The following is a 163,682-nucleotide window of genomic DNA, read 5'->3' on the forward strand; positions in this document are numbered from 1 at the left end:
GTCGTCATGGTGGACGGTCTGGGGCTGGCGCTGCTGCGGAAGCACGCCGCGCACGCCCCGTATCTGCGCACCGCGCTCGACACGGCGCTCAAGCTCTCGGCCGCGTTCCCCTCGACGACCGCGGCGTCGCTGGCCAGTCTCGGCACCGGCCTCCCACCGGGTCGGCACGGACTGGTGGGCTACGACGTGCTCGATCCGGAGCAGGGGCGCGTGGTGAACATGCTGGGGCGCTGGGACGCCGGCGTCGACCCGCTCGTCTGGCAGCCGCACGCCACCGTCTTCGAGACCGCGGCGGAGCACGTGCCGGTCACCACCGTGAGCCAGCCGCGCTTCGCGGACTCCCCGATGACCAGGGCCGCCCTGCGGGGCGGGCAGTTCGTCGGCGCGAACACCATCCATGCGCGCGTCGATGCGGCGGCCGAGCGCCTCGCCGCAACCCCGACCGGGCTCCTGTACTTCTACGTCAACGACCTCGACAAGGCCGGGCACCGGTACGGCGCCGGGTCCGGCGAATGGCTGCGCGCCCTCGAGGATCTGGACGGCGCGCTGAAGCTCCTCGCGCGGAAAGTTCCGCCGGACACCCTGCTGCTGCTCAGCGCCGATCACGGCATGGTGGATGTCCCGGCGTCCCGACGCATCGACTACTCGCAGCATGCCGGGCTCGTGGAGGGTGTGGCCCACACCGGCGGCGAGCCCCGCATGCTCCATCTCTACCTCGAGCCGGAACTCGACGAGAGTGCGCGTGCCGGGCTGCGGGCGCGCTGGGACGCCGCCTTCGGCTCCCGCGCGTGGATCCTCACTCGGCACGAGGCCGTGCAGCAGGGCTACTTCGGTACCGTGAGCGAGACCGTGCTGCCGCGCATTGGCGATCTGCTGGTCCTGGCGAGGGAGGACATCGCCCTGTTCGACGGACGGCGCAGCGAGCCGGCTGCATTCGAGATGATCGGCCAGCACGGCTCCCTGACGCGGAGCGAACGGGACATCCCCCTGCTGCGTCTGCCCACCCCCGAGGTCCCTCCGCACCGGGGACGTCGGAGGAGTGCCGCTCGTGGCTGAACTGCTGTTCTTCTCGGGCACCATGGACTGCGGAAAGTCCACGCTGGCCCTGCAGATGGACCACAACCACAAGGCCCGCGGGCGGCGCGGCGTCCTGTTCAGCTCACACGACCGTGGCGGGGAGTCGATCATCTCGAGCCGCCTCGGATTGCGCGTCCCCGCTGTCGAGGTGCTCCCGGACACCGACTTCTGGAGCGAGCTGGCGGACCGGCAGACCAGGGGCGCCCGCATCGACTACGTGGTCTGCGACGAGGCGCAGTTCTACACGACACGCCAGATCGACGAGCTCGCGCGCGTCGTCGACGAGATGGGCATCGACGTCTTCTGCTTCGGGATCACCTCCGACTTCCGCACCAGACTGTTCCCCGGATCGCAGCGCCTCATCGAGCTCGCCGATCGCGTGCAGGTCCTGCAGGTGGAGGCCCTGTGCTGGTGCGGCAGGCGCGCCACGCACAACGCACGCACCGTCGACGGCGTCATGGTGGTCGAGGGGGACCAGATGGTGGTGGGAGACGTCGACGCGGCACCGGTGGCAGCGGAGCCGGGCGAGCCGGCGATCGGCTACGAGACCCTCTGCCGTCGACACCACATGCGTCGCCAGACCTCGGGAGTCTCGCCCTCGCTGTCCTCGAACGAAATGCCGCTCCCGTTCGAGGCGGGATCGCCGGTGCGGCCGGAGGATCCCGCACTGAGCCTGCAGGACCTCTGATGTTCCGGGGCCTGCGGCCCTGAATCCTCGCGGCGACGCCGTGCAGGGAATCAGGTGCAACCTCTCAGTCGCCCTTGCGCCCGAAGACTATGTCGTCCCAACTGGGAACGCTCGAGCGCTTGGGCTTCGCCCGCCGGTCCCCGGCGGGCTCGGTACCCTTGCCCTGGTCGTTCGCCGGGACCTTCTTCGTGTCCCTGGCCGGTCGACCGGCCGCCCCGCCCACCGCAGGTTCCTGCGATGGCGCCGCCCCGCGGTCCTGCCCGTCGGCGTCCTGCTGCCCGGGTGCAGGGGTCTGTGCGGATTCGTGGAGCTGCGACCGCCGTGCCGGGTGCGCGAAGATGCTGATCTCACGCGTCTCGGTGCTGACCCCGTCGTAGAGCTTCGGCGTCCCGTCGCCATTCAGGGCGTCCTCCTGATCGGGGTCGTCGTCCTGTCCGGTGGGCGCGGGCGCAAGACTCAGGCCGGGCGCCACGACCTCGACGCCGTCGGTGTCCTCCCCGTCGCGGGGGTGGGCAGCCGGGATGCTGCCCCGTGTCAGGAGCTCCGCCAGGGCGTCGTCGCCGTCCTCGTCGGCACCCAGCCGCTGGCCGCGGCGTGAGCGGAGCACATCGAGGAGTCCGTCCTGGTCGGTCTCGGAGGGCGTCGTCCCGTCCGCGGGGCCGTCCGCCTCGAAGTCGAACACGTGATCCGCCACGGCACTCAACCGCCGCGCGGGCAGCGGACCGTCGAGGGGCTCGAGCTCGCTCAGGACCTGCGCCCACCGGTTGGCGTTCGTGACCGTCTTGCGGGTGGGGTTGTAGCTCCACTGCGCGGGAGGCTGTTCGCCCAGGTCCACCGCGGAGTCCTCGGGCAACTCGAAGACCGCCTCGACGTGCCAGGATCCGTCCGGTCGGCGCCAGGAGTCCCACTCGAGCTCCGACTGGTCCACGCCGAACTCCTGGAGGCGGTAGGCCACCATGTCCCCGAGCAGTGCGGGCTCGTCCCCGGAGGCCGAACGGTACCCGTCGTGGCTCGGCAACGGCGTGGACACCTCGACACGCTGGGCGAGGTACGCCACGTAGTCGCGCTCTGCCCTGACGGGCCCCTCGTAGCGCTGCACGTGCGCCAGGTCGAGCCCCGACTCCTCGGCGACCTGTTCGGCGGAGGCTCCGGAACGGATGCGGGCCTGGATGTCGCGGGGAGTGAGCTGGACGGTCGGCCGGGGAGGTCTAGTGCGCGGCTTCTCGGGGAGGGGCCGCGCCTGCGGGAGCGGCGGCTCGCGATCGGCGGAGGGTTCGCTTGCGCGGCGCAGCGCATCGTCGATGGGCAGCCGGAACGACACGCCCTGTTCGCTGCTCAACAGCAGGTGGTGGCCATCCTCATGGACACCCACCAGGCGTAGCTCCTGCATCAAATCCTCCAGCCGACAGTGATCACTAGGTGAAACTGTGCCACTGAATCGCACTCATTCCTACTACACCCCGAGGCGTGGCGGACCGGACCGGGCCTTCGCGGGCACAAATCCGCGGTTCCCTGCGTTATGGCAGCCGAGTGGACCCGGTTCCGGCAGGATCGGACGGGGTCGGGGACGACGGAAGGCAGGCACACGGATGGCCACGAACCATACGCAGCAGCAGGTGATCGACGACGACGAGGTGCGGGCTGCCGACGCCTACGACCTTCCGGGGGCCGATCCGGCCACCGAGGAGATCTCCGTGGAGATCCTGCCGGCCCAGGCGGACGAATTCACCTGTGCCTCCTGCTTCCTGGTGCGCCATCGATCCCAGCTCGCGGTGCACCGCCACGGTGTGCCCTACTGCGTCGACTGCGAGGGTTGACGCCTGGCCGGCTCAGCCGGCCAGGGCCGCCGCGAGGCGTTCCGGTGTCCGGGACGAGGTGAGCCAGTAGGGGGTGCGGTCCTCCGGATCCGTGACCTCCACCTTGACGACCGGGGAGATCCACCCCCTGATGCACAGGTACGTCAGCCCGTTCAACCCACGCCCGCGCTGGAAGGTGGCATCCTCCCCGGCGAACCAGGACACCTCCCCGAGGTATTTGCGCTCGATGGTGGCGCGGCCCACGCTGAGGGTCCCGGGCGTGACGGTGATGCGCGGCGTGGAGAGGATGAGCAGCGTGAAGACCACTGCCGCGACGACCGCCGCGACCGAGTACCCGACGAGCATCGAGATGGGTGCGAACATCACGATGGTGGCGGAGGAGAAGCCCGTCGCGATGACCCAGACCCAGAAGGAGGGCCAGAGGCGCTCGTCGTAGAGGACGGTCCGGTCTGATGTGTTCGGAGGTACTTCCCTCGGCGCGCTGGACATGACTCCAGCATTCCACTCTTTCGCCCGGAGTCGGGCCGCCCTCCGGTGAAGGCGCTAAAGTGGGGGGCTGGGTCACCGGACGGGTTGCGTTGGAGAAGCGGTCAATGGGTATACAGCAGGGCCTCCCGGTCCAGATCATGATGCTCGACGACGGCCTCGAACCTCCCTCGTACGCAACGGCGGGAGACGCGGGAGCCGACCTGCGCACCGCCGTCGATGTGCTGCTCGCACCGGGTCAGCGGGAGCTCGTCCCCACGGGTGTCGCTCTCGCCCTTCCGTTCGGATACGTGGGCCTGGTCCACCCGAGATCGGGCCTCGCTGCACGGCACGGCGTCACGATCGTCAACGCGCCGGGCACGGTGGACGCCGGGTACCGGGGTGAGATCATGGTCTGCCTGCTGAACACCGATCCCGCCGAGGCCGTGCGCCTGCGCCGGGGCGACCGCATCGCCCAGCTGGTCATCCAGCGCGTGGAGCACGCCGTATTCACGACGGTGGACCGGTTGCCCGCGAGTGCGCGGGGCGACGCGGGCTTCGGATCCACGGGCGGCTTCGGCGGCTGAGTGATCTCCTGCCCCTGACCGCGTATCGCGACCACCTCACCGAATACCTCATCCGATCAACCAGGAAGGACCCCGTACATGGCTTTTGGGCGCTCGAGGAAGAAGAAGCAGGACGACTCCACCGACCGGGCGGCATCGGCGGAGGCCGCGCAGACCCCGTCGGTCACCACCGGCACCGGGCCTGCAGAAGGAGAGACCGGTGAGTCCGGGACCGGCCCCACCACCACGGATGGTGGGCCCATTCCCGACGCCGTGACCGCCGCTGCCTCCGTTCCGCCGGCGCACGTCTCGAGCGCCGAGTACGACCGGGCCACCCTCGGACCCTTCGACGCCTCGGAGCAGGACACGGAGTCCGGCTACATCGATCTCGGTGCACTGCGGATCAATGCGGCCGAGGGGCTCCAGCTGCGGCTCGAGGTCGAGGAGCGCAGCAAGCGGGTGATCGCCGTCACCCTGGATCTCGGCGGGTCCACGCTGCAACTGCAGGCCTTCGCCGCTCCGAAGACCGAGGGTCTGTGGGACGAGATCCGGGAGCAGATCGGCGCCTCGGTGGGCTCCCAGGGCGGCACTGTGGAGGAACGATACGGCGTCCTCGGTACGGAACTGCTGGCGAAGGTCCCCGCGCAGACGCCCGACGGCCAGGCCGGTGTCCGCCTGGCGCGCTTCGTGGGCGTCAATGGGCCCCGCTGGTTCCTGCGGGGCGTCCTCGGCGGACCGGCCGCACTGCAGCCCGAAGCCGCGGCGCCGGTGGAACAGCTCTTCCGCAGCGTCGTCGTCGTCCGCGGGGACCAGCCGCTGCCGCCACGCGAACTGCTGCAGCTGAGACTGCCGACCAGCGCCGCCGAAGCGCCGCCGGCCGCAGGGCCCGTAGCCGCCCGGGATCTTCCGAACCCGCTGGAGCGCGGTCCCGAGATCACCGAGACCCGCTAGGGCAGCGTGGCCGTCCGACCGCACACTCCCGATGAGGCCCCCGGCGTCCCGGCCGCAGAACGCGGTGACTCCTGGGTCCCGCTGCCCGAGCGCGGCAGGATCAGGGCGCGGGGGGTCATCGAGCGCGTGACGATCGCCCCGGCGTCCGCGACGCCGTCGTTCACCGTCCTCGCGCGGCTCGATCAGGACGGCCGGATCGGCGCGGGGGAGAGCATCCGCATCATCTGGATGGGTCAGCGGCGGGTCCCCGGAGTCCAGGCCGGTGTGGCCCTGCGCTTCGAGGGGATGCTGAGCCGGGTCGCCGGTACCCCCACCGTGTACAACCCCCGCTACGAGATCATCGGCCGACCCGAGGAGAACTGACATGAGCCACCCGACCGGCGAGCCAGGCGCAGCCTCCGATCCACCCGACCGGGACACCCCGGCAGCTCCGCCGTCCTCCGCTCAGCCCGCGGGACGGGCCGGTGCCGGGGGAAGGGCCGGAGAGCAGGCGGGACCGACGGCGGCCGAGGTGGCCTCCCAGTACGCGGCCAGATCCGGGGTACGCCGTCACGACTCCGGCCAGATCGACGTGCTCTCCTCCATCGGCGGGGTACAGGGCCTCGCCGAGAGCATCGTCCCCGGCCTCGTCTTCACCGTCGTCTTCACCGTCACCCGGGACCTGACCGTCTCGCTCGTCGCGGCGCTGGCCCTCTCCGCGGTCTTCACCGTCCTCCGCCTCGTGGCACGGAAACCCCTCACCCAGGCGATCGCGGGCCTCGTCGGCGTCGCCTTCTGCGCCTTCGTGGCGCAGCGGACCGGCAACGCCACGGATTTCTTCCTTCCGGGATTCTTCATCAACGGCGCCTACATCGTCGCGATGGCGATCTCGGTGTCCATCCGCTGGCCCTTCGCCGGACTGCTCTTCGGCTTCATCCGCAACGAGGGCATCGACTGGCGGAAGGACCCGGTGCGCGTGCGCGCCTACGCCGTCGCGACGTGGATCATCGTCTCCGTACTCGCGCTGCGTCTCGCGGTGCAGGTGCCTCTCTACCTCGCCGACAACGTGACGGCGCTCGGGTCCTCACGCGTGGCCATGGGACTGCCGCTCTACGCCCTCGGGCTCTGGCTGGCCTGGCTGGTCTCCCGGCCGCGGACCCTGCCGGCGAGCAACGCCGACGATCCGGCCTAGTCCCCGTCGCTGCGGGCGGCGAGGGCCACCCGCAGCTCGTCCTCCACAGCGATGGCAGCCAGGAAGAAGATCTCGTCCCCGGCCTCGATGACGTCGTCCGGGCTGGGGCTGAACGGCGAATCGTCCCGCAGGATGGCCACCACCGCGCAGTCCTCCGGCAGCGTGACCGCGCCGATGGTGCCACCCACGAGGGGGGAGTCCTGCGGCACCGTGAACTCCACGATGGACGAGACACCGGTCTGCAGCGTCAGCAGGCGCACCAGGTCTCCGATCTCCACGGCCTCCTCCACGAGCGCCGTCATGAGGCGCGGAGTGTTGACCGCGACATCCACGCCCCAGGAGTCGTCGAACATCCAGTCGTTCTTCGGGTTGTTGACCCGGCCCACCGTGCGGCCCACCCCGAACTCGCTCTTCGCGAGCAGGGACACCACCAGGTTGACCTTGTCGTCGCCGGTGGCCGAGACGACGACGTCGGCCTCCTCCAGATGTGCGTCCTTGAGGGTCGTCAGCTCGCAGGCATCGCCGATCAACCACTTGGCACCCTTGAGGCCGCTGCGCCCGATGGCCTCGGGTTTCTCGTCGATGAGCAGGATCTCGTGCTTGTTGCCGAGCAGTTCCCGGGCGATCGACGAGCCGACACTGCCCGCTCCCGCGATGACGACCCTCACTGGATCTCCTCCTTCGGCGCGGCGGCGAGGATCCGGCCGATCTCGTCGGTCGCCGTGGTCTGCATCATGGCATGCAGGATGTCGCCCTGCTGGTAGCTCGTCTCCGAGGTGGGCAGGATGCCCTCGCCGAAGCGGGTGAGATAGGCGATGCGCACACCGCTCGCCACCTCGATGGAGCGCAGGGATCTGCCGAGCCATCCTGCGCTCAGGGCCAGCTCCGCGAGGATGAGCCTCCCGGAGGTCTCGCGGAAGTCGCCGTTGATCGTCTGCTCGGGCAGGATGCGTCGCAGCACCTGGTCGGCGCTCCAGCGGACGGCGGCAACCGTGGGGATCCCGAGCCGCTGGTAGATCTCCGCGCGTCCCGGGTCGTAGATGCGGGCGACGACGTGCGGCACGTGGAAGGTCTCCCGAGCCACGCGGGTGGCGAGGATATTGGAGTTGTCACCGCTGGACACGGCGGCGAAGGCGTAGGCGTCCTCGATCTCCGCGGATTTCAGGGTGTCCCGGTCGAACCCGACCCCGGTGACCTTGCGCCCACCGAAGCTGGAGCGCAGCCGTCGGAAAGCACGGTCGTCCTGGTCGATGATCGCGACCGAGTGGCCGGATTCGTCCAGTGTGTGCGCAAGACTGACCCCTACCCTCCCGCATCCCATGATCACAAAATGAGCCACCCGCGGCACCCCTGATTCCTGACTGATTCCCGGCACAGATCCTGCTGTTCCGTGCGTTACCGGCCTCAAGCCTAGTGGCTGCCCGCGAGGGCGGACGCGCTAGGGTGTGGGCTGTGCTGACTTTTCTCGAGGCCGTCAAGCGGGTGCTGGTGGGCAAGCCCTTCGCCAGTGACAGGCTGAGGAACAAGGCCCTCCCCAAGCGCCTCGCCATGCCCGTGTTCTCGGCGAGCGCCCTCTCCTCCGTGGCGTACGCTCCCGACGAGATCCTCCTCACCCTCGCCCTGGCCGGTGTGGCGTCGGTGACCATCTCGCCGTGGATCGGACTGGCCGTGATCGTCGTCCTGCTCGTGGTGGTCGCCTCCTACCGCCAGGCGGTGCATGCCTACCCGGCCGGGGGCGGTGACTACGAGATCGCGAAGCAGAACATCGGTCCGCGGGCCGGTGCCACCGTGGCCGCCGCGCTCATGATCGACTACCTGCTCACCGTTGCGGTGTCGGTCTCGGCCGCGGCCCAGTACGTGGTCTCGCTCGCACCCTCGCTGGAGGACGCGCGCGTGGTGCTCGCCGTCGTCGGCGTGGGGATCCTCGTACTGCTCAACCTCCGCGGCATCACGCGCGGGGTCCGGGCGCGCGCCGTCGTGACCTACGTCTTCCTCGCGGGAATCCTGGCCCTCTGCGTCACAGGCATCGTCCAGTCGTTCTCGGGGACGCTCGGTGAGGCACCGAGCTCCCGCTTCGAGATCCTCCCCGACGCGGGGCTCGACGCCGGCCTGGTGGGGCTGGCGGGCGCCCTGCTGATCCTCCGGGCCTTCTCGGCAGGAGCCGCCGCCCTGACCGGTCTGGAGGGGCCCGGCGCCAATGTGCCGCGTTTCGAGGCACCGAAGAGCCGCAACGCCGCCACGACGCTCCTGGTGCTCGGTCTCGTGTCCGCGGCGATGCTCGCCGGGGTGATCTACCTGGCCAATGCCACACGCGTCCATGTGGTGCAGAATCCGGCCGCGCAACTACTGCTGGACGGCCGGCCGGTGCCGGGGGACTACATCCAGTCGCCCGTGGTCAGCCAGCTCGCACGGACCGTCTTCACCGCCGGCTCATCCGCCTTCTACCTCGTGGTCGCGGCGACGGCGCTCATCCTGATGCTCGCCGGGCACGCGGCGTTCAACGCCTTCCCCGTCCTGGCATCCATCCTGGCCACCGACGGCTACCTGCCGCGCCAGCTGCGCACGAGGGGGGACCGCCTCACCTTCAGTAACGGGATCCTCGCGCTGGGCCTGGGCGCCGTCGTGCTGATCCTCCTCTTCCGGGCGGACGTCACGGCCCTCGTCCAGCTGTACATCGTGGGGGTCTTCGTCTCGTTCACCGGCGGCCAGCTGGGACTGATCCGGCACTGGAACAGGGAACTGCGCAGCACCGTGGGAAAGCAGAACCGCTGGAGGATCCACAAGTCGCGCGCCATCAACACGCTGGGTTTCGCCCTCACAGCGGCAGTCCTGGTGGTCATCCTCATCACCAAGTTCGAGTACGGCGCCTGGATCGCGGTGCTCGCCATGGCCGTCCTCTTCGGCCTCATGCGCAGCATCAAGAGACACTACGACTCAGTGGCCAGTGAACTCGCGATCGACGACGCCGTCAGGCTTCGGGCCCTGCCCTCCCGCGTGCATGCCGTGATCCTCGTCTCGCACGTCCGGAAGCCGGTCCTGCGCGCCCTGGCGTTCGCCCGCGCCTCGCGGCCCTCCCGCCTCGACGCCATCACGGTGGACGTAGACCCGGAACAGACGCGGACCACCCTCGCGGACTGGCAGAAGTACGAGATCCCCGTGCCCATCACCGTGCTCGCCTCGCCCTACCGGGACACCATCGCCCCGATCCTCGAGTACATCCGCACCATGCGCCGGGACTCCCCGCGGGATCTGATCGTGGTCTACATCCCGGAGTACGTGGTGGGAAAATGGTGGGAGCAACTCGTCCACAACCAGACCGCCCTGCGCATCAAGGCGCGCCTGCACTTCGTCCCCGGAGTGATGGTCGCGAGTGTCCCCTGGCAGCTCGCGTCCTCGGACGCGACCCGCAGCTACCAGGATCTGAAGTAGGAGGACGCCATGACCGACGCCCCAGCCACCGCGACCGCCGGGCAGCAGCCCACCGCTCCACAGCCCACCGAGGTGGTCCCGGACGTCGAGCTGACCATCGGCAGGCCAGCCCACGGCGGCCACTTCGTGGCCCGTCACGAGGGCCGCGTGGTGTTCGTCCGGCACGCACTGCCGGACGAGCGGGTCCGGGTGCGCTTCACGGAGACGGAGCCCACCGCCAGTTTCTGGCGGGCCGACGTCGTCGAGGTGCTCGAGGCCTCCCCCCAGCGCACCGGGCACCCATGGCGGCCCGCGGACGCGCTCGCCGCTGCCGCGCGGGGACGCGCGGCCGTGGGTGGAGCAGAGTTCGGGCATATCCGGCTCGGCGAGCAGCGGCGCCTGAAGGGCGCGATCTTCCGGGAGCAACTGGAACGCCTGGCCCACGCCGAGCGCACACCCACCGTGGAGGCGGCGCCCGGCGAGGCGGAGGACGGGCTAGGATGGCGGACCCGCGCGGCCTTCGCCGTGGACCGGTCCGGTCACCTGGCCATGCACCAGCACCGCTCGCACGAGGTGGTCCAGGTCCGCGAGATGCCCCTCGCCGTCCCGGCGGTCAACGCGCTCGGACTCTGGGCGATCGATCTCACGGGTGTCGACCGGGTCGACGTCGCGGTCCCGTCCGGCGGGGGAGAGCCGCTCGTGCTGCTCGTCCCTTCGGCCGGCACGCACCCGCGGCGCGTCGCGGCCATCGCCGCCGCGATCACCGGTGCGTCCGTGGCGGTCCTCGACCCGGAGTCGGGCCGCGTGCAGCGGCTCAAGGGGCGCACGTGGCTGCAGGAATCAGTGCTCGGTGTCGACTACCGCATCACGGGAGCAGGATTCTGGCAGATCCACCGCGGGGCCCCGGAGACGCTCGTCGGTGCCGTGCTCGACGGCCTCCAGCCCGCTGCGGGGGAGCGTCTGGCCGACCTGTACGCCGGTGCCGGCCTGTTCACCGTCCCGCTCGCCCGCGCCGTCGGTCCCGGTGGCGCCGTCCTGTCGGTCGAGGGCTCCGCCGGGACGGTGCGGGATGCACGCCGCAATCTCCACGGCCAGGCGCAGGCCTCCATCGTCCAGGGCCGCGTGGATGCAGCCCTGGGCCGCTGGAGCGACCCGCTCGACGCCGTCCTGCTCGATCCACCGCGGGCCGGTGCCGGGAGGAAGGTCGTGGGGCAGATCATCGCCGCACGACCGAGGGCGGTGGGCTACGTGTCCTGCGATCCGGCATCGTTCGCCCGGGATCTCGGCTATTTCCTCACAGCCGGCTGGTCCCTGGACACGCTGCGCGTCTTCGATCTCTATCCGCACACGCATCACATGGAGTCCTTCGCACGGCTCCTGCCGCCGCGGGCGTGAGCAGCCGACAACGCCGGGAGATACGGCACACGCGAGACACCGCCTGCGAGCCGATGGCACCCCGCACGGGCACCGAACGTTAGAGTAATGGTCAGTCACCGGCGGTTCTCCCGCCGCCACGCCCAACGAACCGAGGAGGCGCCGATGGGACTCTTGGAGACCATTCGCGGCCCACAGGACCTGAGCAAGCTCAGCGGATCCCAGCTGCGAGCTCTCGCCCAGGAGATCCGGACCTTCCTGGTCAGCAACGTCTCACGGACCGGCGGTCATCTCGGCCCCAACCTTGGCGTGGTCGAACTGACCCTGGGGATCCACCGGATCTTCGACTCGCCGCGCGACAGCGTCATCTTCGACACCGGACACCAGTCCTATGTCCACAAGCTCGTGACCGGGCGGCAGGACTTCAGCACGCTCCGCCAGCAGGGAGGCCTCTCCGGCTACCCCTCGCGCGCGGAGTCCGTGCACGACGTCGTCGAGAGTTCCCACGCCTCGTCCTCCCTCTCCTGGGCCGACGGCATCTCCCGGGCCCGCGTCCTCACGCACGAGGGCGAGCGGTACACGGTCGTCCTCGTCGGCGACGGGGCGCTCACGGGCGGCATGGCCTGGGAGGCACTGAACAACATCGCTGCGGACAAGCGGCGGCGGGTCGTGATCGTGGTGAACGACAACGGCAGGTCCTACGCGCCGACGATCGGCGGAGTCGCCGACTACCTCGCCTCGCTGCGCCCCACGCTGGACTCCGTGCGGACCCACCACATCTACGAGCGGACCCTGGACTGGGTGAAGGCCCGGATGCAGAACGGTGGTCCGGCCGGTGAGTTCAGCTACAAGAGCCTCCACGCCATGAAGAAGGGCATCAAGGACTGGTGGGCGCCGCAGGGACTCTTCGAGGACCTCGGCATGAAGTACGTGGGACCCGTGGACGGGCACGACCAGTCCGCCGTCGAGCAGGCCCTGCAGCTCGCCAAGAACTACGAGGGACCCGTGATCGTGCACGCCATCACGGAGAAGGGTCACGGCTACGCCCCGGCCCGCGCGCACGAGGCCGACCAGTTCCATGCCGTCGGCGTGATCGACCCGGAGACGGGCGATCCGATGGATGCCGCGGGCCAGCAGTCATGGACGTCGGTCTTCGCGAACGAGATCGCCGACCTCGCCGACGAACGCCCCGACATCGTCGGGATCACCGGCGCCATGCTCATCCCCGTAGGTCTCCACCGCTTCGCCGCGCGCCACCCCGACCGGGTCTTCGACGTCGGGATCGCCGAGCAGCACGCCCTTACCAGCGCGGCCGGAATGGCCTACGGCGGGCTTCACCCGGTCGTGGCACTGTACGCGACGTTCCTGAACCGTGCCTTCGATCAGCTTCTCATGGACGTGGCATTGCACCGTGCGGGCGTCACCGTGGTGCTGGACCGCTCGGGCGTCACGGGGCCCGACGGCGCGAGCCACCACGGCATGTGGGATCTCGCCATGCTGCAGGCGGTGCCGGGCCTGCATCTGGCCGCGCCCCGCGACGCCTCCCGGCTGCGCGAGGAACTCCGCGAGGCCGTCGCCATCTCCGATGCCCCGAGCGTGGTGCGCTACTCCAAGGGTTCCGTCGGTGCCGAGATCGACGCCGTCGAACGCCTCGACGACGGCGTCGACATCCTGGCGCGGCGCCCGTCGGGCTCGCACCGGAACGACGTCCTGATCGTGAGCGTCGGCGCCATGAGCGAACTCGCGCTCGAGGTGTCCGGCAGGCTCGGTGCCCAGGGGATCAGCTCCACCGTCATCGACCCGCGCTGGTTGCTGCCGGTCCCGTCGTCGGTGATCGGCCTGGCCGCGGACCACCGCATCGTGATCGTCATCGAGGACGGCGTGCGCGCCGGGGGCGTGGGGTCGCGGATCAGGCAGGAGATGCGCTCCGCCGGCGTGGACACGGCACTGAACGAGGTGGGCCTCCCCGTCGAGTTCCTCGATCACGGCACACGCGCCCAGGTGCTCGAGCGCGTGGGTCTCACGGCCCAGAAGATCACCTACGACGTCGTCGCCCAGGTGCTCGGGACGAAGGTGCCCGTGGCACGGCCCCTCGCGGAGGAGGAGTCCCCCGTCACGGGTCAGTACCCGCACGGCTGATGCCCGCGGGCGGGCGGCACACCGGTTGCCCGAGGCTGCTTTCCGGGGCCCGTGTGAGAGAATGGCGAAGGCTGGTGGGGGAACCACATTCCCGCGCCGGTCCAGTGACAGGCTTCCGTTCCGCGAGCGATGCTTCAGCCCTACCGCGTCCGTCCCAGCGGCGGACATCGGCAGAATCCGCTCACGGAACCCACCGTCGACAAGGACGGCTGAGGTGGAAAAGCGCCACTGGTCCCTCGAGTGATTCCGCACCCCGTAGACGGTGCGACCCCGGAGGACACGACAACGACTTCCGGTCAGCCGCCGGGCGAACGGCCCGCGGCGGTCCGACATACCGCCCTCGAGGGTGCTGGGATGTGGCCGGTGCCGCAGGGGCTTGGAGCGAGAATCCATGGATCAGTCAGCACAGCAGGACCCAGCACAGCAGGACAACGGGACCGGGCAGGACACCCCCGCAGCACCGGAGGCAACCACGCCTCCGGCGAGGGCGCCGCGGAAGCGCCGCACCGCGAGCGCACCGGCAGGAGCGCCGCCCGCCGCCGAGCCCGCAGGAGATCCTGCCGACGGGTCGCCGGCCCCGACACGTCGGCGGGCCGCCCGTGCACCGAAGACCGACCAGGCCGATACCGATCAGACCGACACCAGCCAGGCCGCCAGCAGCCAGGCATCCACCAGCCAGATCCCCTCCGGCACGGCGGACGCTGCTCCCGAGGCCGGCTCCGCTCCCGAAGCGCCGGCGCGCGCTCCCCGTGGGCGCCGGAGGGCAGCGACCGCCGCGGCAGGACCCGCACGGACCCCCGACGAGACGGCGACCGGCCAGGCGGCGCCCGCGGACGCGCCGTCGCTCTCCGAGGCGTCTCCGGCCGCCGGTACGACGGTGGACGGTACGACGGCGGACGGTGCTGCTGACGGCGGCGCCGCTGAGGACGCTGCACCCACCAAACCCACCCGGGCACGCCGGACCTCGGGACGGGGTCGCAGGGCCACCACCCCGACCGACAGTGGAGCAGCCACGACGGATGCGCAGGGCGATGACCTGCAGCCCGAAACAGCGCAGCCCGCTACCGGCACACCGGTGGTCGCCGACGTGGACACTCCCGAGGAGGACGGAGCGGACGCCGCCACGGGCACGGAGGCGACGTCGCCTCAACCCGATCCCTTCAGCCCGCCCGAATCACCGCTCTCCCTGCTGTTCCACGCCCCGGACCTGAGCGTGACCACCGTGCCCTCGGTCGAGGTGGCACCGCCCCGCGAGGACGAGCCCGCGGACGACGATTCCGATGACCAGGCGCCGCGCGCCCGGCGGAGCCGGCGCGGCCGCAGCCGGGGTCGCAGCGACAGTGCGACGAGCGATGCGGCGAACGACACCCAGGACAGCGACAACCAGGACGGCGACACCGAGGACGGCGACGAGGCGTCCGCGGACCGCTCGGGCCCCGGGACCAGCTCGCGACGGCGTCGTCGTCGTCGGCGTGGCGATCAGGACCTCGAACTCACGGGCGGCGAGGACGACGATCCACCCAACACCGTCACGCGGGTCCGGGCACCCCGGGCGGCGAACGAGCCCGTCTCGGACAAGGTGACCAGCGTGCGCGGCTCCACCCGGCTCGAGGCCAAGAAGCAGCGTCGGCGGGAGTCCCGGGACACGGGACGTCGTCGCCAGGTCATCACCGAGGCCGAGTTCCTCGCCCGCCGCGAGTCGGTCGATCGGCAGATGATCGTCCGCCAGAGCGACGACAGGATCCAGATCGGCGTGCTCGAGGACGGGATGCTGGCGGAGCACTTCGTGTCGAGGACCCAGCAGGACTCGCTGATCGGCAACGTGTACGTGGGCAAGGTCCAGAATGTCCTCCCGAGCATGGAGGCAGCCTTCATCGACATCGGTCGCGGCCGCAACGCCGTGCTCTACGCCGGTGAGGTCAACTGGGATGCGGCCGGCCTCGACGGGCAGCCGCGTCGCATCGAGCTCGCACTGAAGTCCGGCGACCCCGTCCTCGTGCAGGTCACGAAGGACCCGGTGGGCCACAAGGGTGCCCGCCTCACCAGCCAGATCTCCCTGCCCGGCCGCTACCTCGTGTACGTCCCGGGTGGATCCATGACCGGCATCTCCCGCAAGCTGCCCGACGTCGAACGCAATCGCCTCAAGCGCATCCTCAAGGACCGCCTGCCCGAGAACGCCGGCGTGATCGTGCGCACCGCGGCCGAGGGGGCGAGCGAGGAGGAGCTCACCCACGACATCAACCGCCTCCGCGCCCAGTGGGAGGAGATCGAGCGCAAGGCCGGCTCGACGAAGACCCTCGCCCCGGAGCTGCTGTACGGCGAGCCCGACCTGACCATCAAGGTGGTCCGCGACGTCTTCAACGAGGACTTCTCCAAGCTCGTGGTCTCCGGCGAGGAGGCCTGGGACACCATCGAGGCGTACGTGATGTACGTGGCGCCGGATCTGGTGGGCAGGCTCGAGAAGTGGACGAGCGAGGAGGACATCTTCTCGGCGTCGCGCATCGACGAGCAGATCTCGAAGGCCCTGGAGCGCAAGGTCTTCCTGCCCTCCGGTGGTTCGCTGGTGATCGATCGCACCGAGGCCATGACGGTTGTCGACGTGAACACGGGCAAGTTCACCGGCAGTGGCGGCAATCTCGAGGAGACCGTCACCAAGAACAACCTGGAGGCGGCCGAGGAGGTGGTCCGCCAGCTGCGGCTCCGCGACATCGGCGGGATCATCGTCATCGACTTCATCGACATGGTGCTGGAGGCCAATCGCGATCTCGTGCTGCGGCGCCTCGTCGAGTGCCTCGGCAGGGACCGTACTAAGCACCAGGTCGCCGAGGTCACCTCGCTGGGTCTGGTCCAGATGACGCGCAAGCGCATGGGGACCGGGCTGCTCGAGGTGTTCGGCGAAGAATGCCAGCACTGCGAGGGCCGCGGCGTCATCACGCATGCGGAACCCGTGGAGCACCGGCACACCCCTGCTCCCGACACCCAGCAGCAGGGTCGTCAGGGTATGTCCCGCAGCGAACGGAAGCGGAACAGGACCAAGGGACCGCAGCAGGAGGAGGGCTCCGCCCAGCAGCCCGCACCGCCCGCCCCAGAGAACCCCGAGCGTGCCGCGAAGGCCGAGGCTGCGCGGGCGGCCCTCGCCAGCATCGCCGCGGCCACGCACCATGCGCCCGGCGAGTCGGCGGGGGACACTGCCGGACCCGCCGAGATCGAGGTGACGGAGGCCGTGCTGACCATCAACGGCGAGACGCTCACTCTGCCCAGGGCGGAGCGGCAGCACCCGGAGGAGCCGGGGGAGTCCCGGGCGGCGTCCACCGGCCTGACCCTCGACAGCCTGAGCGAGGCGTTCGAGCCGGCAGCACAGGCTCCCGTATCACTTCAGGCAGCCGGGCAGGACAGCTCCGGCGAGGCAGGGTACCGAACGGGGGCCGAGGTGCCGTCCGCCACCGGCGGCCGGCGTCCGCGGGGCCGCCGGGTCGCCCGCAGTGCGCAGGGCGCGGCCGATACGGCCATCGACACCGCCAGTGCGGAGGGCGCCGAGGGTGCTGCCGGATCACGGCACGTGGCCGCGGCGTCGCCGGCCGTGCGGGAACCGGAGGAGGGTGGCTCGGAGCCGCTGATCTTCGGTGTCGGGGTTCCCGCCTCGAAGCTCTAGCCGGCCGGGACGGCAGGGCCGGCGGCAGCCCGTTGATTTGCGGGAAGCTGCGGTCCTGCCGTAATCTTGACCCTCGGTGCATCAGCGCGTTCAGCGGTGTGTCGGGGTACGTGTCGGGGTAACGGGACCAGCAGCGTCCAGGAGTTCCTCCTGACAGCGGCGGCCGGTCCGCCCAGGCGCCGACCACCCACAGGACGGCCGGGATCCTCCGGGATCGCCGTCAGGATCCACCAGAGATTTTTCATCAGAAGTCAGATCGTCGAGAGAAGTGAGTGTCCCAGTGGTGTACGCGATTGTCCGCGCAGGCGGCCGCCAAGAAAAGGTTTCTGTAGGAGACCTCGTTACCCTTGACCGCGTCACCGGTCAGGCAGGGAGCACCTTCAAGCTTCCCGCCCTCCTGCTGGTCGACGGTGCCAAGATCACCTCCGCAGCGGAGGAGCTCGAGAAGATCTCCGTCACGGCCGAGATCGTCGAGAATCTCCGCGGGCCGAAGATCGTCATCCAGAAGTTCAAGAACAAGACCGGGTACAAGAAGCGCCAGGGTCACCGTTCGGAACTGACCCGCGTCAAGATCACAGGCATCGCGTAGTCCTTCCCGGACTCCGCCCGTTCACGTACTTTCCTCAGCGAAGGCAGGCATAACCCATGGCACATAAGAAGGGCGCAAGCTCTACCCGGAATGGCCGCGACTCGAACGCCCAGTACCTCGGCGTGAAGCGCTTCGGCGGCCAGGTCGTCAAGGCCGGCGAGATCATCGTCCGCCAGCGCGGAACCCACTTCCACCCCGGTACCGCAGTGGGTCGTGGCGGGGATGACACCCTGTTCGCCCTCGAGGCCGGAGCGGTCGAGTTCGGGACCCGCCGCGGCCGCAAGGTCGTCAACATCGTCGGCGCCGCAGCGGAGTAGTCACGCCGCGCTGGACTGACCAGCTCTTCGGGTGGGGTGGGCCGCAACGGCCCGCCCCACCTTCTTTTAAGCCGGATCACTCCGGCACAGTGAAGTATTCGTAGAAGGAGATCGCCATGGCGAGCTTCGTTGACCGCGTAGTCCTGCACGTATCGGGAGGCACCGGAGGCCACGGGTGCGTCTCCGTCCACCGCGAGAAGTTCAAACCCCTGGGCGGGCCCGACGGCGGCAACGGCGGCGACGGCGGCGGCGTGATCCTGCGTGTCGATCACCAGAACACCACACTGCTCGACTACCACCACGCGCCCCACCGCCACGCCACCAACGGCGGCAACGGCATGGGTGACTGGCGGGGTGGCAAGAGCGGCGAGACGCTGATCCTGCCCGTACCGGACGGCACGGTCGTGAAGACCAAGGCCGGTGAGGTGCTCGCCGATCTCGTGGGCGAGGGAACGGAGTTCATCGCAGCTGCGGGCGGCCAGGGCGGGCTGGGCAACGCGGCCCTGTCCTCGCAGAAGCGCAAGGCACCGGGTTTCGCGCTGCTCGGGATCCCGGGCGACGAGCGCGACATCGTGCTGGAGCTCAAGTCCATCGCCGACGTCGCCCTGGTGGGTTTCCCTTCCGCCGGGAAGTCGAGCCTCATCGCGGCCATGTCGGCCGCGCGTCCGAAGATCGCGGACTACCCCTTCACCACGCTGGTCCCGAACCTGGGCGTGGTGGAGGCGGGATCCACGCGCTTCACCATCGCCGACGTCCCGGGTCTCATCGAGGGAGCCAGTGAGGGGAAGGGTCTGGGTCACCACTTCCTGCGTCACGTGGAGCGGTGCGCCGCCATCGTGCACGTGCTGGACTGTGCCGCGCTCGAGACGTACCGTGACCCGCTGGGCGATCTCGCGGTCATCGAGGGCGAGCTCGAGAAGTACGCGGTGGACATGAGCTTCGCCGGCCCCGACGGCGACGTCGTCCCACTCAACGAACGGCCCCGACTGGTGGCACTGAACAAGGTGGACGTGCCGGACGGCCGGGACATGGCCGGCTTCGTCCGTCCCGAGCTCGAGGCGCGCGGCTACCGTGTGTTCGAGGTCTCGGCGTCGAGCCACGAGGGACTGCGCCAGCTCGGTTTCGCCATGGCGGAGATCGTCGAGAACGAGCGCAGGGCTCTCGCCACGGCGCCGCCGAAGATCGTACCGGAGATCCTGCGCCCCCGCGGCGTCAATGCAGCCTCCTTCCGCATCCGCCACGAGGAGAAGGACGCGTTGCCGCTGTACCGGGTCCTGGGGGAGAAGCCCGAGCGCTGGGTCCTGCAGACCGACTTCACGAACGACGAGGCGGTGGGCTACCTGGCGGACCGGCTCGCCAAGCTCGGTGTGGAGGAGCAGCTGTTCAAGGCAGGTGCCAAGCCCGGTGACACCGTGGTGATCGGCGAGGGTGACGGCGTGGTCTTCGACTGGGAGCCCACCATGATGGGAGGCGCCGAACTCCTGGCCGGACCACGGGGCAGCGATCTGCGCCTCGCCGAGTACATCCGACCCACGCGGGAGCAGAAGCGCGAGGAGTACCAGGAGCGCAAGGACGCCAAGGCCGCGGCCCGGGCCGAGCTCGAGGCCGATCGCAAGGCCGGGATCTGGACGGAATCCGTGCAGAACCGCAAGACGACCACTCCTGCGCAGCAGGAACCGGACGCAGGGTCCCGGGGCTAGGAGCTGATCGTGGCGTCCCAGGGATCCGTGCGGCCGCCGGCGAGCCGCGCGGGGTTGGCCACCGCGCGGCGCATCGTGGTCAAGGTGGGATCGTCGTCCCTGACCTCCGTGTCGGGGGGGATCTCGGATGCGGCCCTCGTGGGACTGGCCGACGTCCTCGCCGAGCGCCGCGCGTCGGGTACCGAGGTGATCCTCGTGTCCTCCGGCGCCATCGCGGCCGGTCTCGCACCCCTGGGCCTGCTGCGCCGACCGGCACAGCTGTCCAGCCAGCAGGCCGCGGCGAGTGTGGGGCAGGGCCTGCTCATGGCCCAGTACTCCCGGGCCTTCGCGGTGCACGGCATCACGGTGAGCCAGATCCTGCTGACCGCCGACGACCTCATCCGGCGCTCCCACTACGCCAATGCGCATCGTGCGATGGAGCGCCTCCTGAACTTCGGCGTCGTCCCGATCGTCAACGAGAACGACACCGTGGCCAGCCACGAGATCCGGTTCGGCGACAACGATCGGCTCGCAGCGCTCGTGGCACACCTCGTCAAGGCCGAGGCACTGGTCCTCCTGTCCGACGTCGACGCGCTGTACGACGGGCCCCCGAGCGCCGGTGCCAGCCGCATTCCGCAGGTGGACTCCGTGGCCGAGCTCGACGGCGTCCCGATCGGACGGGTGGGAGCAGCCGGTGTGGGCACCGGCGGCATGGTCACGAAGGTCGAGGCGGCCCTCATCGCGGCGTCCTCGGGAATCCCTGCCCTGGTCACCTCGGCCGCCAACGCCGCGGTGGCGCTGCGGGGTGACGACGTCGGGACGTGGTTCAGCGCGACCGGGAAGCGGCAGCCCATCCGCCTGCTGTGGCTCGCGCACCTCGCGCGGGTGCTGGGTACCCTCGTGCTCGACGACGGCGCGGTGCGGGCCGTGGGGGAGCGGCGGCGGTCGCTGCTGCCCGCCGGGGTCCTCGACAGCTCCGGTGTCTTCGAGGCGGGCGACCCCGTCGAGCTCGTCGGCCGGGACGGGACGGTGATCGCCCGCGGCCTCGTGAACTACAGCTCGGTGGAACTGCCGCGCATGCTGGGCAGGTCCACCCACGACCTGGCAGCTGACCTGGGTTCCGGGTACGAGCGGTCGATCGTACATGTGAACGATCTCGTGGTCCTCCCACCCACCCGGAGCACCGACGACACTGCGGCGCCCGGGGACCCGGGGCCTCGCTAGAATGCAGGGATGACCGACCAGCAGCAAGCACTCATCGAGCCCGCGGGGACCGTCGCCAGCCCGGACGGGCAGCCGGAGGAACGCTCCAGCGAGGAGGTCGTCCGCGCCGTGCACACCATTGCCGATCGGGCGCGGGTGGCCGCGCGCTCCCTCGGCGGGGTGAATCGTGGCCGCAAGGACCGGTTGCTGCTGGCGATCGCGGCGTCCCTCGTGGAACGCCGTGATCTCGTTCTCGCCGCGAACCGGACCGACGTCGAGCGTGGCCGTGCCGCGGGTACGTCCGCCGGCCTGCTGGATCGCCTGAGACTGGACGCGGAGCGGATCGGGACACTCGCCGATGCCCTGGCACAGCTGGCCACACTGCCCGACCCAGTCGGAACCGCCGTCCGCACCGAGACCCTCCCGAACGGGCTGCGAATGCGCCAGCTCCGCGTTCCACTCGGTGTCATCGCGGCGATCTACGAGGCCCGCCCCAATGTGACGGTCGACATCGCCGGGCTGGCCCTGAAGAGTGGCAACGCCGTGGTGCTGCGTGGGGGGAGTGCGGCCGCCGCGACGAACGCAGCCCTCGTCGGGATCATCCGCGACACCCTGACCGATCACGGACTGCCGGACGACGCCGTCCTGAGCATCGACGAGTACGGACGGGAGGGCGCCCGCGTCCTCATGCAGGCGCGCGGCCGGATCGACGTGCTCATCCCGCGGGGCGGGCGGGATCTCATCCAGTCCGTGGTGAACACCGCCCGCGTCCCCGTGATCGAGACGGGCGAGGGGAATGTGCACATCTTCCTCGACGAGAGCGCCGACGAGGACATGGCGATCGACATCCTGCTCAATGCCAAGACCCAGCGACCCAGTGTGTGCAACACGGTGGAGACACTGCTCCTCCACAGCGGTGCCACGGCTGCACAGGGCGTCCTCGCCGCGCTGGTCAGGGCCGGGGTCACCCTGCACGTCGACGAGCGGTCCCGCGCACTGCTGCCCGAGGGGACCGACTCGGTGCCCGCCACGGACGAGGACTGGCGCAGGGAGTACATGCAGCTGGATCTCGCGGTGCGGACCGTGGACGGGGTGCAGGAGGCGCTCGAGCACATCCGGCAGTGGAGCACCGGCCACAGCGAAGCCATCATCACCAATGACCTGACAGCATCGGAGGAGTTCGTGGCCGGTGTCGACTCGGCCGCCGTCCTCGTGAACGCCTCCACCCGCTTCATCGACGGCGGAGAGCTGGGTCTCGGAGCAGAAGTGGGGATCTCCACGCAGAAGATGCACGCCAGGGGGCCCATGGGGCTGCCGGAGCTCACCACGACCAAGTGGATCGTTCAGGGAGCGGGCCAGATCCGCCGCTGAGGGCCGCAGCCGTCGGCAGTGTGCCCAGCGCGTACCATGGAGGTTCACCACTCATCGGGCAGCACCAGACCGCCGGCCCCTGAATCCGCAGAGGACCTACGATGCTCTACTCCCTCGGCAGCGCCATGCTGGCGACTGAAGGCATGGAACACCACACCGAGCTGCCGATGCCGGCTCTGGCCTACGGCCTGATCATCATGGGCCTGCTGCTCCTGCTGATGCTCGTCACCGTGTCCTTCGCCAACGTGCGCAACAGGCACGAGGCCGTCGAAGAGCACGTCGACCCCCACAAGCAGCACACCAACAAGCACGACCACGGCGAAGCGAACAGGCCCTAGCGGTCCTGATGTCAGCAGAGCGCAGCGGACTGGAGGCCACGACAGGTCCGCGTCAGCATCGACGGGACGGCTCGCCGTGGCGGCTGGGTGTGATGGGAGGGACCTTCGACCCCATCCATCACGGTCACCTCGTGGCCGCGAGCGAGGTCGCCTCGGTGTTCGATCTGGACGAAGTGGTCTTCGTACCCACCGGGCAGCCCTGGCAGAAGGTGGACAGGGATGTCTCCGAGGCGGAGCACCGCTATCTCATGACGGTCATCGCCACGGCGTCGAATCCCAGTTTCACCGTCAGCCGCGTCGACATCGAACGGCCGGGGCCCACCTTCACCATCGACACCCTCCGCGATCTGAAGGAGCAGCGACCGGGCGCACAGCTGTTCTTCATCACCGGCGCGGACGCCATGGCGCAGATCCTCACCTGGAAGGACGCCGAGGAACTCTGGTCGCTCGCGCAGTTCATCGGTGTGACCCGCCCGGGACACGAGCTCGACGGGCGTGGACGCGATGTGCGCCTCCTCGAGGTCCCGGCCATGGCCATCTCCAGCACGGACTGCAGGCGCCGCGTGGGCGAGGGCAAACCGGTCTGGTACCTCGTGCCCGACGGCGTGGTCCAGTACATCTCCAAGTACCGGCTGTACCGGCGCCCGGGGCGGATCGACGACGGACTGTCCTCGGGCCTCATGGGCGACGAGGTCTTTCCCACGAGCGGACAGCCCGGAGTACGCTCCGGTTCCGCACGACAGCCCACCGGGTGAATCCGGTATGACCGAAAGCACCGATGTGGACACAGCCCAGCCCGTCACACGACGCCAGTTGAGGCTCCAGCTGGTCGACGGCAAGGCCGTCGTGCCCGACGACGCCGTCGGGTCACTGCGGGAGCCCCTGCCCGGTGGGCGCCGGGACCGTCGTCGGCAGGGCCGGCGCGCGGATGGAGCTCCGGCCATCGAGCCGGTCGAGCCGGACCCCGCGGTGCTGGCGCAGCAGCGTGCTCTCACAGCACGGGCCGCGGAGCTCGCCGCCCGTGCCCAGCGTGTGCGAGACTCGGCTCGACCGCCCGCGGCCGAATCGTCGCCGACCGCTCCCGGATCCGAGGACCTCACGGCAGCGCACAACCTCGCAGTGCTGGCCACGCCCGGCTTCTTCCTCCGGACAGAGGGGTCGGAGGCGCCGTCAGGGTCCGCGCCGTCGCTTGTCGCGGATACGCCTGCTGCGGACACACCCGTTGCGGACACGCCCGTTCCTGCGGCCCAGCTACGATCGCCGGAGCCGGAGCCGGAGCCGGAGCCGGAGCCGGCCGCGCCGCCGTCGACCCGAACCGGGTCGACGGCGAGTGCCCACCGGGAGCGGGCGGCGCCAGGCGTCAACGGGGACACCGACCCGATCGAGGCCCGCAGTGCCTTCGGGCTGGATCCACTCGACGCCATGACCGCAGGCCTCGGGAGAATGCGGCGCCTGCGCTACGCCCAGTACTCGTTGCTGGGGGTGGGCGCGGCCGCGCTGTGTACCGGGATAATAATGATCGTCAGCTCCCTCAATGGGTGAAACCGCTGACCACACTCAAGGAGATCAGTGAGCGCTACCGAACAGTCCATCGGCATTGCCCGTACCGCGGCACACGCCGCCGTGGAGAAGCTCGCGCAGGACATCGTGGCCATCGATGTCAGTGACCGGCTCGCCATCACGGACATCTTCCTCATCGCGTCCGCTCCGACCGAGCGCCAGGTCAACGCGATCGTGGACGGCATCGAGGAGGAGCTGTCCCAGCAGGGACTGAAGCCGGTCCGGCGGGAGGGCCGCAGCGAGGGTCGCTGGGTGTTGCTCGACTTCATCGAGGTGATCGTGCACGTGCAGCACGAGGAGGACCGCGTGTTCTACGCCTTGGACCGCCTCTGGAAGGACTGCCCCGCCGTCGACCTCCAGCTCGAGGGTGCCGTGCACGGTGCGGCGCAGGATGCCGGTTCCGGCGACACGACCGAGTGACGCGGAACGTCCACGCCCATCCCGAGGCCCGGCGGATCATCTTCTGGCGCCACGGCCGCACGGAGTGGAACCATGCGGGACGGTTCCAGGGCCAGGAGGACATCGCGCTCGACCCGACGGGGCGTGAGCAGGCCCTCCGTGCCGCCGAGGTGCTGCTCACACGGGAGCCTGCACTGATCGTCTCCTCCGATCTGCGGCGCGCCGCCGACACGGCGGATGCCCTGGCCGAGCGGACCGGTCTCACGGTGTCGCTGGACGAGCGCCTGCGGGAGACCGACGCCGGTCGGTGGCAGGGCTTGACCTTCGCCGAGATCGGTCAGCGGTTCCCCGAGGACAATGCGGCCTGGCGCGGTGGCGACCCGCACGTGCGTGCCGGCGGGCGCGAGAACCGCCTCGAGGTCGGTCAGCGCATGCTCGCGGCCGTGACGGACGCTCTCGCGCGCATCCGGCCCGCCGAGACCCTGGTGATCGTCAGCCATGGAGGGTCCATCAGGGCGGCACTCGCTGCGCTGATGGGTCTGCCACCGCAGCGCTGGGGTGCCCTGGCCGGTATCTCGAACTGCCACTGGTCCGAGGTCCACGAGGTGGTGGAGCAGGCGGAGGCGCGTTTCTCGTGGCAACTGACGGAACACAACGTGGGTCTCGGTTCCCTCCCCGCGGAGCCTCTGGAGGGCTGAGCGCAGACCACGGCTGATTTGGTGAAGACCGGAGAATTTACTACACTGGCACAGTTGCCTGAACGGGTGTGAGCCCATCGAAGCAGCAGCACGACGCAGCACAGTACGGGGCTATGGCGCAGCTGGTAGCGCACCTGCATGGCATGCAGGGGGTCAGGGGTTCGAATCCCCTTAGCTCCACCCGATAGACGTCGAAGCCCGTTTCATCTCATGATGAGGCGGGCTTCTTCCGTGCGTATGCTGCCTGCTGCCGACGTGCGAGGCGGACCACGAACGGTGCAAGACGCGCTGCGAGCCCGGGAGCCAGATCGAAGAGGCGGACCTGGACGCCGCGCCATGCCGGCGCCGTCGTGACCGGGCGGGGCTTCGCCACCACGCGAAGAACCAGATCGGCGATCTCCCCGGGCTGGAACAGCGTGCCGGAGAAGGACATCGCTGCACCGGGGTCGCGCACCCTGTCGAACAGCATGGGCGTCCACATGCCATCGGGGCAGACGGCGCTGATATGGATGGCACGCTCGCCCTCCACGCGGAGATCGCAGAGCGCCGAGGTACTGAAGCCCAGGACAGCGTGCTTGGACGCGGCGTAGACACCTTCGCCCGGTACGGAGACGAGTCCCGCGAGGGAGGCGACGTTGACGACGTGACCGCGATGGGCCGGACGCATCATCTCCAGCGCGGCGATGGTGCCGTGCATCGTTCCCAGGGCATTGACCTCCATCATCAGCCTGCGCTGCTGGTCGGTGTGGGACCAGACCGGGCCCGTGGACAGCACACCGGCGTTGTTCACCCACAGACCGAGCGCACCGCTCTCCGCGACCGCTGCCTCGGCCGCCACGCGGCACGCGTCGGGATCACGGACGTCCAGCCCGGATGAGCTGGCCGAACCTCCTGCGTCCCGGATCTCCGCGGCGACGGCGGCGGCGAGAGCCTCGTCCAGATCGGTCACATGGACCTTCCACCCGAGCCCTCCGAGTCGGAGGGCTATCTCCCGTCCCAGGCCGCCTCCCGCGCCGGTGACGACGCCCCCGCCATCGTGCGGACTGCTCATGCCGCTGCCACCCGCGCCGCCGCGACCCTGGTGCGTGTGGCACCGCGCCGGCGTTCGCGGGCGAGGTCCCACAGATAGTGGTCGAAGTCGACCTCCATCGTGTGCCGGGGCGAAGCGTAGAACCGACGTCGGACCCGCTCGTGGTCGGCCATCATCTGGCGGTGGATCTCGCTCGCAGCCGGCGGGACGTACCGGCCGGTGAGGTGCTCGGCGACCCAGCGGGACTGCGCCTCGGCCAGCGGCATGACTGCGCCGACGGGCTGGAGCAGCCCGATGAAGAACAGACCCGGAAGACCGGGGTGGACCGTGCGCTTCCACAGCGGCAGGTTGTTCTTCTCGACGCTGAGCAGATCGGCGTCGAAGAACGGGAAGCTCACGTTGTACCCCGTGGCCCACACGATCAGATCGGCGTGGCTCCGAGTGCCGTCCGTGAACACCACCTCGCTGCCATCGAGGCGTTCGATGCCGGGACGGGGAATGACGGCGCCGGAGCGCAGGGCCTGCCGGATCTCCTCGGACTGCACCGGGTGCGATTCTCCGGGTGCATGATCCGGCTGGGGCAGACCCAGCCGTGCAGCGTTGCCGGAGGTGAGTGCCCCGAAGCGCAGGCGAGCCCTCGTGGCCCACCACGGCATCCACCCGGGCAGGGCGAGCCTGTCCGAGGCCAGCCCGAGGGTGAACTTGCGCAGGATCCACTGGCCCCGCCGCTGGGACAGCACGGTGTTGCGTGCCCCCCTGCCCGCCTCGGATGCGATATCGAGGGCCGAGTTGCCCGAGCCCACGACGACGACGTCCCGGTCACGCAGCTGTTCGCCCGAGCGGTAGTCGTGGGAGTGCATCTGCTCTCCGTCGAAATGGCCCGGATAGACAGGATCCGGCCAGCGGGGATCCCAGTGATGGCCGTTGGCAACGAGGACGGCGTCGTAGTGACGGGTGAGTTCGCCGTCGGCACCGTGCGTCACGACCCCCCACCCCGAACCGGCTCGTGAGACGTCGACCACCGTCGTGTTGAAGGTGATGCGCTCGCGGAAGGCGAAGTGGTCCACATAGGCGTCGAAGTACGCCGCCACCTGATCGTGCCGGGCGTAGGGCGGATAGTCGGCGGGCATGGGGAAATCGGAGAACGCCATGCGCGGGCACGAGGTGTTGATCTGCAGCGTCTCGTAGCAGGCGGAGACACCGTTGGGATTGTCGTAGACCCAGTTGCCACCCGGCACGCTGCCCTGCTCGAAGCAGTCGAACGGGACACCGGCGGCGTGCAGGGCCTTGGCTGCGGCGAGACCCGATGACCCGGCACCGATGATGCAGGCACGCGGAAAGGCAGGGTTCGGCGGGACCGGGGCGGCGGCGGGGGCAACATCGCGTTGCCGGACGGCGTAGGGCATGTGCTTCATCATGGCAGCTCGTACCAGAGGCAACCAGACCCTGTCCGGTTCAGGCCCGGACAGTCCCTCCCGGTCCGCCGCCGTCACCCCGAGCCGACCGCGATCGCCAGGCTCCTGAGCCCCGAGCGGCTCATCGTGGTGATCGCCCACCCGACACCGCCGATGGCGTAGAGACTGATCGGAACGAGCAGGCACCACTCACGCACGGAACCGGCGTTCCCGAGGACCGGCACGGCGACGTAGCCGTTCTTCCGCCATATCCGGCCCACGACCGGCAACGCCGCGATCGCTCCCGGCGGCTTGAGGGTGAGCGGATGGAGGAGGTTGCATCCTCCCGTGGTCAGCATGTCGCCGAGAACATGGACGATCACGCCGAGTCCCACGGCGACCGGGAACCAGAACTGCTCCTCGGGGGCGAAGGCGCAGACGAACGCACCCGCGACCAGCCCGACTGCCCAGGGGGACTTCCTCATCCGGTCCGGGATGATCTTCAGCACCTTGGCCGCGAACGACACCAGGAGGACGGCGAGCAGCCCGGCGCCGGGGAAGACCCGACCGAAGGCCTCGGTGTCCAGTGTCCACAGGCCAGCCACCCATGCCACGGAGACGAAGGCGACGATGCCGATGATCGAGTGGGTACCGTGACGATGTCCGCCGGAGATGGCTCCGATGCCGGAACAGACGGCGTTGGACAGCGGTGGCAGGGAATGGGCGATCGTGGCGTTGTGGTGATCAGCGTCGGGCAGCAGCGCGGCCCCGGCCGTGACGAGGGCTCCGGTGACCACCCCGACGGGGCTGACCTCGAGCAAGCCCAGGCCCAGGGCGATCGTGTCGGGCAGGAAGGTCAGCGTCGCCGCGGCGACGCCGAGGCCAACCTCGACGTGTGTGGTGACTGCAACCCAGGCGGCGGCGCCGCAGGCTGCATGGTGGGCCCCCATCATGGCGGGTGGTCCTTTCGTGGGCGGCTCGTATTCGCCCATACTCCGTGCAGCCACCGACATCCTGGTCCGGGTCCTCGGGACCGGGGTTCGGCAGGTCAGGGACGGGTGCGCGACCCGTAGCGCTGGATCAGATCCGTCAGCGCCAGGACGGCGATGATGATGGACGCCGCAACCGCCACCAGCATCATGTACAGGCCCGTCAGCATCACCATGGCCGAACTGGCATCGCGGAGGAAGTCGATCCCACCGACCGCCCCGACGATCCAGAAGATGGACACTCCGAGGAGTGCGCCCACCGACGGCAGTGCCCTCCAGTTGTCCTTGAGCCACTGAGTCGGTCGTGTGCTTGAGATCCCCATGAGCGCCATGCTCCAAGTGTCGGACCCGCGTGGCGGGGGAGCGTCGGCGACACGTATCGAACAGGTCACGATTGGGCTCAGTGCGAGGTACGGCTCCCGGGCAGGCCGAACAGCTTGACGAGTCCGGCGACGCACCCGATGATCACCACGGACAACACGGCGAGGAGGGGGACATTCGGCTCCGACCGGGAAGTGGCGGGCTCGAGGGACACCGGCTCGGCAGTGGCGCTCGCGGTGGGCGAGGACTCGGGGCTCGCGCTGGCCGACGGCGAGGGTGTAGGCGTCTTCGTCGCTCTCGGTGTCTTCGTGGCAGAGGGGGTCGGAGCGGGTTCGGGCTCCACCGGCACCACCGGCACCACCGGCAATACCGGCACCGGTGCAGGAGCAGGTATCGGGACGGGCACAGGGGCGGGAACCGGGGCGGGTGCCGGTGGCAGAACGGGCGGTGCGATCGGCTGCGGGGCCGGCGCGGGCGGCGCAGGTGCAGGAGCAGGAGCAGGGGCTGGTGCGGGCGCAGGGGCCGGAGGAGGTGGGGGAGGCGTTGTCGGGGGCGTTGTCGGGTCGGAAGTGGGCGTCTTCGTCGGGGCGGGGCTGGGAGGAGGCGGGGGTTCAGGTGTTGATGTCTCGGGCGGCGGCGTCTTCTTGGATGCTGCCGGATCACCGCCGGGTGTCATGCCCTTGTCGCCGTCGGCGGTCTCCTCCGTCAGCTGTGACTCGGTACCGGGATCGGTCTCGGGATCGGTGTCGACATCGGGATCGACGGTCTCCTGCTGCGTCGTCGTCGGACGCGTGGTCGTGTCGTCGACGGCCAGGGCGCCGGGCGCACCGAACGACAGGCCCGCGCCCGTGACGATGGCCGTAGCGGCAAGGGCCTGCGTCCACTTTCTTCCCATGATGTCCCAGTCTCCAGACCGTGTTCGAGCGTCAGACGTACCGCTCCATAGTGTCATGCGGGCGGCCCCGCAAAGGCAGCATCATCGGCCCGTCCGCTGATCCCCCTCCGGGGGTCCGAGGAGGCGGGCCGCGTCGGCCCGCGCCAGGAGCTGAGCGTCCGTGAGGGTGCTCCCACGCAGGAAGCCGTTCTCGCGCAGCAGCAGTCTGATCTCCTCGACGGAGTACGGGTCGGGCCAGCGATTGTGCGCCACCACGTGGCAACTGCCGCAGAGGGGGACCAGATCGCTCAGTGGATCGATCTCGTAGTCGGTGTCGACGAAACCCGGCGGCGTCACGTGGTGTACCTGGACCAGGTCGCGGGCCACCGTGCCGTAGCGCTGTTCCATGTCGAGCCCGCACGCATGGCACGCCGAGCCTCGATAGGCAAGGACCGTGCGCCGCAGCTCGGGATCCTGCTCGTACCTGTTGATCAGTACTCTGCGGACGGCTCGGGAGGGTAGGGACCCCGGAATGGGGTCCAGCGCTCCCCGCTCCGGCTGTGCGGCCCCGGTCCAGAGCCTGCGCAGCGTGCGCGCCGTCGCTCGATCCACCGGCTGCACCCCCTCCTCCAGCCGAAGCTCCGGCAGTTCCTCCTCGAGCCGGGTCAGGGCCACCTGATCGCCGAGGGGGAGCAGGAGGTCGACGTCGACCGCGACCTGGATCGTCGTCGCGTCAGCTGCCCCGGAGCCTACCCAGCCCACGGTGCCGTGGCCGCTGAGCCCGCACATCGCGGAGCGGGCGCCGATGATCACGAGCCATACCTCCAGCTCCGGAGCGGGCCGAAGTGCCGACGGGAACCCCCACAGCTGTCGGAGCAGACCGCGGGCCTGGACGGTCCGCACCGCCGCGGCATGACTTCCGGCCCAGACCGGCCGGTCGGGGTCCCATGCGAGGATGACTGCCTCCATGGGCCCGAGTGTGTCACGACCGGTGCCGGGCTGCCGAGCTCCCGCCGTCGAACTCCGCCGTCGGTCGTGCGGGCTGCATGGAAGACTGGGGACCATGCGCCCTCGTCATGCCCTGTCCTTCCTCCGGCCTGCCCGTCCCATCCCGGATTCGCCGGCCTCCGGGTCGGAAGCCGGCAACATCGCGCTTCGCCTCGACGACGCCTGGCTCGGGTTCCAGACGCGTCGCGCCCTCCGGCTGGGACGTAGGGAGACGGTCATCCCGTACACCGGGTACGGCACGACGTCGTGGGTCCGGGTGCTGGCGCGGGTGGTCCTCAGCGACCCGAGGGACAGCGAGCGCGGCCCCGAGGAGGGACCGCTCAGGCCTCTGCAGGAGGGCATCCGGGGCTGGCGGAACTTCACGAGCCCGCCGGTCGCCGACGCCGTCGTGCGGGTGACCATCGGGGATACCGTGCACGAGGTCGGGGCGGACCACGGCGGCGTGGTCGACGCCCGGATCCAGGTGGCCCTGGAGGCCGGGTGGCACACGGTCTCGATGCAGTCCGGGCAGTCCAGGTCCGTGGAGGCGCCCGTGCGTATCGTGTCCGACCGCGCGGAGTTCGGCGTCGTGTCAGACATCGACGACACCGTCATGGTCACAGCACTTCCCAGGCCGTTCCTGGCGGCGTGGAACACCTTCGTCCTCGACGAACATGCCCGGACCCCCACCCCGGGGATGGCCGTGCTCTACGAGCGGATCGTGCGCACGATCCCCTCGGCGCCGGTGCTCTACCTCTCCACCGGTGCCTGGAACGTGGCGCCGGCCCTGTCGAGGTTCCTCTCGCGCAATCTGTACCCGGCGGGTCCCAAGCTCCTCACCGACTGGGGCCCCACGCGTGACCGCTGGTTCCGCAGCGGCCAGCAGCACAAGCGGTCGGCTCTCGAGCGGCTCGCCGAGGAGTTCCCGGGCGTCCGATGGCTGCTGGTGGGAGACGACGGCCAGCACGACGAGGCCATCTATTCCGACTTCGCCCAGCGCCATCCGGAGAACGTCCGGGCGATCGCCATCCGGCAGCTGTCCGTCGGCGAGGCCGTGCTCGCGGGTGGCCGCTCCAAATCCGGCGTACGGGCCACACCGGGAGTTCCGTGGATCTACGCTCCCGACGGCGCAGGAATGTCGGTGGAGCTCGAGAAACTGGGGGTCATCGTCGGCGAGACCCGTTCTGCCGGAGAACCCGAGGAGACCCACTGACCCTGCCCGAAGGACCACAGATGACGCCCAGAACGTATCCGGCACTCTCCTACGAGCTGTATCCGCCGCGCAACGCGAAGGCTGTGGGCCCCCTGTGGGCCACCATCCGCCGGCTGGAGGCCACGCGCCCCGACTTCGTCTCGGTCACCTACGGTGCTGCGGGAAGCAACAGGGAGGCGGCGATCGACCTCCTGCGACGGCTGCTGACGGAGACAACGCTGAAGCCGCTGGCTCATCTGACGAGCGTGGGGAGCAGCCGGGCCGAACTCGTCGGGATCATCGAGCGGCTCCTCGGCGGAGGGGTCCGGGGCATCCTCGCACTGCGCGGTGATGCCCCCGACGGCGTGGAGCCCGGGTCCGGCGACGTGGAGCACGCCGACGAGCTCGTCCGGCTGATCCGCGACGTGGAAGCGCAGCGCACGGCCCAGCTCGCAGCCGGCCGGGTCTCCATCGGGGTCGCCGCCTACGCGACCCGCCATCCCGACTCTCCCAGTATCGAGAGGGACATCGAGGTACTCCTCGCCAAGGAGGCCGTCGGGGCCGATTTCGCCATCACCCAGGTGTTCTTCCACGCCTCCGACTACTCGAAGCTGGTCAGCAGGGCGGAGCGGGCCGGCGTCACCATCCCGATCATCCCCGGCGTCATGCCCATGACCAGCTCCCGTCGGCTGACGAAACTGGGCAGTCTGGCCGGCATTGACGTCGACGACGCCTTCCGGGCACGGCTCGACGACGCCGCCTCCGACGAGGAACGCCGCAGCATCGGCGTCGCGGCGACCGTCGAGCTCGCGCGCGCGGCCCTCGACGAGGGCGCCCCGGGTGTCCATCTGTACACCTTCAACGAGCATGCTGCGGCACTCGCGGTCCTGGACGCCCTGGAACTGGAGCGCCCGCCCGAAGCAGGCCTCGCGGCATCCATGTAGTACCCGGCCCGGGTTTTCTGCCGGGCGTTCTACTGGGCGGCGGTGTGCCGTGGGCCGATGCTGTGGCTGCGCAGGATGTCCGCCAGCTGGCCCATGAAGAGCCTGACCCGCGCGTCGTCGGCGTCTCCCGTGCGCAGGGCGAAGATGCTGCGGGCCAGCCTGATCTCCGGGACGTCCAGGACCACGATGCCCTCGGGTCTGTTGACCATGGCGAGCTCGGGGACGAGGGCGGCGCCCAGCCCGGCGGACGTGAGCTCGAGGCTCGCGTTGAAGTCGTCGCAGTAGGCCGAGATGCGGGGGTGGAGATTGCAGCTCGCGAAGAGGCGTTCGATCACCGTGGCATCGGCGGTCCCGGGATGATGCATGATCCAGGGCATGTCGGCGAGCTGGTCGGCACTCACGCGCGATCCGCTGCGGATGCCCCAGCTCGCGGGCAGGATGACGCGGAAATCGTCGTCGCCGATCCACTCCCGGCTGAGCGTGGACGGCCACGCGAGTCCTGCCTGTCCCACCTGGTAGACGAGGGCCAGATCCAGCTCGCCGCCGGTCCGCAGGCCCTGGATGGTGTGCGCCGGTTCCCCCACGAAGAGGCGGAGGGTGATCCCGAGGCGCTGCCACTCGGGCTGGCGCAGGAGGCGGGGGAGGGCGAAGGTCGCGAGGCTGGGAAAGATCCCGAGGCGAAGCTCGCGTGTGGTCCCAGAGTGGGCGCGGGCCGTCGAGGCGAGGAGCGCGTCGATGTCTGTCAGGACCTTCGCGGCGTGCCGGGACAGGGCCAGTGCGGCATCGGTCGGGACGGCGCTCCTTGCGGCCCGGGTGAAGAGCGTGGCGCCGGTGTCGCGCTCCAGGGCGGACATCTGCTGCGAGACCGCCGACGCCGTGTAGCCGAGGCTCGTCGCGGCAGCGCTGAAGGACCCGTGCCGGATCACCTCGAGCAGGGTGCGCAGATGGGTCGGATTGACCATCGGGATCCTCTCCACCGTGCCGGACGTCCAGGTGCTGACGGGGCGCCGTGCCGTGTTCCGTCCCGAGCCCCATCGAGCCTACCTGCGACGGGCTGCGGGGCGGGCGATGCGACCGCCCGGACGTCGTTCGCGACACGCCGTGGAAGTGCGACACGGTCGCTTTTTTCCTGTGGGGGAAGTACTCCACAGGGTGTGGGTGGAGGCATGGAGGAGCCTCCGGAACGGCTCATTCCCGGGCTTCGCGGAGCCCCCGATCTGTGGACATCGTGTGGACGACCTGCGGTGTAAATGACATACTTGTAATACATCATCTAGGGGTTCGCGCCACCGGCGTGCACTAGATGTAGTATCGAAGTACAGAACCAGCCGCTGGACGAACAGAGGCCGGGGGACGCGGGAATCCCAGGATTCCTCTCATTTCCGGGCCGTGCACCACGAAGTACACCAGCCCTCTGTCGACGCAGGACCCAGCACGTGAAGAACCAGTCAGCACAAGATTCAGCAGTAGAGAAAAAGGGGACCAGGACATGACAGTCACGGTGTACACGAAACCAGCGTGCGTGCAGTGCAATGCCACTTACCGGGCACTGGACAAAAAGGGCATCGCCTACCAGAGCGTCGATATCTCGCAGGATCCGGCAGCACTCGAGCGGCTGCGGTCCATGGGATACATGCAGGCGCCCGTCGTCGTCACGGACAACGACCACTGGTCGGGATTCCGCCCCGACAAGATCCACTCGATCTCCGACTCCGCCGTCAGCTCGGTGGCCTGACCGGTTCCCCCGGGGGAACCGCCGGGCGGCATCGGTCATGACCGGTATCACGATGGACGAGAGCAGGGTTTCCGCCGCTCCGGACGGTACCGGCTCGGCGGAAGGCCCGTTCACGGAAGCCCCCCTGATCTACTTCTCGTCGGTTTCGGACAACACACACCGTTTCGTCGGGAAGCTCGGCATCGAGGCCGCTCGGATGCCGCTGCTCACCAAGGACCCCACGCTGCGGGCAACGCGACCCTACGTGCTCGTGCTGCCGACGTACGGCGGGATCACCGGCAAGGGAGCCGTGCCCCGCCAGGTCGTGAAGTTCCTGAACGACGAGCGGAACCGGAGCCTCCTGAGGGGCGTCATCGGCGCGGGCAACACCAACTTCGGGGAGACCTACTGTCTCGCCGCCGACGTCGTCGCCGCCAAGTGCGACGTCCCCGTACTGTACAGATTTGAAGTCATGGGCACGTCCGAGGACGTGGACCGAGTAACCAACGGATTGGAAGAGTTCTGGACATGAGTGTTGTAGAGACCGAGACAGGAGCGCCCGCCGCGACGGCGGCCCGCTTCAAGGACATGGGATACCACGAGCTCAACGCCATGCTCAATCTGTACGGGCCCGACGGCGAGATCCAGTTCGAGGCCGACCGCGAGGCCGCACACCAGTACTTCCTGCAGCACGTGAACAACAACACGGTCTTCTTCCACGATCTCGAGGAGAAGCTGGACTACCTCGTCAAGAACGAGTACTACGAGCGCGAGACCCTCGACCAGTACACGATGAACTTCGTCCGAGACCTCTACAAGCGCGCCTACGCCAAGAAGTTCCGCTTCGAGACGTTCCTCGGCGCCTTCAAGTTCTACACCTCGTACACGCTGAAGACCTTCGACGGGAAGCGCTACCTCGAACGCTACGAGGACCGCGTATGCATGGTCGCCCTGCACCTGGCGCGCGGCAACGAGCAGCTCGCCGAACAGATGGTCGAGGAGATCATCGACGGTCGTTTCCAGCCGGCCACGCCCACCTTCCTCAACGCCGGCAAGCGCCAGCGTGGTGAGCTGGTCTCCTGCTTCCTGCTCCGTATCGAGGACAACATGGAGTCGATCGGGCGCTCCATCAACTCCGCCCTGCAGCTCTCCAAGCGCGGCGGTGGTGTCGCATTCGCCCTGACCAATATCCGCGAGGTCGGCGCGCCGATCAAGCAGATCGAGAACCAGTCCTCCGGCGTCATCCCCGTGATGAAGCTCCTCGAGGACAGCTTCTCCTACGCCAACCAGCTCGGCGCACGCCAGGGTGCCGGCGCGGTGTACCTGCATGCCCACCACCCCGACATCAACCGCTTCCTCGACACCAAGCGGGAGAACGCGGACGAGAAGATCCGCATCAAGACGCTCTCCCTCGGCGTCGTGGTCCCGGACATCACCTTCGAGCTCGCCAAGCGCGACGAGGACATGTACCTGTTCTCGCCGTTCGACGTCGAGAAGGTGTACGGCATGCCGTTCTCCGACATCTCGGTGACCGAGAAGTACTACGAGATGGTGGACGACGCCTGCATCAAGAAGACCAAGATCAAGGCGCGTGAGTTCTTCCAGACCCTCGCGGAGATCCAGTTCGAATCCGGCTACCCGTACATCATGTTCGAGGACACCGTGAACCGGGCCAACCCGATCGACGGCAAGATCATCATGAGCAACCTGTGCTCCGAGATCCTCCAGGTCTCCGAGCCCACCACGTACAACGAGGACCTGTCCTACGAGAACACGGGCAAGGACATCTCGTGCAACCTCGGGTCGCTGAACATCGCGAAGACCATGGACTCGCCGGACTTCGGTCGGACCATCGAGACGTCCATCCGCACGCTGTCCGCCGTCTCGGACATGAGCCACATCAACTCGGTGCCCTCGATCGCGAAGGGCAACGACGCCTCGCATGCCATCGGCCTCGGCCAGATGAACCTGCACGGCTATCTTGCCCGCGAGCGTGTGCACTACGGCTCCGAGGAAGGGCTCGACTTCACCAACATCTACTTCTACTCCGTGGTGTACCACTGCATCCGGGCGTCGAACCTGATGGCGATCGAGACCGGCACCACCTTCGCCGGCTTCGGGAAGTCGAAGTATGCCAGCGGTGAGTTCTTCGACAAGTACACCGATCAGGTGTGGGAGCCGGCGACGGCGCGCGTGCGTGAGCTCTTCGCAAACGTGCACATCCCCACGCAGGAGGATTGGCGTGCGCTGAAGGCCTCCGTCATGGAGCACGGCATCTACAACCAGAATCTGCAGGCCGTCCCGCCGACCGGATCCATCTCGTACATCAACAACTCGACGTCGTCGATCCACCCGGTGGCGTCGAAGATCGAGATCCGCAAGGAGGGCAAGCTGGGCCGCGTGTACTACCCGGCGCCGTACCTCACCAACGACAACCTGGAGTTCTACCAGGACGCGTACGAGATCGGCTTCGAGAAGATCATCGACACGTACGCGGCTGCCACGCAGCACGTCGACCAGGGCCTGTCGCTGACGCTGTTCTTCAAGGACACCGCCACCACGCGGGAGATCAACAAGGCCCAGATCTATGCCTGGCGCAAGGGCATCAAGACCATCTACTACATCCGTCTCCGCCAGCTCGCGCTGGAAGGGACGGAGGTCGAGGGTTGCGTTTCATGCATGCTGTAGGCAACTAAATCGGTCCGGTCGGGCAGTCAGCCCGGCCGGGCTTCCGGCACACCAGGCAGTACCCACGCAGAGAAGGAACACCCCCATGAGCGAGAAGCTGAAGCTCGTAGACCAGGTCCAGGCCATCAACTGGAACCGTATCCAGGACGACAAGGACGTCGAGGTCTGGAATCGCCTGGTGAACAACTTCTGGCTGCCCGAGAAGGTGCCGCTGTCCAACGACGTGCAGTCGTGGGCCACGCTGACGCCGGATGAGCAGCAGCTCACCATGCGGGTGTTCACGGGTCTGACGCTGCTCGACACGGTGCAGGCCACCGTGGGCGCCGTCAGCCTCATCCCGGACGCGATCACGCAGCATGAGGAGGCCGTCCTCACGAACATCGCGTTCATGGAGTCCGTGCACGCCAAGAGCTACTCGTCGATCTTTTCCACGCTGGCCTCCACCAAGGAGATCGACGAGGCGTTCCGCTGGTCCACCGAGAATGTGAACCTGCAGAAGAAGGCGCACATCGTCACCGACTACTACCGGGGTGATGATCCGCTGAAGCGGAAGGTGGCCTCGACGCTGCTGGAGTCCTTCCTGTTCTACTCGGGCTTCTACCTGCCCATGTACTGGTCCTCACGGGCCAAGCTGACGAACACCGCGGATCTGATCCGCCTGATCATCCGTGACGAGGCCGTGCACGGCTACTACATCGGGTACAAGTTCCAGCGCGGTCTGGAGAGTGCGACGCCGGAGCGCCGTCAGGAGATCAAGGACTACGCGTTCGAGCTGCTCTTCGAGCTGTACGAGAACGAGGTCCAGTACACCCACGATCTGTACGACTCAGTGGGCCTGGCCGAGGACGTCAAGAAGTTCCTGCACTACAACGCCAACAAGGCGCTCATGAACCTGGGCTACGAGGCGATGTTCCCGTCGTCGGTCACCGACGTGAACCCGGCGATCCTCTCGGCGCTCTCACCGAACGCGGACGAGAACCACGACTTCTTCTCCGGTTCCGGCTCCAGCTACGTCATCGGCAAGGCCGTGAACACCGAGGACGAGGACTGGGACTTCTAGGGACGACCCTGTACGCTTGTGAGATTCGGCTCGAGAGAGCCTGGAAAGGCCCGGCTCTGCGGACGACCGCAGCTCCGGGCCTTTTCTCTGCATCCCCCGAGCGAGCAGTAGAACGCAGGGGTCAGCGTAGACGGATCAACGGATGTGGAAGCCGGCCTGTGTCACCGGCACGATGTCCGCTCTGCCGCCACCACAGTCGGCTGCTCCGGGTCCTATCCGGGGGAGCGAGAAGTTCTGCTCGCCTTCAGTGTCGAGAGTGAAAGCCACCATCTTGCCATCCAGGACGACGCCGGAGGCTGTCTCTCCCTTCGTGATCGTTCCGCTCACCTCTGTTCGACCCTCGTCGAACTCCAGGCATGTCACCCGTGCCGTGAAGCGGGACAGTCCTGACGGGCTGTGGTGGGTGAAGGACAGGTTCCCTGTGGCCGTACCGTCGCTGCCGACTTTGCCCTGGACCGAGAGCCTCCGCTGGTCCTCCGGCAGTGAACTGACAGCAGCCCCATTGATGCGGGACGCTCCGTGCGCAGCGGTGCCGGAGTTGGTCCGGGGCGCTCCGGGATCGTATGCGAATGAGGCCTGGATAGCCGGCAGGAGTCGTCCTTCAGTGTGCAGTACTGACCCGGAGTCCACGAAGCTGCGTGGGAGCGAGGCAGAAGAAGAGGTCCCGCTGTCCGGGAGCCCACGGTTCCTCGACGGCTTTCCCCCAGAGCGTCGTCAGCAGGCCCGGGTCCTCCACACGGGTCACAGGACCGTTCGCCAGGATGCTCCACCCGCTGTGTGTCTCCTTGTTCACCTGGTCGACCTGGAAAGCTGCACGGCCCAGATCGCTGGTGGCGATGATTCCGTCAGCAGAGGTCCGGAAGTAGATGCGTTCGTCCAGCACCACGTAGTGCACGGGGAAGATGTCGAGCAGGCCGTCCCGGAAGAAGCCCAGGCGTCCCGTCGACCGGGTGCTCGCGAGTGCCCAGCACTCCGAGGGCGGCAGCGCGTCGGACGCGCGGAGAGTACCGGGCGTGCCCCAGGACGAGTCCTCGGCGGCGGTCACTGCCCCACCTGCTCGGAGGATGCAGCGGCACGAACGACGGACGGGACGAACGCACGTCCGCTGATCGAGTCCGGGACGAGCCGCATGAAGCGGTCCGTCCTCCCGCTCTCCCAGGGGTGGAGGGGTAGTTGCACCGTGTCCATGAGCTCAGCGGTGACGGCGATGGTGGACGTGTGCCCCTTCACGACGACGCTCCACATCATCTCCTGGTCGCCACCCCACTCCGTGGTCCCGGGAGCCAGACGGCCGTCGGCTTCCAGGGCCGATGCTGCCTTCTCCGCAGCGGACGACTTGGTGCCCTCGGAGGTCCTGTAGATGAGACTGCCGTGGTCCACGACGAAGTTGATGGGAAAGATTTCCGGTCGGTCGTCGACGCACAATGCCAGACGGCCGAACGGGGCGGTGCGAAGGAGTGCCCAGCATTCGTGCGCGGGAAGAATTTTGGTGGAGGTGGGTTGAGGGTCCATAGCGTGACACTATGAAAGTGCTGTCGGTGCGGCTAGGGTCCTGAGGCCCTATCCAGGACGCAGCGGGTAGGAGAAGTGCAGTGGCATCACGAGCAGAACAACCGTCCCTGATCTCCCCGGACGCGGGTTTCGGTTCCGGAACTCCTGCGGGAATAGGCAATCTCCTGAGTGCCTTCGGAGCCACGGCCGACAATCTGGAGCTGGACACCGTCCTCGAGCGCGTGACGGCGGCGGCGTGCCAGCTGGTGGACGCCCGCTTCGGCGCGCTGGGTGTCATCGGCCCGGACCGGATGCTGAGCCAGTTCATCACCGTGGGCCTGCAGGACGACGAGATCCGGCGCATCGGTCCGCTTCCGGAGGGCCACGGGGTCCTGGGGCTGCTCATCACCGAACCGCACCCATTGCGACTGCACGATCTCCGACAGCATCCTCGCGCGGCGGGCGTTCCTGAGCATCACCCGCAGATGACCTCGTTCCTGGGCGTTCCCATCCGTATCCACGGGACCGTCTTCGGCAATCTCTATCTGACGGAGAAGAACGGGGGCGCCGACTTCTCGGACACCGATGAGCAGCTCCTGGTGGCACTGGCAGCGGCGGCCGGCGTCGCCATCGAGAACTCGCACTTGTTCGACGAGGCGACGCGCAGAACGCGCTGGCTGCAGGGGGGCCTGGACGCGGCCCGCGAACTCCTGGAGCAGAACGACGCCTCCCGCAACGACTTCGAGGTCCTGACCCGTCACGCACTGAGTGCATCGAACAGCTCCCTCGCGGTGATCCTCCGCGACTTCGGGCACGACCGCGGTCTCATCTGCGAGGCGGCGGAAGGCGAGCTCGCCGGGGTGTTCCTGGGCCGGTCGAGCGCCGAGAGTGCTCTCCTCGAGGGGTTGACCAGCAGCTCGGACCCTCTGCTCCTCACGGCGGACGACGCCGCGCGGCTGCTCCCCGGCGCCCCTCGGGGAACGCTCGACACGGCCCTGTGTACCCTGCTCACGGGCACGGAGGAACGCCAGTTCCTGCTCCTCGGACGCTCGGCGCCCTGCCCGCCGTTCTCCCGCGTGGACCACGAGATGATGCGATCCTTCACCTCGCACGTGTCCCTGGCGCTCGAGTTGCTCGGTGCCCACCGCCGTCGCGAGCAGCAGGCGGTCTTCGGTGACCGTGACCGCATCGCGCGCGACCTGCACGACCTGGTGATCCAGCGCCTCTTCGCCACCGGCCTCAGCATCCAGAGCCTGCGCAAGTACCTCACCGACAGCGAACCGTTGAACAGAATCACAGCCGTGACGTCGGAACTCGACTCGACGATCAGGGAACTGCGCGACACCATCTACTCACTGCGGTCGGTCCCGCAGATCACGCCCACCTTCACGTCCAGTATCTTCGCTCTGGTCGCGGAGGCCTTCGACGGTCACGAGCTCGAACCCGTGGTGCAACTGTCCGGCCCGGTGGACACCGTCGTGGACGAGGCCGTCGCGGCGCATGTGAGGGCAGTCCTCCTCGAGGGGCTCTCGAACGCGCTGCGGCACGCCCACGCTGCATCGATCACGGTGACGCTCCGGGCCCAGCCGGAGCGGCTGGAACTGACGATCGCCGACGACGGTCGTGGCTTCGAGCACCTGCCGGCGCCGGGAGGATTGGAGAACATGCGGCGTCGGGCCGAGCTGTGCGGCGGTGACCTGGACATCCGCAGTGCGCCCGGGGAGGGGACCGTCGTCCGCTTCGCCGTACCCCTGAAGGGCTAGCGAAGGGGAGAGGCGGAGCGGGAGACGAAGACCGCCGCCTGGGTACGGCTCTGGAAGCCCAGCTTCGACAGGATCGACGACACGTAGTTCTTCACGGTCTTCTCGGCCAGGAAGAGCGCCGCGCCGATCTCCCGGTTCGTGAGGCCGTCCCCGATCAGGGTGAGCACCTTCTTCTCCTGTGTGGTCAGCCCGGCGAGGCGGAGATCCTCCGCCGGTGCGTCGAACAGCCCCTTGATGATCCGATCCTTCATGCCGGGTTCGAAGAGAGACTCACCAGCGGCAGCCCTGCGCACCTTGCCGACGAGATCGGAGCCGAGGATCTCCTTCAGGATGTATCCGGAGGCGCCGGCGAGCACCGCTCCCCGCAGAGCCTGGTCGTCGTCGTAACTGGTCAGGATGACGCACGTCAAGGACGGGTCGATCGAGCGCACGTCCCTGCACACCTCGATACCCGAGCCGTTCGGTAGACGAGCGTCGAGAATCGAGATGTCCGGAGCGAGGGCCGGGATGCGTCGGGCGGCCTCCTCGGCGGAGCCGGATTCGCCCACGATCACGCAACCCTGCGCCTCGAGCAGTTCACGTAGCCCCAGGCGCACCAGCTCGTGGTCGTCGAGCAGGAACACTGTCACGTCTTTCATGCGCTGGTTGTCCTCATTCCTGATATCCCACTCCTGAACCGGCTTCCCACTCCTGAACCGGTTTTCCACTCCCGAACCGGGCGAACGGTCGTTCGTACCTCGAATCGCTGCGCCGGGGTCATGCCCTTTTCGATGATGGACCTCGCCGTCAGCCCTGCACAGGGTCCAACGTCCCGGTCCCTCCAGCCACATACCGGGCCCTTTGGCCCTAGTGGCGGCCCGGGGAGTGGGCGAGCATCACTGAAGTACGTTCACGCCGAAGTAAGGATAACCATGACCACGAATTCTGCACCGCATCCCCGCACCATCGTCGTCGGCGTCGACGGCTCTGCCTCCTCGGTTGCCGCACTGCAGCTGGCTGCGAGCCTGATACCGCTCGCCGGGGACGTCATCCACGCCGTGTCGGCCTGGCAGCACCCCTTCGTGCTCAGTCCCTACACGCCGATGGAGTGGAACTACGAGGAGATGTCGCAGAAGGCCCTGGATCAGGCCCTGGTCGAAGCCTTTCCCGACGGGCCCCCTGCCGGTCTCGAGAGCCGCACGGTCCAGGGGTCGCCCGCTGCCATCCTCATCGAGGAGTCCAAGCACGCGTCGATGGTGGTGGTGGGTTCACGAGGGCACGGTGGCTTCGCCGGGCTTCTGCTCGGATCCGTCAGCTCGGCCGTCGCCGAACGGTCCGCCTGTCCGGTCCTGGTGTCCCATGGAGCCCCTCAGCTCGCCGAGGGGCAGCCCGTAGCACTGCCGTCGTCGGACGTGACGGCATGAGCGGCGGTCGCTCCGGCGTCGGAGGCGCGCACCAGAGGCCCGTGATCGTCGGGTTCGACGGCTCCGAGGACTCGCGCCGCGCAGTCCAGTGGGCCGCGCGGCATGCCGTGGCCGCGGGACTGCCACTCGTCGTCGCGCACTGCTGGGTGTGGCCCCTGTTCACCCAGAATCTGGGCCCGGTGACGTACGTCGAGGACAGTGGACTCCAGCGAGAAGCGGAGAAGACGGCCGCGGAGGGTCTGGAGTTGGCTCTGCAGACGGAGCCGGACGTGGACGCGAGCGTGCGGCTGGTCGCCGGGTTCCCGTCGGAGATGCTGACGCGACTCTCCACCGAGGCCTCTCTGGTGGTGACCGGTACGCGAGGCCTCGGAGGCTTCACCGGGCTGCTCGTCGGCTCGGTCAGTCTCCACCTCGCCGCCAGCGCGTCCTGTCCGATCGCGGTCATCCGCGATGAGCATGCGGGGCAGGGGGATATTCTGGTCGGCGTCGACGGCTCACCCGAGAGCGAGCGCGCGGTACTGACGGCCGTCGAGCTTGCGAGGACGCTGCAGACTTCCTTGCGCGTCCTCCATGTCCGGGCCTACGGGCGCAATGTACCCACGCGGCTCGACGAGCCGTCCGAAGACCCCATCATCCAGCAGGCCCTCGATCTTCTTCCGCCGGACAGCGACCTCGGCGTGACCGTCGAGTCGCTCTCCGATCCGTCCGTCCCGGGAGTGATTGTCCACCACGCACGCGGGAGCGCCTGCGTGGTGCTGGGGGCGAAGGGGCGCAACACCATCGGCGCCAGGCTCGGCTCGGCGGTCCATGCCGTCCTGCACCACGCCAAGGGCAATGTGATCGTGGTCCGCTGAGGCGACGCACCAGCCTCACCGGGCCGGAGGGCCTGCTCCGCCATTAGGGGCAGATTCCGCATGAAACGGGGACTTTCTGCCCTAGTTCCCCGACGCCACTCGGGATTGGATGAGGGTAGATCGCCCTCGCGGCGATCCGATCGACGTTCGACGAGGGGGACCCGCACCATGACCAGCATCAGTGAGATCTGGGCGTTGCTCGACACCGACGTCCAGCAGTGGCTCCTGGACAATCCCGGAACGCGCGTGCTGCCCCGGCTCTACGTCAATCACGTTCCGGCCGGCGGGCCGGAAACGGGTCAGTGTCTGCGCCTCGACGAGCACGGCGACTACTGGCTGACGCCGGAGGAGATGGTGTTTCTCACCGCCAGAAGGCAGGAACTGGTTCCAGGGAAGCAGGACACCGTGGGAGCGGACAGCGGTGGCGGCGAGTCCACCCGGACCGGGGAAGCGCTCGATCGATGACGCCTCCTGCGGATCAGGTTCGTGCGCCGTTGCAGGTCGTGCCGCCCCCCGCCACCCTCGAGGACGTCGATGATCAGCGCGAGCCGGAAGGTCCTGGCGGGAGTGATAGGCAACGACGTCGAGAGTTGACTGTTCACCCGTCGGCGGGACGGCAGAAATTGCGTATCCTCGTCCAGATCGACGCGGAGAGCGGATGTGTCCGCATCGAGGTGCGAGGGTGTTTGACGCCCCTGAACATTCACGGCCTCGATCTGGTGGTCTGCCGCGCCAGCACCCTGGGTCGTGAATCGTGCATAATCGTCGATCTCTCACAGGCGAGCCAGTGGGAGGGGATGGATACCTGGTTGCAGCCAGAGGCGATCAAACGCCGGCTGAATCACGTGTCCCGCAACTCCATGGGTGAGCGCCTCCGGATCGTCCCCATGGCTGGACCAGTGGATGCTTCGGTGTCACTACCGACGGCGTCCCTCCCGACGAAAGGAACACCATGAGAGCACTTCAGTACCGAACGATAGGCGCTGCACCTGAGCTCGTCGATATTCCAACGCCGACGCCGGGCCCCGGCCAGGTCCTCGTGAAAGTGACCGCGGCGGGCGTGTGTCACTCCGACGAGTTCCTGATGAGCCTGCCGGAGGACCAGTACACGTACGGTCTTCCGCTCACGCTCGGGCACGAGGGGGCGGGGACGATCGAGGCTGTAGGACCGGGTGTCACCGGCCTGACCATCGGGGAATCGGTGCTGGTGTACGGGCCGTGGGGTTGTGGTCGGTGCTACCCCTGCTCCAAGGGGGAGGAGAACTACTGCGAGAAGGCGGCGGCACTGGGCATCAGACCCCCGGGGCTGGGAGCTCCGGGTGCCATGGCGGACTACCTGCTCGTGGACGATGCGCGACACCTCGTCCCACTGGGCGATCTCGATCCCGTCGCGAGCGTGTCGTTGACCGACGCCGGGCTGACCCCGTACCACGCCATCAAGAAGTCCCTGCCGAAGCTCGTCCCTGGCTCGGTGGCCGTGGTGATCGGCGCCGGTGGACTGGGGCATGTGGCCATCCAGATCCTGCGAGCCATGGCTCCGTGCACCGTCATCGCCGTCGACACGTCGGAGGAGAAGCTCGAGTTGGCCCGAGCGGTCGGCGCCCATCACGCGGTCACCTCCGACCAGCGAGCAGAGGAGCAGATCCTGGGACTGACCGGCGGGCGGAAGGTCGACGTCGTCTTCGATTTCGTGGGGATCGATCCGACCACCGAGCTTGCGTCCCGGCTCGTCGGGGTCGGCGGCGACATAGTGATCGTGGGCGTCGGACCGGGCACCGTCGAGGTGGGCTTTTTCTCGACGCCGTGGGAAGCCTCTGCCCGTGCACCCTACTGGGGGTCGCGCTCCGAACTGATGGAGGTGGTGGAGCTGGCTCGTGCAGGGAGGATCAGCGTCGAGGTGGAGACCTTCTCCCTCGACGAAGGACCCGAGGCGTACGAGAGGCTCAAGGCCGGCACCGTTCGCGGCCGTGCCGTCATTGTCCCCTGACGAGGGTGAGGAGCTGCTGAGTGGGAGTTCACAGGAGATACCTGACTCCGCCGCGGATAGACGAACTGAATGCAGGCTCCAGCTCTTTTCCGGCCAGCTCACGCGGCAAGCGGCTCTGAGCGTCGGCCGATATGCCGTTGCGCCTTCAGTCGCCGCCGCATGAGGCGGTTGCCATGGAGTGCTGCTCCGACGGAGCAATTTGGGTCGCTGCCTAAGAGCGGAGGCGCGAGGGATCTGTACGTGTGGCCGGTCGGCGTGCGGAGGTCAATGGTATGCCTTGGGCCGGAACGGGTCGAGGATCTCCAACCGGCAAGTTCCTTGGTGTGGTTGCAGGCCTCGCAGAGACCGGCGCCGTTCAAGAGACTCGTCGATCCGCCGTGGTGCCACGGAACGATGTGATCGTGATGCCTGATCGGCGCGTCGCAGTACGGTGTTCGGCAGGTATGGTCCCGGATCTCCAGGAAGCGACGCTGGGCATGCGTGAAGAGCCGGGAGCGGGAGTCGACGCCGAGGAGATCCCCGCTTGCGGGGGCGGTGAACAGGCGTCGGAGGAAGACGTGGAGCTCCTGCCCACACGGATCCGTCTCCGCGCAGACCATCTCCCTGGCCCACCCGGCAGGAACCACACCGTAGCCGTTGAGTCTGGCCGGCTCGCTGTCGCCCTGGAACAGCGTGCGGTCCGTCATAACGAGCTGGATCTCCACGCTCGATACGCCGCCGCGAACGCCCGTTGTGCGTTCCACCAGGGTGTCGGCCATGAGCTGGCCTCGGCCGCGCGGATCGCCCCGAGCCCGGAGCGAATCGGTGTGCCGGGTCAGCTCGGCATAGACCGCCACTGCCTCGGCGACGGGTAGCAGCGCGGTCAGGTAGGCCATGGTGTCGGGTGCCGGACGCAGACTGACGTAGCGCTCGCCGGCCGCATGCCGTGCCCGGTCGGTCACCGATCGGGGATCCCGGCGGTAGGTCGCCGTGCGCGCTGCGGCAATGAGTGCTCGATCGCCGGCCCCATTGAATGTGCCGGCGTCGGCGGCGAGCTCTTCGTCGACGGCGCAGCGGTCCGCGGCGCTCAGGCACGCGGTTTCCCGGACCAGCAGGGTGGCGCGCCATTCGTTGAGTTGTCCGGTCTCGAGTGCAGTAAGGGTATGAGGCATCTCGATGACGAGCGCATGGGCCAGGCCGAGCAGTCGGTTGCCGCGGGACGGGGACTGCCTGCGGGCCAGCGCCAGCTGAGCGCTGACTCCTTCGCCCTGCTTCGCCGCGGGTACACCCGCGGCCGCCTGTTCGCGCCGCTGGGCGAGATCGAAGGCGACGGCCGCGCGCGCGTGCATCGCCGCGATTGCGGAGGTGAGGTCCTCGAGTCCGCGGATCTGGTCGATCAGCTCCGCGCTGTCACCGGCGAGACGGAGGGACGCGACGTCGGAGATGAGCCCCCGGACGTCCGCGGGGCCGGCGTCACGGGAGGTTGAGTCTCGGCGAGCGGTGACTTTCTCCTGCGGTGCTTCCCGGCTGCTGTCCATGATCTATTTTCGCGTGCACCACTGACATTATGAGGTTCGCGGAAGAGGTTATCCACAGCCAGACTCAATGGCGTCGAGGCGGAATCACGCGGCCTAAAAAGTATGGAACAACAATTCGTCAGCTTCGCCGTTCAGGGAGTCGAACCGAAGGGAGCGCGGCTATCAGGTCGTCAGTTTGCCCAGTCGGTGTCTCAGCTTCGCCTCCCGTCCGGGATCTTCTCCGGAGTCCTTCGTCGTCGTGATGTACTCCTGCCCGTAGGTCCTGAGCAGCATGTCATCGACCACTCGTACGTGACCGGCGGGGAAACGGTACGACATCCTCCGGTCGATCTCCTCCCAATCGACGTCCTCGATCAGACGCCTGAGGGAGTCGACGGTATTGATGCCCATCGAATCGAGCAGCGTCAGGAGCCAGTCGTACTGATCTTTGCGGCTCCGCGGATGGTCGGGTATTACTTCCGCGAGCAGCTCGGCGAGCACGTCAGCTGTCAGATCCGGCTCGCCCTGATGGGAGTCCGCAGCATTCGTGGCCTTTTCCACGGCTGCGGCTGAATGTATCTTGACGAACTCGTCGTCGGCCAGCTCTATCAGTCCGGAGGCCAGCGTGAAGGCCCTGTTGATAGCGGGTGACACCTCGCCCAGTGCCTTGTAGCGCACATCGTGCTCGAACTCCGCCCAGGCATGCTGGAGGACGGTCTTGATCTGCACCTCGAATCGCTGTCCGACACAGGCTGCGCATCCCGGCGGAGTGTTGGCTGACGGCACCTGCAGCACCAGGTGATGCGCCGCATATCCGACGACGCCCTCCTTCATCTGCTGTGCCTTCTTGTCGATGTTCTCGACAACCAGAAACTGACCGGTCAGAGCGGCGACAACATTGGCGACGTCAGGCTGGATGTAGGTGATGATGCGGACGCCGAGGATGTCGTCAAGATCGTCGATTCCGTTCCTGTATTTGGCCTGCCCGCGCGCGTCGGTCTTCTGTAGTTTTTCTCTAGTGGAATCGACGCTCTTCACGCGGCTCTCGATGAGGTGGTAGTTCAGTCCGTCATCTCGTAGTCGTGCTCGAATAGCATCGGCGATGGCGTCGAGAGAGGAACCCAGGTTCTGTTGGTCCATTGCCAGCCTCGCTAGCTGCAGATCGATCAGGCGTTCCTGCTAGTCGGCCGTCATAAGCGCGCCTCCGCGAAGCGCGGCGCCATGGATTCCATCTGCTCCATGACCAGCTTGATCGCAGCGGGCTGCTTGTCGGGCGGGTAGCCGTACTTGACCAGCAGGCGCTTGATGGAGGACCGCAGTTTTGCCCGGACGTCGTCGCGCACCGTCCAGTCCGTGCGCACGTCGCGACGCATCACCGAGACCAGGTCACGCGCGATGTCGGCCAGGATTCCTTCGCCCTGGACCTCGACGGCCGAATTGTTCGCGGAGACGGCGTCGTAGAAGGCAAGTTCGTCGGAGTTCAGCGGGGGAGTGAAGTGTGTGCCGCGATTGCCCTCCTTCGCCACCTCCCGGGCGAGCTCCACCAGTTCGGCGATGACCTCGGCCGAGGTGAGCTGCTGGTTCGTGTACTTCTTCATCAGATCGGTGATGCGCTCCGAGAAATTGCGCTGCCGGATGATGTTGTTCCGGGTGGTGGCGGCCGATTCGTCGGCGATGAGCTTCCGGAGCGCCTCGATGGCCAGCTGGGGGTTCCGCGCCTGCTGGGTCCTCGCGATGAACTCCGGGGTCAGATCATCCAGCGACGGCTTGGGCATGCCGGCTGCGGCGTAGATGTCGAGGATCTCCCCGGTGGACGTCGACGTCGCGATCAGGTTCCCGAGGAGCCGCTGGATGTCCTCGGGGACGGGCTCGCCCGACGCCTGACGGTCCGCGGCGTCGAACTTGGCCATCCAGACGCGGGTCTCCTCGTAGAACTTCACCTCCGGCAGCAGCGGTGCCATGCTCTCCGCTCCCGAACACAGCGCCCACGCACGGGACAGCTGGCCGGACAGGCGCCGGTAGGCGGCCGCGACCGTCTCGCCGTCGTCGGCCGGTGCGGACGACGCCGGCTCCCGGAGATGGTTCACGGCACCCGTCACCGCCGTCAGATAGGCCTTCGGCCCACCGCGCAGCAGCACCGAGCGCCAGTCGTAGCCGGCGAGCAGTGCGGCGATCCTGCCGACAAGGTCGGTGGTCACCTCGATCGCGTCGTCGATGCTCCTGCCGACCGGCTTGTTCTGCTGATCCTCCGCCGTGTATTCGGCCAGCGCCTTCGAGAGATTCTCGGCCAGCGGAGCGAATGCCACCAGCAGGCCGTCCTCCTTGCCGCGGAAGGTCCGGTTGACCCGGGCCAGGGTCTGCATGAGCAGGGCGCCGCGCAGCGGGCGGTCGAGGTAGAGAGTGTGCAGGGGAGGGGAGTCAAAACCGGTGAGCATCATGTCCTTGACGATCACCAGCTCGAGCTCGTCGTCCACGTCCTTGAGGCGTTCCTTGACCAGCGCGTTCGCGGAGTCGCGGCGCACGTGGTCGGCAATGGGTCGCGGATCCGACGCCGTACCCGAGTACACCACCTTGATCCGCCCGCGGGACAGGTCCTCCGAGTGCCAATCAGGACGGAGGGCCACGATGGCGGCGTAGAGATTCGCGCAGATCTCGCGCGTGCCGCCGACGATCATGGCCTTGCCGGGGGCCTCGATGAACTTCGCCATCCGGTTGCGGCGGTTCTCCCAGTGCTCCACGAGATTCGCGGCGAGGGTGGCGATGCGCTCCGGCGCCCCGTATACGGCATTGACGACGGCGACGCTCGCTTCGATGCGGGCGCGCTCGGTGACGTCGAGACCCTGGGTGAGCTCGTCGGCGGACCGGTCCAGGTCCTCCTCCGTGACCCCGGCGGCGAGTTCCACCCGGATGAGTCGGGGCTCGAAGTAGACCGGCACGGTGGCGCCGTCCTCGACCGCGCGGGAGAGATCGTAGATGTCGATGTAGTCGCCGAACACGTCGCGGGTGTTGCGGTCGTCGAAGGAGATGGGTGTCCCGGTGAAGGCGATCAGGGTGGCGTGCGGGAGGGCGTCGCGCAGATGACGGGCGTAGCCGTCGAGATCGTCGTAGTGGCTGCGGTGCGCCTCGTCCACCACCACGATGATGTTCCGCCGGTCCGAGAGCAGCGGGTGCTCGGCACCGACGTCCTTCTCGGCCTTGCTCCGGCCGAACTTCTGCAGCGTGGTGAAGTAGATGCCGCCGGTGGTGCGGTTGGAGAGCTCGTCGCGGAGTTCGGCACGACGCCGGATCTGCTTCGGTGCCTCCGGGAGCAGCAGGCTGCGGGCGAATCCCTCGTACAGCTGCCCGTCGAGCTCGTTGCGGTCGGTGATGACGACGACAGTGGGGTTCTTCAGGCGCGGATGCCGGACCACCAGATTGGTGTAGAGCTCCATCTCCAGCGACTTGCCGGAGCCCTGCGTGTGCCAGACGACGCCGGCCTTGCCGTTGCTCTCCACGGCCTGAATGGTGCTGCCCACGGCCTTGGTGACGGCGAAGTACTGGTGGGGTTTGGCGATGCGCTTCGTGAGCCCGTCGGAGCCGCCGTCGAACGCGGTAAAACTGGTGAGCAGCTGCAGGAAGCGGGTCTGGTTGTAGAGCCCGTCGAGGCTGGTCTCGAGCTGGGTGACGGCGTCGCCGTCGCGCATGAAGCCGGGCGGTACGGGCACGCCGTCGTCGTCGACGTTCCAGGGCGAGAAGTGGTTCAGGGGCGTGAACGGCGTGCCGTAGCGGGCGTCGATGCCGTCCGAGGCGAGCGTGAGGACGCAGAACCGGAAGGCGAGGGGGAACTCGCGCAGGTAGGTCTGCAGTTGTGCGTGGGCTGCGGCGACGTCCGCGTGGTGGCTGCCGGCCTTCTTGAGTTCGATGATGCTCACGGGCATGCCGTTGCAGTAGAGCACCAGGTCGAAGCGGCGCTTGTGGTCGCCCTGGACGAGGGTGACCTGGTTGACGGCGAGCCAGCTGTTCTGTTCGGGCTCGGAACTGATCAGCCGAAGGGTGGGGTTGACCTCCAGCCCGTCGGTGTCGATGTAGCTGAGCCGGTAGCCGTCCACGAGGTAGCCGTGGATCCGGTGGTTCTCCGCCAGGGCGTCGGTCGATTTGGGTGCGGTGAGCTCCGCGAGTGCCTGCTGCAGGTACTGCACGGGGACCAGCGGGTTGAACTTCTGCAGTGCGGCGAGCAGGCGCGGGCGGATCAGCAGCTCGTCCCAGGAGTCCCGTTCGCCGGTGCCGGGTGCTATCTCCTGGCCCGTGGTCGGTGCCCAGCCCAGTTCGCCGAGGGAGTCCTTGGCGATGCCCTCCCAGTCGGCCTCGGAGAATCCGATGGCCGGAATGCCGGCGGATGCTGTGCTCACGGTTGTACCCCCTGGTTGACCGGACTGGCTAGTGGTGGTGCTGGTGTTGCTGGTGCGTTCATCGGCGTTGCTGCCGTGAGCCGCGGCGTTCGAGCTGTTCCCCCAAGTGGCGTCATACCCCGGCGTCCTCCAGCGCCTTCTCGGCGTCCTTCACGCGGAGCTTGCCGGACATGAGCTGGGGGAGCAGGGCGTCGCGGGTAGCGGCAAGGGTGCGGTTCTCCGTGATGAGCATGTGAGCTGTCTCCCTCAAAGGCTCTGCGATACTCTCGAACAAATTCCGGCTGGGCCCGCTTATCAGAGGGACAAGCGCTTCTCCAAATCGTTCAGCGCGAACTGCCGGATATGCGCTGCCTTCTGCAACTGTTTCCAAGTATGCGGTGAACTCTGGACGACGCGTAAGTTCATATAAGTACGCCCAGCCGACGGTCCGCGGAGACAAGACAGCAAAGCCGGTTGAAGCCACCAACAGAGGATCTTCGGACAGATTCAGTGCATGCGATCGACGGTTCGGACGCACCGTGGACCACAGCGTATCCCCTCGCTGGACCCCTCTTCTTGCTCTCGAAGGAGCATCGTCCCAAAGTGTGATGTCGGGGAAGTCGAATGAACCAACGCCAACCGCTGCAATGTCAATGTATCGAAGCCCGGTTCCGGGTATCGGTTTAACCTTGGATGCATTGACCTGCGCGATCTCGCCGAGCGGAACCTGCTTCGTGTCGTGCTGGATAAAGGCTGAAAGTCGAGTTGCAAGAAGTTCGTCTGCAGCAGCGGCAAGCTTGGTGTTGGCGGCGATCTTGTCGTCGAGCGCCCCCAGCACCTCCGCAACCGCCTGTTGCACATGAATGGCAGGCCAGGACACTCTTAGTGGGTGTAGATGATTGCGGTTCAATGTCGGATTAGCTGATCCCGCGTCGAGCCAACTTGTATCAAATTGTTTCATAAAGTAGTAGACAAACCGCGGTAAATTACTTTTGAAGTCTTGGACCCACAGAGTAGTGTCGTGTGGCCAGTAGTGTCCCGGTAAGTAGAATACTTTCCCCAAAGTTCCCTTGCGACCGATTACTACGCCTGGCCCAGCTGCTGCGGCCGTGTCGTGAAAGCTTGCAATTCCTCCGGAAGATACAACTGGTACACCGCCAGAAGCTTGTGTTTTTCGTGTGATGTCGAAGCCTCGCTGGAAGTTGAGCACCTCCCCGAGCGTTGTGTCGCGCCACTCAGACATCGACCCGCCCCAACTGCTCCCGCACAATCTGAGCCAGCCGCTCCGACTCGTCGAACTGCTCGAACAACTCCTTCGATAACCGGGCTATCTTCTCCTCGACCGGTTCGCCGTCGTCCTCGACCTCTGCCGCGCCAACGTACCTACCCGGGGTCAGCGCATAGTCCGCCGCCTTGATCTCGGCGAGGGTGGCCGAATAGCAGAAGCCGGGCTCGTCGTCGTACGTCAGGTCTGCCTCGACAGCCGAGGTGGTGCCACGCCAGGCGTGGAAGGTACCGGCGATCCTCGCGATGTCGTCGTCGGACAGCGCACGCTCGGCACGGTCCACCATGGAGCCCAGGTTCCGGGCATCGATGAACAAGACCTGTCCCGTCCGGTCCACCGAGCCGCGTGCTCCCGCCGCCTTGTCCCTGGCGAAGAACCACGTGCACACCGGGATGCCGGTGGAGCGGAAGAGCTGGGTGGGCAGTGCCACCATGCAGGAGACGAGATCGGCCTCCACGAGCTCCGCACGGATCTCGCCCTCACCACCGGAGTTGGAGGACATGGACCCGTTAGCCATCACCACACCCGCGCTGCCACCCGGTGCGAGCTTGGAGATGATGTGCTGGATCCACGCGTAGTTCGCGTTCCCGGCCGGCGGGATGCCGTACTTCCAGCGGGGATCGGACTCGGACCGCGCCCAGTCCTTGATGTTGAACGGCGGGTTGGCCATGACGAAGTCCGCGCCTTTGGCGCCGGTGAGCTCCGGGTGCTGGTCACGCGCGAACGTATCACCCCAGCGGGAGGCGAGATTGGCGTTCAGCCCGTGGATGGCCAGATTCATCTTCGCCATCCGCCAGGTGCGCTCGTTGAGCTCCTGCCCGTACACCGAGATGTCCGAGCCCTCCTTGTGATGGGACTCCAGGAACTTCTCGGTCTGCACGAACATGCCGCCGGAACCGCAGCAGGGATCGTAGACCCGCCCGTGATCCGGCTCCAGCACCTCCACGAGCACCCGCACCACACCGGCGGGAGTGTAGAACTCACCGCCCCGCTTGCCTTCGGCCCGGGCGAACTTCTCCAGGAAGTACTCGTACACCTCGCCCAGCAGATCGCGCGCCTTGCTCACGCCCTGACCCGTGAACCGTGCGGAGTTGAGCAGATCCATCAGCTCACCGAGCCGGCGCTGGTCCACGTTGTCCCGGTTGAAGATACGCGGCAGCGTCGCCGCGAGCGAGGGATTGGCCCTCATCACGGCGTCCATGGCGTCGTCGATCAGTTCACCGATGCTCCTGGGTGCCGCTCCGTCGATCGCCGGCATGCCCTTGCCGTTCGCCGCGAGATAGTCCCAGCGTGCCTCGTCCGGCACCCAGAAGACGCCGCGCCCGGTGTATTCGTCCACGTCGTCGACGAGCTGCGAGACCTGGTCCTCGTCGAGGCCCTCGGCCTCCAGTTCGGCGACGATCTGCGTCTGCCGCTCCTCGAACGCATCCGAGACGTACTTGAGGAACACGAGCCCCAGGATCACGTCCTTGTACTGCGAGGCGTCCATGGAACCGCGCAGCTTGTCCGCGGCCTTCCACAGCGTGTCCTTGAGTTCTTTCATGGTGGACGGGGTGGCAGGAGCCTTGGTGGCTGCCTTCGTTCTCGGGGGCACTTACGCGGTTCCTTCGGTCGATACGGGATGGGTCGGCGCATCGGGCACATCGACCCCGGTGAGGGTGAGGCTTCCGCCGGCGACGCCGTCCAGGATCAGCCTAGCGAGTTCCTCCACGAGTCCGAGCCGTTCCCGCAGGGCATCCTGTTCGTGGCGCAGGCCCCGCAGCGCCGCGTGGAGCGGAGCGCGCTGCTGCTCCGGCGTCGTGCGCAGCAGCCACCGGCGCCACTCCTTCTCGGATGCGCCGAGGGCGTTGATGTCCGCGGCCACCACCTCGGCGAGCAGGCCACCGGGATCACCGGCGTCGATCCGGAATGCGCGGGCGGGAAAGACGACGACGGATCCGCCGGCGGTGTCCACCATCGCGGCCGGTCGCGGGCTGGTGCAGAACACGACGTCGCCCGGCTCGGTCAACCGGCCCCCGGGAACTTGCTGGACGAAGTCGAGCACCGGAATCCGGCGGGGCTGCGCCGTCGGGTCGAGGACTTCGGCCGGGCCGAGGAGGGCTGCGCCCCTGGCGGTCTCCTCGCTCGGAGCGTCCCAGCGATTCCCGGGCAGATAGCGCAGGGTGCGCGCGGCGAGCAGGCGTGCCACCGGGACACGCTCCGGGACGCGCCGACCCCCGGCGGGCCGGTCCGGCCCGGCAGGCACTGCGCCTACGGCAAAGCCTGCTGCTCCGAGGATCCGGTTCAGGTGCTCCGCGCGGAGGGCGTCCTCGGCTGGACTGCGTTGTGCATCTCGGTGGTGTCCGGTGTCGGTCACAAGGGATCCGGGCGCCGCGAGCAGGGATCGTGTGCGCACGAGCCGGGCGAACCGGAACGCATGCGCGCGGACGGTCGCGAGATCGCCCATGGACGCCACGAGGTCACTGACGAGGTCACGCGACACGTCCTGAGTGAGCGCTCGCTGACCGAGATCGGCCACCATGGTCCAGCGGTCGGCGATGGGCACGTCGGCGAAGGACGGGCCGAGGACCCAGAGGGCCTGCACCTCCCGGGGCCGGGACCGCAGGAGCCCGGCCGGCAACCGGACGATCGCGCGCACCCGGCCTGCGCGCAAAATGCCGGACCGGAGATCGGCCGCGTCGCGGCCCGTGACGGTGTCGCTGAGCACGCGCGCCGGCGCGAGGACCACCGCGCGCTGGTGGTCGTCCAGCCGATCGCTGATCCGTTCGATCGCGGTGAGGATCTCGGCAGTACTCATGGTGAGCTGGCCCGGCGACGGGTACTGGGCGAGGTGCACCAGCGACGAGCTGCCCTCGATCGGGTCCGCCACGGGATCGGGGCCGGTGTCCACGCCGTGGACGCGCAGCCGACGGCGGAGGAGCCGGGCCGCCGGGCCGTCGTCGTCCGACGGGACGACCCTGACCTGGTCCCTCTCGCTCAGCGCATCGACGACGGCCATGAGCACGTCGCCGCCGCCACCGGCCGCGTCGACGAAGCCTGGTTCGCCGTCGAGCCCGGCCGACAGTTCTACGGCGCTCGTGACCAGGAGCCGCTGAGCGGCATCAGTGAGCGCCGTTGCCGCGAGCTCGGGTGGACCTGTGCGGAACCGGTTGGCGAGCAGCCCTTCGAAGGCCTCGGCAGCGGTGTAGGCGCTGTCCGCGAGTCGGTCCGCGAAGTGCGCCAGGGAGACGAGGTCGCCGCCCACCGAGGCGATCTCGGAGAACAGGAACAGATCATCCGGGTCGTGGTCGTCGGCGGTATCCAGGAGCTCGTCGGTGTCGAGGTGCCCCAGCATGCCGCCGGTCAGGGCCTTCAGGGTGAGCAGGGCCGTCAGACCGTCGAAGCGTGGTCGGCTCGTCTGCTGCTCCTGCCCCTGCGCCTGGGGCCGCGCGAACGCGGCGAGGTCGGCGTCCGCCTCCGCGTTGTTGCCGCGGCCCGTCGCCGCAAGCCAGGCCGCGACCTCGTCGGCGTCGAAGTGCGGCCGGCCGTTGTCCACGACAACCGGGTCCGGGAACGGATGACCCGACCCTGCGCTTCGTGTCCGCCACAGGGAGACCACCGGTCGCTGGACATGCGCGAGCGCCGCAATATCGGTGAGCGTCATGCGCAGGGGCACCCTGTCGGAGTGCGCCGGTGTGCCGTCCATGGAAGTCCCCCTCGTGATGTATGGCTTCAGGTTAACCAGCCTCACCCGTGTACTACGGCAGAACAGTGATAACGGGTGTTATCGCAAGAGTGTGACGGTGCGACTCATTCGGCCGATAGGTTCCATCAGGTGACAGCCGGACGGTTCCGGCGTCACAGCAGCGGCGGCCCCGGCCCTGGGGGACCGGGTCCCGCCGCTGCCCGATCGTCGAGACACGAGGAGTACAGGATGAGCACGACAGAGCCGGAGTCCGACGAGCAGTGGACCACCGGAGACCAGGACGATCAAGAGGCCGGCCCGGTCCGGAGGACTCGATCGAAGGGGCTCATTCTCGGTGCGCTCGCCGCACTCGCCCTCCTCGGAGGAGCTGTCGGTCTCGGGACGACCCTGCCGGATCCGACCATGAGCGACGCCTACCTGGAGCTCGAAGACGACAGGGACGAGCTGCGGGCAGAACGGGACGGACTCCAGGCCGAGTACAACGCCGTCGAGGGACAGTACGACGCCGTACGTGCCGACTACGACGCCCTCAGCGGCGACATCGAGGACCGTGAGGCCGAAGTGGCCGCTCGCGAGGCCGACGCCGAGGAAGCGGCCGCAGAGGTCGAGGCGGCCGAGGCGGCGGTGAAGAAACGCGAGGAAGCGATCACCGCGGCCGAGGACGCCAAAGCAGCCAGCACGATCAGCGACGGCATCTGGACCGTCGGGACCGACATCGAGCCCGGCACGTATCGTTCCGCCGCCGAGGTGGGCTCCAGCTGCTACTGGGGGATCTACCGCAGCGGAAGCAACGGCGATGACATCATCGAGAACGACATCCCCGGCGGCGGCCGGCCCACCGTCACCCTCTCGGACGGTCAGGACTTCAATTCCACCCGCTGCGGCAGCTGGGAGAAGCAGTCCTGACACAGCGTTAGCAACGAGCGGCGGAGCCCGACCCGTAAGGGCAGCAGAAGGCCAGCTTCATCCTGACGGCGATCGATCCCCGGATCGAGGAATACGAGGCTGCCCACCGACGCTCCACCAGTGGAGCCATCGTTCCCCACCCCAACCGCAGGAGTCATCCATGCCTACGACCGTCAACGCCTACGCGGCACCCTCCGCCGGAGCAGACCTCATCCCGACCACCCTCGAACGCCGCAATGTCGGACCCGACGACGTGCTGATCGACATCAAGTTCGCCGGCATCTGCCACTCGGACATCCACACCGTCCGCGGCGAATGGGGACCCCAGTCCTATCCGCTGACCCCGGGACACGAGATCGCCGGTCTCGTCGCCGAGGTCGGCTCGAACGTCAGCAAGTACGCGGTAGGCGACCGCGTCGGAGTGGGTTGCATGGTGAACTCCTGCGGCGAGTGCAAGAACTGCAAGGCAGGCGAGGAGCAGTACTGCCTCAAGGGCAACACCGGGACCTACGGCGCCGAGGACCGCGACGGCAGCATCACGCAGGGCGGGTACTCCACCCAGGTGGTAGTGACTCAGGACTTCGTCCTCGGCATCCCCGAAGGAATCGAGCTCGACGTCGCTGCGCCCCTCCTGTGCGCGGGCATCACCACGTTCTCGCCCCTGAAGCACTGGGGTGCAGGACCGGGCAAGAAGGTGGCCGTCATCGGTCTGGGCGGCCTCGGCCACATGGCCGTGAAGCAGGCGGCCGCGATGGGCGCCGAGGTCACGGTACTTTCGCAGTCCCTGAAGAAGCAGGAGGACGGGCTGCGCCTCGGCGCGAAGCACTACTACGCGACGAGCGACGAGAACACCTTCAGCGATCTTGCCGGGTCCTTCGATCTGATCATCAACACCGTCAGTGCCTCGATCCCGATCAGCGACTATCTGGGTCTGCTGACCCTCGACGGCGCACTGGTGAGCGTGGGCGCCCCGCCCGAGCCGCTGCCGGTCAACGCCTTCGCCCTCATCGGCGGGCGACGCTCCTTCGCCGGATCCCTGATCGGTGGCATCCGGGAGACGCAGGAGATGCTGGACTTCTGTGCCGAGCACCACCTCGGCTCGGAGGTCGAGGTCATCTCCGCCGACAAGATCAACGAGGCCTACGAGCGCGTGATGGCCTCCGACGTCCGCTACCGCTTCGTGATCGATACCGCGACACTGAACTGATCCTCAGCCCTCGGGCCGGAGATTTGTCGCGGCCCGGCTGCCCACCTTCGCTCCGTACAGCACGAAGCCGAGGAGGGCAGCCGCTCCGGCCAGGACCGCCGTCGTGACAACGGCCAGTGGGACCGGCAGAACCGCGGGGATCGCGCTGACGATCGCACACCAGCCTGCAACGACGGTCGGTCGCTTCGCCGCCCGATGGGCGACGAGCCAGGCGTCGTCGCTCGCCATGGTCGACGGGAGCCGGATGCCGGCGATGGGGTTCCTTCCCAGCCGACCACTGGCGGCGGCACCGGCCATCCAGAGGACCAACGCTCCCGCTCCCACCATGACGACAGCCAGAACAGCTCGTGCGACAAGATCCTCGTCCATGAGGGCACCGTAGCAAGGCGGAAGCTTGTCGGGTTCACAGGTCCTTGTGACACGCCGACTGGCCGACGGCTACAACGGGTAGCGTGGCAGCACCAGGACTGGCGTGGACCACCGGAGAGGCGTGATCAGGTGAAGCAGCAATCCCGCCCGGCCACCGGCGGCACCGTGCGGGGGAGGGGTGACGCCGCAGCGGAGGCCTGGAAGCCCGGCTCGTGGACCACCCTTTCACCCGAGCTGCTGCCCGCCGCCCTGGTGTCCCTTGCCGGTTACCTGCTGCTGGTACTCCATCAAGCCGTCCTGGGGTACGGGATCCTCGTGGTTGCGCTGGGTATCGCCGCCGCCGTCTCGATGGCGTTCTTCCGCGACCTGCTCCTGATCGCCTTCGGGCTGACCGTGATGAGTCTGGTACCCATCAGCACCGATATCGGCCTCGACCATATGGGCATCATGGGAGCGGCCATGATCCTCGCCGTCGGCGTCCCCTACACGATCTCCCGCTTCGCCTATCGGGATCACGCCGTCAGCTTCCCCCTCCGCACCGGCAAGCGCTGGAGCCGGACCGAGAAGTGGTACCTGCCCGTCGTCGTCGTGATCGGGTACGCCCTGCTACCGGGTTACATGCTCGGGACGGGCGTGTACACGAACTGGCCGGCAGCGTCGGAGCCGGCGGAGATCGCCCGCCTGTTCGTCGGCACCAACGGCCTGGGTATCTGGGACGAACTGTTCTTCATCTGCACCGTGTTCGTCCTGCTGCGCCGCCACCTGCCGATGGTGCAGGCGAACCTGCTGCAGGCCGTCCTCTTCACGTCCTTCCTCTGGGAGCTCGGCTTCCACGCGTGGGCACCGCTGTTCATCTTCCCGTTCGCACTCCTGCAAGCCTTCATCTTCGCGCGGACCCGGTCGCTCTCCTACATCATCTGCGTCCACCTCCTGTTCGACTTCGTGCTGTTCCTCGTCCTCATCCATGCGCACAACCGTGCGTGGATCGACATCTTCATCTACTGACGTGGACATCCCGAGCGTCGCCGCCTTCATCGACGCAGCCCTGCAGTACGAGAGCTCCTGGGAGCGCGCTGAGGACCACGAGCTGCTCCACGGCGGCGGCCTGGAGTACTACGGCGCATCGGTCGGCGCCATCCGCGGCACACTCCGGAACGCCCGGCGCCGCTACCCGGATCTCAGGCACGACGACGTCGTCCGCCTCGCGTCCGAGCTGTGGTCACGGCCGGTCTTCGAGCGCCGACTCACTGCGGTGGTCCTGCTGCAGTCGTCCGCCCAGTTGCTGCGCCACACGGATCTGACCCGGATCGAAGGTTTCCTCCGGACGGCCGGGCTGCCATATCTGGAGGACGCGCTCGCCCTCGACGTCGTCGCGCCCCTCATGGAGCAGCTGTCCGGGCAGGAGGCCGCCCGTGCGCGCGTGGTCCTCGAGCGATGGGCTGGCGGCGACAGCATGCCGCTGCAGCGCGCGGCTGTCCGAGCCGCTACCGGACGTCGATCGAGCGGATGAGGCGGCCACGCAGCGCCGGAACGAGATGGTGGACCCCCATCATGCCTATGCCGTAGCGGCGTACCCGGCGCATCGACGTCGCGACCCTGAGACGGGGATCGATCCGCACCGCACCCGAGCCGAACCGGCGTGCGATCGCCACGGAGAAGTCGATGTCCTCGTCGCGCTGGTCGATGGCGGTCCGGGCGATCCCTCCGGTCGCGAGATAGGCCGAGGAGCGCACGGCCATGTTGTGACCCGCGACGAAGCGCAGATAGGTCGCGTCCACATGCTTGGCGGCCATCATGATCCGCAGCAGCACCAGGGCGCCCGGCATGAGCAGGTCATCGCCCCAGCGGTAGTACCTGTCGCGCAGCGGCACGCTCGTACCGCCGGCCAGCTGGACGTGGGGGTGATCGTGGAACAGGGTGCAGATCCGGGCGGCCCAGTCCTCGGCCGGTTCGCTGTCGCCGTCGGTGCGTGCCACCAGCTCGTGACCGTCCGCGATCGCGGCGCGGAACCCGGTGTCGCTCGCGGCCCCGGTACCCTTCTGCTGCTCGCTCAGCACCGTGAGATCGAGGTCCGGGTGCTCCGCCGCGACAGCGTGGACGCGCTGGAGCGTGTCGTCCGTGGACCCGTTGTCGACCACGTAGATGCTCAGTCCGGCACCCTCGTGCTGCCGGCGGAGTGAGTCGAGGGTGCGGGTGACCTCGGGTTCGTTGAAGACGGGGACGACGACGGCGAGCCGCTGGATCACTGCCGGTTCCCCTTCTGCTGCGGTTCGGGACACTCACGGGAGCTCATGGAGCAACCATAGGCCGGTCCCGATGGGGTCCGCCCGTCATGTCCAGTGCGCCGGGGCGGTGAGCCGGGCAGGTAGCCGTGTCCGGGCGTTCCCGGCGGCCGCGGCGAGCTGCATGGGGGTGAGGAAGAGCGCCGACGAGAGATCCGCACCGTGGAGTCCGGCATCGCGCAGATCCGCGCCCAGCAGATCCACCCCGCGCAGATCGGCTCCGGCCAGATCCGCCGCGATCAGATATGCGCCCCGCAGGTCGGCGCCCCGTAGATCACGTCCGGCGAGATCCGCGCCGAGGAGGTCGGCCCCCGGGACCAGGCGTCGGGGGAGTCGCACGCCGTCGGCCCCTGCACGGACGCCGGCACTCACCGCGCCCAGCGCGGGGCCAATGCGCTGCCGGAGTTCGCCGAGATCGACGACGGCGAGACCCGCCGGGTCCCGCTGCGACAGCTCGACCGTTTCCGCCAGCAACGCCGCAAGCGCTGCCCGCGTGTCCGCCGTCACGGCCGGTGTCGCGTCCGCGAGCCGATGGGCCTCGTCGAGGTACCAGAGCACCTCGTGCAGTTGACGGACCACCGGGAAGGCCGAGAACATCGCCGGACGCACCTCGGGATACTCGGTCCAGCTCCGCCCACCGAAGGTCTGCTGTGCCACCTGCTGCCCGGCGCCGAAACAATCGAACACGGTGCAGCCCCGGTATCCCCTGACACGAAGTTCGGCGTGGATGGTGCAGCTGAAATCCGCGGCCAGGTTCTGGCACGCCTGTCCGGCAGGCTTGTCATGCCCGAAATCGCTCGATCGCTCGAAGCCGAGCGCCGAGCAGCACAGCGCGAAACACCGCGAGCAGTCCGCCGTCAGGGGGACATCGGGGCGTCCGGTGAGATGGAGCGGGACGACGGCCACGCCGCTAGACCGCGGCAGGTTCGTCGTCGGTCTCCTGCGGTGCGCGGATGAAGAACGATGCCACGACCGCCAGCAGGAAGATGAAGGCGCCGTACAGGAAGGCCGCGCGGACGCCTCCGGCCATCGCCGCTGCGGTACCGGTACCCTCCCCGGCCAGGACGGTGCTCTGGATGGTCAGCACGGAGATGAACAGTGCGGTGCCGGCCGCGCCCGCCAGCTGCTGCACCGTGCCGAAGACGGCACTGCCGTGGGAGTAGAGCGTGGGCTTCACCGAGCCGAGGGCCGAGGTCAGCAGTGGGGTGAAGATCAGGGCCAGGCCGATGCTCAGGAACACATGGGCCACGAGGACCAGCAGGATCGGCGTCGTCTCCGTCACCTGCGTCAGTGACCAGAAGACGGCGCTGACGACGAGGGTGCCCGGTACGAGGAGGACGCGGGGGCCACGGCGATCGTAGATGCGCCCCACGACCGGTCCGAGCAGCCCCATGGTCAGTCCACCGGGCAGCAGGACCAGACCCGATACGAACGGGGTCATGCCGAGCACGTTCTGCACGTAGATCGGAAGCAGGATGATCGTCCCGAAGAGGGCCATCATCGCGATGGCGATCGTGACGATCGAGATGGTGAAGTTCACCGAGCTGAACACGCGCAGGTCGAGCAGTGCGGCGTCGCGCTTCTGCAGGCGCAGCTGGCGCAGGACGAACAGACCCAGGAAGAGGACGCCGAGGGCGAGCGGCAGCCACGGCGGCAAGGTACTTCCTGCGGAGGCCGCACCCAGCTGGCTGAGGCCGTACACGATGCCGCCGAACGCCAGCGCGGACAGCACGACCGAGACCAGGTCGATGGCGGAGGCACGCGGTGTGGTCACGTTCTGCATCTTGACGGCGCCGATGACCAGCATGACGAGGCCGATCGGGAGGACCAGCCAGAACATCCAGCGCCAGTCGAGCACGCTGAGGATTGCACCGGAGATGGTGGGGCCGAGGGCGGGTGCAACGGAGATGACGATCGAGATGTTGCCCATGATCCTGCCGCGCGACGTCCGCGGGACGAGATTCAGGACGGTGGTCATGAGCAGGGGCATCATGATGGCCGTACCGCCGGCCTGGACCACGCGCCCGACGACGAGCACGCCGAACCCCGGGGCCAGTGCGGCGATCAGCGTCCCGAGGCTAAAGAGGCTCATCGCGGTCAGGAACACCGGCCGGGTGTCGAAGCGCTGGAGGAGGAAGCCCGTCACGGGGATCACCACGGCCATGGTCAGCAGGAACGCGGTGGTGAGCCACTGTCCGGCTCCCACCGTGATGCCCAGGTCCCTGACGAGGCTCGGGATCGCGACGCCCATGATGGTCTCGTTGAGGATCACCACGAACGCCGAGACCATCAGGACCCCGATGACGAGCTTGTCGCGGGCAGGGAGCCTGCCCTGCTCATCGGAGGTTGTGAGCCTCTGGTCGGCCTTCTCGGGAGGAGCTGCGTCGGAGACGCGGGAGGTGGTGCGCTGGGTCATGGTGGTTCCGCTCGGGTTGCTCTGGTGCGTGGGCACAGGCAGTGTTCCGCCCGGCGTCGAAGATGGTGGTGCCGCTCGAACGATGGGGGTCGGCGGCTTGCTCTCAGTCGAGAACCCCCGAAAGACCGACTCTATTCCACTAGCATGGGGCTTTCCCCGGCTTCACCGACGAAGGAGATTCTCCGTGCCTGATTCTTTCTACCGCGACCTCGGCGGCGGAAGGTTCGAGTCCACCGTCCACGCCCAGGGCGCATGGAATCCCGCCGAGCAGCACATGGCACCCATCTCCGGGCTCCTCACGCACTGCCTGCTCGAGTGCGAGCCGCGCGAGGGGATGCAGTTGAGCCGGGTGAGTTTCGACATCCTCGGCATGATCCCCGGTGGGGAGTTCGAGGTGACCACCGCCGTCGTGCGCCCCGGGCGGACCATCGAGCTGCTCGAGGCGCGGATGGAATCGGGCGGCCGGACGGCCATCGTGGCCCGGGCATGGAGGCTCAGTACACAGGACACGACCGCTGTCGCCGCGGTGGAGGACCCACGGATGCCCGGTCCCGAGGAGGCGGGGCCGCACGAGGGCATGACGGCCTGGCCCGGCGGTTACATCCGATCGCTCGAGGTGCGGGTTCTTCCCGGTCTGCGGCCAGGGCGCGGGCAGGTGTGGCTCCGGAACCCCTACCCGTTGCTCGACACCGGGCCGGTGGCCGACGTGGTGCGGCTGGTCGGCATGATGGACGCGGCCAACGGCATCGCGTCGAGGGTCCCGCCGGGAGGCGACAGCTGGATGTTCCCCAACGTCGATCTCCAGATCCACCTCCACCGCATGCCGCGTGGGGAGTGGCTCGGACTGGACACGCGGGTGACTTTCGGGGAGAGCGGTGTGGGGCTCACCTCGAGCGTGGTCCACGATCTCGACGGGCCGTTCGGGCGGCTCGAGCAGATCCTGACGGTCCGGAAGCTCTGACGGCCGCTCGAGGGGGCGGCCGCGGAATGGGTCGGCGCACCCGGGAGTTGGAGCAGGTACAGGCACGCCCGTGAACAACGAGGAGAGGACATCATGACAACAGCACACTGGAACGACACGGTCATCGCGGAGTCGGACGAGACCGTGATGGTCGAGGGGAACCACTACTTCCCGTCGGAGTCCATCTCGGAGGAGTTCTTCACGCAGACCGAGCAGCAGACGGTCTGCCCGTGGAAGGGCACGGCGAGCTACTTCACCCTCGACGTCGACGGCGAACAGAACCGCGACGCCGCGTGGAGCTACCTGGAGCCGAAGGAAGCGGCGGAGAACATCCGCGGCCACTACGCGTTCTGGAAGGGCGTGACGATCACCGACTGACCACGCGACGAGGCGAAGCAGACGGCGGCACCCGGACGAAGGAGCACTTGTGGACTATCGGAAACTCGGCAACAGCGGCACCTCGGTCTCGCACCTGGCCCTCGGCACCATGACCTTCGGGGCCGAGGCGGACGAGAAGGCGTCGCACGCCATCCTCGCCGACTACGCGGACGCCGGTGGCAATCTGATCGACACCGCCGACGTCTACACCCATGGTGTGTCCGAGGAGATCATCGGCCGGTGGCTCGCGAGAAATCCCTCAAGGCGCGAGCGCATGGTCCTGGCCTCCAAGGGCCGCTTCCCGATGGGCGACGACGTCAACGACCTCGGGCTCTCCCGCCGGCATCTGCGGCGTGCACTCGATGCCTCGCTGACCCGGCTGGGTGTGGACCACGTCGACCTGTATCAGGTGCATTCCTGGGACCCGTCGACGCCGCTGGAGGAGACGCTGGGCTTCCTGAACGAGGCCGTGGTGCGCGGCGACATCGGGTACTACGGTTTCTCGAACTTCACCGGATGGCAGCTGACCAAGGCGCACCAGATGGCGCTGCACCGCGGCTACTCGCTCCCGGTGACCCTGCAGCCGCAGTACTCCCTGCTGGTGCGCGAGATCGAGGCGGAGATCGTCCCGGCGGTGCTCGACGCCGGCATGGGCATGCTGCCCTGGTCACCGCTCGGAGGCGGGTGGCTGACCGGGAAGTACACGCGCGACACGCAGCCTGCCGGTGCCACCCGCCTCGGTGAGGATCCCCAGCGCGGCATGGAGGGCTGGGAGAAGCGCAACGCCGAGGAGCGGACGTGGGGCATCATCGAGACGGTGGCGGACATCGCGACGGGTCGCGGCGTCACGGCGGCGCAGATCGCCCTTGCCTGGGTGGCAGCGCAACCGGCCGTGTCATCGGTGATCCTCGGGGCCCGGAGCCAGGAGCAACTGGCGGACAACCTGGCCTCGGCGACGATCAGCCTCTCGTCGGACGAGCTCGTCCGGCTCGACGACGCCAGCGCCCCGACCTTCGGGGACTATCCGTACGGCGGGCCGGGCCTCGACCAGCGCAGCCGCCGGCTCGACGGTGGGCGCTGACACGAGCCGGAAGTATAGGGTGTGGCCGCTCGCGATGGACGTGGGAAATGGCAGGAGAAACTAAGCTTGCTTACCATTCCCGCGCCCGTTAGGTTCTCCAACAGGGGCCAGCACCGACCATCGCCTTGATCGGTGGTCTTCATCCAGTGGCCCCCTCGATCCGGAGGTAGCCCGATGTTCTTCCACAAGCAGGAACTGCAGTTCACGTCGAAGCCCAGCAAGCCCGATGCGGTGTATGCGAGGAAGCTGCAGGAGGTGCTCGGAGGTCAGTACGGCGAGATCACCGTCGCCATGCAGTACGGCTTCCAGGCCTGGAACTCCCATCTTCCCGGCAAGTACCGGGACATGCTCTTCGGGATCGGCGCCGAGGAGATGGGCCACGTCGAGATGCTGGCCATCATGATCGCCCAATTGCTCGAGAAGGCGCCCCTGGGTATCACGGAGGACGCCATCCAGTCGGATCCGACGGTGGCGGCGGTGATCGGTGGCATGGATGTGCAGCACGCCATCGTCGCCGGGGCGGGAGCACGACCCGTGGACAGCAACGGGAACCCGTGGCAGGGATCGTTCATCACCGCCAGCGGCAATCTGCTCGCCGATTTCCAGGCCAATGCCAACGCCGAGATGCAGGGTCGCCTCCAGGTGGCCCGGCTGTACCACATGACCGACGACCACGGCGTCCGGGACTTGCTCTCCTTCCTCCTGGCCCGCGACACGATGCACCAGAACCAGTGGATCGCAGCGGCACGGGAGCTGCAGGACGAGGGGCTGGAGTCCTTGCCTGTTCCGAGCAACTTCCCCATCAAGAAGGAGGAGCGCTCGGTGTCCTACCAGTATCAGAACTTCTCCGACGGAGCCGCAGCTGCGGAAGGCTCATGGGCCAGCGGTCCGACGCCGGACGGCTTGGGCGAGTTCACTTACCACGACGGGCCGACGACGTCGGCTCCGATGCCTCCCGCGACGCAGGTCGACGCCCGCTACTACGGCACGACTCCTGTCCCGAACCGGGTGGAGAAGATCGCGGGTGCGGTCCAGGACAAGCTGCACAGGGAGTAGGACTCCTCGCGGCCCGCGCGGGCAGGAGGGTCAGCCCGCCTGGTCCACGTCCTGGATCTGCCGCAGGACGTCCTCGAGTTCGTGGCTCAACTCCTCCAGCCTGGCCGTCCGGGATTCCGTCGTCAGGGCCAGGACGATCTCGTCCTGGCGCTCGCGCAGGCGGGTGAGCGCCGGCGCAGTGTCTTCAGCTGTCATGGCTCGATCTTCGCACGCAGAACATGTTGGACACAGGAGAGGCCGGACCACCGTCAGGTGATCCGGCCTCAGCCGGCAGGATCAGTTACTTCTGATCGCCATCTTTGCCGTCGAACGCGTCCTTGGCCTTGTCTTTGGCCTGGTCCACCTTCTCCGGGTTGTCGTTTGCGTAGTCCTTGGCCTTGTCGGCCATTCCGCTCATGTCTGCCATAGGTGAATCCTTTCGTTGAACCGGACCGCGGTTCTACCGTGGCTGCCACGGGGTGACATCTCCATCGTGGACCACGCCGAAGGATAAATCCATCACCGGTGGGTCTTGACACAGAGCAGCGGCGGGTGTGCTCCGCCGCGGCGCACGGCCCCGGGGTTCACTGCCTACGATGGACCGATGAGTACTCCCTGGGGCGGCGAGGCAGAGCTGACACTCGTCGTCGACCCACCCGCGGGTGACGCCGCAGGTCAACTCGACCGTGGCCTGGAGCTGCTGCGCGACGTCGCCGCCGGCACGCGCGCCCCGACCCTCCGCGTCTACAGGCCGAGCCCCACCGTCGCCTTCGGTCAACGGGATGCCCGCCTCGACGGTTTCCGCGGGGCCTCTGCCGCCTCGAGGGCCCACGGCTACGAGCCACTGATCCGGCGTGCCGGCGGCCGCGCAGCCGCGTACCACTCCGGGTGCCTCGTCGTGGACCACATCGAACCGGCGTCCGACGCCGTCGCCGGGACACGCACCCGCTTCGCCGCCTTCGGCGACTTCTTCGCCGGGGTGCTGGCCGACGTCGGGGTGAACGCCGGAGTGGGGGAGATCCCGGGGGAGTACTGCCCGGGAGAGTTCAGTGTCCACGGCCTCAGGGATACTGTGCCGACGTTCAAACTCGTGGGGACCGCACAGCGCGTGGTCGCCGGCGCCTGGCTGTTCTCCTCCGTGCTGATCATCGAGGACTCCGCTCCGCTGCGTGCCGTGCTCACGGATGTCTACGCGGCCCTGGGACTGCCGTGGCGGACCAGTACCGCCGGTGCAGCGGAAGACCTCGTCCCCGGCCTGCGCGTCGATGGCGTCCAGGAGGCCGTCCTCTCGGCCTACCGCACCGTCGTGCACCTGGACACCCCGGAGGCGTCCCGCCCCTCCTGAGACGGGACGCCGCCCGGTGCTAGTGGCCCCGCTGGATCCACTCCTCGAGGTGGGGAGCCTCCTCGCCGATACTGGTGCTGTCCCCGTGGCCGGGCCGCGCAACGGTCTCCGGCGGCAGAGTGAGCAGCCTCGTCCGGATGGACTCGATGATGGTCGGGAAGTCGCTGTACGACCGCCCGGTGGCTCCCGGTCCGCCCTGGAACAAGGTGTCGCCGGTGAAGACGGTGCCTTCCTCCTCGAGGAGGAAGCAGACCGACCCCGGCGAGTGACCGGGCGTGTGCAGCGCCGTCAGGGACGCGCCCGCGACGGGGAACGAGTCGCCGTCGCTGATCCGGTGGTGGGGCTCCCGATCGGGGAAGACCATGTCCCAGAGCTCACGATCGGCCTCGTGCAGGTGGATCGGCGCCTGCACGGCGTCGGCCAGCTCACGGACCACCCGGATGTGGTCGTCGTGGGCGTGCGTGAGCAGGATCGCCCGCACCGTGCGGCCGACTACCTGCGCCACGATCGCGTCGGCGTCGTGGGGAGCGTCGATGATCACGCACTCGTCGTCGTCGCCCACGATCCACACATTGTTGTCGACGTCCCAGGTGCCGCCGTCGAGCGAGAAGGTCCCGGACGTGACGAGGTGTTCCACCCGCGCCGACATCAGAGCTCCACCACCGAACGCAGCACCGTGCCGTCGTGCATCTTGTCGAAGGCCTCCTCGACCTGGTCCAGCCCGATGCGCTCGGTCACGAACGCCTCGAGATCGAGCGTGCCCTGCAGATAGTGGTCCACGAGCATCGGGAAGTCCCGGCTGGGCAGGCAGTCGCCGTACCAGGAGGACTTCAGGGACCCGCCGCGGCCGAAGACGTCGAGCAGGGGCAGCTCCAGGGTCATCTCCGGGTTCGGGACGCCGACGAGCACGACGGTCCCCGCGAGATCACGGGCGTAGAACGCCTGCTTGTAGGTCTCCGGGCGTCCGACGGCGTCGATGACCACGTCCGCGCCGAAACTGCCGGTGAGGGAGCGGATCGCCTCGACGGGATCGGTCTCCCTGGAGTTGACGACGTGCGTGGCACCGAGACCCCTGGCGAGCTCGAGCTTCCGGTCGTCGATGTCGACGGCGATGATGGTGGTGGCCCCCGCGAGCCTGGCGCCGGCGATGGCGGCGATGCCCACCCCGCCGCAGCCGATCACGGCCACCGAGTCGCCGAGGGAGACGTTGCCCGTGTTGATGGACGCCCCGATGCCGGCCATGATGCCGCAGCCGAGCAGACCGACGGCTGCTGCGTCCGCCGCAGGATCGACCTTGGTGCACTGACCGGCCGCCACCAGGGTCTTCTCGGCGAAGGCCCCGATCCCAAGTGCCGGGGTGAGCTCCGTCCCGTCCTCGAGCGTCATCTTCTGCGTGGCATTGCGCGTGTCGAAGCAGTACTGCGGTTCACCGCGGCGGCAGGCCCGGCACTCCCCGCACACTGCACGCCAGTTGAGGATCACGCGGTCACCGGGGGCGACGGTGGTGACGTCGTCTCCCACTGCACTCACGACGCCGGTGGCCTCATGCCCGAGCAGGAAGGGGAACTCGTCGTTGATGGCCCCCTGCTTGTAGTGCAGGTCCGTGTGGCAGACACCGCACGTCAGGATGTCCACCAGGGCTTCCCCCGGTCCCGGATCCGGCACCAGGATCGTCTCGATGGTCGCGGGGGCATCCTTCGCCCGCACCACGACGCCCCGAACTTTGTGCACCATGTCTCGTCAGTCCTTCCGCTGGGTGTGACGGACCGAAGGACCGGCCCGTCAGCCCCAGCATAGGGGGGACCGTCAGGGGAGGCGAGGGCGCGGGTCAGGCCTCGATCCTGGTCCTCACCTCGGCCGCCGACGGATTCGTGGCGGTGCTGCCGTCCGGGAAGATCACGGTGGGAACGGTCTGGTTGCCGCCGTTCAGGGACGCCACGAGCTCGGCGGTCCCCTCGACCTCCTCGATGTTGACCTCCGTGTACCCGATCCCGGCCGCGTCGAGCTGCGACTTCAGGCGACGGCAGTACCCGCACCAGGTGGTGGAGAACATGGTGATGGATCCGGCTTCTGGCGTGTAGTCCACGGTGCTCCTCGCGTGCGTGCGACCGCTGCCGCACGACTGTATGTCCTGGCGGATACCGGGTGTACCCGCACCCGGCGTCAACACCGGACGATGCCGACCCATTCCTGCGGTCCGACCGGCGGGGTTGTTGGTCGCCTCCATGCCCACCCGATACGATCAGCACGGCGGTCCCGGCTCTTCGCCGGGTGACGTCCAGCCCTTCCGGGCCACCACTGTCCCAGCCTCGAGGAGACCATCCGTGTCAGCGCCACAGCCCATGAAACTCATCGTCGACGGTGAGGAGAAGCAGGCGACCACGGGTACCACCGGGACCGAGCTGTTCGGCGAGCGGCGCGACGTCGTCGTCATGCGGGTGGACGGTGAGCTGAGGGATCTCGCCGAGGACCTCCCCGACGGTGCGTCCGTGGACGGCGTGACCCTCGAGGATGCCGCGGGTCTCGAGGTGCTGCGCCACTCGACCGCCCATGTCATGGCCCAGGCCGTGCAGCAGTTACGACCGGGCGCGCAGCTCGGGATCGGCCCGTACATCACGGACGGCTTCTACTTCGACTTCGACGTCGAGGAGCCCTTCACGCCGGACGAGCTCAAGCAGCTCGAGAAGATGATGCTGAAGATCGTCAACGCGAACCAGCTCTTCAGCCGCCGTGTGGTCTCCGAGGACGAGGCACGCGAGGCGATGAAGGACGAACCGTACAAGCTCGAGCTCATCGGACTCAAGGGCGGCGCCACGGAGGAGGACGGCGCTTCCGTGGAGGTGGGCGCGGGTGAACTGACCGTCTACGAGAACGTGGACCGGAAGACCGGCGACGTCGTGTGGCAGGATCTCTGCCGCGGCCCGCACCTGCCGAACACCAAACTGATCTCCAATGCCTACGCCCTGACGCGGTCGGCGGCCGCATACTGGCGCGGCAGCGAGAAGAACAAGCAGCTGCAGCGCATCTACGGCACCGCGTGGCCCACGAAGGACGCCCTGAAGGCGTACCAGGAGCGGCTCGCGGAGGCCGAGCGCCGCGACCACCGGCGGCTGGGCTCCGAACTGGACCTGTTCTCCTTCCCGGACGAGCTCGGCTCCGGCCTGCCCGTGTTCCACCCCAAGGGCGGCATCATCCGGAAAGCCATGGAGGACTATTCGCGCCAGCGCCATACCGAGGCGGGTTACGAGTTCGTCTACACGCCGCACATCACCAAGGGCCACCTCTACGAGGTCTCCGGCCACCTCGACTGGTACCGCGACGGCATGTTCCCGGCGATGCACGTGGACGAGGAACTGAACGAGGACGGTTCCGTGCGCAAGCCCGGGCAGGACTACTACCTGAAGCCGATGAACTGCCCCATGCACAACCTGATCTTCGCCTCCCGCGGACGGTCCTACCGTGAGCTCCCGCTGCGCCTGTTCGAGTTCGGATCGGTGTACCGCTACGAGAAGTCCGGCGTGATCCACGGCCTCACGCGCGTCCGGGGGATGACCCAGGACGACGCGCACATCTACTGCACGCGCGAGCAGATGAAGGACGAGCTCACCGGCACCCTCACCTTCGTCCTGGGACTGCTCAAGGACTACGGTCTGGACGACTTCTACCTGGAGCTCTCCACCCGGAACCCGGAGAAGTCCGTCGGGTCGGAGGAGTTCTGGGACGAGGCCACCCGCACACTGTCCGAGGTCGCCGAGGCCTCGGGGCTCGACCTGGTCCCGGATCCCGGGGGAGCGGCGTTCTACGGCCCCAAGATCTCCGTCCAGGCCCGCGACGCGATCGGGCGCACCTGGCAGATGTCCACCATCCAGCTCGACTTCAACCTGCCGGAGCGCTTCGAGCTCGAGTACCAGGCGGCCGACGGATCGCGCCAGCGCCCCGTCATGATCCACCGCGCGCTGTTCGGGTCGATCGAGCGCTTCATGGCCGTGCTGACAGAGCACTACGCCGGCGCGTTCCCAGCCTGGCTGGCACCCGTACAGGTACTCGCGGTGCCCGTCGCCGAGGCGTTCAACGACTATCTGTACGACGTCGTCGACAGACTGAAGGCCGAGGGTGTCCGGGCGCAGGTCGACGTCGGGTCCGATCGCTTCCCCAAGAAGATCAGGACGGCGAGCAAGGAGAAGATCCCGTTCGTCCTCATCGCCGGCGGCGAGGACCAGGAGGCGGGTGCGGTCTCCTTCAGATTCCGTGACGGGAGCCAGGACAACCAGGTACCCGTGGACGAGGCCGTCCGCCGGATCGTGGAGGCGGTCCGATCCAGGGAAGCGACCGCCTGATGGCGGATGCAGGCGAGGTACAGGAGGCCCGGCCCGATGCCGACGTGACGGACGACTTCGAGCTGGCGGGCGTCCCGGACGCCTTCCAGCGACTCTGGACACCGCACCGCCTCGCGTACATCAAGGGCGGACAGGACAAGGTGACCTCGGAGCAAACCTGTCCGTTCTGCCACGCTCCGGAGTTGAGCGACGAGGAGTCCCTGATCGTGCACCGCGGGCGGTACGCCTTCGTGCTGCTCAACCTCTTCCCCTACAATGCAGGCCACCTGCTCGTGTGCCCGTACCGGCACGTGCCCGACTACACCGACGTCGATGCAGCCGAAACCGCCGAGATCGCCGCCCTGACCCAGACCGCGATGCGGGTCCTGCGGCGTGTGTCCAATCCCACCGGCTTCAATCTCGGGATGAATCAGGGCGCCACCGGAGGGGCAGGCATCGCCGCGCACCTGCACCAGCATGTGGTGCCGCGCTGGGGTGGGGACGGCAACTTCCTGCCGATCATCGCGCAGACGAAGGCCATCACCCAGACGCTCGGGGAAGTCCGCGAGCAGGTTGCTGCCGCCTGGCCGTCGGACGGTGCTGCGGAGCCCGCGTCCTGATGCTCGACAGGTACGCGCGCGGTTTCACCACTCGGCTCTTCACGCCCCTGGCCCGCCTGCTGCTGTCCTGGGGGGTGACGCCGGACGCCGTGACCATCGCAGGAACGATCGGCGTCGCCGGGGGTGCGCTGCTCTTCTACCCTCTCGGGCAGCTCTTCTGGGGCACGGTCTTCATCACCCTGTTCGTCTTCTCCGACGTCATCGACGGCATCATGGCGCGGCTGAAGGGCCACGGTGGGCCGTGGGGCAGTTTCCTCGACTCGACACTGGACCGGATCGCGGACGGGGCGTTGTTCGCGGGCGTTGCCATCTGGTTCTTCACCGGTGGGCAGAACACCATGATCGCCGTCGCGGCGCTGGGCTGCCTGGTCCTGGGGATGCTCGTGTCCTATGCGCGCGCCAAGGCGGAATCACTCGGCTTCACAGCCAACGTGGGTATCGCGGAGCGGGCCGAACGGCTCGTCTCCGTCCTGGTGGTCACGGGCCTGACGGGACTGGGCCTGCCCGAGGGCTTTCTCCTCGCCGTACTCCTGGCTCTCGCCGCCGCCAGCCTGATCACCGTGTACCAGCGGATCAGGGCCGTGCGCCTGCAGTCACTCGACGCCGAGCCCGCGCCCTGACCCTGTGCCCGGCATCCCGTGCGGACGCCGACCGTGTCAGGACGCCGGTGCGAGGACCGGGCGGATCACGCTGAGCGCCGACGCGTGCGTGCGGCGCGGTGTGAGGGCCGAACCGAGGGACGAGAGGTACTCGGCCCGTCGCTTGGGCGAGATCCGCGACACCGGGGTGGGGATTGCCCCGACGGTGTCGGAGTAGTGGGTGGACAGCCCGTCCTGGAGGAGCCGAAGCGCCTCGGACTTCTGCTGGGACACCGCCGAGTGGGTGGTGCCGAGCTCCGCCGCGACCTCGGTCACCGACCGGCCCTCGAAGAACACCTGCTCCACGATGTGCCGCATACGGACCGGCAGATGCGTGACTGCCGCGCGGAGATGGCGCACCTGCTCGGCGGCCAGCAGCGAGGCCTCCGGGGCCTCGTCCAGTGCGGGAACGACGTCGAGCACTGTCTCGTCGAGTGTCTGCATGGAACGCGCGGCGTCGTCGAGTGCCGTATGGACCTCCTGGCGACTCACGCCGAGGGTGGCGGCGAGCTCGTCGACGGTGGCCTTCCGTCCCAGCGAGGCCGACAGGGTCTCCTGCGCCGCGAGGGTGTCGCCGATGCGACGACGCACCGAGCGTGGCGCCCAGTCGTTGGACCTCATCTCGTCGGCGAACGCGCCGGTGATGCGTCGGCGGGCGTAGGCGCCGAACGGCACCCCGAGCGTGGGATCGAAGGAGTTGGCGGAGGTGATGAGCGCTATGGCCCCGACCGACGCAAGATCGTCCCGTGAGAGATGTGTCGCTCGGGCGCACAGGGTCGATACGAGATAACCGACCAGTGGCAGGTTGTCGAGAATGAGTTTTTCGCGGTCCCGTGAATGCATATGAGCAAGCTCCCCAGCTGGCTTGAGTGCAAAGCTGCCCCCGGTCGACCTCGGTGAGGTCTGCCAGGAGCGGCTGATGTCTCCATGAAATTAGCAGCGGCTTTTCGGCCTCAGGGGTCTGCTGGGGGAATACTGCCCAAAGGCTGAGCTTGAATCGCTACCGCTGGATTTCCGGCGTCTTTCAGGTGCTCGCGATCACGATGATTTCCTTGCTGGTCGACTCATCGAAGGCGGACCCGTCCCAGTCACCGTGCCACCGGATGGTGGAGTAGCCCGCCTCCCGCAACAGTTCCGAGAGCCGCTCGGGGGTGGCGAAACGCAGGGTGCTGGTGTCGGTGATCTCGGTTCCGTCCCGTTCGAAGCGCGTCCGGGCCTCGAACGTGACGAGTTCCTCGCGGACGTCCATCAGTCTCCAGCCCGTCAGGAGTGGACCGGCGCTGGAATCCACGGCAGCGGGACCGTCCGCGCTCTGCCACCCCAACCAGGCTTCCTGCGCCGGATTACGGGTCTCGAACAGGAAGCGACCGCCGGGGACGAGCCGGCGGCGGACCTCCGTCAGGGTCTCGAGGATCTCCTCGTCAGTGAGCAGGCACTGGAAGGCGTGGCCGATCATCACAGCGGCATCGAACGGACCGGGACCGAGGTGGCGCGCAGTTCCCTCGAGCCAGGTCACGTGTGCGGCGTTGTTTTTGGTGCGGGCGAGCGCGAGCATGCGAGGAGCCGGATCGATCCCGGTCACACGATGGCCCTCGCGGGCGAGCCTGATGGCGAACGAGCCGGTTCCGCAGCCCACGTCGGCGATCCTCAGTGCAGACCCCGACAGCTCCTTCGAGTAGAAATCCGTGTCCCAGGTACCCTCGTTGAACTCGTCGTAGAGGGCCACGAGGCGATCATCGGCATGGCCGTCCACCGGCACGGCGGGAGCGTGGCCCGCGTCCACCTGCTCGACGACGAACTCCTCGAGAACCACCTCGGTGTCAGCGCCGACGACGAACCCGGGACCGCCCACGTAGGTCCGGAAGGCGGGGCTGTGCCAGAAGTCCTCATGGGCTGCGCGCCATTCGTCCGCCGTCGTGAAGCCCTCGCCCTCTGCCTCCATGTGCTGCCACGGCACCTCGGAAAGGGATACCTGGCGCACGGCGACGGTGCGAATGGTGGCAACCGCCCGGCCCGCCGAGTCGACGACCCGCTGTCGGGTGCCGACCCTTGGCAGTGGTTCGGCGACCGGCTCGTATTCGAGGGCGAGGGACGTCGTCGTCGTCTTGGAGCCGGCGAGGATCGCAGCGATGAGCCGGTCCCGGAGCGGGCCGGGGAAGCCGAATTCGGCGGAAGGGAGAGTCATCCCTCCATGCTGGCCCAGGAGTTGTGAAGACGGCGGTAATTGGATGCCCTGGTGCGGCTATCTGCTCCGCCGTGGCTGCCCGGACGGCTCCTCACGACGTCGTGTGCTTCTCGCGGCTTGCGCGGAGCCTGGGGAGGAGAAGTGGTCCGGGTTGTCCACATACGGATGATTGCCACATGAATTAGTACGCGTGTTCGAGAGAATGGAGTATGACATCAGGACGGCGAGCGGAACCCGTGAGGTGGGATGATCCGCATGATCTGCTGGCATCGACCAGAACCGAGCTCCTCGAGCTCGGCCGGGACGTCGCCGGCCGCTATCGCCGGTCCGGGACCGACGAGCTCACCCGCCTGCTCATCGGGGTCGAGGAGCTCGCAACCGCTGTCGAGGTCCTGCAGGTCCTGCTGGTCCAGGCCCTCGAGGACCGGACTCCGCCGGCCGACACACTCACGGGCTCCGGTGGTCCTGGTCCCGATTCCGGTTCTGCTTCCGGGTTTGCTTTCGGTGAGGTGTGCGGTGCAGGCTCGCGGCATCGTGACCACGCCGACTTCCTGCGTGCAGTCCTGAGAATCAGCAGGTCCGAGGCCAATCGGCGGCGCCGACTCGCCCGCACCCTCTTCCCTCAGGTCTCGCCCACCGGGGCCGAGGTGCCCGCCGTCCTGGAAACACTGGGTGCTGCGTTCAGCGTCGGGGGGATCAGCAGTAGGGCGGCGACCCTGATCTGCAAGGCCTCCGACCGCGTGGAAACCCACGCAGGTCCAGCCCAGATCCAGGCCATGGAGCACCACCTCACGGACCAGGCCATCGCCTCGGACCAGGACATCCTGCAGGTAGTGGCGCGACGCTGGCAGGACTGCCTCGATCAGGACGGTCAGGAACCCTCCGAGAAGGTCCTCACTGCCTATCAGGGTGTCTTCCTGCGAGGCCGACGCCACGGCCTGCACCATCTCGAGGTCAACGCCACCGACGACCAGTACGAGGCGCTCCTCACCACCATGACCACAGCGACGAACCCCCGTACGATGCACCCTGATGCCGGTGCGGATGCCAGTGCGGGTGCGGCTGATCCGCTCCACGCCTCCGCTGGTGGCGCTGATCACCCTGCGGAGGATCAGCCGACCCGCGCACAGACGTTGCTCCACGGACTCGTCTCCGCGTGCACGATCGCCCTGAGCGCCGACAGGCTTCCCGCCACGGGTGGTCACCGCCCCCAGGTGATGGTCACCATCGACTACCGGGACCTCCTCGGCGACGTCGCCCGTGCAGCTGCCACGAGCCCACCCGATGCCACCGCCGCGACTTCCGGACGGCCGGGTCAGGCCGTCTTCGCCCAGCGGATCCCCGCGCGCAGTATCCGGCAGATCGCCTGTGACGCCGACCTGATCCCCTTGGTGTTGGGCGCACACGGACAGATCCTCGATATCGGACGAGCCCAACGCCTCTTCCCGCCTCATCTGCGCCGCGCCCTCATCGCCCGTGACGGCGGCTGCGCCTTTCCCGACTGCACCATCCCGGCCACCTGGTGCCAGGCCCACCACATCAGACCCTGGTCCATCGGAGGAACGACCACCGCGGACAACGGTGTCCTGCTCTGCGCGCACCACCACCGACTCGTCCACACCAGCGACTGGAGCATTCACACCCGCCATGGCACGCCCTGGTTCACCCCGCCGCACCCACGGGGCCCGGACGGACACCATCCAAGGGACGGCTACCGCCGGCAACCACGCCAGAACTCCTACCGACGCATTCATCGCGCCGTCCACGAGCTCGCAGTGACCCACGACGTCACACCACTCCACGATTGAGCTGCGCCGGCGACCCCACGGGTGGCGAGCGGGCCCCGGTCACCACCCCGTGGAGTGACACAGTGGACCCTCACGGCCGGGACTGATCGGTCGTCTCGGTCCGATATCCACAGGTGGTGGAGCAGGTGATGGGGTAAATGATGAAGCAGGTGGTGGAGCAGAAGGGTGGAGCAGAACGGTGACGGGAACAGGACCCGTGGCGACGTATCATAAGGTGTCAGTCTTTATCTACCTTTAGGGGCAAGTTGTGTCCACCGTTGAAGAGAATTCGGCAGCCGAAGCACAGACCGGCGGTAATCGGGTCAAGCGCGGAATGGCCGAAATGCTCAAGGGCGGCGTCATCATGGATGTCGTCACGGCCGATCAGGCCCGCATCGCCGAGGATGCCGGCGCAGTAGCGGTCATGGCCCTCGAACGGGTTCCAGCGGACATCCGTGCCCAGGGCGGCGTCTCCCGCATGAGCGACCCCGACATGATCGACAGCATCATCGAGACGGTGTCGATCCCGGTCATGGCCAAGGCCCGCATCGGCCACTTCGTGGAGGCTCGCGTCCTGCAGTCCCTCGGAGTCGACTACATCGACGAGTCGGAGGTCCTCACGCCTGCTGACTTCACCAACCACATCGACAAGTGGAACTTCACCATCCCTTTCGTGTGCGGAGCCACCAATCTCGGAGAGGCCCTCCGCCGCATCAACGAGGGTGCTGCGATGATCCGTTCCAAGGGTGAGGCCGGCACTGGCGACGTCTCCAATGCCACGATGCACATGCGGAAGATCCGCGCACAGATCAACTGGCTCTCCTCGATGGCTGAGGACGAACTGTACGTCGCCGCGAAGGAGCTGCAGGCACCCTACGCCCTCGTCAAGGAGGTCGCCGCTGCAGGTCGCCTTCCCGTGGTCCTCTTCACCGCAGGCGGCATCGCGACCCCTGCAGATGCCGCCATGATGATGCAGCTCGGAGCCGACGGCGTCTTCGTGGGGTCCGGCATCTTCAAGTCCGGCAATCCTGCCGACCGCGCCAAGGCGATCGTGCAGGCCACCACCTTCCACGACGATCCCGACATGATCGCCAAGCTTTCCCGGGGTCTGGGCGAGGCCATGGTCGGCATCAATGTGGAGGAGCTCCCACAGCCGCACCGCCTGGCCGAGCGCGGCTGGTAGGAAGATCGCAGAATAGCTCCGCACAGGAGCGCGGTGTGGATGCAGAAGGACCGCAGCCCCGGCTGCGGTCCTTCTGTGCGTCGCGCCTTCAGGAGCATCGTCGCGTGCCAGGAGTAGTTCTTCCTCGGAGCCGTGAGGATCCTAGAGATCGAGCACGTAGGTGCGCCCGCGACCGAGCAGTGTGAAACCACGGCTCGAGAAGAACGGGTAGCCCTGCGGCGTCGCGTTGACCGTCAGCGTCGCGGCGCCTGCCTCACCCGCGGCCCTCGCCGTTGCCCCGAGCAGTGTCGTGGCCAGCCCCTGCCGCTGGAACCCGGGGAGAACCTCGAGCTGGTGGATGCCGCCGATCCCCGTCGGACCGGCTACCCCGGAGGGGTAGAACGAGTAGGCGGCTCCGGTGATGGTGCCGCCGTCGTCCCGCGTCACGGCATGCCAGGCGCGGTGCGGTTCCACGCGCACCACGCGCACCACGCGCAGCTCCTGCTCCAGCGGGCCCGAATAGTCCGGCACTTCGCGGGTGAGGATCGCGGCGTCGTTCCCGCCCTGGACGACGTCGGCCACGGGCGCAGCCATCCACCAGGGCTGCCAGCTCATCCTGAAGCCGAGAGGCCCGAGCCCGACGGCGTCGACGGCGCTGTTGAGCCAGATGCGCGCGGACGACGCCCCCAGCCGCAAACCTTCCGCCAGAGCGGGCCGCACAGCAGCGGCGGTGACGGAGTCGGGGAACATCAGCATGAGCTCCTTCCGAGCCGGCAACCACACCCAGGTGGACCCGTGGGTGGAGAACGTCTTCCCACCCGTCGCCGTCGCGAGTGCGGCGTTCCACGCGGACTGGTGCCGCTGACACTGCGCGATGGTCACCATGTCGGCTCGACCGAGGGCCCCCTGCTCATGCCAGGCCGCGCCGCACGAGCAGGGGCGTGAGATCGGCATCGCGCCCACGGAAGCTGCGGAAGGCCTGCAGCGGTTCCACGCTGTTGCCCCTCGAGAGCAGCTCCCGTCGGAAGTGATCTCCGTTCTGCCTCGTCAGCCCGCCGGAGGACTTGAACCACTCCACCGTGTCGGCGTCGAGCATCTCGCTCCAGATGTACGCGTAGTAGGACGCAGCGTATCCGCCGGCGAAGATGTGCTTGAAGTAGGAGGTGCGGTACCTCGGCGGCACCGGGGCGAAGTCGACGCCTGCGTCCGCGAGAGCCGCTGCCTCGAACGCGAGCGGATCCTCGATCGTGGTCCCGGCGGGGATCGAGTGCCAGGCGAGATCGAGCAGTGTGGCCCCGAGATACGCCGTCGTCTCGAAACCCTCACCCCAGGCTCCCGCCGCATGGATACGGTCGATCACGTCCTGCGGCAGGGCCTCCCCGGTCTCGTGATGGCGCGCGTAGTGCGCCACGACCTCCGGCCACAGGATCCACATCTCATTGACCTGCGACGGGTACTCGACGAAGTCGCGCGGCACGGACGTCCCGGCGAAGAGCGGGTAGGTCACGTCCGAGAAGAGCCCGTGCAGGGCATGGCCGAACTCGTGGAAGGTGGTGACCACCTGGTCGTAGGAGAGCAGGGTCGGCTCGCCCGACGCCGGCTTCGAGATGTTCAGGTTGTTGATGACGACGGCGCGTGTTCCCTCGAGGGCCGACTGGTCGACGAACGAGTTCATCCACGCCCCACCGCTCTTCGTGTCACGCGTGTAGTAGTCACCGAGGAACAGGCCGAGTCCGGAGCCGTCCTCGTTGAAGACCTCCCACACCCTGACGTCCGGGTGGTAGCCCTCCAGATCGGGGCGCTCGGTGAAGGTGAGCCCGTACAGGCGGTGCGCGGCGTAGAAGATGCCGTCGTCGATCACCCGCTCCAGCTCGAAGTAGGGACGGAGCCCATCGAGGTCGACGTCGAACCTGGCCCTGCGGACCCTGGCCGCATAGAAGGCCCAGTCCCAGGGCTCCACGAGGTGGCCCGCCTCGGCTTCCAGTTCCACAGCCTCGGCCCGGGCATTGCGGACCGCCGGAGCAGCGAGATCGCGCATCCGGTCCATGATCGCCTCCAGCGACGGTGCTGTCTGGCTGTCCGTCGCGGCGGCGGCGTACGAGTCGAAGCCGAGGAGGCTTGCGCGCTCCGCACGCAGGGTGGCCATCCGTGTCGCGATCGCGAGCGTGTCGGAGTCGTTACCGCGGGCACCACGGTGCACGGATGCCTCATGGAGACGGCGGCGTACCTCCCGGTTCGTGAGCAGCTCCAGCGCGGGCTGCGCCGTCGGCAGGATCAAGGTCAGGAGGTACTTGCCGTCATGACCGGCGTCAGCCGCCGCCGTGGCGGCGGCGGAGATCGCATCGGGAGACAGACCGTCGAGCTCCTCGGCGGAGTCGACCAGCAGGGCAGAGGTGTTCGTGTCCTTCAACAGCTTCTGGGAGAACTCGGTACTCAGCGCAGAGAGGCTCGAGTTGAGCGCACGGAGCGTGGCCTGCGCGTCATCGTCCAGTTCGGCTCCTGCCCGCACGAAACTGCTGACGTACTCCTCGACGAGGCGCACGGACTCGTGGTCCAGGCCGTTGGTCGAAACCTGACGGAGGCGGTCGAACAGCGCCCGATTGAGCTTGATATTGTCCTCGTGCTCGGCCAGGCGTGGCGCGATGAGCTGCTCGAGCTCCTGGATGGCATCAGTGGCGTGGCTCACGGAATTGCTGAAGAAGACCCTCGATACCCGATCGAGCGTGCTGCCGGCACGCTCGAGGGCAACGAGTGTGTTCTCGAAGGAGGGGTCCTCCACAGACCCGGTGATGGCGTCGATCTGCTCCAGGTGCTCTGCGAAGCCGGCATCGAACGCCGGGAGGTAGTGCTCGTCCTTGATGGTGGCGAAGGGTGGCAGGTTGTAGTCGAGTGTGCTCGGGGCCAGGAAAGGGTTGCTCATGGGAACCAACTTTTGCACGTTGTTGCACTTTCATGCGCCACCCTTGACCCTGCTTCCCCGGCGACCCTACTGTCGGAGTGTTTCGCTGCCCGACGATCGACGCGATCCTCCTCGGATCGCAGGGTCCACGGCCGGCATCCCTGGCGCCGATGCCGGTGGGCCGTGAGGCACGCCGGGCAGTGCAGCCCGGTTTCGAGAAGGAGCTTCGATGAGAACCACTCGATCCAGAACGATCCTCGCGGCAACCTTGACGATCGCGCTCTGCGGGGTCGGTGCGACCCTTCCGGCCGCGGCGACGGCGCCGGTCCCGAAGGACCAGACTGCACCACCCGAGCATGCGACGCCGATTCCCGAGATCGAAGGCCCACTGGTGACCACAGGGACGTCCTACCCATTCGGGGCAGCCGATCACCAGGAGGTGCCGCAGGACCTCCGGAAGCTGCGTTACGTCGAGGAGGAGTTCCTGGTCAGCGGCACCTCGAACGTCTACACCTGGCCCGGAACAGGACCGGCCGAGATCCGCACCCCGGACAGTCCCTACACCACGCGTGTGCTGGTCCGGAAGCCGGCCAAGGGCCAGAAGTTCAGCGGGAACGTCGTCGTCGAGATGCTCAACCCCAGCAATCTGTTCGATCTGAACATCGGCTGGGCCATGGCGCAGAAGCAGATCGTCGACAACGGCGATGCCTGGGTGGGTATCACGGCGAAGCCGATCGCCGTCGACGCCCTGAAGAACTTCGACGCTGAACGCTACGCGTCCCTCTCCTTCGCGAATCCGCTGCCTCTCACCGATCCTGCGAACTGCACCGCGGTCGCGGCGGACTCGTCGAGGACCACGGAGAACGGCCTCATCTGGGACATCTACTCGCAGGTGGGGGCGTGGCTCAGGAGCGACGACGCCGCCAACCCCCTGCGCTACGGTTCGACGGACTCGCTCGTGGAACACGCCTACGGGTTCGGCTACTCCCAGACCGGCGGGTACCTCGTCAACTACATCAACGGCGTGCACCCGCGCGTCGTGGAATCGGACGGGAAGCCGATCTACGATGCCTACATCGTGGCGGTCGCCGGTGGGGCCTTCGCGGGCGCCTACCCCATGAACCAGTGCGAACCGGCACCGCCGGCGGGCGATCCACGACGTCAGTTCGAGGACGTGGGCGTACCGATCATGCGCATGATGTCGCAGTCCGACTATCTGCTGGGCATCGGTTCCCGCCGCCCGGACAGTGACGAGCCCGGTGATCGCTACCGCCACTACGAGATGGCCGGCGCAGGCCACGCCACACCGGACGAGCTCATCTTCTCGGCGTCCTCGGCGGACATCCTCGCCGCGGATCGCGCCGTTCCGCCCGCGTCCTGCAACGAGGGACCACGCAGCAGATTCCCGAGCTCCATCTTCTTCGATGCTGCGCTGCGCAACCTCGACCTGTGGGTCCGGGACGGTGTGGCCCCGCCCCACGCCGAACCGATCCTCGTCCGGGACGGCAAGCCCGTTCTCGACCAGTTCGGCAACGTCCGGGGTGGTCTGCGATCGCCCTTCCTCGATGTCCCGACGAGCACGTGGTACGGCACCGCGACGGGAGCGTCCTTCTGCTTCATCGCAGGGTACGAGCGACCCCTGTCGCAGGAGGTCCTCGATGCGCTCTACCCCAATCACGGCCGGTACCTGAAGGCGGTCAGCGATGATATCCGGGCACTCGAGCGTCGAGGCTTCCTGACGGCGTACGACGCCCGTCAGCTGCGCCTCGACGCCGCACGGAGCGACATCCCCTGAAGAGGTCACGGGTGAGGCTCCGCCGGGGAGCCTCACCCGGAGGACCTTCGCCAGAAGCACCGATCTAGCGGGGCCTCGCCCCGGCCTGCTTCCGGGCCAGCTCGGCGAGCGAGTCGTCGAGGCCGGTGTCGTCGAACGATCCGAATCTGCGCTCTGCCGCAGTCCGCAGCAGGAAGTCGGCGATCGCCGGATTCTTCGGCAGCAGCGAACCGTGCAGGTAGCTACCCACCACATTCCTCGAACGGGCGCCCTCGGAGCTGTCCTCTGCATTGTTGCCCACACCCTTGACCACGGTACCGAGCGGCAACACGCCGTCCCCGAGGAAGGTCTGGCCGCTGTGGTTCTCGTACCCGTGGATCTCGCCGAACTCCTCGCTGGTGGCGACCACGTTCCCGATCAGTCGGTCGCTCCCACCGCGCGTCTCCAGATCCAGCACCCCGATCCCCGGGATGTCCGTACCACCGTGCGTCCTGAAGACCGTGCCGAACAACTGGTACATCCCACAGATCACGAGCATCGGTGTGCCGTCGTCGGCATGTGCACGCAGCGTCGGGGCGATGGCCTGCAGGTCGTCCTGGATGACCAGCTGGCCGCTGTCCTGACCGCCACCGCCGATGATGAGATCGACGTCGTCGGGAAACGTGTCACCGATGTCGTACTCGAGGATCTCGGCGCCGTAGCCACGCCAGGCGAGGCGCTGCCTGAGCACGAGGACATTCCCGTAGTCGCCGTAGATGTTCATCTCGCGCGGGTAGAGCTGCAGGATGCGCAGCGATCCCTTCGAGGAATCGGTGGCTGCGCTGGTCAGGGCGCCGGCGGACGGTGCATCGCTCATCAGGAGACCACCTCGACTTTCGCGATCTTGGAGAGCTCGCGGCGTACCGCGAGCATGGCTGTGTAGGTGCAGAAGATGCGGCGGGGCTGCCCGCCCGATCCGCTGATGAAGGTCTTGAGAGCCGCGGTGATGTCGGGCTCCACGTCGCCCACCCGGACGCCGTCGTAGGTCAGTCGCAGTGCCATGTCGTAGGCGCGGACACCGGTGACGATCTCGACCCCGTCGTGGCGCAGCGAGTCGAAGTCCACGTCCCACAGCCAGGACATGTCGCGACCGTCGGCATAGTTGTCGTTGATGGCGATCATGGTGGCGCAGCCCGCCGGATCGAAGGACTTCAGTCCCAGCCGGAAGCCGCTCGGGTTCTTCACGAGCACCAGCTCCAGGGGCTGACCGTCGACGACGATGCTCTCGCCGCGGCCGAACGCCGGTTCCACGGCCGCCAGCGACCCGAAGAGACGATCGACGTCGGCGGCCCCGCCGAGCACCGTGCGTGCCGCCGCGAGCGCTGCCGCCGCATTGAAGATGTTGTACACCCCGCGCAGCCGCAGCTCGGTGCGGACACTCATGCCGTCGACCTCGAACTCGGCCGCGTTGCCCTCGACGGTGGTCAGGACGACGTCGGCGGGTAGCGCAGCAGCGGGTGCGGTCCCCTCGGCGCCACGCAGTTCGTCATCGTTGGGGAAGGTGCTGCGCAGCGACGCGTGGAGGCCGAAGTAGGCGACATCCGCCTGGGTGACGGAGGACGCGATGCCCGCGACGCGGGGATCCTCGCGGTTCAGGACGACCGTCCCGGTGGTGGCGACCGCTATGCGCTCCAGCAGGCGCGTGGTCGCATCGATCTCGCCGAAGCGGTCCAGCTGATCACGGAGGACGTTCAGGAGCAGCGAGTACCGGGGCGGGACCAGCTTCACGAAGTGCACGGCATGGGCTTCGTCGAGCTCGAGGACCGCGACGTCGGCGGAGAGTCTCCCGCGCCAGTCCACCTCGCCGAGGAGGGCTGCCGCGACACCACGCGTGAAGTTGCTGCCGGTGCGGTTGGTGAACACCGTCAGCCCCTGGCCCTCGAGGAGTTCCACCACCATCTTCGTGGTGGTGGTCTTGCCATTCGTACCGCTGACCACCACCACGCCCCGGGGCAGGGAGGCGAGGGCGCGACCCATGAAACCGGGATCGAGGCGCTCGACGACGAGGCCCGGGAGCGCGGAGCCACCGCCGCGCAGTCGGGAGGCGATGCGCACAGCCTTGCCCACGAGAACTGGAAGGGGATTCATGCCTCCACATTATCGTCGTCGGGCCCTCCTGCCCCGCAGGTGCCGCACCGGAGGCCGCACACAGCTGCCGGTGCTGTCCCGGACACCACCTAGAATCGACGGATGACGTCCTCGCCTCCTGCGTCCGGAACCGCAGCCCCCCACCGGCCGGCCGATCTCCCCGATGCCCCCACGGGCCGGCCGGCGCCGAGCAGGACCCTCTGCGTCGGTGTTCTCGCGGTGCAGGGCGATGTGCGCGAGCACATCAACACGATCGAGTCCCTCGGTGGACGCGCCGTCCCCGTGCGCAGGCCCGCCGAACTGGCGGCACTCGACGGTCTGATCATCCCCGGGGGCGAGTCCACCACGATGGACCGGCTGACCCGGATCTTCGGGCTCGCCGAACCGCTGCGCGATCTCATCGGCAGCGGTCTGCCGGTGTACGGATCCTGCGCCGGAATGATCATGCTCTCCGACGTGATCGCCGATCCCTCGGTCGATCAGCTCGGTCAGCCGCAGCAGAGCCTCGGCGGTCTCGACATGGTGGTGCGGCGCAATGCCTTCGGCCGCCAGCGCGAGTCCTTCGAGACCGATCTCGCCTTCACCGGACTGGCGGGCCACACACCCGTCCGGGCCGTCTTCATCCGTGCCCCCTGGGTCGAGAAGGTGGGCGACGGCGTCCAGGTCCTCGCCGAAGTCCCCGCCGGTGGCACACCCGCCGCCGGTCCGCTCGAGGGGACCACGGGTCCCCGGAGGGGCGTGCCGCCTGGGGACACGGACGCCGGTGCCGAGCCGGTCGCTAGAATCGTGGCAGTGCGTTCGGGGAATCTGCTGGCCACGAGTTTCCACCCGGAGATCACGGGGGAGCGGCGGGTCCACGAACTTTTCATCCGGATGATCAGAGGAGAAGCGTAAGCATGTCGGGCCACTCCAAATGGGCAACAACGAAGCACAAGAAAGCGGCGATCGACGCCAAGCGCGCCAAGTCCTTCGCCAAATTGATCAAGAACATCGAGGTGGCCGCGCGCGCCGGCGGCGCCGATGTGGCCGGCAACCCCGGTCTCGAGCTGGCGGTCTCGAAGGCCAAGAAGACCTCCGTACCGATCGACAACATCAATCGAGCCGTGAAGCGCGGGGCCGGGCTGCTCGGCGAAGCCGTCGACTACCAGACCATCATGTACGAGGCGCGCGGGCCCCAGGGCTCCGCCCTGCTGATCGAGTGCCTCACCGACAACAAGAACCGCGCGGCGTCCGAGGTGCGTCTCGGGATCACCCGCCACGGTGGCTCCGTCGCCGATCCCGGGTCGGTCTCCTACCTCTTCGCGCGCAAGGGCGTCGTCACGCTCCCGCGGAAGGACCTCACGGAGGACGAGCTGCTGATGTCGGTGCTCGACGCCGGGGCGGACGAGGTCAAGGAATCCGCCGACACCTTCGAGATCATCTCGGAGCCGCAGGATCTGCGCGCCGTGGTCGAGGCGCTCGAGGAGAGCGGCATCGAGTACGACGCCGACGAGGTCGAGTTCGTGCCGTCGATGCAGGTGGATCTCGATGCCGACGGCGGGCGGAAGTTCCTGCGGCTCGTGGATGCCCTCGAAGAGCTCGACGACGTCCAGAACGTCTACTCGAACGCCCACCTGCCCGCCGACGTCCTGGCCGAGCTCGAGAACGACGACTGACATCGCAGGGGTGAGGAACGCGGGCCGCGGAACGCCATGACGTATCGCGTGATGGGCGTGGACCCGGGGCTGACGCGGTGCGGGCTCGCCGTGGTCGATATCGAGCCGAACCGGCACTCCACCCTCGTGGCGGTCGGCGTGGTGGGTACCGATCCGGGACGGAGCCTCGACGAGCGGCTCCTGGTCATCTCCGAAGCCGTCGATGCGTGGCTGGACCTGCACGAGCCCCAGGTCCTCGCGGTGGAGCGCGTGTTCAGCCAGCTCAACGTCAGCACGGTCATGGGCACCGCGCAGGCGTCCGGCGTCGTGATCGTCTCCGCCGCGCGCCGCGGGATTCCCGTGGCGCTCCACACGCCCACCGAGGTGAAGGCCGCCGTGACCGGTAACGGCCAGGCGGACAAGGTGGCCGTCACCAAGATGGTCACCAAGATCCTTCGCCTGAAGACCTCGCCCAGACCGGCCGATGCCGCCGATGCACTCGCGCTGGCCATCACCCATGCGTGGCGCAGGGGAGCGCAGCCCGGTGCCGCCCCGGGTGCCTCGGTCACACCCGCCCAGCGGATCTGGGCCGAGGCGGAGGCACGGGCACGACGGCGCTGACCGGCCCTCCCACCGCACGGACCGGGGTCGAGCGGTGTGGCGGCTCGATCGGGACGGCCGGCGCCGGTACCGTTGTGCAGTAGAACGTGTGTTCGATACCAGCATCCGTCCGGTTCCGCCGGCGTCATCTCTTCTTGGAGCGTTTCACATGATCAGTTCCCTGCGCGGAACAGTGACCCACGTGGGTCTGAACGCCGCCGTCGTCGATGTCAACGGCTTCGGGATGCAGGTCCTGGCCACACCGCAGACGCTCGCCGGACTGCGCGTGGGGGAGCAGGCCTCGGTCTCGACCGCGCTGATCGTCCGTGAGGACTCCATGACGCTCTTCGGCTTCGAGGACGCGGAGCAGCGTGAAGTGTTCGAGACACTGCTCGCGGTCAGCGGGGTGGGCCCGCGTCTGGCGCTGGCCGTCCTGGCAGTGCACACCCCCGAGGCCATCCGCGTGGCGGCAGCGGCGGGAGATGACAAGGCCTTCAGCAAGGTACCCGGGATAGGTCCCAAGGGGGCCCGCCGGATCGTGCTGGAACTGGCGGGCAAGCTCGTCCCGCTCGATCGGACCCCGGAGACCTCGAAGCAGACCTGGCAGGGGCAGGTCCTCACGGCCATGATGGGACTGGGCTGGTCGGAGAAGGACGCCGGGGCCGCCATCGACGCCGCCGTCGCCGATGCACCCGAGATCGCCGCGACCGGCGACGTGGGGCAGATCCTCAAGATGACGCTGCGGAGGCTGGGCCAGGACGGCGCACGCAGCTCCGCCAGGACGAAGGTGTGACGATGACCGACCAGCAACCCGACGAGGCGCCGCTCGTGGCCCAGGCCGCGGACCCGGAGGACCGGGCGGTCGAGGCCGCCCTGCGGCCGAAGAATCTCGACGACTTCGTGGGGCAGAAGAGGGTCAGGCGCCAGCTCTCCCTCGTCCTCGAGGCATCCCGGCTCCGTGGGCGCAGTGCGGACCACGTGCTGCTGTCCGGACCTCCGGGCCTCGGCAAGACCACCCTTGCCATGATCATCGCGGCGGAGATGAACGCGCCACTGCGCATCTCGTCCGGGCCGGCGATCCAGCACGCGGGCGATCTCGCGGCGATCCTCTCCTCGCTCACCGATGGCGAGGTCCTCTTCCTCGACGAGATCCACAGGATGTCCCGCCCGGCGGAGGAGATGCTCTACATGGCCATGGAGGACTTCCGCGTCGACATCATCGTCGGGAAGGGGCCAGGGGCCACGGCGATCCCCCTGGAACTGCCGCCCTTCACGCTCGTCGGCGCGACGACCCGGGCAGGCCTGCTGCCCGGCCCCCTGCGCGACCGCTTCGGCTTCACCGGGCATCTGGAGTTCTACTCCACGGACGAACTCGAGCTGGTACTCCGCCGATCGGCGATGCTGATGGACATGTCGGTGAATTCCGCCGCGTTCGCCGAGATCGCCGGACGCTCGCGCGGGACGCCCCGTATCGCGAACCGTCTCCTGCGCCGCGTCCGCGACTGGGCGCTCGTGCACGGTTCCGAGCAGATCGACGCGCGAGCGGCGAGTGCCGCCCTCGACATGTACGAGGTCGACGCACGCGGCCTGGACCGGCTCGACCGGTCGGTCCTGACCGCGCTCATCACCAAGTTCAACGGCGGTCCGGTGGGACTCTCCACCCTGGCCATCGCGGTGGGTGAGGAACCGGAGACGGTGGAGACCGTGGCCGAGCCCTACCTGGTACGCGAGGGCATGCTCGGGCGCACGCCCAGGGGCAGGATCGCGACGGCGGCAGCCTGGAAGCATCTCGGGCTGGCCATGCCGCCGACCGTCGCGGCAGCCATGCCGGAGGACCTCTTCTCCGTGACCCCGGACGGCTTCGACGGCAGTGGATCGGGCGTCGACAGCTGGTCCCGCCCGGAGGGGTGACGCGGGACCTCCCGGGATTGCCCTCTACACTGGTCTCTCACGATGTGTGCCGGGGCACAGTGCTGCCCCCACCTCCACTCCCAGGAACGGAAGATGCCCTGTGCTTTCAGCTGTAGTCGCCCAAACGCCCGCCGGAGAATCGGGTGGCTTCGATGTCTTCGGGCTCCTGCTCCCACTGGCGCTGGCCTTCCTGATCTTCACCATGTTCCGCAGGCAGCGGAAGGCGCAGAAGCAGGTCAAGGAGATGCGTACCCAGCTGGAGCCCGGCAGTGAGGTCATGACCCAGTTCGGCCTGTTCGGCACCATCGTCTCGATCGACCAGGAGAACAACAGGGCCGTCCTGGAGCTCTCGCCCGGCAACCACGCCACGGTCCACACCCAGGCCCTGTCCAAGGTGGTCCAGCAGGACCCGGTGCTGCAGGACGACGCCGTCACCGACGCGGAGCGCCGGGACCTCGACAGCTATGACGGCTCGGCGGTGCCCGACGACGCGTCCTCCCTCGACGGCGTCGACGGCGACCGTTCCGCCGGCGGGGCCACCGCGGCCGGGGAAGCGCGAACCGGACACGAGACTCCCGAGCAGACCCTGGAGCGGCTCGACCGCGAGCAGTCGAACCGTGACGAGCGCGACACGCGCGGTCCGGGTGGCACCACCGGGACCTCCGACCACTAGCATTCCGTGGGGCGGGTGACCGCCCCCGCCAGCATCGATCCGGCGCCCGCGCAGCGCCACTGAATAAGGACATCCATCATGCCTCGTACCGGTCCCGGGACGGCAGCCAAACGAACACTGGTCTGGCTGGGAGCACTGACAGCCCTGCTCGCCATCCTGCTGGGAGCCGGTTCCTTCTGGAGCACCGCCAGCTGGAGCCCCCGCCTCGCGCTCGATCTCGAGGGCGGTACCCAGATGATCCTGGCGCCCCGGGTCCAGGGCGGCAGCGAGATCACCCCGGAGCAGCTCGACCAGGCGGTGGAGATCATCCGGCAGCGCGTGGACGGCTCCGGCGTGGCCGAGGCGGAGATCAACACGCAGTCGGGCCGGAATGTGATCGTCTCCCTGCCCGGTACACCCGATGCGCAGACCCGCGACCTCATCCAGGCCTCCGCGCAGATGGAGTTCCGCCCGGTACTCGCCGGTGGGCCGGGCCAGGCGCCTGCCGCAGAGACACCCACACCGGAGGATCAGCTGCCCCGACCCGGCGCGGAGCCACAGGACGGTAGCGATCCGAACTGGATCACCCCCGAGCTGTACCAGGAGTTCGAGGCACTGGACTGCCTCGATCCGGCAGCCCTCGAGCCCGCGGAGGAACCGGCGCCCGCGGACCAGCCGATGGTGGCGTGCGAACCCGACAACCAGGGCAAGTACATCCTCGGGCCGGTCGCCATTCCCGGCACCGACATCTCCACGGCGAGCTACGGACTGCAGCGGAGTGCGCAGGGCCAGGCGCTGAACACGTGGGCCGTGAACATCGACTTCGACGACGAGGGCACGAAAGCCTTCCGCGAGGTCACCGAGCGGCTCAACGCGATCGGACCTGGCGATCCGCGCAACCAGTTCGCCATCGTCCTCGACGGGAAGATCGTCTCCGCGCCGACCACGAATGCCGTGATCGCCGATGGAAACGCCCAGATCAGCGGAAACTTCACCGAGGAGTCCTCGGCCGCCCTGGCCGAGCAGCTCAAGTACGGTGCGCTGCCCATCAGCTTCGAGATCCAGAGCGAGCAGCAGATCTCCGCCACCCTCGGAGCCGACCAGCTCCGCCTCGGACTGCTGGCCGGGCTGATCGGGCTCGGGCTCGTAGCGGCCTACTCGATCTTCCAGTACCGGCTCCTCGGCCTGGTGACCATCGCTTCGCTCGTCGTCGCGGGTGTCCTGACCTATCTGGCCATCTGCATCCTCGGCTGGACGGAGAACTACCGCCTGTCCCTCGCTGGCGTGGCAGGACTGATCGTCGCCATCGGCCAGACCGCGGACTCGTTCATCGTCTACTTCGAGCGTATCCGCGACGAACTGCGCGACGGACGGGGCCTCGTCTCCGCCGTCGAGAACGGCTGGCGCCGCGCCAAGCGCACGGTCCTCGCGTCGAAGGCGGTGAACCTGCTGGCGGCCCTCGTGCTCTACTTCGTCGCCGTCGGCAACGTGCGCGGCTTCGCCTTCACCCTCGGACTCACGGCCATCGCCGACCTCGTCGTGGTCTTCCTCTTCACCCATCCCGTGCTGCGCCTCCTCGCGCAGACCAGATTCTTCGGCGAGGGCCACCCCTGGTCCGGGCTGGACCCCCGCAGGCTCGGCGGCCTCCCGCTCTACCGCGGCGCCGGGCGCCTGCGCGAGCCGGGCCAGAACGTGGTCGTGTCCCGGTCCAAGAACAAGGGCGCCTCGGCAGAGGCCGAGCGGCGCCTGACGATCGCCGAGCGGCGGCGCGCGGAGCACGACACAGCCCTGGCCGGACGCACAGGGTCGTCCGAGAAGGAGAACGACGCATGAGCCGCACCAACTTCGCCACTTTCGGCAATGAGCTGTACTCGGGCAAGCGGTCCTATCCTTTCGTTGCGAAACGCAATATCTGGTTCCTCATCGCCGGTCTCGCCGTCCTCGTCTCGCTCATCATCCCGGTGGTCAAGGGAGGCTTCAATCTGGGGATCGATTTCCGTGGGGGCTCGGAATTCACGGTGTCCGCCACAGAGAACACCGAGGTCTCTGTGGGTGAGAGCGCGGTGACCGACGTCGTGCCGGATGCCGTGCCGCGCGTGACCAACATCGCGGCGAACACCATGCGGATCCAGACCGAACAGCTCTCCGACGACGAGACGCTCAGCGTCCGGTCGAACCTGATCAGCGGCTACGGCGTGGGCAAGGACCAGGTGACCTCGAGCTTCGTCGGCCCGACCTGGGGGGAGGATGTGAGTCGACAGGCCATCATCGGCTTCGGCGTCTTCGTGCTCCTGGCCGCGATCCTCATGGCCATCTACTTCCGCACGTGGAAGATGGCACTGGCCGCGATGGCCGCTCTCGTCGTGGTCATGGTGGTGACGGCAGGGCTGTATGCGCTCAGCGGGTTCGAGGTCACGCCGTCGGCGATCATCGGCTTCCTGACGATCCTCAGCTACGCCCTGTACGACACCGTGGTGGTCTTCGACAAGATCCGGGAGAACACCGCCGACATCCTGATCTCCACCAAGCGCACCTTCGCGGAGCAGGTCAATCTCGCCGTGAACCAGACACTCGTGCGTTCGATCAACACCTCGGTGGTCGCGATCCTGCCCGTGGCCTCGATCCTGTTCATCGGCGCCTTCATCCTCGGCGCCGGCACCCTGCAGGATCTGTCCCTGGCCCTGTTCATCGGCATCATCCTGGGAACGCTCGGTACCATCTTCATCGCCGCCCCGCTCTACGCCGCGCTCAGGGTGAACGAGCCGGAGCTGAAGAAGCAGGAGAAGAGGGTCACGGAACGGCGTTCGCTCGAGGCTGCACGGGCCTGAGACCGGTCGCCGGTCCGGCGCGGGTAGACTTGGAGCTGTCGCGTGAGTCCGCGACAGCTGGGGCCTGATGGCCCCAGGATCAAGATCGAGGGACGATGAATGGCTGATGCGGTCGAGCCCGCGGTGACCACCGGGACGGAAGCAGGCTCAGCAGTGCCCGAGCGGTCCGCCCCGCTGCAGGAACCGGATGGATCGCCCGGCGCGGCTCCCTCGGACCAGGTCTCGACATCACCCGCCGGTACGGGTACCGAGCAGGTACTGCCCGGACGGCGTGGACGTACACGGGCGCGGATCGCCCGCCTGACGGGCCGCGGCTCCTCGGGATATTCGCCCGTCCTCGAGCCTCTCCTCCGCACGGTCCGCGCGATCAATCCCAAAGAGGACCTGGACCTCATCCAGCGTGCGTATCTGGTCGCGGAGCGCAGCCACGAGGGGCAGAAGCGCAAGAGCGGTGATCCGTACATCACCCACCCGGTGGCTGTGGCGACCATCCTCGCGGAACTCGGGATGACAGGGACCACCCTCGCTGCGGCTCTCCTCCACGACACCGTGGAGGACACCTCCTACACCCTCGCCGAACTCGAGCGGGATTTCGGGTCCGAGGTGGCGATGCTCGTCGACGGCGTCACGAAGCTCGACAAGGTCTCCTTCGGGGACGCTGCGCAGGCGGAGACCGTGCGCAAGATGGTCGTGGCGATGTCCAAGGACATCCGGGTCCTCGTCATCAAGCTCGCCGACCGGCTCCACAATGCGCGCACCTGGCGCTTCGTCTCGGCGACGTCGTCGGCCAAGAAGGCCCGCGAGACCATAGAGATCTTCGCGCCTCTCGCCCACCGCCTGGGCATGAACACCATCAAGTGGGAACTCGAGGACCTCTCCTTCGCGGCCCTGCACCCGAACATCTACGAGGAGATCGTGCGGATGGTGGGGGAGCGGACCCCCGAACGCGAGAAGCACCTGAATCTCCTGCGGAACCAGATCGACGAGGACCTGCGCGCCGTCAAGATCAAGGCCACCATCACCGGACGGCCCAAGCACTACTACTCGATCTACCAGAAGATGATCGTCAGGGGGAAGGATTTCGACGACATCCACGACCTGATGGGTGTGCGGGTCCTCGTGGACAGCGTCCGCGACTGCTATGCCACGCTCGGTTCGCTGCACTCGCGCTGGAACCCCCTGCCGGGGCGGTTCAAGGACTACATCGCGATGCCGAAGTTCAACATGTACCAGTCTCTGCACACCACGGTGATCGGCCCCGGCGGCAAGCCGGTGGAAATTCAGATCCGGACGCACGACATGCACCGGCGGGCCGAGTACGGGGTGGCGGCGCACTGGAAGTACAAGAGTGGCGGCAGGCCCCTGGAGGCGCAGGACGGCAGCGACATGGGGTGGCTGCGCAGCCTCGTGGACTGGCAGCAGGAGACCTCGGACCCGAACGAGTTCCTCGACTCCCTGCGGTTCGAGATCAACGCTCGGGAGGTCTTCGTCTTCACCCCCAAGGGCGAGGTGATGGCACTGCCTGCCGGGTCGACGCCCGTCGACTTCGCCTACGCCGTGCACACCGAGGTGGGGCACCGCACCATCGGTGCGAGGGTCAACGGCAAGCTCGTCCCGCTGAACAGCGAGCTCAGTCACGGGGACTCGGTGGTCATCTTCACCTCGAAGGCCGAGGGTGCGGGGCCCAGCCAGGACTGGCAGGGCTTCGTCAAGAGCCCACGCGCACGCAACAAGATCAGACAGTGGTTCACGAAGGAACGGCGCGAAGAAGCTGTCGACAAGGGCAAGGACCTGCTCACGCGGGCCATGCGCAAGCAGAATCTGCCGTTGCAGCGCATGATGCCGCACACCGCGCTCATGACGGTGGCCGAGGAACTCCACCACCAGGACATCTCCGCGCTGTATGCGGCCGTGGGCGACGGCCACACGTCGGCGCAGAACGTCATCGAGCACCTCGTCGCGCTGATGGGCGGACATGAGGGGACCGAGGCGAAGATCGCCGAGACCGCGGTGGCGACCCAGCCCCGCAGGCCCAAGTTCTCCGACTCCGGCGTCACGGTGCGCGGGGTGGGCGACGTCTGGGTGAAGCTCGCGCGCTGCTGCACGCCCGTACCGCCCGACCCGATCGTCGGTTTCGTCACCCGCGGGTCCGGGGTGTCGGTCCATCGCAGCGACTGCCGCAATGTCGAGGAGCTCCGGGACCAGCCCGACAGGATCGTGCCCGTGGAGTGGGCACCGACACAGTCCAGCGTGTTCCTGGTGGAGATCCAGGTGGAGGCCCTCGATCGCAAGAGCCTGCTCTCGGACGTGACGAGTCTGCTCGCCGAGAACCACGTCAATATCCTCGCGGCCAATGTGAACACCTCGTCCGATCGTGTGGCGATGTCGCGCTTCGCCTTCGAGATGGGTGATCCCAAGTATCTGAACCACATCCTCAGTGCCGTGCGGCGCATCGACGGCGTCTTCGACGTGTACCGCACCACCGGATCGCAGCGACGCCCCTAGGCACCCCGCCCCCTGACCTGGGCCGCACGCAGCCTCGTCAGCGCCCGGGCCTTGCCCGGTACACGGGTGGCGTTGACCAGCGCCGCCTCCACGAGCCGCAGCGGACATGCCAGGTCGGGTGCCCTGTCGATGGCGCGGAGGACGGCGACGGCGGTGCGGTCGCCGTGGACCGCAAGGTCCAGGGCGGTCCGGAGGGGCGTGGTCACCGACACTCCTCCGACGAGATTGACGTCGAACGGACCGAGCGAGACCTGATGCATGACCGCCCCACTGAACGGGGGCAGCGCCGTGGTCCTCCGCCTGTGATCGGTGACGAGGCTGATCAGGGCGGGTACCGGGGCGCACCCGTAGATCCACGCGGCGCAGGAGCGCCCGAGCGCCACGCGTGCCCGGAGGGAGTCCGGCACGCAGCGTGCCGCGGCCTCGGAGCGCGTGGCGGGATTCTCCGTGAAGTCGCTCCGAAGGTAGGAGTTCCCGATCACGAGCCGGACGAGGCCCTCCAGCCTCATGGACTGGAGCTCCGCCGAGGTGAAGATCTCCCCGGCGTGGAAGAGCGCACCCCCGGTCGAGGTGACGGTGGGTGATGCGCCGAGATAACGCCCGGGCGGGGTGGCTGTGCTGTCCAGCGGAGACATTGATCCAGCATCGTCAGTGGGAGCTGCGCGCAAAAGCCCTCCGGCGCCGTTGTGGACAACGGTGCCGGAGGGCCGGGGTGAACGACGCCTGCTACTGAAGCGTCAGGAGAAGTCCTGCGCCGATCTCTGCAGCATCTCCAGCCACTGTTCACGGGCTGCCAGCGCTTCCTTCGCCGTGGCGATCTTCGAACTGTTCCCCGCGCCCTCCGCAGCCGCAAGATCCTCCTTGAGCTGAGCGATCGTCGCCTCGAGCTGACTGAGCGCACTCGTGGTGCGGGCCTTCGTCTCGGGGTTGGTCTTCTGCCAGTGCTCGTCGTCGGCGGACTTCACGGCGTCCTCGACCCTGCGCAGGCCTGCGTCGATCCGACCCATGTCGGCGCGTGGCACCTTGCCCGCCTCGTCCCATCGGTCCCGGACCGACTGGAGCGCCTTCTTCGCAGCGGCGAGATCCCTGACGGGCAGGATCTTCTGCGCTTCGACCAGCAGTGCCTCCTTGGCGGTGAGGTTGACGGAGTATTCCTCGTCGATCGCCTCGTTGTCGGCTTTCCTCGCCTCGAAGAAACGATCCTGGGCGGCGCGGAACCGGGCCCAGAGGGCGTCGTCGTCCTTGCGGCTGGCACGCTTGGACGCCTTCCACTCGTCCATCAGCTGACGATACGCCGCCGCTGTGTGACCCCAGTCCGTGGAGTCGGAGAGCTGCTCGGCGCGTTTGATGAGCGCTTCCTTCGACTGCTTCGCCTCGGCGTTGTCGGTGTCGAGCTGGGAGAAATAGGCGCGGCGGTGCCGATCGAAGACGGTGCGCGAGGAGCGGAAGCGCTTCCAGAGTGCGTCCTCGGTGCCCTTTCCCAGTCTCGGCCCGTTCTTCTGGGCCGCCTTCCAGAGCTCGAAGAGCTCGTTCATACGGGTGCTGCTGGCCTTCCACTGGACGGTGGCCGGATCGCGACCCGCGAGTTCCTCGGCCTCGACGACGATCGCCTCACGGGCTGCGAGCTCCCGGGCCTTGAGCTCGTCCAGGGCCGCGCGTTCGGTTTTCTCGAGACCGCTCACGGCCTCCAGCAGGGCGTCGATCCTGGCTTCGAGGGCGAGCACGTCCCCGACCATGGTGCGCTCTCCGACCTGCGTCCGCAGATGCCTGGCGGTCTTCGCCATGTCCGAGGACGGGGCCTTGGCCTCGACCCGCTGCTCGAGCAGAGCCACCTGGCTCACGACGTCGTCGTACTTCCGCACGAAGTAGGTCAGCGCCTCCTCGCGCGTTGCATCCGGGTACTGCCCGACGGCGTGTTCCTCGCCGTCGACGAGCAGGAAGACATGCCCGTCGTCCTCGACCCGAGCGAACCTGCCGGCTTCCTCGAGCGAGGTGGTGTGCGCCGGGGGAGCCGCAGGACGGCCGGACTTCCTCGCGGGCCGCGGGGCCATCGACGTCGGCAGCGGCGCACGCGGAGCCGCCGGGCGGGGCGGCGAAGGGCTTGCTGACACGTGTGCGACGTCGGCCTGGTCTGCGGGAGCGGTGGATGCGGCTGCCGGGTCAGCCGGTGCTGGCTGTACGTCGTCGACCGGGCCAGCGAGTGGTGCCTGCACGCCGTCGGCCTGGTCCGTGGGAGCGGCGGATGCTGCGGATTCGGGCTCGGGCGCCACGGTAGCGTCCTGGCCCTCCTCGGCATCGGTGTCGTTGCCCTCGGGCGGACGGGATGGACTGCCATCGGCTGCCGCGGCGTCCTGCTCCGTGCCGTGGTCGATGGTCGTTTCGTCGGATTGCTGACTGTCTGTCACCGCTAGAAATCTTTCACTCGTCGGATGGCCGTGAGCAACGCCGGGGCCATGTCGTCCGGGGTCGATGTCGTACGGATCGATCCCGAGCAGGATCCAGGAGTCTATCGGACCGGTATCGCGCACCGATCGTGCCGACCCAGCCGTTCCGGCGCCCGCGGAGGAGCGCCGCCGAACCCTGCTCTGAGGCTACTGTACTCAGGCCGCCGCGCTCGGGACGCCCTCCCGTGATGCCGCACTCCGGGCGAGGGGTGCACGGACAGCGGTGGCCGCCGGCGCTCCTGCGACTCCGGCACGGGGCAGGAGGTTCTGCCGATCCGACGGGCGCACCTAGGATTGATGGCGCAGACCCCACCGATCGGCCCGCGGCCCGTCGGAGACCCCGTAGGCGAGGAGATCCACCCATGGCCCGCAAGGCTTCCCTGTCCGGCTTCCCTGAATGGCTCCCCGAGGAACGCCTGATCGAGCAGCACGTCCTCGACGTACTGCGGCGGACCTTCGAACTTCACGGTTTCTCCAGCATCGAGACGAGGGCTGTGGAGACGGTCGGTGACCTGCTGCGCAAGGGCGAGATCGACAAGGAGGTCTACGCCGTCTCCCGGCTCCAGGCCGAGGAGGCATCGGCGTCCGAGGCCGGCCTGGCCCTCCACTACGACCTGACCGTGCCGTTCGCCCGGTACGTGGTGGAGAACGCCGGTCACCTCGCCTTCCCGTTCCGCAGGTACCAGATCCAGAAGTGCTGGCGCGGCGAGCGTCCGCAGGAGGGGCGCGCCCGCGAGTTCACGCAGGCCGACATCGACGTCGTCGGCGACGGCGTCCTGCCCTTCCGGTACGACATCGAACTGGCCCTCACCGTCGTCGAGGCACTGGAGGCCCTGCCGATCCCCGACTTCACCCTGCGCGTGAACAATCGCAAGCTCGCGGAGGGTTTCTACACTGCCATCGGCCTTCAGGACACAGCCGCCGTACTGCGCAGCATCGACAAGCTCGAGAAGATCGGCCCCGAGAAAGTGGGCGCCCTGCTGCAGGAGGAGCTGGGGGCCGACGACGACCAGGTGCGCCTGGCCCTGGAGCTCGCGACGATCCGCACCCCGGATACCTCCTTCGTGGAGCGGGTGCGTGCCCTGGGCGTCGCCCACGAACTCCTCGACGAGGGCCTCGAGGAACTCCGCCAGGTGATTGCCGAAGCCACCCGCCGCGCTCCCGGACGCGTGGTTGCCGATCTGAGCATCGCCCGCGGCCTCGACTACTACACGGGAACCGTCTACGAGACCGTGCTCGACGGCCACGAGGGTCTGGGCTCGATCTGTTCGGGCGGCCGCTATGACGCCCTGGCTCACAAGGGCAGTCGGACCTTTCCCGGCGTCGGGCTGTCCATCGGCGTCACCCGGCTCGTCTCGCGGATCCTCAGCCAGGGTTTCGCCTCGGTCTCCCGGGCCGTGCCGACGGCGGTCCTGGTAGCGCTGGCCGACGACGACGCCTGGTCCCGGGCGCAGGATGTCGCCACGGCGCTCCGGCAGCGGGGCATCGCCACCGAGGTCGCAGCGACGGCCGAGAAGTTCGGCAGGCAGATCAGGTTCGCGGACCGGCGCGGCATCCCCTTCGTCTGGTTCACGGACGCGGACGGGACGCACGAGGTCAAGGACATCCGCTCGGGAGAGCAGCACAGCGCTGATCCTGCGTCGTGGTCACCCCCCGCAGAGGACGTGCGACCGGTGATCACCATCGCCTGAATGCCGCCCCGCCGCCCGCAGGGGCTGGAACCGGAGCAGAGGCTGGAACCGGAGCAGGGGTTCACCCGGTTCCGCGCCGGCGACGCGAGGAGAGGCCGCGCAGTGCAGCGCCGGCGGCGAGCGCCGTGAGCATGCCCAGCACCGACCTCCACGGCAGTGCGAGGGCCAGGGCGACGCATCCGGCAGCGCCCACCGCGTTGAGCCAGCGCGGAGCGAACCACCGCCGCTCCCCGACCGTGAGGGCCGCAACACCGACGACCGCACCGTGTACGAGCACGCCGAACGCCGCGCACCCGATGAGGGTGGGCAGCTGCACCGTGAGCAGGAGGACCACCACGACGGCAGCGGCACCGAGGATCGAGATCCAGGGTGCCCGGTAGCGGGTGGAGACCCGGGAGAACAGCTCCGGCAGCTCCCCGCCCAGGGACAGCGCGAGAGTCCTCCGGCCCAGCCCCGCGGTGAGGAACACCAGTGCGCCGAGACCGGCCAGCACCGCCGCACCGGTGATCACGGTTCCGAGGACGCCGGCGGACCCGGGATCGGCGGCCCCGCGGATCAGCTCGCGGAGCGGGACCGCGGTCTCCGCCAGCGCGATCGGGCCCAGCGACCTCAGCAGGGACACCGACAGCAGGAGATAGAGGCCCAGCGTGACGCCGAGGGCTCCGAGGACAACGGCCGGGATGTTGCGACGGGCTTCACGGACACCGTGACCCAGCGTTGCGCTGCGCCCGTACCCGGCGTAGGCGAAGACGAGCAGGCCGGCGCCCTGCAGCACGCCGCCTATCCCGGGGCTGGCGCCCATCGCGCCGCCGGTCGCTGCGGAGGACGCGGGGGAGGTCATGCCGACCACGACCGCGAAGGCGAGCACCGGGATGACGAGGGAGATGATCGCCCGGGTGGCCAACGTGGAGCGGGTCACCCCGAGGAGTGCAAGGATCGTGGTGGCGACGACCGCGGCGATCGCTGCGACCGTTTCACTGCCGGGAGCCGCGTAGAGCCCTACGGTGAGGGCGACTACCGCGCAGGCGGCCAGGCGGCCCGTGAGCTGCGCCCACCCGGCGAGGAAGCCCGTCCATGGTCCGAGCTGTTCACGCCCGTCCACCGCACCGTCGGTGAGTCCGTCCGCGAGGAGGGCCATTGCCGACGCATTGGAGTAGGCGACGAATCCTGCGACGACCACTGCCAGGGGCAGGAACGCACCGGCCGAGGCGCCCGCCGGGGCGAACACCACGAACGCGCCCGCACCGACCATCGAGCCGACCCCCACGGTCGTCGCATCGAAGCCCCCGAGGGGCTGGCGTGCTTCCGGCGGCAATGACATGCTTCTCCTCGGATCGGAACCCGCGGGACCAGCGGTGTCCCGCAGTGGTGCGGGTGCTGCAGGGCGCCTGTCGGGCTGGTCCTGACACGACCGGTAACGTTGGTCGCGCTTGACCCAACTCTAGGTCGGTGCCTCAACCACCTGCCAGCCATCTGTTACATCTGTGGGAAGGAATGCTGTGCTCCGCACGCATGAACTCGGTTCGCTTCGGACCGAGCACGTAGGACAAACCGTCACCCTGGCCGGGTGGGTGGCACGCCGCCGGGACCATGGCGGAGTGGCGTTCGTCGACCTCAGGGACGCCTCCGGAGTGGCGCAGGTGGTGGTCCGCGAGGAGGAGGTCTTCTCCGCACTGCGCAACGAGTACGTCCTGCAGATCGTCGGGACCGTGCAGCAGCGACCCGCGGGCAACGAGAACCCCGCCCTTCCCACCGGAGCCGTCGAGGTCATCGCGGACACCGTCACCATTCTCAATACCTCCGATCCGCTGCCGTTCCAGATCGACGAGCATGTGGAGGTGGGTGAGGAGGCGCGTCTGCGCCACCGCTACCTCGATCTGCGCCGGCCCGGCCCCCAGGCCAACCTGCGGCTCCGGTCCGAGGCCAGCCGCGTGGCCCGCGAACTGCTGCACCGCGACGGTTTCGTGGAGATCGAGACCCCCACGCTGACCCGTTCCACCCCCGAGGGTGCCCGTGACTTCCTCGTGCCCGCGCGGCTGGCACCGGGCTCCTGGTACGCCCTGCCGCAGTCGCCCCAGCTGTTCAAGCAGCTCCTGCAGGTGGGCGGTTTCGAGAAGTACTACCAGCTGGCGCGCTGCTACCGAGACGAGGACTTCCGCGCGGACCGCCAGCCGGAGTTCACCCAGCTCGACATCGAGGCGAGCTTCGTGGAGGAGGACGACATCATCGCCCTCGGCGAACAACTCGTCTCCGCCCTGTGGAAACTGATCGACGTGGAGATCCCCCTGCCCATCCGCCGCATGACCTACGCGGATGCCATGGCCAGGTACGGCTCCGACAAGCCCGACCTGCGTTTCGGCCTCGAGCTCACGGAACTCACGGAGTTCTTCAGGGACACGGACTTCGGCGTGTTCAAAGCGCCCTACGTGGGCGCCGTGGTGATGCCCGGAGGAGCCGCACAGCCGCGTCGCCAGCTCGACGCCTGGCAGGAGTGGGCCAAGCAGCGAGGCGCCAAGGGACTGGCGTACGTCCTGATCGACGACGACGGCAGCCTGCGTGGACCGGTCGCCAAGAATCTCACCGAGGTGGAGCGGGAGGGCCTTGCGGGAGCCGTCGGCGCCGCCCCGGGCGACTGCATCTTCTTCGCCGCCGGCGACCGCGTGTCCTCACGGGCCATCCTGGGCGCAGCCCGCGTCGAGATCGGCCGACGCACCGGCCTCATCGACGAGAAGGCCTGGGCGTTCGTCTGGGTTGTCGACGCCCCGATGTTCGAACCGGCCTCGGCCGCAGTGGCGGCGGGAGATGTGGCCGTGGGCGGTGGAGCATGGACGGCAGTCCACCACGCCTTCACCTCTCCGAAGCCGGAATTCCTCGACACCTTCGACACCGATCCCGAGAACGCACTGGCGTTCGCGTACGACATCGTCTGCAACGGCAACGAACTCGGTGGAGGATCCATCCGGATCCATCGCAGGGACGTTCAGGAGCGTGTCTTCGCCGTCATGGGCCTCGGTGCAGAGGAGGCCGAGGAGAAGTTCGGCTTCCTGCTCGAGGGCTTCAAGTACGGTGCGCCCCCGCACGGCGGCATGGCGCTGGGCTGGGACCGCGTGGTGTCGTTGCTCGCCGGGACCGATTCGATCCGCGACGTCATCGCCTTCCCCAAGTCCGGTGGCGGCTACGATCCGCTGACCAGCGCTCCGGCGCCGATCACGGCCCAGCAGCGCAGGGAAGCGGGCGTGGACGCGAGGCCGAAGACTGGTACCGGTCCGGCGACAGGCACGGCACCGACGGTCGAGGGCTGAGCGGGCCGGTCCCCGCGACCGGCCTCCCGTACCCCCGACAGTCGCGCGTCAGCGGATCCTTCATTCGTGGGTCCGCTGATCGCTGCCGGAGGAATCGGGACGGATCAGCGGCGGCCGTCGCCCGGTTGTGTCAGAATTGTGCCAGTACGTGCTCCGGGGTCGGTGTAATTCCGAACCGGCGGTTATAGTCCGCGACCCGCTCCTTGTTCCGCACCCGCGGAACGGGAGCGGTCGAGCCGGTGGAATTCCGGGACCGACAGTCAAAGTCTGGATGGGAGAAGCACGAACAGCAGGGTCCTGCCGCTGCCCCATGGGCGGCGGCCAGGATGCGGTCCTGGCACCTTCGATGGTGCCTGCCGCGTCCGGCGCTGCCATCGCCCGGAGTCGTCGTGATGACGAAGGATCGGCATGGATCTCCTGCAGTGGCTCTTCGAGGCCCGCATTCCCGTTGGTGGCGGTTCGCTCCTGTTCCGTGAGGTGATGGGCAACGTCTTCGGGCTGCTCAGCGCCTTCGGCGGCATGAGGCGCCGTATCTGGGCGTGGCCCGTGGGCATCATCGGCAACCTGCTGCTCCTGACCGTCTTCCTCGGGTCCCTCTTCGGTGGGGCCGGAGCCGCCAATCTGCTCGGCCAGGCCGGACGGCAGCTCATGTTCATCATCGTCTCCGTCTACGGTTGGCGGCAGTGGCAGCTCAGCAGTCGCAGCGGTGGCCAGGCGGTCACTCCGCGGTGGGCGGGCACGCGTACCCGCCTCGGCATGGTGGTCGTCATGATCGCCGGCACCCTCGCCCTCACGCCGGTCTTCCGTGCACTCGGCTCCTACGAGCCGGTCTGGGCCGATGCGTGGACCTTCGTGGGGTCCCTCCTGGCCACCTACGGCATGGCCAAGGGCTGGGTGGAGTTCTGGCTCGTGTGGGTGGCCGTGGACCTCGTGGGTGTGCCCCTGCTCTTCAGCGCCGGTTACTACGCGAGCGCCTTCATGTACGTGTTCTACGGCGTGTTCACGCTCATCGGCTTCTTCGTCTGGGCCCGCGCGCAGCGCTCCGCCAAGCCGAGCATCGAGACCCTCCTGCCCGATCCGACCCTGCGGTGAGCGCGACACCTACCGGCACCACGCCGGAGCCCAGTGGGCCCGAGGTCGCAGCCATGAAGCGCGCCCTGGAGCTCGCAGCGCTCGGCGTCAGGGGCGCGAATCCGCTGGTGGGCGCGGTCGTGCTGTCCGCCGACGGCCGGATTCTGGGGGAGGGGCACCACCGCGGCGCCGGGACACCGCACGCCGAGCCTGCGGCCCTGGCCGAGACGCTCCGGCGGGGCAACGATCCCCGAGACTCCACCGTGGTGGTGACGCTCGAGCCGTGCAATCACACCGGGCGGACGGCGCCCTGCACGCAGGTGCTGCGTGAGGCAGGGGTGCGGCGGGTGGTCTACGCCGTGCACGACGTCCACGGCGTGGCCGCAGGCGGCGCACAGCACCTGCGCGAGGCGGGTATCGAGTGCGTCGGCGGTCCCGGCGCCGCGGCGGCGAGGATGCTGAACGAACGGTGGACCGCTGCCCTGGCCGGTCGCCGCCCATTCGTCACCGCGAAGTCCGCCCAGTCGCTCGACGGTCGGGTCGCCGCGCCGGACGGCTCCAGCCGGTGGATCACCGGGGACCGGGCACGCGAGGACGGACACCGGCTGCGTCGGCTGGCCGACGCCGTCCTCGTGGGCAGCGGCACCCTCCTGGCCGACGATCCACGCCTGACGGCACGGCAGCCCGACGCGGAGTCCGTACCGCGCGGGCGTTCGGCGCTGCGGGTCGTCATGGGCATGACACCCGTACCGGAGCGTGCCGCGATGCGCGGGCCGGGATTCGTCCAGCTGGCCACCCGGGACGTGGGGGCCGCGCTCAACACGCTGTACGAGCAGGGCGTGCGGCACCTCCTGGTGGAGGGCGGTCCGCGGATCACCTCCGCCTTCCTCCGGGCCGGCGCCGTGGACGAACTGTTCTCGTACGTGGCCCCGCTGATCCTCGGGGACGGCGCGCCGGCGTTCCCCGATCTCGGTGCGGAGTCGCTCACCGACGGCCTTCGCTGGATCCCCGACGACGCCGGAGGGCCGCGGCTGCTCGAGTTCGGAGCGGATGTCCGCCTCCATCTGCGACCACCGGGCCCGCAAGGCTCCTGACCCCCCCCGCCAGTCCCGTCCACCGAAGGAAGTACCAGTGTTCACAGGAATCGTGTCCGAACAGGGCAGCGTCGTCTCCCTCGACCTCGCCGGCGACGGCGAGAGCGGCCTCCTCGTGGTCGAGGCTCCGGCCACGGGCCGGGACCTGGCTCCGGGCGCCTCGATCGCCGTCAACGGGGTCTGCCTCACCGCCGTGACCCTCGACGGCCCGCGCGTGGGGGTCGACGTCATGGGGGAGACCCTGCGGCGCACCACCACCGGGGCACTGCAGCCGGGCGCCCCGGTCAATCTCGAACGATGCGTGCCGGCCGGCGGTCGGCTCGACGGGCACGTGGTCCAGGGTCATGTGGACGGCATCGGCGTGCTGCTGGAGCGCGAGGACCTCGGGGCGTGGCACCGGCTCCGTTTCGGTCTGCCGTCCACGCTGGGCCGCTACGCGGCGGAGAAGGGCTCCGTGGCGATCGACGGTGTGTCCCTGACCGTGACCGCGGTCAGTCGTCCGCAGGAGCCGCAGCAGTGGTTCGAGGTGGGACTGATCCCCACCACGCTCCGGGAGACCGGGCTCGGCGCACGGAACGTGGGAGATCCCGTGAATCTCGAGATGGACGTCCTGGCCAAGTACGCCGAGCGGCTCCTCGGCTTCATGGCGGTCGACGCCCCCGGGACATCCACCGACCAGGATGCGCCGTGAGCCAGGACCCCGTCGGCCAGCCGCAGCAGCCCGGCGGATCACTGTCGGCGGCGGTCCGGCTCGATCCGATCCCTGCTGCCGTCGCCGCCATCCGGGAGGGCCGCGCCGTCGTGGTCGTGGACGACGAGGACCGCGAGAACGAGGGCGACATCGTCTTCGCCGCCGAGGACGCCACGCGCGATCTCGTCGCGTGGACGATCCGCTGGTCCTCGGGAGTGCTCTGCGTACCGCTCCGCGCCGGCGACGCCGACCGACTGCTGCTTCCGCCCATGACGGCCGTCAACGAGGACGCGAAGGGAACCGCGTACACCGTCTCGTGCGATGCTGCCCACGGCGTCAGCACCGGGATCAGCGCCGCCGACCGCGCCCTCACGGCCCGCGTGCTCGCGGACCCGTCGAGCGGCCCCGCCGAGCTCACCCGGCCCGGCCACGTCTTCCCGCTCCGGGCGGCGCCCGGCGGCGTCCGGCAGCGTCCGGGCCACACGGAGGCGGGCATCGAGTTGAGCGTCCTCGCCGGCAAGCAGCCCGCCGCCGTGATCGCCGAGCTCGTGCACGACGACGGCGACATGATGCGCCTGCCGGCCCTCCGCCGCTTCGCGGACGAGCACGGCCTGCCCCTCGTCTCGATCGAGGACCTCGTCGCCTTCATGGGCGAGGCACACCCCGACACGTAGGCGCACAGGCAGGACCGAGCACCACCGATCATCGCCCAGCACCACCGACACATCCGAGCAGCAGGACACGAAGGAGAACCATGAGCGGCCACGGAGCACCCACCATCGACCTCAGCACCGTGCAGGGGGAAGCCGACGAACCCCTGCGCCTGGCGGTCATCGCCGCGAGCTGGCACACGCAGATCATGGACGGGCTCCTGGGCGGCGCCCTCCGCGCAGCGGCCGAGGCCGGAGTCGCGGTGACACAGCTCCGCGTGCCGGGCAGTTTCGAACTCCCCGTCGCCGCTGCCAGGCTCGCTCCGCACGTCGACGCCGTCGCCGCCCTCGGCGTCGTGATCCGCGGCGGTACGCCGCACTTCGACTACGTCTGCCAGGCGGCGACGTCGGGCCTCACGGAGGTGAGCGTCAGGACAGGAGTGCCGATCGGCTTCGGGGTGCTGACGTGCGACACCGAGCAGCAGGGCCTCGATCGGGCAGGACTGCCCGGCTCCTCCGAGGACAAGGGACACGAAGCAGTCACCGCGGCCCTCGCGACGGCGGCCCTCCTGCGCCGGTGGGAGCGGTGAAGGGGCCTGCGTCACAGCAGGCCCCCCGGGTGCGGTCCGGGCACCTGCGAGCCGATAGCCTAGGAACGTGAAAACCTTTGATTCCCTGTTCGGGGAGCTCAGCGCGAAGGCCGTCGACAGGCCCGCCGGATCGCGTACCGTGGCCGAACTCGACGCCGGCGTGCACGGCATCGGCAAGAAGATCGTCGAGGAAGCCGCCGAGGTCTGGATGGCTGCCGAGTACGAGACCACCGAGAACACCGCGGAGGAGATCTCCCAGCTGCTCTACCACCTGCAGGTGCTCATGATCGCCAAGGGTCTGAGCCCGGAGGACGTCTACAGGCATCTGTAGCCAGGTACGGCCCACACTCCTCCCTCCCGCCCCCAGTGAAAGACCCCCATGCTCCGTGTAGCAGTCCCCAACAAGGGCGCCCTCTCCGAGGCCGCCTCGTCCATGCTCGCCGAAGCCGGGTACCGGCAGCGCCGTGATTCCCGCGAACTCGTCCTCGTGGACCCCGAGAACGAGATCGAGTTCTTCTTCCTCCGACCCCGCGACATCGCCGTGTACGTGGGCTCGGGAACCCTCGAGGTCGGGATCACCGGTCGCGATCTCCTCCTCGACGCACAGGTTGCCGCCGAGGAGCGCCTGCAGCTCGGCTTCGCGGCGTCCACCTTCCGTTTCGCCGGTCCCGCCGGCGACTTCTCGTCGCTGGAGGAGCTCGAGGGCAAGCGCATCGCGACCAGCTTCGAGTGCCTCCTGAACGACTACCTGAGGGCGCGCGACATCTCCGCCACGGTGGTGCGGCTGGACGGCGCCGTGGAGTCGTCCGTGCGTCTCGGCGTGGCAGATGCCATCGCCGACGTCGTCGAGACGGGCACCACACTGCGTGCGGCCGGGATGGAGGTCTTCGGCGAACCGATCCTCGAGAGCGAGGCCGTGCTGATCGTCCGCTCGGGCGTGGAAGCGCCCGCCGGACTCGAGGTGCTGCTGCGCCGCCTGCAGGGCGTCCTCGTGGCACGCCAGTACGTGATGATGGACTACGACATCCGCACGGACCTCGTCGAGGCCGCCGCGGCCCTGACGCCGGGACTCGAGTCGCCCACGGTCTCGCCGCTGCGGGACTCCGACTGGGTGGCCGTGCGCTCGATGGTCCGGCGCAACCGGACCAACCGGATCATGGACGAGCTCTACGAGCTCGGCGCCCGCGCCATCCTCGTGAGCAGCATCCACGCGTGCCGGATCTAGGGGAGACGTCATGACAGTTGCCATCCGTGTCATCCCGTGCCTGGACGTCGACGCCGGACGGGTGGTCAAGGGCATCAAGTTCGAGGGGCTCCGCGATGCCGGCGATCCGGTGGAGCTCGCACACCGATACGATCTCGGCGGGGCGGACGAGCTCACGTTCCTCGACGTGACCGCCTCCTCGGGTAACCGGGAGACGACCTTCGACGTCGTAGCCCGCACCGCGGAGGAGATCTTCATCCCGCTGACAGTGGGCGGGGGAGTCCGCGAGCTCTCCGACGTGGACCGCCTCCTGCGCCACGGGGCGGACAAGGCCTCCATCAACACCGCAGCCGTTGCCCGCCCGGCCATCATCGACGAGATAACCGCCCACTTCGGCGCCCAGGTGCTCGTGCTCTCGCTGGATGCACGCCGGACCAGGGACGGCAGTACGCCGTCGGGATTCGAAGTGACCACGCACGGCGGCCGTAGGGGTACCGGGATCGACGCCGTGGCATGGGCCCGGGAGGCTGCCGATCGCGGCGTCGGCGAGATCCTGCTGAACTCCATCGACGCCGACGGGACGAAGGAGGGCTTCGATCTCGACCTGATCCGCGCCGCGCGCGCCGTGGTGGACGTGCCGCTGATCGCCTCCGGGGGAGCCGGCAGGCCCGAACACTTCCCGCCGGCGGTCCAGGCAGGTGCGGATGCGGTGCTCGCAGCCTCCGTCTTCCACTTCGGCGCCCCGGATTCGATAGCCCAGGTCAAGGCCGCGATCCGCGAGGCAGGATTCCCGGTCCGCTGAGCGCTACGTCCCGCTGAGCGCCACGTTCCGCTGCACGGCAGCGCCGGCTGCCGTCAGAGACCGATGTCGGCACTCTCGAGCAGGGCGACGGCGTCCGGCTGGCCCTCGAAGGTCACCAGCGCCTGGGCGCGGCGCCCGTGGGCGTGCATGATCAGCTCCCCGGGCTCGCCGACGATCGCCACCGAGACCGGCGCACGCTTGGCGACGTGCCGCGGACCGTTCGGGCGGACCAGGACGATACCCACATCCGCACCCCGGTACATGATCGCGGCGCGCTTGATCAGGTCGTCCCACAGGGCATCGGCGTACTCGTCGTCGAGGGCCCGCGGCGCCCAGCGGCTCGTGGCACGCCGGATGTCCTCGGTGTGGACGAAGTACTCGATGAGGTTGGCGCTGCGGTCCACCATCGGGATGCGCATCGGCGACAGGGCGGGCGGTCCCGCGACGAACCGCTTCACGAGGGCCGTATAGCCTGCCGGTGACCCGGCGCGCTCCGCCGTCTCGAAGGTGGCACGCTCCGTGACGGCCGCGAGCTTCTTCACCACCATGCCGACGCCGAGCGCCGGGCGGTGCTCACGGAGGTAGAGATGGGCCGCCAGCTCGCGGGTGGTCCACCCCTCGCACAGGGTGGCGGCGTCGGGGCCGGCTGCCAGCAGCGTCTCGGCCAGGACCTCACGGGACGGGATTACGTAGCGCATCACTGTCGAAACTAGCACGCTGCTCCAGTGCGGCACAGGGTGCGCACCGGGGTCCCGGCCACGGCACTAGAATTGGGCGTGATGGCCTCCTCGATCCCCCCTCCCGCGACCGCCGCCCCGACCACGCACGGGGAGCATCTCGATCCGGCCGTGGCCGGGCTCCTGCGGAAGAACGACGCCGGACTCGTCGCCGCCGTCGTGCAGCAGTTCGACACCCGCGAGGTGCTCATGCTCGGCTGGATGGACGAGGAGGCGCTCCGGCGCACCCTGACCAGCGGCCGCGTGACGTTCTACTCGCGCTCACGCGCCGAGTACTGGCGCAAGGGCGACACCTCCGGGCACCGCCAGTGGGTCAGGGACGTGGCCCTGGACTGCGACGGCGATGCCCTGCTGGTCACGGTGGACCAGGACGGCGCCGCCTGCCACACCGGCACGCGGACCTGCTTCGACGGCCGCTCGCTCCCAGCGGTCCAGGCCGAGCGCCCCGACAGTGAAGGATCCTGACCGATGCAGCAGCTGGGAACCATCAGCCCCACGCTCGAGGAGTTCCGTGAGCTCGCCAGGACACGGCGCGTCGTGCCGGTGCGCCAGGTGGTGCTCGCGGACGCGCTGACACCGATCGGTGTCTACCGCAGGCTCGCCGCTTCCCAGCCCGGTACCTTCCTCATGGAATCCGCGGCCGTCGGAGGAGTCTGGTCGCGCTACTCGTTCATCGGATCGCACTCCCGCGCCACCCTGACCACGCGTGACGGCGAGGCCCACTGGCTGGGCGAGCCTCCCGCCGGGGTCCCCGTCGACGGGGACCCCGTGGAGGCCCTCCGACGCACGGTCGAGGCACTGCGGACGGACCGGTTCGAGGACCTGCCGCCCTTCACCTCCGGCATGGTCGGTTTTGTCGGCTGGGAGGCCGTGAGGCACTGGGAGAAGCTGACCAGTCCGCCCGAGGACGATCTCCTCCTCCCCGAACTGGCCATGTGCCTCGTCTCGGACCTGGCCATCCACGACAACTCGGAGGGAACACTGACCCTCGTGGCGAACGCCATCAACTTCGACGGCACCGCCGACCGCCTCGACGAGGCCTGGCACGACGCCGTCGGCCGCGTCGAGGCCATGCTCTCCAGGCTCGTGGCGCCGGCGGAACCCGCCGTATCGGTGCTGGCCGAGACGGCGGACGTGGACCGTTCGACCGACCGGGTCCGCGAGTCGTGGTTCGCACCCGACTATCTCTCCGCGATCGAGCGCGGCAAGCGGGCCATCGTGGACGGCGACGTGTTCCAGGTGGTCATCAGCCGGCGCTTCGAGATCGAGTGCGACGCATCGGCCCTCGACGTCTACCGGATCCTGCGCACCACGAACCCGAGCCCCTACATGTACCTGTTCAGCCTCGAGGACGCCGGAGGCAGGCCCTACTCGATCGTGGGGAGCTCGCCCGAGGCGCTCGTGACGGTCACCGGTGAGGAAGTCATCACGCATCCGATCGCCGGGTCGCGACCGCGCGGACGCACCACCGACGAGGACCGCCGCCTCGCCGTCGAGCTCCGTGCCGACACGAAGGAGAAGGCCGAGCATCTCATGCTCGTGGACCTCGCCCGCAACGATCTGTCCAAGGTGTGCCGACCGGGCAGTGTCGAGGTCACGCAGTTCATGGAGGTGGAGAAGTTCAGCCACATCATGCACCTCGTCTCCACCGTGGTGGGCCGGCTCTCGCCCGGCAGGAGCGCCTACGACGTCCTCGCCGCCACCTTCCCCGCAGGCACGCTCTCGGGTGCGCCGAAACCGCGCGCACTGCGCCTCATCGACGAGGTGGAACCGCATCGCCGCGGGATCTACGGGGGAGTGGTCGGCTATCTCGACTTCGCCGGGGACATGGACCTGGCGATAGCCATCCGTTCGGCGCTGCTCCTGGACGGCACGGCCTACGTGCAGGCCGGTGGCGGTATCGTGGCGGACTCCGTCCTCGACGCCGAGGCCCTCGAGACCGTCAACAAGGCGGCGGCGCCGCTGCGGGCGGTGCTCGCGGCAGCAGGCCTGAGACCGGTGTCGGTCCCGGTCCCGGAGGCTGCTCGGGGCGAACGCCCCGCGCACCACCGGACAGCGGGCGTGCAGTGAGCCGGCGTCCGGCGGATCCGCGAGAGCGGCAGTCCCAGCCTCCCGGCCGACTCCTGCGCCGGGGATCGGTGGTCCTGGGCATCGTGGTCCTGGCCCTGGTGGCCTTCGGCTCCACGACGCAGACCTGGCTCGTGGTGCGCCTGCCGCAGGAAGCCGTGCAGACACCCGATCTCATGATCGCCGGAAGCGATGCCGCCACCCCGGTCACCGCGTTCGCGCTCGTGGCCCTGGCGGCTGCCATCGCCGTGTCCATCGCCGGACGGGTGGCGCGCTGGATCATCGCCGTCATCCTCGTGCTGTCCGGCCTCGGGGTCATGCTCTCGAGCGCGGGCGTGGCTCTCGACCCGGCAGCAGCGGCCGAGCCGGCCATCGGGGCTGCGGTCGGCGTCAGCGGGCTGCCAGGGGCCGAGTCCGAGGCCACAGTGCTGCCGTGGCTCGCCGTCGCCGCAGGCCTCCTGCTGGTCCTCGCAGCTGTGTGGGTGATCCTCGCCGGCCGACGCTGGGGTATCAACCGGCGCTACGACGCCGGCCGCACGGGCGCCGGGACGGAAGCTCACGGCACCCTGCCGGCAGCGCCCCGACCCTCCACGGGGGACATCGCGCCCGGTGTGGTTCCCGACGAGGACACCGGACCGACGGCGAGGGCCGGCAGACGCAGCACTGCCCACGCGGACGAGATCGACAGCTGGGACGAGCTCTCGCGCGGCAACGACCCGACCGGCTGAGCGGAGCGCGGCCCCAGTCCGTACCGCCCGCCCGGTGCATCAATGGCAGAATGAGTGCAGACCCGTTCGAAGGAGATTTTTCATGGCATCCGAGACCCACACGGCCAAGACCCGCAACACGTCCGAGAACCACGCACGGCAGGGAGACGAAACGATCGGACACGGAAACAGCCCTGCTGCCTGGACCTGCGTGCTCATCATGCTGGTCGGTGCCGCCGTCTCCTCCTTCGCCTACGTCCTCGCGAGCACCGAGGGCAACTACGACTTCGGCACCCTCCTCTTCTGGGCCGGCATCGGCGTGATGTTCGTGGGTCTGCTCGTCGGCTTCGTCCTCCGCAGGATCGGCTACGGCGTGGGCGGGTCGAAACTGAAGAACAACGGCCACTAGGTGACGGTCCTCGACGACATCATCGAGGGCGTCCGCGAGGATCTCGCGGAACGACGCCATGCCGTTCCCCTCGCCGATCTTCGTGCGGCCGCCGCGTCGGCACCGGCGCCCCGCGATGGTCTCGCTGCGCTCCGCCGGGGGCGGGGCAACGGCATCGCCGTCATCGCCGAGGTGAAGCGGAGCAGTCCGTCCAAGGGCGTGCTGGCCGAGATCGCCGATCCCGGCACCCTTGCAGCGAACTATGAACGAGGCGGCGCGAGCATCATCTCCGTCCTCACCGAGCAGCGTCGCTTCGGCGGATCGCTCGCCGATCTCGATGCGGTGCGCGGCGCGGTCGGTATCCCGGTCCTGCGCAAGGACTTCACGGTCGACGAGTACCAGATCTGGGAGGCGAGGGCACACGGCGCCGATGTGGTGCTGCTGATCGTCGCCGCGCTCTCGGATGCCGAGCTGACCTCGTTCCTCGCCCTGACCCATGAGCTGGGGATGAGCGCGATCGTGGAGACCCACACCGCCGACGAGGTGCGCCGTGCTGCTCTCGCGGGAGCCAGGATCATCGGTGTCAACGTCCGGGACCTGAAGACCCTCGCGGTGGACCGGACGGTCTTCACGGGACTGGCGGAGCTCGTCCCGGAGGACGCCGTGGTCATCGCCGAATCCGGTGTGCGTGGTGCTGCCGATGTGGCCGCGTACGCCGCGGGCGGCGCGCATGCCGTGCTGGTCGGCGAGGCACTCGTGCGCGGGGAGGACCCGGCGGCGACCATCGGCGAGTTCCAGGACGCCGGCCGGGAGGCCTGGCGGGCATCCGGTATGGCGGCGCGCTGACCCACCCTCCACCGCCTATCCGGTCCGGCGCCCGGAAACAGGTACCGGCAGGACCGGCACCAGCAGGATCACAACACCACATGGACCGGGCGCAGCCGGTCACCAGGACCCCGGAGGATCCATCCACCGGGACAGGACCAACAGGACAGGAAGGCCGTCATGACCGACATGCATCAGGACACGGACCGTCAGGGCACGGACGACGGAGCAGCGGACGCCATCGACTCCGGAACGGCCGAGGCATTCCTGAGTCATGACGAAAGCCTCCGCCACGCCCCCGGGCCCTACTTCGGTTCCTACGGCGGACGGTGGATGCCCGAATCCCTCATCGCTGCGCTCGACGAACTGCAGGACACCTTCGAGAAGGCCAAGGCCGACCCCGAGTTCACGGCGCAGGTGGCCGATCTCAACAAGAACTACGCCGGCCGCCCCTCGCTGCTCACGGAAGCCCAGCGCTTCGCTGAGCACTGCGGGGGAGTGCGCGTCTTCCTCAAGCGCGAGGACCTGAACCACACCGGCTCCCACAAGATCAACAACGTGCTGGGCCAGGCCCTGATCGCCAAGCGCATGGGCAAGACCCGCGTGATCGCCGAGACGGGCGCCGGGCAGCACGGCGTCGCGAGCGCGACGGCAGCGGCGCTCCTCGGGCTCGAATGCGTGGTCTACATGGGTGCGGAGGACACGCGCCGCCAGGCCCTGAACGTGGCACGCATGCAATTGCTCGGCGCCACTGTTGTCCCCGTCACCACGGGATCGCAGACGCTCAAGGACGCCATCAACGATGCGCTGCGCGACTGGGTGGCGAATGTGGAGACCACGCACTACCTGCTCGGCACGGCGGCCGGCGCTCACCCGTTCCCCTCGATGGTCCGCTACTTCCACGAGGTCATCGGCGAGGAGACGAGGGAGCAGATCCTGGAGCAGACGGGCAAGCTGCCGGACGCCGTGTGCGCCTGCGTGGGCGGCGGGTCCAACGCCATCGGCATGTTCCACGGGTTCCTCGACGACCGGGACGTGGCCCTCTACGGCTTCGAGGCCGGCGGTGACGGCGTCGAGACCGGTCGTCACGCTGCGACGATCACGCTCGGACGGCCGGGTGTACTGCACGGCGCCAGGTCCTACCTGATGCAGGACCAGGACGGCCAGACCATGGAGTCGCACTCGATCTCCGCCGGCCTCGACTATCCCGGGGTGGGTCCGGAGCACGCCTACCTCGCCGACATCGGGCGCGCGATGTACGAGCCGATCACCGACGCGGAGGCCATGGACGCCTTCACCGTTCTCTGCCGGACCGAGGGGATCATCCCGGCCATCGAGACCGCGCACGCCCTCGCCGGGGCCATGAAGGTAGGCCGGCGGCTCGCCGCGGACCTGGCGCCCGGCGAGCAGGCGGCGGACAGGGTGATCGTGGTCAATCTGTCCGGCCGCGGGGACAAGGACGTGGCCACCGCCGCGGGATACTTCGATCTGCTCCCGGACGAGAGTGCCGAGCAGGAGATCGCCGAGGAAGGTGAGCAGCTGTGACGTCCACCCTGCAGTCCTCCGGCCCCGGAGCCACCGGCTCCAGGGCGGCCGCGGCGATCGAGAAGGCCCGCGGTGAGGGTCGCGCAGCCCTGATCGGGTATCTGCCCGCAGGCTTCCCCGACGTGCAGACCACCATCGACGCCGGTATCGCCATGGCCCGCAACGGCATGGACCTGATCGAGGTGGGAATCCCGTACTCCGATCCGGTGATGGACGGCCGCGTGATCCAGGAGGCAACGGTCGAGGCGCTGTCCAACGGCTTCACGGTCTCCCAGATCTTCGCCGTCGTGGAAGGCATCACGCGCAGCACCGATGCCGCCGTCCTGGTCATGACCTACTGGAACCCCGTGATGCGCATGGGGGTCCGCGAGTTCGCGGAGCGGCTCGCCGCGGCGGGTGGTGCCGGGCTCATCACGCCCGATCTCATCCCCGACGAGGCCTCCGAGTGGCTCGAGGTGTCCGAGGAACTCGGTCTGGACCGCGTCTTCCTCGTGGCCCCCTCCACCTCCCCGGAGCGTATGCGGAGCACCGTCGAGGCGAGCCGTGGTTTCGTCTACGCCGTGTCGGTCATGGGCGTCACCGGGGCGCGGAGTTCCGTCGGTGCAGCGGCCGAGGCCGTCGTCGCAGCAGCCCACGAGGCCGGCGCGGAGCGGGTGTGCGTGGGCCTCGGCGTGTCCACCTCGGCCCAGGTGCGCCAGATCGGTGCCTATGCCGACGGTGTGATCGTCGGCACGGCCCTCGTGGCCGCGCTGCGCGACGGCGGCGTGGAAGCCGTCGCCGACCTGTCCCGCGAACTGAGTTCCGGCACCGCGCAGGACCCCGTGGGCGGTCACCCGTGATCGGTGCCGCCATCGCGGCGTCGATTCCGAGCCCACCCCCGCAGTGGGCCAGCTTCGATCTCGGGCCCGTCACCATCCATGCGTATGCACTGTGCATCCTGGCCGGAATCATCCTGGCACTGATCCTGACGCAGAGGCGTTTCGTCTCCTTCGGTGGTCACGCGGACACCGTGTGGGACATCGCCATCTGGGCCATCCCCTTCGGGATCGTCGGCGGTCGGCTCTACCACGTCATCTCCTCTCCGGATGCCTACTTCGGCCCGCAGGGCGATCTCGCCCGGATACCGCAGATCTGGCAGGGCGGCCTCGGCATCTGGGGCGCCATCGCCCTCGGCGCCGTCGGCGCCTGGATCGGGGCCCGCAGGGCCGGCGTGAGACTCTCCGCCTTCGCGGACGCCGCGGCCCCCGGCGTCCTGCTCGCCCAGGCCGTGGGCCGTCTGGGCAACTGGTTCAACCAGGAACTCTTCGGCGCGCCCACCACCCTGCCCTGGGGCCTGGAGATCGACGCGGACAACGCGAACTTCCCGTTGGGCCAGGAGCCCGGCACACTGTTCCACCCGACCTTCCTCTACGAACTCCTCTGGAATCTGGCGGGCGTCGCACTCCTGCTCCTGCTCGCCCGGAAGCTCCGCCTCCGCGGCGGGCGCATGGTGTGGCTCTACGTGGTCTACTACACCCTGGGGCGCGTCTGGATCGAGACGCTCAGGATCGACGACGCCGAACTGGTGACGCTGTTCGGCGTCACGCAGCGGCTGAACGTCTGGACGAGCATCGCGGTCCTCCTCGTTGCAGTGGGCATCCTCGTGTATCTGTTCGTCCGCCGCCGTCCCGGCGACAACCCCTCGGTGTACCTACCGGGGCGTGAGCCGGGAACCATCGACACCGATACGGCGACGGACACGGATGCTGAGCTTCCGTCGCGGTCCTCCTCGGAGCGCGACGGGCGTGGTAACGTGACCGGAACGAACGGCTCCTGAGCATCCGGGTGCGGCCAGTGGCCGACCCGGGCAGCACCGGCCGACCCGTTCTCCGCGACCCGAGGGCCACCGCCCGCAGGGCCGGACACCACACCGTCGTGGACCGCCGAAGCACAGGCCGGACCACCCTTCCCGGCCGCACCCCGCTTTGCTCCGCCGCCGGTCATCAGCACGACCGGTGCTGCTCGTGCAGCATGCGCTCCTCCCCATCCCGGACCGAGCCGAACCGAACTTAACCACCGTCAATCGGTATCCGCTGCATATCGGCGATGCCACCGGGGCCAAGGTCGTCCCCTCCCGCCGCAGGAAAAGGACCTCGTCCATGACCGCCACACAGCCACGTCGACAGACCGCAGCACCTCCGGCAACGACACCGAGCGACGTCGAATCGCCCTTCACGGCGTACGCGGACATCCCCGGGACGACAGGTCTCTACGATCCGCAGAACGAGAAGGACGCGTGCGGACTGGCGGTGATCGCCACGCTCCGCCGCGAGCCCGGGCACGACATCGTCCAGACCGCACTGACGGCGCTGCGCAATCTCGAACACCGCGGTGCCGTGGGCTCGGACGCGGGATCCGGAGACGGCGCGGGCCTGCTGACGCAGATCCCCGACGCGTTCTTCCGGGCCGTCACCGGGTTCCCCCTGCCGCCGGCGGGGTCCTACGCCGTCGGGACCGCGTTCCTGCCCGTGGATCCCCGGGAGCAGGAGTCGATGCGCACCGGGCTCGAGGCCGTCGCAGCGGCCGAGGGCCTGAGCGTCCTCGGGTGGCGCGAGGTGCCTGTCGTCGCCGACCTCATCGGCCCGTCGGCCCGCGCGTGCATGCCCCATTTCGCGCAACTGTTCCTGGGCAGTGCCGACGGCAACACGCCCGATCTCGATGCGAGGGCGTTCCGGGTCCGCAAGCGGGCCCAGGGCAAGCTCGGCGTCTACTTCCCGTCGCTGTCCTCGAGGACCATCGTCTACAAGGGCATGCTGACCACGGCGCAACTCGAGCCCTTCTACCCCGATCTCTCGGACACGCGCTTCACCACCCGCCTCGGGATCGTCCACTCCCGCTTCTCCACGAATACCTTCCCCTCCTGGCCGCTGGCCCAGCCGTTCCGGACCATCGCGCACAACGGCGAGATCAACACGGTGAAGGGCAACCGCAACTGGATGCGTGCACGGCAGTCGCAGCTGTCCCACCCGCTGCTCGGCGACGCGCCCGAGGAGCTCTTCCCCGTCTGCACGCCCGGTGCCTCGGACTCGGCGTCCTTCGACGAGGTGGCGGAGCTGCTCACCCTGTCCGGGCGGCCCATCACCCACTCGATCATGATGATGATCCCGGAGGCGTGGGAGAACCACGCCACCATGGATCCCGCCCGGCGGGCGTTCTACCAGTACCACTCGATGCTCATGGAGCCGTGGGACGGGCCGGCCGCCGTCTCCTTCACGGACGGCCGGCTCGTCGGCGCGGTCCTCGACCGCAACGGGCTGCGCCCGGCCCGCTACTGGGTCACCGAGGACGGCCTCGTGATCCTGGCCTCCGAGGTCGGTGTGTTCGACGTCGAACCGGCCCGGGTGGTCCGCAAGGGCCGCGTGTCGCCCGGCACGATGTTCCTCGTCGACACCGAGGCGGGCCGGATCATCGAGGACCACGAGATCAAGGCGGAGGTCGCGGCAGCGAATCCGTGGGCCGACTGGGTCCGGGAGAACCTGATCCAGCTCGAGGACCTGCCCGAACGCGAGCACGTCGTCCATACCCGGGCGTCGATCAACCGCCGCCAGCGCACCTTCGGCTACACGGAGGAGGAACTGCGGATCCTGCTCCGGCCGATGGCGGAGAACGGGGCCGAGCCGCTCGGCGCCATGGGGACCGACACCCCCCTCGCGGTGCTGTCCACGCGCCCGCGGCTCCTGTTCGACTACTTCGTGCAGTCGTTCGCCCAGGTGACCAATCCGCCGTTGGACTCGATCCGCGAGGAACTCGTCACCTCCATGGGTGTGACCATCGGGCCCGACGGCAATCTGCTGTCCACGGGGCAGGTGCGCTCCCGGCAGATCGCCCTGAAGTTCCCCGTGATCACCAACGACGAGCTCGCGAAGATCGCGAATCTCGAGTCCGACGACGCCCGCCGGCTCGCGGTGCGCATCCGCGGCCTCTACCGGCACGACGGCGGGCAGGCGGCGCTGCGTGCACGCCTCACCGAGATCTGCGAGCAGGTCTCCAGCGCGCTCAACCGCGGGGTCGAGTACGTGGTGCTGTCCGACCGCGATTCGAACGCGCAATGGGCGCCCATCCCGTCCCTGTTGCTGACCAGCGCCGTGCACCACCACCTGCTCAGGAGTGCCACGCGCACCAAGACCTCCCTCGTGGTCGAGGCCGGCGATGTGCGGGAAGTCCACCATGTGGCGGTCCTCATCGGCTACGGTGCCTCCGCTGTGAACCCGTATCTGGCCATGGAGAGCTGCGAGGAACTCGTCCGCAACGGCGACATCATCGGCGTCACCGCCCAGACCGCCGTCGCGCAGCTCATCAAGGGTCTGGGCAAAGGGGTCCTGAAGATCATGTCCAAGATGGGCATCTCGACGGTGAGCTCCTACTGCGGGGCACAGACCTTCGAGGCGCTGGGCCTGTCGCAGGAACTCGTGGACGAGTACTTCCACGGCACGCAGACCCAGCTCGGCGGTGTGGGCCTCGACATCGTCGCCGCGGAGACGGCAGCCCGCCACGGGAGCGCCTACCCCGCGGACGGCAGCGAGGACCCGCATCGCGCGCTCGAGACCGGCGGCGAGTACCAGTGGCGTCGCGACGGACCGCCGCACCTCTTCAACCCCGAGACGGTGTTCCGTCTCCAGCACGCCACGCGGGAACGCCGCTACGACATCTTCAAGGCCTACACGAAGGGCATCGACGACCAGTCCGCCGAGCTCATGACGCTGCGCGGACTGCTGGGCTTCCGGAGTGAGCGGCGAAGAATCAGCATCGACGAGGTGGAGCCCGTCACCTCGATCGTCAGGCGTTTCTCCACCGGGGCCATGAGCTACGGTTCCATCTCCCAGGAGGCCCACGAGACACTCGCGATCGCCATGAACCGGCTCGGCGGCAAGTCGAACACTGGTGAGGGCGGCGAGGACGTGGAGCGGCTCCTCGACCCCGAGCGCCGCTCCGCCGTCAAGCAGGTGGCCTCCGGCCGCTTCGGCGTGACGAGTCTCTATCTCACCAATGCCGACGACATCCAGATCAAGATGGCGCAGGGGGCCAAGCCCGGCGAGGGCGGCCAGCTCATGAGCCAGAAGGTCTATCCGTGGATCGCCCGTACCCGCAACTCCACACCCGGCGTCGCCCTGATCTCCCCGCCGCCGCATCACGACATCTACTCCATCGAGGACCTCGCGCAGCTCATCTACGATCTCAAGAGGGCCAATCCGGCGGCACGGGTCCACGTGAAGCTCGTCTCCGAGGTGGGTATCGGCACGGTTGCCGCCGGCGTCACGAAGGCCAGGGCCGACGTCGTCCTGGTCTCCGGCCACGACGGCGGCACCGGCGCGAGTCCGCTCAACTCCCTCAAGCACGCCGGCATCCCATGGGAGCTCGGGCTGGCCGAGACCCAGCAGACGCTCATGCTCAACGGTCTGCGGGACCGCGTGGTGGTCCAGGTGGACGGCCAGCTCAAGACCGGGCGCGACGTCGTCATGGCCGCCCTGCTCGGAGGCGAGGAGTTCGGCTTCGCCACTGCCCCGCTCGTGGTCTCCGGGTGCATCATGATGCGGGTCTGCCACCTCGACACGTGCCCCGTGGGCGTCGCCACGCAGAATCCGGAGCTGCGCAGCCGCTTCACGGGCAAGCCCGAGTTCGTGGTGAACTTCTTCGAGTTCATCGCCGAGGAGGTCCGCGAGCTCCTGGCGGAGCTCGGCTTCCGTACGCTCGAGGAGGCCATCGGTCGCACCGAGCTGCTCGACGCCCGCCGGGCCGTCGAACACTGGAAGGCCGACGGTCTGGACCTCGCACCGATCCTGCGCGGCGGCTGGTCCACCGGGGGCGAGCCGACGCGCAGCATGGTCGGGCAGAACCACGACCTGGACCGGCACTTCGACCGCACGCTCATCGAGATGAGCGCCGACGCGCTGGTCCACCGGTCGCCCGTGCGCATCTCGCTGGACATCGCGAACACGGACCGCGCGGTGGGGACCATGCTCGGCCACGAGGTCACCCGCACCTTCGGGCTGGCGACACTGGCCACCGATACCATCGACATCACCCTCAGGGGACAGGCGGGCCAGTCCCTCGGTGCGTTCCTCCCGGAGGGGATCACGCTGCGGCTCCTCGGGGACGCCAACGACTACGTGGGCAAGGGACTGTCCGGCGGGCGCATCATCGTCCGGCCGGACCGCTCCAGCGTGTTCCGCGCCGAGGACAACGTCATCGCGGGGAACGTGATCGGGTACGGCGCGACCAGCGGCGAGATGTTCCTCAGCGGCCAGGTGGGGGAGCGGTTCCTCGTGCGGAACTCCGGAGCGACGGCGGTGGCCGAGGGGATCGGCGACCACGGCTGCGAGTACATGACCGGCGGGCAGGCCCTCGTCCTCGGGCGGACCGGCCGGAACTTCGGCGCGGGCATGTCCGGCGGAACCGCCTTCGTCCTCGATCTCGACCGGGCACAGGTGAACCGGCAGGGTCTCGAGAGCGGGGAGCTCCTGCTCGTCGGGCTGGACGAGGGAGACCGCGGGATCGTCCGCCGGCTGCTGATCCAGCACGCCGAGGAGACCGGCTCGGACCTCGCGGCGACCCTCCTCGGGTCCTTCGAGGACTCTGCCGGCCGCTTCACCAAAGTCCTGCCGCGCGACTACGCGGCCGTCCTGGGTGCCAGAGCCACCGCCGCCGAGCAGGGACTCGATCCCGACGGTGACGAGGCGTGGTCCACGATCCTGGAGGTAACCGGTGGCTGACCCACGCGGATTCATGAAGGTGCGCGAGCGCCAGACCCAGCCCCGACGCCCCGTCCCGGTGCGCATCATGGACTGGAAGGAGGTGTACGAGGCGCAGGAGCAGGGGGTCCTCAAGGCGCAGGCCGGGCGCTGCATGGACTGCGGTATCCCGTTCTGCCATCAGGGCTGCCCGCTCGGCAACCTCATCCCGGAGTGGAACGACCTCACGCTCAGGGACAAGGGCCGGGAGGCGAGCGACCGCCTCCATGCGACGAACAACTTCCCCGAGTTCACCGGCCGGCTCTGCCCGGCGCCGTGCGAATCCTCCTGCGTCCTGGGTATCAACCAGCCGCCCGTGACCATCAAGCAGGTCGAGGTCTCCATCGCCGACCAGGCGTTCGCGGAGGGCTGGGTGGAAGCCTTCCCGCCCGAGCGCCTCACCGGGCGCACGGTCGCCGTCGTCGGCTCCGGTCCTGCGGGCCTCGCCGTCGCGCAGCAACTGACCCGCGCCGGCCACACCGTCGCCGTGTACGAGCGGGACGACCGCGTCGGAGGGCTGCTGCGGTACGGCATCCCGGACTTCAAGATGGAGAAGATCCACCTGGAGCGCCGCCTGGATCAGATGCGAATCGAGGGCACGCGCTTCCGGACCGAGGTCGAGGTGGGCAGGGACATCGGCTGGGGCGAGCTGAAGCGGAGCTTCGACGCCGTCGTCGTCGCGACGGGCGCCACGGTGCCGCGTGAGCTCCCCATCCCGGGCCGGGACCTCCGGGGTGTCCATGTGGCCATGGACTACCTCGTCCAGGCGAACCGCGTGGTGGCCGGCGACGTGGTGGAGCACCGGATCCACGCCGAGGGCAAGCACGTCGTCATCCTCGGCGGCGGGGACACGGGCGCCGACTGCCTCGGTACCGCCCATCGCCAGAAGGCGGCCTCGGTCACCATCCTGGCGATCGGCGAGCAGCCTCCGCTCGAGCGGCGCCCCGATCAGCCCTGGCCGACGTTCCCCACGCTGTTCGACCTGGCCGGTGCGTACGAGGAGGGCGGGGAGCGGCGTTTCCTGGCGTCCACCATCGGGTTCACGGGCGAGGACGGCGTACTCCGCGGCATCCGCGTGGCCGAGACCGAGTTCGTCGACGGCCGCCGGCGTCCCAAGGCCGGCACCGAGCACGATATCCCGGCGGATCTCGTGCTGCTCTCCCTCGGGTTCTCGGGGCCGGAACCGGCCGGTCTGGCCGAGCAGGTGCAGACCGGCTTCGACGAGCGGGGGAATGTGGTGCGCGACGGCCACTACATGACCGGCACGCCGGGCATCTTCTCGGCGGGCGATGCCGGCCGTGGCCAGTCGCTGATCGTCTGGGCCATCGCCGAAGGCCGCGCCTGTGCGGCCGCAGTGGATCTGTGGCTCATGGGATCGACGCGGCTGACGGCACCTGTATCGCCGACGGATCGGTCCATCTCCTACTCCTGACGGCCCCGCACACTCCTACCATCACTCGACACGACTAGGCTAGGTCCCATGAGACGCGCAAAAATAGTTGCAACATTCGGCCCCGCGATCGCCAGCTACGAGGCCACGCTCGCCGTGCTCGAGGCAGGCGTCGACGTCGCCCGCATGAACATGAGCCACGGCGACTACGCCGTGCACAGCACCACCTACGAGAACGTCCGGCGCGCTGCGGAGGAGCTCGGGAAGCCCGTGGGCATCTTCGCCGATCTCCAGGGTCCGAAGATCCGGCTCGGACGCTTCGCAGCAGGGCCCCACCTCCTCACCGCCGGTGATGTCTTCACCATCACCATCGAGGACATCGAGGGCACGCAGGAGATCAGCTCCACCACCTTCAAGGGCCTCCCTGAGGACGTGAACGTGGGCGACATGCTCCTGATCGACGACGGCAAGGTGTCCCTCCGCGCGACGAAGGTGGACAGCACGAGCGTGACCACCGAAGTGGTGGTCGGTGGTCTGGTGTCCAACAACAAGGGCATCAACCTGCCCGGAGTTGCCGTCAATGTCCCGGCCCTGAGCGAGAAGGACGAGGACGACCTGCGGTGGGCCATCCGGATCGGCGTCGACATGGTGGCCCTGTCGTTCGTCAGGGACGCCGGGGACGTCACGCGGGTCCACGAGATCATGGACGAGGAGGGACGCCGCGTCCCGGTCATCGCCAAGATCGAGAAGCCGCAGGCCGTGGAGGCCCTCGAGTCGATCGTCGACGCCTTCGACGCCATCATGGTGGCCCGCGGCGACCTCGGCGTCGAACTGCCGCTGGAGGACGTGCCGATCGTGCAGAAGCGAGCGGTGGAACTCGCCCGCCGCTGGGCCAAGCCCGTGATCGTGGCCACCCAGGTGCTCGAGTCCATGATCGACAATCCCCGCCCCACGCGCGCGGAGGCCTCGGACTGCGCCAATGCGGTGCTCGACGGCGCCGACGCCGTGATGCTCTCCGGCGAGACGAGCGTCGGCAAGTACCCGATCGAGACCGTGCGGACCATGGCCAACATCATCGAGTCCACGGAGCGTCACGGCCTGGAGCGGGTCCCCGCACTGGGCAGCAAGCCCAAGACGCGCGGCGGAGCCATCACGCGCGCGGCCGTGGAGATTTCCGACCAGCTGGACGTCAAGTACATCTGCACCTTCACCCAGTCGGGGGACTCGGCGCGTCGCCTCTCCCGTCTGCGGCCGAAGAAGCCGGTCTTCGCCTTCACGCCCGTCCAGTCGACGCTGAACGCCATGTCGCTGCTCTGGGGGATCCAGCCCAAGCTCGTCGAGTTCGTGGAGCACACGGACCAGATGACGTCGCAGGTGGACCGCGTCCTCTTCGAGCAGGGACTCGTCGAGGTGGACGATCTCGTGGTCATCGCCGCCGGGTCACCTCCGGGGCAGGCCGGTTCGACGAACTCCATCAAGGTGCACCGCGTCGGTGACATCACGGATGCGGGTCAGCTGCCCGAGGACCACACATCATTCATCAAGGAGGGCGTGGGTCCCTGGCCCGTCAAGAAGAAATAGCCCGAACCACTGCCCCACTGCACGACAGGACCCCTGCCCGATACCGGGCAGGGGTCCTGTCGTGCGGCCCTCGGGTCTGTTAGGACCCGGTTGATTCAGTTGACCTGGTTGATGATGGTCTCGGCGACCTCACGCATGCCCAGGCGCCGGTCCATCGATGTCTTCTGGATCCAGCGGAAGGCCTCCGGCTCGGTAAGGCCCATCTTCGTGGTCAGCAGGCTCTTGGCGCGCTCCACGAGCTTGCGCGTGGCGAACTGCTCCTGCAGGTCGGTGACCTCGGACTCGAGAGCCGTGATCTCCTCGTGGCGCGACATGGCGATCTCGATGGCGGGGATGAGATCGGCCGGGGTGAACGGCTTCACCACGTAGGCCATCGCTCCGGCGTCGCGTGCGCGCTCGATGAGCTCCCTCTGGCTGAACGCGGTCAGCAGGACCACCGGGGCGATACGCGCCTTCACGATCTGCTCGGCGGCTGTGATGCCGTCCATCACGGGCATCTTCACATCCATGAGCACGAGATCGGGCTTGTGCTCGAACGCCAGCGCCACGGCTTTCTCGCCGTTGTCGGCCTCCGCGACCACCTCGTAGCCCTCGCCACGGAGGATCTCGACGATATCGAGGCGGATGAGCGTCTCGTCCTCCGCCACGATGACCCGGCGTGCGGGCCCGGAGGGCGTGGACTCGGTGGATTCAGACACTGGTACTCCTAGATCAAGATGGACGTGCGGGACCGATGCTGGATTCGCTCCTGATCCCGGATCCAGCCTATCGGCATGTAGAGTTGTTACCCGCACCGGCCACGAGTGATCCAGGCCGCTGAGGACGACCGGTGCAGGCACGGCCCGAATGGCGGAATCGGCAGACGCGCTGCACTCAAAATGCAGTATCGAGAGGTGTGTGGGTTCGAGTCCCACTTCGGGCACCTGGGTGAGGGATGATTCTTCGGATCCACGAGCAGTGCACATTGTTCAACAATCTCTTGCCGAGATTGTTGAACAACCTGTAGGGTCGGCTGAGATACCGGGAGTGACCCCGGTCACCCTCAGGGAACGGACCACTCCATGGCAGACATCGGCAGCAAGCCCGGGCTGAGCTCCTCCGCGCGGCGCACGGCTCTCCTGGGAGCCATGTTCCTCATGGCAACCAGCGCCATCGGGCCCGGCTTCATCACGCAGACCACGGTGTTCACCGCGCAGATCGGCGCCGCCTTCGCCTTCGCGATCCTGGCCTCGATCCTCATCGACATCGCCGTCCAGATGAACGTCTGGCGGGTCATCGGGGTATCCGGGCTCCGCGCCCAGGAGCTTGGCAACAAAGTCATTCCCGGCGTCGGCTGGTTCCTGGCCGGACTGGTCTTCATCGGCGGCGTGGTGTTCAACATCGGCAACATCGCCGGTACCGGCCTCGGCGCCAATGCGATGCTCGGCGTGGAGCCGAAGATCGGCGGCGCCGTCTCCGCCGTCGTCGCCATCATGATCTTCGTCAGCAAGAAGGCCGGCCTGGCGCTGGACCGCATCGTGGTGTTCCTCGGAGCCATCATGATCCTGCTGATGATCTATGTCGCCATCGTCGCCGCTCCGCCCGTCGGCGAGGCCCTGAAGAACGCCGTCCTCCCGGAGCAGATCGATGTGCTGATCATCACCACACTGGTGGGCGGCACCGTGGGTGGCTACATCACCTATGCGGGCGCGCACCGCATGCTCGACTCGGGTGCCACCGGCATCGAGAACGTCCGTGAGATCACCCGCAGCTCGGTCCTGGGCATCATCATCACGGGCGTCATGCGCGTGCTGTTGTTCCTGGCCATCCTCGGGGTCGTCGCCGGTGGGGCAGTGCTCTCGAGCGAGAACATGGCAGCCGAGGCTTTCGGCGTCGCCGCCGGAGCCGTCGGGATGAGGGTCTTCGGTATCGTGCTCTGGGCTGCCGCCATCACTTCCGTGATCGGCGCCGCCTTCACCTCGGTCTCCTTCATCACGTCCTCGCGGACGCCGGAGCGCACCCGGAATCTCATCACCGTCGCCTTCATCGCCGGGTGCGCCGTGGCCTACCTCTTCCTCGGTCAGGCACCGCAGCAACTACTGATCTTCGCCGGAGCGTTCAACGGCCTGATCCTGCCCGTCGGGTTCGGCGTGCTGCTCTGGGTGGCCTGGCGCCGCCGGGACCTGCTGCACGGCTACGCCTACCCGCGGTGGCTGCTGATCGTCGGCGTCATCACGTGGTTCCTCACCCTGTTCCTGGGCTACACCTCGCTCACCGGGCTGGCGAAGCTGTGGGGCTAGCCTGATCCTCTCCGAGTGACCTGGCGCGCTCCCTGGGGCCTGTCCTCGCGGTCGTCGGCGAGATGACCGAGGAGTTCGGCTTCCGCGGCATCGAGATACTCGCGCAAGCCCGCCGCGGCCTCCGTCCGCTCCCCGGCGCGGAGGCGTTCCACGAGCTCCACGTTGCGGTCCACGTAGTGACTGTGGAAGTCCGGGGCCGACGCCATCGCATGGAACACCAGCCGCATCTCCGCCAGCACCCGAGCCATCAGCGTCCGGAGCTCCTCGCTCCCGGAAAGGCCCACCACGGCGCTGTGGAGGGCCTGGTTGGCGTCGGCCATGCCATGGACCGACCCGCTGTCCCGCGCGTCCCGCGCTCGCCCGACGATGGCTTCCAGGTCCGCGAGCGCCTCGGGGGTGACCTCACCCCACAGCACCGCAGCGGGTTCGATCATGCGGCGTACGCGGTAGATCTCGCGCACCTCCTCCGCTCCGGGCGAGGCGACGAACACACCGCGGTTCGGGATCTTCGTGACCACGGCTTCGCCCGCGAGGGTGGAGAACGCCTCGCGGAGGGTGTTGCGCGAGACTCCCAGCGCCGTCGACAGTGCTTGTTCCGACAGTTTCGATCCGGGCGTGAGCTCACCGGCCGCGATCCGTCCCCTCAGCACGCCGGCGATCCACGCGGCCGTGTGCGCGTGCTCAGCAGGACCGGCGCTGCTGTCCGGGGGTGCCGGGTGTCCCGTCGCGGCTGCCACCATGGTCGTCGGTCCCCCTGCGCTCGTCACCACCAGATGCTAGCCCACCGTCCCGAGTTCGTCCCCCCGCACCACCGCGTTGCCCGGCTCCTGGCCACCGCGACTGAAAATCCCCGCCGAGGGCGACATCACCTCCGTCTCCATCTTCATGGCCTCGAGCACTGCGACGGGCTGGCCCGCGGTGATGGTGGCGCCGTCCTCGGCCAGCCACGTCACCAGGGTCCCGCCAATCGGGGCGATGACCGCGCCGTCGTCGTCCGGGACACTTCCCGTCGAGGGTCCGACAACGCCGGCACCGCTCATGAGCGCGGCGAACATCTCTCCCGGCAGGCCCAGCTGCACCGCCCTGCCGTCGATCTCCACGGTGAGGGTCTCCCGCCGCGCGATGCGCCCGGGGCTCCCGCCCGCCAGTGCGGCGTCGAGCCGTGCGGCGAACGCATTCTCGATCCATGTGGTGTACACACCGAGCGTGTGGGGATCCGTGAAGTCGGTGTCCCGGACCACCGCACGGTGGAACGGGACCACGGTGGGCAGCCCCTCGATCCTCAGCTCGTCGAGGGCGATGCGGGCGCGGCGCAGCGCCTGGGGACGGTCCTCACCGTGGACGATCAGTTTTGCCATGAGCGAGTCGTACTCCGCGGGAACACTCGACCCCGAGCGCACCCCGGTATCGACGCGGATGCCTGCGCCGGTAGGGGCCTCGAACACTTCGACCGGCCCGGGGGAGGGCAGGAAGCCGCGCCCGGCGTCCTCGGCGTTGAGCCGGAACTCGATCGCGTGTCCCTGCGGCGCCGGATCCTCGGTGACACTGACCGGCAGACCCTCCGCGATCCGGAACTGTTCCCGCACCAGGTCGAGGCCCGACGTCGCCTCGGTCACCGGGTGCTCCACCTGCAAGCGGGTGTTGACCTCCAGGAAGGAGATCACGCCGTCGGGTGCCACGAGGTACTCGACCGTGCCCGCACCCGTGTAACCCGCCTCCCGGCAGATGGAGCGGGCCGACTCGTGGATGCGGCTGCGCTGATCGTCTGTCAGGAACGGAGCGGGCGCCTCCTCGACGAGTTTCTGGTGGCGACGCTGCAGGGAGCAGTCGCGGGTGCCGACGACCACGACGTTGCCGTGGGTGTCGGCCAGGACCTGGGCCTCGACGTGACGCGGTTTGTCGAGGAAGCGTTCCACGAAGCATTCGCCGCGGCCGAACGCCACGGTGGCCTCGCGTACTGCCGAGGCGAACGCGTCGTCGATGTCCTCCATGCGGTGGGCGATCCGCATCCCTCGGCCTCCGCCCCCGTAGGCCGCCTTGATGGCAACCGGCACGCCGTGCTTCTCGGCGAAGGCGCGGACCCCGGCGGCGTCCGCCGCCGGCCCGTCCGACCCGGGGACCAGGGGCGCGCCGACCTTCACCGCGATCTCACGGGCCGTGACCTTGTTGCCGAGCGATCTGATCGCAGCCGGTGATGGGCCGATCCAGATGAGGCCGACGTCCTGCACCGCCTGCGCGAAGTCCTCGTTCTCGGACAGGAAACCGTACCCGGGGTGGACGGCGTCGGCGCCCGCCCTCGCGGCGACGTCGAGCAACTTCTCTACGTTGAGATAGGTGTCCACGCCGGCCGAGCCGCCCAGCGCGTAGGCCTCGTCGGCGAGGCGGACGTGCAGCGCGTCGGCGTCCGGATCGGCGTACACGGCCACCGACACCAGCTCCGCGTCCGCGCACGCGCGGATGATGCGGACGGCGATCTCGCCGCGGTTGGCGATCAGGATCTTCTGCATGGCTGCTGCTTTCACGGGGTACGGGTGGTCGGGGTCTGCGCGAGGGGCCGCAGGGTGTCCGGATCGACAGCCCGGAAGCGCACCGGGGTCCCGGGCGCCAGTTGGGCGGCGATGGACAGGTCCTCGGGAACGACGACGCCGATCACCGGGTACCCGCCGGTCACCGGATGATCCGCGAGGAACACCACGGGCAGGCCGGACGGCGGCACCTGCAGGGACCCGGCGACCACACCCTCGCTGGGAAGCTCGTCGGTGGTGCTGCGTTCCAGCGGTGTGCCCTGCCGGTCCTGGGTCGTGCCGGCCGCGGCACCCAGGGCGAGCCGCACGCCGATCCTGTTCGACTCCGCTGTCACGGTCCAGGTCTGGTCCGTGAGCCGCTGCCGGGAAGCGTCGGTGAACCAGTCCTGGCGCGGTCCGTCCGTGATGCGCAGCCCGACCGGTTCCGGCGCGCCTGATCCCGTGCTGCCAGCGCGGAGGACGGCGGGCAGGGTGGAGGCCTCCGGAGCGCCGACCGTCCTGCCGTGCTCGACGGTCCCGATCGGCAGCACCGTTCCCGTCGTGAGCGGCGGGGGGCCGAGTCCCGAGAGCACGTCGGTGGACCGGCTCCCGAGTACCGGAGGCACGTCGATGCCGCCGCGGACCGCCAGGTAGGTGCGCAGACCTGCCTCGGGCGGATCGAGGCGAAGGGTCTCGCCGTCGTGCAGGGCGAAGGGTGAGCACATGGGGGCGGAGCGCGGAGCCGCCCCGGCCCGGGTGATTCCGGCGTGCGCGACGGCCCCGGTGAGGGCAACGGTGAGTTCACCGCCGGCTGTGATGGCGAGACCGCCGAGAACCGTCTCGATCACCGCATCATCCGGACCGTTCCCGACCAGGCGGTTGGCCTGCCGGGCGCCTGCCGTGTCGGCGGCTCCGGCCGTGGGGACACCCAGGTCGCCGAGACCCGGGCGGCCCAGGTCCTGGAGGAGCGACTGCGGCCCGGACGCGACGACGGTGAGGGAGGATGCGGACAGGCAGGGCTCCACGGGCACGACCGCGCGGTCCGCCCCGCCGTGGACCGCGACCGTGTCGCGGACCGCCACGTACTGCACGACGGCGCCGGGACGCAGGAGCGCCGGCTCGTCCCGGTCCAGGTCCCACAGGTGCGCCGCAGTGCGTCCGATGAGCTGCCAGCCGCCGGGGGAGCGCCGCGGGTAGACAGCCGAGAAGGAGCCGGCCAGCCCGACCGCCCCGGCGGGCACCGCGGTACGCGGTGTGTCGCGCCGGGGGACGGCGAGGACCTCGTTCTCACCGACGAGGTAGGCGAATCCCGGGGCGAAGCCGCCGAAGGCCGCGGTCCACAGCTGCCCGGTGTGCGCGGAGACGACGCCGTCGGGGTCCAGTCCGGTGAGCCGGCCCACCTCGGCGAGGTCCTCCCCGTCGTAGACCACCTCGATGCGGATCGGATGGCCGGCTGCTGCCGCGTCTCCCACGGGTTCGGCAGCCAGGCCGGCGATGGCGCTCCGTGCAGCGCGGGCCGAGGCGGCGGAGTCGAAGACGGCCAGCACGGTCCGCGCCGCGGCCAGGACGTCGACCTGGCCGCGGAGTGGGTGCTGCTGCAGCTGCGCGTGGACCGCGAGGACCGATCCCAGGGACGCGCAGTCGAGCAGGAGCGCTCGCGGCCCTGCCCGATGGATCGTGGGAGGACTCATACGAAGCTGCGGATCTCGACGCCGGCGGCCTCGAGGTCGTGCCGGACGGCGGCGGCCAGGGACACTGCACCGGGGGTGTCGCCGTGCAGGCAGATGCTCTCGGCGGCGGTCCGCAGGCTCGATCCGTCGCGCGCCACGATGACGCCCTCGGTGGCGAGGCGGACCATGTTGGCCGCCACTTCGCGCTCGTCGTGGAGGACTGCGCCCGGCTCACGGCGCGAGACCAGCGTTCCGTCCGGGTTGTAGGCACGATCGGCGAAGGCCTCGGCGACACCGCGGAGGCCTGCCCGCTCGGCAGCGACCAGGGCCACGGAGCCGGGTAGGAGCAACAGGGGCAGTTCGCCCCCGAACGCGGTGACGGCGTCGACGACGGCCCGGGCGTGGACCTCGTGGGTGACGATGGTGTTGTAGAGGGCGCCGTGTGGCTTGACGTACTCGATGGCGCCGCCTGCCGCCCGGGAAATCGCGTCGAGAGCCCCGAGCTGGTAGAGGACGTCGTCCGCGAGTTCGGTCGCGGAGCAGTCCACGAAGCGGCGTCCGAAGCCCGCGAGATCGCGGTAGCCCACGTGCGCCCCGATGGTCACACCCGAGGCGACGGCGTCCCTGCAGGTCTGAGCGATCGTGGAGGGATCGCCCGCGTGGAAGCCGCAGGCCACGTTCGCACTGGAGACGGAGCGGAAGACGGCGGCGTCGTCGCCCAGGGTCCAGGTGCCGAAGGACTCCCCGACGTCACTGTTCAGATCGATGGCCACTGTGATCCCCGTCTCTGCGCTAGGTGTGCGTCCAGCATGCACGAGTGCACAGGATTGTTCAACAATTCTGTGGATGAGCGGGATGGGAAAGGCACGACGGCGTCGCCACCCTGCGGGTCCCCGGGCAGGGTGCACGGGGGTACATTGGGCCGATGGCCAGCGAAGCTACGATCCTCGACGTCGACGGTCCCCACGGAGTGCGCCGGGTGCGCCTCTCGAGCCCCTCCCGGGTGGTGTGGCCCCGTGCCGGACTGACCAAGCTTGATCTCGCACGGTACCTGATCGAGGTGGCGCCCTTCTTCCTGCGCGCCAACGGCGGGCGTCCGGTGTCGCTGGAGCGGTTCGGGGGGACGGTGGAGGGCGACTCGTTCTTCAGCAAGAACCCGCCCCGGGGTGCTCCCGACTACGTGCGCAGCGAGCCCGTCACCTACCCCAGCGGCCGGTCCCACCCTCAGGTGGTCCTCGACGAACCGGCCGCCGCCGTCTGGGCGGTCCAGATGAACACGATCGTCTTCCACCCCTGGGCCTCGCGTGCCGAGCAGCCCGATCTGCCCGACGAGCTGCGCATCGATCTCGATCCACAGCCCGGCACCACCTTCACCGATGTCGTCGCTGCCGCGCTCGCCCTGCGCACCGTGCTCCGCGAGGCCGGTCTCGAGTCCTTCGTCAAGACCTCCGGGAACAGGGGACTGCACGTGTTCGCCGCCGTCGAGCCGGTCCACGAGTTCCTGACCGTCCGCCGTGCCGTGATCGCCGCGGCGCGCGAGCTCGAGCGCCGCATGCCGGAGCAGGTCACCACCGCCTGGTGGAAGGAGGAGCGCGGCGCCCGGATCTTCGTGGACTACAACCAGGCGAACCGGGACCGCACCATGGCCGGTGCCTACAGCCCCAGGGCCCTGCCGCACGCACCGGTCTCGTGTCCCGTCACCTGGGACGAGCTGACCGGTGTGGACCCCGCAGCCTTCACCGTCGCCACGGTTCTCGAGCGTCTGCGCAGCACCGGCGACCCCTGGGAGCAGCTCCACGCCGCACCCGGCCGGATCGACGGGCTGCTCGAGTGGTGGGAACGCGATGTCGCCGCCGGGCTGGGGGAGCTGTCGTTCCCTCCGGACTTCCCGAAGATGCCGGGGGAGCCGCCACGCGTCCAGCCGAGTCGTGCACGCAAGGGTGACGGAGCGCAGGCGGAGTAAACTCGAGCCATGCCGACCCAGGAGCACTCCCGTACAGCCGTGGTCATCGAGGACGACGACGACGTCAGGGATCTCCTCCACACGGTGCTGACGGGATCAGGGTTCCGGGTCCACACCGCGCCGGCCGGTCTTGCCGGTGTGGAGATGGTGCGCCAGCTGGCTCCCGACGTGGTGACGCTCGACGTCGGCCTCACCGACATCGACGGGTTCGAGGTAGCGACGCGCATCAGGCGGTTCTCCTCGACCCTCATCGTCATGCTGACCGCTCGCACCGATCCCGCCGACGAGGAGCGGGGCCTCGACGCGGGCGCGGACCGGTATCTGCGCAAGCCCTTCCGGGCGGCCGAGCTGCGCCGTCACATCGCGGAGGGCCTGGCCGCCCACGCCTGACGACGGCGGATCCCGACCTGCCGGTCCGATCGGTCAGGCGCGGGTGTCCCTGATCAGATTGGTGATGCGGGCGGTGGAGAGCCGGCGGCCCTGCTCATCCGTCATCACCACCTCGTGCGTGGTGAGGGTGCGGCCCAGATGGATGGCCGTCGCGGTGCCGGTGACCAGACCCGCGGCAATACTGCGGTGATGGGTGGCATTGACCTCGATGCCGACGGCCTGGCGCCGCGGTCCCGCGTGCAGGCCTGCCGCGAAGGAGCCGAGGGTCTCCGCCAGGACCACGTGGGCCCCCCCGTGGAGGATGCCGGCTACCTGCTCGTTGCCCTCCACGGGCATGGTCGCGACCATCCGCTCGGAGCTCATCTCCTGGAAGACGATGCCCATCTTGACGGTCATCGCGCCCACGCCGTACCGCCCCAGCCAGCCGTGCATCTCGGGGGGGACGCCTGCGGCGACGAGCTCGGCCAGGCGCTCCGGGGACGGTGGCTGGACGGCGTCGGGCCTGGTGCGGTTGTCTGTCATGGGAACTAGGCTGGCACCTGTGAGTGAAACAACCAAACCTGCGCAGACGTTGACCCTGACGGACCCGGACGAGGAGTCGTCCGCAGCGCCGGAGGGCACGGGAACCGCGGCCGGGCAGACGTCCCGCGACCGGCGCAGCGACGGTTCACGCAAGCGACTGCTCGTGATCGACGGGCACTCGATGGCGTTCCGCGCCTTCTACGCCCTGCCGCCGGAGAACTTCTCCACGGACACCGGTCAGCACACCAACGCGGTCTACGGCTTCACCGCCATGCTCATCAATCTGATCAAGGACCAGCACCCCAGCCATGTCGCAGTGGCCTTCGACCTCGACACACCCACCTTCCGCTCCGAGGAATACACCGAGTACAAGGCCGGGCGCTCGAAGACGCCGGAGGAGTTCCACGGCCAGGTGGACCTGATCATCAAGGTCATGGAGGCGATGCGGATCCCCACGCTCTCCATGGACGGCTACGAGGCGGACGACATCCTGGCCACGCTCGCCGCCCGGGCCGCGGAGGCCGACTGGGACGTCCAGGTGGTCAGCGGCGACCGCGACGCCTTCCAGCTGGTCAACGATCGCGTCACCGTGCTGTATCCGAAGCAGGGGGTCACGAACATCCCGCAGATGGACGCCGTCGCCATCGAGGAGAAGTACTTCGTCCCTCCCCATCAGTACTCCGACCTCGCCGCGCTGGTGGGCGAGAGCGCCGACAACCTGCCGGGCGTCCCCGGTGTGGGCCCGAAGACGGCGGCCAAGTGGATCAAGCTGTACGGCGGACTCGAGGGCATCCTCGAGAATCTGGACGCCATCGGCGGGAAGGTCGGGGATTCACTGCGGGCCAACATCGAGGACGTCAAGCGTAATCGCCGCCTGAACCGGCTGCTCACGGATCTCGACCTGCCCGTCGACCTCGACGCGATGGAGTCACAGCATCCCGACCGCTCGGCCGTGGAGGATCTCTTCGACTCGCTGCAGTTCAACACGCTGCGGAAGAGGCTGTTCGACCTCTTCGGCGAGGAGCAGACCGACGAACCGGGCGACGAGCAGGATGCCCCCGAGCACGTGCTGCTCGAGGACGCAGCTGCCCTGGAGCAGTGGTTCTCTGCCACGAATCAGGCGCAGGCATCACTCGCCCTGGCAACCGAGACGACGGCCGGCGCCACCGACGTCGTCGGGGTCGCCGTCGTCACGGCGCTGCAGGCAGCCTTCGTCCCGCTCGAGCGCCTCGACGCCGCCGCCGAGAAGGTGCTCGGCGACTGGCTCGCCGATCGCGACGCTCCCAAGATCGTGCACGATTTCAAGACGGTCCTGAAACTGCTCGCAGCGCGGGGCTTCGAGCTCGTGGGCGAGGTCGACGACACGGCGATCTCCGGCTACCTGATCCAGCCCGATCGCCGCAGCTACGACCTCGCGGATCTGGCCCAGTACCACCTGCGCCTGTCCATCACGGCGTCGGCGAACGACTCCTCGGGTCAGCAGGCCCTCGATCTGGGCGGCAACGACGTCGCCTCGCCCGCCGTGGTGGCCGCCTACGCAGCCCTGCGCCTCAGTGAGCACTTCGCCGGGCAGCTCGTGGAGCGCGGCGCCAACCAGCTTCTCGGCGGACTCGAACTGCCGCTGGCGGAGGTCCTGGCCCGGATGGAGCTCACCGGTGTGGCCGTCTCCGTCGAGGGACTCGAGCGTCTGCTCGACGATTTCTCGCAGACCATCAGCGCAGCCGGCTCCGAGGCGTTCAGGATCATCGGGAAGGAGATCAATCTCGGCTCCCCGAAGCAACTGCAAACCGTCCTCTTCGACGAGCTGGAACTGCCGAGGACGAAGAAGATCAAGACCGGATACTCGACGGACGCCGACGCCCTGACCGATCTCATCGCCAAGACCGGCCACCCGTTCCTCGAACAGCTCCTCGCCTACCGCGACGCCACCAAGCTCCGCCAGACCGTCGAGGGCCTGCGGAAGGCGGTCGGCGACGACGGCCGGATCCACACCACCTATCTGCAGACCGTCGCGGCGACCGGTCGCCTGTCCTCCACGAACCCGAATCTGCAGAACATCCCGGTGCGCTCCGAGGAGGGGCGGCGGATCCGCGGGGTGTTCGTCGTGGGGCGGGGTACCGACGGTTCGCAGTACGAGAGCCTCATGACGGCGGACTACTCCCAGATCGAGATGCGCATCATGGCGCACCTCTCCGGCGACGACGGGCTGATCGCCGCCTTCCAGGAGGGGGAGGATCTCCATCGGTTCGTCGGCTCGCACATCTTCGGTGTGGCGCCCGAGGACGTGAGCAACGCGATGCGGTCCAAGGTCAAGGCCATGTCCTACGGTCTGGTCTACGGGCTGAGTTCCTTCGGGCTCTCGAAGCAGCTCAATATCTCCGTGGACGAGTCCCGTACCCTCATGCGTGACTACTTCGAGCGCTTCGGCGCGGTCCGCGACTATCTGCGCGGGATCGTGGAGCAGGCCCGCAAGGACGGGTTCACCTCCACCATCGAGGGACGACGCCGGTATCTGCCCGATCTGTCCAGCGACAATCGCCAGCTCCGCGAGATGGCCGAGCGCGCGGCGCTCAACGCACCCATCCAGGGCTCGGCCGCCGACATCATCAAGAAGGCGATGCTCGGCGTCGACGATGCCCTGAGGACGCGCGGACTGACCTCGCGCATGCTGCTGCAGGTGCACGACGAACTGGTCCTCGAGATCGCGGCGGGGGAGGCTGAGGAGGTCGAGGCCCTGGTCCGCGACCAGATGGGCAGCGCAGCCGAGCTGTCCGTGCCGCTCGACGTGTCCGTGGGCACCGGAGCGAGCTGGCACGACGCCGCACACTAGGATTGCCTGCTGTGAGCGACTACACCGCACCGGACCTGACGACCGAACTCTTCACCCTCGAGGCCGACGAGGACGCAACACGGGAGGGCCGCTTCGCGAAGTGGCTCGACGCCGAGGGGATCGGCTTCCACGACGGAATGACCGACCCCGAGGACTTCCCCCGCTTCCTCGAGGCGTTCCACGCCGACCAGCGGGTCCTGTGGGGCGTGTACGACGGCGCGCAACCCGCCGAGGCGCTCGACGCGGGCTACCCGGTGGCCACGTACGGCACCATGGTGCATCCCATCAACGTCGGCGCCGCCCAGCTCGAGGCGCACCAGATCACGGCCGTGACGGTGCGGCCGAGCCACCGACGCAGGGGGATCCTCCGCTCGATGATGACGAGGGACCTGCGCGAGGCGAAGGAGCGGGGTCTGCCGCTGGCGATCCTGACGGCATCGGAGGCCACCATCTACGGGCGGTTCGGCTTCGGATGCGCCACCTTCACCCAGAGCGTCGAGGTGGACGTCCGGGAGCGGTTCGAGATCACCGCGCCCCGGAGCGGCACGACGACGCTCGTGGGGCGTGAGCACGCCGCGCGACTCGCCGCTGAGATCTTCGAGGGATTCCACGCTGTGACCTTCGGCTCCGTGGGCCGCCAGTACACGTACCCGCGCCGGGCGTCGGGCGAGTGGGGACGCGAGCGTCCCGTCGAGGACCGCGCGGTACGGATGGCCGTGCACTACGACGCCGCAGGAACTCCCGCAGGCTACGTGTCCTATCGCTTCGTGGGGTGGGAGACCACGCCGTACACCATGAAGATCGTGGACCTCGTGGCCACGACGCCGTCGGCGTACCTGGAACTGTGGCGCTATCTCGGAGCACTGGACCTGGTGCAGCGGATCACCTGGGACGAAGCACGTCGCGACGACCCGCTGGACTGGGCACTCCGCGACCGTCGCTGCTACGGCGTCAAGGGAGCGGACGACGTCCTGTGGGTCCGGCTGCTGGATGTCGCTGCCGCCTTGGGCGCGCGCTCCTACCGGGGCAGTGGCCGGCTCGTGCTGGAGGTCGAGGACTCCCTCGGACTCGTGGACGGCTCGTACGTCCTGACCGTGGTGGACGGCGTGGCCGACGTCGAGCAGGTCGACGCCGCGACGGCACCCGACGCCACACTGACGGTCAACGCGCTCGGATCCCTGTATCTCGGCGGCGTGCAGGCATCGGCACTCGCTGCGGCCGGCGCCCTCACCGCCCACGCGGAGGATGCCGTGCACCTCCTCGACACCCTGTTCGGCCGGGCCGAGGAACCGTACTGCATCACGCACTTCTAGGCGGACGACACACGCAGGGCCGACCACCTGCCGCCTGCGGCCCTGCTTTGACCGTGTTGTGGCCCAGAGCTAGACTGAGCAGGCGCGTAGTGCGCTCTGCGGATCTCCGGCCCACGCCGATCGATCAGGAGCGCACTGCCACTGCTATACCACCAGAGAGCCTCCCGAGGCTCTTCCCACATCGTCCACATCCACAACGGAGCCCCAACTACATGACCATCACCACCACCGAGAAGCAAGGTGCCCCGCAGGTCGCTATCAACGACATCGGCACCGCTGAGGACTTCCTCGCCGCGATCGACGCGACCATCAAGTACTTCAACGACGGAGATCTCGTCGAGGGTACCGTCGTCAAGGTCGACCGCGACGAAGTCCTGCTCGACATCGGTTACAAGACCGAGGGTGTCATTCCTTCCCGCGAGCTTTCCATCAAGCACGACGTCGACCCCGGGGACGTCGTCTCCGTGGGCGACGAGGTGGAAGCCCTCGTCCTGACGAAGGAAGACAAAGAAGGCCGCCTGATCCTGTCCAAGAAGCGCGCTCAGTACGAGCGTGCCTGGGGCGACATCGAGAAGGTCAAGGAAGAGGACGGCGTCGTCACCGGCACCGTCATCGAGGTAGTCAAGGGTGGGCTCATCCTCGACATCGGCCTGCGTGGCTTCCTGCCCGCATCCCTCGTCGAGATGCGTCGCGTCCGTGACCTGGCTCCGTACATCGGCCAGCAGATCGAAGCGAAGATCATCGAGCTCGACAAGAACCGCAACAACGTCGTCCTGTCGCGTCGTGCGTGGCTCGAGCAGACCCAGTCCGAGGTGCGTTCCACGTTCCTCAACAAGCTCGAGAAGGGCCAGGTCCGTCCGGGCGTCGTCTCCTCGATCGTCAACTTCGGTGCGTTCGTGGACCTCGGCGGCGTCGACGGTCTGGTGCACGTCTCCGAGCTGTCCTGGAAGCACATCGACCACCCGTCCGAGGTCGTCGAGGTGGGCCAGGAGGTCACGGTCGAGGTCCTCGAGGTCGATCTCGACCGCGAGCGGGTCTCGCTGTCGCTGAAGGCCACGCAGGAAGATCCCTGGCAGACCTTCGCCCGCACGCACGCCCTGGGCCAGGTCGTCCCGGGCAAGGTCACGAAGCTCGTCCCCTTCGGCGCGTTCGTCCGCGTCGAGGACGGCATCGAGGGACTCGTGCACATCTCCGAGCTCGCTGTCCGCCACGTCGAGTTGGCAGAGCAGGTCGTCTCCGTCGGCGACGAGCTCTTCGTCAAGGTCATCGACATCGATCTCGAGCGCCGCCGTATTTCCCTCAGCCTCAAGCAGGCCAATGAGGGCGTCGACGCGGACAGCACCGAGTTCGATCCGGCGCTCTACGGCATGGCCGCGGAGTACGACGACGAGGGCAACTACAAGTACCCCGAGGGCTTCGACCCCGAGTCGAACGAATGGCTCGAGGGCTACGAGACGCAGCGAGCCACCTGGGAAGCGCAGTACGCCGAGGCCCAGTCCCGCTGGGAGGCCCACAAGAAGCAGGTCGTCCAGCACGAGTCGGACGACGCCCGGGCCGCCAGCGAGCCGGCGGAGTCCAGCTCCTCGAGTTCCTCGAGCTACTCCTCCGACCCCGTGGTCGCGGACACCGGTTCCGGGACACTCGCCTCCGACGAGGCTCTCGCGGCTCTCCGCGAGAAGCTCACCGGAGCGTAGTTCGCCGGTCCTGCAGCACCCCGACAGCAGCCCCCCGTCCACTGGACGGGGGGCTGCTGTCGCGTGAAGGAGTTGTATCTTTTCAGGCGGGCGCTTGCGCCTTCCGGATGGGGATCCGGAGCCGTCCGCGGGCGTCCCGCTCACCGGGTCAGCGGCGGGTGGAGCAGGTGATCGTGTACCGGGAGGACCGCTCCACCTGTCGGGTGGGGCCGATGGTCCGCTCGAGGGCGGACCGATAGCGCAGATGGCTGTTCCAGACCGTCCACAGTTCACCCCCAGGGACCAGGACCCGCGCGCACGCCTGGAAGAGGCGATGCGCCGCACCGGTGTGCACGGTGCTGCCGAGATGGAACGGCGGATTGAGGACGATCAGCCCGGACGAGCCGTCCGGCCGTTCGGACAGGGCGTCGTCCCGGCTCACCGTGATCCGGTCCCGGACGCCGTTCGCCTCCGCCGTCGCCAGCGTCGACGCGACCGCCGAGGCGGACTGATCGGTGGCATGGACGCGCCGCCCCGGGTCGGTCAGGGCGAGGTACGCGGCGACCGTCCCGTTGCCGCAGCCCAGGTCGATCACGTCGGCGTCCGTCTGTCCAGACGGGTCGGAGGGGACCACCGGGCCGGTCAGGGCCCGCAGGTGGGGCAGAATGAGCCGCGTCCCCGGGTCGAGCGCGGCACCACCGAAGGTCGCACCATAGGCGCGTAGCTCGAGCGGGCGTTCGAGGCCGACGTCGTGCCTCCCGTTCCGGGGCAGGGGCGGCGCGACATCGCTCCGGGGATCGCCGGCGGTCAGCACGCGGGCCTTCTGCCGGGCGTGACCTGCGCCCACCTCGCCGAAGGAGGTGTCGAGCACAGCGTTCATGGACAGGGTCATGTGCTTGACCCGGCCGGCCAGGAACACCCGGACGCCGGGCGCGGCGTGGGCGGCGATGGTCCGGGCGATCTCGTCGAGTTCGTCCAGGGATCGCGGCAGGCGCACCAGCACGGTGTCCGCGCCGGCCAGCAGGGAGGCTCCGAGGGGGAACGCGCGGTACACCCCGTCGAGGCCCTGCCCGGCGGCGTTGAGGGCCAGCGCGCGTTCGCCGACCACCGAGTCCTGGAACACCCTGATATCGGTCCGACCGGAGAGCTGGGCCGCTCCGAGGGTCAGGGCGCCGTAGGAGTCGTTGATCGTGGCGATGCCGCCCCTGCCGCCGGGGTGGTCCACGGCCGCCAGCCGGTGGCGCGCCGTGTCGAGGAGCAGGCGGTCCGCCGCGTCCACCGCGTCCAGCTCGGGTGCCTCGACGTCAGGGCGGCGGCGCAGGAGGTCGAGGCTGAACGGGATCATCCGCTCCATCGTAGGCGACCCGCGCGGTACCGGCCCGGCAGTCCTAGCGGGACGCCGCCTGCACCTCCACCAGGAGGTCCTTCTCCGTGACGAGGGCCAGGGAGAGCGTCCTGTACCCCACCGTGTCGAAGAGCACCGTGATGACGTGGTCCTCGTACCCCATGACGGTCCCGCGGCCCCACTGCGGATGCTCGACCTCCGCCTCGATGTCGAACGGTGCCTCCGGCGGGGCCTGCTCCCGGGCGGCAGCCGTCCCGTCCGGAGTGTCGGCGGAGCGTCCGGCCTCCGAGCAGTTGTCGCAGTTCCCGCACGGGTCGGCCGGTTCGTCGCCGAAGTAGGAGAGCAGGGACTGCCGGCGGCAGCGGCTGGTCTCGGCATAGCGGCGGACCATTTCGATGCGCGACAGATCGATGCTCTCGCGATTCTCCGCCTGCTCCACCGCCCCCGCCACGGCGTCGGACGCGCTCGTCCTGCGTGCGCGGTATCCCTTCACCCCGTCCTTCACGCTGCCCCCCGCCACCAGGAGATTCACCAGACCGGTGAGCTTCCGCCCGGACAGGCCGGACAGTTCCCTGAGCTTCTTCATGCTGACAGGCCGGTCCTGTGCGCTGAGGAGGAGGAACAGCTCCCTGAGCTGGCTGCGGCTCGCGGAGGTGGAGGCGAAGAACCGTCGGAGGGAGAGGTCCTCCGGACGGTAGTGCAGCACCGCCCGAGCCGGCTGCCCGTCGCGGCCCGCGCGGCCGATCTCCTGGTAGTAGCCGTCCAGCGAGTCCGAGACGTCCGCGTGGACGACGAAACGGACATCGGGCTTGTCCACGCCCATCCCGAACGCGGTCGTGGCGACGACGACGTCGATCCGACCGTCCAGGAAGCCGTCGTGGACGGCTTCGCGCTGGTTCTTCGGGCGTCCGGCGTGGTAGGCGTCGGCGTTCCTGCCGCCGGCCTTCAGCTCGACGGCCAGGGCATCGGCCGCCTTCTTCGTCGCGACGTACACCAGGCCCGGGCCGTCGAGACCGAGAACCTGCTCACGGACCGCGCGATCCTTGTCCGCGTCCTCCACGTACTGGATCACCTCGAGGGAGATGTTGGGGCGATCGAACCCCTCCACGAGCACGAACGGGTCCTCCAGGTGGAGCCCCTCGACGATCTCCTTCTGGACGGGCCGCGACGCCGTCGCGGTAAGGGCCACCACCGGCGCACGCAGGCTCCTCAGGAGGTGGCCCAGCTGGAGGTAGTCGGGCCGGAAGTCGTGCCCCCAGGAGGAGACGCAGTGTGCCTCGTCGACGACCAGGAGGGACACGTCGAGACCCAGCAGCCGCTCCATCACGTCGTCGCGGGCCAGCTGCTCGGGCGCGAGGAAGAGGAACTTGGCCCGCCCGGTCTCGTCGTCGTCGGCCGCTGCCTCCCAGGCCTCCTCCCGTTCGGAGGCCCCGAGGTCGGAATTGAGGACGCGGGCCCGCTCGGCACCGGTGTGTCGGTTGATGGACTCGGCCTGGTCGTGCTGCAGGGCGATGAGCGGGGAGATCACCACGGCAACACCGGGCAGGGTCATGGCCGGTACCTGGTAGATCGCGGACTTGCCGGACCCCGTGGGCATCACACAGAGCACGCTGCTGCCACCCAGCAGTGCCTGCATCGCCTGTTCCTGGCTCCGGCGCAGCTCGCTCCACCCGAACACGGTTGCCGCAGTGCGTCGGCACTCCTCCAGCGTGGTCCTCACGGTCCTCCTCGTCGATATCGGTGGTTCCAGCGTAGGGAGATCCTCCGACGGTCCGCCGCCGGTCCGGCGCCACGAGGGGTCTTGACAGCGCCTGCCGCCTGCTGGGCCGGGAGTGGATCGTCCACGGCAGGGACCGCGGGCCGCGCTAGGGTGAATCCATGCTGCGCATCGGACTCACAGGAGGCATCGCCGCAGGGAAATCGGTGGTCGCCCGCCACTTCCGCGACCTCGGCGCCGTCCTCGTGGATGCCGACGTGCTGGCGCGAGCGGCGCTCGAGCCGGGCTCGGAGGGTCTGCACGAGGTTGTCGCGGCCTTCGGTGCGTCGGTGCTCGGGGCCGACGGCGGCCTGGACCGGGCGATGCTCGGCAGGCTCGTGTTCGCCGACGACCGTGCACGGGAGCAGCTGAACGGGATCGTACATCCCCGCGTCCGGTCCGCGGCCGCCCAGCTCATCGCGGCCGCGCCCCAGGACGCGATCGTGGTCGAGGACATCCCGCTCCTCGTCGAGACGGGCCAGGCGCCGCGATTCCACCTCGTCGTCGTCGTCGACGCCCCGGACGAGGAGCGTGTGGCGCGCATGGTGGAGCAGCGCTCCATGGGGCGTTCCGATGCGCTGCAGCGCATCGCCGCGCAGGCGTCGCGGGAGGAGAGGCTGCGCGAGGCCGACGCCGTGCTCGTGAACGACGCCGCCCTGGACGACCTCCTCGCGGCGACCCGGGCGCTCTGGCACGGGCGGGTCGTCCCGTTCCGGGACAATCTCGCGGCGCCCCGGCCCGCCGTCCTGCCGCCGTCGACGACGGAGGGTCTCGCCGGGACGAGCGCGCTCGGCCGACGGATCGTCGCGAAGCTGGAGGCCTCTCTCCCGGAGGGGACGGCCCTCCCTGCGGTCCTGGACGAGGCGGTACGCACCGCGTCCGACGACGTGGCGGCCACCAGCATCCGCCTACCGCTCCGCAGGGCGTCGAAATCAGCTCAGGTGTCCCTCGCCCTGGCAGCCGCCGGCTTCCCCCGGGCTGCCGACCGGGATCACCCCGGTGCCGGCCCGGAGGCCGTCCACCGTTCCGCGGATCCGGCACTCGACGTGGCGATCCTCGTCGCCGCGCCGCACGCCGGAGGAGCCTGACCGGGCGCGGGCCGGGGCGCATTCAGCCTGCAGCACACTCAGGGTGAAGTGTCACTCCCAGGCACTATCTTTGAGGCATGAGTCTTGCGCAGGAGATCAAGCGTGTCGTGGCACCGTTCGAGGTCATCAGCGAGTACACGCCCGCGGGCGACCAGCCGACCGCCATCAAGGAACTCTCGGAGCGCATCAACGCGGGCGAGAAGGACGTGGTGCTGCTCGGCGCCACCGGTACGGGCAAGAGTGCCACCACCGCCTGGCTGATCGAGCAGGTGCAGCGCCCCACCCTGGTCATGGTGCAGAACAAGACGCTCGCCGCGCAGCTGGCCAACGAGTTCCGGGAACTCCTGCCGAACAACGCGGTGGAGTACTTCGTGTCCTACTACGACTACTACCAGCCCGAGGCGTACGTCCCGCAGACCGACACCTTCATCGAGAAGGACTCCTCGATCAACGAGGAGGTGGAGCGCCTCCGCCACTCGGCCACCAACGCGCTCCTGACCCGCCGCGACGTGATCGTCGTCGCCACCGTGTCCTGCATCTACGGGCTCGGCACGCCGGAGGAGTACATCAACAAGATGGTCACCCTGCGGCGCGGGGACCAGATGAACAGGGACGAGCTGCTCCGGCAGTTCGTGGGCATGCAGTACACGCGCAACGACATCGACTTCCACCGCGGCACCTTCCGTGTCCGCGGGGACACCGTGGAGATCATCCCCATGTACGAGGAGCACGCGCTGCGGATCGAGTTCTTCGGGGACGAGGTGGAGAAAATCTACACGCTCGACCCGCTGACGGGCAACGTGATCCGCGAGGAGGAGGAGATGTACGTGTTCCCGGCCTCGCACTACGTGGCCGGCGAGGACCGCATGACGCGTGCCATCAAGGACATCGAGGACGAACTGCAGCAGCGCCTGGCGGAGCTCGAATCGCAGAACAAGCTCGTCGAGGCGCAGCGCCTGCGGATGCGCGTCACCTACGATCTGGAGATGATGCAGCAGATGGGCTTCTGCAACGGCATCGAGAACTACTCCCGGCACATCGACGGCCGCGATCCGGCCTCGGCGCCGCACTGCCTCCTGGACTACTTCCCCGACGACTTCCTGCTGGTCGTCGACGAATCCCACGTGACGATCCCGCAGATCGGTGCCATGTACGAGGGAGACATGTCGCGCAAGCGCACCCTCGTGGACCACGGCTTCCGGCTTCCGTCGGCGATGGACAACCGGCCGCTCAAGTGGGACGAGTTCCAGGACCGTATCGGCCAGACCGTCTATCTCTCGGCGACCCCGGGCAAGTACGAACTCGGCAAGGCCGACGGCTACGTGCAGCAGATCATCCGGCCCACGGGTCTCGTGGACCCCGAGGTGGTGGTGAAGCCGACCAAGGGGCAGATCGACGATCTGCTCGACGAGATCCGCAAGCGCGTGGAGATCAATGAGCGCGTCCTCGTCACGACACTCACCAAGCGCATGGCCGAGGACCTGACGGGGTATCTCCTGGAACACGGGGTGAAGGTCGAGTACCTGCACTCCGACGTCGACACCCTGCGGCGCGTCGAGCTCCTCCGGGAGCTACGGATGGGCACCTTCGACGTGCTCGTGGGCATCAACCTCCTCCGCGAGGGCCTCGACCTGCCGGAGGTCTCGCTCGTGAGCATCCTCGACGCGGACAAGGAGGGCTTCCTCAGGAGCACGACATCGCTGATCCAGACCATCGGCCGCGCTGCCCGCAACGTCTCCGGCGAGGTCCACATGTACGCCGACCGGATCACGGACTCGATGGAGCGCGCGATCGACGAGACGAACAGGCGCCGCGCCATCCAGGTGGCGCACAACCTCGAGCACGGCATCGATCCCACACCGCTGCGCAAGCGTATTGCCGACATCACGGACACCATCAACCGGGAGGACGCCGACACGCGAGCGCTGCTCGAGGAGGCCGCCCGGGGGAAGAAGCCGAAGAGGGGTGCGGGTCGGGCCGAGGGTCTCGCCTCCGTACCGGCGGAGGACCTCACGGATCTCATCCAGCAGCTGACCGATCAGATGCACTCGGCCGCAGCCGATCTGCACTTCGAGCTCGCCGGCCGGCTCCGGGACGAGGTGGGCGACCTGAAGAAGGAGCTCCGGCAGATGCAATCGGCCGGCCACGCCTGAAAGGTGAGGGTCCGGTAGGATCGTGGGGACGTAGGGGAGTATCCCAAGCGCTACGGACGTCAGCACGCGGGGCATCGTCGCTCCGCCGGACGTAGCGGTCAGCCGGCCCGAGGCCGCGGCGGAGAGACTTACGGCAGTCCAGCGCGAACTCCGGAAGGTATCCCATGCCCGAATTGCCCATCGTCTTCGAGGTCGGCACGTTCATCGTGCTCGGCATCATCCTGATGTTCGACCTGCTGCTGGTCGTCAAACGTCCTCACGAGCCCTCCATGAAGGAGGCCGGCCTGTGGGTGGGCTTCTACGTGGGTCTGGCTCTGGTCTTCGCGGTCCTCATGTTCGTGTTCACCGGATCGGAGTACGGCGGGCAGTTCGTCGCGGGCTGGATCACCGAGTACAGCCTCAGCATCGACAACCTCTTCGTGTTCATCATCATCATGGCGCGCTTCTCGGTGCCACGGAAGTACCAGCAGGAAGTGCTGATGATCGGCATCATCATCGCGCTGGTCCTGCGCGGGATCTTCATCGCCCTCGGCGCAGCCGTGATCGAGAACTTCAGCTGGATCTTCTACATCTTCGGGATCTTCCTGCTCTACACCGCCTACAAGCAGGCCACGGACGCGGGCGACGACGAGGAGGACGCGGGTGACAACAGGCTCATCGCCAAGCTGAAGTCCGTGCTGCCGATGTCGCAGTCCTACGACGGCAACAAGATCCGCACCGTGGTCGACGGCAAGAAGGTCTTCACCCCGATGCTCATCGTCTTCGTGACGATCGGCCTCACCGACCTCCTGTTCGCCGTCGACTCCATCCCGGCGATCTTCGGCCTCACGCAAAGCGCCTTCATCGTCTTCACGGCGAACATCTTCGCCCTCATGGGCCTGCGCCAGCTGTACTTCCTGCTGGGCGGCCTCATGACCCGCCTGGTCTACCTCAAGCACGCGCTCTCGGTGATCCTGGCGTTCATCGGTGTGAAGCTCATCCTCCACGCCATGCATGTCAACGAGCTGCCCTTCATCAACGGGGGGGAGCCCATCGAGTGGGCGCCCGAGATCCCGACGTTCGTCTCCCTGGCCGTCATCGTGCTGACGATCGTCGTCGCGGTGGTCGCCAGTCTCATCCGATCCCGGGCGGTCGAGAACGCCGAGGGGCCGGACAACGGGCAGGACCACGAGGCGAACCGCTCCGGAGCGCCCGCCGTGGATCCGGCCCTCGACGAGGCTGCCGACGAGGCCGGGAGGAAGAACCCGCGCCGGCAGCCCTGATCATGCGGGAGGGGCCGGGCCTCAGGGGTCTGGCGTGATCGCGGCGTCGGCGTTCCGGCTGTCGGTCATGGAGAGCAGCCGCTCGAGGATGGCCTCGCCGTCGTCGGCAATACCGTCGTGGTGGAACTCGTCCGTCTCCCACACCTGCAGGTGCCGTACGGCACCGGCGGTGGCCAGCGACAGGCCGCGGTCCACGTAGATGTCGTGGCGGTAGACGGCAGCCGCGACGGGAACCGTGTTCTCCGCGAGGACCGCGGTGTCGTACAGCGGCCCCCAGTCGTCCCTGGCGGCGAGCAGCTCGGCGACGGCGCGCAACGGCCGCAGTGCCGGGTCTTCCTCGAAGTACCAGGGATACACCATCTCGCCGGTCAGGAGCGGCTCCGCGGCGTCCTCGCGGAACTGTGGGTACTCCGCCAGGACGCGCTGCGCGGACCAGGCGGAGGCGGCTCCCTGGCAGTAGATGGACTCGTGCAGCAGCGCGTAGAGCGGCTGCGACGCCCGGCTGACGGGGCCGGCCACCTGTTCGAGGAACGTGGCCGAGAGGCGCGGACCGGAGGGGGTGGACGTGAACGCGTCCTCCAGCAGGTAGTGGAGGCCGTGCACCCTCGTGTTCCCGCCCAGGTAGGACCCGATCAGCTGGAGCCGCCGGGCGGTGAGCCGCTCGCCGCTCGGCAGGTACTCCTCGATGTCGTCGAGGTGACGCATGATGCGGGTCAGGAGGTCCCTGTCCTCCGGGTACCAGGAGAAGTACTCGCGGTTGCGCTCCTCCACGCGGGCGAAGGTGGCCCGGTACACCTGGTCCGGGTGCCCGGTCAGGGGAGCGAGACCACCGGTGATGAGTGCGCGGTCCATCCCCTCCGGCGCGAAGGACAGATAGGTGAGGGTGCAGAAACCGCCGTAGCTCTGGCCGAACACCGCCCACGGGGGGCTGCCGAGACTGCTGCGGATCAGTTCGGCGTCCGCCACGATCGAATCGGCCCGGAAGTGGGAGAGATATGCGGTCTGTGCCTCCGGCGAGGCGAGCGACGCCAGGGTGGCGGCGTCGGCGGGTGTGGAGAGTCCGGTGCCGCGCTGGTCGAGCATGAGAATCCGGAACCGACGCGCAGCGGCCTTCATCCACCCGGTCAGCTGTGTGGTCCGCGCGCCCCGACCGCCGGGGCCGCCCTGCAGGAACAGGAGCCAGGGGAGGTGCGCCACGGCTTCGGTGCTGTGGTCGAGGGAGGAGTACTCGCGCGCGAAGACCTCGATCGTCCCGGAGGAGGGGTCCGCGTGATCGAGCGGGACGTGGAAGACGTGGCCCGTGGCCCGCAGCCCTCGCATCACCGCCGTTCTCCCGACGGTGTGATCGGGTGCTCCCTGTGCGGACGCGTCGGTCGGCAGGTCGGGGCGCCCGTGCAGCGGTTGCACTACGCGGCGGAGTCGGCGAGCGCTGCGACGTCCGCGAGAGCGTCACCCGAGAGGCGGAAGGTGCTCCACTCGGTCTGGTTCGTGGCTCCCAGGTTCTCGTAGAACCGGATGGAGGGTTCGTTCCAGTTCAGGACCGACCACTCGACGCGCGCATAACCGCGCTCCGCCGCGATGGCTGCCAGGGCGGCGAGGAGCGCTTTCCCGTGGCCCGCGCCCCTAGCCTCCGGGCGCACGTAGAGGTCCTCGAGGTGGATGCCGTTGACCCCCTCCCACGTGGAGTAGTTCAGGAACCAGAGGGCAAAACCCTGGATCTGGCCGTCCGCCTCGACAACATGGGCGTAGATGGTGGGCCGGTCCCCGAACAGGGCGTCGCCGAGCGACTCGGCGGTGGTGCGGACCGCATCGGGCTCCCGCTCGTAGACGGCGAGATCGTGGATCAGCTGGAGGATGACCGGGACGTCCGCCGGCCGGGCTGTACGAAGGGTAGACATGCCACCAGCCTAGCCATACGCGGGCAGTATGCCCGTGGATCGCTAGGCCGCCACGGGGGCACCGACACCGAGCACCCGCACCACGGGGCTCCCGGCGTCGTCCGACGCTGCCAGGTCGATCTCGGCGTTGATTCCCCAGTCGCCGTTGCCCTCCGGATCCTTCAGGATCTGGCGGATCCTCCAGGTGCCGGGTTTCTTCTCGATGATGAGCAGATCGGGGCCACGGGCGTCCGGGCCGTCGTCGATGTCCTCGTAATCGGTGAAGTAGCCGTCGAGGGCCTCCGCCCACCGCTCGGCCGTCCAGCCGGAGTCGGCATCCAGCGCACCCAGGGCCTCGTCCTGCTCGTCGGCGAAGAGTTTGACCCGCTGGAACATCTCATTGCGCACCATCACGCGGAATGCACGCTCGTTGGAGGTCACCGAGGGCGGCTCCGGGGGAAGATCGACGGCGTCGTCCGCGGGCCCGGCGAGGACTCCGGCTGCCAGCTGCGTCCACTCGTCGAGGAGGCTGCTGTCGACCTGGCGAACGAGTTCCCCCAACCACTCCACGATGTCGCTGAGGTCCTCGCGGAGGGCCTCGACCGGAACGGTGTGGCGCAGCGCCTTGTAGCAGTCCGCCAGATAGCGCAGCAGGATGCCCTCGGAGCGCGTCAGGGCGTAGAACGCGACGTACTCGCCGAAGCTCATGGCCCGCTCGTACATGTCGCGGACCACGGACTTGGGCGCCAGCTCGAAGTCACCGAGCCAGGGCGCCGACGCGCGGTACACGTCGAAGGACTGCTGCAGCAGCTCCTCCAGCGGCTTCGGGTAACCGATCTCCTCGAGGCGGGCCATCCGCGCGTCGTAGTCGATGCCCTCGGCCTTCATGGCGGCGACGGCCTCGCCGCGGGCCTTCTTCTCCTGCGCGTTGAGCACCTGCCGTGGCTTCTCGAGCGTCGCCTCGATCACGGAGACGACATCGAGCGCGTAGCCGGGCCCGTCCGCATCCAGCAGCTCCAGCGCGGCGAGCGCGAACGGGGACAGCGGCTGATTGAGAGCGAAGTTCGCCTGCAGGTGCACCTTGAGTCTCACCTGCCGGCCGTCGGGCTCGGGTTCGGGGAGCCGTTCCACGATTCCCGCGGTGACGAGTTCACGGTAGATGCCGATGGCACGCCGCATCAGCCGCAGCTGCGAAGCTCGCGTCTCGTGGTTCTCCGTCAGGAGCCGCTTCGCTGCGACGAAGGGGTCGCCGGGACGTTCGAGGAGATTCAGCAGCATGGAGTGGCTGACCGAGAACGACGACGTCAGCGGGTCGGGGGTGCTCTCCACGAGGCGCTCGTAGGTGGGCCGACCCCAGGAGACGAAGCCCTGCTGCGGCTTCTTGCGGACGACCTGGCGGAGTTTCTTCTGGTCGTCGCCGAACTTGGAGACGGCCTTCGCCATGGCCTTTGCGTTCTCGACGACGTGCTCGGGCGCCTGCACCACCACCGTCCCCGCGGTGTCGAACCCGGCACGTCCGGCGCGTCCGGAGATCTGGTGGAACTCCCGGGCGTTGAGCAGGCGGGTGCGGACGCCGTCGTACTTGCTCAGCGCGGTGAGCAGGACGGTGCGGATGGGCACGTTGATGCCTACCCCGAGGGTGTCGGTGCCGCAGATGACCTTGAGCAGCCCGGCCTGGGCGAGCTGCTCCACGAGGCGCCGGTACTTGGGGAGCATGCCCGCGTGGTGGACGCCGATGCCGTGCCGGACCAGGCGGTTGAGGGTCTTGCCGAAGCCGGAGGAGAACCGGAAGGCCGCGATCAGTTCACCGATGCGGTCCTTCTCCTCGCGCGTGCAGATGTTGACGCTCATCAGATTCTGCGCCCGCTCGATGGCCTCGGCTTGGCTGAAGTGCACCACGTAGACCGGTGCCTGGCGGGTGCCCAGCAGTTCCTCGAGCGACTCCTGCACGGGGGTCTCGACGTAGTAGTAGTGCAGGGGGATGGGGCGCTCGACCGAGGTGACGGTGGCCGTCGGGCGCTTCGTGCGCTCCGTGAGCTCCTTCTCGAAGCGGGTCACGTCGCCGAGGGTGGCGGACATCAGGAGGAACTGGGCCTGCGGCAGTTCCAGGAGGGGCACCTGCCAGGCCCATCCACGCTGGGGGTCGGAGTAGAAGTGGAACTCGTCCATGACCACGGTGTCGAGATCCGCCGCCGCGCCCTCGCGGAGCGCGAGATTCGCGAGGATCTCGGCCGTGCAGCAGATGATCGGGGCGTCCTGGTTGACGCCGGAGTCGCCCGTGATCATGCCGACGTTCTCGGCACCGAAGATCTCGATCAGGGCGAAGAACTTCTCGGACACGAGGGCCTTGATCGGCGCCGTGTAGTAGCTCGTCCTCCCGTCGGAGAACGATTTGAGGTGCGCTGCGATCGCGACGAGCGACTTGCCCGAGCCGGTCGGCGTCGCCAGGATCACGTTGTTGCCCGAGACGAGTTCCATGGCCGCCTCGTCCTGCGCGGGGTAGAGGGTCAGCCCTCGGGCCGTGGTCCATGCCGTGAACGCCTCGTACACCGCGTCCGCGGTGAGTCGGCCGTCGTCGTGCCGGGGAAGGTGCTCTTGGATCCTCATGGTCCGTTCAGCCTACCGGGGCCGTGACGGGGTGGCTCATGCGCCGGTAGGGGTGGCTCATGCGCCGGGAGGGACGGCTCCCCGCCCCGCCGGCCGGGCTCCTACCAGCCGCGCTGCCTCCACCCGGCGAGCGAGCCGCGCTCGGCGCCCAGCGTGGTCCCCGCGCCGTGACCGGGGTGAACGAGGGTGTCATCCGCCAGCTCGTCGAACACGCGGGCAGTGACGTCGTCGAGGAGGGTGGTGAAATCCTCGGCCGACGTCGTCCGTCCCACACCCCCGGGGAAGAGCGAGTCCCCCGTGAAGAGATGCGCCGGCCCGTGCGGGTCCCGATAGAGCAGCGCCACGGATCCGGGGGTGTGCCCCCGGAGGTGCAGGGCCTCGAGCTCGAAGCCCTCGAAGGACCCGACCTGCCGGTGGTGCAGCGGGACATCCGTGGGGACCTCGATGTCCGCGACGTCGTCGGCCCCTGCGGCCGTGCGGGCCTTCGTCGCCTCCCGCACGTCGGCCAGGGCCCGCACGTGGTCCCAGTGGGAGTGCGTGGTGATGATCAGGGCCACCCGCACCTCGGCCTCCGTGTCCTCCTGCGCGTCCGCGATGAGCGCCAGGATCGCCGTGGGATCGTCCGCGGCGTCGATCAACACCTGTGCCCCGGAGGACTTGGAGGTCAGCAGATAGACGTTGTTGTCCATCTCGGAGACGGAGATACTGCGGATCGTGACTTCGCTGAGGTCATACATGGCTCCAGTGTAGGGAGTACGCCGGTGGGGGGAATGGACCGACGGTAGGGTTCTGGCACGGGGCCCGTCCGGTTCCCGACGAACCCGAGGGAAGGTGGACGGCATGGAGCAGGGCATTCCCCGCTGGCTCACGCTCGACGCCGCCAGCGCCACCCCACCGTTCGAGCAGCTCAAGCAGGCCGTCCTCGCTGCCGCCAACTCCGGCACGGCAGCCGTGGGGACCCGGCTCCCGCCCGTGCGCACACTGGCCACCCATCTCGGGATCGCCGCCAACACCGTTGCCCGCGCGTACCGCGAACTCGAGCAGTCCGGTGTCGTGGAGACCCGCGGACGAGCCGGCACACTCATCGCGGCAGGGGGCGACGACGCGCGTCGTCGGGTGGCCGACGCCGCCGAGGCGCTCGCCGCCGTCGTGCACTCGGCCGGCCTCCCGGAGGCCGACGCGGTCGCCATCGTCAGGGCAGCATTGCGCCGAGCGTGAACGACACCGGAGGATGCGCCAGTACGGCGCGGAAGCAGCCTAATTAGAAGATGTCTTCGAAGCGGGTTTCACCTACAGTTATCGGGTGTCTATAGCAAATTCCCTCGAGCAGCATGCCCACAACCCGGAGCCGGCCCCGCAGGATCTGTCCCGGTTGATCGTCAAGGGCGCTCGCGAACACAACCTGCGCAACGTCGACCTCGACCTGCCGCGCGACGCCATGATCGTCTTCACCGGCCTGTCCGGATCGGGGAAGTCGTCCCTCGCCTTCGACACCATCTTCGCCGAGGGCCAGCGCCGCTACGTCGAGTCGCTCTCCGCGTACGCGCGCCAGTTCCTCGGCCAGGTGGACAAGCCCGACGTCGACTTCATCGAGGGGCTCTCGCCCGCGGTCTCGATCGACCAGAAATCCACGAGCAAGAACCCGCGGTCCACCGTGGGAACCATCACCGAGATCTACGACTACATGCGCCTGCTGTGGGCGCGCGTGGGCCGTCCGCACTGCCCGGTCTGCGGGGAGCCCGTGGCCAAGCAGACTCCCCAGCAGATCGTGGACCAGCTGCTCGAGCTCGACGAGGGGACGCGGTTCCAGGTCCTCGCGCCCGTGGTCCGGGCGCGCAAGGGCGAGTTCGTCGATCTGTTCTCCGAGCTCACGGCGAAGGGTTACTCCCGCGCCCGGGTGGACGGCACACTGATCCAGCTCAGCGATCCGCCGAAGCTGGGCAAGCAGTACAAGCACACCATCGAGGTGATCGTGGACCGCCTGGTGGTCAAGGGCGGAATCCAGCAGCGGCTCACCGACTCCGTCGAGACGGCGTTGAAACTCGCCGACGGGCGGGTGCTGGCCGAGTTCGTGGACCTTCCCGAGGACGACGCGAAGCGCCTCCAGGCCTACTCCGAGCACCTGGCGTGCCCCAACGAGCACCCGCTGGCCATCGACGAGGTGGAACCGCGGTCGTTCTCGTTCAACAACCCCTTCGGCGCGTGCCCCGCGTGCACCGGGATCGGGACGAAGCTGGAGGTCGACGAGGAACTCGTCGTCCCCAACCCGGATCTCAGCCTGGCCGAGGGCGCCATCGCGCCCTGGTCGCTCGGCACCGCGACGCTGGAGTACTGGACGCGACTCCTGCAGGGCCTCGCCACCGAACTGAAATTCGATATCGACACACCCTGGCGCAAGCTCCCGGACCGCGCACGTGAGGCTGCGCTGTACGGGAAGGACCACAAGGTCGTGGTGCAGTACCGCAACCGCTTCGGCCGGGAGCGCAAGTACAGCACCGGGTTCGAGGGCGCCATCCAGTACATCCAGCGCAAGCACCTGGAGACGGAGTCCGAGCATGCACGCGACCGCTACGAGGAGTACATGCGGCAGATCCCGTGCCCCACGTGCGGCGGTGCCCGGCTGAATCCCGCGTCCCTGTCGGTCCTGATCAACGGTCGCTCCATCGCGGAGGTCTCCGCCATGCCGATGCGCGACTGCGCCGAGTTCCTCGACAATCTCGTGCTCACGGGGCGCGAGGCGCAGATCGCCAACCAGGTCCTCAAGGAGATCCAGGCGCGGCTGACCTTCCTGCTCGACGTCGGCCTCGAGTACCTGAATCTCGAACGCGCGTCGGGCACGCTCTCCGGCGGGGAGGCCCAGCGCCTCCGGCTCGCCACGCAGATCGGCTCCGGGCTCGTCGGCGTGCTCTACGTCCTCGACGAGCCCTCCATCGGCCTGCACCAGCGGGACAACCGGCGGCTCATCGAGACCCTCACGCGCCTGCGGAACCTCGGGAACACCCTGATCGTCGTCGAACACGACGAGGACACCATCGCGGAGGCCGACTGGATCGTCGACATCGGTCCGGGTGCTGGGGAACACGGCGGTGAGGTGGTGCACTCGGGGCTGCTCGAGGATCTGCTCACCAACGAGAGATCGCTGACCGGGGACTACCTGGCCGGACGGCGTCGCATCGAGACACCCGTGAAGCGCCGCAAGATCGACAGGTCCCGGCAGCTGAAGATCGTCGGTGCCAGGGAGCACAACCTGACGAATGTCGATGCGACCATCCCACTCGGTGTCCTCACCGCCGTCACCGGCGTCAGCGGGTCCGGCAAGTCCACGCTCGTCAACGACATCCTCTACAAGGTGCTGGCCAACAAGCTCAATGGCGCCAAGCAGGTTGCCGGACGGCACAAGCGGATCGACGGCCTGGAACACCTGGACAAGGTCATCCACGTGGACCAGAGTCCCATCGGGCGGACACCGCGCTCCAACCCGGCAACCTATACGGGCGTCTTCGACAACATCCGCAAGCTGTTCGCCGAGACCACCGAGGCGAAGGTCCGCGGGTATCTGCCCGGCCGCTTCTCGTTCAACGTCAAGGGCGGGCGCTGCGAGGCGTGCTCCGGCGACGGCACGCTGAAGATCGAGATGAACTTCCTGCCCGACGTCTACGTCCCGTGCGAGGTGTGCCACGGCGCACGGTACAACCGGGAGACGCTGGAGGTGCACTACAAGGGCAAGACCATCGCGGACGTGCTCGACATGCCGATCGAGGAGGGCGCCGAGTTCTTCGCCGCCTTCAGCCCGATCGCCCGCCACCTGAAGACGCTGGTGGAGGTGGGTCTCGGGTACGTACGCCTGGGGCAGCCGGCCACGACCCTCTCTGGCGGGGAGGCGCAGCGCGTGAAGCTCGCGAGCGAGCTGCAGAAGCGATCCAACGGCCGCAGCGTCTACGTACTCGACGAGCCCACGACAGGCCTGCACTTCGAGGACATCCGCAAGCTCCTGCTCGTGCTGCAGGGCCTGGTGGACAAGGGCAACACCGTGATCACGATCGAGCACAATCTCGACGTGATCAAGAGCGCGGACTGGGTGATCGACCTGGGCCCCGACGGTGGTTCCGGTGGTGGCCAGATCATCGCCACGGGGACGCCCGAGCAGGTCGCCAGGAACGAGCGGAGCTACACGGGCGCCTTCCTGAAGGAACTGTTCGAGAAGGCTGCCCGCTAGGGTGGCTCCGACCTACTCGCTGGTCCTCTTCGATCTCGACGGCACCCTCGTGGATCCGGCGGGAGCGATCACGGACGGGATCGGTGCCGCGCTGCGCAGTCACGGCTTCGAGGTCCCCGACGAGGAGACCCTGCACGCGATGGTGGGACCTGCCCTGGTCCAGTCGCTCACCGCGGTCGCCGGCGTCCCCGCTGACGCCGTCCGTGACGTCGTCGCGACGTACCGTGCCGGGTATCTGTCGACCGGCCTGCAGCAGAGCCGTCCCTACCCCGGAGTGATCGAGTGTGTGCGGGCGCTGGCCGACGATGGTGCGGTGGTCGCCGTGGCGACCCAGAAGCCCGAGTGGCTCGCGGAGGAGCTCCTGACCGTCCAGGGCATGCGGCACCTCTTCGCGTCCGTGCACGGCTCCCCCCGGGACGAGAGCCGCACCATCGGCGGGAAGACCCCGATCATCCGGGCAGCGCTCGAGGCGCACCCGCACGCTGCGGGGCGGGCCGTGATGATCGGTGACCGCCGGCACGACGTCGAGGGTGCACTGGCCAACGGCATCGCCTGCATCGGCGTGGACTGGGGCTTCGCCGCTCCCGGCGAACTGGAGGGCGCCGGCGCCCTCGCCGTCGTGCACTCCGCCGGTGAACTGTCGACCCTCATCCAAGGAAATCCCTGATCCTTCGCCAGGAACCACCCACGTGGGTCCCGCCGCACTCAGCGGTCAGCGGACAGACAGGCCCCACGTCGGGGTGTGTCACCGCCCAGCCCTAGGATTGAAGCCGTGGCGAACCCAGTGGCATACCGGCCGAAGACCGGCGAGATTCCCCTCGATCCCGGCGTCTACCGCTTCCGCGACGAGCACGGCCGCGTCATCTACGTGGGCAAGGCGAAGAATCTCCGATCACGCCTGAACTCCTATTTCGCCAACCCGCAGTCCCTGTTGCCGCGCACCCGGTCCATGGTCTTCACGGCGGCGAGCGTGGAATGGACCGTCGTGGGCAGCGAACTCGAGGCCCTGCAGCTCGAGTACACGTGGATCAAGGAGTTCGATCCGCGGTTCAACATCATGTTCCGCGACGACAAGTCGTACCCGTACCTCGCCGTGACCATGGGGGAGAAGTATCCGCGCGTGCAGGTCATGCGGGGCGACAAGAAGAAGGACACCCGTTACTTCGGCCCCTTCTACCCGGCGAAGGCCATCCGCGAGACCGTCGACACCATGCTCCGTGTCTTCCCGGTGCGCACCTGCAGCTCCGGGGTGTTCAAGCGGGCCGAGCGGACGGGGCGCCCCTGCCTCCTCGGCTACATCGACAAGTGCTCGGCGCCCTGCGTGGGGCGGATCAGCCCCGAGGACCACCGGGAGCTCGCCCACGACTTCTGCGACTTCATGGCCGGCGACTCGAAGAAGTTCATCTCGGGCCTCGAGCAAAAGATGAAGGAGGCCGTCGCCGAGCTCGACTACGAGTCTGCTGCTCGCCTGCGCGACGACATCGCCGCACTGCGCCGCGTGTTCGAGCGCAACACCGTGGTGCTGAGCGAGGACACCGACGCGGACATCTTCGCGCTCCGGGAGGACGAGCTGGAAGCCTCGGCCCAGGTCTTCCACGTGCGCGGCGGCCGGATCCGCGGGCAGCGCGGCTGGATGGTCGAGAAGGTCGAGGACATGGACACGCCGGACCTCGTGGAGCACCTGCTCCAGCAGGTCTACGGCGAGGGCAGCAGCAGCAACGAGCAGATCCCGCGGGAGGTGCTCGTCCCCGTGCTCCCCAGCAACCAGGAGCAGATGCTGGAGTGGCTCCGCGGACTCCGTGGGGCGCGGGTCGACGTACGGGTACCCCAGCGTGGCGACAAGGCAACCCTCATGAGTACCGTGGGGCAGAACGCCGCGGATGCCCTGCGCCTCCACAAGAGCCGGCGCGCCGGGGACATCACCACGCGTTCAGCAGCGCTCCAGGAACTGCAGGAGGCACTCGACCTCCCGCAGCCGCTCATGCGCATCGAGTGCTTCGACATCTCCCACGTCCAGGGCACCAATGTCGTGGCGTCCATGGTCGTCGTCGAGGACGGCCTGCCGCGGAAGTCCGAGTACCGGAAGTTCTCGATCACCGGGGAGGCGGCCCGCGACGACACCGCGTCCATGTACGACGTCGTCCACCGCCGTTTCAGGAACTACCTCGCAGGCAGGGCCGTCCCACCTCCGGTGGGCGATGCCCCCGATCGCCCGGTCGACGACGACGCATCGGTGATCGACCACCCCGACGCGGTGGCTGCCGTGCCCGACGACGCTGCCGCCACGTCGGTAGGGGATGCGGGGGTGCACGACGGTCAGCCGATCAGCGACACGACGACGGCCACCACCCGGAACAGATTCGCCTACCCTCCGAATCTTGTCGTGGTCGATGGAGGGCCGCCGCAGGTGGCAGCGGCCTCCCGCGCGCTCGAGGACCTTCGCATCGACGACGTGTACGTGATCGGCCTCGCGAAGCGACTCGAGGAGGTCTGGGTACAGGACAGCGAATTCCCCGTGATCCTGCCGCGTGCCTCCGAGGGCCTGTTCATGCTCCAGCGCATCCGCGACGAGGCCCATCGCTTCGCGATCACCTTCCACCGCCAGAAGCGTGGAGCATCGATGACGGCGTCGGCGCTGGACGAGATCGCCGGGCTGGGGCCGGCGAAGCGCAAGGCCCTCCTCAAGCACTTCGGATCGGTCAAGAAGATCCGTGGTGCCTCGGTGGAGGAGCTCGTGGGTGTGCAGGGGATCGGCCCGGCCCTCGCGGCGACCATCCGGACCTCGCTGTCCGATGTGCCCGACGACGCCGCGGCGCCGGCGGTCAACATGGCCACGGGCGAGATCATCGAGAGTTAGCTAGGCTGGGCGGGCGGCTGCAGGAAGACCGCCCCAGAGACCACACCAGGGCTGCCCGCACTGCGGGTTCCCCGTCGAGCCGGAACGGATGCACCACGATGACTGAGGCCACGAGTCTGACTCCGGTCAAACCGCCCGAATCGGAGCTGCTCGTGGTGACCGGCATGTCCGGCGCCGGCCGCAGCACGGCGGCGAACGCCCTGGAGGACCATGGCTGGTACGTCGTGGAGAACCTGCCACCCCAGATGCTGAGCACCCTCACGGAACTGGTCGCCCGGACGCCGGACTCCATCCCGAAGCTCGCCGTCGTGATGGACGTCCGCGGCAAGGAGCTCTTCAGTGAGATGAAGACCGCGCTCGACGGTCTCCGCGCCGCGGGCATGAACTACCGCGTCCTCTACCTCGACGCCTCCGACGCCGTCCTGGTGCGCCGGTTCGAGCAGGGCCGCCGCCCGCATCCCCTGCAGGGCGACGGGCGCATCCTCGACGGCATCGCCGCGGAGCGCGAGCTGCTCACGGTGCTCAAGCAGTCGTCCGACATCGTGATCGACACCACCGAGCTGAACGTCCACGCCCTGGCCACGAGTGTCACCGAACTGTTCTCCGACTCCGGCCCGATCGTACTGCGCATCAACGTGATGAGCTTCGGCTTCAAGTACGGACTCCCGGTGGATGCGAACTTCGTCGCGGACGTACGCTTCATCCCCAATCCCCACTGGGTGCCCGCGCTGCGCCCCCACACAGGGCTCGACCCGCAGGTGCGTGACTACGTCCTGGGAGCGCAGGGCGCCGGGGACTTCATCGACCGGTACGTGCACGCGCTCGTCCCCGCGCTCGACGGGTACCGCCGGGAGAACAAGCACTACGCCACCCTCGCCATCGGATGCACCGGGGGAAAGCACCGCTCGGTGGCCGTGACGGAGGACATCGCGCAGCGCCTGGCGCAACTTCCCGGGGTGCAGGTGACCGCGCACCACCGCGATCTCGGTCGCGAGTAGTGGCGCTGTTCTCCGGGCCTCTGCCGCTCATCCCGCCTGCGGGCCGCGGACACGGGGGCCACGGTACCCAACCCTCCGTCGTCGCCCTCGGTGGTGGCCACGGGCTGTCCTCGTCCCTGTCCGCCCTGAGACTGCTGACCCAGGAGCTGACGGCCGTGGTCACCGTCGCCGACGACGGCGGATCCTCCGGCCGCCTGCGGCGGGAACTCGGCGTCCTGCCACCGGGTGATCTCCGCATGGCGCTGGCGGCCCTGTGCGACGACACCGACTGGGGCAGGACGTGGCGCGATGTGATGCAGCACCGCTTCACCTCGAAGGACGGTGCCGAGGGATCGCTCGACGACCATGCCATGGGCAATCTGCTGATCGTCACGCTGTGGGAACTCCTCGGGGACCCGGTGGCCGGACTCCAGTGGGCCGGGGCGCTCCTGGGTGCCAGGGGCACGGTCCTGCCGATGGCCAGTGTTCCGCTCACCATCGAGGGGGACATCCTCAGCGAGAGCCAGGGCTCCCTGCGCGTCAGCACCGTCACCGGTCAGGCGAAGCTCGCGGTGGCCGCCGATGTGGGCAACGTGGGTGACGTCCGGTTGCTGCCGGCGGGCGCCCCCGCCTGCCAGGACGCGCTGGAGGCCGTGGAACTCGCGGACTGGGTCATTCTCGGACCCGGCTCCTGGTACACGTCGGTGCTGCCGCACCTGCTGCTCCCGGAGCTGCGTGACGCCCTGTGCCGTACCTCGGCACGGCGCTGCCTGACCATGAACCTGAGCAACGACACCAAGGAGACCCAGGGCATGAGCGCGGTGGACCACCTCACCGTGATCTCCCGCTACGCGCCCGACTTCACCGTCGACGTGGTCCTCGCCGATCCGTCCGTGGTGGGCGACCGTGCGGACTTCGAGCGTGCGGCCGCCCGGCTGGGCGGGCGGGCCGTTTTCGGTACAGTAGGGGTTTCGACCGGTAAGCCCGTCCACGATCCACTGCGGCTGGCAACGTCCTACAACGACATGTTCGGTGAGAACTAGGAGTTTTTCCGTGGCCCTGACCGCTGATGTCAAAGAGGAGCTGTCGCACCTCGAGGTCAAGAAATCGTCGGTCCGGAAGGCCGAGGTGTCCGCCCTCCTCAGATTCGCGGGGGGCCTCCACATCATCTCGGGCCGGATCGTCATCGAGGCGGAGGTGGACCTCGCGTCGACCGCGAGGCGCCTGCGCACAGCCATCGCCGAGGTCTACGGTCACCCCAGCGAGATCGTCGTGGTGACGGGTGGAGGCTTCCGGCGCGGCAGCCGCTACGTGCTCCGGGTGGTCCGCGACGGCGAGTCGCTCGCCCGACAGACCGGCCTGCTCGACAGCCGCGGCCGGCCCGTGCGCGGTCTCCCGTCCGCCGTCGTCAACGGTTCGACGTCGGACGCCGAGGCGGTCTGGCGTGGCGCCTTCCTCGCCCACGGGTCACTGACCGAACCCGGCCGCTCCTCGTCCCTCGAGGTGACCTGTCCGGGACCGGAATCGGCCCTCGCGCTCGTCGGAGCAGCGCGGCGGCTCGACATCGCGGCCAAGGCCCGCGAGGTGCGCGGCGTCGATCGCGTGGTCATCCGGGACGGCGACACGATCGCCGCGCTCCTGACCCGGATGGGCGCCCACGACGCCCTGATGATGTGGGAGGAGCGCCGCATGCGCAAGGAGGTTCGTGCCACGGCGAACCGCCTGGCCAATTTCGACGACGCCAATCTGCGGCGCTCGGCGCAGGCTGCCGTCGCAGCGGGGGCCCGCGTGGAGCGGGCGCTGGAGATCCTCGCCGGTAGCGTTCCCGAGCACCTCCGGTACGCGGGGGAGCTGAGGGTGGCACACAAGCAGGCGAGCCTCGACGAGCTCGGCCGTCTCGCTGATCCGCCGATGACGAAGGACGCCATCGCGGGGCGGATCCGGAGATTGCTCGCGATGGCCGACAGGAAGGCGACGGACACCGGGATCCCCGGGACGGACGCCAATGTCACCGCCGACATGCTCGAGGAGTGAAGGAGTGCATAGGATGGAGCAGGAAGCCCGCTTCCCACCGAGCGGGGCGCAGGCCCGCGGGGCCGGACCAGCGCGGACGCATCGGACCGATCAGGAGGATTGTATGAGCGAGTACGTACTGCCGGATCTGGACTACGACTACGCGGCCCTGGAGCCGCACATCTCGGGCCGGATCATGGAACTGCATCACTCCAAGCACCACGCCACCTACGTCAA

The 163,682-nt window shown here is 68.6% G+C and carries 144 protein-coding genes, 2 tRNA genes, 2 pseudogenes and 1 riboswitch (1 of these 149 cut by a window edge); of the genes and pseudogenes, 96 read left to right on the forward strand and 52 right to left on the reverse strand.

What is annotated here, in order from left to right; translation table 11 throughout:
* Together FQ377_RS09755 and FQ377_RS09760 are read left to right on the forward strand one after the other, a co-directional pair.
* Positions 1-1,056: the 3' portion of an alkaline phosphatase family protein gene (locus FQ377_RS09755; protein ID WP_316245921.1), read on the forward strand. It extends 147 nt beyond the left edge of the window; the window shows 1,056 of its 1,203 coding nt (coding positions 148-1,203); its start codon lies off the left edge, out of view; the stop codon is at positions 1,054-1,056.
* A complete protein-coding gene (locus FQ377_RS09760) occupies positions 1,049-1,765 on the forward strand; it encodes a thymidine kinase (protein WP_148601073.1) in 717 nt (238 codons plus the stop codon). Before FQ377_RS09755 ends, FQ377_RS09760 begins: the two co-directional genes overlap by 8 nt.
* 64 nt (positions 1,766-1,829) lie before the next feature.
* Here the strand turns inward: FQ377_RS09760 and sepH are convergent, their stop codons facing one another.
* Positions 1,830-3,155: a septation protein SepH gene (sepH, locus tag FQ377_RS09765; protein WP_148601074.1), complete on the reverse strand. Its 1,326-nt coding sequence runs from the start codon at positions 3,153-3,155 to the stop codon at positions 1,830-1,832.
* A gap of 217 nt (positions 3,156-3,372) precedes the next feature.
* On the opposite strand from sepH, the pseudogene FQ377_RS09770 reads away from it, so the two are divergent.
* Positions 3,373-3,582: pseudogene (locus FQ377_RS09770) on the forward strand (DUF4193 family protein); the annotation flags it as partial.
* 12 nt (positions 3,583-3,594) lie between these two features.
* Here the strand turns inward: FQ377_RS09770 and FQ377_RS09775 are convergent.
* Positions 3,595-4,071, reverse strand: a complete 477-nt coding sequence (locus tag FQ377_RS09775) for a DUF3093 domain-containing protein (protein WP_148601076.1) — start codon at positions 4,069-4,071, stop codon at positions 3,595-3,597.
* A 104-nt stretch (positions 4,072-4,175) separates the two neighbouring features.
* On the opposite strand from FQ377_RS09775, the gene dut reads away from it, so the two are divergent.
* The 4 genes from dut to FQ377_RS09795 all read left to right on the forward strand — a co-directional run bounded on the left by dut (position 4,176) and on the right by FQ377_RS09795 (position 6,735).
* A complete protein-coding gene (gene dut / locus FQ377_RS09780) occupies positions 4,176-4,634 on the forward strand; it encodes a dUTP diphosphatase (protein ID WP_148601077.1) in 459 nt (152 codons plus the stop codon).
* A 78-nt stretch (positions 4,635-4,712) separates the two neighbouring features.
* Positions 4,713-5,564 (forward strand): DUF3710 domain-containing protein, encoded by an 852-nt coding sequence (locus tag FQ377_RS09785; RefSeq protein WP_148601078.1) that lies wholly within the window; start codon positions 4,713-4,715, stop codon positions 5,562-5,564.
* Positions 5,565-5,570: 6 nt separating this feature from the next.
* A complete protein-coding gene (locus FQ377_RS09790; protein WP_262364384.1) occupies positions 5,571-5,927 on the forward strand; it encodes a hypothetical protein in 357 nt (118 codons plus the stop codon).
* Between the two features lies 1 nt (position 5,928).
* A complete protein-coding gene (locus FQ377_RS09795) occupies positions 5,929-6,735 on the forward strand; it encodes a DUF3159 domain-containing protein (RefSeq protein WP_148601079.1) in 807 nt (268 codons plus the stop codon).
* Here FQ377_RS09795 and FQ377_RS09800 read toward each other — a convergent pair.
* Both FQ377_RS09800 and FQ377_RS09805 read right to left on the reverse strand, forming a co-directional pair.
* A complete protein-coding gene (locus tag FQ377_RS09800) occupies positions 6,732-7,403 on the reverse strand; it encodes a potassium channel family protein (RefSeq protein WP_148601080.1) in 672 nt (223 codons plus the stop codon). The genes FQ377_RS09795 and FQ377_RS09800 overlap by 4 nt on opposite strands.
* The gene (locus tag FQ377_RS09805) at positions 7,400-8,074 is read right to left on the reverse strand and encodes a potassium channel family protein (RefSeq protein ID WP_148601081.1); all 675 of its coding nucleotides are present in this window, start codon (positions 8,072-8,074) and stop codon (positions 7,400-7,402) included. The genes FQ377_RS09800 and FQ377_RS09805 overlap by 4 nt, the downstream gene beginning before the upstream one ends.
* Positions 8,075-8,187: 113 nt before the next feature.
* Here FQ377_RS09805 and FQ377_RS09810 point away from each other — a divergent pair, with 113 nt between their 5' ends.
* The 15 genes from FQ377_RS09810 to FQ377_RS09880 all read left to right on the forward strand — a co-directional run bounded on the left by FQ377_RS09810 (position 8,188) and on the right by FQ377_RS09880 (position 25,642).
* Entirely contained in the window at positions 8,188-10,164 is a 1,977-nt protein-coding gene (locus FQ377_RS09810) for an APC family permease (protein WP_262364385.1), read from the forward strand.
* Between the two features lie 9 nt (positions 10,165-10,173).
* Positions 10,174-11,538 carry a class I SAM-dependent RNA methyltransferase gene (locus FQ377_RS09815; RefSeq protein WP_148601082.1) on the forward strand — a complete coding sequence of 455 codons (1,365 nt, stop codon included), beginning with the start codon at positions 10,174-10,176 and terminating at the stop codon, positions 11,536-11,538.
* 144 nt (positions 11,539-11,682) lie between these two features.
* Complete coding sequence (dxs, locus tag FQ377_RS09820; RefSeq protein ID WP_148601083.1) at positions 11,683-13,656, forward strand: 1-deoxy-D-xylulose-5-phosphate synthase; 1,974 nt, start codon at positions 11,683-11,685, stop codon at positions 13,654-13,656.
* Positions 13,657-14,047: 391 nt separating this feature from the next.
* Positions 14,048-17,308, forward strand: coding sequence for an Rne/Rng family ribonuclease (locus tag FQ377_RS09825; protein ID WP_148601084.1), 3,261 nt, complete (start codon positions 14,048-14,050; stop codon positions 17,306-17,308).
* Between the two features lie 280 nt (positions 17,309-17,588).
* Positions 17,589-17,897: a 50S ribosomal protein L21 gene (gene rplU / locus FQ377_RS09830; RefSeq protein WP_148601207.1), complete on the forward strand. Its 309-nt coding sequence runs from the start codon at positions 17,589-17,591 to the stop codon at positions 17,895-17,897.
* A gap of 56 nt (positions 17,898-17,953) precedes the next feature.
* Positions 17,954-18,214, forward strand: coding sequence for a 50S ribosomal protein L27 (rpmA, locus tag FQ377_RS09835; protein ID WP_148601085.1), 261 nt, complete (start codon positions 17,954-17,956; stop codon positions 18,212-18,214).
* Positions 18,215-18,330: 116 nt separating this feature from the next.
* Complete coding sequence (gene obgE, locus FQ377_RS09840; protein ID WP_148601086.1) at positions 18,331-19,914, forward strand: GTPase ObgE; 1,584 nt, start codon at positions 18,331-18,333, stop codon at positions 19,912-19,914.
* A gap of 9 nt (positions 19,915-19,923) precedes the next feature.
* Positions 19,924-21,117 (forward strand): glutamate 5-kinase, encoded by a 1,194-nt coding sequence (proB, locus tag FQ377_RS09845; RefSeq protein ID WP_148601087.1) that lies wholly within the window; start codon positions 19,924-19,926, stop codon positions 21,115-21,117.
* Positions 21,118-21,126: 9 nt separating this feature from the next.
* A complete protein-coding gene (locus FQ377_RS09850; RefSeq protein WP_148601088.1) occupies positions 21,127-22,467 on the forward strand; it encodes a glutamate-5-semialdehyde dehydrogenase in 1,341 nt (446 codons plus the stop codon).
* A gap of 101 nt (positions 22,468-22,568) precedes the next feature.
* Entirely contained in the window at positions 22,569-22,805 is a 237-nt protein-coding gene (locus FQ377_RS09855; protein ID WP_148601089.1) for a hypothetical protein, read from the forward strand.
* A 92-nt stretch (positions 22,806-22,897) separates the two neighbouring features.
* Positions 22,898-23,560: a nicotinate-nucleotide adenylyltransferase gene (gene nadD, locus FQ377_RS09860; protein WP_148601090.1), complete on the forward strand. Its 663-nt coding sequence runs from the start codon at positions 22,898-22,900 to the stop codon at positions 23,558-23,560.
* 7 nt (positions 23,561-23,567) lie between these two features.
* Positions 23,568-24,347: a hypothetical protein gene (locus tag FQ377_RS09865; RefSeq protein WP_148601091.1), complete on the forward strand. Its 780-nt coding sequence runs from the start codon at positions 23,568-23,570 to the stop codon at positions 24,345-24,347.
* 27 nt (positions 24,348-24,374) lie between these two features.
* Entirely contained in the window at positions 24,375-24,785 is a 411-nt protein-coding gene (rsfS, locus tag FQ377_RS09870; RefSeq protein WP_148601092.1) for a ribosome silencing factor, read from the forward strand.
* Positions 24,782-25,462, forward strand: a complete 681-nt coding sequence (locus FQ377_RS09875) for a histidine phosphatase family protein (protein WP_148601093.1) — start codon at positions 24,782-24,784, stop codon at positions 25,460-25,462. The genes rsfS and FQ377_RS09875 overlap by 4 nt, the downstream gene beginning before the upstream one ends.
* A 107-nt stretch (positions 25,463-25,569) precedes the next feature.
* Positions 25,570-25,642: transfer RNA gene (locus FQ377_RS09880), tRNA-Ala, on the forward strand.
* A 28-nt stretch (positions 25,643-25,670) separates the two neighbouring features.
* Here FQ377_RS09880 and FQ377_RS09885 read toward each other — a convergent pair.
* From FQ377_RS09885 to FQ377_RS09910, 6 genes are all read right to left on the reverse strand, one after another.
* A complete protein-coding gene (locus FQ377_RS09885; RefSeq protein WP_148601094.1) occupies positions 25,671-26,513 on the reverse strand; it encodes an SDR family NAD(P)-dependent oxidoreductase in 843 nt (280 codons plus the stop codon).
* Positions 26,510-27,910, reverse strand: coding sequence for a flavin-containing monooxygenase (locus tag FQ377_RS09890; protein ID WP_262364386.1), 1,401 nt, complete (start codon positions 27,908-27,910; stop codon positions 26,510-26,512). The genes FQ377_RS09885 and FQ377_RS09890 overlap by 4 nt, the downstream gene beginning before the upstream one ends.
* Before the next feature lie 71 nt (positions 27,911-27,981).
* Entirely contained in the window at positions 27,982-28,893 is a 912-nt protein-coding gene (locus tag FQ377_RS09895) for a metal-dependent hydrolase (RefSeq protein ID WP_316245922.1), read from the reverse strand.
* 41 nt (positions 28,894-28,934) lie between these two features.
* Positions 28,935-29,207, reverse strand: a complete 273-nt coding sequence (locus FQ377_RS09900) for a hypothetical protein (RefSeq protein WP_148601095.1) — start codon at positions 29,205-29,207, stop codon at positions 28,935-28,937.
* A gap of 68 nt (positions 29,208-29,275) precedes the next feature.
* Complete coding sequence (locus FQ377_RS09905; protein ID WP_148601096.1) at positions 29,276-30,091, reverse strand: hypothetical protein; 816 nt, start codon at positions 30,089-30,091, stop codon at positions 29,276-29,278.
* Positions 30,092-30,172: 81 nt separating this feature from the next.
* On the reverse strand, positions 30,173-31,039 hold the full coding sequence (locus FQ377_RS09910; RefSeq protein WP_148601097.1) for an HNH endonuclease: 867 nt from the start codon (positions 31,037-31,039) through the stop codon (positions 30,173-30,175).
* A 94-nt stretch (positions 31,040-31,133) separates the two neighbouring features.
* Between FQ377_RS09910 and FQ377_RS09915 the strand changes: the two genes are divergently transcribed.
* Positions 31,134-32,270 carry an App1 family protein gene (locus FQ377_RS09915; RefSeq protein WP_148601098.1) on the forward strand — a complete coding sequence of 379 codons (1,137 nt, stop codon included), beginning with the start codon at positions 31,134-31,136 and terminating at the stop codon, positions 32,268-32,270.
* 20 nt (positions 32,271-32,290) lie between these two features.
* Positions 32,291-33,193: a methylenetetrahydrofolate reductase gene (locus tag FQ377_RS09920; RefSeq protein WP_148601099.1), complete on the forward strand. Its 903-nt coding sequence runs from the start codon at positions 32,291-32,293 to the stop codon at positions 33,191-33,193.
* Positions 33,194-33,222: 29 nt separating this feature from the next.
* Here FQ377_RS09920 and FQ377_RS09925 read toward each other — a convergent pair whose 3' ends face one another.
* Positions 33,223-34,155 carry a LysR family transcriptional regulator gene (locus FQ377_RS09925; RefSeq protein ID WP_148601100.1) on the reverse strand — a complete coding sequence of 311 codons (933 nt, stop codon included), beginning with the start codon at positions 34,153-34,155 and terminating at the stop codon, positions 33,223-33,225.
* A 527-nt stretch (positions 34,156-34,682) separates the two neighbouring features.
* Here FQ377_RS09925 and nrdH point away from each other — a divergent pair.
* From nrdH to nrdF, 4 genes are read left to right on the forward strand one after another with little or no spacing between them, the layout of a single operon-like run.
* Positions 34,683-34,928, forward strand: coding sequence for a glutaredoxin-like protein NrdH (gene nrdH / locus FQ377_RS09930; RefSeq protein WP_148601101.1), 246 nt, complete (start codon positions 34,683-34,685; stop codon positions 34,926-34,928).
* Positions 34,929-34,965: 37 nt separating this feature from the next.
* Positions 34,966-35,439 (forward strand): class Ib ribonucleoside-diphosphate reductase assembly flavoprotein NrdI, encoded by a 474-nt coding sequence (gene nrdI / locus FQ377_RS09935; protein ID WP_395858484.1) that lies wholly within the window; start codon positions 34,966-34,968, stop codon positions 35,437-35,439.
* Positions 35,436-37,595, forward strand: coding sequence for a class 1b ribonucleoside-diphosphate reductase subunit alpha (gene nrdE, locus FQ377_RS09940; RefSeq protein ID WP_148601102.1), 2,160 nt, complete (start codon positions 35,436-35,438; stop codon positions 37,593-37,595). Before nrdI ends, nrdE begins: the two co-directional genes overlap by 4 nt.
* Complete coding sequence (gene nrdF, locus FQ377_RS09945) at positions 37,495-38,655, forward strand: class 1b ribonucleoside-diphosphate reductase subunit beta (protein ID WP_395858485.1); 1,161 nt, start codon at positions 37,495-37,497, stop codon at positions 38,653-38,655. The genes nrdE and nrdF overlap by 101 nt, the downstream gene beginning before the upstream one ends.
* Positions 38,656-38,790: 135 nt before the next feature.
* Here nrdF and FQ377_RS14845 read toward each other — a convergent pair whose 3' ends face one another.
* The 3 genes from FQ377_RS14845 to FQ377_RS09960 are packed head-to-tail and all read right to left on the reverse strand — an operon-like array spanning position 38,791 to position 40,167.
* On the reverse strand, positions 38,791-39,285 hold the full coding sequence (locus FQ377_RS14845) for a hypothetical protein (protein ID WP_187393317.1): 495 nt from the start codon (positions 39,283-39,285) through the stop codon (positions 38,791-38,793).
* The gene (locus tag FQ377_RS09955; RefSeq protein WP_187393318.1) at positions 39,257-39,700 is read right to left on the reverse strand and encodes a pyridoxamine 5'-phosphate oxidase family protein; all 444 of its coding nucleotides are present in this window, start codon (positions 39,698-39,700) and stop codon (positions 39,257-39,259) included. Before FQ377_RS09955 ends, FQ377_RS14845 begins: the two co-directional genes overlap by 29 nt.
* Positions 39,697-40,167 (reverse strand): pyridoxamine 5'-phosphate oxidase family protein, encoded by a 471-nt coding sequence (locus FQ377_RS09960; RefSeq protein WP_148601106.1) that lies wholly within the window; start codon positions 40,165-40,167, stop codon positions 39,697-39,699. Before FQ377_RS09960 ends, FQ377_RS09955 begins: the two co-directional genes overlap by 4 nt.
* A gap of 80 nt (positions 40,168-40,247) precedes the next feature.
* Between FQ377_RS09960 and FQ377_RS09965 the strand changes: the two genes are divergently transcribed.
* Positions 40,248-41,909: a GAF domain-containing sensor histidine kinase gene (locus FQ377_RS09965; protein ID WP_148601107.1), complete on the forward strand. Its 1,662-nt coding sequence runs from the start codon at positions 40,248-40,250 to the stop codon at positions 41,907-41,909.
* On the opposite strand, the gene FQ377_RS09970 is transcribed toward FQ377_RS09965, so the two are convergent.
* On the reverse strand, positions 41,906-42,547 hold the full coding sequence (locus FQ377_RS09970) for a response regulator (protein WP_148601108.1): 642 nt from the start codon (positions 42,545-42,547) through the stop codon (positions 41,906-41,908). The two genes, FQ377_RS09965 and FQ377_RS09970, sit on opposite strands and share 4 nt — an antisense overlap.
* Positions 42,548-42,820: 273 nt before the next feature.
* On the opposite strand from FQ377_RS09970, the gene FQ377_RS09975 reads away from it, so the two are divergent.
* The 4 genes from FQ377_RS09975 to FQ377_RS09990 all read left to right on the forward strand — a co-directional run bounded on the left by FQ377_RS09975 (position 42,821) and on the right by FQ377_RS09990 (position 46,153).
* Positions 42,821-43,312, forward strand: a complete 492-nt coding sequence (locus tag FQ377_RS09975; RefSeq protein ID WP_148601109.1) for a universal stress protein — start codon at positions 42,821-42,823, stop codon at positions 43,310-43,312.
* The gene (locus FQ377_RS09980; protein ID WP_148601110.1) at positions 43,309-44,166 is read left to right on the forward strand and encodes a universal stress protein; all 858 of its coding nucleotides are present in this window, start codon (positions 43,309-43,311) and stop codon (positions 44,164-44,166) included. The genes FQ377_RS09975 and FQ377_RS09980 overlap by 4 nt, the downstream gene beginning before the upstream one ends.
* A gap of 168 nt (positions 44,167-44,334) precedes the next feature.
* Positions 44,335-44,631, forward strand: a complete 297-nt coding sequence (locus FQ377_RS09985) for a hypothetical protein (protein ID WP_148601111.1) — start codon at positions 44,335-44,337, stop codon at positions 44,629-44,631.
* Between the two features lie 487 nt (positions 44,632-45,118).
* Entirely contained in the window at positions 45,119-46,153 is a 1,035-nt protein-coding gene (locus FQ377_RS09990; RefSeq protein ID WP_148601112.1) for an NAD(P)-dependent alcohol dehydrogenase, read from the forward strand.
* A gap of 98 nt (positions 46,154-46,251) precedes the next feature.
* Here FQ377_RS09990 and FQ377_RS09995 read toward each other — a convergent pair whose 3' ends face one another.
* The 6 genes from FQ377_RS09995 to FQ377_RS10020 form a co-directional block, all read right to left on the reverse strand.
* The gene (locus FQ377_RS09995; protein ID WP_148601113.1) at positions 46,252-47,670 is read right to left on the reverse strand and encodes an HNH endonuclease; all 1,419 of its coding nucleotides are present in this window, start codon (positions 47,668-47,670) and stop codon (positions 46,252-46,254) included.
* Positions 47,671-47,832: 162 nt separating this feature from the next.
* A complete protein-coding gene (locus FQ377_RS10000) occupies positions 47,833-48,789 on the reverse strand; it encodes a GTP pyrophosphokinase (RefSeq protein WP_148601114.1) in 957 nt (318 codons plus the stop codon).
* Between the two features lie 50 nt (positions 48,790-48,839).
* Positions 48,840-52,007 carry a type I restriction endonuclease subunit R gene (locus FQ377_RS10005; RefSeq protein WP_222861864.1) on the reverse strand — a complete coding sequence of 1,056 codons (3,168 nt, stop codon included), beginning with the start codon at positions 52,005-52,007 and terminating at the stop codon, positions 48,840-48,842.
* Positions 52,008-52,149: 142 nt separating this feature from the next.
* A complete protein-coding gene (locus FQ377_RS10010; RefSeq protein ID WP_187393319.1) occupies positions 52,150-53,226 on the reverse strand; it encodes a restriction endonuclease subunit S in 1,077 nt (358 codons plus the stop codon).
* Between the two features lie 25 nt (positions 53,227-53,251).
* On the reverse strand, positions 53,252-54,844 hold the full coding sequence (locus FQ377_RS10015) for a class I SAM-dependent DNA methyltransferase (RefSeq protein ID WP_148601212.1): 1,593 nt from the start codon (positions 54,842-54,844) through the stop codon (positions 53,252-53,254).
* A 51-nt stretch (positions 54,845-54,895) separates the two neighbouring features.
* The gene (locus FQ377_RS10020; protein ID WP_262364388.1) at positions 54,896-56,986 is read right to left on the reverse strand and encodes a hypothetical protein; all 2,091 of its coding nucleotides are present in this window, start codon (positions 56,984-56,986) and stop codon (positions 54,896-54,898) included.
* A 228-nt stretch (positions 56,987-57,214) separates the two neighbouring features.
* Here FQ377_RS10020 and FQ377_RS10025 point away from each other — a divergent pair, with 228 nt between their 5' ends.
* Both FQ377_RS10025 and FQ377_RS10030 read left to right on the forward strand, forming a co-directional pair.
* A complete protein-coding gene (locus FQ377_RS10025) occupies positions 57,215-57,892 on the forward strand; it encodes a hypothetical protein (RefSeq protein WP_148601116.1) in 678 nt (225 codons plus the stop codon).
* A gap of 160 nt (positions 57,893-58,052) precedes the next feature.
* Positions 58,053-59,099 (forward strand): NAD(P)-dependent alcohol dehydrogenase, encoded by a 1,047-nt coding sequence (locus FQ377_RS10030; protein ID WP_148601117.1) that lies wholly within the window; start codon positions 58,053-58,055, stop codon positions 59,097-59,099.
* A gap of 3 nt (positions 59,100-59,102) precedes the next feature.
* Here the strand turns inward: FQ377_RS10030 and FQ377_RS10035 are convergent, their stop codons facing one another.
* On the reverse strand, positions 59,103-59,468 hold the full coding sequence (locus FQ377_RS10035) for an SdpI family protein (RefSeq protein WP_148601118.1): 366 nt from the start codon (positions 59,466-59,468) through the stop codon (positions 59,103-59,105).
* A 234-nt stretch (positions 59,469-59,702) separates the two neighbouring features.
* Here FQ377_RS10035 and FQ377_RS10040 point away from each other — a divergent pair, with 234 nt between their 5' ends.
* Together FQ377_RS10040 and FQ377_RS10045 are read left to right on the forward strand one after the other, a co-directional pair.
* Positions 59,703-60,473 (forward strand): CPBP family glutamic-type intramembrane protease, encoded by a 771-nt coding sequence (locus tag FQ377_RS10040; RefSeq protein ID WP_148601214.1) that lies wholly within the window; start codon positions 59,703-59,705, stop codon positions 60,471-60,473.
* A 1-nt stretch (position 60,474) separates the two neighbouring features.
* A complete protein-coding gene (locus tag FQ377_RS10045) occupies positions 60,475-60,978 on the forward strand; it encodes a DNA alkylation repair protein (RefSeq protein WP_262364389.1) in 504 nt (167 codons plus the stop codon).
* Here the strand turns inward: FQ377_RS10045 and FQ377_RS10050 are convergent.
* The 3 genes from FQ377_RS10050 to FQ377_RS10060 all read right to left on the reverse strand — a co-directional run bounded on the left by FQ377_RS10050 (position 60,953) and on the right by FQ377_RS10060 (position 64,166).
* On the reverse strand, positions 60,953-61,714 hold the full coding sequence (locus FQ377_RS10050; protein ID WP_187393320.1) for a glycosyltransferase family 2 protein: 762 nt from the start codon (positions 61,712-61,714) through the stop codon (positions 60,953-60,955). The genes FQ377_RS10045 and FQ377_RS10050 overlap by 26 nt on opposite strands.
* Positions 61,715-61,798: 84 nt before the next feature.
* Complete coding sequence (locus tag FQ377_RS10055; protein WP_187393321.1) at positions 61,799-62,656, reverse strand: pentapeptide repeat-containing protein; 858 nt, start codon at positions 62,654-62,656, stop codon at positions 61,799-61,801.
* Positions 62,657-62,660: 4 nt separating this feature from the next.
* A complete protein-coding gene (locus FQ377_RS10060) occupies positions 62,661-64,166 on the reverse strand; it encodes an MDR family MFS transporter (protein ID WP_148601121.1) in 1,506 nt (501 codons plus the stop codon).
* Positions 64,167-64,350: 184 nt separating this feature from the next.
* On the opposite strand from FQ377_RS10060, the gene FQ377_RS10065 reads away from it, so the two are divergent.
* The 4 genes from FQ377_RS10065 to FQ377_RS10080 all read left to right on the forward strand — a co-directional run bounded on the left by FQ377_RS10065 (position 64,351) and on the right by FQ377_RS10080 (position 67,642).
* Positions 64,351-65,127, forward strand: coding sequence for a thioesterase family protein (locus FQ377_RS10065; RefSeq protein WP_262364390.1), 777 nt, complete (start codon positions 64,351-64,353; stop codon positions 65,125-65,127).
* 93 nt (positions 65,128-65,220) lie between these two features.
* Positions 65,221-65,505, forward strand: coding sequence for a DUF427 domain-containing protein (locus tag FQ377_RS10070; RefSeq protein ID WP_148601123.1), 285 nt, complete (start codon positions 65,221-65,223; stop codon positions 65,503-65,505).
* Positions 65,506-65,554: 49 nt separating this feature from the next.
* On the forward strand, positions 65,555-66,586 hold the full coding sequence (locus FQ377_RS10075) for an aldo/keto reductase (RefSeq protein ID WP_148601124.1): 1,032 nt from the start codon (positions 65,555-65,557) through the stop codon (positions 66,584-66,586).
* Between the two features lie 174 nt (positions 66,587-66,760).
* Positions 66,761-67,642 (forward strand): manganese catalase, encoded by an 882-nt coding sequence (locus FQ377_RS10080; protein ID WP_148601125.1) that lies wholly within the window; start codon positions 66,761-66,763, stop codon positions 67,640-67,642.
* Positions 67,643-67,672: 30 nt separating this feature from the next.
* Here the strand turns inward: FQ377_RS10080 and FQ377_RS14850 are convergent, their stop codons facing one another.
* Together FQ377_RS14850 and FQ377_RS15140 are read right to left on the reverse strand one after the other, a co-directional pair.
* A complete protein-coding gene (locus tag FQ377_RS14850) occupies positions 67,673-67,837 on the reverse strand; it encodes a hypothetical protein (RefSeq protein WP_187393322.1) in 165 nt (54 codons plus the stop codon).
* Positions 67,838-67,922: 85 nt separating this feature from the next.
* Positions 67,923-68,048, reverse strand: a complete 126-nt coding sequence (locus tag FQ377_RS15140) for a hypothetical protein (protein ID WP_262364391.1) — start codon at positions 68,046-68,048, stop codon at positions 67,923-67,925.
* Between the two features lie 177 nt (positions 68,049-68,225).
* Here FQ377_RS15140 and FQ377_RS10085 point away from each other — a divergent pair, with 177 nt between their 5' ends.
* Entirely contained in the window at positions 68,226-68,966 is a 741-nt protein-coding gene (locus tag FQ377_RS10085; RefSeq protein ID WP_148601126.1) for a lipoate--protein ligase family protein, read from the forward strand.
* Between the two features lie 19 nt (positions 68,967-68,985).
* Here the strand turns inward: FQ377_RS10085 and FQ377_RS10090 are convergent, their stop codons facing one another.
* The 3 genes from FQ377_RS10090 to FQ377_RS10100 all read right to left on the reverse strand — a co-directional run bounded on the left by FQ377_RS10090 (position 68,986) and on the right by FQ377_RS10100 (position 71,052).
* Positions 68,986-69,615 (reverse strand): MBL fold metallo-hydrolase, encoded by a 630-nt coding sequence (locus FQ377_RS10090; protein ID WP_148601127.1) that lies wholly within the window; start codon positions 69,613-69,615, stop codon positions 68,986-68,988.
* Positions 69,615-70,700, reverse strand: a complete 1,086-nt coding sequence (locus FQ377_RS10095) for an S-(hydroxymethyl)mycothiol dehydrogenase (RefSeq protein ID WP_148601128.1) — start codon at positions 70,698-70,700, stop codon at positions 69,615-69,617. Before FQ377_RS10095 ends, FQ377_RS10090 begins: the two co-directional genes overlap by 1 nt.
* 94 nt (positions 70,701-70,794) lie before the next feature.
* On the reverse strand, positions 70,795-71,052 hold the full coding sequence (locus FQ377_RS10100; protein WP_148601129.1) for a mycoredoxin: 258 nt from the start codon (positions 71,050-71,052) through the stop codon (positions 70,795-70,797).
* A gap of 256 nt (positions 71,053-71,308) precedes the next feature.
* Between FQ377_RS10100 and thrS the strand changes: the two genes are divergently transcribed.
* From thrS to pgsA, 3 genes are read left to right on the forward strand one after another with little or no spacing between them, the layout of a single operon-like run.
* Complete coding sequence (gene thrS / locus FQ377_RS10105; RefSeq protein ID WP_395858487.1) at positions 71,309-73,303, forward strand: threonine--tRNA ligase; 1,995 nt, start codon at positions 71,309-71,311, stop codon at positions 73,301-73,303.
* Positions 73,303-73,902, forward strand: a complete 600-nt coding sequence (locus tag FQ377_RS10110; protein WP_148601131.1) for an HIT family protein — start codon at positions 73,303-73,305, stop codon at positions 73,900-73,902. The genes thrS and FQ377_RS10110 overlap by 1 nt, the downstream gene beginning before the upstream one ends.
* Positions 73,902-74,522: a phosphatidylinositol phosphate synthase gene (gene pgsA, locus FQ377_RS10115; RefSeq protein ID WP_148601132.1), complete on the forward strand. Its 621-nt coding sequence runs from the start codon at positions 73,902-73,904 to the stop codon at positions 74,520-74,522. The genes FQ377_RS10110 and pgsA overlap by 1 nt, the downstream gene beginning before the upstream one ends.
* Positions 74,523-74,558: 36 nt before the next feature.
* On the opposite strand, the gene FQ377_RS10120 is transcribed toward pgsA, so the two are convergent.
* Positions 74,559-75,383, reverse strand: coding sequence for a sigma-70 family RNA polymerase sigma factor (locus tag FQ377_RS10120; RefSeq protein WP_148601133.1), 825 nt, complete (start codon positions 75,381-75,383; stop codon positions 74,559-74,561).
* Positions 75,384-75,564: 181 nt separating this feature from the next.
* A complete protein-coding gene (locus tag FQ377_RS10125) occupies positions 75,565-76,725 on the reverse strand; it encodes a methyltransferase domain-containing protein (RefSeq protein WP_222861862.1) in 1,161 nt (386 codons plus the stop codon).
* Positions 76,726-76,961: 236 nt separating this feature from the next.
* On the opposite strand from FQ377_RS10125, the gene FQ377_RS10130 reads away from it, so the two are divergent.
* Both FQ377_RS10130 and pdxS read left to right on the forward strand, forming a co-directional pair.
* Positions 76,962-78,533: an HNH endonuclease signature motif containing protein gene (locus FQ377_RS10130; RefSeq protein WP_187393323.1), complete on the forward strand. Its 1,572-nt coding sequence runs from the start codon at positions 76,962-76,964 to the stop codon at positions 78,531-78,533.
* A 247-nt stretch (positions 78,534-78,780) separates the two neighbouring features.
* Positions 78,781-79,695, forward strand: a complete 915-nt coding sequence (gene pdxS / locus FQ377_RS10135; protein ID WP_148601135.1) for a pyridoxal 5'-phosphate synthase lyase subunit PdxS — start codon at positions 78,781-78,783, stop codon at positions 79,693-79,695.
* A gap of 141 nt (positions 79,696-79,836) precedes the next feature.
* Here pdxS and FQ377_RS10140 read toward each other — a convergent pair whose 3' ends face one another.
* Both FQ377_RS10140 and FQ377_RS10145 read right to left on the reverse strand, forming a co-directional pair.
* The gene (locus FQ377_RS10140) at positions 79,837-80,430 is read right to left on the reverse strand and encodes a GNAT family N-acetyltransferase (protein WP_222861863.1); all 594 of its coding nucleotides are present in this window, start codon (positions 80,428-80,430) and stop codon (positions 79,837-79,839) included.
* A 154-nt stretch (positions 80,431-80,584) separates the two neighbouring features.
* Positions 80,585-82,594, reverse strand: a complete 2,010-nt coding sequence (locus FQ377_RS10145; RefSeq protein WP_148601137.1) for a M3 family metallopeptidase — start codon at positions 82,592-82,594, stop codon at positions 80,585-80,587.
* 208 nt (positions 82,595-82,802) lie between these two features.
* Here FQ377_RS10145 and FQ377_RS10150 point away from each other — a divergent pair, with 208 nt between their 5' ends.
* The gene (locus FQ377_RS10150) at positions 82,803-84,368 is read left to right on the forward strand and encodes an alpha/beta hydrolase domain-containing protein (RefSeq protein WP_148601138.1); all 1,566 of its coding nucleotides are present in this window, start codon (positions 82,803-82,805) and stop codon (positions 84,366-84,368) included.
* A gap of 64 nt (positions 84,369-84,432) precedes the next feature.
* On the opposite strand, the gene FQ377_RS10155 is transcribed toward FQ377_RS10150, so the two are convergent.
* Positions 84,433-85,203 (reverse strand): type 1 glutamine amidotransferase, encoded by a 771-nt coding sequence (locus FQ377_RS10155; protein ID WP_148601139.1) that lies wholly within the window; start codon positions 85,201-85,203, stop codon positions 84,433-84,435.
* Positions 85,203-86,474, reverse strand: coding sequence for a Mur ligase family protein (locus tag FQ377_RS10160; protein ID WP_148601140.1), 1,272 nt, complete (start codon positions 86,472-86,474; stop codon positions 85,203-85,205). The genes FQ377_RS10155 and FQ377_RS10160 overlap by 1 nt, the downstream gene beginning before the upstream one ends.
* 102 nt (positions 86,475-86,576) lie before the next feature.
* On the opposite strand from FQ377_RS10160, the gene pdxT reads away from it, so the two are divergent.
* The 9 genes from pdxT (at position 86,577) to FQ377_RS10205 (ending at position 96,604) form a co-directional block, all read left to right on the forward strand.
* Complete coding sequence (pdxT, locus tag FQ377_RS10165) at positions 86,577-87,368, forward strand: pyridoxal 5'-phosphate synthase glutaminase subunit PdxT (RefSeq protein ID WP_148601141.1); 792 nt, start codon at positions 86,577-86,579, stop codon at positions 87,366-87,368.
* 2 nt (positions 87,369-87,370) lie between these two features.
* Positions 87,371-88,129 carry a YebC/PmpR family DNA-binding transcriptional regulator gene (locus tag FQ377_RS10170; RefSeq protein WP_148601142.1) on the forward strand — a complete coding sequence of 253 codons (759 nt, stop codon included), beginning with the start codon at positions 87,371-87,373 and terminating at the stop codon, positions 88,127-88,129.
* Between the two features lie 36 nt (positions 88,130-88,165).
* Entirely contained in the window at positions 88,166-88,729 is a 564-nt protein-coding gene (ruvC, locus tag FQ377_RS10175; protein WP_148601143.1) for a crossover junction endodeoxyribonuclease RuvC, read from the forward strand.
* 148 nt (positions 88,730-88,877) lie between these two features.
* Positions 88,878-89,501, forward strand: coding sequence for a Holliday junction branch migration protein RuvA (gene ruvA / locus FQ377_RS10180; protein ID WP_148601144.1), 624 nt, complete (start codon positions 88,878-88,880; stop codon positions 89,499-89,501).
* Between the two features lie 2 nt (positions 89,502-89,503).
* Complete coding sequence (gene ruvB, locus FQ377_RS10185) at positions 89,504-90,619, forward strand: Holliday junction branch migration DNA helicase RuvB (protein WP_148601145.1); 1,116 nt, start codon at positions 89,504-89,506, stop codon at positions 90,617-90,619.
* Positions 90,620-90,719: 100 nt separating this feature from the next.
* A complete protein-coding gene (gene yajC / locus FQ377_RS10190; protein ID WP_262364392.1) occupies positions 90,720-91,292 on the forward strand; it encodes a preprotein translocase subunit YajC in 573 nt (190 codons plus the stop codon).
* 78 nt (positions 91,293-91,370) lie between these two features.
* Complete coding sequence (gene secD, locus FQ377_RS10195) at positions 91,371-93,104, forward strand: protein translocase subunit SecD (RefSeq protein WP_148601146.1); 1,734 nt, start codon at positions 91,371-91,373, stop codon at positions 93,102-93,104.
* Entirely contained in the window at positions 93,101-94,099 is a 999-nt protein-coding gene (gene secF / locus FQ377_RS10200; RefSeq protein WP_148601147.1) for a protein translocase subunit SecF, read from the forward strand. Before secD ends, secF begins: the two co-directional genes overlap by 4 nt.
* 99 nt (positions 94,100-94,198) lie before the next feature.
* Positions 94,199-96,604, forward strand: a complete 2,406-nt coding sequence (locus tag FQ377_RS10205; RefSeq protein ID WP_148601148.1) for a RelA/SpoT family protein — start codon at positions 94,199-94,201, stop codon at positions 96,602-96,604.
* On the opposite strand, the gene FQ377_RS10210 is transcribed toward FQ377_RS10205, so the two are convergent.
* Positions 96,601-97,239: a hypothetical protein gene (locus FQ377_RS10210; protein ID WP_148601149.1), complete on the reverse strand. Its 639-nt coding sequence runs from the start codon at positions 97,237-97,239 to the stop codon at positions 96,601-96,603. The two genes, FQ377_RS10205 and FQ377_RS10210, sit on opposite strands and share 4 nt — an antisense overlap.
* 102 nt (positions 97,240-97,341) lie before the next feature.
* Positions 97,342-99,009, reverse strand: a complete 1,668-nt coding sequence (locus FQ377_RS10215) for a DUF349 domain-containing protein (RefSeq protein WP_395858486.1) — start codon at positions 99,007-99,009, stop codon at positions 97,342-97,344.
* Between the two features lie 401 nt (positions 99,010-99,410).
* Here FQ377_RS10215 and hisS point away from each other — a divergent pair, with 401 nt between their 5' ends.
* Complete coding sequence (hisS, locus tag FQ377_RS10220; RefSeq protein WP_148601150.1) at positions 99,411-100,739, forward strand: histidine--tRNA ligase; 1,329 nt, start codon at positions 99,411-99,413, stop codon at positions 100,737-100,739.
* Positions 100,740-100,800: 61 nt separating this feature from the next.
* Here the strand turns inward: hisS and FQ377_RS10225 are convergent, their stop codons facing one another.
* Positions 100,801-102,060: an APC family permease gene (locus FQ377_RS10225; protein WP_148601151.1), complete on the reverse strand. Its 1,260-nt coding sequence runs from the start codon at positions 102,058-102,060 to the stop codon at positions 100,801-100,803.
* Between the two features lie 178 nt (positions 102,061-102,238).
* Between FQ377_RS10225 and aspS the strand changes: the two genes are divergently transcribed.
* The 9 genes from aspS (at position 102,239) to hisF (ending at position 110,143) form a co-directional block, all read left to right on the forward strand.
* On the forward strand, positions 102,239-104,041 hold the full coding sequence (aspS, locus tag FQ377_RS10230; protein WP_148601152.1) for an aspartate--tRNA ligase: 1,803 nt from the start codon (positions 102,239-102,241) through the stop codon (positions 104,039-104,041).
* Positions 104,042-104,186: 145 nt separating this feature from the next.
* Positions 104,187-104,328: riboswitch (FMN riboswitch) on the forward strand.
* A 121-nt stretch (positions 104,329-104,449) separates the two neighbouring features.
* Positions 104,450-105,133 (forward strand): nicotinamide riboside transporter PnuC, encoded by a 684-nt coding sequence (gene pnuC / locus FQ377_RS10235; RefSeq protein WP_148601153.1) that lies wholly within the window; start codon positions 104,450-104,452, stop codon positions 105,131-105,133.
* Positions 105,130-106,206, forward strand: a complete 1,077-nt coding sequence (gene ribD, locus FQ377_RS10240; RefSeq protein WP_262364393.1) for a bifunctional diaminohydroxyphosphoribosylaminopyrimidine deaminase/5-amino-6-(5-phosphoribosylamino)uracil reductase RibD — start codon at positions 105,130-105,132, stop codon at positions 106,204-106,206. Before pnuC ends, ribD begins: the two co-directional genes overlap by 4 nt.
* A 37-nt stretch (positions 106,207-106,243) precedes the next feature.
* Positions 106,244-106,897: a riboflavin synthase gene (locus FQ377_RS10245; protein ID WP_148601154.1), complete on the forward strand. Its 654-nt coding sequence runs from the start codon at positions 106,244-106,246 to the stop codon at positions 106,895-106,897.
* Positions 106,898-106,938: 41 nt separating this feature from the next.
* Positions 106,939-107,571: a 3,4-dihydroxy-2-butanone-4-phosphate synthase gene (gene ribB / locus FQ377_RS10250; RefSeq protein ID WP_262364404.1), complete on the forward strand. Its 633-nt coding sequence runs from the start codon at positions 106,939-106,941 to the stop codon at positions 107,569-107,571.
* Between the two features lie 80 nt (positions 107,572-107,651).
* Positions 107,652-108,137 (forward strand): 6,7-dimethyl-8-ribityllumazine synthase, encoded by a 486-nt coding sequence (ribH, locus tag FQ377_RS10255; RefSeq protein ID WP_148601156.1) that lies wholly within the window; start codon positions 107,652-107,654, stop codon positions 108,135-108,137.
* 67 nt (positions 108,138-108,204) lie between these two features.
* A complete protein-coding gene (locus FQ377_RS10260; RefSeq protein ID WP_148601157.1) occupies positions 108,205-108,468 on the forward strand; it encodes a phosphoribosyl-ATP diphosphatase in 264 nt (87 codons plus the stop codon).
* 48 nt (positions 108,469-108,516) lie between these two features.
* Positions 108,517-109,362 (forward strand): ATP phosphoribosyltransferase, encoded by an 846-nt coding sequence (gene hisG / locus FQ377_RS10265; protein ID WP_148601158.1) that lies wholly within the window; start codon positions 108,517-108,519, stop codon positions 109,360-109,362.
* Between the two features lie 10 nt (positions 109,363-109,372).
* Positions 109,373-110,143, forward strand: coding sequence for an imidazole glycerol phosphate synthase subunit HisF (gene hisF / locus FQ377_RS10270; RefSeq protein ID WP_148601159.1), 771 nt, complete (start codon positions 109,373-109,375; stop codon positions 110,141-110,143).
* Between the two features lie 53 nt (positions 110,144-110,196).
* On the opposite strand, the gene FQ377_RS10275 is transcribed toward hisF, so the two are convergent.
* Positions 110,197-110,841 carry a TIGR03085 family metal-binding protein gene (locus FQ377_RS10275; protein ID WP_148601160.1) on the reverse strand — a complete coding sequence of 215 codons (645 nt, stop codon included), beginning with the start codon at positions 110,839-110,841 and terminating at the stop codon, positions 110,197-110,199.
* 81 nt (positions 110,842-110,922) lie between these two features.
* On the opposite strand from FQ377_RS10275, the gene hisI reads away from it, so the two are divergent.
* From hisI to pyk, 11 genes are all read left to right on the forward strand, one after another.
* Positions 110,923-111,345, forward strand: a complete 423-nt coding sequence (gene hisI / locus FQ377_RS10280) for a phosphoribosyl-AMP cyclohydrolase (RefSeq protein WP_148601161.1) — start codon at positions 110,923-110,925, stop codon at positions 111,343-111,345.
* 3 nt (positions 111,346-111,348) lie between these two features.
* The gene (locus FQ377_RS10285) at positions 111,349-112,950 is read left to right on the forward strand and encodes an anthranilate synthase component I (protein ID WP_148601162.1); all 1,602 of its coding nucleotides are present in this window, start codon (positions 111,349-111,351) and stop codon (positions 112,948-112,950) included.
* Positions 112,947-113,675, forward strand: coding sequence for a Trp biosynthesis-associated membrane protein (locus FQ377_RS10290; RefSeq protein WP_148601163.1), 729 nt, complete (start codon positions 112,947-112,949; stop codon positions 113,673-113,675). The genes FQ377_RS10285 and FQ377_RS10290 overlap by 4 nt, the downstream gene beginning before the upstream one ends.
* An 82-nt stretch (positions 113,676-113,757) precedes the next feature.
* Positions 113,758-114,063, forward strand: a complete 306-nt coding sequence (locus FQ377_RS14860) for an HGxxPAAW family protein (protein ID WP_187393325.1) — start codon at positions 113,758-113,760, stop codon at positions 114,061-114,063.
* Positions 114,064-114,888 carry an indole-3-glycerol phosphate synthase TrpC gene (trpC, locus tag FQ377_RS10300; RefSeq protein WP_148601164.1) on the forward strand — a complete coding sequence of 275 codons (825 nt, stop codon included), beginning with the start codon at positions 114,064-114,066 and terminating at the stop codon, positions 114,886-114,888.
* Between the two features lie 168 nt (positions 114,889-115,056).
* A complete protein-coding gene (gene trpB / locus FQ377_RS10305; RefSeq protein ID WP_148601221.1) occupies positions 115,057-116,412 on the forward strand; it encodes a tryptophan synthase subunit beta in 1,356 nt (451 codons plus the stop codon).
* Positions 116,409-117,251, forward strand: coding sequence for a tryptophan synthase subunit alpha (gene trpA, locus FQ377_RS10310; RefSeq protein ID WP_262364394.1), 843 nt, complete (start codon positions 116,409-116,411; stop codon positions 117,249-117,251). Before trpB ends, trpA begins: the two co-directional genes overlap by 4 nt.
* Positions 117,248-118,228 (forward strand): prolipoprotein diacylglyceryl transferase, encoded by a 981-nt coding sequence (gene lgt, locus FQ377_RS10315; RefSeq protein WP_148601165.1) that lies wholly within the window; start codon positions 117,248-117,250, stop codon positions 118,226-118,228. The genes trpA and lgt overlap by 4 nt, the downstream gene beginning before the upstream one ends.
* A 322-nt stretch (positions 118,229-118,550) precedes the next feature.
* Entirely contained in the window at positions 118,551-123,161 is a 4,611-nt protein-coding gene (gltB, locus tag FQ377_RS10320; protein ID WP_148601166.1) for a glutamate synthase large subunit, read from the forward strand.
* A complete protein-coding gene (locus tag FQ377_RS10325) occupies positions 123,154-124,611 on the forward strand; it encodes a glutamate synthase subunit beta (RefSeq protein ID WP_148601167.1) in 1,458 nt (485 codons plus the stop codon). Before gltB ends, FQ377_RS10325 begins: the two co-directional genes overlap by 8 nt.
* A gap of 48 nt (positions 124,612-124,659) precedes the next feature.
* A complete protein-coding gene (gene pyk / locus FQ377_RS10330) occupies positions 124,660-126,150 on the forward strand; it encodes a pyruvate kinase (protein WP_148601168.1) in 1,491 nt (496 codons plus the stop codon).
* A gap of 95 nt (positions 126,151-126,245) precedes the next feature.
* Here pyk and FQ377_RS10335 read toward each other — a convergent pair whose 3' ends face one another.
* Complete coding sequence (locus FQ377_RS10335) at positions 126,246-126,848, reverse strand: ANTAR domain-containing response regulator (protein ID WP_148601169.1); 603 nt, start codon at positions 126,846-126,848, stop codon at positions 126,246-126,248.
* A gap of 142 nt (positions 126,849-126,990) precedes the next feature.
* Between FQ377_RS10335 and FQ377_RS10340 the strand changes: the two genes are divergently transcribed.
* A tRNA-Leu gene (locus FQ377_RS10340) sits at positions 126,991-127,072 on the forward strand.
* A 139-nt stretch (positions 127,073-127,211) separates the two neighbouring features.
* Positions 127,212-128,429, forward strand: coding sequence for an NRAMP family divalent metal transporter (locus tag FQ377_RS10345; RefSeq protein ID WP_148601170.1), 1,218 nt, complete (start codon positions 127,212-127,214; stop codon positions 128,427-128,429).
* On the opposite strand, the gene FQ377_RS10350 is transcribed toward FQ377_RS10345, so the two are convergent.
* Genes FQ377_RS10350 through FQ377_RS10365 form a run of 4 tightly spaced genes read right to left on the reverse strand, consistent with a single transcriptional unit; the run spans position 128,426 to position 133,376 of the window.
* The gene (locus FQ377_RS10350; RefSeq protein ID WP_148601223.1) at positions 128,426-129,169 is read right to left on the reverse strand and encodes a GntR family transcriptional regulator; all 744 of its coding nucleotides are present in this window, start codon (positions 129,167-129,169) and stop codon (positions 128,426-128,428) included. The genes FQ377_RS10345 and FQ377_RS10350 overlap by 4 nt on opposite strands.
* Positions 129,170-129,205: 36 nt before the next feature.
* The gene (locus FQ377_RS10355; protein WP_148601171.1) at positions 129,206-130,936 is read right to left on the reverse strand and encodes an acetyl/propionyl/methylcrotonyl-CoA carboxylase subunit alpha; all 1,731 of its coding nucleotides are present in this window, start codon (positions 130,934-130,936) and stop codon (positions 129,206-129,208) included.
* Between the two features lie 11 nt (positions 130,937-130,947).
* The gene (locus tag FQ377_RS10360) at positions 130,948-132,624 is read right to left on the reverse strand and encodes a 5-oxoprolinase subunit B/C family protein (RefSeq protein ID WP_148601172.1); all 1,677 of its coding nucleotides are present in this window, start codon (positions 132,622-132,624) and stop codon (positions 130,948-130,950) included.
* Positions 132,621-133,376 carry a LamB/YcsF family protein gene (locus FQ377_RS10365; protein WP_148601173.1) on the reverse strand — a complete coding sequence of 252 codons (756 nt, stop codon included), beginning with the start codon at positions 133,374-133,376 and terminating at the stop codon, positions 132,621-132,623. The genes FQ377_RS10360 and FQ377_RS10365 overlap by 4 nt, the downstream gene beginning before the upstream one ends.
* Before the next feature lie 152 nt (positions 133,377-133,528).
* On the opposite strand from FQ377_RS10365, the gene ligD reads away from it, so the two are divergent.
* Positions 133,529-134,566 (forward strand): non-homologous end-joining DNA ligase, encoded by a 1,038-nt coding sequence (gene ligD / locus FQ377_RS10370; protein ID WP_148601174.1) that lies wholly within the window; start codon positions 133,529-133,531, stop codon positions 134,564-134,566.
* Positions 134,567-134,575: 9 nt separating this feature from the next.
* Positions 134,576-134,956: a response regulator transcription factor gene (locus FQ377_RS10375; RefSeq protein WP_148601175.1), complete on the forward strand. Its 381-nt coding sequence runs from the start codon at positions 134,576-134,578 to the stop codon at positions 134,954-134,956.
* A gap of 33 nt (positions 134,957-134,989) precedes the next feature.
* Here the strand turns inward: FQ377_RS10375 and FQ377_RS10380 are convergent, their stop codons facing one another.
* A complete protein-coding gene (locus FQ377_RS10380; protein WP_148601176.1) occupies positions 134,990-135,478 on the reverse strand; it encodes a hotdog fold thioesterase in 489 nt (162 codons plus the stop codon).
* Between the two features lie 181 nt (positions 135,479-135,659).
* On the opposite strand from FQ377_RS10380, the gene polA reads away from it, so the two are divergent.
* From polA to rpsA, 3 genes are all read left to right on the forward strand, one after another.
* Complete coding sequence (gene polA, locus FQ377_RS10385) at positions 135,660-138,308, forward strand: DNA polymerase I (protein ID WP_262364405.1); 2,649 nt, start codon at positions 135,660-135,662, stop codon at positions 138,306-138,308.
* 11 nt (positions 138,309-138,319) lie between these two features.
* Entirely contained in the window at positions 138,320-139,621 is a 1,302-nt protein-coding gene (locus FQ377_RS10390; RefSeq protein WP_262364395.1) for a GNAT family N-acetyltransferase, read from the forward strand.
* A gap of 212 nt (positions 139,622-139,833) precedes the next feature.
* Positions 139,834-141,315, forward strand: a complete 1,482-nt coding sequence (rpsA, locus tag FQ377_RS10395; protein WP_148601179.1) for a 30S ribosomal protein S1 — start codon at positions 139,834-139,836, stop codon at positions 141,313-141,315.
* 148 nt (positions 141,316-141,463) lie between these two features.
* Here rpsA and FQ377_RS10400 read toward each other — a convergent pair whose 3' ends face one another.
* Both FQ377_RS10400 and FQ377_RS10405 read right to left on the reverse strand, forming a co-directional pair.
* Positions 141,464-142,639 (reverse strand): class I SAM-dependent methyltransferase, encoded by a 1,176-nt coding sequence (locus FQ377_RS10400; protein WP_148601180.1) that lies wholly within the window; start codon positions 142,637-142,639, stop codon positions 141,464-141,466.
* Between the two features lie 43 nt (positions 142,640-142,682).
* Positions 142,683-144,359 carry a RecQ family ATP-dependent DNA helicase gene (locus FQ377_RS10405; RefSeq protein WP_262364396.1) on the reverse strand — a complete coding sequence of 559 codons (1,677 nt, stop codon included), beginning with the start codon at positions 144,357-144,359 and terminating at the stop codon, positions 142,683-142,685.
* A gap of 158 nt (positions 144,360-144,517) precedes the next feature.
* Between FQ377_RS10405 and coaE the strand changes: the two genes are divergently transcribed.
* From coaE to FQ377_RS10420, 3 genes are all read left to right on the forward strand, one after another.
* Positions 144,518-145,483 carry a dephospho-CoA kinase gene (coaE, locus tag FQ377_RS10410; protein WP_148601181.1) on the forward strand — a complete coding sequence of 322 codons (966 nt, stop codon included), beginning with the start codon at positions 144,518-144,520 and terminating at the stop codon, positions 145,481-145,483.
* Between the two features lie 77 nt (positions 145,484-145,560).
* Entirely contained in the window at positions 145,561-147,636 is a 2,076-nt protein-coding gene (uvrB, locus tag FQ377_RS10415) for an excinuclease ABC subunit UvrB (protein ID WP_148601182.1), read from the forward strand.
* Between the two features lie 164 nt (positions 147,637-147,800).
* A complete protein-coding gene (locus FQ377_RS10420; protein WP_148601183.1) occupies positions 147,801-148,898 on the forward strand; it encodes a TerC family protein in 1,098 nt (365 codons plus the stop codon).
* A 21-nt stretch (positions 148,899-148,919) separates the two neighbouring features.
* Here FQ377_RS10420 and FQ377_RS10425 read toward each other — a convergent pair whose 3' ends face one another.
* The 4 genes from FQ377_RS10425 to FQ377_RS10440 all read right to left on the reverse strand — a co-directional run bounded on the left by FQ377_RS10425 (position 148,920) and on the right by FQ377_RS10440 (position 154,119).
* A complete protein-coding gene (locus FQ377_RS10425; RefSeq protein WP_148601225.1) occupies positions 148,920-150,218 on the reverse strand; it encodes an alpha/beta fold hydrolase in 1,299 nt (432 codons plus the stop codon).
* A gap of 86 nt (positions 150,219-150,304) precedes the next feature.
* Positions 150,305-150,796, reverse strand: coding sequence for a GNAT family N-acetyltransferase (locus FQ377_RS10430; RefSeq protein ID WP_148601184.1), 492 nt, complete (start codon positions 150,794-150,796; stop codon positions 150,305-150,307).
* A 42-nt stretch (positions 150,797-150,838) separates the two neighbouring features.
* Positions 150,839-153,382 carry a DEAD/DEAH box helicase gene (locus tag FQ377_RS10435; RefSeq protein ID WP_148601185.1) on the reverse strand — a complete coding sequence of 848 codons (2,544 nt, stop codon included), beginning with the start codon at positions 153,380-153,382 and terminating at the stop codon, positions 150,839-150,841.
* 101 nt (positions 153,383-153,483) lie between these two features.
* The gene (locus FQ377_RS10440; protein ID WP_148601186.1) at positions 153,484-154,119 is read right to left on the reverse strand and encodes an MBL fold metallo-hydrolase; all 636 of its coding nucleotides are present in this window, start codon (positions 154,117-154,119) and stop codon (positions 153,484-153,486) included.
* A 103-nt stretch (positions 154,120-154,222) separates the two neighbouring features.
* Between FQ377_RS10440 and FQ377_RS10445 the strand changes: the two genes are divergently transcribed.
* The 8 genes and pseudogenes from FQ377_RS10445 to FQ377_RS10480 form a co-directional block, all read left to right on the forward strand.
* Positions 154,223-154,600, forward strand: coding sequence for a GntR family transcriptional regulator (locus tag FQ377_RS10445; protein WP_187393326.1), 378 nt, complete (start codon positions 154,223-154,225; stop codon positions 154,598-154,600).
* A gap of 85 nt (positions 154,601-154,685) precedes the next feature.
* Complete coding sequence (gene uvrA / locus FQ377_RS10450) at positions 154,686-157,598, forward strand: excinuclease ABC subunit UvrA (RefSeq protein ID WP_148601187.1); 2,913 nt, start codon at positions 154,686-154,688, stop codon at positions 157,596-157,598.
* A 1-nt stretch (position 157,599) separates the two neighbouring features.
* Positions 157,600-158,265 carry an HAD hydrolase-like protein gene (locus FQ377_RS10455; protein WP_262364397.1) on the forward strand — a complete coding sequence of 222 codons (666 nt, stop codon included), beginning with the start codon at positions 157,600-157,602 and terminating at the stop codon, positions 158,263-158,265.
* 105 nt (positions 158,266-158,370) lie between these two features.
* Positions 158,371-160,455, forward strand: a complete 2,085-nt coding sequence (gene uvrC / locus FQ377_RS10460) for an excinuclease ABC subunit UvrC (RefSeq protein WP_148601188.1) — start codon at positions 158,371-158,373, stop codon at positions 160,453-160,455.
* Between the two features lie 98 nt (positions 160,456-160,553).
* Entirely contained in the window at positions 160,554-161,453 is a 900-nt protein-coding gene (gene rapZ / locus FQ377_RS10465; protein ID WP_148601189.1) for an RNase adapter RapZ, read from the forward strand.
* Positions 161,453-162,475 carry a gluconeogenesis factor YvcK family protein gene (locus FQ377_RS10470; protein WP_148601190.1) on the forward strand — a complete coding sequence of 341 codons (1,023 nt, stop codon included), beginning with the start codon at positions 161,453-161,455 and terminating at the stop codon, positions 162,473-162,475. The genes rapZ and FQ377_RS10470 overlap by 1 nt, the downstream gene beginning before the upstream one ends.
* A 10-nt stretch (positions 162,476-162,485) precedes the next feature.
* Positions 162,486-163,466, forward strand: a complete 981-nt coding sequence (whiA, locus tag FQ377_RS10475) for a DNA-binding protein WhiA (RefSeq protein ID WP_148601191.1) — start codon at positions 162,486-162,488, stop codon at positions 163,464-163,466.
* Between the two features lie 103 nt (positions 163,467-163,569).
* Positions 163,570-163,682, forward strand: a pseudogene (locus tag FQ377_RS10480) (superoxide dismutase); the annotation flags it as partial.

The sequence above is a fragment of the Arthrobacter echini genome, from assembly GCF_008107445.1.
In the GTDB taxonomy this organism is placed as follows: domain Bacteria; phylum Actinomycetota; class Actinomycetes; order Actinomycetales; family Micrococcaceae; genus Arthrobacter_D; species Arthrobacter_D echini_A.

What these genes read in the sequence shown, in the direction of transcription:
- sepH (WP_148601074.1), bottom strand. Translation starts at nt 3,155, where the DNA reads ATGCAGGAGCTACGCCTGGTGGGTGTCCATGAGGATGGCCACCACCTG.
- FQ377_RS09775 (WP_148601076.1), bottom strand. Translation starts at nt 4,071, where the DNA reads ATGTCCAGCGCGCCGAGGGAAGTACCTCCGAACACATCAGACCGGACC.
- dut (WP_148601077.1), top strand. Translation starts at nt 4,176, where the DNA reads ATGGGTATACAGCAGGGCCTCCCGGTCCAGATCATGATGCTCGACGAC.
- FQ377_RS09785 (WP_148601078.1), top strand. Translation starts at nt 4,713, where the DNA reads ATGGCTTTTGGGCGCTCGAGGAAGAAGAAGCAGGACGACTCCACCGAC.
- FQ377_RS09795 (WP_148601079.1), top strand. Translation starts at nt 5,929, where the DNA reads ATGAGCCACCCGACCGGCGAGCCAGGCGCAGCCTCCGATCCACCCGAC.
- FQ377_RS09815 (WP_148601082.1), top strand. Translation starts at nt 10,174, where the DNA reads ATGACCGACGCCCCAGCCACCGCGACCGCCGGGCAGCAGCCCACCGCT.
- dxs (WP_148601083.1), top strand. Translation starts at nt 11,683, where the DNA reads ATGGGACTCTTGGAGACCATTCGCGGCCCACAGGACCTGAGCAAGCTC.
- FQ377_RS09825 (WP_148601084.1), top strand. Translation starts at nt 14,048, where the DNA reads ATGGATCAGTCAGCACAGCAGGACCCAGCACAGCAGGACAACGGGACC.
- rpmA (WP_148601085.1), top strand. Translation starts at nt 17,954, where the DNA reads ATGGCACATAAGAAGGGCGCAAGCTCTACCCGGAATGGCCGCGACTCG.
- obgE (WP_148601086.1), top strand. Translation starts at nt 18,331, where the DNA reads ATGGCGAGCTTCGTTGACCGCGTAGTCCTGCACGTATCGGGAGGCACC.
- FQ377_RS09850 (WP_148601088.1), top strand. Translation starts at nt 21,127, where the DNA reads ATGACCGACCAGCAGCAAGCACTCATCGAGCCCGCGGGGACCGTCGCC.
- FQ377_RS09855 (WP_148601089.1), top strand. Translation starts at nt 22,569, where the DNA reads ATGCTCTACTCCCTCGGCAGCGCCATGCTGGCGACTGAAGGCATGGAA.
- nadD (WP_148601090.1), top strand. Translation starts at nt 22,898, where the DNA reads ATGGGAGGGACCTTCGACCCCATCCATCACGGTCACCTCGTGGCCGCG.
- FQ377_RS09865 (WP_148601091.1), top strand. Translation starts at nt 23,568, where the DNA reads ATGACCGAAAGCACCGATGTGGACACAGCCCAGCCCGTCACACGACGC.
- FQ377_RS09885 (WP_148601094.1), bottom strand. Translation starts at nt 26,513, where the DNA reads ATGAGCAGTCCGCACGATGGCGGGGGCGTCGTCACCGGCGCGGGAGGC.
- FQ377_RS09890 (WP_262364386.1), bottom strand. Translation starts at nt 27,910, where the DNA reads ATGATGAAGCACATGCCCTACGCCGTCCGGCAACGCGATGTTGCCCCC.
- FQ377_RS09900 (WP_148601095.1), bottom strand. Translation starts at nt 29,207, where the DNA reads ATGGCGCTCATGGGGATCTCAAGCACACGACCGACTCAGTGGCTCAAG.
- FQ377_RS09905 (WP_148601096.1), bottom strand. Translation starts at nt 30,091, where the DNA reads ATGGGAAGAAAGTGGACGCAGGCCCTTGCCGCTACGGCCATCGTCACG.
- FQ377_RS09910 (WP_148601097.1), bottom strand. Translation starts at nt 31,039, where the DNA reads ATGGAGGCAGTCATCCTCGCATGGGACCCCGACCGGCCGGTCTGGGCC.
- FQ377_RS09915 (WP_148601098.1), top strand. Translation starts at nt 31,134, where the DNA reads ATGCGCCCTCGTCATGCCCTGTCCTTCCTCCGGCCTGCCCGTCCCATC.
- FQ377_RS09920 (WP_148601099.1), top strand. Translation starts at nt 32,291, where the DNA reads ATGACGCCCAGAACGTATCCGGCACTCTCCTACGAGCTGTATCCGCCG.
- FQ377_RS09925 (WP_148601100.1), bottom strand. Translation starts at nt 34,155, where the DNA reads ATGGTCAATCCGACCCATCTGCGCACCCTGCTCGAGGTGATCCGGCAC.
- nrdH (WP_148601101.1), top strand. Translation starts at nt 34,683, where the DNA reads ATGACAGTCACGGTGTACACGAAACCAGCGTGCGTGCAGTGCAATGCC.
- nrdI (WP_395858484.1), top strand. Translation starts at nt 34,966, where the DNA reads ATGACCGGTATCACGATGGACGAGAGCAGGGTTTCCGCCGCTCCGGAC.
- nrdE (WP_148601102.1), top strand. Translation starts at nt 35,436, where the DNA reads ATGAGTGTTGTAGAGACCGAGACAGGAGCGCCCGCCGCGACGGCGGCC.
- nrdF (WP_395858485.1), top strand. Translation starts at nt 37,495, where the DNA reads ATGCCTGGCGCAAGGGCATCAAGACCATCTACTACATCCGTCTCCGCC.
- FQ377_RS09960 (WP_148601106.1), bottom strand. Translation starts at nt 40,167, where the DNA reads ATGGACCCTCAACCCACCTCCACCAAAATTCTTCCCGCGCACGAATGC.
- FQ377_RS09970 (WP_148601108.1), bottom strand. Translation starts at nt 42,547, where the DNA reads ATGAAAGACGTGACAGTGTTCCTGCTCGACGACCACGAGCTGGTGCGC.
- FQ377_RS09975 (WP_148601109.1), top strand. Translation starts at nt 42,821, where the DNA reads ATGACCACGAATTCTGCACCGCATCCCCGCACCATCGTCGTCGGCGTC.
- FQ377_RS09980 (WP_148601110.1), top strand. Translation starts at nt 43,309, where the DNA reads ATGAGCGGCGGTCGCTCCGGCGTCGGAGGCGCGCACCAGAGGCCCGTG.
- FQ377_RS09985 (WP_148601111.1), top strand. Translation starts at nt 44,335, where the DNA reads ATGACCAGCATCAGTGAGATCTGGGCGTTGCTCGACACCGACGTCCAG.
- FQ377_RS09990 (WP_148601112.1), top strand. Translation starts at nt 45,119, where the DNA reads ATGAGAGCACTTCAGTACCGAACGATAGGCGCTGCACCTGAGCTCGTC.
- FQ377_RS09995 (WP_148601113.1), bottom strand. Translation starts at nt 47,670, where the DNA reads ATGGACAGCAGCCGGGAAGCACCGCAGGAGAAAGTCACCGCTCGCCGA.
- FQ377_RS10000 (WP_148601114.1), bottom strand. Translation starts at nt 48,789, where the DNA reads ATGGACCAACAGAACCTGGGTTCCTCTCTCGACGCCATCGCCGATGCT.
- FQ377_RS10015 (WP_148601212.1), bottom strand. Translation starts at nt 54,844, where the DNA reads ATGAAAGAACTCAAGGACACGCTGTGGAAGGCCGCGGACAAGCTGCGC.
- FQ377_RS10020 (WP_262364388.1), bottom strand. Translation starts at nt 56,986, where the DNA reads ATGGACGGCACACCGGCGCACTCCGACAGGGTGCCCCTGCGCATGACG.
- FQ377_RS10025 (WP_148601116.1), top strand. Translation starts at nt 57,215, where the DNA reads ATGAGCACGACAGAGCCGGAGTCCGACGAGCAGTGGACCACCGGAGAC.
- FQ377_RS10030 (WP_148601117.1), top strand. Translation starts at nt 58,053, where the DNA reads ATGCCTACGACCGTCAACGCCTACGCGGCACCCTCCGCCGGAGCAGAC.
- FQ377_RS10035 (WP_148601118.1), bottom strand. Translation starts at nt 59,468, where the DNA reads ATGGACGAGGATCTTGTCGCACGAGCTGTTCTGGCTGTCGTCATGGTG.
- FQ377_RS10060 (WP_148601121.1), bottom strand. Translation starts at nt 64,166, where the DNA reads ATGACCCAGCGCACCACCTCCCGCGTCTCCGACGCAGCTCCTCCCGAG.
- FQ377_RS10070 (WP_148601123.1), top strand. Translation starts at nt 65,221, where the DNA reads ATGACAACAGCACACTGGAACGACACGGTCATCGCGGAGTCGGACGAG.
- FQ377_RS10080 (WP_148601125.1), top strand. Translation starts at nt 66,761, where the DNA reads ATGTTCTTCCACAAGCAGGAACTGCAGTTCACGTCGAAGCCCAGCAAG.
- FQ377_RS14850 (WP_187393322.1), bottom strand. Translation starts at nt 67,837, where the DNA reads ATGACAGCTGAAGACACTGCGCCGGCGCTCACCCGCCTGCGCGAGCGC.
- FQ377_RS15140 (WP_262364391.1), bottom strand. Translation starts at nt 68,048, where the DNA reads ATGGCAGACATGAGCGGAATGGCCGACAAGGCCAAGGACTACGCAAAC.
- FQ377_RS10085 (WP_148601126.1), top strand. Translation starts at nt 68,226, where the DNA reads ATGAGTACTCCCTGGGGCGGCGAGGCAGAGCTGACACTCGTCGTCGAC.
- FQ377_RS10090 (WP_148601127.1), bottom strand. Translation starts at nt 69,615, where the DNA reads ATGTCGGCGCGGGTGGAACACCTCGTCACGTCCGGGACCTTCTCGCTC.
- FQ377_RS10095 (WP_148601128.1), bottom strand. Translation starts at nt 70,700, where the DNA reads ATGGTGCACAAAGTTCGGGGCGTCGTGGTGCGGGCGAAGGATGCCCCC.
- thrS (WP_395858487.1), top strand. Translation starts at nt 71,309, where the DNA reads ATGAAACTCATCGTCGACGGTGAGGAGAAGCAGGCGACCACGGGTACC.
- FQ377_RS10110 (WP_148601131.1), top strand. Translation starts at nt 73,303, where the DNA reads ATGGCGGATGCAGGCGAGGTACAGGAGGCCCGGCCCGATGCCGACGTG.
- pgsA (WP_148601132.1), top strand. Translation starts at nt 73,902, where the DNA reads ATGCTCGACAGGTACGCGCGCGGTTTCACCACTCGGCTCTTCACGCCC.
- FQ377_RS10120 (WP_148601133.1), bottom strand. Translation starts at nt 75,383, where the DNA reads ATGCATTCACGGGACCGCGAAAAACTCATTCTCGACAACCTGCCACTG.
- FQ377_RS10125 (WP_222861862.1), bottom strand. Translation starts at nt 76,725, where the DNA reads ATGACTCTCCCTTCCGCCGAATTCGGCTTCCCCGGCCCGCTCCGGGAC.
- FQ377_RS10140 (WP_222861863.1), bottom strand. Translation starts at nt 80,430, where the DNA reads ATGCTGATGTTCCCCGACTCCGTCACCGCCGCTGCTGTGCGGCCCGCT.
- FQ377_RS10145 (WP_148601137.1), bottom strand. Translation starts at nt 82,594, where the DNA reads ATGAGCAACCCTTTCCTGGCCCCGAGCACACTCGACTACAACCTGCCA.
- FQ377_RS10150 (WP_148601138.1), top strand. Translation starts at nt 82,803, where the DNA reads ATGAGAACCACTCGATCCAGAACGATCCTCGCGGCAACCTTGACGATC.
- FQ377_RS10155 (WP_148601139.1), bottom strand. Translation starts at nt 85,203, where the DNA reads ATGAGCGATGCACCGTCCGCCGGCGCCCTGACCAGCGCAGCCACCGAT.
- FQ377_RS10160 (WP_148601140.1), bottom strand. Translation starts at nt 86,474, where the DNA reads ATGAATCCCCTTCCAGTTCTCGTGGGCAAGGCTGTGCGCATCGCCTCC.
- pdxT (WP_148601141.1), top strand. Translation starts at nt 86,577, where the DNA reads ATGACGTCCTCGCCTCCTGCGTCCGGAACCGCAGCCCCCCACCGGCCG.
- FQ377_RS10170 (WP_148601142.1), top strand. Translation starts at nt 87,371, where the DNA reads ATGTCGGGCCACTCCAAATGGGCAACAACGAAGCACAAGAAAGCGGCG.
- ruvC (WP_148601143.1), top strand. Translation starts at nt 88,166, where the DNA reads ATGACGTATCGCGTGATGGGCGTGGACCCGGGGCTGACGCGGTGCGGG.
- ruvA (WP_148601144.1), top strand. Translation starts at nt 88,878, where the DNA reads ATGATCAGTTCCCTGCGCGGAACAGTGACCCACGTGGGTCTGAACGCC.
- ruvB (WP_148601145.1), top strand. Translation starts at nt 89,504, where the DNA reads ATGACCGACCAGCAACCCGACGAGGCGCCGCTCGTGGCCCAGGCCGCG.
- secD (WP_148601146.1), top strand. Translation starts at nt 91,371, where the DNA reads ATGCCTCGTACCGGTCCCGGGACGGCAGCCAAACGAACACTGGTCTGG.
- secF (WP_148601147.1), top strand. Translation starts at nt 93,101, where the DNA reads ATGAGCCGCACCAACTTCGCCACTTTCGGCAATGAGCTGTACTCGGGC.
- FQ377_RS10205 (WP_148601148.1), top strand. Translation starts at nt 94,199, where the DNA reads ATGGCTGATGCGGTCGAGCCCGCGGTGACCACCGGGACGGAAGCAGGC.
- FQ377_RS10210 (WP_148601149.1), bottom strand. Translation starts at nt 97,239, where the DNA reads ATGTCTCCGCTGGACAGCACAGCCACCCCGCCCGGGCGTTATCTCGGC.
- hisS (WP_148601150.1), top strand. Translation starts at nt 99,411, where the DNA reads ATGGCCCGCAAGGCTTCCCTGTCCGGCTTCCCTGAATGGCTCCCCGAG.
- FQ377_RS10225 (WP_148601151.1), bottom strand. Translation starts at nt 102,060, where the DNA reads ATGTCATTGCCGCCGGAAGCACGCCAGCCCCTCGGGGGCTTCGATGCG.
- pnuC (WP_148601153.1), top strand. Translation starts at nt 104,450, where the DNA reads ATGGATCTCCTGCAGTGGCTCTTCGAGGCCCGCATTCCCGTTGGTGGC.
- ribH (WP_148601156.1), top strand. Translation starts at nt 107,652, where the DNA reads ATGAGCGGCCACGGAGCACCCACCATCGACCTCAGCACCGTGCAGGGG.
- hisG (WP_148601158.1), top strand. Translation starts at nt 108,517, where the DNA reads ATGCTCCGTGTAGCAGTCCCCAACAAGGGCGCCCTCTCCGAGGCCGCC.
- hisF (WP_148601159.1), top strand. Translation starts at nt 109,373, where the DNA reads ATGACAGTTGCCATCCGTGTCATCCCGTGCCTGGACGTCGACGCCGGA.
- FQ377_RS10275 (WP_148601160.1), bottom strand. Translation starts at nt 110,841, where the DNA reads ATGCGCTACGTAATCCCGTCCCGTGAGGTCCTGGCCGAGACGCTGCTG.
- hisI (WP_148601161.1), top strand. Translation starts at nt 110,923, where the DNA reads ATGGCCTCCTCGATCCCCCCTCCCGCGACCGCCGCCCCGACCACGCAC.
- FQ377_RS10285 (WP_148601162.1), top strand. Translation starts at nt 111,349, where the DNA reads ATGCAGCAGCTGGGAACCATCAGCCCCACGCTCGAGGAGTTCCGTGAG.
- FQ377_RS14860 (WP_187393325.1), top strand. Translation starts at nt 113,758, where the DNA reads ATGGCATCCGAGACCCACACGGCCAAGACCCGCAACACGTCCGAGAAC.
- trpB (WP_148601221.1), top strand. Translation starts at nt 115,057, where the DNA reads ATGCATCAGGACACGGACCGTCAGGGCACGGACGACGGAGCAGCGGAC.
- gltB (WP_148601166.1), top strand. Translation starts at nt 118,551, where the DNA reads ATGACCGCCACACAGCCACGTCGACAGACCGCAGCACCTCCGGCAACG.
- pyk (WP_148601168.1), top strand. Translation starts at nt 124,660, where the DNA reads ATGAGACGCGCAAAAATAGTTGCAACATTCGGCCCCGCGATCGCCAGC.
- FQ377_RS10345 (WP_148601170.1), top strand. Translation starts at nt 127,212, where the DNA reads ATGGCAGACATCGGCAGCAAGCCCGGGCTGAGCTCCTCCGCGCGGCGC.
- FQ377_RS10350 (WP_148601223.1), bottom strand. Translation starts at nt 129,169, where the DNA reads ATGGTGGCAGCCGCGACGGGACACCCGGCACCCCCGGACAGCAGCGCC.
- FQ377_RS10355 (WP_148601171.1), bottom strand. Translation starts at nt 130,936, where the DNA reads ATGCAGAAGATCCTGATCGCCAACCGCGGCGAGATCGCCGTCCGCATC.
- FQ377_RS10360 (WP_148601172.1), bottom strand. Translation starts at nt 132,624, where the DNA reads ATGAGTCCTCCCACGATCCATCGGGCAGGGCCGCGAGCGCTCCTGCTC.
- ligD (WP_148601174.1), top strand. Translation starts at nt 133,529, where the DNA reads ATGGCCAGCGAAGCTACGATCCTCGACGTCGACGGTCCCCACGGAGTG.
- FQ377_RS10375 (WP_148601175.1), top strand. Translation starts at nt 134,576, where the DNA reads ATGCCGACCCAGGAGCACTCCCGTACAGCCGTGGTCATCGAGGACGAC.
- FQ377_RS10380 (WP_148601176.1), bottom strand. Translation starts at nt 135,478, where the DNA reads ATGACAGACAACCGCACCAGGCCCGACGCCGTCCAGCCACCGTCCCCG.
- polA (WP_262364405.1), top strand. Translation starts at nt 135,660, where the DNA reads ATGGCGTTCCGCGCCTTCTACGCCCTGCCGCCGGAGAACTTCTCCACG.
- rpsA (WP_148601179.1), top strand. Translation starts at nt 139,834, where the DNA reads ATGACCATCACCACCACCGAGAAGCAAGGTGCCCCGCAGGTCGCTATC.
- FQ377_RS10400 (WP_148601180.1), bottom strand. Translation starts at nt 142,639, where the DNA reads ATGATCCCGTTCAGCCTCGACCTCCTGCGCCGCCGCCCTGACGTCGAG.
- coaE (WP_148601181.1), top strand. Translation starts at nt 144,518, where the DNA reads ATGCTGCGCATCGGACTCACAGGAGGCATCGCCGCAGGGAAATCGGTG.
- uvrB (WP_148601182.1), top strand. Translation starts at nt 145,561, where the DNA reads ATGAGTCTTGCGCAGGAGATCAAGCGTGTCGTGGCACCGTTCGAGGTC.
- FQ377_RS10420 (WP_148601183.1), top strand. Translation starts at nt 147,801, where the DNA reads ATGCCCGAATTGCCCATCGTCTTCGAGGTCGGCACGTTCATCGTGCTC.
- FQ377_RS10425 (WP_148601225.1), bottom strand. Translation starts at nt 150,218, where the DNA reads ATGCGAGGGCTGCGGGCCACGGGCCACGTCTTCCACGTCCCGCTCGAT.
- FQ377_RS10430 (WP_148601184.1), bottom strand. Translation starts at nt 150,796, where the DNA reads ATGTCTACCCTTCGTACAGCCCGGCCGGCGGACGTCCCGGTCATCCTC.
- FQ377_RS10435 (WP_148601185.1), bottom strand. Translation starts at nt 153,382, where the DNA reads ATGAGGATCCAAGAGCACCTTCCCCGGCACGACGACGGCCGACTCACC.
- FQ377_RS10440 (WP_148601186.1), bottom strand. Translation starts at nt 154,119, where the DNA reads ATGTATGACCTCAGCGAAGTCACGATCCGCAGTATCTCCGTCTCCGAG.
- FQ377_RS10445 (WP_187393326.1), top strand. Translation starts at nt 154,223, where the DNA reads ATGGAGCAGGGCATTCCCCGCTGGCTCACGCTCGACGCCGCCAGCGCC.
- rapZ (WP_148601189.1), top strand. Translation starts at nt 160,554, where the DNA reads ATGACTGAGGCCACGAGTCTGACTCCGGTCAAACCGCCCGAATCGGAG.